At 32.2% G+C, this 204,674-nt stretch carries 180 protein-coding genes, 25 pseudogenes, 1 riboswitch and 1 other annotated feature; of the genes and pseudogenes, 152 read left to right on the forward strand and 53 right to left on the reverse strand.

The window, feature by feature from the left end:
- The first annotated feature begins 136 nt into the window (after positions 1-136).
- The 7 genes from DN389_RS00340 to DN389_RS00370 all read left to right on the forward strand — a co-directional run bounded on the left by DN389_RS00340 (position 137) and on the right by DN389_RS00370 (position 8,597).
- Positions 137-1,210, forward strand: coding sequence for a DUF4046 domain-containing protein (locus tag DN389_RS00340; RefSeq protein ID WP_370512810.1), 1,074 nt, complete (start codon positions 137-139; stop codon positions 1,208-1,210).
- Positions 1,211-1,271: 61 nt separating this feature from the next.
- The gene (locus tag DN389_RS00345; RefSeq protein ID WP_149236714.1) at positions 1,272-2,516 is read left to right on the forward strand and encodes an NAD(P)-dependent malic enzyme; all 1,245 of its coding nucleotides are present in this window, start codon (positions 1,272-1,274) and stop codon (positions 2,514-2,516) included.
- Between the two features lie 514 nt (positions 2,517-3,030).
- Entirely contained in the window at positions 3,031-3,381 is a 351-nt protein-coding gene (locus tag DN389_RS00350) for a DoxX family protein (RefSeq protein WP_098190952.1), read from the forward strand.
- 329 nt (positions 3,382-3,710) lie between these two features.
- The gene (proC, locus tag DN389_RS00355; protein ID WP_098190953.1) at positions 3,711-4,529 is read left to right on the forward strand and encodes a pyrroline-5-carboxylate reductase; all 819 of its coding nucleotides are present in this window, start codon (positions 3,711-3,713) and stop codon (positions 4,527-4,529) included.
- Between the two features lie 177 nt (positions 4,530-4,706).
- A complete protein-coding gene (gene brnQ5, locus DN389_RS00360; protein WP_098190954.1) occupies positions 4,707-6,059 on the forward strand; it encodes a branched-chain amino acid transport system II carrier protein BrnQ5 in 1,353 nt (450 codons plus the stop codon).
- Between the two features lie 313 nt (positions 6,060-6,372).
- Positions 6,373-7,788: an amino acid permease gene (locus tag DN389_RS00365; RefSeq protein ID WP_098190955.1), complete on the forward strand. Its 1,416-nt coding sequence runs from the start codon at positions 6,373-6,375 to the stop codon at positions 7,786-7,788.
- A 167-nt stretch (positions 7,789-7,955) separates the two neighbouring features.
- Positions 7,956-8,597 carry a nucleotide excision repair endonuclease gene (locus DN389_RS00370; RefSeq protein ID WP_098802087.1) on the forward strand — a complete coding sequence of 214 codons (642 nt, stop codon included), beginning with the start codon at positions 7,956-7,958 and terminating at the stop codon, positions 8,595-8,597.
- 152 nt (positions 8,598-8,749) lie between these two features.
- On the opposite strand, the pseudogene DN389_RS00375 reads toward DN389_RS00370, so the two are convergent.
- From DN389_RS00375 to DN389_RS00385, 3 pseudogenes are all read right to left on the reverse strand, one after another.
- A pseudogene (locus DN389_RS00375) lies at positions 8,750-8,860 on the reverse strand (IS3 family transposase); the annotation flags it as partial.
- Positions 8,861-8,964: 104 nt separating this feature from the next.
- Positions 8,965-9,337: pseudogene (locus DN389_RS00380) on the reverse strand (DUF1304 domain-containing protein).
- Between the two features lie 39 nt (positions 9,338-9,376).
- A pseudogene (locus tag DN389_RS00385) lies at positions 9,377-9,616 on the reverse strand (nitroreductase family protein); the annotation flags it as partial.
- 125 nt (positions 9,617-9,741) lie between these two features.
- Here DN389_RS00385 and DN389_RS29295 point away from each other — a divergent pair.
- From DN389_RS29295 to DN389_RS00400, 4 genes and pseudogenes are all read left to right on the forward strand, one after another.
- A pseudogene (locus DN389_RS29295) lies at positions 9,742-9,897 on the forward strand (lipoprotein BA_5634 family protein); the annotation flags it as partial.
- 513 nt (positions 9,898-10,410) lie between these two features.
- A complete protein-coding gene (locus DN389_RS00390) occupies positions 10,411-12,378 on the forward strand; it encodes a penicillin-binding transpeptidase domain-containing protein (protein ID WP_098190957.1) in 1,968 nt (655 codons plus the stop codon).
- Between the two features lie 602 nt (positions 12,379-12,980).
- Positions 12,981-13,514 carry an RNA polymerase sigma factor gene (locus tag DN389_RS00395; protein ID WP_142343521.1) on the forward strand — a complete coding sequence of 178 codons (534 nt, stop codon included), beginning with the start codon at positions 12,981-12,983 and terminating at the stop codon, positions 13,512-13,514.
- Entirely contained in the window at positions 13,504-14,331 is an 828-nt protein-coding gene (locus DN389_RS00400; protein WP_098190958.1) for an anti-sigma factor, read from the forward strand. The genes DN389_RS00395 and DN389_RS00400 overlap by 11 nt, the downstream gene beginning before the upstream one ends.
- A 46-nt stretch (positions 14,332-14,377) precedes the next feature.
- Here the strand turns inward: DN389_RS00400 and DN389_RS00405 are convergent, their stop codons facing one another.
- Positions 14,378-16,099, reverse strand: a complete 1,722-nt coding sequence (locus DN389_RS00405) for a peptidoglycan D,D-transpeptidase FtsI family protein (RefSeq protein ID WP_149236715.1) — start codon at positions 16,097-16,099, stop codon at positions 14,378-14,380.
- Between the two features lie 349 nt (positions 16,100-16,448).
- Here DN389_RS00405 and DN389_RS00410 point away from each other — a divergent pair, with 349 nt between their 5' ends.
- Positions 16,449-18,581 carry a peptidoglycan D,D-transpeptidase FtsI family protein gene (locus tag DN389_RS00410; protein ID WP_098190960.1) on the forward strand — a complete coding sequence of 711 codons (2,133 nt, stop codon included), beginning with the start codon at positions 16,449-16,451 and terminating at the stop codon, positions 18,579-18,581.
- A gap of 229 nt (positions 18,582-18,810) precedes the next feature.
- Complete coding sequence (gene bla, locus DN389_RS00415) at positions 18,811-19,737, forward strand: class A beta-lactamase Bla1 (RefSeq protein ID WP_370512811.1); 927 nt, start codon at positions 18,811-18,813, stop codon at positions 19,735-19,737.
- A gap of 19 nt (positions 19,738-19,756) precedes the next feature.
- On the opposite strand, the pseudogene DN389_RS29100 reads toward bla, so the two are convergent.
- Positions 19,757-19,831, reverse strand: a pseudogene (locus DN389_RS29100) (undecaprenyl-diphosphatase); the annotation flags it as partial.
- A 608-nt stretch (positions 19,832-20,439) separates the two neighbouring features.
- Here DN389_RS29100 and hblC point away from each other — a divergent pair.
- The 5 genes and pseudogenes from hblC (at position 20,440) to DN389_RS00445 (ending at position 32,275) form a co-directional block, all read left to right on the forward strand.
- Positions 20,440-21,760 (forward strand): annotated as a pseudogene (gene hblC / locus DN389_RS00420) (hemolysin BL lytic component L2).
- A gap of 65 nt (positions 21,761-21,825) precedes the next feature.
- On the forward strand, positions 21,826-23,049 hold the full coding sequence (hblD, locus tag DN389_RS00425; protein ID WP_098190962.1) for a hemolysin BL lytic component L1: 1,224 nt from the start codon (positions 21,826-21,828) through the stop codon (positions 23,047-23,049).
- Positions 23,050-23,080: 31 nt separating this feature from the next.
- A complete protein-coding gene (gene hblA / locus DN389_RS00430; RefSeq protein WP_149236716.1) occupies positions 23,081-24,214 on the forward strand; it encodes a hemolysin BL binding component B in 1,134 nt (377 codons plus the stop codon).
- Between the two features lie 508 nt (positions 24,215-24,722).
- Positions 24,723-27,332: a putative mucin/carbohydrate-binding domain-containing protein gene (locus DN389_RS00435; RefSeq protein ID WP_098190963.1), complete on the forward strand. Its 2,610-nt coding sequence runs from the start codon at positions 24,723-24,725 to the stop codon at positions 27,330-27,332.
- 2,960 nt (positions 27,333-30,292) lie between these two features.
- Complete coding sequence (locus DN389_RS00445) at positions 30,293-32,275, forward strand: methyl-accepting chemotaxis protein (RefSeq protein WP_149236717.1); 1,983 nt, start codon at positions 30,293-30,295, stop codon at positions 32,273-32,275.
- Between the two features lie 239 nt (positions 32,276-32,514).
- On the opposite strand, the gene DN389_RS28270 is transcribed toward DN389_RS00445, so the two are convergent.
- From DN389_RS28270 to DN389_RS00470, 6 genes and pseudogenes are all read right to left on the reverse strand, one after another.
- Positions 32,515-32,658, reverse strand: coding sequence for a hypothetical protein (locus DN389_RS28270; RefSeq protein WP_179955877.1), 144 nt, complete (start codon positions 32,656-32,658; stop codon positions 32,515-32,517).
- Positions 32,658-33,137: pseudogene (locus DN389_RS00450) on the reverse strand (tetratricopeptide repeat protein); the annotation flags it as partial. The gene DN389_RS28270 and the pseudogene DN389_RS00450, both read right to left, overlap by 1 nt.
- 542 nt (positions 33,138-33,679) lie before the next feature.
- Complete coding sequence (locus tag DN389_RS00455) at positions 33,680-34,807, reverse strand: Ger(x)C family spore germination protein (RefSeq protein WP_098190965.1); 1,128 nt, start codon at positions 34,805-34,807, stop codon at positions 33,680-33,682.
- A complete protein-coding gene (locus DN389_RS00460) occupies positions 34,804-35,907 on the reverse strand; it encodes a GerAB/ArcD/ProY family transporter (protein ID WP_098190966.1) in 1,104 nt (367 codons plus the stop codon). Before DN389_RS00460 ends, DN389_RS00455 begins: the two co-directional genes overlap by 4 nt.
- Positions 35,894-37,402: a spore germination protein gene (locus DN389_RS00465; protein WP_098802092.1), complete on the reverse strand. Its 1,509-nt coding sequence runs from the start codon at positions 37,400-37,402 to the stop codon at positions 35,894-35,896. The genes DN389_RS00460 and DN389_RS00465 overlap by 14 nt, the downstream gene beginning before the upstream one ends.
- An 817-nt stretch (positions 37,403-38,219) precedes the next feature.
- Positions 38,220-39,263 carry a Fic family protein gene (locus DN389_RS00470; RefSeq protein WP_060488878.1) on the reverse strand — a complete coding sequence of 348 codons (1,044 nt, stop codon included), beginning with the start codon at positions 39,261-39,263 and terminating at the stop codon, positions 38,220-38,222.
- A gap of 1,270 nt (positions 39,264-40,533) precedes the next feature.
- On the opposite strand from DN389_RS00470, the gene DN389_RS00475 reads away from it, so the two are divergent.
- On the forward strand, positions 40,534-41,910 hold the full coding sequence (locus DN389_RS00475) for a lytic polysaccharide monooxygenase (RefSeq protein WP_149236718.1): 1,377 nt from the start codon (positions 40,534-40,536) through the stop codon (positions 41,908-41,910).
- A gap of 174 nt (positions 41,911-42,084) precedes the next feature.
- Here DN389_RS00475 and DN389_RS00480 read toward each other — a convergent pair whose 3' ends face one another.
- The 3 genes from DN389_RS00480 to DN389_RS00490 all read right to left on the reverse strand — a co-directional run bounded on the left by DN389_RS00480 (position 42,085) and on the right by DN389_RS00490 (position 46,055).
- Entirely contained in the window at positions 42,085-43,500 is a 1,416-nt protein-coding gene (locus tag DN389_RS00480; RefSeq protein ID WP_098802094.1) for a phosphatidylinositol-specific phospholipase C, read from the reverse strand.
- A gap of 407 nt (positions 43,501-43,907) precedes the next feature.
- Positions 43,908-44,477, reverse strand: a complete 570-nt coding sequence (locus tag DN389_RS00485; RefSeq protein ID WP_098190970.1) for a methyltransferase — start codon at positions 44,475-44,477, stop codon at positions 43,908-43,910.
- Between the two features lie 588 nt (positions 44,478-45,065).
- Positions 45,066-46,055, reverse strand: coding sequence for a LacI family DNA-binding transcriptional regulator (locus tag DN389_RS00490; protein ID WP_088122148.1), 990 nt, complete (start codon positions 46,053-46,055; stop codon positions 45,066-45,068).
- Positions 46,056-46,153: 98 nt separating this feature from the next.
- Between DN389_RS00490 and DN389_RS00495 the strand changes: the two genes are divergently transcribed.
- The 18 genes and pseudogenes from DN389_RS00495 to DN389_RS00585 all read left to right on the forward strand — a co-directional run bounded on the left by DN389_RS00495 (position 46,154) and on the right by DN389_RS00585 (position 65,665).
- Positions 46,154-47,479, forward strand: coding sequence for a DegT/DnrJ/EryC1/StrS aminotransferase family protein (locus DN389_RS00495; protein WP_098190971.1), 1,326 nt, complete (start codon positions 46,154-46,156; stop codon positions 47,477-47,479).
- Positions 47,466-48,326, forward strand: coding sequence for an HAD-IIB family hydrolase (locus DN389_RS00500; RefSeq protein ID WP_098190972.1), 861 nt, complete (start codon positions 47,466-47,468; stop codon positions 48,324-48,326). The genes DN389_RS00495 and DN389_RS00500 overlap by 14 nt, the downstream gene beginning before the upstream one ends.
- Positions 48,327-48,343: 17 nt before the next feature.
- Positions 48,344-49,393: a Gfo/Idh/MocA family protein gene (locus DN389_RS00505; RefSeq protein WP_098190973.1), complete on the forward strand. Its 1,050-nt coding sequence runs from the start codon at positions 48,344-48,346 to the stop codon at positions 49,391-49,393.
- Between the two features lie 74 nt (positions 49,394-49,467).
- Positions 49,468-50,670, forward strand: coding sequence for an MFS transporter (locus tag DN389_RS00510; protein WP_060488895.1), 1,203 nt, complete (start codon positions 49,468-49,470; stop codon positions 50,668-50,670).
- A 39-nt stretch (positions 50,671-50,709) separates the two neighbouring features.
- Positions 50,710-51,291 carry a TetR/AcrR family transcriptional regulator gene (locus DN389_RS00515; protein ID WP_088122996.1) on the forward strand — a complete coding sequence of 194 codons (582 nt, stop codon included), beginning with the start codon at positions 50,710-50,712 and terminating at the stop codon, positions 51,289-51,291.
- A 17-nt stretch (positions 51,292-51,308) separates the two neighbouring features.
- Positions 51,309-51,944 carry an HXXEE domain-containing protein gene (locus DN389_RS00520; protein WP_098802097.1) on the forward strand — a complete coding sequence of 212 codons (636 nt, stop codon included), beginning with the start codon at positions 51,309-51,311 and terminating at the stop codon, positions 51,942-51,944.
- Between the two features lie 536 nt (positions 51,945-52,480).
- Positions 52,481-53,980, forward strand: coding sequence for a spore germination protein (locus DN389_RS00525; RefSeq protein ID WP_000802287.1), 1,500 nt, complete (start codon positions 52,481-52,483; stop codon positions 53,978-53,980).
- A 20-nt stretch (positions 53,981-54,000) separates the two neighbouring features.
- Entirely contained in the window at positions 54,001-55,083 is a 1,083-nt protein-coding gene (locus tag DN389_RS00530; RefSeq protein ID WP_149236719.1) for a GerAB/ArcD/ProY family transporter, read from the forward strand.
- A gap of 2 nt (positions 55,084-55,085) precedes the next feature.
- The gene (locus DN389_RS00535; RefSeq protein ID WP_000832863.1) at positions 55,086-56,165 is read left to right on the forward strand and encodes a Ger(x)C family spore germination protein; all 1,080 of its coding nucleotides are present in this window, start codon (positions 55,086-55,088) and stop codon (positions 56,163-56,165) included.
- A gap of 612 nt (positions 56,166-56,777) precedes the next feature.
- Positions 56,778-57,055, forward strand: a pseudogene (locus tag DN389_RS00540) (IS4 family transposase); the annotation flags it as partial.
- 171 nt (positions 57,056-57,226) lie between these two features.
- A pseudogene (locus DN389_RS00545) lies at positions 57,227-58,896 on the forward strand (M4 family metallopeptidase).
- A gap of 630 nt (positions 58,897-59,526) precedes the next feature.
- Positions 59,527-60,726, forward strand: coding sequence for an FAD/NAD(P)-binding oxidoreductase (locus DN389_RS00555; RefSeq protein ID WP_060488903.1), 1,200 nt, complete (start codon positions 59,527-59,529; stop codon positions 60,724-60,726).
- Positions 60,727-60,792: 66 nt separating this feature from the next.
- On the forward strand, positions 60,793-62,229 hold the full coding sequence (locus DN389_RS00560) for an MBL fold metallo-hydrolase (RefSeq protein ID WP_060488905.1): 1,437 nt from the start codon (positions 60,793-60,795) through the stop codon (positions 62,227-62,229).
- 115 nt (positions 62,230-62,344) lie between these two features.
- Positions 62,345-62,608: pseudogene (locus DN389_RS00565) on the forward strand (metallophosphoesterase); the annotation flags it as partial.
- 207 nt (positions 62,609-62,815) lie between these two features.
- Positions 62,816-63,067 (forward strand): hypothetical protein, encoded by a 252-nt coding sequence (locus tag DN389_RS00570; RefSeq protein ID WP_000548621.1) that lies wholly within the window; start codon positions 62,816-62,818, stop codon positions 63,065-63,067.
- Between the two features lie 178 nt (positions 63,068-63,245).
- Complete coding sequence (locus tag DN389_RS00575; RefSeq protein ID WP_064056237.1) at positions 63,246-63,971, forward strand: ABC transporter ATP-binding protein; 726 nt, start codon at positions 63,246-63,248, stop codon at positions 63,969-63,971.
- Positions 63,968-64,987: an ABC transporter permease gene (locus DN389_RS00580; protein ID WP_060488909.1), complete on the forward strand. Its 1,020-nt coding sequence runs from the start codon at positions 63,968-63,970 to the stop codon at positions 64,985-64,987. The genes DN389_RS00575 and DN389_RS00580 overlap by 4 nt, the downstream gene beginning before the upstream one ends.
- Before the next feature lie 24 nt (positions 64,988-65,011).
- Entirely contained in the window at positions 65,012-65,665 is a 654-nt protein-coding gene (locus tag DN389_RS00585; protein ID WP_060488911.1) for a TetR/AcrR family transcriptional regulator, read from the forward strand.
- A gap of 199 nt (positions 65,666-65,864) precedes the next feature.
- Here the strand turns inward: DN389_RS00585 and DN389_RS00590 are convergent, their stop codons facing one another.
- The gene (locus tag DN389_RS00590) at positions 65,865-66,188 is read right to left on the reverse strand and encodes a WGxxGxxG family protein (protein ID WP_087986149.1); all 324 of its coding nucleotides are present in this window, start codon (positions 66,186-66,188) and stop codon (positions 65,865-65,867) included.
- Between the two features lie 172 nt (positions 66,189-66,360).
- Positions 66,361-66,876 carry a DUF3231 family protein gene (locus DN389_RS00595; RefSeq protein WP_000538613.1) on the reverse strand — a complete coding sequence of 172 codons (516 nt, stop codon included), beginning with the start codon at positions 66,874-66,876 and terminating at the stop codon, positions 66,361-66,363.
- A gap of 470 nt (positions 66,877-67,346) precedes the next feature.
- Here DN389_RS00595 and DN389_RS00600 point away from each other — a divergent pair, with 470 nt between their 5' ends.
- The 8 genes from DN389_RS00600 to DN389_RS00635 all read left to right on the forward strand — a co-directional run bounded on the left by DN389_RS00600 (position 67,347) and on the right by DN389_RS00635 (position 76,531).
- On the forward strand, positions 67,347-68,315 hold the full coding sequence (locus DN389_RS00600; protein WP_098090164.1) for a YbgA family protein: 969 nt from the start codon (positions 67,347-67,349) through the stop codon (positions 68,313-68,315).
- Positions 68,316-68,531: 216 nt separating this feature from the next.
- Complete coding sequence (locus tag DN389_RS00605) at positions 68,532-69,677, forward strand: acyl-CoA dehydrogenase (RefSeq protein ID WP_000397260.1); 1,146 nt, start codon at positions 68,532-68,534, stop codon at positions 69,675-69,677.
- 15 nt (positions 69,678-69,692) lie between these two features.
- Positions 69,693-71,030: an acetyl-CoA carboxylase biotin carboxylase subunit gene (locus DN389_RS00610; RefSeq protein ID WP_046959454.1), complete on the forward strand. Its 1,338-nt coding sequence runs from the start codon at positions 69,693-69,695 to the stop codon at positions 71,028-71,030.
- Positions 71,031-71,056: 26 nt separating this feature from the next.
- Positions 71,057-71,272, forward strand: coding sequence for an acetyl-CoA carboxylase biotin carboxyl carrier protein subunit (locus tag DN389_RS00615; RefSeq protein WP_001987345.1), 216 nt, complete (start codon positions 71,057-71,059; stop codon positions 71,270-71,272).
- A gap of 21 nt (positions 71,273-71,293) precedes the next feature.
- Positions 71,294-72,205 (forward strand): hydroxymethylglutaryl-CoA lyase, encoded by a 912-nt coding sequence (gene mvaB, locus DN389_RS00620; protein ID WP_060488920.1) that lies wholly within the window; start codon positions 71,294-71,296, stop codon positions 72,203-72,205.
- Between the two features lie 4 nt (positions 72,206-72,209).
- On the forward strand, positions 72,210-72,998 hold the full coding sequence (locus tag DN389_RS00625; protein WP_048546966.1) for an enoyl-CoA hydratase: 789 nt from the start codon (positions 72,210-72,212) through the stop codon (positions 72,996-72,998).
- 2 nt (positions 72,999-73,000) lie between these two features.
- Positions 73,001-74,542: an acyl-CoA carboxylase subunit beta gene (locus tag DN389_RS00630; protein ID WP_149236720.1), complete on the forward strand. Its 1,542-nt coding sequence runs from the start codon at positions 73,001-73,003 to the stop codon at positions 74,540-74,542.
- 48 nt (positions 74,543-74,590) lie between these two features.
- Positions 74,591-76,531 carry an AMP-binding protein gene (locus DN389_RS00635; protein WP_098190978.1) on the forward strand — a complete coding sequence of 647 codons (1,941 nt, stop codon included), beginning with the start codon at positions 74,591-74,593 and terminating at the stop codon, positions 76,529-76,531.
- A 443-nt stretch (positions 76,532-76,974) separates the two neighbouring features.
- Here DN389_RS00635 and DN389_RS00640 read toward each other — a convergent pair whose 3' ends face one another.
- From DN389_RS00640 to DN389_RS00650, 3 genes are all read right to left on the reverse strand, one after another.
- On the reverse strand, positions 76,975-77,172 hold the full coding sequence (locus tag DN389_RS00640) for a hypothetical protein (RefSeq protein WP_088084176.1): 198 nt from the start codon (positions 77,170-77,172) through the stop codon (positions 76,975-76,977).
- A gap of 405 nt (positions 77,173-77,577) precedes the next feature.
- A complete protein-coding gene (locus DN389_RS29105; protein ID WP_149236721.1) occupies positions 77,578-78,069 on the reverse strand; it encodes an exosporium leader peptide-containing protein in 492 nt (163 codons plus the stop codon).
- A 198-nt stretch (positions 78,070-78,267) separates the two neighbouring features.
- Positions 78,268-78,636 (reverse strand): FtsB family cell division protein, encoded by a 369-nt coding sequence (locus tag DN389_RS00650; RefSeq protein WP_098190980.1) that lies wholly within the window; start codon positions 78,634-78,636, stop codon positions 78,268-78,270.
- Between the two features lie 666 nt (positions 78,637-79,302).
- Here DN389_RS00650 and DN389_RS00655 point away from each other — a divergent pair.
- Positions 79,303-79,683 (forward strand): hypothetical protein, encoded by a 381-nt coding sequence (locus tag DN389_RS00655; protein WP_098190981.1) that lies wholly within the window; start codon positions 79,303-79,305, stop codon positions 79,681-79,683.
- 107 nt (positions 79,684-79,790) lie between these two features.
- Here DN389_RS00655 and DN389_RS00660 read toward each other — a convergent pair whose 3' ends face one another.
- Positions 79,791-80,093 carry a hypothetical protein gene (locus DN389_RS00660; RefSeq protein ID WP_172798757.1) on the reverse strand — a complete coding sequence of 101 codons (303 nt, stop codon included), beginning with the start codon at positions 80,091-80,093 and terminating at the stop codon, positions 79,791-79,793.
- A gap of 549 nt (positions 80,094-80,642) precedes the next feature.
- Between DN389_RS00660 and exsK the strand changes: the two genes are divergently transcribed.
- The 5 genes from exsK to DN389_RS00685 all read left to right on the forward strand — a co-directional run bounded on the left by exsK (position 80,643) and on the right by DN389_RS00685 (position 83,427).
- Positions 80,643-80,957, forward strand: coding sequence for an exosporium protein ExsK (gene exsK / locus DN389_RS00665; RefSeq protein ID WP_149236722.1), 315 nt, complete (start codon positions 80,643-80,645; stop codon positions 80,955-80,957).
- A 120-nt stretch (positions 80,958-81,077) separates the two neighbouring features.
- Positions 81,078-81,617: a GNAT family N-acetyltransferase gene (locus tag DN389_RS00670; protein ID WP_149236723.1), complete on the forward strand. Its 540-nt coding sequence runs from the start codon at positions 81,078-81,080 to the stop codon at positions 81,615-81,617.
- 51 nt (positions 81,618-81,668) lie between these two features.
- Positions 81,669-82,229 (forward strand): nucleoside/nucleotide kinase family protein, encoded by a 561-nt coding sequence (locus DN389_RS00675; RefSeq protein WP_149236724.1) that lies wholly within the window; start codon positions 81,669-81,671, stop codon positions 82,227-82,229.
- A complete protein-coding gene (locus tag DN389_RS00680; protein ID WP_149236725.1) occupies positions 82,222-82,962 on the forward strand; it encodes an alpha/beta fold hydrolase in 741 nt (246 codons plus the stop codon). Before DN389_RS00675 ends, DN389_RS00680 begins: the two co-directional genes overlap by 8 nt.
- A gap of 6 nt (positions 82,963-82,968) precedes the next feature.
- Positions 82,969-83,427 carry a DinB family protein gene (locus tag DN389_RS00685; RefSeq protein ID WP_060488931.1) on the forward strand — a complete coding sequence of 153 codons (459 nt, stop codon included), beginning with the start codon at positions 82,969-82,971 and terminating at the stop codon, positions 83,425-83,427.
- Between the two features lie 58 nt (positions 83,428-83,485).
- Here DN389_RS00685 and DN389_RS00690 read toward each other — a convergent pair whose 3' ends face one another.
- From DN389_RS00690 to DN389_RS00700, 3 genes are all read right to left on the reverse strand, one after another.
- On the reverse strand, positions 83,486-84,502 hold the full coding sequence (locus DN389_RS00690; protein WP_149236726.1) for a D-alanyl-D-alanine carboxypeptidase family protein: 1,017 nt from the start codon (positions 84,500-84,502) through the stop codon (positions 83,486-83,488).
- Positions 84,503-84,682: 180 nt separating this feature from the next.
- The gene (locus DN389_RS00695) at positions 84,683-85,840 is read right to left on the reverse strand and encodes a sensor histidine kinase (protein ID WP_060488935.1); all 1,158 of its coding nucleotides are present in this window, start codon (positions 85,838-85,840) and stop codon (positions 84,683-84,685) included.
- Positions 85,830-86,525 carry a response regulator transcription factor gene (locus tag DN389_RS00700; protein ID WP_001038798.1) on the reverse strand — a complete coding sequence of 232 codons (696 nt, stop codon included), beginning with the start codon at positions 86,523-86,525 and terminating at the stop codon, positions 85,830-85,832. The genes DN389_RS00695 and DN389_RS00700 overlap by 11 nt, the downstream gene beginning before the upstream one ends.
- Positions 86,526-86,764: 239 nt before the next feature.
- On the opposite strand from DN389_RS00700, the gene DN389_RS00705 reads away from it, so the two are divergent.
- The 6 genes and pseudogenes from DN389_RS00705 to DN389_RS00730 form a co-directional block, all read left to right on the forward strand.
- Positions 86,765-87,439 carry a DUF3885 domain-containing protein gene (locus tag DN389_RS00705; protein ID WP_060488936.1) on the forward strand — a complete coding sequence of 225 codons (675 nt, stop codon included), beginning with the start codon at positions 86,765-86,767 and terminating at the stop codon, positions 87,437-87,439.
- Complete coding sequence (locus DN389_RS00710) at positions 87,439-88,176, forward strand: phosphorylase family protein (RefSeq protein WP_116300187.1); 738 nt, start codon at positions 87,439-87,441, stop codon at positions 88,174-88,176. The genes DN389_RS00705 and DN389_RS00710 overlap by 1 nt, the downstream gene beginning before the upstream one ends.
- A gap of 15 nt (positions 88,177-88,191) precedes the next feature.
- Positions 88,192-88,827, forward strand: a complete 636-nt coding sequence (locus DN389_RS00715) for an SDR family oxidoreductase (RefSeq protein WP_098802107.1) — start codon at positions 88,192-88,194, stop codon at positions 88,825-88,827.
- Between the two features lie 89 nt (positions 88,828-88,916).
- Positions 88,917-89,765, forward strand: coding sequence for a GNAT family N-acetyltransferase (locus DN389_RS00720; protein ID WP_060488942.1), 849 nt, complete (start codon positions 88,917-88,919; stop codon positions 89,763-89,765).
- A gap of 108 nt (positions 89,766-89,873) precedes the next feature.
- Positions 89,874-90,248, forward strand: coding sequence for a hypothetical protein (locus DN389_RS00725; RefSeq protein ID WP_001059012.1), 375 nt, complete (start codon positions 89,874-89,876; stop codon positions 90,246-90,248).
- A gap of 137 nt (positions 90,249-90,385) precedes the next feature.
- Positions 90,386-92,700 (forward strand): annotated as a pseudogene (locus DN389_RS00730) (M4 family metallopeptidase); the annotation flags it as partial.
- 298 nt (positions 92,701-92,998) lie between these two features.
- Here the strand turns inward: DN389_RS00730 and DN389_RS00735 are convergent.
- Positions 92,999-94,225, reverse strand: a complete 1,227-nt coding sequence (locus tag DN389_RS00735) for an AraC family transcriptional regulator (RefSeq protein WP_098128496.1) — start codon at positions 94,223-94,225, stop codon at positions 92,999-93,001.
- A 573-nt stretch (positions 94,226-94,798) separates the two neighbouring features.
- Between DN389_RS00735 and DN389_RS00740 the strand changes: the two genes are divergently transcribed.
- The 12 genes and pseudogenes from DN389_RS00740 to DN389_RS00800 form a co-directional block, all read left to right on the forward strand.
- Entirely contained in the window at positions 94,799-96,460 is a 1,662-nt protein-coding gene (locus DN389_RS00740; protein WP_149236727.1) for a SpaA isopeptide-forming pilin-related protein, read from the forward strand.
- A gap of 92 nt (positions 96,461-96,552) precedes the next feature.
- Complete coding sequence (locus DN389_RS00745) at positions 96,553-97,356, forward strand: class C sortase (protein WP_088122173.1); 804 nt, start codon at positions 96,553-96,555, stop codon at positions 97,354-97,356.
- A gap of 153 nt (positions 97,357-97,509) precedes the next feature.
- Complete coding sequence (locus tag DN389_RS00750; RefSeq protein ID WP_098628939.1) at positions 97,510-99,744, forward strand: MSCRAMM family protein; 2,235 nt, start codon at positions 97,510-97,512, stop codon at positions 99,742-99,744.
- Positions 99,745-99,929: 185 nt separating this feature from the next.
- Positions 99,930-100,490, forward strand: coding sequence for a class I SAM-dependent methyltransferase (locus DN389_RS00755; protein WP_098128492.1), 561 nt, complete (start codon positions 99,930-99,932; stop codon positions 100,488-100,490).
- A gap of 181 nt (positions 100,491-100,671) precedes the next feature.
- Entirely contained in the window at positions 100,672-101,151 is a 480-nt protein-coding gene (locus tag DN389_RS00760; RefSeq protein WP_098128491.1) for an SRPBCC family protein, read from the forward strand.
- A gap of 79 nt (positions 101,152-101,230) precedes the next feature.
- Positions 101,231-101,478, forward strand: a pseudogene (locus DN389_RS28675) (ATP-binding cassette domain-containing protein); the annotation flags it as partial.
- Positions 101,479-101,596: 118 nt separating this feature from the next.
- Positions 101,597-102,952, forward strand: a complete 1,356-nt coding sequence (locus tag DN389_RS00770; RefSeq protein ID WP_098190615.1) for an RNA-guided endonuclease TnpB family protein — start codon at positions 101,597-101,599, stop codon at positions 102,950-102,952.
- Positions 102,953-103,239: 287 nt separating this feature from the next.
- Positions 103,240-104,142: pseudogene (locus DN389_RS00780) on the forward strand (Lar family restriction alleviation protein); the annotation flags it as partial.
- A 388-nt stretch (positions 104,143-104,530) separates the two neighbouring features.
- Complete coding sequence (locus DN389_RS00785) at positions 104,531-104,872, forward strand: PadR family transcriptional regulator (protein WP_000376290.1); 342 nt, start codon at positions 104,531-104,533, stop codon at positions 104,870-104,872.
- Positions 104,869-105,381: a DUF1700 domain-containing protein gene (locus DN389_RS00790; RefSeq protein ID WP_141543227.1), complete on the forward strand. Its 513-nt coding sequence runs from the start codon at positions 104,869-104,871 to the stop codon at positions 105,379-105,381. The genes DN389_RS00785 and DN389_RS00790 overlap by 4 nt, the downstream gene beginning before the upstream one ends.
- Positions 105,381-106,832 carry a serine hydrolase domain-containing protein gene (locus DN389_RS00795; RefSeq protein ID WP_149236728.1) on the forward strand — a complete coding sequence of 484 codons (1,452 nt, stop codon included), beginning with the start codon at positions 105,381-105,383 and terminating at the stop codon, positions 106,830-106,832. The genes DN389_RS00790 and DN389_RS00795 overlap by 1 nt, the downstream gene beginning before the upstream one ends.
- Positions 106,833-106,840: 8 nt before the next feature.
- Positions 106,841-107,227, forward strand: a pseudogene (locus DN389_RS00800) (GyrI-like domain-containing protein); the annotation flags it as partial.
- A 201-nt stretch (positions 107,228-107,428) separates the two neighbouring features.
- Here DN389_RS00800 and DN389_RS00805 read toward each other — a convergent pair.
- On the reverse strand, positions 107,429-108,655 hold the full coding sequence (locus DN389_RS00805) for an MFS transporter (protein WP_149236729.1): 1,227 nt from the start codon (positions 108,653-108,655) through the stop codon (positions 107,429-107,431).
- A gap of 138 nt (positions 108,656-108,793) precedes the next feature.
- Here DN389_RS00805 and DN389_RS00810 point away from each other — a divergent pair, with 138 nt between their 5' ends.
- The 5 genes from DN389_RS00810 (at position 108,794) to DN389_RS00830 (ending at position 112,082) form a co-directional block, all read left to right on the forward strand.
- On the forward strand, positions 108,794-109,348 hold the full coding sequence (locus tag DN389_RS00810; RefSeq protein ID WP_149236730.1) for a D-glycero-alpha-D-manno-heptose-1,7-bisphosphate 7-phosphatase: 555 nt from the start codon (positions 108,794-108,796) through the stop codon (positions 109,346-109,348).
- 49 nt (positions 109,349-109,397) lie between these two features.
- Complete coding sequence (locus tag DN389_RS00815) at positions 109,398-109,973, forward strand: NUDIX hydrolase (protein ID WP_098128310.1); 576 nt, start codon at positions 109,398-109,400, stop codon at positions 109,971-109,973.
- A 95-nt stretch (positions 109,974-110,068) separates the two neighbouring features.
- Positions 110,069-110,176 carry a hypothetical protein gene (locus DN389_RS29110; RefSeq protein ID WP_370512812.1) on the forward strand — a complete coding sequence of 36 codons (108 nt, stop codon included), beginning with the start codon at positions 110,069-110,071 and terminating at the stop codon, positions 110,174-110,176.
- A gap of 142 nt (positions 110,177-110,318) precedes the next feature.
- Complete coding sequence (locus DN389_RS00825) at positions 110,319-111,071, forward strand: class I SAM-dependent methyltransferase (RefSeq protein WP_149236731.1); 753 nt, start codon at positions 110,319-110,321, stop codon at positions 111,069-111,071.
- 216 nt (positions 111,072-111,287) lie between these two features.
- Complete coding sequence (locus DN389_RS00830; RefSeq protein WP_098128312.1) at positions 111,288-112,082, forward strand: VOC family protein; 795 nt, start codon at positions 111,288-111,290, stop codon at positions 112,080-112,082.
- A 102-nt stretch (positions 112,083-112,184) separates the two neighbouring features.
- Here DN389_RS00830 and DN389_RS00835 read toward each other — a convergent pair whose 3' ends face one another.
- Positions 112,185-113,132 carry a phosphotransferase enzyme family protein gene (locus DN389_RS00835; protein ID WP_149236732.1) on the reverse strand — a complete coding sequence of 316 codons (948 nt, stop codon included), beginning with the start codon at positions 113,130-113,132 and terminating at the stop codon, positions 112,185-112,187.
- 192 nt (positions 113,133-113,324) lie between these two features.
- Between DN389_RS00835 and DN389_RS00840 the strand changes: the two genes are divergently transcribed.
- Positions 113,325-114,419, forward strand: a complete 1,095-nt coding sequence (locus DN389_RS00840) for a helix-turn-helix domain-containing protein (RefSeq protein WP_149236733.1) — start codon at positions 113,325-113,327, stop codon at positions 114,417-114,419.
- 14 nt (positions 114,420-114,433) lie between these two features.
- Here the strand turns inward: DN389_RS00840 and DN389_RS00845 are convergent, their stop codons facing one another.
- Positions 114,434-116,050, reverse strand: coding sequence for a M3 family oligoendopeptidase (locus DN389_RS00845; RefSeq protein ID WP_255450648.1), 1,617 nt, complete (start codon positions 116,048-116,050; stop codon positions 114,434-114,436).
- A 264-nt stretch (positions 116,051-116,314) separates the two neighbouring features.
- Here DN389_RS00845 and DN389_RS00850 point away from each other — a divergent pair, with 264 nt between their 5' ends.
- The 8 genes and pseudogenes from DN389_RS00850 to DN389_RS00885 all read left to right on the forward strand — a co-directional run bounded on the left by DN389_RS00850 (position 116,315) and on the right by DN389_RS00885 (position 125,319).
- Positions 116,315-117,709 (forward strand): aminotransferase-like domain-containing protein, encoded by a 1,395-nt coding sequence (locus DN389_RS00850; protein WP_098190611.1) that lies wholly within the window; start codon positions 116,315-116,317, stop codon positions 117,707-117,709.
- An 85-nt stretch (positions 117,710-117,794) separates the two neighbouring features.
- Positions 117,795-118,109 (forward strand): annotated as a pseudogene (locus DN389_RS00855) (helix-turn-helix domain-containing protein); the annotation flags it as partial.
- Positions 118,110-118,172: 63 nt separating this feature from the next.
- The gene (locus DN389_RS00860; protein WP_149236734.1) at positions 118,173-119,135 is read left to right on the forward strand and encodes a helix-turn-helix transcriptional regulator; all 963 of its coding nucleotides are present in this window, start codon (positions 118,173-118,175) and stop codon (positions 119,133-119,135) included.
- Between the two features lie 74 nt (positions 119,136-119,209).
- Positions 119,210-119,842, forward strand: a complete 633-nt coding sequence (locus DN389_RS00865) for a type 1 glutamine amidotransferase family protein (protein ID WP_149236735.1) — start codon at positions 119,210-119,212, stop codon at positions 119,840-119,842.
- A 456-nt stretch (positions 119,843-120,298) separates the two neighbouring features.
- Positions 120,299-122,503 (forward strand): bacteriocin-associated integral membrane family protein, encoded by a 2,205-nt coding sequence (locus tag DN389_RS00870; protein WP_098190614.1) that lies wholly within the window; start codon positions 120,299-120,301, stop codon positions 122,501-122,503.
- Between the two features lie 9 nt (positions 122,504-122,512).
- On the forward strand, positions 122,513-123,151 hold the full coding sequence (locus tag DN389_RS00875; RefSeq protein ID WP_046959492.1) for an ABC transporter ATP-binding protein: 639 nt from the start codon (positions 122,513-122,515) through the stop codon (positions 123,149-123,151).
- A 400-nt stretch (positions 123,152-123,551) separates the two neighbouring features.
- Entirely contained in the window at positions 123,552-124,310 is a 759-nt protein-coding gene (locus tag DN389_RS00880; protein ID WP_098802113.1) for a DUF975 family protein, read from the forward strand.
- A 409-nt stretch (positions 124,311-124,719) separates the two neighbouring features.
- A complete protein-coding gene (locus DN389_RS00885) occupies positions 124,720-125,319 on the forward strand; it encodes a hypothetical protein (protein WP_149236736.1) in 600 nt (199 codons plus the stop codon).
- An 88-nt stretch (positions 125,320-125,407) separates the two neighbouring features.
- Here DN389_RS00885 and DN389_RS00890 read toward each other — a convergent pair whose 3' ends face one another.
- Both DN389_RS00890 and DN389_RS00895 read right to left on the reverse strand, forming a co-directional pair.
- On the reverse strand, positions 125,408-125,767 hold the full coding sequence (locus DN389_RS00890; RefSeq protein ID WP_098190944.1) for an FtsB family cell division protein: 360 nt from the start codon (positions 125,765-125,767) through the stop codon (positions 125,408-125,410).
- Positions 125,768-126,351: 584 nt separating this feature from the next.
- Positions 126,352-126,507, reverse strand: a complete 156-nt coding sequence (locus DN389_RS00895; RefSeq protein ID WP_080345149.1) for a DUF4021 domain-containing protein — start codon at positions 126,505-126,507, stop codon at positions 126,352-126,354.
- 96 nt (positions 126,508-126,603) lie between these two features.
- On the opposite strand from DN389_RS00895, the gene DN389_RS00900 reads away from it, so the two are divergent.
- Positions 126,604-126,840, forward strand: coding sequence for a DNA-entry nuclease (locus DN389_RS00900; protein WP_098190946.1), 237 nt, complete (start codon positions 126,604-126,606; stop codon positions 126,838-126,840).
- The gene (locus DN389_RS00905) at positions 126,840-127,049 is read left to right on the forward strand and encodes a hypothetical protein (RefSeq protein ID WP_149236737.1); all 210 of its coding nucleotides are present in this window, start codon (positions 126,840-126,842) and stop codon (positions 127,047-127,049) included. The genes DN389_RS00900 and DN389_RS00905 overlap by 1 nt, the downstream gene beginning before the upstream one ends.
- Before the next feature lie 886 nt (positions 127,050-127,935).
- Here the strand turns inward: DN389_RS00905 and DN389_RS28275 are convergent.
- Positions 127,936-128,100 (reverse strand): hypothetical protein, encoded by a 165-nt coding sequence (locus DN389_RS28275; RefSeq protein ID WP_001113468.1) that lies wholly within the window; start codon positions 128,098-128,100, stop codon positions 127,936-127,938.
- Positions 128,101-128,617: 517 nt separating this feature from the next.
- Between DN389_RS28275 and DN389_RS00910 the strand changes: the two genes are divergently transcribed.
- Complete coding sequence (locus DN389_RS00910) at positions 128,618-129,142, forward strand: hypothetical protein (RefSeq protein ID WP_149236738.1); 525 nt, start codon at positions 128,618-128,620, stop codon at positions 129,140-129,142.
- 164 nt (positions 129,143-129,306) lie between these two features.
- Here DN389_RS00910 and DN389_RS00915 read toward each other — a convergent pair whose 3' ends face one another.
- Positions 129,307-129,618, reverse strand: a complete 312-nt coding sequence (locus DN389_RS00915) for a hypothetical protein (protein WP_149236739.1) — start codon at positions 129,616-129,618, stop codon at positions 129,307-129,309.
- Positions 129,619-129,781: 163 nt separating this feature from the next.
- Positions 129,782-130,079: pseudogene (locus DN389_RS28680) on the reverse strand (hypothetical protein).
- 343 nt (positions 130,080-130,422) lie between these two features.
- Here DN389_RS28680 and DN389_RS00925 point away from each other — a divergent pair.
- A complete protein-coding gene (locus DN389_RS00925) occupies positions 130,423-131,277 on the forward strand; it encodes a hypothetical protein (protein WP_149236740.1) in 855 nt (284 codons plus the stop codon).
- A gap of 432 nt (positions 131,278-131,709) precedes the next feature.
- On the opposite strand, the gene DN389_RS00930 is transcribed toward DN389_RS00925, so the two are convergent.
- Entirely contained in the window at positions 131,710-132,030 is a 321-nt protein-coding gene (locus DN389_RS00930) for a hypothetical protein (protein ID WP_149236741.1), read from the reverse strand.
- A gap of 721 nt (positions 132,031-132,751) precedes the next feature.
- On the opposite strand from DN389_RS00930, the gene DN389_RS00935 reads away from it, so the two are divergent.
- A complete protein-coding gene (locus tag DN389_RS00935; RefSeq protein ID WP_149236742.1) occupies positions 132,752-132,955 on the forward strand; it encodes a hypothetical protein in 204 nt (67 codons plus the stop codon).
- Positions 132,956-132,982: 27 nt separating this feature from the next.
- Here the strand turns inward: DN389_RS00935 and DN389_RS28685 are convergent, their stop codons facing one another.
- Positions 132,983-133,225, reverse strand: coding sequence for a hypothetical protein (locus DN389_RS28685; RefSeq protein ID WP_046955964.1), 243 nt, complete (start codon positions 133,223-133,225; stop codon positions 132,983-132,985).
- Between the two features lie 111 nt (positions 133,226-133,336).
- Between DN389_RS28685 and DN389_RS00945 the strand changes: the two genes are divergently transcribed.
- The 5 genes from DN389_RS00945 (at position 133,337) to DN389_RS28285 (ending at position 136,562) form a co-directional block, all read left to right on the forward strand.
- On the forward strand, positions 133,337-134,263 hold the full coding sequence (locus DN389_RS00945) for a zinc-binding dehydrogenase (RefSeq protein ID WP_098191432.1): 927 nt from the start codon (positions 133,337-133,339) through the stop codon (positions 134,261-134,263).
- A gap of 216 nt (positions 134,264-134,479) precedes the next feature.
- Positions 134,480-134,647: a hypothetical protein gene (locus tag DN389_RS28280; RefSeq protein WP_098191431.1), complete on the forward strand. Its 168-nt coding sequence runs from the start codon at positions 134,480-134,482 to the stop codon at positions 134,645-134,647.
- A gap of 192 nt (positions 134,648-134,839) precedes the next feature.
- A complete protein-coding gene (locus DN389_RS00950) occupies positions 134,840-135,337 on the forward strand; it encodes a DUF421 domain-containing protein (RefSeq protein WP_098191430.1) in 498 nt (165 codons plus the stop codon).
- A 235-nt stretch (positions 135,338-135,572) separates the two neighbouring features.
- Positions 135,573-136,202, forward strand: a complete 630-nt coding sequence (locus DN389_RS00955; protein WP_098191429.1) for a class I SAM-dependent methyltransferase — start codon at positions 135,573-135,575, stop codon at positions 136,200-136,202.
- Between the two features lie 189 nt (positions 136,203-136,391).
- Positions 136,392-136,562, forward strand: a complete 171-nt coding sequence (locus DN389_RS28285; RefSeq protein ID WP_165761961.1) for a hypothetical protein — start codon at positions 136,392-136,394, stop codon at positions 136,560-136,562.
- A 121-nt stretch (positions 136,563-136,683) separates the two neighbouring features.
- Here the strand turns inward: DN389_RS28285 and DN389_RS00960 are convergent, their stop codons facing one another.
- Entirely contained in the window at positions 136,684-137,094 is a 411-nt protein-coding gene (locus DN389_RS00960; protein WP_060488477.1) for a hypothetical protein, read from the reverse strand.
- 506 nt (positions 137,095-137,600) lie between these two features.
- On the opposite strand from DN389_RS00960, the gene DN389_RS00965 reads away from it, so the two are divergent.
- The 3 genes from DN389_RS00965 to DN389_RS00975 all read left to right on the forward strand — a co-directional run bounded on the left by DN389_RS00965 (position 137,601) and on the right by DN389_RS00975 (position 140,722).
- Positions 137,601-138,113 (forward strand): hypothetical protein, encoded by a 513-nt coding sequence (locus tag DN389_RS00965; protein ID WP_149236743.1) that lies wholly within the window; start codon positions 137,601-137,603, stop codon positions 138,111-138,113.
- A 440-nt stretch (positions 138,114-138,553) separates the two neighbouring features.
- Entirely contained in the window at positions 138,554-140,035 is a 1,482-nt protein-coding gene (locus tag DN389_RS00970; RefSeq protein WP_149236744.1) for a UDP-N-acetylmuramoyl-L-alanyl-D-glutamate--2,6-diaminopimelate ligase, read from the forward strand.
- Positions 140,036-140,089: 54 nt separating this feature from the next.
- Entirely contained in the window at positions 140,090-140,722 is a 633-nt protein-coding gene (locus DN389_RS00975; protein WP_060488480.1) for a type 1 glutamine amidotransferase family protein, read from the forward strand.
- A gap of 146 nt (positions 140,723-140,868) precedes the next feature.
- Here the strand turns inward: DN389_RS00975 and DN389_RS00980 are convergent, their stop codons facing one another.
- Positions 140,869-141,570: a class I SAM-dependent methyltransferase gene (locus DN389_RS00980; RefSeq protein ID WP_098803097.1), complete on the reverse strand. Its 702-nt coding sequence runs from the start codon at positions 141,568-141,570 to the stop codon at positions 140,869-140,871.
- Entirely contained in the window at positions 141,567-142,469 is a 903-nt protein-coding gene (locus DN389_RS00985; protein ID WP_142343693.1) for an SMP-30/gluconolactonase/LRE family protein, read from the reverse strand. Before DN389_RS00985 ends, DN389_RS00980 begins: the two co-directional genes overlap by 4 nt.
- A 142-nt stretch (positions 142,470-142,611) precedes the next feature.
- On the opposite strand from DN389_RS00985, the gene DN389_RS00990 reads away from it, so the two are divergent.
- Positions 142,612-142,782: a DUF2197 domain-containing protein gene (locus DN389_RS00990; protein ID WP_000551044.1), complete on the forward strand. Its 171-nt coding sequence runs from the start codon at positions 142,612-142,614 to the stop codon at positions 142,780-142,782.
- Positions 142,783-142,848: 66 nt separating this feature from the next.
- Positions 142,849-143,105, forward strand: a binding site (T-box leader).
- 83 nt (positions 143,106-143,188) lie between these two features.
- Positions 143,189-144,742, forward strand: a complete 1,554-nt coding sequence (gene lysS / locus DN389_RS00995; RefSeq protein ID WP_149236745.1) for a lysine--tRNA ligase — start codon at positions 143,189-143,191, stop codon at positions 144,740-144,742.
- A 52-nt stretch (positions 144,743-144,794) separates the two neighbouring features.
- Here the strand turns inward: lysS and DN389_RS01000 are convergent, their stop codons facing one another.
- The gene (locus tag DN389_RS01000) at positions 144,795-145,223 is read right to left on the reverse strand and encodes a cell wall hydrolase (RefSeq protein WP_001128408.1); all 429 of its coding nucleotides are present in this window, start codon (positions 145,221-145,223) and stop codon (positions 144,795-144,797) included.
- 157 nt (positions 145,224-145,380) lie between these two features.
- Here DN389_RS01000 and DN389_RS01005 point away from each other — a divergent pair, with 157 nt between their 5' ends.
- The 3 genes from DN389_RS01005 to DN389_RS01015 all read left to right on the forward strand — a co-directional run bounded on the left by DN389_RS01005 (position 145,381) and on the right by DN389_RS01015 (position 148,109).
- Positions 145,381-146,295 (forward strand): acetamidase/formamidase family protein, encoded by a 915-nt coding sequence (locus DN389_RS01005; protein ID WP_149236746.1) that lies wholly within the window; start codon positions 145,381-145,383, stop codon positions 146,293-146,295.
- Between the two features lie 126 nt (positions 146,296-146,421).
- Positions 146,422-147,129, forward strand: coding sequence for a response regulator transcription factor (locus DN389_RS01010; protein WP_098109847.1), 708 nt, complete (start codon positions 146,422-146,424; stop codon positions 147,127-147,129).
- Positions 147,126-148,109 carry a sensor histidine kinase gene (locus tag DN389_RS01015; RefSeq protein ID WP_088081234.1) on the forward strand — a complete coding sequence of 328 codons (984 nt, stop codon included), beginning with the start codon at positions 147,126-147,128 and terminating at the stop codon, positions 148,107-148,109. Before DN389_RS01010 ends, DN389_RS01015 begins: the two co-directional genes overlap by 4 nt.
- A gap of 237 nt (positions 148,110-148,346) precedes the next feature.
- Here DN389_RS01015 and DN389_RS01020 read toward each other — a convergent pair whose 3' ends face one another.
- Complete coding sequence (locus DN389_RS01020) at positions 148,347-148,973, reverse strand: DUF6518 family protein (RefSeq protein WP_149236747.1); 627 nt, start codon at positions 148,971-148,973, stop codon at positions 148,347-148,349.
- 191 nt (positions 148,974-149,164) lie between these two features.
- Between DN389_RS01020 and DN389_RS01025 the strand changes: the two genes are divergently transcribed.
- The gene (locus DN389_RS01025) at positions 149,165-150,064 is read left to right on the forward strand and encodes a LysR substrate-binding domain-containing protein (protein WP_060488489.1); all 900 of its coding nucleotides are present in this window, start codon (positions 149,165-149,167) and stop codon (positions 150,062-150,064) included.
- A 75-nt stretch (positions 150,065-150,139) separates the two neighbouring features.
- On the opposite strand, the gene DN389_RS01030 is transcribed toward DN389_RS01025, so the two are convergent.
- On the reverse strand, positions 150,140-151,129 hold the full coding sequence (locus DN389_RS01030) for an aldo/keto reductase family protein (RefSeq protein ID WP_060488490.1): 990 nt from the start codon (positions 151,127-151,129) through the stop codon (positions 150,140-150,142).
- 517 nt (positions 151,130-151,646) lie between these two features.
- On the opposite strand from DN389_RS01030, the gene abc-f reads away from it, so the two are divergent.
- From abc-f to DN389_RS01060, 6 genes are all read left to right on the forward strand, one after another.
- The gene (gene abc-f, locus DN389_RS01035; protein WP_149236748.1) at positions 151,647-153,275 is read left to right on the forward strand and encodes a ribosomal protection-like ABC-F family protein; all 1,629 of its coding nucleotides are present in this window, start codon (positions 151,647-151,649) and stop codon (positions 153,273-153,275) included.
- 20 nt (positions 153,276-153,295) lie between these two features.
- Complete coding sequence (locus tag DN389_RS01040) at positions 153,296-153,889, forward strand: GNAT family N-acetyltransferase (protein WP_088092556.1); 594 nt, start codon at positions 153,296-153,298, stop codon at positions 153,887-153,889.
- Between the two features lie 417 nt (positions 153,890-154,306).
- On the forward strand, positions 154,307-154,849 hold the full coding sequence (locus DN389_RS01045; protein WP_098109843.1) for a DUF3267 domain-containing protein: 543 nt from the start codon (positions 154,307-154,309) through the stop codon (positions 154,847-154,849).
- Positions 154,850-155,117: 268 nt separating this feature from the next.
- Positions 155,118-155,888 (forward strand): ABC transporter ATP-binding protein, encoded by a 771-nt coding sequence (locus tag DN389_RS01050; protein WP_088081352.1) that lies wholly within the window; start codon positions 155,118-155,120, stop codon positions 155,886-155,888.
- Positions 155,863-157,797, forward strand: a complete 1,935-nt coding sequence (locus tag DN389_RS01055; protein ID WP_149236749.1) for an ABC transporter permease — start codon at positions 155,863-155,865, stop codon at positions 157,795-157,797. Before DN389_RS01050 ends, DN389_RS01055 begins: the two co-directional genes overlap by 26 nt.
- Positions 157,798-157,865: 68 nt before the next feature.
- Positions 157,866-158,537, forward strand: coding sequence for a lipoprotein BA_5634 family protein (locus tag DN389_RS01060; protein ID WP_116892011.1), 672 nt, complete (start codon positions 157,866-157,868; stop codon positions 158,535-158,537).
- A gap of 74 nt (positions 158,538-158,611) precedes the next feature.
- Here the strand turns inward: DN389_RS01060 and DN389_RS01065 are convergent, their stop codons facing one another.
- Entirely contained in the window at positions 158,612-158,953 is a 342-nt protein-coding gene (locus DN389_RS01065; protein WP_088081241.1) for a DUF3914 domain-containing protein, read from the reverse strand.
- 267 nt (positions 158,954-159,220) lie between these two features.
- Here DN389_RS01065 and DN389_RS01070 point away from each other — a divergent pair, with 267 nt between their 5' ends.
- From DN389_RS01070 to DN389_RS01105, 10 genes are all read left to right on the forward strand, one after another.
- A complete protein-coding gene (locus DN389_RS01070; protein ID WP_098109841.1) occupies positions 159,221-160,450 on the forward strand; it encodes an esterase/lipase family protein in 1,230 nt (409 codons plus the stop codon).
- Positions 160,451-160,537: 87 nt separating this feature from the next.
- Positions 160,538-161,590 carry a homoserine dehydrogenase gene (locus tag DN389_RS01075; protein WP_218943855.1) on the forward strand — a complete coding sequence of 351 codons (1,053 nt, stop codon included), beginning with the start codon at positions 160,538-160,540 and terminating at the stop codon, positions 161,588-161,590.
- A 110-nt stretch (positions 161,591-161,700) separates the two neighbouring features.
- Entirely contained in the window at positions 161,701-163,149 is a 1,449-nt protein-coding gene (pdxR, locus tag DN389_RS01080; RefSeq protein WP_098109839.1) for a MocR-like pyridoxine biosynthesis transcription factor PdxR, read from the forward strand.
- A 4-nt stretch (positions 163,150-163,153) separates the two neighbouring features.
- Positions 163,154-164,068, forward strand: coding sequence for a D-alanine--D-alanine ligase (gene ddlB, locus DN389_RS01085; protein WP_087985860.1), 915 nt, complete (start codon positions 163,154-163,156; stop codon positions 164,066-164,068).
- A gap of 72 nt (positions 164,069-164,140) precedes the next feature.
- A riboswitch (TPP riboswitch) is annotated at positions 164,141-164,246 on the forward strand.
- 122 nt (positions 164,247-164,368) lie between these two features.
- Positions 164,369-165,058 carry a thiaminase II gene (tenA, locus tag DN389_RS01090; protein WP_088122211.1) on the forward strand — a complete coding sequence of 230 codons (690 nt, stop codon included), beginning with the start codon at positions 164,369-164,371 and terminating at the stop codon, positions 165,056-165,058.
- A gap of 294 nt (positions 165,059-165,352) precedes the next feature.
- Complete coding sequence (locus DN389_RS01095) at positions 165,353-165,685, forward strand: heterocycloanthracin/sonorensin family bacteriocin (RefSeq protein WP_088122212.1); 333 nt, start codon at positions 165,353-165,355, stop codon at positions 165,683-165,685.
- A gap of 368 nt (positions 165,686-166,053) precedes the next feature.
- On the forward strand, positions 166,054-166,533 hold the full coding sequence (locus tag DN389_RS01100; protein ID WP_179955878.1) for a homoserine dehydrogenase: 480 nt from the start codon (positions 166,054-166,056) through the stop codon (positions 166,531-166,533).
- 254 nt (positions 166,534-166,787) lie between these two features.
- Positions 166,788-166,913 carry a hypothetical protein gene (locus DN389_RS28690; protein WP_254981009.1) on the forward strand — a complete coding sequence of 42 codons (126 nt, stop codon included), beginning with the start codon at positions 166,788-166,790 and terminating at the stop codon, positions 166,911-166,913.
- Between the two features lie 619 nt (positions 166,914-167,532).
- Positions 167,533-167,709 carry a DUF6877 family protein gene (locus DN389_RS28290; RefSeq protein WP_170958655.1) on the forward strand — a complete coding sequence of 59 codons (177 nt, stop codon included), beginning with the start codon at positions 167,533-167,535 and terminating at the stop codon, positions 167,707-167,709.
- Entirely contained in the window at positions 167,706-167,915 is a 210-nt protein-coding gene (locus tag DN389_RS01105) for a hypothetical protein (protein WP_052760572.1), read from the forward strand. The genes DN389_RS28290 and DN389_RS01105 overlap by 4 nt, the downstream gene beginning before the upstream one ends.
- Positions 167,916-168,413: 498 nt before the next feature.
- Here the strand turns inward: DN389_RS01105 and DN389_RS01110 are convergent, their stop codons facing one another.
- On the reverse strand, positions 168,414-168,698 hold the full coding sequence (locus DN389_RS01110; protein WP_001123250.1) for a DUF4183 domain-containing protein: 285 nt from the start codon (positions 168,696-168,698) through the stop codon (positions 168,414-168,416).
- 210 nt (positions 168,699-168,908) lie between these two features.
- Between DN389_RS01110 and DN389_RS01115 the strand changes: the two genes are divergently transcribed.
- From DN389_RS01115 to DN389_RS01150, 8 genes and pseudogenes are all read left to right on the forward strand, one after another.
- Positions 168,909-169,118: a hypothetical protein gene (locus DN389_RS01115; protein ID WP_142315659.1), complete on the forward strand. Its 210-nt coding sequence runs from the start codon at positions 168,909-168,911 to the stop codon at positions 169,116-169,118.
- A 385-nt stretch (positions 169,119-169,503) separates the two neighbouring features.
- Positions 169,504-170,100 carry an ABC transporter permease gene (locus DN389_RS01120; protein ID WP_098128316.1) on the forward strand — a complete coding sequence of 199 codons (597 nt, stop codon included), beginning with the start codon at positions 169,504-169,506 and terminating at the stop codon, positions 170,098-170,100.
- 405 nt (positions 170,101-170,505) lie between these two features.
- On the forward strand, positions 170,506-170,658 hold the full coding sequence (locus DN389_RS28295) for a hypothetical protein (protein ID WP_170958656.1): 153 nt from the start codon (positions 170,506-170,508) through the stop codon (positions 170,656-170,658).
- A gap of 221 nt (positions 170,659-170,879) precedes the next feature.
- The gene (locus tag DN389_RS01125; protein WP_098085723.1) at positions 170,880-171,083 is read left to right on the forward strand and encodes a hypothetical protein; all 204 of its coding nucleotides are present in this window, start codon (positions 170,880-170,882) and stop codon (positions 171,081-171,083) included.
- 81 nt (positions 171,084-171,164) lie between these two features.
- Positions 171,165-171,254 (forward strand): annotated as a pseudogene (locus tag DN389_RS01130) (IDEAL domain-containing protein); the annotation flags it as partial.
- Positions 171,255-171,269: 15 nt separating this feature from the next.
- Entirely contained in the window at positions 171,270-171,572 is a 303-nt protein-coding gene (locus DN389_RS01135; RefSeq protein ID WP_097917078.1) for an AbrB/MazE/SpoVT family DNA-binding domain-containing protein, read from the forward strand.
- A gap of 916 nt (positions 171,573-172,488) precedes the next feature.
- Positions 172,489-172,617 (forward strand): annotated as a pseudogene (locus DN389_RS01145) (DUF1064 domain-containing protein); the annotation flags it as partial.
- Positions 172,618-173,357: 740 nt separating this feature from the next.
- Positions 173,358-173,657, forward strand: a complete 300-nt coding sequence (locus tag DN389_RS01150) for a hypothetical protein (RefSeq protein WP_097917077.1) — start codon at positions 173,358-173,360, stop codon at positions 173,655-173,657.
- Between the two features lie 109 nt (positions 173,658-173,766).
- On the opposite strand, the gene DN389_RS01155 is transcribed toward DN389_RS01150, so the two are convergent.
- The 4 genes from DN389_RS01155 to DN389_RS01170 all read right to left on the reverse strand — a co-directional run bounded on the left by DN389_RS01155 (position 173,767) and on the right by DN389_RS01170 (position 177,651).
- Positions 173,767-174,222, reverse strand: a complete 456-nt coding sequence (locus tag DN389_RS01155; protein WP_098190380.1) for a MarR family winged helix-turn-helix transcriptional regulator — start codon at positions 174,220-174,222, stop codon at positions 173,767-173,769.
- A gap of 373 nt (positions 174,223-174,595) precedes the next feature.
- A complete protein-coding gene (locus DN389_RS01160) occupies positions 174,596-175,903 on the reverse strand; it encodes a collagen-like protein (RefSeq protein WP_149236751.1) in 1,308 nt (435 codons plus the stop codon).
- 1,146 nt (positions 175,904-177,049) lie between these two features.
- Complete coding sequence (locus tag DN389_RS01165; RefSeq protein WP_097917075.1) at positions 177,050-177,349, reverse strand: hypothetical protein; 300 nt, start codon at positions 177,347-177,349, stop codon at positions 177,050-177,052.
- Positions 177,350-177,429: 80 nt separating this feature from the next.
- Positions 177,430-177,651, reverse strand: coding sequence for a hypothetical protein (locus DN389_RS01170; protein ID WP_000807684.1), 222 nt, complete (start codon positions 177,649-177,651; stop codon positions 177,430-177,432).
- A gap of 138 nt (positions 177,652-177,789) precedes the next feature.
- On the opposite strand from DN389_RS01170, the gene DN389_RS01175 reads away from it, so the two are divergent.
- Complete coding sequence (locus tag DN389_RS01175) at positions 177,790-177,969, forward strand: hypothetical protein (protein WP_097890171.1); 180 nt, start codon at positions 177,790-177,792, stop codon at positions 177,967-177,969.
- Positions 177,970-178,380: 411 nt separating this feature from the next.
- Here the strand turns inward: DN389_RS01175 and DN389_RS01180 are convergent, their stop codons facing one another.
- Positions 178,381-178,911, reverse strand: coding sequence for a GNAT family N-acetyltransferase (locus DN389_RS01180; protein WP_097917074.1), 531 nt, complete (start codon positions 178,909-178,911; stop codon positions 178,381-178,383).
- A 611-nt stretch (positions 178,912-179,522) separates the two neighbouring features.
- Positions 179,523-180,248: a glycosyltransferase family 2 protein gene (locus tag DN389_RS01185; protein WP_255450649.1), complete on the reverse strand. Its 726-nt coding sequence runs from the start codon at positions 180,246-180,248 to the stop codon at positions 179,523-179,525.
- 1,620 nt (positions 180,249-181,868) lie between these two features.
- Here DN389_RS01185 and DN389_RS28695 point away from each other — a divergent pair.
- The 5 genes and pseudogenes from DN389_RS28695 to DN389_RS29045 all read left to right on the forward strand — a co-directional run bounded on the left by DN389_RS28695 (position 181,869) and on the right by DN389_RS29045 (position 184,970).
- Positions 181,869-183,246, forward strand: a pseudogene (locus DN389_RS28695) (exosporium glycoprotein BclB-related protein).
- A gap of 334 nt (positions 183,247-183,580) precedes the next feature.
- Positions 183,581-183,955 (forward strand): ArpU family phage packaging/lysis transcriptional regulator, encoded by a 375-nt coding sequence (locus DN389_RS01195; RefSeq protein WP_098190383.1) that lies wholly within the window; start codon positions 183,581-183,583, stop codon positions 183,953-183,955.
- A 189-nt stretch (positions 183,956-184,144) separates the two neighbouring features.
- Positions 184,145-184,294: a hypothetical protein gene (locus DN389_RS28310; protein ID WP_179874313.1), complete on the forward strand. Its 150-nt coding sequence runs from the start codon at positions 184,145-184,147 to the stop codon at positions 184,292-184,294.
- A 154-nt stretch (positions 184,295-184,448) separates the two neighbouring features.
- A pseudogene (locus tag DN389_RS29040) lies at positions 184,449-184,640 on the forward strand (phage tail tape measure protein); the annotation flags it as partial.
- A gap of 156 nt (positions 184,641-184,796) precedes the next feature.
- Positions 184,797-184,970: a phage tail tape measure protein gene (locus DN389_RS29045; protein WP_303632459.1), complete on the forward strand. Its 174-nt coding sequence runs from the start codon at positions 184,797-184,799 to the stop codon at positions 184,968-184,970.
- On the opposite strand, the pseudogene DN389_RS01210 reads toward DN389_RS29045, so the two are convergent.
- Positions 184,970-185,113 (reverse strand): annotated as a pseudogene (locus DN389_RS01210) (TspO/MBR family protein); the annotation flags it as partial. The gene DN389_RS29045 and the pseudogene DN389_RS01210 overlap by 1 nt on opposite strands.
- 348 nt (positions 185,114-185,461) lie before the next feature.
- Between DN389_RS01210 and DN389_RS28705 the strand changes: the two are divergent.
- Positions 185,462-185,630 (forward strand): annotated as a pseudogene (locus DN389_RS28705) (N-acetylmuramoyl-L-alanine amidase); the annotation flags it as partial.
- Between the two features lie 98 nt (positions 185,631-185,728).
- Here DN389_RS28705 and DN389_RS28710 read toward each other — a convergent pair.
- Positions 185,729-185,952, reverse strand: a pseudogene (locus tag DN389_RS28710) (YolD-like family protein); the annotation flags it as partial.
- Positions 185,953-186,091: 139 nt separating this feature from the next.
- On the opposite strand from DN389_RS28710, the gene DN389_RS01225 reads away from it, so the two are divergent.
- From DN389_RS01225 to DN389_RS01265, 9 genes and pseudogenes are all read left to right on the forward strand, one after another.
- Positions 186,092-186,472, forward strand: coding sequence for a GntR family transcriptional regulator (locus DN389_RS01225; protein WP_097917071.1), 381 nt, complete (start codon positions 186,092-186,094; stop codon positions 186,470-186,472).
- Positions 186,469-187,167 carry an ABC transporter ATP-binding protein gene (locus tag DN389_RS01230; protein WP_097917069.1) on the forward strand — a complete coding sequence of 233 codons (699 nt, stop codon included), beginning with the start codon at positions 186,469-186,471 and terminating at the stop codon, positions 187,165-187,167. The genes DN389_RS01225 and DN389_RS01230 overlap by 4 nt, the downstream gene beginning before the upstream one ends.
- Positions 187,164-187,958 carry an ABC transporter permease gene (locus tag DN389_RS01235; protein ID WP_097917068.1) on the forward strand — a complete coding sequence of 265 codons (795 nt, stop codon included), beginning with the start codon at positions 187,164-187,166 and terminating at the stop codon, positions 187,956-187,958. The genes DN389_RS01230 and DN389_RS01235 overlap by 4 nt, the downstream gene beginning before the upstream one ends.
- A gap of 39 nt (positions 187,959-187,997) precedes the next feature.
- Entirely contained in the window at positions 187,998-188,732 is a 735-nt protein-coding gene (locus DN389_RS01240) for a Bax inhibitor-1/YccA family protein (RefSeq protein WP_106101842.1), read from the forward strand.
- Positions 188,733-188,999: 267 nt separating this feature from the next.
- Positions 189,000-189,269, forward strand: a pseudogene (locus DN389_RS01245) (thiaminase II/PqqC family protein); the annotation flags it as partial.
- 328 nt (positions 189,270-189,597) lie between these two features.
- Complete coding sequence (locus tag DN389_RS01250) at positions 189,598-191,985, forward strand: RNaseH domain-containing protein (protein ID WP_149236752.1); 2,388 nt, start codon at positions 189,598-189,600, stop codon at positions 191,983-191,985.
- A gap of 209 nt (positions 191,986-192,194) precedes the next feature.
- Complete coding sequence (locus DN389_RS01255) at positions 192,195-192,968, forward strand: DUF3959 family protein (RefSeq protein WP_098085728.1); 774 nt, start codon at positions 192,195-192,197, stop codon at positions 192,966-192,968.
- 128 nt (positions 192,969-193,096) lie between these two features.
- On the forward strand, positions 193,097-193,513 hold the full coding sequence (locus DN389_RS01260) for a DUF3995 domain-containing protein (protein WP_098190388.1): 417 nt from the start codon (positions 193,097-193,099) through the stop codon (positions 193,511-193,513).
- Between the two features lie 139 nt (positions 193,514-193,652).
- Positions 193,653-193,856 (forward strand): hypothetical protein, encoded by a 204-nt coding sequence (locus DN389_RS01265; protein ID WP_000878362.1) that lies wholly within the window; start codon positions 193,653-193,655, stop codon positions 193,854-193,856.
- Between the two features lie 247 nt (positions 193,857-194,103).
- Here the strand turns inward: DN389_RS01265 and DN389_RS01270 are convergent, their stop codons facing one another.
- Positions 194,104-194,316 (reverse strand): hypothetical protein, encoded by a 213-nt coding sequence (locus DN389_RS01270; RefSeq protein ID WP_048547123.1) that lies wholly within the window; start codon positions 194,314-194,316, stop codon positions 194,104-194,106.
- A gap of 229 nt (positions 194,317-194,545) precedes the next feature.
- Between DN389_RS01270 and DN389_RS01275 the strand changes: the two genes are divergently transcribed.
- The 6 genes from DN389_RS01275 to DN389_RS01305 all read left to right on the forward strand — a co-directional run bounded on the left by DN389_RS01275 (position 194,546) and on the right by DN389_RS01305 (position 199,897).
- Entirely contained in the window at positions 194,546-195,550 is a 1,005-nt protein-coding gene (locus DN389_RS01275) for a DUF1835 domain-containing protein (RefSeq protein ID WP_098190389.1), read from the forward strand.
- A 149-nt stretch (positions 195,551-195,699) separates the two neighbouring features.
- Positions 195,700-196,104: a hypothetical protein gene (locus tag DN389_RS01280; protein ID WP_048547127.1), complete on the forward strand. Its 405-nt coding sequence runs from the start codon at positions 195,700-195,702 to the stop codon at positions 196,102-196,104.
- A gap of 158 nt (positions 196,105-196,262) precedes the next feature.
- Positions 196,263-197,498, forward strand: a complete 1,236-nt coding sequence (gene cypA / locus DN389_RS01285; protein WP_149236753.1) for a cytochrome P450 — start codon at positions 196,263-196,265, stop codon at positions 197,496-197,498.
- A gap of 267 nt (positions 197,499-197,765) precedes the next feature.
- Positions 197,766-199,049 carry an MFS transporter gene (locus DN389_RS01295; protein ID WP_087984410.1) on the forward strand — a complete coding sequence of 428 codons (1,284 nt, stop codon included), beginning with the start codon at positions 197,766-197,768 and terminating at the stop codon, positions 199,047-199,049.
- The gene (locus DN389_RS01300) at positions 199,039-199,668 is read left to right on the forward strand and encodes a Vat family streptogramin A O-acetyltransferase (protein WP_098190390.1); all 630 of its coding nucleotides are present in this window, start codon (positions 199,039-199,041) and stop codon (positions 199,666-199,668) included. Before DN389_RS01295 ends, DN389_RS01300 begins: the two co-directional genes overlap by 11 nt.
- A 73-nt stretch (positions 199,669-199,741) precedes the next feature.
- On the forward strand, positions 199,742-199,897 hold the full coding sequence (locus DN389_RS01305; RefSeq protein ID WP_000046089.1) for a DUF1540 domain-containing protein: 156 nt from the start codon (positions 199,742-199,744) through the stop codon (positions 199,895-199,897).
- Between the two features lie 102 nt (positions 199,898-199,999).
- Here DN389_RS01305 and DN389_RS01310 read toward each other — a convergent pair whose 3' ends face one another.
- Both DN389_RS01310 and DN389_RS01315 read right to left on the reverse strand, forming a co-directional pair.
- A complete protein-coding gene (locus tag DN389_RS01310; RefSeq protein WP_098190391.1) occupies positions 200,000-200,404 on the reverse strand; it encodes a PadR family transcriptional regulator in 405 nt (134 codons plus the stop codon).
- 218 nt (positions 200,405-200,622) lie between these two features.
- Positions 200,623-201,144 (reverse strand): DinB family protein, encoded by a 522-nt coding sequence (locus tag DN389_RS01315; protein ID WP_000568385.1) that lies wholly within the window; start codon positions 201,142-201,144, stop codon positions 200,623-200,625.
- A gap of 256 nt (positions 201,145-201,400) precedes the next feature.
- On the opposite strand from DN389_RS01315, the gene DN389_RS01320 reads away from it, so the two are divergent.
- The 4 genes and pseudogenes from DN389_RS01320 (at position 201,401) to DN389_RS01335 (ending at position 204,653) form a co-directional block, all read left to right on the forward strand.
- Positions 201,401-201,703, forward strand: a complete 303-nt coding sequence (locus tag DN389_RS01320) for a hypothetical protein (protein ID WP_000717614.1) — start codon at positions 201,401-201,403, stop codon at positions 201,701-201,703.
- 93 nt (positions 201,704-201,796) lie between these two features.
- A pseudogene (locus DN389_RS01325) lies at positions 201,797-202,663 on the forward strand (cytochrome P450); the annotation flags it as partial.
- Between the two features lie 265 nt (positions 202,664-202,928).
- On the forward strand, positions 202,929-203,507 hold the full coding sequence (locus DN389_RS01330; protein ID WP_098191439.1) for a cysteine dioxygenase family protein: 579 nt from the start codon (positions 202,929-202,931) through the stop codon (positions 203,505-203,507).
- Between the two features lie 294 nt (positions 203,508-203,801).
- On the forward strand, positions 203,802-204,653 hold the full coding sequence (locus DN389_RS01335) for a Cof-type HAD-IIB family hydrolase (RefSeq protein WP_098191393.1): 852 nt from the start codon (positions 203,802-203,804) through the stop codon (positions 204,651-204,653).
- The last annotated feature ends 21 nt before the right edge of the window (positions 204,654-204,674 follow it).

The following is a 204,674-nucleotide window of genomic DNA, read 5'->3' on the forward strand; positions in this document are numbered from 1 at the left end:
TTTTTGTAACTTTTTGTTTTTTTATGTCCTTCTTATTATAAATTAAAGAAATGATTTTATTAAAAGTTAATTCTTTCTTTGCCCTAAGTTAATAATGCACTTTATTTAACGTTAGGAAAGAAAGAGAAATCGTTACATGTCCTTTACTAGTTTAAATAGGAGGGAGTTTGAAGTGCAAGCGAAAGCGGTACAAATAGAAGAAATCTATCAAGAAATATTAGATGGTAAAAGAAGTAGGTTTCCACCGAATACATGGAAAGAAGATAGCAATAGAGAGCTATCTAAAAGGGTTACAAAATATTTAATTGAAACAATTTTAAAATGGAATGAAGAGGATATTAAACAAAAATGGAATACCCTTCTAATTACAAAATATCGATTACTCGGCGCGCTCAAACATGGTTATGATAACAGTCCCTATAAGATAATTGAAGACTTATATACTAATAGATTTAAAGAGTGGGAGTTTGGTATGACACCATTAAATTTTTGGACTAAAGAAAAAGCCCTTGAAGCATTAAAATGGACTGTTGAAGAAAAAGAAAAGCTAAGTAAAGTAGAACTACTCAAATTCTATAGTAAAAAATGGTTAGAGAAAAATAAGCTCAGTGCGCCATTAGTTATGTATTGGAATGGTAGCCCTTATGCAATGATAAATTCTTTATATCCTAATAAATTTAAAGAGTGGGAATTTAGTATGACTCCTAACAAGTTTTGGACTAAAGAAAAAGCATTGGTAGCATTAAGGTGGACTATTGAAGAAAAAGAAAAATTAACTTCTTTTCAATTATTACAAGTTTACAGTGTAAAATGGCTTACTATTCATAAATTAATTTCTCCTTGTCAAATATTCTGGAAAAACAGTCCGTACTCCATGATCAATGAGTTATATCCTGGTCAAAATAAAGAATGGGAATATAAATTCACACCTACCGGATTTTGGACTAAAAAAACAGCATTAGAGGCGCTGAAGTGGACTATTGAAGAAAAGGAAAAACTAACAGAGGAGCAATTACTATCTATTTACACACAAAGATGGTTAATTAAACATAAATTATGGACACCATTAAGAAGATATTGGAAGGGAAGTCCATACAACATGTTAAATACTTTATACCCCAATCGTTATTCAAAAGATATGTTAAAGGTTATAAAAATAAATAATGATTATATTAGAAATCTTACTTATATCATACAATATCAAGTTTAAGATAGAGTTAATAAAATATTGATTTAATTAATTCTTAACTTAATTATAGGAGCGAAATTATATGTCACTTTTACGAGATGAAGCATTAAAAATGCATAAAGAAAAACAGGGGAAGATTGGTGTTTATTCTAAAGTTAAAGTACAAAATTCAACAGATTTAAGTCTCGCTTACTCACCAGGTGTTGCTGAGCCATGCATAGAGATTTATAAAGATGAAAGCAAATTATATGATTATACAATGAAAGGGAATCTAGTTGGAGTTATATCCGATGGAACTGCAGTATTAGGTCTTGGGAATATTGGACCCAAAGCAGCTATGCCAGTGATGGAGGGAAAAGCTTTACTTTTCAAATCATTTGCTGAGATCGATGCTTTTCCTATTTGTTTAAACACTAATAATCCGGATAAGATTGTTGAAGTTGTTAAATTATTAGAACCAAATTTTGGTGGGATAAACTTAGAAGATATTGCAGCACCTCAATGCTTTGAAATTGAGGAGCGCCTAAGAAAATCTTGTGATATTCCTGTTTTCCATGATGATCAACACGGTACAGCTATTGTAACGATTGCTGGCTTAATTAATGCACTTAAGTTAACAAATAAAAAAATTGAAGATGTGCAAATCGTTGTAAATGGTGCTGGTGCTGCTGGGATAGCCATTGTTAAGCTGTTACTTCATATGCATGTAAAAAATATTATTTTGTGTGACACAAAAGGGATAATATATGAACAGCGACCTATTGGAATGAATGCGCTTAAAGAAGAAATAGCTCGTATTACAAATATAGAACAGAAGCGGGGAACATTAGCAGAGGCCTTTATTGATGCTGATGTATTTATTGGAGTATCAGCTGCAGATGTAGTTGATGAGGATATGATTCGTTCTATGAATCATAATCCTATTATTTTTGCCTTGGCTAACCCTACACCTGAAATTATGCCTAATAAAGCAAAAATAGCAGGAGCACTAGTAGTTGGTACAGGACGTTCTGATTTTCCTAATCAAGTAAATAATGTACTAGCTTTCCCCGGAGTTTTTCGTGGAGCTTTAGATGTACAAGCAAAAGAAATTAATGAAGAAATGAAGCTAGCAGCTGTTTATGCAATAGCTGAGTTAATTTCAGAAGAAGAGCTTCATGTCAACTATGTCATTCCAAATCCGTTTGATCCTAGGGTGGTGCCACATGTAGCATATGCTGTTGCACGTGCTGCAGTGGAAACCGGTGTTTCAAGAAAAAATATCAGCATGTCTGAAATTAAAAACAATCTATTAAGGTTAACAAAAGAGGCAAATATATTAAAATAAATATTTTTCTTAAGAAAATATTATGTAGTAAAGATTACATGAAATTGAATCAGGCTATCTCGCCTAAAATAGCTTACTATATTCTTAAAGTTTTTTAATTTTTTTATGTGTTTTTGATTGGATTTTGCAGTATTAATTATCAAATTAAAGATACGTTTTCTATTAGAATCAGCTTGAAAGTGGTTGGAATCCTTTACTTACAGGCTATTTATATAAGGTAGTTGTAAGAAAGTGAATAAATCCATGCTCTTAAGAAATTCAACAGAAAATCACTTAATGACTATTAATTATTATTAGAGTGGTTTGTTGCAAACATGTAAAGGATTTGTTTACAACTTTGATTTAAAACAATAAACCCTTCTTTTAATAGATTAATAGCAAAGGTTCTCTACTTAGTTCTTAGCGTATAAAAAGTTAAATTATGTATATCTCCCTTTCTGATATTTGTAAAACGCATATATTTATTCCTTGTGAAGCATGGAAATTAACAAAGTCTTAAAAGGAGCGAGTTTAAATGATGATTGTTCTTCAGGTAGTTTTAGCAATTCTTATTGTAGTAGGGGGATTCATAAAAATTTTTCGTATATCTTTTCAGGTAGAACATTGGCAACGATATCAATATCCATTATGGTTTATGTCTATAATTGGTTTTATTGAAATTATTGGAGCAATAGGAATAATCGGTGGTATCTGGAATCAATACTTAGCGCTAGGGGCAAATATATTATTAGCAGTACTCATGGTCGGAGCTATTCATGCTCATATTTTTCGAGCAAAACAATCTATTTTAATGGTAATCCCTGCATTACTTTGTTTCATACTATCTACGGCGATAATCATTTGGAATTTAAATACATTTTCTTAAGCTTAACTATAAATTTTGGAAATAAGTAATTATTAGAGGAATATGTAAGCTCTATTTAAAATGGTGAATAGTTAAAGAATATTAATTCCGAAAAATTATCACCATTTTACTCTTGTTTTTAATAGTTCTATGAATAGAAAGTCTCTTCATTTCTTAAAATGTACGCTTGTAAAGTACATGCAAAAACATAGCTCATTTTTGAAAGACATGTATAGGGAGGAGAATTTTTAAATTCTATTGATAAACCCAGTAATTGTAATAGCCCTTATTTAGAATAATAATTTCAAAATCAATAAAGTTTAGAATAGAAGGAGAAAGATCAAATTATTATGAATAAACAAATAGGATTTATCGGATGTGGAAACATGGGTATTGCTATGATAGGTGGGATGATTAATAAAAATATAGTGTCTCCAAATCAAATAATTTGTTCAGATTTAAACGTCAGTAATTTAAAAAATGCTAGTGATAAATATGGCATAACTATAACTACTAACAATAATGAAGTTGCTAACAGTGCCGACATTTTAATTTTATCAATTAAACCAGACTTATATACATCGGTAATTAACCAAATAAAAGACCAAATAAAAAATGATGTAATGGTTGTAACTATTGCTGCAGGAAAAAGTATTAAGAGCACTGAGAATGAATTTGATAGAAAGTTAAAGATTGTTAGGGTAATGCCTAATACACCGGTACTTGTTGGGGAAGGAATGTCTGCGTTATCTTTTAATGAAATGGTTACAGAAAAAGATATAAAAGAGGTGCTAAATATATTTAATATTTTCGGCCAGACGGAGGTCGTAAATGAAAAACTAATGGATGTTGTTACATCTATTAGTGGTTCTTCTCCAGCATATGTGTATATGTTTATAGAAGCCATGGCAGATGCTGCTGTACTTGACGGTATGCCGAGAAATCAAGCTTATAAATTCGCAGCTCAAGCTGTATTAGGTTCTGCAAAAATGGTATTGGAAACGGGGATACATCCAGGTGAATTGAAGGATATGGTTTGTTCTCCAGGTGGAACGACAATAGAAGCTGTAGCAACACTAGAAGAAAAAGGTTTAAGAACAGCTATCATTTCAGCTATGAAACGTTGTACGCAAAAATCTATGGAAATGTCTAGTTTAACTAGTAGGTGAGAAGCTTTGTTTAGGCGTAACTTCATAGCCATTAATTTAAGCTGTTATTTCAGTTGCTATTCGGGATCATAAAATGGCTTTCTGCAACGGTGCTCTAAGCTGGGATAAACTAGATTAGTATATAAATTATATGAAAAAATAAAGAGAGTATACAAATGTGTAATCGGAGGATTTGTTATGTCAAATAAAGTTCCTACTTCCTTTATCATTATTATAGGATTGATGCTGTTTGCATTGTTTTTTGGAGCAGGAAATTTAATTTTTCCACCTATGCTTGGTCAAATGGCTGGAAAAAATGTATGGATAGCCAATGCAGGCTTTTTAGTTACTGGAGTTGGTTTACCATTGTTAGCAATAACAGCATTTGTTTTTTCAGGTAAAAATGATTTGCAATCTTTAGCTAGTCGTGTGCATCCGGTGTTTGGTATTGTATTTACGACCGTTCTCTATCTGGCGATTGGTCCCTTTTACGCCATCCCTAGATCTGGCAATGTATCGTTTGAAATTGGAATTAAACCTTTTTTATCAAATGACGCAGGTCCTGTTGCATTAACCGTATTTACAAGCTTATTTTTCACAGTTACATGCTTATTATCCCTTAATCCTACAAAAATTATTGATATAGTTGGAAAAATTTTGACTCCTATCAAATTGGCTGTTATTGGGATGCTCGTAGTTGTGGCTTTTATTCACCCAATTGGAAGAATTCAAGCACCTATTGAAGTGTATGCATCAAATTCATTTTTTAAAGGTTTTCAAGAAGGGTATTTAACATTAGATGCTCTTGGAGCTTTTGTTTTCGGAATCATTATTGTGAATGCAATTAGAGAAAAAGGGGCTACTACTAAAAATCAGCTTATGATTGTTTGTGTAAAAGCAACGGCTATTGCTGCTACACTCTTAGCTCTTATCTATACTGCCCTTTCCTATATGGGTGCTTCTAGTGTTGAAAAACTAGGTCGTTTAGATAATGGGGCTGAAGTTTTAGCGAAAGTTTCGGATTATTACTTTGGTTCGTATGGTGCAATTTTGTTAGGTTTAATGATTATAGTAGCATGTTTAACCACAAGCGTAGGACTTATCACTGCTTGTTCTTCTTTTTTTCATAAATTATTTCCAAAGATCTCTTATGAAAAAATTGCTATTATTTTGTCTGTTTTCAGTACACTAGTTGCGAATATAGGATTAACACAATTAATTATGATTTCAATCCCTGTATTAATAACTATGTATCCAATTGCTATTACCTTAATATTCCTAACATTTTTACACTCTGTATTCAATGGTAGATTTGAAGTATATCAAGGGAGTTTGATATTGACATTTATTTTTAGTTCATTAGATGGATTAAAAGCTGCTGGAGTAGAAAGCGAAATAATTCATAATTTTCTTGAGCATTTTCTTCCTTTATATAGTGTAGGTTTAGGATGGGGATTTCCGGCTATTATAGGCGGTGTATGTGGGTATATTGTTAGTGTATTACGGAAGAAAAATACCTTAAGTTCTGGTGAAACTCAATTAAATAAATAAATAAATTATTTTTGTTTATCATATCATTATCGGGGACACAAAACTAATCATTTCTTTGGAATGAAAAAATCTTTTATTTATATCTTTGGAGGTAAATTGAATTAGCTATAACACATTATAGCTGATGTTTGTTGAACACTGGATTAAAGAGAAAAAATAGAATGTATTAACCTAAAAATACGGATAAATCTATAGAATATTTCAAATTTATTTAATGTAAAAGAAATATTATGAGAATACCTAATAACTAAGTAAATTTATATATAACAATAATGAGAAGAATAAACCTTATTTTAAAGGGGATACAGAGAATATGATTAATTTATTAAAAAAGAAATCCGTTACACAATTGTTAGAGCATAATCAAAGCGAGACCTTAACGAAAACATTAGGAGCATTTGATTTAATTATGTTAGGGGTAGGCTCGATAATTGGAACGGGGGTTCTTGTGTTAACTGGATTAGTAGCAGCAAGAGATGCTGGTCCAGCAGTTATTTTTTCATTTTTACTTGCAGCAATTATATGCGGATTTATAGCATTATGTTACGCAGAAATTGCTTCCACACTCCCGGCATCTGGTAGTGTATATACGTACTCATATGCAACAATTGGTGAGTTTGTTGCGCATCTAGTAGGTTGGTCGTTGCTCTTAATATATATCGTGGCAACAGCGGCTGTCGCTGCTGGATGGACAGGTTATTTCCACAACTTAATAAAAGGATTTGGGTTAGAGATACCTAAAGCTCTAGTAACGATTCCTTCGCATGGTGGTATTGTGAATCTACCAGCAGTAATCATTACATTGATATTAGCATGGATGTTATCCCGTGGTACGAGGGAAAGTAAACGAATTAATAATATAATGGTATTGATTAAAATTGGAATGATTTTGTTGTTTATTACAGTTGGTATATTCTATGTAAAACCAATGAACTGGGTACCAATTGCACCATACGGTTTAAGTGGAGTTTTTACGGGTGGAGCAGCTATTTTATTCGCTTTTACGGGTTTTGATATATTAGCAACTTCAGCAGAAGAAGTAAAAGATCCGAAACGTAATCTTCCCATCGGTATTATTGCATCATTAATCATATGTACAATTATTTATATTATGGTATGCCTTGTTATGACAGGAATGGTTTCCTATAAAGAATTAAATGTGCCTGAGGCAATGGCTTATGTAATGGAAGTTGTAGGACAAGGAAAAGTGGCTGGTGTAATTGCTGCAGGTGCTGTAATTGGCCTTATGGCTGTTATTTTCTCAAATATGTATGCAGCAACACGGGTATTCTTTGCAATGAGTCGTGATGGATTGTTACCGAAATCATTTGCGAAAGTGAATAAGAAAACGGGAGCACCCACTTTTATAACAGGATTGGCAGGAATAGGGAGCTCTGTAATAGCTGGGTTTATTGACTTGAAAGAATTAGTTAATTTAGTTAATATCGGTAGTTTGGTGACGTTTGCGTTAGTTTGTCTATCAGTTATTATCCTCCGAAAATCACACCCGAATTTAAAACGTGGATTTATGGTACCTTTTGTACCTGTATTACCAAGCGTTTCGATTATATGTTGTGTGTTTTTAATGCTAAATTTACCGTTAAGGACATGGGTGTACTTTAGTATTTGGATTACTATTGGGGCAGTAATATATTTCCTTTATTCGATAAAACACAGTAATTTAAATGGGGAAACGATCTCGAAATTACATGATAAAATTGCGAGATAATAACGATAGAAAATTTTATTAATAATCATATTGATAGTTGAGTAACATAGAAACAGTTTCTTGACATTTAGCAAGAGATAAAATAAGAGATGCTAGGGCAGCCAAGTACTTTTTTAGAAACCTTGCCTGTTTTTCACGATTTAAAACTGCTAAGGAGAGGGAGAAGTATGAGTGAATTGCATTTTATGAGTCTAGAAGAACTGGATAATAAATTGGAAAAACCTGACAGCGGTATTTATTTAATTAAAGATTATAACGACAATATTATTTATGTAGGCAAAGCTTTTAGTATAAAAAGTAGAGTATTAGCTCATTTTAATAGTTACTCCAATATTAAGGAATATGTACATTTATTTAATAAAGTAGCGTATCTCATTGAAGATAGTTTGTTAAAACGTTCATTGTTACAAGTTACTTATATGATTAAATATAAACCAGTATTAAACAAAGAAGTCCAAAAAGAATTCCCAGAGTTATATACTCAATACATTAAGCAGACAAATAAAAAATCTATGTTGTTAGAAATTGATGAAGCTAAAGAAAAAAGGGATGAGTTAAAGAATAGATTAGTAAAATTAGTGGGTGGAAAAACTATGTTTTATGACATGATTTCTCTGTTAAATAATGGATATAACTATCATGTCCTCGCAAAAGTATTGAGCATAGAACTTCAAACTTTAATTATAATAAAAGAACACCGAAATAAATTCCCGATACCACATAATTATAAGAGGACAATAAAGCATCAAGATATAATGTATGCTTTATCTGGAAAAAAGAATTTAAGTACTTCAAGGTTAAACACTTAACTTTAAAGTAGCAAATTCGTTGCTTTTTTAGCCTTTATCATTTCAGCCAAGAAGATCCCTTCCTCAATAAACGTAAGGGGCACAGCCTAGTTGAAGTGCCTCAAAAAGTTAGAAAGGTTGGTTTATTAGGTAGCATCTAGGGTATAAAACTGCTACAATACCGGGCTCATACCCTTTAGTTTTTCCTTGATTCTTTCATGATTATAGTACTCTATATACTTTGCTAATTCTTGTTTGAAATCTGTTATACTTTCAAATTCTTTCGATACAGAAATAGACATACAAAAACGCCATCCTTTCCTAGGAATCTACAGAAAGAATAGCTTATTTTTTCAAAAATGAGTTCTTTTATTGAAAATCTTTGGTTCTATATGACGGATAAAAGGGCAAGCAGCGCTAAAATAGCGGGAAGTCCTTGTTTCAAGATAATCGATTTATTGGATGTGAAACCTCCGAAAATAGCTGCTACCACCAAACAAATGACGAAAAATAATTGAACCATATAAACAATGGGATTGTTTACAAGTATAATTCCCCTAAATGAGGCTAGCTGCTAAGAATTCATTATATAAACCTTGGTTTGCAAACATAATGGCTACGTTTCGATCTCCTTCTAAATGTTTCGGTAATTTGAAAGCGCGCTTTGCTATTTTTGAATTAATAAAAAACATTTCGAGGATCATGATAAATAAATGCTCTAATGCTACGATTCCCACTAAAATAACTGCGATTATTTCCATATTATTCTGCCTCCTCTACTCCTTCATTTAAGTTTTATACTATTTCCATTTTGCAATTCTATCAACAGGGAGACGATATGAAGCATATCCTTCGTTGGCTGCTTTATCAATAGGTAGAAGTATAACTGATACATAGTGCTCTTTTTCCAATCCCCAAAATGCATTGCTATTTTCCTTGTTATGCTCTCTGATTGGATTTGGATCATATCTATGCGCACGTACTGTCAGCATTAACTGTATGGAGAGAAGTACTACATGAATCAGCATAGTTCCGCGATTTTTCTTGGTATGGAAGTTTTTTTGGAAGAATATTTTTTATATGTAAAATAAAAAAATGTAATTTATAAATATAAAGTTGATAAAATAAATTCGGATTAATAATATTCCCCAAGCTAATCCTATAAAAACAATTTCTAACTTTTAATAAATATTTTGGGAAAATAAATTTAGTCAACCAAGGGAAAGCACCTGAATTAAGTGAGGAAATAGATATAGTAAATACGCTTTTAGGCGCAGAAGACAAGAGAGCCTTCAATTTTGTAAATGTTACAGAAAAGTAAAAAGTATGTCTATATGGGTATCATCCCGTCACCATCAGGTTAAGAAAAATAAATCTATCATCAACATAGTGTTGTTGCGACAGTTTATGATGAACAAAATGTATATATTAAAGGCTCGAGGTGATGAAGGTGACACTTATATCCTAAGTGATTTTTTGTACGATTTATATTTTTGTTATTTTCTACTGTAGAATCCTTACTATAAGGATTCTATTTTTTGTATCAAAAATCTATAAAGAGAAAGATAATATGGGCGAAAACGAATTAAAAGGTATTTTAAATGAATTTGTTAAAACAACACTAATACTTATAACGTTCTCTAAATATATTCTCTCCTTATGTTTGCAAGAAGCTTACAAACTTTCCTCTTTCAATGCAACTGAACCATAAATTAATTTCTTTTGTAAATGTGGAACAATCTCATTACCTACACTGTCTATTAAGCGTTACAACATTTTTTATTTAATATATCAAGAAAGGAATAAATATTTTTAACAAAGGGAGAAGATTGAATTGAAAAAATTATGGATGTTGGTTTTCTTTTGTTTTGCAGTTATGTTGGTAGGATGTAATAAAAACGAACCGCCAAAGCAAACATTTGAAGAATATATCAATTTATGGAATGATAAAAAATTTGCAAATATGTATGATCATTTATCAGAGCGTGCAAAAAAAACGATTTCTAAAAAGGATTTCACAGAGAAATATCAAAAAATCTATGAGGGTATTGGAGTTAAGAATTTAAAAATTAAAACGAAAGGAGAGAATGCTAAAGATAAAGAGCTTTTTCTTTTTGAAGTTAAGATGGATACGGATGGAGGAACAGTTTCATTTATCCATGAAGCAAAACTCGTGAAAGAAAAGGAATCTTGGAAAATAGATTGGACACCAGATTTTATTTTTCCAGCTATGAAAAAAGATTACAAAGTACGTATGCAAATAGAACAAGGAAAACGCGGAGAAATATATGATCGAAATGGGAAAGCTCTTGCAACGAATGGTAAAGCGACTGAGGTTGGAATTATTCCAGAGAAACTAGGCGAAACAGCAGCGCAAACAAAAGAAATAGTAGCGCAATTACTTGATATGTCTATAGAAGAGGTCGATCAGAAGCTTACAGCGAAATGGATAAAACCAGACTCCTTTGTACCAATTGGTATTTTAAAAGAGGGAACTAGACAGAATGATTATATTGAATTAGAAGGAGTTTCATCTCGCCCAGTAAATATTCGGACGTATCCATTAGGAGAAGCGGCGGCACACTTAACTGGTTATATAGGAAAGGTGAATGCAGAGGAGTTAAAATCGCTTCAAAAAAAAGGGTATCAAGCAGATGATTTAGTAGGTAAGACAGGTTTAGAGAAAGTATTAGAGAATAAATTGCGTGGCGAAAAGGGTGGACGCGTATTTATAGAAGATGAGAATGGAAAAGAGATTAAAAATGTAGCAAAAAAAGAAGCAAAAGAAGGGGAAAACGTTACGTTAACAATTGATGCTGCAATTCAAGAAAAAATCTTTAATGAGTTGAAAAATGAAGCAGGTTCTAGTGCAGCGGTCAATCCTAAAACGGGTGAAACTATTGCACTTGTAAGTAGCCCTGCTTATAATCCAAATACAATAGTTAGAGGAGCATCAAAAGCCCAACGAGAAGCATGGAATAACGACTCGAAACTACCAATGATGAATCGTTTCACACAAGCATTTGTACCAGGTTCCGTATTTAAAACGATTACTGGTGCAATTGGTTTGGAAACAAACACTATAAACCCGAAGGAAGAATTTAAAATTCAAGGATTAAAGTGGGCAAAAGATTCATCTTGGGGAAATTATTATGTAACACGTGTGAAGGAAGCTAGTCCAATTGATTTTGATAAGGCAATGAAGTACTCTGATAACATTTATTTTGCTCAACAAGCTTTGAAAATGGGAAAAGATCAGTATGTAAATGAATTTAAGAAATACGGATTTCATGAAAAATTACCAATCGAATACGAATTTCCTATTTCAATCATTGCAAGAGATGGGATAAAAAATGATATTCAACTAGCAGACACGGGATATGGACAAGGACAAGTATTAATGACACCACTTCATTTAGCATTAACATATGCACCGATTGTGAATGAAGGGAATATTCCGTCGCCTCATCTTTTAAAAGAAGCAGAAGTAGCGGGGAATTGGAAAGAAAATGTGGTTTCTAAAAAGAATCAAGAGATATTAAAGAGTGCATTAATAAAAGTCATTAATGACCCTGATGGCGCGGGGAGAATTGCTAAGGTTGATGGTATAACTCTTGCTGGTAAAACCGGTACAGCAGAACTGAAGGAGTCGAAAGAAGCAGACGGAAAAGAACTTGGATGGTTTGCAGCTTTTGATGCAAATGCGCCCGACATGATCGTTACCATGATGATCGAAGATGTAAAAGGAAGAGGGGGGAGTAACGTTCCAGGCGAAAAAGTAAAACATGTTTTTCAGAAATAATAAGTAACTATAAGGTGAAATCTTTTACTACATTCATTGTTTGCTTCACACGAGGGTATAAATTGAGCAATACAAAGAACAATTAAGTTTCGAAAAAGCATTCTCCTTAATCGAGAATGCTTTTTTGTTGTGGCTGAATAAAGATGATAACTTATCTTTGTTTTCATTTTTGAAAGGTTGGTATTGCTAATAGTAAATAGAAGCGTAAAACAAATTGAAAGGGACAAGTGAGGGGGAATTATAAACTTTAACAAAACGATTATTTAGTAAAGCATAAATAGAGCACACAAATAAGTATGCTCTAAGAAAAAAGGTGATACAAGTGGAGTGTTGCGTGAAATGCACAAATAATAATCAGATTTTTTATGAGTGTATTTTTAACATTGTATGCTTTACTTGTTTTTAGGAGCCTGTCATGTAAAAGAATATATAGATGATTATTTTATGAAAGTAATCGCACACCTTTACATTTTTAGGAGGATTTTTCTATCAAAAAAAGATAAACAATGGAACAAATGAAACTTGTATCTTGTCTATATATTGAAACCATAATAAAAGTGAGGGTAGTTTTATCTTTATTCAAATAAGTTCGAGGTGTGGAAATGGAAGAGACGTTTATTGAAAAGTGTATTCATGATGAGCTTGACTATGTTATAAAAGACTATTGGCAAGATGTATGGAATTATTCATTTATTATTACGAAAGATCCACACTTATCAGATGATATCACGCAAGATGTGTTTATAAAGGTATTTAAAAATTGGAATTCATTTCGAAAGGAGTCATCTATTAAAACGTGGATATTAAAAATTACAAGAAATACAGCAATAAACTATTTGAAATCCTCCTATTTTAAAAGGATATCATTAGTAGGTTTTTTTAGTGATGATAAGCAATCTCTATCGGCAGAAAAAGAATTTTTTAAGCAAGAGGAAATGAATGAAGTGTGGGATGTTGTCTTAAAACTACCTAAAAAACACCGTGAAATAATAATTTTAGACGCGAAATATGAATTATCTTATGAAGAAATGGCTGAAACACTAGGAGTATCCATTGGAACTGTTAAATCTAGATTAAGCCGAGCGAGAAGTAAGGTTTCAAAATTAATAGGGGAGGGTAGTAGTGATGAACAATAAAAAAAATCCTGACTGGTATAGTAAATTAAAAAAAGGTCCAATGGAGAATCGTAAAGATGAAGAAGAATTTATTTTTAAAATAAAGCAGTCTATATATGAAAATAACGAAGTGGATCTTGTAAAACATAAAAGACCGTTTCGTAAAAAAGCTCTGCCTATTATAGTTGTTTTTGTTTGTACAATGTTATTTGTTATCGTTCAACAACCATGGCTTGATGATAATAAATCACCGGTCCAAAGTAGTACACAAATTAAGCCTAAAACTAAAGATGAGTCTGCTCAAGATCCAACATTAAAACAATTTATGAATGAATTATATCAAAGTACAAATTCAAAAAATGAAAATGACTTGTATAGAGCGTTAAATGATGAAGTTCTATTTAAAGGGAAGAATTATAAGAAGGATGAATTGAAATTTGATGAAGATATTTTTCATGAGTTGCAAGTTGCTCTTACCATGGGGGGAGAATTCACAAATGATACAAAGCAAGCATACAAAGTACCAAGTGGATTGACAGAAAGTAACGAACCAAAGCAAGCGCATTATATATATGCAACTGTTACTGGAAATAAAACGAAAATTTTAGCTGAACCAAAGCGAGAATCACAAGTTTTATATGAAGTATCTAATGAAATGGTAAAAGCTTGGATTCCAGAAAAAGTGCAGAATAATGGATATATAAAAGTATCGACAATTAGCGGTAATACTGGATATGTACAAAAAGAGTATGTTTTAACTGATATTAAATATTCTTTCATGTTCGAAAAGGATCGTGAAGGTAAATGGAAAATAACGAATATAGATTCTATATGGTAAAGAGGAAGGTTCACTTTAATGAACCTTCCTCTTTGTTTTTATTCTCTTATTGAAGAGTATTCCAGTGCTCTAAAATTTCTGATGTAACGAGAGCAGCAATGTTTTTTTCTGAATTACTACCAGGAATAACGACAGAAACGGCAATTTGTGGATCTTCGGTAGGAGCATATGCAATGAAAAGAGAATGGTTTATCATTCTTTCTTGTTCATTCGGAGCACCTGTTATGCCTGTTTTACCTGCGACATGGAAGGGTAAGTTTTTAATTTCCTCTATATTTTGGCTCATCCCACCTTGCACGACACTCCAAAATTTCACAGGGTAACGATTTGAACTTTCTAAAATTGGTTTAAACTTTTTTGTTTCCTTACCATTTTGATCAATAATAGCACTTACGATTTGAGGTTTATATTTATCACCTTTACTTGCTAAAGTTGCTGCATATTGAGCAAGTTGAAGAGGAGTGTGTACTTCATTTCCTCCCCAAGAGGCATTTAATAAGGCGGAGATACCATTTTCAAACTTGTTTGTTGGATGAAATTCATATTGTCCGTCTTCTTCAAAGGGTAAATCAATCCCAGTTTTAGAACGAAGGCCGAATTGCTTTAAATACTCTGTCCATATATGTGCAACTTTTTCTATATTCCCATTATTTTGGTTGAATAAGGGTAGAGCTACTTTTGCTGTCATAAATGTGTTAGATGAATTAATGATAGCCTGCCTCGGTGTAATCTCACCTGTTGGCGTTCCAGGTGCATTCGTAATGTTATTTTGATTATCATATTGAAAAGTACCTTTATCTAAATAAGTATCTTCAGGTTGAAAAAGCTTTTCGTTTAATCCAATTAAAATAGTAAGTGGCTTTATAGTTGAGGCCATATTTACATAAGATTCACCATACTTTAATTTTTGAATTGCTTTATTTTGCGAAAGTGATTTGATGTTTTCTTTTTTAGATGATACTTGTTCATATAATGTATTTGGATCAAACACTGCTGAGTTGGCCATAGTTAAAATTGCGCCAGTTTTCACATCGGTTACCACAACATAACCAGCATTAACATCAGTTATTTTCTTGATTTGAGATCTTAATGATTCCTCTGTTTTTTGCTGCAACTTAGAGTCTAAAGCTAGCCGGACATCTTTTCCTTTTTGTACTTTTTGCATGTTCCATAAGAACTTTTTATTATTCACTTTAAAAATAAGAGTTTTTCCGGGTTTTCCTTTTAAATCATTTTCATATTGTAGCTCAATCCCGCTTTTTCCAACGGGTACATTAAGGTCATTTTCTACATACCCAATTACTTGTGAACCAATTCCACGTTTAGGATAATATCGAATCACTTCATTTTTGATTATTACATTATTGGGTTTGTTTTTGTTTATGAATGCAAGTTCATTCTCAGTTATGTCAGAGTATAACGGTATATCATTCATAGTCTGCTTTTTACAAGATTGTTGTAATTGAGATTTTATGTCCTCTGTAGAAATGTCATGTTGAAACTCGCTTGAAAATTGATTGAAAAAAGCCAATGTGTTTGCTGCATCTTGTTTCGATAGCTTCTCATCATTAAAAGTGCAATATAGAGACTTAACTTTCTTATTTGTAGCTAATATTACACCATTTCGATCAAGTATTTGTCCTCTTTCGGTCGAAGAAGTTTCGATAGTAATTGAAAAGAAATAGCTTTTTAACAAAATTATTAATATCAAACCTACAATAGAAAGAATCGCTATAAATCTCCATCTTTTTATTTTTGTATGTAACATAAAACCCTCCCTTTTTAGCTTATTTCATCTTATAGTTAATTATTTTTTTTGTAAATGTGGAACAACTTTATTATTTAGGTTGTCTATTAAGTATTACAGCATGAAGAAAGGAATAATCAGTATGAAAAGTTTTTAGCAAATCTATGTGTAAGTTTTATATGGGCCAGTATATAGTTTAGCATTTCTAATGCTAGCGACAAAAAATAGAGAGAAAACAGGAAAGGAGAGTTATGAATTACGTAGCTAAACGAAAAGGGATGGGTGCTAACAAGGATTTAGCAAAAAAGTCGAAACGATATTTATAATCGGTCATCGGTATGTAACATATAAGGAATTAAATGGAGGATTTATGGAAAAACAAAAAGGAAAGAACAAGACGTATATATCTATACGATTAAATATAATGTTCCTTTGCATATTTTTACTATTCTCAGCTATTATTGTTCAGCTAGGAAAGGTGCAAATCGTAGAGGGAGAGGCTTATAAGAATCAAGTAGAAAGCAGTCAAAATGCAACTACTAGCATTCCAGTTCCACGTGGACAAATACTAGATCGAGAAGGGAAAACAGTTGTTAATAATAAATCTCTTCGTACGATTACGTATACAAGGGTAAAGGGAATTACTAGTGAAGATATTTTAAAAACAGCAAAAGACTTAGCGAAAGTGCTTGAAATGCCTGAACAAGATATAAATAAATTAACAGACATCGATAAAAAAGATTTTTGGATGCAGTTGAATAGGCAACGTGCGGAGAAAATGATTACTAAAAAAGATATAGAAAAGTTAAAAGATAAGGGAATAGAGGGAAAAGAGTTAGATAAAAAAATAGAAGACTTAAGACGAAGTCGTATTACAGAATTAGAATTGGCAGAATTAACAGCACAAGATTTAAAGGTGTTAGCTATTAAAAGTAAAATGAGTTCTGGTTATCAACTAACACCACAAATTATAAAAAAAGATGTAACAGATCAAGAGTATGCGCAAATAAGTGAAAACCTTGCTGAGTTTCCAGGAGTAGATGCAACAGTTAATTGGGAACGTAATTATGTAAATGGTAATTTATTTCGTTCTGTGTTAGGTAATATTACGAGTAGTGAAGAGGGATTACCGAAAGAAAACTTAGATTCTTATTTGGTACGTGGATATAACCGTAATGATCGTGTAGGAAAAAGTTATATTGAACAACGATATGAAGATGTGTTACACGGTACAAAAGAAGAAGTGAAAAACATTACTGATAAATCAGGAAACATTATAAACACAGAGATAATCTCTAAAGGGAAAAGTGGTAATAGTTTAACATTAACGATTGATATGGAATTACAAAAGAAAGTGGAAGAAAGTATAGAGAAAAATTTGAGAGCGTTTAAGAGTTCAGAGCCACTGTTGGACCGAGCTTTTGTCGTCATGACGAATCCAAATAACGGACAGATTTTATCTATGGCAGGCAAAAAGATTGTAGAAAAAGAAGGGAAATTAGAGATTGAGGATTTGGCATTAGGTAACATGACAACTTCGTATGAGCTAGGGTCAGCTGTAAAAGGTGCAACTTTATTAACTGGATATGAGACAGGGGCAATACAGCCAGGAGATCAATTTTATGATGCACCCATGAAATTTAAAGGTACACAAGCTAAGAAATCGTGGAATGTATCCGGATTTGGTAATATTAATGATTTACGAGCGCTACAAGTATCTTCGAATGTATACATGTTCCAGACAGCTTTAAAAATTGCGGGAGTTAATTACGTACCAAATGGTTCGTTGGATATAAAACAAGGAGCATTTGATACGATGCGCTATTATTTTAAACAATTTGGATTAGGAGTTCCAACAGGTATAGATTTACCGAATGAAATAATTGGACAAACTAGAAAAGTAGATAGTCAGCCTGGGTTTTTACTAGATTTTTCTATCGGGCAGTATGATACGTATACACCGTTGCAATTGGTGCAATATATTTCAACGATTGCTAATGGTGGTTATAGAATGCAACCTCAAATTGTACAAGAAATACGAGAGCAATCAATAAAAGAAGAAGAGGTTGGCAAAGTTATACGCTCTATAGAGCCTGTCGTATTAAATCGAATTGATATGAAGACAGAACATATTGATCGGATAAAAGAAGGGTTTAGATGGGTATTCCAAGAAGGTGATGGAACTGGCGTGAAGTATTTCAAAAACGCGCCATATAAACCAGCAGGAAAGACAGGGACAGCTCAAACTGTATATGGTGGAGATGATCCAATTGGTAGAAATGCAAAAGGAGAACGTATGGAATGTTACAACTTAACGTTAGTTGGATATGCTCCATATGATAATCCAGAAGTAGCATTTTCTGTAGTAGTTCCATGGCTTCATAACGATAAAAGTGGAATTAATTCTATAATTGGAAAAGAAGTTTTAGATGTATACTTTGATTTGAAACAGCAACGTATACAGGGTGGAGCTCCTAGTACAGGTATTTCTAAGCAAAATTAGTAAGATTTTAGTACTTTTCTCAGGGAAGAGACCCTGTTTATATAAAGGTATTTATAAGAAAAAAATGAGATGTGAAATAAGAGATAGCGGCGCTCGTAGCTGCTATCTCTTATTTTGTTGATATCTTGGCTACTAGTTAAAAAGTTTTAAATTTATGGAACAAACTTGTTTCTTAGATGGTCTATTATGTGTACGTATAAAAACAGATGTTGAAAATTTGAAAGGAATGATGATTTTGAAAAATAAGAGGATGCTAAAAATAGGTATATGCGTTGGTATATTAGGTTTAAGTCTTACAAGCTTAGAAGCTTTTAAAGGAGGGCCATTGCAAGTTGAGGCGAAAGAAAAGACAGGACAAGTGAAGCATAAACATCAGGCGACGTATAAAGAGTTCTCTCAACTTGAGAAAAAATTCGATGCACGATTAGGTGTATATGCGATTGATACTGGTACAAATCAAACAATCTCTTATCGACCTAACGAAAGGTTTGCCTTTGCATCAACATACAAGGCGTTAGCGGCAGGGGTATTACTACAGCAAAACTCTACTGAGAAATTAAATGAAGTTATTACTTATACGAAAGAAGACTTAGTGGAATATTCACCTGTTACCGAGAAACATGTAGATACTGGAATGACACTAGGAGAAATTGCTGAGGCTGCTGTTCGTAACAGTGATAATACTGCAGGGAACATTTTATTTAACAAAATAGGCGGACCAAAAGGATATGAAAAAGCGCTTAGACAGATGGGTGATCGGGTTACTATGTCTGATCGCTTTGAAACAGAATTAAACGAGGCTATTCCAGGAGACATTCGTGACACTAGTACAGCGAAAGCAATTGCTACGAATCTGAAAGCTTTTACGGTCGGAAATGTGCTTCCAGTTCAAAAACGTAACATTCTTACAGGGTGGATGAAAGGAAATGCTACAGGAGACAAACTTATTCGTGCAGGCGTACCAACTGATTGGATAGTTGGAGATAAATCAGGAGCTGGAAGTTATGGGACACGAAATGATATTGCTATCGTTTGGCCGCAAAATAGAGCACCAATTATTATCGCAATTTTATCTAGTAAAGATGAGAAAGAAGCTACTTATGATAATCAACTCGTTGCAGAGGCAACTGAAGTTATAGTTAAGGCTCTTAAGTGATAATCTCTCAATTCTTTATTTAATGTAATTGAAAATATGAACTTGGAAAGCGATTCTTTTTAATGTGAAAAGAATCGCTTTTTTGAATTCCTATAATGAATAGTAAGTATATAAGCGGAAATTATTATTTCATGGACAATTTATCCCCTAAAGTGCATGAGGGAAATTTTCTCCTGTGGTGTTCGTAGCAATAATATTATTATGTATACGATAATAATATTTTGGAGTAGTTAAGCTAGATACTCCTATATGGATATGTAATTTTACATATCCATATAAAAGACACATATGTGCTAATCACTATTAAATTATATTAAAATCATTTTTAGGTAAGGGGATTCATATAGATTTAAGGGAGTCAAAGAATTTTTATGTTTAATTATCATAGTATAATTATTTCACTTTATGAAATGAAATTTGTATTTAACTTTTTTAAATATAATATTTTTAAATTCGAATAATAAATATCTGAAAAATCAAATTTAATCAATGTGATTTTCAGGTTTACTTATGAAAAACATAGTGTTTAAAATGAGGGGGAAGTAAGGTCCTTATATTCTATCAAAAATAAATAAAAAACGAGATACGATTACTCTATCGAAAAAATTTCTCTCCTCAAGTGTGTGTGATGAAATCCTAACGTTAGGTTGTACAACATTTACGATTAAAACTGTAAAAAACAATAGTGAAGAGGTGTACGGAATGAAGAATAAAATTATGACAGGATTTTTAATAACATCAATCGTTACTGGAGCGACTATTCCTATCAATACTCTCGCAATGCCAATCGTTCAGGCAGAAACGAAACAAGATAATATAGATATTTCCTCAGCATTACGAAAAATAGGTGCACACTCCAAATTAACACAAACCTTTATAGATGGAGCCTTAGCAAGTCCGAATGTGCAACTTGAAGAAGTTCCATCTTTAAATACAACTCAATTTCTAATTAAACAAGATATGAAAGAGTGGTCATCAGAACTATATCCAAAATTAATTCTATTAAATTCAAAAAGCAAAGGATTTGCAACAAAATTTAATAGCTATTATCCGACATTAAAACGATTTGTAGATAATAAGGAAGATAAAGAAGGGTTTTTAGATAGACTGGAAGTTCTTCAAGATATGACTATAACAAACCAAGAAAACGTGCAACGTCAGATTAATGAGTTAACAGATCTTAAACTACAGGTAGATAAGAAACTGAAAAATCTTGATACAGATGTGATAAAAGCACAGAGTGTACTTAGTTCAGAGGGAACGGGAAAAATAGACAAGTTAAAAAATGAAATGCTAAATACAAAAAAATCAATTCAAAATGATTTACAGCAAATAGCATTATTACCAGGAGCTTTAAATGAACAAGGGCTAAAGGTATTCCAAGAAATTTATAGTCTATCAAAAGATATCATTGAACCGGCTGCTCAAACAGCAGTAGTAGCGTATAACAAAGGAAAAGAAATAAACAATGCTATTGTAGAAGCAGAGAAGAAAGCAGAGCAAGAAGCAACAGAAAAGGGAAAATCAGTTATAGAAATTGAAGCTGCCAAAAAAGAAGCACGTGAAGCGATAGAGAAAAGTAAAAAAGGTGAAATTGCTGCAGCTGCAGTCACAAAAACGAAAGAGTATGATCTTATGAAAGTGATTGATCCTGAAAAAATTAAAAAAACATATAGTACCTTTGCCGAAATTAATAAACTAACAGCAGAGCAGCGATCATATTTAGATGACTTAGAGAAACAAAACCAAAAAATATATGATTTAACAACGAAACTATCAATAGCAGATTTGCAAAAATCAATGCTTCTTCTTTCACAAAATGATTTGCATACGTTTGCAAATCAAGTAGATGTAGAACTTGACCTAATGAAAGCGTTATAAAGAGGATTTGAATCTAATAAATAATAGTATTACAAAATTATCGACTGAAGTTGATACGAATAACACTCAGTCTCAAAAAGATACATTAAGACGACTAAAAAATGTAACAAATCTACTCGAAGAACAAGTTTATAAATTTTAATATTAAGAAATAAGGTTTAATGAAAAAATTATAACGCAACTGAAAATAAGGAGGAGAATCAAAAAATGAAATTTCCATTTAAGGTCATAACTTTGGCCGCTTTAGCAACGGTTATAACTGCTACGAATGGTAGTACTATTCACGCACTTGCACAAGAACAGACAGCACAAGAACAGAAAATAGAAAATTATGCGTTAGGACCTGAAGGGTTAAAGAAAGTGTTGGCTGAAACAGGCTCTCATATTCTTGTAATGGATTTGTACGCAAAAACAATGATTAAGCAACCGAATGTAAATTTATCCAACATTGATTTAGGTTCAGGAGGTGGAGAATTAATCAAAAACATTCACCTGAATCAGGAACTGTCACGAATCAATGCAAATTACTGGCTAGATACTGCGAAGCCAAACATTCAAAAGACAGCACGTAATATTGTAAATTATGATGAACAATTTCAAAATTATTACGACACACTAGTAGATACTGTAAAAAAGAAAGATAAGGCAGGCCTCAAAGAAGGAATAGGGGATTTAATCGGTACAATTCATACAAATTCAAATGAAGTTACGGAAGTTATTAAGATGTTAGAAGCTTTCAAAACAAAGTTGTATACAAATACTGTAGATTTTAAAAATAATGTTGGAAGTCCAGATGGACAAGGGGGATTAACGGCTATATTAGCGGGAAAACAAGCACTAGTCCCACAACTTCAGGCCGAAATTGAGAATTTACGTTCTACGCAGAAAGCACATTTTGATAATGTATTAGCCTGGTCAATTGGTGGCGGATTAGGAGCAGCTATTTTAGTTATTGGAACGATTGCAGGAGCGGTAGTAATTGTTGTGACCGGTGGCACAGCGACACCAGCTGTTGGTGGTCTAACAGCTCTAGGGGCAGCTGGTATCGGTTTAGGAACAGCAGCTGGTGTTGCGGCATCTAATCATATGAACTCTTATAATGAAATTTCTAATAAAATCGGAGAATTAAGTATGAAAGCCGATCTTGCTAACCAAGCAGTTATTTCACTTACTAATACAAAAGACACGTTGACATATTTGTATCAAACTGTAGATCAAGCAATCATGTCTCTAACGAATATTCAGCAACAATGGAATACGATGGGAGCGAATTATAAAGATCTATATGATAATATCGAACAAATGCAAGAACATAAACTTTCTTTAATACCTGATGATTTAAAGGCTGCAAAACAAAGTTGGAATGATATTCATAAGGATGCAGAATTCATTTCAAAAGACATTGCTTTTAAACAAGAAAAAACAAATTAAAAATCAATATATATGTATAGGAGGAATTAAAATGAATAAAAACTTTCCTTATAAACTATTTGCTGTATCGACGTTTTTAACTCTGACAACAACTACTGTAGTTTCTCCAGTGGCAGCCTTCGCAAGTGAAAGTAAAATGGAACAAACTAGTACCGAAGATATATCTCTTTCTGTAAACAGCGAAAAGATGAAAAAAGCTTTGCAAGATGCTGGGGTATTTGCAAAATCTATGAATGATTACTCTTATTTGTTAATTAAAAACCCAGATGTTAACTTTGAAGGAATTGACATTAAAGGATATACAAATCTACCTAGTCAAATTCTACAAGATCAAAAGAATGCAAGAGAGCATGCTACGAAATGGGATTCACACATAAAAAAACAACTTTTAGATACACTGACGGGGATTGTAGAGTATGATACTAAATTCGACAATTATTATGACACATTAGTAGAAGCGATTAATGAAGGGGATGCAGACACATTAAAAGAAGGCATTACAGATTTACAAGGTGAGATTAAACAAAATCAAGCATATACACAGAATTTAATACAAGAACTAGCTAAGTTAAGAGATAGTATTGGAGAAGATGTCCGGGCATTTGGAGGTCATAAAGATATTTTGCATTCGATTCTGAAAAACCAAGCATCTGGAATTGATGAAGATGAAAAGCGCCTAAATGAAGTTTTAGAGCAAGTTAGACATTTTAAACAAGTAGAATCAGATGGAATAATAACTGTATCAATTCCCTCAATTCCTACGTGGATTGCTGGTGGTGTAATGATAGGGGTAGCAAGAAATAATTTAGGTACGTTAGAGCCGTTGTTAGCACAATTACGTCAGACTATAGATTATAAAGTAACATTAAATCGTGTAGTTGGTGTTGCTTATAGTAATATTAATGAAATGCACAAGGCACTTGGATCGGCTATTAATGCACTTACCTATATGTCTGCACAATGGCATGATTTAGATTCTCAATATTCGGGAGTGCTTAGTCATATTGATAAAGCATCCCAAAAAGCGGATCAAAATAAATTCAAATTCCTAAAACCTAATTTGAATGCAGCGAAAGATAGTTGGAAAACATTGAGAGCGGATGCGTTTACATTAAAAGAAGGGATAAAAACATTAAAAATGGATCCTGTTTCTTCAAAAAAATAGCGGAATACGGTATTTGTTGCAAGGGCATTTATACAGTTATAAAATGATTTTTTGTTCTTTATAAATTGAAAAGACGGAGGTATAATCAGGCCTCTGTCTTTTGTTTTATTGAAATATTTTTATAATTCTATCCTATATGTAGAAAGTAGTTATACAAGTTTGAATTTTTAAGGTGAATGATTTTTATGAATTTTTCCGTAAAACCTAATCTATGATTAGTGAGCTTTATATTCTTATTTTCCTAATTGAATACTTTTATACAATTAGATGGAAGTTAAGAATACTAAATCAAAACATAATAGGTTGTTATTGATGAGTTTATCGTAAAGTTGTTATTTAATGTGTCATCAAATAGTATTTGTATACAATGATAAATAAAGAAAAGGAGATTATTATGAGAAAAAATAGATTAAAAGATACAACATAGATAGCATGAATAGCTTGGGGTGTAAAAACATAAAAAAAACAAAAATCCTTAAGTGCATTAAGGAAAAATGAGGGAGATAATATGGGGAATAATTCAAAACATAAAACTAGAAAAATACTTGCAGCTACTGCTACAGTAACTATGCTTACGACTGGAATGGTTTCTTCATCAGATGTCTTTGCAGAGGAAACAAAGCAGCAAAAAAAAATATCGACATCACTGCAAGAGGAAAAGTCAGTTAAATCAGAAAACAATATATATACAGTCCCAGGAAAAGGGGATGTTGAGGTACTGAAACAACTGGATAGAAAAAGTATGGCATTTAGTCCATATGAACCCACTGGTTTATATGCAAAGCCAAATGAACAAATAACGATTAATGTAGAAGGAAATCAAAATATTCAAGCATATATTGGAACGTATTCGTATGATGCTTCTTGGAGAGAAGATTCTAAAATAAAATCATTTACATTAAAACCTGGTATAAACACAATCCAATCTCCAAATGGGGGGATGATTTATTTTTACAATAAACAACAAGGTGGTACCATTCGAACAACGGTCACAACTGGTGGAACGACTACTCCTTTTTTTGAACTGGGAAAGCATACGAAACAAGATTTAATAAACATGCTGGACCAATATCCCAATGCACATGCAGTGGAGTTAAAAGGAGAACGTGTATTAATTACGGCCAGCCCTGCACGTGTTAAGAAATATTTGTTAGGTTCTAATACAGATCCTGTACAACTCTTAAAAAAGATGGATGAAGCTACTCGAATTCAAGACAAAGTAGCTGGTTTATCCGAGGAACAAGTAGATAAACATTATATTCATTACGTAGAAGAAAATCATTCTCCCGATTATTATATGTATGCAACTTCTTATCGAACCGCATATGTAGGAGATGCAATCCAATACGTGTTAGATATTAATAAATTTATAAAAGATGGCTGGGGTCCTTGGCATGAGGCAGGGCATTTGAGACAGCAATCACCTTGGAAGTTTTATAATATGACAGAAGTACAAAATAATATTTACAGCCTTTCTGTAGAAAAAGCATTTACATCTAATCAATCTTTTAGATTGCAACAGGAGGGCGCTTATACTAAGGCATTTCAATACTTAGAACAACCTAATAAAAATTATGACGAAGTTAGTGATGTTTTTGTTAAGCTTGTTATGCTTTGGCAACTACAGTTAGCATATGGAGAGGACTTCTATCCTAAATTGCATCAATTGTATAGAGACATGTCTTCAAGTGAACTTCCACAAACTGATGAAAATAAAAAACAATTATTTATGATTTCGGCATCAAAAGTAGCCAAACAAAATTTGATACCTTTCTTTGAGAAGTGGGGATTACGTCCAAATAACGATACCATTCAAAAAGTAGCTGCATTAGGGTATCCAACTTTAACAGCAGAGATTTGGAAGGGGACAGATTCTAATCCAATTAAACCAGATATACCTAATGTAAATAATATTTTAGAAGGAAACAAGTTTGCATGGTCACTAAAAGGAATTAGTGATTTCGAGTTTGCTAAAATCAATTTCAATAAGTCGACAGAAGAAATGCAAGTTGACTTAAAAACAGGCGTACCACATCATTATTTTAATGAAACATATGCGAGTATTAAAGTACAAAATGCATCAGGAAAAGTAGTATACAAGAAAGACATTTATGGAAACAAACAACAAAACGCTGAATTACAAAAAGTTCCAGTTGGAGTAGGAGATTATATTGAGTTAACACATCTAGAAGGTGTGCATAGAGCTACTTTCACAAATGTAGACAACAGCAAACAAGAAAGCTTTGGAAAAAAAGCAATGTATGAAGTCACAAAAGAAGGCTTGAAGAAAGTAGAAAAAATGCCAGAAGCAACAATTTTAGACGGAAATCAATTTGCATGGTCATTAAAAGGAATTAGTGATTTCGAGTTTGCTAAAATCAATTTCAATAAGTCGGCAGAAGAAATGCAAGTGGACTTAAAAGCAGGCGTACCACATCACTATTTTAATGAAACATATGCGAGTATTAAAGTACAAAATGCATCAGGAAAAGTAGTATACAAGAAAGACATTTATGGAAACAAACAACAAAATGCTGAATCGCAAAAAGTTCCAGTTAAAGTAGGAGATTATATTGAGTTAACACATCTAGAAGGTGTGCATAGAGCTACTTTAACAAATGTAGATAACAGTAAACAAGAAAGCTTTGGAAAAAAAGCAATGTACGAAGTTACAAAAGAAGGTCTGAAGAAAGTAGAAAAAATGCCAGAAACAACGGTTTTAGACGGGAATCAATTTGGCTGGTCTTTAAAAGGATATAGTGATAGAGAGATTGCAAAAATAAATTATAATAGGGTAACAGAGAAAATGCAGGTGAATTTAGAGGCAGGCGTACCACATTCTTATTTTAATAATACGTATGCAAGTATTAAAGTACAGAATTTATCCGGTAGTGTTATGTACAATAAGGAAATAGTGGGAAATAGACAGCAAACTGCTGAAAGCCAAACTGTGCCAGTCAAAGTGGGAGATTATATCGAGTTTACCCATATAGAAGGGGAGGCAGTAAATGAAAAGACACGGGCTACACTTATTAACCTTGAGAATAATAAACAAGAATATATAGGTAAAAAAAGAACCTATCAAGTTACTTCTACGGGATTAAACAAAATAGATTAACATGAAGAACATTCAAATTATTAGTAAGATGCTAAATAGTCGTTCATTATGAACGGCTATTTGGCTTTTGGAGCACTTTAAGTTTAAGTGTAAGCAATACAATAAATATAATGCTCATACTGGCACAATTAGTTGGTGTGAATTCTTAGCAAAATAAAGTGGTAAGTACTTAATACGAGTGTATATTAACGTGCAAACAGGGCTGCAAGTAATTGGTAGTCCTGTTTATATGTTAAAGAGGGACTTGCTAAGGAGGTAATGAGAATCATGAAATGCTACTTCAAATCTTTATTAGGGGAAAGATTTAGAAAAAACTTAACATATATCTATTTTTAAATAAATGTAAGCTGTAGTAAATTGATAACATTTATACTTACTATTACTAATGTCTATTTAGATATCAAATAATAATTCCAAGTTGGTTATATAAGAACAATTTGGAATTTTGTGCAATAAAAAATATGTAAATATATCAATTGAAAATTTAAATAATATTTAAACGCTTTAAAATGAAAATTGATGTGTATTAGGCTTTATAAGCAAAATATAAGTAAATCAAATAAATAAAGACCTTGTAAAAATACAGGGCCGGATACAGGGTTAAGGGAACGCATAGTTTGTTAAAATCATAATAGTATACATTTTTTGTATAGTTATATAAGGATTTTGACAAATTTAAGAACAAGATAGAAAATCTTTAAGAGAATAAACATAGTGTAGGAAATTTGATTTGGAATAGAGATATTAGAATGTTGATATAGATGAAGACTTGTGGATAACGTAACCAAATTGTCTTTAAATAAGTAGTCTAGATGAGAGTGGGATATTGGATCTTTCTGAAAAAGAAAAATATTTTTTGGTATACAACTCACATATTGCTGAATTAGATACAAGATCATAATTCGACTATGAAATAAATAACACGAGAAATTCTAACATAATCTGGATAGAAAAGAATATGTAATATTGCATTTGTTAGTTTTTATCAACCTTATTGGATAAGGATAGCAATATAAATAAAAAGGGCATGCAGTCGTATCTGCGGCCTTTTTAGGAGGATTTTATTCTTTATAAAAACTACGAATGACCAGAAAGCATGCTTATCCCACATAATACAAATAACAAATGAGCTTAGGAGGATTTCAAGATACCAATAGGACACGTATTGGTAAACAGGTTCAAAAATAGTATATGTGAAAAGGAAAAATCTTATACAATAAGTAGAAAGAAACTTATCCTTTTATATAAGACTTTTTAAAATTAGTACAGAACGTTATTTCTATGTGGTTTGAAATGAAATCAAACAAAGTATATATGAAAATGGCAGACAACAATTTTTGTTGTCTGCCGGTGCCAGCGGGTTGAATGAGTTAGTCAATTACAATCAATTGCTTTCCCATTACCAGAAGAGTAAAGCCGCTAGTTCAAATGGCTTAGATATAGTTTGCCATATAAATAAAAAATATGAGTGTAAATATTGAAAAAAATGAATAGCCAAAAAGTAAATTGTAGCTATATAAAGCAGAAAGTTAGAATAATATATATTCTTCTAACTTTCATCAATTAGGTTGGCATATATATAAGTATGCGTTTGAGTGGATTTATGGATGGAAAATCCATATTAACATTATAATAAAATATTTAAGGTTCTTCGCATGTAATATTATATGCGAAGATTAGGTAGATGAAATAGTTAACTTATTTCTATTATTAAAAAGTAAAATGTTTTTTTATTTAAAGAATTAAAATTCAACTGAAGGTGTTTAAGGTCTTAATACTTCATAACTACCTGATTAATCGATTCTAGATTCCAGCTACTGAGTAGGAAAGAGCTAATTAATTTGAAAATGATTAGGATAATTAAATTCTCCTTTATACTTAATTACTACAATAAACGTCCCTTTAGTATATACATTTGTAATCGGTGTTTTCTAAATTTCTAACCCTTTCGGAGTAGTAATAAATTCTGATTCAATTGTTATAAAATGTTGTAAAGAGTCGGCAGGGTTAACGTTGAAAATTTTTATTTTGGCACCAAAACGTTGAATTAAGTAGAAAGTATCTCCTTTATGAGATATTTCATATTCCAGTCGGGTTGGTATGTACTATTCTCAGCTCCCTCCAATTCATTAATGGTTTTAAATCCCTAATCGTCATTAAAAGGATCAGAATCTGTGGTTTTAACTTCTTTTATTGGTGAAATTATTTCAATGCTAGTCATACTTCCTACTAATATTAATATGTTTCATAACGTTTCATTCTCCAAAATCCATATTGGTTCCTGTGAAAATGTATTCTAATGTTAGTATTATCCTGATATATGCGGTTGTCAAAAAAAGTTTCATAATAAGTTCTTAGCATTTTATAAAACTAAGAATAATGAAAAAATAATATATTTTTCAATTTTAATATTCAAAACTTATGTATAAGTGTTACAATGAAATCCTCTGGTTTATTTTATTCTTCTATTTAGAATTTATGGTTTAGCAATTTTATAAAACAAAAGTGACTGTAGTAAATGGATAAGTGTATGAAGTGATACGGTTAGAGTGGTTAAAAGGCTATTAGGTATAATTTTCCAAATAATAAATTCACTTAGTTAAGTTTTATTAGGTTTATTGTGGTAAGGATTTCATCCGATTTGAATAGTCCTAAATTTAATTTTTTATCCAATCAAAGCCACAAATCATTTTTTTATGTAGTATTTGTTTCATCCAGTTTATTTGCAATAATTCGTACCCTTAAAATTACTTACTATAGAAAAATAACATAATCGAAAGGAGGTTAGATAAAATTCTGCTCGTGAAATTTAAAACATTTATATACAAATATACAATCGAATGGATGTATTGATAAATTCATTTCGAACGAGACCATAAATGAATGTAGAAAAAATAAAGGAAGGAACAAACAATTAAATAAACTATATCAGTTGTAAGAATGAAAGGAAGAAGTGGATAGTGCTTAATATAAAAGAAAGATTGGGGCAAATAAAGCTTAAGAAGAAGTTGTCTATGGCATTTATAGCAATACTAATTATACCAAGTCTTATCGTGGGAATAACATCTTATGATGAGTCGAAAACAGATCTTAATGAAACAATCCTACAATCAGCAAAAGATAATGTAAGTATTTTAGATAAGATTGTAGATGATGAGTTAGAAAATAAGCATACAGATATAACACATTTTGCAAAATTACTTACAGAAGGTGATTATAATTCTGAACAATTACAAAATGTACAGGGTAAATTTGATCAGTATATACAGTTACATCCTGAAATAGAAACAATTTATACGGCATCCAGTAACAATCAATTTATTCATGCACCTGTTGGAAAAATACCAGAAGGGTTTAATCCGTTAGAAAGTAGTTGGTATAAGGATGCAGTAAAAGCAAATGGGGAAATTATTGTTTCGTCTCCCTATAAATCAAAAGCTACGGGAAATATGGTAATAGCAATTGCAAAGCAAAATGCTGATAAAAGTGGTGTCATTGGTGTAGATTTGAATATTAATGATATCGTAAAAACATCCGAAATGATAAAAATTGGAAAGCAAGGCTTTGTATCTATAGTGAGTCAAGATAAAACTATAGTTGTCCATCCATCACTAAAACCTGGTGAGAAATTAGAGAAATCTTTAGCTGATGAACTGTACAAAAAAGAAGCTGGTGTAATTACTTATAGTCTTAATGGTGAGGATCGAAACATAAGCTTTAAGACAAACAAAAAAACAGGTTGGAAAATAGCTGGCGTAATGCCTACGAAAGAAATTGAAGAAGCTACCAATCCTATTTTTTATAAAACGCTCACTATAATAGGGGCTTCATTATTATTAGGTGGAATTGTAATTTTCTTCATACTTAGATCTATTATTAATCCACTAAGACAATTAGTTTTTTCAGCTCAAAGAATTAGTCAGGGAGATTTAACTGAGAAAATAGATATTCATTCAACGGATGAACTTGGTCAATTAGGTGGTAGTTTCAATACAATGGCAGAGTCGCTACGTAATATTATTTCTCAAATTAACACTTCTGCAGGACATGTGGCTGCTTCTTCTGAGGAACTAACTGCCAGTGTAGAGCAAGCAAGTGTTGCGACAGAACAAATCACAAAAGAGATGGAAGGAATTTCTAATAGTGCGGAAGTTCAAAATAATGAAGTTGCGTCTGGAGCGAAATTAATTGGTAAGGTAACACGAAACATTCAATACGTAGCTGATAATGCTTCTGAAGTATCAACTTCATCCTTATATACAAAACAGAAGGCCAATGAAGGAGAACAATTAGTAGAACAAACTGTAACACAAATGCAGTCTATCCATCATTCGGTTTCTCAATCCGATAATGTAATTAAATTATTAGATAAGAAATCGCAGCAAATCGGAAGCATATTAGATGTGATTCAAAATATTGCGGAACAAACAAATTTATTAGCATTAAATGCAGCAATTGAAGCAGCTAGAGCAGGAGAACAGGGACGAGGATTTGCAATTGTTGCCGATGAAGTTAGGAAGTTAGCAGAGCAATCATCTGAATCTTCAATGGAAATTGGAAATTTGATTAAGGAAATACAATTAGATGTACATGAGACTGTAAAAGCCATGAATGAAGTAGGAGTAGAAGTACAGTCGGGAATTCAGGTTGCGAATGATACAAAACAAAGTTTTTATGAGATTTCAAAATCTGCAAATGATATTGTGTCAAAAGTGCATGGTATGGTGGAACTGTCAAATAAAATGACAACTGATGCAATGAAAGTCGATACATCGATTAATCAAATAGCTATCGCTGTTAAAGAGAATGCTTCAAGCACGCAAACGATAGCAGGTTCGTCTGAGGAACAACATGCTTCCATGGAAGAGATAAATTCTTCAGCGATACACTTAGCACAGATGGCAGAAGAACTTCAAGAGTTAATTTGTGGATTTAAGATATAAGTATAGATTCTAGGATAGAATACTAGAAGTGTGGAAAAGAGCGGGAATTAAAAATCTTATATCGTAGTAAATAATTATAATATATATTTCATAAAAAGGTTAACTACCTTGAATGGTAGTTAATCTTTTTAGTGTATCGCAAAACTTATGTTTAAAAAGAAGAAAGTTACATAAAAAGAACAGTTCATATTTCGGCATTTAACCCCCCTTCATGTGAAGGGGGGTTAAATGCACTTACATTAAATTCGTTGTGGTGCGCCACCATAATCGCTGACACTATATGAAGGAGAAGGATAATGTCCATGAGTAGCAAACTGAGAAATTCCCACCGTTAGACCCCCAATAAAAGCAATCCCCGATAAAAATAGGCTAATTTTTTTCATTATTTTAACACTCCTTTTTCGATTGATTTTGGTCTTGATTGGTAACAAATATGAAAATAGTCACTTACCTTTTGGTGGTTCCCTAATTGTCTGCATTTTGTGGCAAATAATTCAGCGTATTCGACAACATATTCCCATAATTCTTCTTCCTCAAAGTATAAGATTCCTTCTTGAATGATTTTTTCTAATTCTTCCAATGGAATATTTTCGTTTAATCTTTTTAAAATAGAGAAGTGGTGTGTGTTTTCTTCGTTATGAATTCCCCTGCAAATCTGTAATCCCTTATCAATGAGTTTGCTAGCTGCCGATTGTTCTCCTAATTTATAATGTTCCTTAGCTTGTAGGAAGATAGCCTTGAAGTGTGTAGGGAGTTTCTCTGTTACTTCTGAAAAGTGACGAGTAGCTAACGTAGACATACTATGATCAGAATACAGCCATCCCATAGTACTTCTTACGAAGAATAAGGAATCTTCTTCCTTATATAACGAGTATTAACATGTAGAGATTTTGATATTTGAAAATTATGTGAATTTATGAAGAGGATGTACTATTTTAAAGACTTGTTCTTGTGGTTGATTAAAGGAAAATTAAAGACCAGTAGGATAAGGTAGACAAAAGAGAAAGTCAACTTTAATTGTTCTGAAAAGATTATTCTAAAAGCTATTTATGTATAGAATAAGCAGTTCATGAATTTATGACCATTGGAGAAAGTAAACCAGAGACTCGATATATAAGCAAGAGCTTTACTAGAGTAGCTACAAGAAGGGGATAGTTATAAAATTGTTAAAGTTCTGTATAATTAAAAGTTCATCTTGTTCCTTTTCGGATAGGATAAGTAGAAGATAGGAAGTTTTTCTTTGAACTAAGCTTTTTTGACAGGAGTAGATTTTTTCATAACTAAAACAAATAAATTAATAATTGCATATATTGTATTTTCGTTAAAGCAAGGTATTATTCTCTCATAAAAAGGAATCACTAGAAAAATATGTGATTCCTTTGAGAAATGCTATTAAATCTAAGACTAATTTCTAATGGTTCCAGTGTCTTTTATTTTGACGTGTGTCTTTACATTTATTTTAGCCTCTGCTAACGCTTGCAACCAATCTCCTTTTACTTTTTTCCATTCTTTATATTGAAAAGCTCTAGCATATAGGGATAATCCGATTGGATCAATTTTATTCTGCTGTATTTCATTCAACATATTTTGTAAATTATTATTAATTTCTTTTTGAATAGCACTTTTTAAATTATTTATATTTGTTTTATTATCATAGTGCCCCTTCATTAAATTCGCATTGGTTTTTTCTATTAAAGCTACATTAGCATATATATTGAAATTAAATATAAACTTTCCGTTTTGAAAATCAACATCTACTTTCCTTGTCGCGTTCTGTACGAAGATAGAAGTGTTTGTTTTTTTGTTGGACTTTTTAGGAGGAAGCGCAAGGTGTAGTATCATTCGGCCGTTACTTTTTGGCTTATTTATAAGATTGAAAAATTTAACGTCTTTTTTAGGGATATGAGTTAAATATTTCCCTTTTCGATTTAAAAATGCAATTCCTACTGTGTCGATTTCATTCTTTGTTTTTTTGATAATTGGAACAGTTTGCGTCATTCCTTCTTCATTTTGTTCTCTCATTAATTGTTGAATTGTAGAAGAGACGGATTGGTTATTTTGAATTGAGGATTCGATTACACCATTTATATAAGATGAAAGTGATGGTTTACTAGGCTTATGAATTTTAAAAATTTCTTCTGTAGGTCCATCTACAAGTACTACTTTAGTATTAATGGTAGCGTAAGGATCACGGTATGATGAATCAAGCTCCTGCAACCAATTTGCTTCTTGCGCTAATTTTTTCCCAATTAAAATGATTTCGGCTTTGGAAGCTGTCATATAGCCCGTTAATTTCGTATCTATCTTACTGAATCCAGTATATACAGTTGATGCTTGTGTCCAATGTTCTATAGTACTTTTTTGCTGTTTATGATGAAAGAGTGGTATGCTTGTTCCAACTTTTATGTCTCCATTAGGGGTTTTATCCAAGCCAATTAACAGGATTAATGAAACCTTCTCAAGAGGAATTCTCTGACTACAACCAATTATATATACACAACAAATTACAATCCATATCCATTTTCGAATCAAAGTTGTTTCCTCCTAATAATCCAAGTAAAAAGAATACTGTAAGAGAAAAATAAGATTGGTAATAGAATAAAGAAAACGACATTTAAGATATCCATAAGAGAATATATAAACAAATATTGATTCACATCGGGATTTAGGAAAATAAATAGGCCAACTATAAATAACATAAAAGCAAGCAGCGCCCAATTGCGGGCGTTTTTTTGAAGTGAAATGGTCACAGATTCAAAACTGAAAAATAAATACGGATATATCGTAGTGGAAAATACAATTAAATAGTAAGCGATGTATATAATTTCTAATCGTTCCATGAAAGAAAAACGAACTCCTTTTAACAGATGAAATACTGGCCAGATTACATCTTTTATCCCCTCCGGACTAAAGTATATATAAGAAAGAATAGTCACATATAGATAGAAAAACATGGTTCCAGTATTCGCAATTAGTAGTCCTTTTATGGCTTTTTGTTTTTTTTGTAAGAACGGGTATATATAATATGCAATTTCTAAGCCAGCATAAGGAGTAATGGTTTCTTTTGTTGCTTTTACAATAGGGTATAATCCATCTTTAAAAATAGGTAGTAGGTGTAAAGGGTTGTAGTTAGTCTTTAGTGAAAAAAGAAGAAATAGTGGCATCCAAGTAGTGAAGAAGAAAACAAGCATAGAATAACTAGTAAGAGCCCTTAACCCACTCAGGGCTAAAATAATAAAAGGTAATAGTAATAATATGGTGATTTGATAAGCAGGAGTGGAAGGGAATATCCACACTTTTACAATATCAGTTGCCTTTAATAAAGTATTAAAGCCAGCAAAAAATAGATAAAAGGCATATAAAAGAAAAAGAATTGTCCCTATCCATTTACCAAAGTATGTTTTTAAGATTTGTGAGAAATTTTTGTTAGGATTTTTTTGTAACATTAATATAATAAATACGCCGATTATAGAAGTAACTATCCATCCAAGAATGATGGAAATCCAGCCATCTGTGCCAGCTGTAGTAGCAAGTGGGCTTGGCATAATTAACATACCTGATGCTAGTTGCAGTGAATGAATGAAAATAATAAATTCGAATAAAGTTATGTTTTGGAATTTAAGATTCCCCATGCGAACCACCTTCTTTTTTCTTTTTTTGTTTCGGCTGTCCTGTACTCGAGCGGGTGGTAATCATAGAAATAGGAAATCTTACAAAAGAATCTTTTAATTCTTTGAGCCGAAATGGTGCGATTGGCAATCCGTATGGTGAACGATAGGAAGTTAGTGAAACAAAATGAGCAAATAAGAGCATTAATCCACTAACAATACCTACAATCCCATAAAAGTATGCCAATAACATCATTGGAAAACGAATAAGGCGTATAGAACTTGATAAATCATAATTAGAAACAATAAATGATGCAATGGCTGTAATAGATACGATAATAACCATTACATTACTCACAAGACCAGCTTGAACAGCCGCCTGTCCAATTACAATCCCTCCAACAATTCCTATGGTTTGTCCAATGGGTTGTGGTAAGCGAATACCAGCTTCACGTAGCATTTCTAGTGTGATTTCCATTATAAAAGCTTCCAATAAGGGAGAGAAAGGGACTTTGACTCTTGACGTTGCAATAGAAGTGTATAAGTCTATAGGAATGATTTCAAAGTGAAAAGAGACTATAGCAATATAAAATGCCGGTAAAAAAATAGCTATAATAAATCCTGCAAATCGTAATAAGCGAAAAAATGATGCAATGAGCCAATGAATATTATAATCATCTGGAGTTTGAAAAAATCCAATTAAATTCATTGGAACAATCATTGCACCAGGGGATCTATCCATTAACACTGCTACTTTCCCATCAAGAATATGATTTGAAATTGCATCTGGGCGTTCGCTTAAATAAGCTTGTGGAAAAGGAGTCCAATTTTGATCTTTTGTATAATTCGATAGTTCTCCAATGCTCAATACCGCATCCGTTTTAATTCTACAGATTCTAGTTTCTATTTCTTGGACTACATCTGCGTTTGCTACATCACCTAAGTAAATTAAATAGACTACTGAAGTTGCTCGTTCTCCAATTGTCAGTTTTTTGATCTTTAACTCTGTTGAAGGAAGATATCGACGAATTAAGCCTATATTTTTTGTGGCATTCTCAATAAATCCATCATGTGAGCCTTTAATAGTAACTTCTGAGATGGGTTCTTGAATTGCTCTTTCTGCCCAGCCTTTTGTATTTATTAGAAGTGACCGCTTTTCTCCTTCCATAAATAGAACACATTGACCCTCAAGTAATCCTTCTTTAATTTCATTCCATGTATATACTATTTTGGTATGAGTAGCAATAATATTAGAATTAAATATTTGGCTGTCCTCATTTACTTTTTGTAATAATGGTGTAATAACATTGCCTTTTAAAGCGACACCATCTGTAAGGCCTTCAAAATAATATAGTAAAATATTCGTGTTTGTTTTTAATTGCAAAGGATGTTCAATTAAATCTGCACTAATATCAAAGATATTATCTAATGTATTTTTAAGTTCTTTTAAGTTACTTGTTTGGATCTTTTCAATGTTTTTATCTGATTTAATTTCTAAGGTCTCTTCATTTAAGGACAAATTGACACCTCTTTAATATATAACGATTAGTTGTATTTATTATTTTTATATAATGGAATTTTATTCACAAATTTAAACAAATTGGGAATGGAAGTTAATAATTAAGAGCAAAAAAGTAGAGGTAATTTGTGTGAAAATCTAAGTATCAAGATAGAATTGAAATTTGAATGATTATAATAAAAAAGAACCTTCGATAGGTTCTTTTTTATAGTTGGTAAATATATTGTCAACAATAGATGGCGCTAAAGGAAGTAATTTAGATGTCTTTATGCTACTCAGCTGGATTTTGTAGGAAGAATTCATTTTTCATACCTCAACGCTCAATAAAAAAGGACATTTCATTTATTTGGGTGTTCCAGTGTATTTGAATTTTGCGCGCTAACAAATTTTGTTTAGGGACAAAATGTATTTCTCTGGATTGACAGAAAAATAACGCAACAAAATTCCTATTAGATATTTTGGTAGGTAGCAAATATTTCTTTGGCCTTATTTTCTTGATATTATCGTACGTTTATATGATTCTAAGGGAAAGAAATACTATCATTTTTATTATCATCTATTGTTTGATTATGATGGTAACATGAAAATAAAACGTTTACAACCAGAAAATAAAGAAAAAATATTAAAATACGACTTTTTTCGACAATGATTCTGTGTTTATTTATAATATTTTTATAGGAAAAGGTGGAGGGAAGCGTACCTTTTCCTATAAAATGTTTTGTTAGAATTAGAAATAACTAAAGTAGTAATAATAGCTTAAAATTAAAATGAAATTCAGTGATAAAGTTATAATTTTTATTTTTGGATCCCAAGTGTTTTAAATTTTAATCCATTTTGCGTTTCTTCCTTTTGTAACTAGCTTAATATGCCCAAATAATTGCAAGGAATTTAAAGCCTTACTAATTGTACTCTCGGCAATGTCTGGATATCTGTTACGAATACTTTCCTTAGTAAAGGGCTGTTTTTGTTTAAGTATAAAATCCTGAATTCTCTCAACTTTAGTATGTTTACATATAGAATCTAGAACAGTGTTATGCAGATCTTGGTAAGCCTCTAATATAATAGTTAAAAACGTTTTTAACCAAAAGCTACTATTATGTTCCTCGCAGTACCAATTTACCGAAGATTTATAAATCGAATTGTAGTATTCAGATTCATTTTTCTTAATATACTTATCCAAACATACATATTTTACAAATGTATGTCCACTCTTAATTAGCAGCAACTGCATTAACATAAATGCTAGCCTGCCATTACCTTGATTGAAAGGGACTATGCAATAAAAATTTAATATAAAACGAGCTATTAATAAAAGCGAATGTAGCCCCTTACTAGTATTTAATGAGTTGTATTGATCACATAATTGCTCCATAAACCGTGGAATAAGTTCATGCGGAAGAATGCGGTAACTATTCAAGTGCATTCCATGCTCAGGAATACCTGGAATAATAAAAGGTTTTTCACGCCACTTGGCACTGTCAGAGGTAATGTAATGTATTAGTTGAAAATGTAATTCCTGTATAGTTGCTGGATTAATTAATAAAGTACAGGAGTTTTTATGTACAAAAGAAAGTGTTTGATAATAACAAAAAATAGCATCTTCCGAAATATTTTGAGGTACTATATCATCTAAAATAAGTTCTTTTAATCTTTTATTAGGAACTTTTATATCCTCATAAATAGTGGTGAAATTTTTCATGTAATGTAGTGGTATAGTTTTTTCTAAACCATTAAATATGTCAGGGTTTTGTTCCTGATAAGCAGCTAATTTTCCTTTCAATTCGCTAATTTCACTTATTAAATGTATTAACCTCCTTTTTAATTCAATATTCTTATACTTATCATCAAAAAAGTCTCTCATTTTTGTTCCCCCTGTAACCCCTTAACACGTTGTTGCATACATCTTTCCATTCTAAAGGTATTTCACGACATTATTATAAAATAATGACATTTCCGTTTTGATTTTGAATATATTTCAGAATCCATATTTTTATTTAACAATTAAAATATGGAAATTATAAAGAAGAATCGTTAGGATTCAATTTTAATAGGCATAATCCTAACATCAAATGTACAAATGTACAATAAAAAATATAAAACTATCGACTCTTTTGAAAAATTATTTAAAAGAGTTTTAATTAATTGTTGGTATAGATATGCTTTAGTTTAGGAGTAAAGATTGAAGTGGTAATAAAGTTTTCATAGGTAATCAATAAGTAGATAAACTATTAATTTGTGACAATTATGTGCCTAATCTATTATTTGCTATTATGAGAATTCTAAAATTAAATCCTAACGAGCTGAATTTGCTATATTTAGCATATAGATTAGGAGAGACGTGTTGATGAAATGTATCATTTTATATAGAAATATGTAACGTTTAACACTTGTATTGTAAAATATTTTGACATACGTTAATTAAAATATTAGGTACAGGAACATTTAATAAAAACTCAGTACTAAAGTACCCTTTAAACGTTTCACCCTAAAAACGTTTATGTTTTTATTTCAAGCACACTGAAGTTTACCCTTTGTTTCTGTACCTTATTAGATAAAAATAATATGATAAATTATTAGTATTTGATAGCAAATGGCTATTAATGTATTAACAAGAATTATGTTAAGATAAATATTTTAAGTTTTTTTATGGATAATTAAGGTTTAGTTTGAATTAGTAGGGGGATATGTCTAAGATTAAACGGTCTATGTTCATTAACCATATTATTTATGGTGTTTTTTAAGGTTCAGAAACAATGTGTCAACTTAACCTTGGTAATGTCGTATTTGTATGTTGTATAACAGAAGTGTGAAGTCTGGAAAAAACTGATATAATCGGTTCCTTCCAGACTTTTTTTACTTTTTGGTAACATAAATAGTTTATTTTTCTTAAATGAGGTAATTCTCTAGATTAATATTTGAACTTTTTGTGAAATTAAACGAGGTTTTTATTCTTCTTTTAATACATAATGTTACAAAATAGAGTTATTGTATTTACTTTATTTTTATAGGAGATTAAAAATATTAATAAATGTACCAATTTATGAGAGATATTAATATATTAATTAGCGATTTGTTCGTTTATCCCTATATTGCTAATATATTAGCGTAAACAATATATTGGGGGGACAATAATGAATTTGAAATTAATATCTAAATTAGAAAGATTAAGAAAAAGTAAAAAAGGAATAGGTGCTTGTGTTCTGGCTGCAGGGGTGACGGCAATCACAATGATTCCTCAAAGTGCGTATGCACATGGGTTTGTTGAAAAGCCAAGTAGTCGTGCTGCTTTATGTAGTCAGAATTATGGGGCATTAAACTTAAATTGTGGAAATGTAATGTACGAACCTCAAAGTCTAGAAGCGCCTAAAGGATTCCCAGATGGTGGACCGATTGATGGGAAAATTGCTTCGGCAGGAGGATTGTTTGGAGGAACTCTTGACCAACAAACATCAAGTCGCTGGTTCAAAAACACAATTAAGGGTGGGGCAAATACATTTACATGGAAATATACAGCGGCACATTCTACAAGCAAATGGCATTATTACATTACAAAAAAGGGATGGGATCCTAATAAACCATTAACACGTGCTGAATTAGAACTAATTGGAACTGTGAAACATGACAGTTCGGCCGCATCAAATAATTTAACACATACAATTAATGTACCAACGGATCGCAATGGTTATCATGTTATTTTAGCTGTATGGGATGTAGCAGATACGTCAAATGCGTTTTATAATGTAATTGATGTAAATCTAGTAAATAATGAAACTCCCGATACAGTAGCTCCAAGTCAACCAACTGGATTAAATGCGTCTAAAGTTGTTGCCAATAGTGTTACACTAACATGGAAGGCCTCTACGGATAATATAGGTGTAAAAGAGTATCAAGTGTTACGCAATGGAGAATTAATTGATACGGTACCAGGTACAACATTTATTGATAAAAAACTAAAAGCAAATACGGAATATACCTATACAATAAAGGCGTTAGACTCTGCTGGAAACATATCAAAAGAAAGTGAAGAGCTAAAGGTTAAGACAACAAATGAAATCCCAGATATAGAAGCTCCGACTCAACCGAAAGGATTACATAGTATGAGTACAACAGCAACAACTGTTGATTTGATGTGGAGTCCGTCTGAAGATAATGTAGGTGTAGACCATTATATTGTATATAGAGAAAGCGCTGGAGTTATGAATAAAATTGGGACAACGGCTAATACATCCTTTAAGGATAAAGAATTGAAGGCTAATACATCGTATAAATATGTAGTAACGGCGGTTGATTTAGCTGGAAATGAATCTAGTAGAAGTGATGTTTTGAGTGTAACAACAAAGGCAGAGGATTCCACATATGAAAAATGGGATGCGAGAAAAGCATATACTAAAGGTGATAGAGTAGTACATGAGGGAAAAGTGTATGAAGCAGTTCAAGATTATCAAGGCAATGGTGACACAAATTGGATTTTTGCTCTATCGCTTTGGAAGGCAGTTTTGAATAAATGATAATCAGGAAAATGTAGTTAACATTTTTGGGTTTTTCTTTGAAAATAAAGGGTGTTCGAAAAAAAATTCTCTAATGGTTTAAATGATGTGCTAATAAATTTAATCCCCATCTAATGTTTACGAAATGAAATTAATAAAAAATCCCAATGGTATTCCATTGGGATTTTTTATTTTCTAATTTGTAATAGCGTATATTTTCACAGTGAATTTGTTAGTGGCACCAATGGGACTTGCGATATAATATTTAGTATTTGTGTAAGCTTCAGTCCTAGATCCATGTGAAATATTTTTCCAACGAATAGAATCGGTACCTAGGGAAACATCAATCATTACATTGAAAGAGATAGTAGAAGGATGATCTTTTTCTGAAGGTTCAATAACCCATTTTAATTCTTTGGTACCTACAGGTAAACTATCAATTTTAAAGTTTTGACTGGATCGATTTTTTTGTCCGGATAAAGGGCTAGATTCGGATGGAATTTGCGAAATTAATATCTCTTTTTCATTTGAATGTACACCATTTAATTTAATGATACTATCAATTAAACCTGGTCCAGGAAAATCAGCTGCGATAATACCAGAATGTCTAATTCCACCTTGTTGTAAGAGTTCGGTCCCAAGTGTATTCATCCCACCATAATACACTTGCCCATTTCTATCGCGGGGAAAATCACCCCACGCATTAGTGGAATTCGTTTGAATTAACTTAGGGTTACTATCAGTATTCCTATTCTCTTTTCCGCTGGCAACAAACCAAGGATATACATTATTTAAAAATGCGGCTGCACCACCCGTACCACTAAAATGGTTAAGATATATTTTTCCATTATTAAAGTTAGTATTTGCACTTTGTAGATGAATTTTTATCGCATTCCATTTTTCATATATTTCGTTTGGTCCGCTTCCAATTTCAAATTTATCTTGTATATTCAAACTATCATAATCAATACCGTACAATTGAGAGGATGTAAAGTTTTGTAAGACTACAATTTTACCTCGGATATCTCCTAAAGTAGGGTTGTTTTTGTCTATAGTTGGTACGGAATTAGGATCCCAAAAATATGAAGCATTAACGTTTTTATATTTTAAAAATATCTCCTCAAATGATGGAGATCCACTTTCAGGTGTAGTTTCTTCTTTTAAGCGCATTAAAATTGTTTCTGTCGGATAATCTTTTAAAAATTGAATTGCGTCTTTTAATACATCTTCAAACACTGCTTTTTGATTTGCAATACCATGGTACATTGCAAAAGAATCCTTTACACGTTTAACGCGCATATCTACATATCGAATTCCAGAATTTAATTGTTGGGGGAGACTCATAGTTTGATTTCTTGTCAAATTTTCATCAAGAAAACTTGCTCCATGTAAAGCCATTGTACCATGAGTTCCTGGAATAGAAATTTCACTTAATTTTGTTGAATCAGCTACTTCTGACATCCATGATGGATTCTGATATCCTATATTGGGTTCATAAGAATAACCTGGATGACTATCAGCTAAAATAGTAGATGGTGCACTTAAAATTGCTAGTGTAAAATAAGTGAGGATACTAATTTTAAAGAAATTTTTCATTTTTATTTTGTTCATTATATCTCTCCTGACTTTTAAACAATAGCTATAATAAGATGGTTTTTTACTATATTTATTGTTTTTTATTCCTAATGTAATGAATTTTTGTAATTAAAAAGAGGTAGTGAGCTAACTTAAGATATTATTGGTTTATTGTAATAATTTATATCTAATAGCCAAACGGATTTTTAAAAAATTGAAGCATAGATAGGTAAAAATAAGCTTTTTGCTGTATTGTATACAAACAAAACAGAAGCCTTAAAAAGACTTCTATTTTGTGACATATTATGAATGATAAGGTGGTTAACAAATTAAGATAATGTGAGTGAGCGGTAAAAATCTATTTATAGCTGTTTCAGGAATTTCTTATAACAAGGCTATTTAGGAAAAGTGGTCCCTACAATGCTAATAAAAATTAAAACATTTTACTCATTAAAACTTAGACTAACTACAGTTGCGATAGATTGGGCTGCATGTTCCCAGCTTCCATCTATAACTTTACCAATCTGCTGACCAAGTGTATTTAAATCATTTGGATTAACTGGAATTCCATTATACGCAGCAAGAATTGATAAAAGTGGAGCAGCAAATGGTGTCCAACCACCTCTATCAATATTAAATACAGGCTTATCTACTACTTTTCCATCTTGCACAGTAAACTCATAATAAAATTGATCATCTGGACGGAAACTTAAATGATGAGAAATTTGTCCCTTAACATATTTTTTTCCTCCACCTAGATTTACTACTTCTATTTCTTTTACATTAAATTCATGCTCAAATACTTTTATTTTTTTGATTTCTGGACCATTTAAGGCAGCATTAACAGCTGTTTCTAAATTATTTTGTGCTAATGGTTGAATACCCATTTGAGCCTCTTTTTGTTGGATAGGAGCCTCTTTTTCTGCAGCAAACACTGATGTAGTAGGTAATGCACTTGTAGCTAATGTAGCTGCAAGTGCTGTTGTCATCATGATTTTTCTTTTCATCTTCATAGTTTTTCTTCCTCTCTTAAAGTTTTGATATATAATCTTTTAAAGACTGACATTATGCAATATTTTATTTAATAATGCACAAAAAACTGGTTTAAGAATTATGTGGAATTATGTCAGAGAATTAAAATTAATTATATATATATTTAAGATGATATCTATCTACACATGTTTTTTCAATTTTTAGATAAATGTAATGGTAATGACCTCTTAAGAGTCAATTTAGTACCTTGTTTATCTATAGAAATCCTATAAACAAACTAATTTCATAGTGAATGTAATATATTTGATATTAAATGTCTTACATAATACTATAAAATTTCACAATTTTTAATCATTATATATATCTAAAAAAGGTAACGGTATATGAGTGATATGTAAAGCTTGTAATAGGTGTGAATTATGTGATCCACCTATTGTAACAGCTAATATGTAAGTTCTTAACTTTCTTAAAAACATTATCTATCTGACTTCGTGAAAAGCATTTTGATGGATTATTTTAATTTGATATAAAAAGAGGACGCATTATTATTTACGTCCTCTTTTTATTTTTATTTATTAGATAAGTTTAAGCAGAAACTTTTGTTTTAATTATGTCGATTCACGGATAATTAAGTTTGTAGGATATTCAATAATTTTACGTTTAATAGATTCATCTGTATTTATATATAGTAGAATCTCGTTAACGGTACGTTTACTCAGTTCAACAATTGGAATATCAATGGTACTAATTGTTGGAGTTGTAACTGTACAAATTAATTGATTATCATAACCACAAACAGCTAAGTCAGTTGGAATAGAATACCCTTTTATAGTAGCTCCTTTAATGACTCCAGCAGCAACTTGATCATTTCCAGTAAATAATGCAGTAGGTCTATCCTTTAATTTATCTAATTTCTGAAAAATTCTAAATCCATCTTCAATAGTAATTGCATCTCCAAACAGCCAATTTTTATTGAATGGTAATTGCTTTTCTTTTAAGGCATGCAAATATCCTTGTTGGCGTTTTAATTGTGCTTGACTATTAAGAGAATCAAAACAAAAGCCAATTTTTTTATGATCTTTGTTTATTAAATGTTTAACAGCTTTGTATCCAGCCTCAAATTCATCGTAACAAATTATTGGAATAGGTGCATTTTCCTCATACTCATTACAAAGTAATATGGGCCCATATGCTAAATAATGCTCTATATTTTCCCAACTATTTTCTAGGGATGCGAGAATTACACCATCTACAGCTTTATTCTTTAGTAATGAAAGTAATTCTAGCTCTATTTTTTTCTCATAAAAAGTCTGATAAATTAGCAATTTGTAATTGTGTTTTAATAATTCTTTAGAAATTTCTCTAGCTAATTTTCCGAAAAAAGGATGATCTATATTTGGAATTGATAGAGCAATGGTTTGTGTCTTATTTATCCTAAGATTCCTAGCAATAGAACTAGGAGTATAGTTGAATTCTTGCATTACTTTTATTATTTTCTCACGTTTTTCTGAATTTACATATGGATGATTATTTAGAACTCTTGAAACCGTAGCATTTGATACATTACATAATTTAGCTATTTCGTTAATTGTTACCATAGAGAAACCCTCCGTAAAAAAAATGTTGACATGTAATCGATAACATAAAATATAGTCTACTCATGATTTTCAAAATAATTTCTTAGAGGTGATTTAACGTGAAAACTCTTACTACAATTTCTGGACATAGTAAAGACAATTTAGCTTTATTAAAGTGCCTACAGGGGGAAACAAAAGAAAAAGAATTTGAAATTAGTAATATATTGCCGAATCACAAGATGAAAGAGAAATTATTTAGGGAAAATAAATTGAAAATAGATATTGATATAGAAAAAGATATTTTCAATTATAGCAGAAAAAATATACAGAAAATAGAATTTATGCCAGTTAATCGGTTGATTTCTCAAGATGAGGTTGAAAAAATTATAGGAGTTTTAAAAGATGTCTTACCGACAGGTCAATTTACAAGTGGACCATTTTCAACAAAGCTAGAAGAAGTAATCGGAAATTATTTAAATAAAAAGTTTGTAATTGCAACAAGTAGTGGTACAGATGCCCTTATAGTGTCATTGTTATCTATTGGTATTCAGCCGGGAGATGAAGTAATTATGCCAGCTAATAGTTTTGCTGCTACTGAAAATGCCGTGTTAGCAGTCGGAGCAAAACCTATATTTGTAGATATAGATCAGAAGAGTTATTGTATTGATCCATCTAAAATAGAAGAAGCTATAACCAAAAAAACTAAATGCATTTTACCTGTACATTTGTATGGTAAACAATGTGAAATGAAAAAAATTCGTGAAATTGCGGATGGATATCAATTAAGAGTTATTGAAGATGCATGTCAAGCTATTGGTTCTTCAAATCTTGGAGAATATGGAGATATTATTGTTCTTAGTTTTAATCCATATAAGAATTTTGGTGTATGTGGTAAGGCAGGGGCAATAGTTACTGATAATGAAACTCTTGCAATACGTTGCAATCAATATAGTTATCATGGATTTGAAATTGATAAAAAAAATAAAAAGGTATTAGACTTTGGATTTAATTCTAAAATTGATAATTTGCAAGCAGCTATTGGTTTGGAAAGAATTAAGTACTTATCATACAACAATTTAAAAAGAGCGTATTTAGCTCAACGATATATATGTGGTTTAAAGGAATTAGAGGATAGAGAATTAATTAAGTTACCTACGATGACAGAAGATAATGTCTGGCACCTTTTTCCGATTAGAATTGAAAATGGAAGAAGAGACGAGTTGAAAAATAAATTGTACCAATTGTATAACATTGAAACAGATATTTATTATCCAGTATTATCTCATAAACAAAATACCAAGTGGGTAAAGGAAAATGATTTGCAGAATAATATGTTAATTACAGAGCAAATTCATAAAGAAATATTACATTTACCTTTACATCCAAATATGATGTTAGAAGAGCAAAATTTCGTTTTGGAGGGATTGTTCAATGTCAATAAATAATGAAGTTTTAAAGTCTTTAAATTTTGAAAGACTACCACAGGTTAAAAAGCCTAAATATGTAGTGTTCTGTGATTTTGATGAAACTTATTATCCTCATAACATGGATGATTCTAAAAGAAGCAATATGAAATTGTTAGAAAAGTATTTGTATGAACAAGGAAGTAAAGGGGATTTAGTAATTGGTTGGGTAACGGGAAGTAGTTTAGAATCGATTGTTGAAAAAATGAAAAAGGGTGGTATTCAGTATTTTCCTCATTTTGTGGCGAGTGGATTAGGTACAGAAATAACGTACTTTGATAGTAATGGGACTACTATAGATGATCAAATTTGGGAGGAGAGAATTATAGAGGGTGGTTTTGATTCTTCAAAGATTGAAAGAATTCTTAAATTGCTAGAATCAAAATATGAAATTTTTTTAAGACCTCAGACACAATTAGGAAGTTCTAAGTACAAATTTAATTTTTATTATGAAGAGCAAAATGAATTTATTGATGCAAAGAATTTAGAAAAGATAGAAGAAATCGGAGAAATATTCCAAGTGGGAGTTAATATTAACAAATGTAATCCACTAGCTGGTGATCCAGAAAATTGCTATGATGTAGATTTTATTCCACTTGGAACAGGTAAAGATGAGATAGTGAAGTTTATTTTAGACAAGTACGAACTAGATAAAACAAATGCCATTGCTTTTGGAGATAGTGGGAATGATTTAAGAATGCTACAAGCTGTAAGACATGGTTATTTAGTAGAAAATGCAACAGAAGAAGCTAAAAACACACACTCAATGTTAGCTGAAGGTGAATACTCGATTGGAATTTTAAATACTCTAAAGCACATTATTAATTAAAAGGGGATGTTCATATAATGAATATTGGGATTATAGGTGCAGGAAGTATTGCAAGAGCTCATTCTAGAGCATTATCAACTATTGATAGTTGTAAATTATTTGGAGTGTATGATGTTAATAATGAGAATGCCCAAAAGTTGGTAGGGAATTTTGGTGGGAAGGCTTTTAATAGCTATGAAGAGTTACTTGAAGTAGTTGATGGGGTAATAATATCTTCACCGAATTTTTGTCATAGATCTCAAGCTGTTCAAGCGTTATTAAAAAACAAACATGTGTTATGTGAAAAGCCAATGGCAATTTCTTGTGAAGAAGCAAAATACATGATGACAATAGCAAAAAATACTAATTTAGTCGCTTCAATGGGGTTTAACTATCGCCACCTATCTTATGTTAAGGCTTTAAAACAATTAATTCAAAATGAAGAATTAGGGGAAATAGTAGTGGTAAGATTGCATTTTAAAAAGAATAGCGCTTTTAGGAGAACTTCGTTTACTTGGCGAGATGATTTTCAAAGTAATAGAACTAGCGGGGCCTTGGGAGATTTAGGAATTCATCTAATAGATTTATTATGGTTTTTATTTGAGAGTGATTTTAGAGAGGATACTGTTCGAACTAAAATTAAAACAAATGTTAAGGAAAAAGAAAGTAAACCAGTTTTTGTTGATGACTATGCTGAGGTTTATGGCCAATTGAAAAATAAGGTTTTTGTTAATATTACAACATCTAAAAGTTCATTTCTTGACGATTGTGGTTTTAGTATAGAGGTAATAGGTACGAAGAAAGAATATAAGTATTCTTCTAAAGAGCCAAATAAATATATACTCTTTGATGGATTGGAAAAACATGAAATCCCGTTACCATTACCTTTACTAGTCGATCCAGAAAACGAGATTTTTGAATGGTCTGATTCTTTTAGAAGTGAAATTATAGAATGGGCTAAGGCTGCGGAAGGTGGGCCAAATAAGTCTGTAGCAACATTTGAAGATGGATTTCGTTCACAAGTAATATTGGATATGTTTTTTGATAAAAGCAGTAGTAATAAAGAACGATCTGTAGCAACTATTTAGTTTTATGGTAAAAACAGGGGTTTAAAACTTTTACTTAAATCCCTGTTTTTATTTTGGATTGGAGTTGAGAAAAGGTGCGGTTAATATTTTATTATGGTTGCTTGTTTTATTTTATTGTAGGAATAATACATGTTTGCATAGGTAGTTTAATTCCTTCATTAATACAATATTATGGAAGAACCCCTGATCAATTAGGTGTTTTAATATTTTTTCAATTTACGGGTTTTTTATTTGGTGTTCTAAGTTCACCCATACTAGTAAGAAAGTATCATTATTTTAAAACAATAACATTAGGTGTTTTAGTAATGTCCATCGTCCTAGGAGGTTTTATATATATTAAAGAATGGGCATATTTAGCCGTTATTTGCTTTGTATTAGGCTATGGAGCAGGTTTGTTAGAAACTACGGTGGGTTCCTTTATTATTTCAGCAGAAAGGAATAGTGCTGCTAAATTTAGTATTCTCGAAGTATGGTTTGGGGTTGGGGCGCTAGGATTTCCGTTACTAGTTAATTATATTACAAAATTTTATGAATGGTATTTTATTCTTTATGGGATATTACTATTCTTTATTTTTACACTATTTGTTTGGTACATGCTTGGACGTACAAAATTTCTAAATTTTTCTCCTCAAAAAAATGAAAAGGGAGGAGCATCCCTTTCCTCATTCACTCTTAAATTTAAAAGTGAAAAGATGAAAGTTATAGTATTTATTTCACTTTTTGCATTCTTATATGCAGGCATAGAAACCAATCTTGCAAATTTTTTATCTACAATAATGATTCTTACCAATAATGAATTAATCAGTTCAGTAAGTATATCTTGTTTTTGGCTAGCCATAGTTATAGGAAGAATACTTGTAGGTAAGTTTGCTCATAAATTTAATTATTGGACATACATTACATCTAGTTGCTTTACATTAGTGATTCTATTATTTCTATTCCCCTTTGTTCAAGGTACAGGTATGTATTTGTTTATCATCTTCATTATTGGTTTAGTTATAGCGGGTGTTTTTCCAATAACATTAATCTTAGCTTCCCGTATTATGGAAAATAATATTGATGAAGTGACTAGTTTATTTATTGCATCGGCCAGTTTAGGGGGGGCACTAGTATCTTTTCTAATTAGCTGGAGTCTGTCCTTAAATACTATAAAGGTTACTTTTGGGATATTTTCACTTTTCGCATTTAGTTTAGGTTGTATTATTTTAAAAATGAGAAAAATTTCCACTTACAGTAATGAAAGTGCCAAAAAAGTAGAAAATATGAAAAATTTATAGAAAAATTCTTATAATGTGAAAAAGATAATTATATTTGGAATTTCCAAAAAGATTGATAAAGTTAAAAATTCTGTAAATACAACATTGGAGTTCATTAAAGACGAAGGCTTCGAAAGTGTAACAATAAGAAAAATTGCGGCATTGTCGGATACAAATATTGCGCTTGTAAATTACCATTTTGGCTCAAAAGAAAAATTGATTAGTGAAACAATTAAAATCTTATTAATTAGCTTTCAAGACACCTTTTCTATTTTAGATGATATTAAAGTGCCAGCAAAAGAAAGATTAAAAATATTTTTACTTGATTATGTACTGGTAATTCGGCAATACCCTGAGTTAGTTAGGAAAATTCTTGCAATGGGAACTACGGTATTTACATCTCAATACGAATATGGAGATTTTTTGAAGAGGCTCGGTTTTAGTAAAGTGAAGAATATTTTGAGTGAAATAACAAATGAAACGGATCAGGAAATTTTAATGATGATGACGGTGCAAATATTCGGATCCATTTTTCTTCCAGCATTAATGATGCCAATTCTTGAATCAGGGGCAGATATAAGAATACAGCCTGTAGAAAAGCAAATTGATTTTCTATTTGAACGCTATTTTTATAAAAATTGAGAGAGTGGGTGATAGAGATGATTAGTTTCTTTAGAAAGCACTGGTGTGATGTAGGGTTAGTTATGGCTATTGTTGTCTTAGGTTATTTAGTCGCGAATTTTGGGGAAATGAGTGAAATAAAGGTACTGTTAGCGTTAAGCTTTGTAGCCATTTTAGTGCATCAATTTGAAGAGTATCGTTGGCCAGGTTATTTCGCTGGTCTGTTTAATGTAGTTATATTTAAAAGTGATATACCAGATCGCTATCCATTAAATACGCAATCTGCTATGGTAATAAATATTTTGATTGCGTATGTTTTTTATTTACTTCCGGTTTTCTTTCCAAATATTATATGGCTTGGGTTGGGACCTATTTTAATGGGATTTTTTCAATTCATATGGCATGGTATTTTTGCGAATATAAAAGCTAAAACAATATACAACCCAGGATTAGGTGCGGTTGTATTACTACATGTACCAATTGGTTATGCATATATGAGATATGTTCTTTTACACAATTTAGCTACAAATTTGGATTGGATATTAGGGCTAATCTATTTTCTAGTAGCTACCTATTTTTTAATTATAAAAGGAAATATGTTACTGAAAAGTAAGGAGACAATTCATTACTTTTCTAAAAAGCAATTAGGTCCGTACAATGATGCGTTAAAGTGATTCAGAAGGAATTTTGGATGCTGAAGAGAGTACAAGTGAATTAAAAAAGAAAGGTGCATAGGCGCCTTTCTTTTTTTGAAAGAGATTTTTGTATTTTGGGGTAGCGTCACATTGCATCAAGCTAAAATTTTATAGCACCCCAAAACGAAATTTTCTGCTAACTTGTAACAAAAAAGCTCACCTTACCGTTTTGTGTTAATTCTGAATTCTTAAGTTGATAGGCATGTACAGTGAACCCTATTAAGATTCTTTTTTCTGTCTCGGCTATCGTTTTAAAAAATTTCTTCGAGCAATGACATTTGGCTGGCTTGAACTTTCCGAAATGCTGGATATACCATCTAATCCACATCATAATTTCGTTTATAATCATTCCTTATTTTTACTTTAAGTACATTTTTTAACTGTTTTTTGGTTAAGTTATTTCCAAAGGCATTATTTTCAATGAGCATATTTACATATAACTATCCCTAATTTTAAAATTAGAAATTTCCTAAAAACTATATATAGTTTCTTTTTGAAAGGAAGGGTATTATCAATTGAAACCACATGAAAAAGTACCTATTCACTCTATAAAATCTTTGCAGGAATTAATGCAATTGCTAAAAAAATCTAAAGATTTTATAACATTGGAGATCGCTTCAAAGAATTCCGCTATAGTCATTTCATATTTTAGAACATTAATCGATATAAATATATTTCATGAAGAGGTTTTAACTTATATAAAAGAGAGGAGCTTCGATTCGTTACAAGATATTCAGTCTATCTTACCCTTTGAAAATTCAAAAGTAACAAATCAAATGAAAGATATTCAGGATAGTATTTTAAACGGCTATATACTTATTCAGTTCGATACAGATAAATTAAATGGCTTGTTAATAAATGTGTCAAAGAAAGAAAAAAGAGATATTACAAAAGCTGAAATTGAATACAATATCGTGGGTCCACAAATCGCATTTGTTGAAGATTTAGATGTAAACTTAAATTTAGTACGTAGAAAGCTTCCAACACCTTATTTACAAATGAAGGAATTGAAGGTAGGATCTCTCTCTAACACAACCGTTGCAATTGTATTTATTGAGGGAATTGTAAATGATCAAAATCTACAAGAAATTATAAAACGAGTGAGTCAAATAAAAACAGACCATGTTTTAGATAGTACTTATTTGATTCAATTAATTGCTGACAATCCTAATTCCATATTCCCTCAATTTTTGAATACAGAACGTCCAGACCGTGTAGCAGCTGTATTGGCAGAAGGGAAAATTGCACTTTTTGTAGATGGCTCACCTTATGCTATCACCCTGCCAACAACATTAATTGACTTTTTTTCTACGACAGAAGATTACACCATGCCTTGGATTATTGCCTCCTTTTTTCGACTGTTAAGGCTTTTTGCTTTTATGTTTTCTGTTTTAACGACTCCATTATATGTTTCGATATTAACATATCATTACGAGCTTATTCCAAAAGAGCTTCTTGAAACGTTAATCATATCGAGAAGTAAAGTACCTTTTCCTCCATTAATTGAAGCACTTTTTTTAGAAATAACGATTGAATTGCTGAGAGAAGCGGGGGCACGTTTACCAACTAAAGTGGGTTTAACTGTCGGTATAGTAGGTGGTATTGTAATTGGCCAAGCATCGGTAGAGGCAAGTCTTACAAGTAATGTACTAATTATCATTGTTGCACTTTCAGCTCTTAGTTCATTTACAGCACCAATATATAGAATTGGTAATACAATTCGAGTAATTCGTTTTCCTTTTATAATGGCTGCACACCTGTTGGGCTTATTAGGAATTGTTTTAACAAGTTCTTTCCTTTTAGCACGCTTATTACGTACAGAATCATTAAGTCGTCCTTATTTGTTCCCTTTTTATCCTACACGCCCTACAGATTGGAAAGACAGCATTATACGTATGCCAATCTCAGCGATGTTCCGACGTCCGATTTTTTCAAGATCTAAACAGCGTTTTCGTTTTAATCCAGAAGAGGTAGAGAAAAATAAAATCTTATCACGAAATGATTTTGATGATTGAATTTAGCATGGAGGAGCATTATGAAACAGATCCCGATTGAGTATCAAGTATCTCCATATATGGTGTTTTTTTCGATTATTACTATACAGATGGGGGTTGGTATGCTTGGTTTTGAAAGGATTGGTGCAAAGTTAGTTGGAAATGATGCGTGGATTAGTACGCTACTTTTTGGAATATCTGTTAATCTTATGATTTGGATTATATATCAGATTTTAAATCAGGGTAATGGAGACATCATTGCAATCAATCAAAACGTATTTGGAAAATGGGTTGGTGGATTGTTCAACTTCATTTTTTTATCCTATATTGTATTGTTAGGTGCAATAACACTACATACTTATATCGAAGTAGTACATGTTTGGATGTTTCCTTCAATTTCATCTTGGGTTATAGCGGGGGCTTTTTTAGGCTTATGTTATTACATTGTGACTGGAGGGTTTCGTGTAGTTGTCGGAATTGGCTTCTTTGGAATCGTTATCCCAAGCATTCTAATCTTTACATTTTTTTATCCTTTGCAGTATGCAGATTTCCGGAATTTATTTCCAATTGCACAGCATTCATTCCTAGAAATTATGAAAGGAATGAAAGGAAATATGTTTAGTTTTTTTGGATTTGAAATGTTATTGTTGTACTACCCATTTATTAGAAAGGCAAAAAAGTCTCAAAAATATGCGCACTATGCAAATTTAGTAACGACTATTGTCTACACATACCTTATGGTTTTAACTCTTGCGTTTTTTAGTGAAAAACAACTCGCGAACGCGATCTGGGCATATTTAAGCATGATTAAAATTATACAATTTCCCTTTATAGAGCGGTTTGAATACATTATTGTTTCTGTTTGGGCTTTTTTTATATTACCTAATGTTTCCTTTACATTATGGGGAGTAAGTCGTGGTATAAAAGAGGCACTGGGAATAAAGCAAAAATATGTTTTGCCAGTTATCATCGTATTCATCTTTGTTTTATCATTTTTCTTGAATAACCGTAATAAAATTAACTTATTAAATACTTGGACAGGTCAAATTGGCTTTGTATATATATATGTATACCTACCTGTACTATGGCTAATTCAAACCGCCAAAATAAAGTTAAGGAGATAAACATGAAGAGATGGATACTTTTCCTTATATTAAGTGTCTTCTTAATAGGTTGTGCTAAAACAAAAATTGTGGATGACATTGATTTAGTTCAAGTTGCGGCATATGATACTGAAGCAGAAGGTAAGCTAAAAGGAACCTTTGCGATTTCAGCTTATAAAGGAGGCGGAGAAGGTGAAACAAAAATCTATTCAGCATCAGGCCAGACTGGTAGAGAAGTTCTTGCAAGGGCATCCGAAAAATCTTCTGGACCTCTAGAGTTGGGTCAATTGCGTGTTATTATATTTAATGAAAAAATAATTGAAAAGGGAATGCAGGAAATTTTAGAGACTTTGAACCGAAATCCTAGTGTAGGAAATGCAATTTATTTAGCAATTACAAATGTAAAAGGGGAATCACTATTAAAGGGGAACTATTCTAAAGAAAAAGAAATTGCTTCCTATCTATCCTCTTTACTGGAGCAAAATATGAACAATGGGACGCAACCAAAAACAAACTTTTTTATGTTTTTAAATCAACTTGATGATGATGCGAGGGATTCCTATTTGCCGATGATATCTAAAAAAGGGAACGTGTTGGAGTTAAATGGAATAGCACTTTTTAAAAGATGTAAAATGGTTGATAAAGTTAACCCTAAAGATTTATTTGTATTTAAATTGTTGACAGATAAATTTAAACAAGGTACTTACCAATTCAAACTACCTAGTTCTTCAAATACTTACGCCACGATAGAGAATATAAAAGCTAGAACAAAATATAAGATGGAGGGGAATAGTAAGCATCCATTCGTAAATGCTCATATTCAAGTTAAAGCTGAAATTCAAGAATTTACAAAAACCAAAAATCTAGATAATCCTAAAGAAATAAAAAAATTAGAAAAAATTATGGAAACAGAAATAGAAAAAAAAGCAACTACATTGATAAAGAGATTTATTAAAAAAGGCACAGATCCTATAGGACTTAGAAAGCTCGGTAGAACTCACGTAAGAAAATGGAACAGTCAAGAATGGGAAGAATCCTATAAACATTTACGTTTTCGTGTAACAGCTGATGTAAAAGTAACCCAATCCGGTGTTACAGAATAAATAAATCAAATAAGATATGGAAAATTTCAATGAAAAAATATGGTCTCGCAGGAGATTAGGGAGAAGAGAAACTTCTTTGAAAGGTCAGGTTATTTTTTAGTTAATGAGGTATGCATTGGTATCTTGCTATTAGATATGCAATAGGCATATTTTGTTTATTTTAATCTCCTCTATGATAATATATAATCTTTATATTTATATTAAACGAATAATAGGAATGATTAATGAAGAAACAGTCTCAATATATGTATCATTTAATTATTAGCATAATATCACTTTTAGCTATACTATTTTTGTTTTTTGGAAACTATAAAAGTACTATTTTTAAGTACTCACTTATCTTTATATGTTTAATTAATATGATAATAAATCTCCTTTCTTATTATAAAAAAAGAAATAATTAGTTCTCCATAAAATTAAAAAAAACGCTGTTCTTTCTTTAAATCATAGGAAAGGATGGCGTTTTTTGTGTCTGTTTCTGTGTTTGACGAATTACAACTATCTGCTCAAGAAATTCAAGGTTTTTTTCTCCAAATGCCTTACGGAATCTTGCTAGAGATGTTGATTTTGTTCAACGAACCAGTAAATACCAAGCAAAAGATTTAATCGCTTTATGTGTATGGACAACTGACAACCATCTTACTTTTTTCTTCTATCATGTTTCAAATATGGCAATTACTTCTTATTTAAAAAGAAACGAGAACTGAGTGAATATAAGGCCATATATATGATTAAAGATTATTTTCTTCTTCTTTTCCAAGCTATACAGAAAGATACCCAAGAGCTATCAAAGATTCTAATTCGCCTGTTCAGCCTCCTACAGCAAAACGGGCGAAAAATCTCATCGACACGAAAAGAAAATAGCCTCTACTCTAATTGATGTTGTATGAGCATAGCTTGATAGCGATGGGTTAGTACCCTTATAAGTAATTTATATCTTAATAAATTAATAAATTAATAATATACAATTATTCATATTTATACAAAAAAACCAAAAATAATTGTATATTAAATTTTGCAATTATATCTTTTAAATTACTCATATTGAAGGGGGAAAACGAATGAAAAAAACGGTTATTACATTGCTTGCTGCGGGAACAATGTTAGGTGCTCCTTTTTCAACTGCGTTTGCAGAAGAACAAGTCTCTCAACAAGAAGCAATGGATAAAATGGAGGTACTACAAAAAAATTGGAATGAGGAACAGGGAAGTCCATCATTTCTTTCAGGTGATTTATCTGATAAAAAGGTAGAGACTCAAAAAGCGGTAAAAGAGTTTCTTGAAGAAAATAAAGAATTATTTAAAATAAATCCACAAAAGATTTAACACTTAAAGAAGTGAAATCAGATGATTTAGGTATGAAACATTATGTTTATACACGATCTATAAATAAAATACCTGTTGACGGTGCACAATTTATTGTACATACAGATAAAGAGGGGAAAGTAACAACGGTCAATGGAGATGTCCATCCAGCTGCAGAGGAGAGTTTAAAGGGGAATACAAAAGCAAAGATTACAAAGGAAACAGCACTTTCAAATGCTTGGAAACATATTAAACTTACAAAAATTGATACGCTAGTAAAAATGGACGGGAATGCATTAGATCAGATAAAAGAAAACTTAGAGTCTACTAATGAAACAGCAGATTTAGTTGTATATGAAAAAGATGGAACATACTATTTAACGTTTAAAGTGAAACTACAATTTATTAAACCTTATGGTGCTAACTGGCACATCTATGTTAATGCGGAAGATGGAACAATTGTAGATTCATATAATGCAGTTACAGATGCAGATAGTGCTCATAAAGGCTACGGATATGGGGTATTAGGTGATAAAAAAGAATTGAATACAACTTTTAGTAGTGTAAAGGGAAAATACTACTTAAAAGACATAACAAAACCTATGAATGGTGGCTACATTGAAACATTTACAGTTAATCATAGTGATGAAGATTATCCAATAAATTATCGTCTATTTGATGAGGATAATGCTTGGACAAATAAAGATCAAGGGCCAGCAGTTGATGCCCATTATCATGCAGGAAAAGTCTATGATTATTATAAAAACGTTCATAATCGTAATAGTATTGATGGAAAAGGTAAAACAATTCGCTCGGCTGTGAATTATGGAGTTAACGTAAATAACGCATTTTGGAATGGCCAGCAAATGATATATGGGGATGGAGATGGTCGCAGATTTATTCCGCTTTCTGGTTCTCTTGATGTTGTGGCACATGAATTAACTCATGCTGTTACAGAGTATTCTGCTGATCTTCGTTACGTAAATCAATCAGGTGCATTAAATGAATCTTTCTCTGATGTTTTTGGCTATTTTGTTGATCCTACCAATTGGGATGTAGGAGATGCTGTATTTACACCTGGTGTTTCTGGGGACGCACTGCGAAGCTTATCAAATCCTGAGAAATATGGACAGCCTGCTCATATGAGAAACTATCAATATCTTCCAGAAACTGAAGAAGGAGATAATGGTGGAGTGCATATAAATAGCGGTATTCCGAATAAGGCTGCATATCTGACAATTAATTCTATTGGTAAAGAAAAGGCAGAAAAAATCTATTATCGTGCGTTAACAACATATTTGACTCCAACTAGCGACTTTAAACAAGCTCGTACTGCTTTATTACAATCTGCGGCTGATTATGATGGTTATGATAGTGTAACGTATAAAGCTATAGAAAATGCTTGGAATCAGGTCGGTGTAAAATAATTTAATTTAGTTACTATAGGCTAAGAATTATAGCAATTAAAACTAAAAAAAGAAAAGAACACACTTGTATAATGCAAAAAGGTGTGTTCTTTTTCGTTGTTTTTTGTATTGTTTAAGAACTAGAGTCCAAATTTGGTTATTTTTAAAATTAATCAATACAGTAATACTTATGCATTTATTATATTTAAAAGAGCTATTTCATTGAAAATAATAGATAATTCTACTTTACTAATAAGGTTTACTTCTCCTTTTTCAACATCAGCATATATTATCTTCGGTAACCTCAATAATTTCACTCAATTGAATATGAGTCGGAGCTAATTTCCATGTAATTAGTAATTCTTTCACATGAATACCTAGCGCGTTATAAAAACCTCCCGTATTTAACTAACAATTCCTCTATCTGATTAAATAAAAGTAAGATTGAATAAAGGCTAAGATTGAAAAATATAAAAGATGGAAGTAGCATAGGGGATTTACGCATAAAGTAAAATTGATGGTAAAGTTAACAAAATTTTCATTTAAGTCAGATAAAAAGGTGGTGTTTTTAACTTATAATAATGTTAATACAATGAAAATACGGCTGCGAATTAGTGGTTTTAAAAATCAAATTTAGATGGGAAGAGGATAATGAAGACCAGAGATAGTTATAAAATTATTGTAATTGGTGCTGGGACTGCAGGAATATCTTCTACTGCACATTTGTTACGAAATGTACCCCTATTGAAAGAAGATATAGCAATTATTGATCCATCAAAAAAACATTATTTCCAACCACTATGGAGTTTAGTGGGGGGAGGAATTGTTTCAAAGGAAAGTACGATGCGTGATCAAGAAGTGCTTATTCCAAAAGGTGCAACGTGGATTCCTAAAAGTGTCGTTAAGTTGTTTCCGAAAGAGAATAAGCTACTGTTAGATGATGGATTGCTGCTTGAGTATGAAATTCTTATTGTAGCAGCCGGTATACAAATAAATTGGGATGGTATTAAAGGCTTGAAGGAGTCTATTGGGACTAATGGGGTTTGTAGCAATTACTCTTATAAATATGTTGATTCTACTTGGAGAGAAATTGAAAAATTTAAAGGAGGAAATGCAGTTTTTACCCACCCAAACACTCCTATTAAATGCGGTGGTGCTCCACAAAAGATTATGTATTTAGCAGAAGAGTATTTTTCTAATAGCGGTGTAAGAAACAAAAGTGAAGTAATGTTTTATACGGCGAACGCTAATATATTTCAGGTTCCACGTTATGCTAATACATTAGAACAAGTACTAGAAAGAAAGCAAATTATAACGAATTATAATAAAAACTTAGTAGAAATTATTGCCGAAAAAAGAGAAGCAATTTTTGAAGATACGCAAACACTGAAAAGAGAAACTGTACCATACAGTATGATCCATGTTGTTCCACCAATGGGGCCACCTAATTTTATTAAAGAGAGTGAGATAAGTGATTCACAGGGGTGGGTAGATATAAGCCCTTATACTTTGCAGCATGTACAGTATAAGAATATTTTCGGACTTGGAGATTGTACCAATTTACCCACCTCTAAAACTGGAGCGGCAATTCGAAAACAAATACCTGTCTTAAAACAAAATATTATGGACGTACTTAACGGAAGAGACTTGCATGCTAAATATGATGGATATACATCCTGTCCGATTGTTACAGGTTATAAAAGTCTTATACTCGCTGAATTTAACTATGAACATGAGCCTCAAGAAACATTTCCGTTTAATCAAGCGAAAGAACGATATAGTATGTTTTTACTTAAAAGATATATGTTGCCCTATATGTATTGGAATTTTATGTTGAAAGGGATGCTATAGGAGAAGATAGAAAGCAGTTATACAAATTGAAAAGTAATTTGAAATAACTATTTGGAGGGAATAGCTATGCTTTTAAAATATTTTTATGATGAAAAATTAGCACATGCTTCCTATTTGGTCGGTTGTCAGAAGGAAGGCGTAGCAATTGTAATTGATCCAGGTCGCTATATAGAACAATATATAGAATTTGCTAAGAAAGAGGGAATGGAAGTAATTGCTGCGGCTGAAACTCACATTCATGCAGATTTTCTTTCTGGGTCTAGAGAACTTTCTAATCTTTATCATGCAAAGTTATATGTATCTGATGAAGGAAATTGTGATTGGAAATATCAATATCTTAACGAAGGTCGATACAAATTGGTTAGAGAGGGCACAGAGTTTAAAATAGGTCATATAAAATTTAATGTAATTCACACCCCAGGGCATACGCCTGAAAGTATTTCTTTTTTAGTAACTGATACAAGTCAAAATAATTATACGAATGATAAGCCAATGGGAATATTCACAGGTGATTTTATATTTGTAGGAGATATAGGAAGACCGGATTTATTAGAAACTGCTGTAGGTATGAAAAATACTGCAAATATAGGAGCGAAACAATTATTTAATTCTATACAAAAAATAAAAATACTCCCTGATTATTTGCAAATATGGCCATCACATGGTGCAGGAAGCGCATGTGGAAAAGCATTAGGAGCAATTCCAACTTCTACATTAGGTTATGAAAAGATGTTCAATTGGGCATTTCAGTGTAATGAAGAAAGTGATTTTGTATCGACTTTATTGAGGGGACAACCAGAGCCTCCAAAGTATTTTTCATTAATGAAGAATTTAAATAAGTCTGGTCCTCCAATTCGTAAGAAGAGAGAAGTTATTGCTATTGATACAGTAGAAAAACTTCAAGAAGTTATGACAAGCGTTCAGCAAATAGTTGATATAAGGGATGTAGAGAGTTTTGCTTCTGGTCACATCGAGAAATCAATTAACATACCTTATAACAATTCCTTTACAACTTGGTGTGGATGGTTACTAGATTATAAAACAGAAACTTTAATCGTTCTAGATGAGGAAAAGGTTAGAGTGGAGGAAGTTATTAGAGACTTTGAATCTATTGGGCTCGATAATATTATTGCTTTTGTACCTGTAAAGGTAATACAAAGATTTAATAGATTAGAAAGTTACAAAGAAGACACATCAATCGAATTATATCCGCATATAAAAGGTGGAAGTGTTAAGGTAATCGACGTGCGTAGTAAAAAAGAGTGGGAGGAAGGACATCTTCATGATGCAATACATATCCCTTTAGGAAATCTATTTAAGCAGCTAGATTGTATACCAAAAGATTGCCCAATAGTTTTACAATGTCGAACTGGATTGCGTTCCGCTATAGCAGCTAGTATTTTACAAAGAGCAGGTATAAAGGGAGTAGTGAATTTAAAGGGAGGATTTCTTGCATGGAAAAAAGAAGAGCTTCCTTATATAACATGTAATCGCAATGTGTAGGGAAATAATTTTTATTAATTTATCCGATAAGGAAAATTGCGGATTACATAGGAGTATATCTATATATAGGAGCAATACAGTTAGATAGTGTATTAAAATAGGAGAAATAGATGATTTATTCTATAGACCTGAATTTATTCAGAATTATGCTGATGAGCAAATAGATATAGTTTTATCAGGACACGCTCATGGTGGACAATTTAGGTTACCATTTATCAGCAAATTAGTGGCTCCAAATCAAGGTGTTTTACCTAAATATACAACCAGTTTATATGAAAAACAAAATACGTCTATGGTAGTAAGTAGAGGACTAGGTAATAGTATCATTCCGCAAAGGATTTTCAATAGACCAGAACTTGTAGTCGTACAGTTAACTTGAACTGTACGATTTTTTGTATAGAAAAATAAGCCATATGTAATTTATACAAGTTAACATTACAATTTTGTTAAAAATTTTCTACGTTACATAAAGTAACAAAATTTGACCCGTAGAGTTTGTTATAGTGTAAATAATCAAAAAACTTAAAAATTAGTCGAGTGAAAAGTGTGATAAGGAATCTGTATAAAAACATAAAGGGGTGTACACATGCATAAAGAATATGAAATTGAAGAGTATACGGCGATTGAGGAACAAATACATTATTATTGTAAATGTTTATTAGTAAGTCATCCTGATCAAATTATAAAGTATTTAGAAAAAAGGTTAGAAAAATATGCAGAAACATTACAATATGCCCATTTATATCCCGACACAGTTATATTACCGTTACAGCAATTAGTTATCGAATATTCTTTAGATGTTGCTAGAATTAGGAAATATATGAATTTGAAAACGTAAAATAAAATATATAATTTAAATGAAACAGAGTCGACTTTAAGAAATGATATTCTAATGTCGACTCTGTTTCATTGTTTAAGATTGAAAATACATACTAATCAATGAAGTTTGACATATAATTACGCAAGAGTAAAATAAAAGTGAGTACTCACTCATTTTAGATAAGGGGGAAGAATACGTGCAGCAACCTGCCATTATTTTACGGACTGTATCAAAAAGTTTTGGGAAAAAAGAAGTGTTACACAATCTTTCATTGCAAGTTGAAAAAGCAGAAATATTTGGTTTAGTTGGGCCTTCAGGTTCAGGGAAAACGACTCTTATTAAATTGATTGCAGGTATTAATGAGGCAACGAAAGGTGAAGTGCTTGTATACAACACGAACATGCCTAATTTAAATGAAATGAAAAGAATTGGTTATATGGCTCAGGCTGATGCATTATATGAAGAACTATCAGCATATGAAAATGCAGATTTTATTGCAACGATGTATGGATTAAAGGGAAAACATAAAAAAGAAAGAATCGAAGAGGTTTTTGACCTTGTACAATTATCACAACATATAAGACAGCAAGTGCAGCATTTTTCAGGTGGGATGAAGAAGCGTTTATCATTAGCGATAGCACTCCTTCATGAACCTGAAATATTAATTTTAGATGAGCCAACAGTGGGGATAGATCCACTTCTTAGAAAAACAATCTGGGAAAAATTTTATGATTTGAAAAAGAAAGGCACAACTATTATTGTAACGACGCACATTATGGATGAAGCTGAGTTTTGTGAGCGTCTAGGGTTGATTAGAGAAGGAAAACTAGTTGCGACTGGAACACCTGAAGAATTGAAAAAACGGGTATCATCAGGACGGATTGAAGATGTCTTTTTGTTGGAAGAGGTGGCCCTATCATGAGAGTTACTGGTGTGATCATTCGTATTATTCGCCAATTTTTTCGAGATAAACGTTCGTTAGCGATGATGTTTGGGGCACCAATGTTATTACTTTGGTTATTGTCTCTAGTGTTTACACAAAAAGACTATGTACCGCATATTGCTGTAGTTGATGTGCCTGCTCCTATTGTAAAAACAATGAAAACTCAAGAAGCCTCAATTTATGAATACGGCAAAGAGAAAGCAATTTCAGAGTTAGAACTGCAAAAGGTAGATGCAGTAATTTATTTAGAGAATGGGAAAATGAATCTTTTATTAGAAGGAAGTGATTCATCAAAAAATCGTGCTGTACTTCAAGTTTTACAAAAGAGTACAGAAAAGAATGAAGTATCAGTTATGAAGCCTGAAGTAAATTACTTACATGGCTCTAAAGACTTTACAATGTTTGATGGGCTTGGTCCCGTATTGATTGGTTTCTTTACATTTTTCTTTGTATTTATATTGTCTGGAGTTTCCTTTGTTAGAGAACGTTTAAGTGGTACATTAGAGAGGTTATTGTCCACTCCAGTGAGAAGATGGGAAATAGTTGTAGGATATATTATTGGTTTTGGAATCTTTGCATTTATACAATCAATTATAATCGTGAATTTTTCAGTTTATATTTTAGACTTGTATGTAGCTGGCTCCATATGGCTAACGCTACTTATTACATGTATGCTTTCTTTAACAGCACTAACTTTAGGGACATTTTTATCAGCATACGCAAATAATGAATTTCAAATGATTCAATTTATACCGCTTGTCATTGTGCCACAAGTTTTCTTTTCTGGGTTGTTTCCAATTGAATCTATGAATAAGTGGCTACAAATGTTAGGGAAATTATTTCCGCTCACATATGGAGCTGACGCAATGAGACAAGTGATGATTCGAAATCAAGGATTTACAGAGATTGCGTTAGATCTAACTGTATTACTACTTTTTTCTCTATTATTTGCAATAGGGAATGTATTTGCATTAAAGAAACATCGGAAAATATAATGATGATACAAAGGGGCATTATAGATGAAGAAGGATTGGTTGGATGAATTAATTGCCGCAACTAATACGGATAAACGAAATGAACGTCAAATGCGTATTTTAGAGGCAGCTGTTGATATGTTTGGAGAAAAAGGATATGCATCAACTTCTACAAGTGAAATTGCAAAGCGTGCTGGTGTAGCGGAAGGAACAATCTTCCGCTACTATAAAACGAAAAAAGATTTATTGTTAGCAGTCGTCATGCCGACATTAACAAAGTTTGCTGCACCATTTTTCGTACAAGCCTTTGCAAAGGAAATATTTAAATCGAAGTATGAATCATATGAGGGACTTTTACGAGTTGTCATTCATAATAGATTTGAATTTGCTCAAAAGCACTTTCCTATGATTAAAATATTAATTCAAGAAGTACCATTTCAACCAGAGCTAAAAAATGAAATACAACAATTAGTAGAAACGGAACTGTTTTCACATTTCAAAAAGTTGATTGTGAAGTTTCAAGATAAAGGAGAAATTATTGAGATACCACCATCTTCTGTATTACGTCTTACTTTATCAGCTGTATTAGGTTTACTATTAACACGATTTTTATTATTGCCTGAAGAAAAATGGGATGATGAAGTGGAAATTGAAAATACGATTCAATTTATATTGTATGGATTAACGCCACGAATCTAACTATAACAACATTTTAGGGGTTTGATTTTTGGTATTTAAATAAATGTAATTTAATAGGTTTAATCATAAGTGAAAATATGTTGATGTGTGAATTACATATACTATTTTTAAGCAAATAATAAATCGCCTTTAAAAAGGCGATTTATATTCATTATACAATTTTGATAAATAAGTACTTGTTTACGAAAAACATTCTAGATTAACGTACTTCTTTGTCTCTTCTTCTAAGACCTAATAATCCTGCTAGACCTAATAAACCGAGCCAAGCCCAATTATTATTTCTATCATGATTATTATTTAAATCATTTGTCGTATTTACATTTCGAGTTCTCACATCATTATTAACTCTGTTCAAGTTATTATCATTAACTCTGTTCAAGTTATTGTCATTAACTCGAGTTGACATATCAGTGTTATTAACTCTATTCATATGATTTCCATCGTATTCAGCTTGGGCAGATGTGCCTAAAAACATAATAGATAGTGCTAAAACACTTAAAATAGATGATAATTTTTTCTTCATAAATTTCCCCTCCTTTCTTATGTATTAATTTCTCCATTGCTTTTGTACATTATTCGTATCACAGTATCTAAATCATAAAGTTAAAATTATTAGAACTATCTTTAATCTCCATTATTAAAAGGACAGGTAAATACAACGAAGCGGTTAACAAAAGTTAACCGCTTACGCCATGTTATGCTTGATCAGATTGAAGAACATGTAAAGGAGGAGGAATAATCCAGCCTTTTTTCTTATTTAACCGTAGTAAAGTAGCACCTGCTTGTGCCTTTTTCATATGGAATTGTCCAAACATCATTCCTACGTCTTCTCGAAGTGATTGTCCCATCGCTTGGCTACATGCTACTAGTCCAGCAGCAAGATCCATAGAAACTTTAGCTGCAATTTCTGCGTCATTAATACGAGCACCAGGAGGGATTGTTTCAATAGATGCAACTGGACGCTCTGGAGGTGCTGGTGGTAATGCCACACCGTTTGATTTTAACAAGTTTTTTAGTTCTTCAACTTCTGATTGGATATCATTTTCTATAAGATTTTCTAAAAACTTTTTTAAGTCCTCGTCTCCAGTATGATTGACAAGAACTTGGTAACCAGCAATTGCACCTTGTGCCCCTGCAAGATAACTCCAAATTGCAAAGACTTCTCCGTAATGCATTGGTTCATTTTGGGGATTACCACTTAATACTCCCATTTTAATATGCCTCCTTAAAATGAATGGATTTTTTGAAATATTTTTTACCAAAGAAAAAATGCTTCTGAAAATGTTCCGTAATAAAGAAAGTAGGTTTCTAAAATTCATTTGGAACACCCTAACTACAAGTAATACTTTCTCAGTCTATAATGTACAAATTTAAAGAATATATTCTAAATAACTTGGGATTAAAATTCATATTAAGGCTTATTTTAATTTAAATGTAAAGAGGAAAGGAAAGAAAAGAATCTGTAACTATGCTAGTAAAGATGGATTGTGTTTAGACAAAAAAGTGTTAACAAGTTTGTACAAGAACTTGTTAATACATATACGAAATAGATTTGAATTACAGTTGATATAGCATTAAATTTATAGTTATTATAAAAATAATCAATATAAACAGACTTTGCTTAAGATACTAATATCAGTACAATTTAGATTGTATGGATTGATACCATGGAGGTAATGAAATGCGGCAATTTGCAAAACCAACAATTGTTGTAAGTAAATGTTTAGAATTTGATGCCTGTCGTTATAATGCAGAGATGATACCAGATGTAACAATACGAAATTTGCAGCCATTTGTTACATTTATACCTGTTTGTCCAGAAGTCGAGATCGGATTGGGGACTCCTCGTGAAACGATACGAATTGTAGAAGAAAATGGTGTGAATAGGCTTGTACAGCCGTCGACACGAGAAGATGTAACTGAAAAAATGGAGCAATTTTCATATGTCTTTTTACAAACGATATCTGATGTGGATGGTTTTATTTTAAAGAATCGTTCGCCGAGTTGTGGTACGCGTGATGTGAAAATTTATTCTGGTTTTGAAAAAGCACCAGCAAAAGGAAAGGGATCTGGCTTATTTGGCGGAGCAGTAATAAAAAAATTTTCGCATCTTCCAATTGAAGAAGAGGGTAGATTGTCGAATTTTATTATTAGAGAACATTTCTTTACAAGGCTGTTTACAATCGCGCATTACAAAATGATTAAACATACTAAAAACATAAAAGAACTCGTATCATTTCAATCAGACTATAAGTATTTATTTATGGCATATAATCAGGTGAAACAAAAGGAATTGGGGCGTATTATTGCAAATCAAAAAAATGAAACGATTGAAGTGGTATTTGAAAACTATGAGAAGACTTTATATGAATTATTTATGCGCACACCCCGCTATACATCGAATGTAAATGTATGTGAGCATATTTTTGGATATTTTAAAACTAAGCTGAAAAAACAAGAAAAAGATCATTTTTTAGATTTGATACAAAAGTATATAGAAAAGAAAGTCCCGCTTAGTAGCTTACTTGCAATTTTAAAATCATGGGCCATTCGGTTTGACGAAAAGTATTTATTAAGACAAACATATTTTGAACCTTATCCTGAAGCTTTAGTAGAAATTTCTGATTCGGGAAAAGGTAGAGATTATTAAACAATAAATTACATAATTCGACAAGAAAACTCCTATGTTGTTGTAGAACAATGTAGGAATTTTTTTGTGCATTAGTACAGAATCTGTTTTAAAATTAAGTTATGACAGAATTATAGCAATTATCTAACTAATATTCGTGTCTTTTAATTCGTAATGTTTGTAGTAGAAACTCGCACGCTGTCGAAACTCAATATTCGATAAGGGGTGTGTAGCGGAATGGAATTTACTCTAACTCGCGAAAAACAAATGATTAAAGAAATGGTACGTGACTTTGCTGAAAAGGAAATCGCACCGAAAGCTGTATATTATGACAAAACTGCGGAATTTCCATATGAAACATTTCAAAAAATGGGCGAACTAGGATTATTAGGAATCCCATTCCCTGAAGAGTATGGAGGTTCAGGTGGCGATACTGTATCGTACGCGTTAGCAGTTGAAGAAATTGGTCGTGCTTGTGGTGGGACAGGATTAAGTTACGCTGCAACAATTTCATTAGGTGCTTCTCCAATTTATTATTTCGGTACAGAAGAACAAAAACAGAAATATTTAATTCCAATGGCATCAGGTAAAACTTTAGGTGCTTTCGGATTAACTGAGCCGAACGCTGGATCTGATGCAGGTGGTACACAAACGAAAGCTGTATTAGATGGAGACGAGTATGTTATTAGTGGTGAAAAGTGTTGGATTACAAATGCAGAGTATGCAAATACAATTATTGTAACCGCTATCAACGGTGTTGAAGATAATGGTAGAAAGCGTATTTCGGCATTTATCGTACCGACTACAAGTGAAGGATTAACGATTTCAAGTCCTTACGATAAGATGGGTGTTCGTGCTTCTAATACATGTGAAATCGTACTTGATGGTGTACGTGTACCGAAAGAAAATATTCTTGGTGATGTAAATAAAGGATTTAAACAATTCTTATATACACTTGATGGAGGACGTATTTCAATCGCAGCATTAGCAGTAGGTATTGCACAATCTGCATTTGAACGTGCGCTGCAATATGCGAAAGAACGTCAACAATTTGGAAAGTCAATCTCTAATTTCCAAGCGATTCAATTTAAATTAGCTGATATGGCGACTGAAGTAGAACTTGCACGTAATTTAGTACATAAAGCAGCTTGGTTAAAAGATAATGATAAACCTTTCGGTAAAGAAGCGGCTATGGCAAAGTTATTTGCATCTGAGGCTGCTAGTCGTATTGCAAATCAAGCGGTACAAATTCACGGTGGATACGGCTATATGCGTGAATATGAAGTGGAACGACATATTCGTGATGCAAAACTATTAGAAATTGGTGAAGGAACTTCTGAAATTCAACGTCTCGTAATTGCAAGACATTTAGGATGTAGATAAAAAGGAGGAATCACTATGTTTCAAAAAATATTAATTGCTAATCGCGGGGAAATCGCAGTTCGTATTATGAAAACTTGTCAAAAACTTGGCATTCGCACTGTTGCTATTTATTCTGAGGCGGATGAAAATGCCTTACATGTAAAAATGGCAAATGAAGCTTACTTAGTAGGCGGACCGCGTGTCCAAGAAAGCTATTTAAACCTTGAAAAAATTATTGAAATAGCTAAGAAGACAAATGCTGAAGCAATCCATCCGGGATATGGATTATTATCAGAGAATCCGTCTTTTCCGGTTCGCTGTAGGGAAGAAGGGATTGTATTTATCGGTCCATCAGAAGAAATCATTACGAAAATGGGAAGTAAAATCGAGTCTCGTATTGCAATGCAAGCTGCAGATGTCCCAGTAGTTCCAGGTATTACTACAAATATTGAAACTGCTGAAGAAGCAATTGAAATTGCAAAACAAATTGGTTATCCATTAATGCTGAAGGCATCCGCAGGCGGCGGAGGCATTGGAATGCAGTTGATGGAAACTGAGCAAACGCTCACCAAAGCATTTGAAAGTAACAAAACAAGAGCACAAAACTTCTTCGGTAACGGAGAAATGTATTTAGAGCGCTATATTGCAGATGCACATCATATTGAAATTCAGCTTTTAGCAGATACACATGGTAACACAGTGTATTTATGGGAGCGTGAATGTTCCGTGCAGCGCCGAAATCAGAAAGTAATTGAAGAAGCACCTTCACCATTTTTAGATGAAGGTACGCGAAAGGCGATGGGAGAAGTTGCTGTACAAGCTGCCAAAGCTCTAGGCTATACAAATGCAGGTACAGTTGAGTTTCTTGTAGATGATCAGAAGAACTTTTATTTCTTAGAGATGAATACGAGATTACAAGTAGAGCATCCAGTTACAGAAGAAATTACTGGTTTAGATCTTGTAGAACAACAACTTCTAATTGCATACGGTGAGAAACTATCATTTACACAAGATGATGTAAAACGTAGTGGTCATGCCATTGAGGCACGTATTTATGCAGAGGATCCGAAAACTTTCTTCCCATCACCTGGGAAAATTACAAATTTAACGCTTCCATCAAATGTACGTATTGATCACTTTTTGGAGAATCAAGTCACGATTACACCTTTCTACGATCCAATGATTGCGAAAGTTATTGCTCATGGTGGAACTCGTGAAGAAGCAATTTCAAAATTACATGATGCTTTAGAAGAATTAAAAGTAGAAGGTATTAAAACGAACACGCCAATGCTACTTCAAGTATTGGAAGACGATGTGTTCAAAAGTGGTATTTATACAACGGGTTTTGTAACGAAACAACTTGTTAAAAAATAAGATTTAACAATATTAAGGGGGAAAAAATGATGACGAAGGTATATGCATCGATGGCAGGAAATGTATGGAAGATTGTTGTAGGAGTAGGAGATACAGTAGAGGAAGAGCAGGATGTCGTCATTTTGGAATCTATGAAAATGGAAATTCCAATCATTTCAGAAGAAGCTGGCACAGTTATGAAAATTAATGTGCAAGAAGGCGATTTTGTAAATGAAGGAGATGTATTACTAGAAATTGAATAGGGAGATATAGGGGGAAGCGAATTGAAACTACCTAATTTTGCTGTCATTAAAGAAGTCGGGCCACGTGATGGCTTACAAAATGAAAAAAAGATTGTTGGCACAAAAGATAAAGTAAAATGGATTCAACTACTTACAGAGGCGGGAATATCGTATGTTGAAGTTTCCTCATTCGTTCACCCTAAATGGGTCCCTGCATTAGCAGATGCAAATGATGTGTTTTCTGAGCTGAAAAGGGATCCCAATGTTACTTATGCAGCGCTTGTTCCAAATCAAAATGGTTTGGAACGAGCTTTTTTGCAAAATGTAGATGAGGTGAATGTTTTTTTATCAGCAAGTGAATCTCATAATAAAAGTAATATTAATAAATCAATTAAAGAAGCATTAGTTGTAATTGAAGATATAACAAAACAGGCAATATTCGAAGGGAAAAAGGTAAGAGGCTATGTTTCTACTGTATTTGGCTGTCCTTATGAAGGAGATATAAGCGTCGTAGCAGTTGACGAATTATGTAATCAACTATTTTCATACGGCATTTATGAAGTATCACTTGGTGACACGATTGGTGTAGCGAATCCACTACAAGTAGAGCGAGTATTAGAGTATTTATTAAAGAAATATGATGCTTCGCAGTTTGCAATGCACTTCCATAATACGTATGGAATGGCTCTGGCGAATGTAGTTAAGTCATTAGAATATGGTATTACAACATTTGATAGTTCTTGTGGTGGTCTTGGTGGATGTCCATATGCACCAGGAGCATCAGGCAATGTTGCAACCGATGACTTAGTTCATATGCTCCATAAGTTAGGGGTCCAAACGAATATTGATGAAGAGAAGTTATTGAAAGCGAGTCAATTCATTCAAAGTAAATTAAATATCCAATTACCGAGTCATGTGTATAGAGCGCTTCAACATAAAACGATAAGTAGGTGAGAAGATGCTACAACTACAAAACATTTCAGTTAATTATGTAACACCTCACGTTGTAAAGATTTCGTTATATCGTGAAAGACAAGCAAACTCATTATCTTTAGCGTTATTAGAAGAGTTACAAAACATATTAACTCAAATAAGTGAAGAGTCCAATACTCGTGTAGTTATTTTAACAGGTGCTGGTGAAAAAGCGTTTTGTGCTGGTGCTGATTTAAAAGAACGTGCTGGTATGAATGAGGAACAAGTTCGCCATGCTGTTAGTATGATTCGCACTACTATGGAGATGGTTGAACAATTACCACAGCCAGTTATTGCTGCCATAAACGGAATCGCCCTTGGTGGCGGTACGGAATTAAGTTTAGCTTGTGATTTTAGAATTGCGGCTGAATCTGCAAGTCTTGGTCTTACTGAAACTACACTTGCAATTATACCAGGAGCAGGTGGTACGCAGCGTTTACCAAGATTAATTGGTGTTGGTAGAGCGAAAGAATTAATTTATACAGGCAGACGTATTTCAGCGCAAGAAGCAAAAGAATATGGTTTAGTAGAATTTGTTGTACCAGCTCATTTACTTGAAGAGAAAGCGATTGAAATAGCAGAGAAAATTGCTAGTAATGGCCCTATTGCTGTTCGATTAGCAAAAGAAGCAATTTCAAACGGTATTCAAGTTGATTTACATACCGGATTACAAATGGAAAAACAAGCGTATGAAGGTGTAATCCATACGAAAGATAGATTAGAAGGATTACAAGCATTCAAGGAAAAACGCACACCAATGTATAAGGGGGAGTAAATATGTTAGATCAAAAACAACAATCGAAAACATTTGAAGAACGAGTTGAAACGATTAAACAAGGCGGCGCACCAAAGTATCATGAACAAAACAAAGCAAAAGGAAAACTATTCGTTCGAGATCGCTTAGCTCTTTTATTTGATAATGGTGAATATGTAGAAGATGCATTATTTGCAAATTGTGAACAAACAGGATTACCTGCTGATGGTGTTATAACGGCAACGGGTAAAATACATGGTCGTACTGCATGCGTAATGGCAAATGATTCAACGGTAAAGGCTGGATCATGGGGCGCACGTACAGTTGAAAAGATTTTACGTATTCAAGAAACGGCAGAAAAATTACGTGTTCCGTTATTTTATTTAGTTGACTCTGCTGGAGCGCGTATTACAGATCAAGTAGAAATGTTCCCAGGGCGCCGCGGTGCAGGAAGAATCTTCTACAATCAAGTGAAATTATCAGGTAAAGTTCCTCAAGTATGCTTATTATTTGGACCTTCGGCAGCTGGTGGCGCATATATTCCAGCCTTTTGTGACATTGTTATGATGGTAGAAGGAAATGCATCTATGTACTTAGGTTCTCCTCGTATGGCGGAGATGGTTATCGGCGAGAAGGTAACTTTAGAGGAGATGGGCGGAGCTCGTATGCATTGCTCTATATCAGGATGCGGAGATGTTTTATGTAAAACAGAAGAAGATGCGATTACACAAGCAAGACAATACATTTCATATTTTCCAAACAACTACTTAGAGAAGACTCCATTGGTTACACCTCAAGAACCGAAACAATTCGAAAAAACGTTAGAACAAATCATTCCAGAAAATCAAAATGCTCCTTTCAATATGAAAGATCTCATTAATAGAGTTATTGATGAAGGTTCTTTCTATGAAGTGAAAAAATTATTTGCTCAAGAACTAATTACAGGCTTGGCACGTATTGATGGTAAGCCAGTTGGTATTATTGCAAATCAACCGCGTATGAAAGGCGGCGTATTATTCCACGATTCAGCGGATAAAGCAGCGAAATTTATTAATTTATGTGATGCATATCATATTCCGTTGTTATTCCTTGCAGATGTACCTGGATTTATGATTGGCACAAAAGTAGAGCGTGCTGGTATTATTCGTCATGGTGCAAAGATGATTTCTGCCATGAGTGAAGCAACTGTACCGAAAATTTCTATCGTTGTTCGTAAAGCATACGGTGCTGGTTTATATGCAATGGCAGGTCCAGCCTTTGAACCAGATTGCTGCCTAGCATTACCGACAGCTTCTATTGCAGTAATGGGTCCAGAAGCGGCAGTCAATGCTGTATATGCAAATAAGATTGCAGCTTTACCAGAAGAAGAGCGTGATAGCTTCATTGCTGAAAAACGCGAAGAGTATAAGAAAGATATTGATATTTACCATTTGGCATCAGAGATGGTTATTGATGGTATTGTTCATCCAAACAATTTAAGAGAAGAGTTAAAAGGACGATTCGAAATGTATATGAGTAAATATCAAGTATTTACAGATCGTAAACATCCTGTTTATCCAGTTTAAAGCCCTATTTAGGGCTTTCTTGCTCAAAAAGTCAAGGAGGGGAAAACATTGAAACAAGCAGTTTGGTTTCCAACAGAAGAATATAAAGAAAAAACGCGTTTATATGGTTGGATGAAATCATTGGGCTATGAAGATTATGAAACGTTTTATAATAAATCTATTGAAGAAACAGCATGGTTTTGGGGAGAAGCTGAGAAAGCGGTTGGCTATCAATGGATGAAGCCTTATACAGAAGTGCTAGATTTAGAAAATGGTACACCGTTTGCACAGTGGTATAATGGTGGAACATGTAACGTTGTAGAATCGGTTTTATCACGCTGGCTTGCGGATGATGAAACAAGAATGCAACCAGCACTACAGTATGAGGGAGAAAATGGAACTTCAAAATCATTTACATATGAAGATCTTGACAACTGGGTAAGTCGCGTTGCAAACGGTTTGAAACATGCGGGTATTGAAAAAGGTGACCGTGTAACAATTTATATGCCGATGATTCCAGAAACAGTTGTTGCAATGCTAGCTGTTATGAAAATCGGAGCAATTATTTCACCAATATTCTCAGGATTTGCGTCTGATGCAGTCATGACTCGTGTACAAGCGGCAGGGTCAAAAATGATTATTACTGCAGATGGTTTTTCACGCCGAGGTAAAGTTGTTTCATTAAAAGACGAAGTAGATAAAGCTTGCGAACATTGTCCAACTGTTGAAAAAGTTGTTATTGTTCGTCATGCAGGAAATGATTTTACACCACATAATTATGATTTCCCATGGAGTGCGCTAGAAAAAGAAAAACCATTTACGCATGCTGAAGAGATGAATAGTGATGATCCGTTAATGCTCATTTATACATCAGGTACAACTGGGAAACCGAAAGGAACAGTACATACACATGCTGGTTTCCCTTTGAAATCTGCATTTGATGCAGGATTTGGAATGAACATCAAACAAGGTGACCGCGTATTATGGGTAACTGATATGGGCTGGATGATGGGACCGTTTTTATTATTCGGCTCTCTCATTAATGGAGCAACGATGGTTATGTACGAAGGTGTTCCAGATTTCCCAGAAGCAGATCGTTTATGGGAGACCGTTGATAAATATGAAATTACACATCTCGGTATATCACCAACATTAATTCGTGCGTTAATGGCAAAGGGTGATGAGTATGTAAATAAACATTCGCTCAAGAGTTTAGAAGTATTCGCATCAACAGGTGAACCTTGGAATCCAGATCCTTGGATGTGGCTATTTGAAACAGTCGGAAAAAATAATGTACCAATTTGTAACTATTCAGGCGGAACTGAAATTTCTGGTGGGATTTTCGGAAACGTCCTTATTAAACCAATTGCACCGATTAGTTTTAACGCATCTTTACCAGGAATGGCAGCGGTTGTGCTCGATGATCAAGGCAATCCAATTCGTGATGAAGTTGGAGAATTATGTTTAGAGAAACCTTGGGTTGGTATGACGAAAAGTTTCTGGGAAGACGATGAGCGTTATGTGAACACGTATTGGTCACGTTTTGAAAACAAATGGGTTCATGGTGACTGGGTGATTTATGATGGTGAGCAATATATTATTACAGGACGCTCAGATGATACGTTAAACATTGCTGGAAAACGTATTGGACCTGCAGAATATGAATCTATTCTTGTGAAGCATAATGATGTCATAGAAGCTGCCGCGATTGGTGTACCTGATGATGTAAAAGGTGAAGTTTGTCATTGTTTTGTAGTATTAAGGGACAATGTAACATTCACAGGAGAGTTAAAGAAAGAATTAATGAGTTTAGTAAACTCTCATATCGGAAAAGCATTGTGTCCAAAAGATATTCACGTTGTAGAAGATTTACCAAAAACACGTAATTCTAAAGTAATGCGACGCGTCATTAAAGCTGCTTACTTAGGAAATGAGCTAGGGGATTTATCATCACTTGTAAATCCTGAAGTAGTTCCGTTTATTCAGGGGTTACAGTCTAGTAAACTATAAAATTACGAATGAGCTCTATGTAAATAGAGCTCATTTTTAATGTTTACAAAAAGATAAGAGAGAAAAAGTAAATTTGAAGTTAAAAAATCTACTATTAGTGTTAAGTATATCTGTTTGTTTTTAGTTTTTATCAAAATAGGATACTATGGCTGTCTATTCAATGGATTGATTGAATTTTGTTAAGAATGAAAATTTAGTGAAGAAAAAAGTAAGAAATAAAAGGAGAAATCCCTGGGGGACAGGGATTCAATAAGGGAGATATCATTGTCGTTCAATGTCGAAATTTGGCGTATCCGACTAATTAATATTATCACGAATTTTCAGGAGATTGCGATAGTGGATGTGTCAAAAATGTGTACGTGTTTCATATAAAAGTGTTATTTAAATAGGAAAAGGGAAAAGAATTAAGCTCACTGGTTCTTAAGATTTTTTCCCTTTTAAATTTACTGTTTGTTCGTTGTTCTATATACATCTGAAATTGGTAAATCTTCGCCATGTAAAGCTTGAGTACTGTCCTTTTTGTTTGAATCATGTGCCTCCTGAGATGTTTCTTGCATTTGCTCTTGGGCTTTACTAGGAGTATTCAGCGCATCTGATGACACATAATCAAGTTGTTGACTTAATAGATTTTTCTTATCCATGTTATGTAGCTCCTTTTTGAACTTAGATATAAAAACGATGTCTTTTTAAATAGTTACGTGGGTATTATGTATCTTTGAATGGAATTATATACACAAACTATATTGAGAATTTAACTAATAATAAAAAGCACTTGTGATGACAAGCTGAAGAAATATAAAGATCATTAGTCCTTAATAAAAGCGTTATTTTAGTAGGGTGTAGATTAAATAGGACCTGTTGTACGGAACAAGTCCTTTCAAAAAGGACAACAGATAATGACTGGGGGTTACTTGAACATTTCTATTAGTGGTAACTAGATCCCACTACGAAATTTCATTTGAAAGGAACATCCCAATGATAAAAAAGAGCACTGTAAATCAGTGCTCATCTTATTAGATATTGCTTAGTCCTTAAAAATAAAACCATTATGGACAATTCACAATGGTAATAGTGACGCTAGCCATTGTTCCAGGAGAATCAAGAAGTGAAGCAGTAACGGTTACTGTTCCAGGCCCATTAGCGGCTAGAAATACAGCGTTAAAGTTACCTGAAGCATTGGTAATGACCGCAAGAGGAACCATGAAAGCAAGAGAAGGGTTACTGAATGAAAAACTGACCACTACTCCTGGAGTAGGACTACCGTTTACTAATACTTGACCCGAAAAAAATAAAGTATTATTTCCTTGAGTGGATACACATGCTGTGGTTTCGTTAGAAGTCAAGGTAATAGAGGCAGGCCCAGCAGGAAGATTAAATCCAGTTGGTCCAGTTGGTCCAGTTGGTCCAGTTGGTCCGGTAGAACCAGTTGATCCTGTAGAACCGGTGGGACCAGTAGGGAATTGGAAGGGTTGAACAGGTGGAAGTGTAGGTCCAATAGAACCCGGATTAAGTGCAGCAAAATATAAAAACTCGTCCATTATTTATCACCTCTAAAAATCGTATTACTAATAGTAAATGTAATGATAGAGCAATGTGAAATGGAGAAGCGGTTGTATTTTAATAAATTAAACAAAATAGTTATTTGATAGAAAAAGAAATTAGTATGTTTATTTTAGAAATTAAATATAAAAAGGCGATTATCGTCAAATCGCCTTTTTGGGTAATGCAGTGTAATTTTATTCAGTTATTTGAAATATAGTTTCATTCGGTTTGGAAAATCCATACAGTTTCCTTGCGAATTTTAAAATCTCTTCTTCACTACCTGTTAAAGCCTTAACATCATTTTTAAGGGAATGACCATCCTTCTTTAAAGAAGATAATTTTTGTTGCTCCGTATTAAGCGTGATTTGTTTTTCTTTAATCATTTCTTGTTGGTTATTAAGAGAATATTGAAGGACAAAAATTACAGATAATATAAAAGCCAAAGTAGTTATAATACGGCGTCTTGTTTTTTTATTATTACCTTGTTGGATGTTAGGGTTCACTTGCTGTGAGGGTATCTTAGGATTTGATTGTTGTGATGATATTTTTGGGATGTTTCCCATTAAAATGCCTCCATTACTGATTGTAGAATTTAAACTGTTTAAAAGTATTATAAATGTTCAATGGGAATTTTAGAAGATAGTTTAATATAGGTGAGTTTTGTAAAGTTTAAACAAAATCCTTATTTAAATAAAAGGAACCCCGATTGTCTGCAGGGCTCCTAAGGGTAATCGTCAAGTAATGACGTACTCGACTAGTTAACGATATCATGAATTTTTTGGTAAATATACTGGTAAATGCGTCCAAATTAATGAGAGCATTATTTGAAACAAAAACGCTATTTTAATAGGGAGGGGAATAATGATGATTCCATGGGACAAGCGAGTATACATTGTATTAAGGTGATCATTTTATTACAGAGGGGACAATTTTAGAGGTTAGTGAAAAGGCGAATAAATCATTATATTGGCTTTGGTGCATGTTAGTTCCAAGCTATGAAAAAGTGTGCGGTAATAGTACAAAGCGACTTCGGTTGATTCGGATAGATGATGATGAAGAATGATATAAAAATTTCATTTTGTAGAGAAATGAGGTGATTAAGGATGGGCATAGAATATGCCATGTTTGTATTAAAAAAGAGCAGAATTTAGCCTATATATAAAGATGTTGGAATTGTTCTAAAGGGGGGAATATCTGAAATATAAATAATTGAGGGGAGTGAACTAATAATGGAAACTAGTACTTTTTTAGGATTGTTTTGGGGATGGATAACGGTTATCGTATCGGGAATACTTTTCGTACGTCCATCGGTACTACGTGAATTGAAAAAATTAGTGGTTGAAGACAGAGGATTTGGTATTATGTATGGTTTTCTATCGATTTTCCTAGGGTTAGGTAGTTTAATCCTACATAATGTATGGGTATTCAATTGGCAGGGGTTCCTAACGGTTATTGCATGGCTTGCATTATTAAAGGGAATCTACATAATTGCATATCCTGAACCCTCCAAGAAAACAGACTTTGAATTAAGGGTACTATCTACACGTATAGCGCTCGCTATCATTGGCGCCTTGGCTTTATGGATGCTTATAGTAATCTATATAAAATAATCCTTTTCTAATAAGAACTATATTAAAATAAATCTCTACGTGTTCATTGACAAAAAGCTGACTATACTTAGTCAGCTTTTTGTATATTACATTCTAGTATTTATCGGTCACAAAAGACATGTTCTCTCTTTTAAGTCGATATTGAAAATATTACCAATTTTTTCTTTTACAATGACAACAAATAAAGAAACATTTACAACGACACTTATTTCGTTTAGAACTCCAATCATCATCACAATGATTCTTTTCTTTAGATTTCCACCAATCATCATTACAATGCTTTTCCTTAGAACGCCAATCATCATCACAATGATTCTTTTCTTTAGATTTCCACCAGTCATCACAACAATGCTTTTTCTTAGAACTCCAGCAATCATTTTTCCAGGACATTCTTTTATACCTCCCTTCAATAGGATTCATACTATTCTATGTTTTAGTAAAAGAATGGCTTGTTTATTAACCTATTATTTTACCTTTATATGATAGAGTGCTTTCTACTAGATATAGAATTCATACAAACTATGCTAATTTTCAAGAGATAGTTGAGAGAACTACTGGTTATGATATTAATCAACAAACACTTGTTGAAGGAAACGTTAAGATTTTAAATAATATCTTATCTTGGAGTACGCTTTTCTGAATGTATATTTCACAACAGCAAAGGTACTATATTAATGCAAACAAAGCCTATGTATATGGTATATGTGAAGTAATAGGAAAAGCTGGGGATTCTTAAAGGAGCTGACTTATAAGAGGTTGTCTAAACTTTAAATTCAGCAGAATTAAATCCAATTCCCCTCATTAAACAAGCTTCAAATTGTTAGAGGCCTGTTTTTATAGTTAATAAAGAAAAGAATGTCTAATACAATTGTTTGTTTTTTCCTTTCTATGTGTTTGTCTCTTACACTTTTAAGCTTGTGGACATACTTTACTAATAGAAAGGATTAGGGGGTGAGGTTTTGGGTTCTCGATTTAATAATTGTAAAAAGAAGTGTACATGTAAACAGGATGATTGTTGGGATGCTTTCGAAGAATGTAAAAAAGAACAAGAAGAACAAAATAAAAAATGCGATTGTTGCTGTGTACAAGGAATTAGAGATGAGCTGAGAAAGTTAGTAAACAGATCAGTGCGTATTACAACAGGAAGTAATAATTATGCAGGAACTGTTTCTTCAGTCACTTGTGATGTTGTAAAGCTTGCTAATAGTGCTGGGGTAGTTACAGTAATTATTTCAGTTTGTAAAATTGAAGCGATTGAACCATTGTTAACATAAGAAACATGGCATAATTGGGCTATGTTTTTTGTAAAGCCATTCTTATGAATGGCTTTATTTTCATTTCGTATAAAAGGAGAATATATTTTATATATAGAAATAAGTTTGAGGATATATAGAATGGTGTATGAAAGGAGAATGAAGTTGATTAAATTAGAACCTTTTAAACGATTCGATTTCAAACAATTAATAAACTGGATTGATTCCGAAGAATTTTTAATACAGTGGTCAGGAAATGCATTTACATATCCCCTAAATGAAGAACAATTAGAAAAATATATAGAAAGTGAAAATACACTTGCATTCAAAGTAATAGATGAAGAGACTCAAGAAGTAGTTGGTCAAATTTCACTTGGGCAAATAGACAATATAAATAAATCTGCAAGGATTGGTAAAGTACTAGTTGGTGATACGAAAATGAGAGGATATTCTATAGGGAAACATATGATGAAAGCAGTACTTCATGTTGCTTTTGAAGAATTAAAACTACATAGAGTAACTCTAGGTGTTTATGATTTTAATACATCGGCCATCTCATGTTATGAAAAAATAGGATTTGTAAAAGAAGGTTTATTAAGAGAGTCAAAAAAAGTAGGAGAAACGTATTGGAATTTATGGGAAATGAGTATGTTAGAATATGAATGGAGCGATAAAAAATAATAGTTATCTATAACTATGTTATGTTAATTAAAAGGGGTATGGTTGGGAATTATGAATAATAAAACGAAAATCATTACAATTGCAGCTGTTTCAGGAGGAGGTAAAACTACTGTTACAGAAAAATTAACTCAAAAGTTAACAAATTCAAAAGCACTATATTTTGATAGCTATCACTTTAAAAACTGTCCTAGTGATATTTGTAAATGGATTGATGATGGAGCAAATTATGATGAATGGGTACTTACGCCATTAATTCATGATATTCAGCACCTTAAACGAGAGGGTAATGTAGATTATATTATTGTAGATTATCCTTTTGCATACTTAAATAGTGAAATGCGAGAATTTATTGATGCAACTATATTTATCGATACCCCGTTAGATATTGCGATGGCTAGAAGAATTTTGCGAGATTTTAAAGAAGATACAATAGATGAAATACATAATGATTTGAAACATTACATGACATTTGCGAGAAAAGCATATTTAGAGGCAATTCATACTGTTAAGCCGAATTCGGATATTGTATTGGATGGCTCTTTATCTGTAAGTAAAATAATTAATCATGCTGTAGAGGAACTTGGCCTGAGAGAAGTGATTGCCAATGATTAAATGTATAGAGGAATATTTACAAGTTGACGATTTTAAAATGTATACGAAAAAGTTCCAAGGAAAGAAGTTGCAGCCAGTTATTATAATGGAAGCAGGTTATGGCGATTATTCAAAGACATGGGATCATATTGCTGAGGGATTGACGGAATATGGGACGGTGCTCACATATGATCGAGCTGGATTGGGGAAAAGTGGAAATAGTTCCAAGCGACGTATTAGTTCTGAAATGGTAAAAGATTTAAGAAGTTGCTTAGCGCAACTACAATTGAAACCACCTTATATTTTTGTAGGACATTCTTTTGGCGGTATAAATGTACGTTTATTTGCTACTTCTTATCCCAAAGATATGTTGGGAATAGTTTTGGTTGATTCGACACCGGAAAATTATAAAGAAGATTTTCTGCCAATCATGTCTCCAGAATTTCAAGAAGCTTACTATAAACAGTTTGTATATGAAAGTGCTTATGAAGAGTTTACATTTAGTTTAAGTGAAGTAGATAGACATTGTAAATCAATGAATGATATTCCACTTGTCGTGTTAGCTGCGGGTAAAAAAGTTTTTTATTCGCCAGATGCACAAATGAAATGGTTACAATTGCAAGAAGAATTATTACGATTATCATACAATCATAAATTTGTAATTGCAGAAAAAAGCGGTCACTATATTCAAAAAGATGAACCATATTATGTAATAGATGCGGTTAAGTGGATTGTTGAGGTAGGGGAGAGATAAATATATATGTACACGTTATTTCAATACAATTGGCAAGTAAGGGATGATTGGTTTAAGTGGTGTGAACAACTTTCAGAGGAAGAATTACTCCGCAAGCGTGTAGGTGGTGTTGGGAGTGTTTTAGAAACATTATTTCATATTGTCGATGTTGAGTACAGCTGGATTAGTGCGCTTCAAGGAAAAGAAGATAATGAACCGCAGTTTAAAGATTATCAATCCATCCAAAAAGTGAAAGCGTTATCTGATGTATATAAACGAGAATTAGAAGATTTTTTACAAGAATGGTCATCTACCGTAGAATGTAAGATATTAAAAGCTTCATGGACAGATAAAACATATACATACGGTGAAGTTTTAAGACATGTAATTGTGCATGAAATTCACCATATTGGTCAGCTATCTATATGGGCGAGAGAATTAAATCTTCAGCCTGTTTCAGCGAATTTAATTGGAAGAGGATTATAAATTTAGAAACCGGCTTGCACTGTAAATGCAAGCCGGTTTTTATATAAAAGAAGATTTCCTAGTTGAAATCCTCGGATTTTTTCTGACGTATATGTAAAAACATTAAAATTGTAATGATGAAGAAAATCAACAATGTTTGTATGATCAAATTTTTAAATTGAAGCAAAACTGTCCACGATGTAACAGCATCTTTAAAAGCTTGGAGTGCAGAGTACGAGGAAGGATCAAAACCGTACTGTAGTAACTTTTTTGTTTCAATAAAAGTACTGTTTTCTTCATTGGAGTCTAATATTACGGAAATAAGTCTAGTATCTCCTCGTTTTGCTGTACTGAGAAAACTATAATTACCATTAGTTGAAAAACTAGTTTGTAAGCCGTCAACACCTTGGAGTTTAATGTTTTTATTAAGAGAATAAATCATTTTATTTGTGTTGAAAACTTTTGAGTCTTTGAAGGTAAATTGGTAAGAGGTTAGTTTCGTAACATTCAATACATCTGGAAAGTCTTTTACTAATTGTGTCGCTAGTTTAGCTACGTCTATAGCTGTTGTAGTTGATTGTTTATTTGTATCGTTATTTATTCCAGTAGCATTTAGAAACGGGGATGGTTGTGATAACTTTAGTTGTTTTGCTTTCTCATTCATTAAAAGTGTAAAGTTATCTTCGTTTCCAGCAATGTGTTCTGCAATGGCAAGTGCGGAACGATTATTCCCTGTCAAAAACAATGCATGAAGTAAATCACGAACTGTCGTTTTATCTTTCGAAGTTACTTGTATAGGACTCGTTTCTGCTCGGAAAACTTCGTTACTTATTTTTACTAATTCATCTAACTGTATTTTTCCTTCATTCAGTTGTTCCAGTGTGATATACTCTGTCATTAATTTAGATAAAGTAGCTGATTGTATAGGAGTTTCTTCATTTTTTTTATAAACAACTTCACTTGAATTAGCATCTATTAAAATAGCTGATTTAGCTTGAATAATTGGACCATTTACATAGAGGTAAAAATATAAAACGATAAGTGCTGTAATAACAAAAGATAAGAATAAAATTGTGAACTTTTTCAAGAATTGCATAAGCGATCCTCCTACTATGACATCAATAATACTATTGTAAAAAGGAATGCTTAATTAGGAAGAAAGAAAAGGTAAAGAATTTCTAAAGAATTATAAAGGATTATTAAATTTGGATTTTAATGGAAAATAAAAGATCCAATTTCTTATATGGTAAGAAATTGGACCTAAAATTAAGTTGTATTAACATTTATATGGTTGTAGTTTTACAGTGAAAGTTGTTTTTTTATCATCACTATATACTTCAATTGTTCCTTTATGCAATTCCACAATACTTTTTGCAATTGCCAATCCGAGTCCAGATCCACCAGTGTTCGTAGAGCGAGATTTTTCAACGCGATAAAAACGTTCAAAAATATGAGGTAAATCCGTACTAGGAATAGGTTGGCCGTAATTTGTTATATCTATAGTAATCATATTATTGCTTTCATAGGCAGCAAGGTCGATATATCCACCGTCGTTTCCATAAGCGATAGCATTTATAATAAGATTTTCAAACACTCGTACTAATTTGTCTCCATCAGCTAATACCATGAGTTTTTGAGATGGGAAAGAAGGTCGACATTCTATATTAGCTTCTTGAACTTGTATGCGGAATTGAACAGTTAATTGCCCAAGTAGCTCTACAATATCAATGGGAACAGAATATAAACTTAACTCTTTATTTTGAACACGTGTATATTCAAACAAATCATTCATTAATGCGTTAAGACGGGTTACTTTATCGTAAATGACTTGTATATAATGGCGTAATTCCACTTCATCTCTATAATTATCATGGTGGATTAAATTTACGTATCCAACTATAGAGGTAAGAGGAGTACGTAAATCATGCGATACATTTGTAATAAGTTCACTTTTTGCTTGTTCAGCCTGTCTTTCTTCATCAATCGAAACTTTCAATTGTTCAACAATGTGATTAACCCCGCTTGCTAACTCTTCCAGATAATTATGGTTTACGATAGAGACTTTATGATTGAAGTTTCCATTTGCAATATAACGAATTTCTTCTATCATTTTTTTAATACAAGTTTCATAATAAATCTTTCTTTCATGACGATAAAAAATGTATAGGTAGGATGAGAAAATAGAAAATAAAAACAAATAAGATACAATCATCATCCATAGAGATTCCTTTATTCCTTTATATTTTTCATATCCAAAAATTCTAATGAATTCTTTTCCGAGCTCGCTTAACGTAAGTGAACTTTCAATTACACTTGTAACAAGGCGATATATAATTAATTCAGTAATAGGAGTAAGTGTGATGGCTAACATAAACCAAAAAATTAACTTCCATTTTGGGATATCTTTTAATATATCAAATGCTTCATTTCTCAATTTTATAGCCTACTCCCCAAACAGTATGAATAAACTTCTCTCCATTCATTCCTGTTTCAAGTTTATCTCGTAAATTACTAATGTGAACCATTACAGTTTTATTTGAACCATAACCATCTTCGTTCCATACGCGTTCAAAAATTTCTTCGGAACTAAATACTCTTCCGGTATTACTCGCAAGTAAATATAAAATATCAAATTCAATAGATGTAAGTTTAATATATTCTCCATTTACTTTAACAGTATGATTATGTTTGTGTATTTCAGCAGAACGAATACGAATAATACCATCTTCATTTTTGGAGGAAGTGGCATTTTGGAAAGATGATCTTCGTAACAAAGCTTTCACTCTAGCTACTAATTCTAATGGATTGAATGGCTTAATCATATAATCATCTGCACCTGTCATAAGACCTAATATTTTATCCATATCTTCTGCTTTTGCACTCAGCATAAGAATAGGTACAGTATTATTCTCACGAACTTCCTGGCAAACTTCTAATCCATTTCGCTTTGGCATCATAATATCCAAAATCATAAGATCAACTTCATATGTAGAAATCATTTGCAATGCCTCATCGCCATCGTATGCTTTATAAATGTTATAGCCTTCATTTCGCAAATAAACAGCAAGTAACTCAACAATATCTTTATCATCATCAATAATTAATATGTTTTTATTCATTATGTAGTTCCTTTCCTAACAAATCATTAACATTACTATAATATCAAACATTTATGTATTTTGTAGCAATGATTCGCCATAAAATTTCATGTAACGTATAAAAAAGGGATTAAAACATTCATAACGAATACAAATAAAAAGGATATTTAAATACAACGTTATATTGAAAGTTATACACCCGTGGCTAGAAGAAGCATATTGGCAGTTAAATGAAATTGTAGAGTAGAAAGGAATTAAGAATGCAATTAAAAGAATATATGAATGAAACATTCCCTGGGGTTACATTAGTACCACATATATCCTTTCAGTGGGAAAATTATTTGTATTTTGATTTTGGAAAAGGTAAACATCAAAATCTAGAAGACACCGATGATTTAAATATGGAATATTTCTCTCAACTTTATACATATAATAAACACTTATTTGAAGATATATTTTCAAAAGAAGATGAAGTCTTTTTAGTAACAAATGTTTATCGATTTAAAAAGGAAAATGTGAAAAATTCGCAGAAAATAAATGTATATAATAAATTTATTAAAAAGAGGGATTTAAAGTTCCAAATAAAACAAAAAATAGTACCTTTTCTATTTGAAGATGAAGAAGCTGATTTATATTGTACATATCAATTTTCACTAAAATGTTTTGCTTGCGATATAAAGTATATACCGCTTATTCAAGCTGCGAATCATGAAGATTTTCCGGGTCTTTATCCTCGTTTTGGACGCAAAAAAGAAATTTCTTATCCAGATGTATTTCTTATAAATGCAACGAAAGATATTATCATGTTTATATACGATGATAGAGGATGTGAAGTAATTGCGAAGAATAAAGAAACAATACGAAATTTATATGAGAAATATAAAGGGTGGATTCCAGATTATGAACGAGAAAGTATAGATAAAGTATTTACATGATAACAATAGGGGAAGTGAAGCGTGTAATGAAACGTATTGCAATCGTATCCGCATGGGAACCAGAACTTACGTATTTGCATCAATATTATCCAAGTGAACGTATTGAAAAACGAGCAGCTTGGGAATTTCATTTTCACTATATTAATAATATGGAAATTATCTCCGTAATAACTGGAGTTGGGAAAGTAAGTTGTGCTAGTTGTGTGCAATTATTAATTAGTGAGTTTCAGCCAGATGAGTTGTTTATGACAGGAATATGCGGAAGTCTATCAAATAAGGTGAAAAATGGACATATTGTAGTAGCCCTTAATGCAATACAACACGATGTTACTGCTGCTGGTTCAGGGGAAGATATTTTTAATTTATATAATGGTAGGACAGCACCTATTGAAACAACAAAGTCACTTGTAAGAAGAATAAAAAAGATACGATCTTATGATCCGATTCATTATGGTACATTTTTATCTGGAGATCAACGTATCCGTAGTTCAGAAATGAGATATTTACTCCATACTGTATATGGAGCATTAGCGGTTGATCAAGAAGTGGCAGCCTTTGCTTATGTGTGTCAAATCAATAACAAACCTTTTCTCAGTTTAAAAGCTGCATCAGATCAAGCAAATGATAAAACGAAAGAGGAACAAAAAATCTTTAAAATGTTAGCGTGTGAACGAGCGTGCGAGCATTTAATTGCTTTTTTACGTGTACATGAGATTAATGTAGTAAAGAATAGATAGTAAGAGGGGTTAATATTGGAAAGTACAAATAAAATAGCTATTCTGGGTGCAAACGGAAAAGCCGGGAAATTCCTTGTAAACGAAGCGTTAGAAAAGGGATATCAAGTAAAAATATTAACAAGAAATTCTAATAATATCAAAATAACAAATGGAAATTTAGAGATTATTAATGGAGATGCACGTGATTTTGCTTCAATACGGGAATTACTTAAAGGGTGTCGAGCTGTAATTAATGCGGTAGGTCAACCAAAAAATGAATCTTATATTTTTAGCACAGTAACGAAGCATATTTTAGAAGCAATGAAAGAATCTGAAATAAAAAGATATATACTAATTTCTGGAGGTTCTTTAGATGTTACAGGAGATCAAAAGGGAATTGTAAATAAAATAGGAGCTACTTTGTTTAAAGTATTTTTATCAAAGATGATGCAAGATAAATATAAAGAATTGCAAACTATTCAAGGTAGTAATATAGATTGGACAATTGTTAGATTACCATTTGTTATGGAAGGGAAGAGCATTGGAGATATAAAAGAGAGTTTAGTAGATATGCCAGGAATCAAAATTCAAAATAGTGATATTGCACCATTTGTTATAAAACAAATTAACAGTGAGAGATATGTAGGGAAGTGCCCGTTTATTTCAAATTAAATGTTAAAGAATGATGGGTAGAGTGGAGCTAGTACATTTTACGTATTTGAATGCTAAGTTTAACACGAGTAAGTGGGGGAGAATTTTATATGATTCAATACAAAAGATGCAGTGAAGTACATATAGATTTAGTGTATGAAGCTTTTAAAGATGGCTTTTCAGATTACATTATTAAAATGGAAGTTTCAAAAGAAGATTTTATAAAAAGGTTTTTGGGACCAGAAGGGAATTCACTAAAACATTCCTTTCTTGCTTTAGACGGTAACCAATCTGTTGGTGTAATACTTGGCGGGATAAAGGATTATGAAAACATAAAAACAATGCGTTGTGGAACATTAGCGATTCATCCTAATTACCGCGGTATTGGTGTGAGTCAAAAATTATTTGAACTGCATAAAGAAGAGGCGCTTCAAAATGAGTGTAAGCAACTTTTTCTTGAAGTCATTGTAGGCAATGACCGAGCGATTCATTTTTATACGAAATTAGGATATGAAAAAGTGTACGATCTATCTTATTATAATTTAAAAGATATGACTAAAATAATAACTAAAGAATGTAAGGGAATTGAAGTAAAACAATTAGAATTTCCAGCTTTCAAAGTTGCAATTCAGAAATGGTTACACTTCCATATAAATTGGCAAAATGATATGGATTATATCGAAAAAACCAATAATACATTTTACGGCGCATATGTCGATAATGATTTAAAGGGTTCTATATGTTTGAATGAACAAGGTAAAATTAGTTTTATTTTCGTAGACAAAGACTATAGAAATCGTAGTATTGGATCAAAATTATTACAAATAGCAAAAGATGAGTTAAATTTAACAAGTTTATCAATTGGGTTTCCAAACAACAATTTACTGGAAGGTTTTTTAAAGAAAACTGGATTTGAAAAGAATTCATTAGCACAATATGAAATGTATGTTTTGTTATAAAAAGCGAAAGGAGTCATTCTTTCGCTTTTTATTTTTGTGCCATATTGATATTTTACTTTGTATAATATTCTTTTTTTATGTAGAATAGATAGGATGGGAGGGGATGAAATGAATAATGGATTAAAGTTTAAGATTTTTGAATTGCATTGTTTCGTCCAAAAGACTTATTCTGATATTAAAATAGCATGTGATATTGCTATTTATCAAGAAAACACTTCTAAATATTTAATTTCATTAGGGTTTTTAAATAAATCATATATGACTTATATAGAAGCAAAAAGATTTTATCGTGAAAATGAAGAACTTATAAGTGTAGAATTTGATAATTTCTTTGATACATATGATAAATTAGAACAAGAATTAAAAAAAGTTATTTCAACTGAAGATAAGAATCCTTCATTGCTACATAACAGGCTTGATCAGTTTCAGCAAAAAGTTGAAAATATAAATGACCTAATAAAAGTATTGCAAAACGCTCGTTAAAGAATACTTTTTCTTTTTCATATAGAAAGTATGCATTAAAAACAAATTAGGGATATGACATATTGAAGAGGTGACTTTTGTTGATGACAGAAGTCATCTTTTTATAATACGGTTTTGCACAATGTGATGTACTTTTTGAAATTCAAGAGGATTCGTTCCGTACAGGTGAACTTACACAACCATCACAAAAGACGCCAGAGAATGTAGTGAAAGATGCACTTAAGGAAAAGACCGGGCATGCTTTGTCACCAAAACAAGTTAGTGGAGACAAAGGGGTAGATTACACGGTTGTTCAAAAACGTAGTTCTTATGATGGGACTACACTTGTGCGTATGCAACAAATATATGAAGGTAAAGAAGTATATGGACACCAATTGACTGCTCATGTAGATAAAAAGGGTATTATTAAAAGTATTTCAGGAGAAAGTGCACAAAATTTAACACAAGAAGATTTAAAGAATGCTAGTAATTTATCAAAAGAAGAAGCAAAACAATATATTTATACGAAGTACGGGAACGATATTAAATTTATTTCTGAGCCAGAAGTTAAGGAAGTTATTTTTGTTAATTAGAATCATGGGAAGGCTAGCAATGCATATCAAGTTACATTTGCCGCTGCAACACCAAACTATGTATCTGGAACTTATTTAGTGAATGCTCATAATGGTGATATGTTGAAAAATATGGTGCAAGAGTCAATCTTAAAAGTAAGTGAAGAGCAAGTGGAATCTTTAAAGAAAACTAAAAAAAGCAATTCCATATCATTAACCGGAACTGGTAAAGATGATTTAGGGATAACTCGCACATTTGGTATTTCTGAACAAAGTAATGGGAAATATGCGCTTGCAGATTACACAAGAGGGCAAGGAATTGAGACATATGATGTGAATTATAGAGATATTAGTTTTGAAGAAAAATATTATCCTGGTATATTAGCAACTAGCACTTCAACAACATTTAATGATCCAAAGGCGGTAAGTGCTCATTTTTTAGCAACAAAGGTATATGATTTTTATAAAGACAAATATAAGCGAAATAGTTTTGATAATAAGGGGAAAAAAGTAGTATCAGTTGTACATGCATGGGATTCTGGAGAAACCGATGATCCTAAAAGTTGGAATAATGCATGTAGTGCTAATGTTAACAATGTTAGTATGCTTATATATGGTGATTCAATGGTTAGAGCATTTGACATAGCGGGCCATGAATTTACTCATTCGGTTACATCTAGCGAATCTAATCTTGAATTTTTCGGAGAATCTGGGGCAATTAACGAGGCGTTATCTGACATTATGGGAACGGCTATTGAGAAATATATAAATAATGGGGAATTTAACTGGACAATAGGAGAACAATTGGGATCAGTGCTCCGTAATATGAAAAATCCATCTTCAGTCAATTTTTTTGATGGGGTACCGTATCCAGATGATTATAGTAAATACAGTGATTTAAACGGAGAAGATAATGAGGGCGTTCATTTCAACTCAAGTATTATTAATAAAGTCGCGTATTTAATTGCACAAGGTGGCACTCATAACGGTGTAACTGTAAATGGTATTGGTGAAGATAAAATGTTTGATATTTTCTATTATGCAAATACTGATGAATTGAACATGACTTCTAATTTCTCTGAATTAAGATTAGCGTGTCTTAAAGTTGCAACAAATAAATATGGGGCGAACTCAATTGAGGTTGAAGCGGTCCAAAAAGCTTTTGATGCAGCAAAAATTAAAGGGACAGTGAAAGAAAACGAAAAAACTGCAGAAAACCAAGTCCTGAATTAACTGTACCGCTTACAATTACACTACGTGTTGGTGATACGTTTGACCCGATGAGTAATGTAAAAGCTGTTGATAAAGAAGATGGTGATTTAACAAATAAAGTAAAAAATAAAGGCGATGTAGATACTTCTAAACCAGGTACATACATTGTGGACTACTCGGTCGTTGACTCTCAAGGGGGGAATGCAACGGCTACACAGACGGTAATTGTAGAGGGAAATGGAGAAATATTAGATTTAAAGCCTACATTAACAGTGCCAACTGCAACGACAATTCATGTAGGAGATTCATTCGATCCATTGGAAAAAGTATTAGCTATCGATAAAGAAGACGGTGATCTTACTTCTAAAGTAAAACTTAATGGTGAAATAAATACCTCTAAAGCAGGTACTTACGTATTAACGTACACAGTAACAGATTCTGTAGGTAATCAGGTACATGCAATACAAAAAGTATTAGTGAAGGATAAAGACACTAGCAAAGCTAAAGGTATTACTAATAACAGTAATAACGGTAATATCCCGAACAGCATTAATTCTGATAAAAAAGAATCTACATATAAAGAGCTTTCCAACACCGGTGCCAGTACAACTAACAGTGCAACAATGGGCATATGGATGGTTATTGCAGGTACAGTACTCACTTTGGCTCGCAAATTTAGAAAGATATAAAAATAATAGTAGGGATTATTTCTCACACAATAATTATTAGATGAATTTTTTACTTAATAAGATTTTAGTATTTAAGTAGTGTATTTTGCTTCTATAAAAATTCGTGCTTGGACGCTATTTTGCCTACAGACCTACATTACATATAAAGCACGTTACTATTCTCATTCAAATAAAAGAATAGTAACGTGTTTTTTTGCTTTAAAAATAGCCTGAATTCAAAAGGTCATGGGTGTGAAAGTAATTCTAATCTGCCATTGATAAGTTACTAGAAACACTTTGTTTTAATGAAAGTTTAACTCTATATGACAACATGAGATTTTCGATATTTACCAGGTGTTTCGTTAGTGAATTTTTTAAAAATTTTAGTAAAATAGCTTTGATCACTAAAGTTGAGTGAAGCACATATGTCTGATAAGGGATAGGTTGTGAAAGTTAATAATTTTTTTGCTTCTTCAATTCGTTCACGTTGAATGTATTCAATTAATGTAATACCGACTTCTTTTTTGAATAATATAGATAAATAATCCGAATTTACGTTAGCAAATTTAGCAAGTTGTTTAACAGATATTTGATTGTAAATATTTTCAAAAATATAGTTTTTGCAAATAGCGATAGTCTTTGAGTGTTTCTGTACTTTTTGTGCTTTTACACGGTCTGCAAAAGTATAGAAAACATTCCTTAATAAATCCCAAACAGATTCTGCGTCTTTTAAATCCTCTGTCTTTTGGATGTATAGATCATAAATCTTGTAAGCAATCCCGGAAGGAAGTCCTCCTTTTATCGCATATCTAGTAGCAAGTGTGATGGATGAAATACAAATGTTTTTATGACGTCTTAATTGATGGAATGAAGATAAGGATGAAAGAGTCTCTTGTTGGAATTCATAATAATATTTGAGTACGCTTTCTTTATCCCCGTTTTCTATAGCTCCAAGTAGTTGGTTCTCTATATACAAATTATGACAGATAGATTTGTTTTTTTGCATTGAAATATATACATCCTCGTTTAAGATACTGCTATGACTTACATGAAATGAGTCACTGTTATTTGAAAAGGTACTTACATCTGAATTTTTTTTATAGAGAATGTTATAGAACAATATTGCTATATTTACAAAGAAATTTTGATCTTTGACTGACAATGAAAAATAATGGTCTCTTGTTCTTTTATAATTCGAAATAAAATTAAGGTTACTATCCGTTTTACTTGTAGAAAAATTTACATGTGTCAAGGGCCCAATAATAACAGTACCGTTCACCATATAATGGCTCTTTATGTGAATTAAAATGAAGTGCCCTAAATATTGGTGAGTTCTGAAGATAGGCGAATTATATGAATCATTTTTTTGAAAAAGCACATGTAACTGTTCTATTTTTGATTTATAAAACGAATGTGAATCATCTTTTGATGTAAATTCTAAAAGAATATTTTTGTTACAATCTAAAAAACAAACTGGAATTTCAAAATATCGGAAAAACATATTACAAATGTACTCTATCTCAACTAGACTGAGCTTTTTAGTCATATTATTCCTCCTTACAGTTGTGCGTATTAGTTGAATGTTTATATATTCCTTTCTTTCATATGTAGAAACGGAAAAACTTTATCTATAAAAATTATAAACTTCTAAGAATAATACCATAATTTAACATGAATAGCACATATTATTTGAATATACAGGTAATAGTTTTAGGGAGTAACGTAAAATATGAATTGTCACACTTATTCGTTGTTCATTGCTTATATGTATCAAAAATGATTAAGATTGGATTTTAAATAGGGATAGGAAGGGAGAGATTAATGAATTAAATTTAAGTTAAGTAATTAATGAAAATTAGCGATAGAAGTAAACGTGTAACGATTTTTGAAGTAGAGATATAAGTGTAATTCAGAGGAAAACTACATATATCATACGGAGCAACAACGTAATAATAGAAAATAAGTAGAGTGAATAAGTGTTTGTAAACAATGGATTGTTGGACGACTATGTTTTAGGTTACTCGTTTAAATCTGGTACTTGGCACACTATTGCTTTTAAGAGGGTAATAGTAATAAAGGGATTTTTAAAATGATAGAAGTTGTAAAGGGGATAAGAGAAATGAAAAAAATATTTAGTGTGCTTTTAGTATTTTTCTTAACATTTTCTACATGGTCTAGTGTATTAGTAAAGGCAGCTTCACCATCCAAAGGTACTTTAACGATTCATAAATATGAACAAGAAAAAGATGGCGCACTGGGGCTAGAAGGTGATGGCTCTGCAAATCAAGAGGTACCAACAAATGCGAAACCGTTAAAAGGTGTAACGTTTGAAGTGAAAAGGGTTGCGTCGTTTGAAAAAATTTCAAACGATGGGAAAATCGTGAAAGAAGATGTGAAGCCTGTAATAGGAGCAACTCCAACTCAAGTAGTAACAGATGATAACGGACAAGCTGTATTAAAAGAACTGCCGCTAGGACGTTATGAAGTGAAAGAAGTGGCAGGACCTCCGCATGTTAACCTAAATCCAAATACGTATACAGTGGATATTCCTTTAACGAATAAAGAGGGTAAGGTGCTAAACTATGATGTTCATATGTATCCGAAAAATGAGATTAAACGTGGTGCAGTTGATTTAATAAAGACTGGTGCAAATGAAAAAGCATTAGCAGGTGCAGTATTCTCTTTATTTAAAAAAGATGGTACAGAAGTGAAAAAAGAGTTAGCAACAGATGGTAATGGGCATATTCGCGTGCAAGGATTAGAGTATGGGGAATACTATTTCCAAGAGACAAAAGCGCCGAAAGGGTATGTACTAGATCCGACTAAACACGAGTTTTTTATAAAGACCTCCGGAACTATAAACGAAGATGGGACAATTACTTCTGGTACAGTAGTTAAAGTAGAAGTGCAAAACTATGAAGAACCAAATATTGATAAAAAGATTAACGGGAATTTGGAAGCGCTGCCAATTAATCCGTTAACTAATTACAATTATGATATTAAAACATTAATTCCAGAAGACATTAAAGAATACAAAAAATATGTAGTAACAGATACTTTAGACAATCGTTTAATGATTCAAGGAAAACCAGTCGTGAAAATTGATGGAGCGGAAGTAAATGCAAGCATTGTAGAGGTAGCTGTAGAAGGCCAAAAAGTAACAGCTACAGTAAAAGATTTCACAAAGTTAGATGGTAAAAAAGAATTTCATTTACAAATTAAATCACAAGTAAAAGAAGGCGTACTATCTGGTTCGGAAATTTTAAATATAGCAAAAATTGATTTTATAAATAAAAATGATGTAATTGGAGAAAAGGAATCTAAACCTGTAGTTGTTGTTCCGACAACTGGAATAATTGAGTTAACAAAAATTGATGGTGCTAATAAAAAGAAATTAAAAGGTGCAGAGTTTGTACTTAAAGATAAAAATGGGAGAATAGTTGTTGTGGCAGGTAAAGAAGTCACAGGTGTATCAGATGAAAATGGTGTTATTAAATGGACTAACATTCCGTATGGAGACTATCAAATTTTTGAAACGAAAGCACCAACTTATACAAAACAAGATGGTACAACAGCTTCATATCAATTATTAAAGGACCCTATTGATGTAAAGATTAGCGAAAATAATCAAACGGTTAAATTATCGATTGAAAATAATAAAAGTGGATGGATTCTTCCTGTAACGGGTGGTATCGGAACGACTCTATTTACTGTACTAGGCCTTGCGTTAATGGCTACAGCGGCATTTGTTTTCTTTAGAAAAAAGTTTGCTAATAATTAAGGTTTTAGGAACATGTAATCATGTGATGTGAAAAGGGGAGAAGTAAAATGCTTCCCTCTTTTCGATATTTTAGTATATACAGAGGTGGAAATATGAAACGAAATCTTGTTTTAGGAGGTATTTTTTTATTTGGTTTAGGTATTTTTTTATATCCTACTATTAGTAATTGGTTGGCGACTCGTGCACATTATTCTGAGGTTAGCTCTTACGATAAGAAGATCAAAGCACTACAAAAGCAAGAAATCGAGCGAAGAGAAAAAGAAGCAGCCGAATATAATAAACAAGTTCAAACTTCCATGAAAACATTTGCAGATCCATTTTCTGAAGAAAAAAGTAATCATCAAGCGTATGCCGATGCGTTAAATTTAGGTGATGTAATGGGTTATATTGAAATATCGAAAATTAATATAAAACTACCAATCTATCAAGGGACCTCTGAGGAAGTATTGAGTCGTGGGGTAGGTCATTTAGATTATTCTTCGCTCCCGGTAGGTGGAGAAAATACGCACACTATTTTAACAGGGCATCGTGGTTTACCATCAGCAAAATTATTTACAGATTTAGATAAGTTGAGTGAAGGAGACCGTTTTTATATTCACTCTTTAGACAAAGTTCTTGCTTATAAAGTAGATCAAATTAAAGTAGTTTTACCACACGAAACGGACGATTTAAAAATTGTGGAAAATAAAGATTATATAACATTAATTACATGTACGCCTTATGGAGTAAACACAAATAGATTACTGGTTCGAGGTGAGCGTGTGGAGTTTAACGAGAAAGAAAAACAAAAAATGCGTAAAGAGATATTTATGTTTAATAAGTGGACCGTAGTAGTCTTAATCCTATTATTATGTGTGTTACTAGTCGCAATTTATAAGAAAAAATTAACTCGATAGAATGAATTTATTTATCCTGTATTAATGGGCAGTGGGACCGAAAATCCAGAGATAAGCAAAGAAGGTATATAGAGGATGAAGTAAATCCTCACTGAAAAAAGTTTCACTTTATTCGACTGTAGAAAAAATACGGTAAAGGTGGGAACAAAGGAATTGAGGTTACAATTAAAGTTGGTAAGTATTCATTTTATGGTTTTGTTAATGTTATGTGTAAGTTTTGTCGTATATGCACCAAAAGAAGCATATGGATCCACGACTAACTTAGAAGGTCTAGGGGATATATCGCGTTATAATGCTGTTGTCTTTGGTAACCATATAGCAGTAGGTGGAGACATTGAAGGAGCAATTGCAGTTCAAGGTGATATGGATGCATCTGGTTATACAATTGTAGGTGCAGCAGCGGGAACATCTAATATAGTTGGGGAAAAATGGGATGATGAGGGATATCCATCCTTGTTATTGTCTGGAAAATTTAAAAAATCAAGAGAGGAATCTTTTATCATTCAAAACGGAATAGTCGTAATGACAAAAGAGAGTGATCCAGATCGTATCATACAATCTTCTTATGATCGTATCGTTTATAAAGAAAAACTAGAAATTGACGCGAAATTTAATGAATTTCACAACATAGTGAACCAAGTCAGTAAAAATGCAGGTCAATATAAAACGAATACCCCAATTCCAAATATGAGTTATGGAATCGGAAAAGATATAAACAATCCTAATATTTATGTTTCATCAGAACTGGTAGGGAAAATCAATTTAGATATAAGAGATGTCTTTTTACCTAATGCTAAAGGAAAAGATTTTATCGTTATGTATTCGGATGCAATAGAGGTTACATTTAAAAATGGTGCTATCTTATATGACACGAACAATATTGGTAGGGCTACAGATATAATTCCTACATCACAACCCTATTCTCCTAATTCACCGTTCACTGAGTTATACGGGAAGGTGATTTGGGTTTTTCCTAATGCAAAAAAGATCACAACAGAGGGATATGGTGTCGTTGGGAGTGTGTTTGCTCCAAATGCTGTATTAGAAACAAAAGGCGGTTCGATTAATGGACAAGCATTTGTCGGTGCAGTACAACAAACTGGTGGATTTGAATTTCACAATTTCAAATTTAATTGGCAACATTGGAACAAGCCTAGTACAGGAAAAGTAAAGATAAAAAAAGTAGATAGTAATAATGATAATAAAGAATTGATGGGGGCAAAGTTTCATATTGAAGATTCAAATAAAAAAGTAGTTGGTGAGTTAGTAACAGATGAAAAAGGGGAAGCGATATCAAAAGAATTACCAATAGGTAACTATACTCTTGTGGAAACAGAAGCGCCTAAAGGTTACGAATTATTAAAAGATAAAATAGCTGTAAAAATAGAAAAAGATGCAGTAGTAGAAATTAAAATAGGAAATAAGAAATTACCAGATCCGATGGGGAAAATGAAGCTAGTGAAAGTAGATACGGGAGATAAAAATAAAAAGCTAGCAGGAGCAAAGTTTCATATTGAAGATTCAAATAAAAAAGTAGTTGGTGAGTTAGTAACAGATGGACAAGGAGAAGCGATATCAAAGGAATTACCAATAGGTAACTATACCCTAGTGGAAGTAGAAGCACCTAAAGGTTATGACTTATTAAAAGATAAAATAGCTGTAAAAGTAGAAAAAGATGTAGTAGTAGAAAGTAAAATAGGGAATAAGAAATTACCAGATCCAATGGGGAAAATGAAGTTAGTAAAAGTAGATACGAGCGATAAAAATAAAAAGCTAGCAGGGGCAAAGTTTCATATTGAAGATTCAAATAAAAAAGTAGTTGGTGAGTTAGTAACAGATGAAAAAGGAGAAGCGATATCAAAAGAATTGCCAATAGGTAACTATACCCTAGTGGAAGTAGAAGCACCTAAAGGTTATGACTTATTAAAAGATAAAATAGCTGTAAAAATAGAAAAAGATACAGTAGTAGAAAGTAAAATAGGGAATAAGAAATTACCAGATCCGACTGGGCAATTTGAAATTGAGAAAGTTGATGATAAGGATATTAATTTAAAACTAAAAGGTGCTGTATTTCAAGTATTAGATAAAGAAGGTAAAGAAGTTACTAGATTAACAACGGATGAAAAAGGAAAGGTGATTTCCAACCAGTTAGTACTTGGAAAGTATACGATTAAAGAAATAAAAGCGCCAAACGGATATATGTTACTTAGAGATCCAATAGAAATAGAAATTACAGAAGCGGTAAGGACACAAAAACTAACAGTGAAAAATGTGAAAAATAATTGGATAATTCCTAATACTGGTGGCAGCGGAACAACAAGTTTTTACGTGATTGGTTTTGTGCTAATGTTTGGTGTGTTATGCTTATATAAGAAAAATCGTATATAAATAGTATAAAAACAGTTGTGTATTATGAACTGATTCCATAAAGTTAGAAAATCGTTTGGTTAGAAAAATTTCCAGCATGAGTTCGGTATTGTACTGGATTCATGCTATTAAATTTGTTGAAGAAGGAAGGATAATAGTAAACATAGAATATATTAATAAATCAAAATGTTTATGAGGTGAAAGTGATGGCAACAAAACAAGATGAAATTAAAGTAGTAGTCGGCGCTGGCGTGTTTAATAATAATCCAGGTTGGATTCAAACACAAGAAGATGAACTTAACTTATTAGACAAAGCTACGTGGGAAGAAAGATTTGAATACAACTCTATTTCAGCTATTTTAGCTGAGCATGTATGGGAACACCTTACTTTTGAAGAAGGTATAAGAGCAGCTGAAATTTGTTATGAATTTTTAAAGCCAGGAGGGCATATTCGTTGTGGTGTTCCTGATGCATTTTTCCGAGATGAAGCATACCAAAACACAGTTCAAATAGGCGGACCTGGCCCGAAAGATCATCCAGCAGCAGGTCATAAAATTGTTCATAATTATAAAACATTAACGGAAATGTTTAAATTTGCTGGATTTGAGGTAGTTTTACTTGAATATTGTGATGAAAATGGTCAGTTTTATTACAACGAATGGGATGCAAACGACGGTGTTATTTTCCGTTCGAAAAGGTATGATTCTAGAAATAAAGGTGAGAAGCTTGGTTTTCCATCTTTAATTGTTGATGCGATTAAGCGGTAAGTCATTCAATAAAAGCAAGAGTTAATACTCTACAATTTCATGAGTCGCAATTGCGGCTTTTTTTATTGGTATGTAATATGGAAGAGGCTATTTATAATAATTTAAAGATTTATTTTATATATAAAATCGGGTAAAATAAAAGAAGAACATATATTCTGTTTGGAGGTAGGAGGCAATATATATGATAGCTGAAATTCAAAAAGTAACCGATGGGTATATTGTAAAATTTGAACGCCGATTTCCAAATACAATAGAGGAAGTTTGGTCTGTTTTAACAGAAAACAGTAAGCTTAAAAAATGGATGTCTAATTTACAAATTGAAAGTCTTAAAACGGGTGGAATAATAAAGTTCGACATGATGGACGGTTCATTTATAAATATTGATATTTTAGAGTGTCAAGTAAACGCAGTGCTCGAATTTACTTGGGGTAAAGACCGTGTACGATTTGAAATACATAAAGAGGAAAATGGTACTCTTTTACTTCTTAAAGAATACATTCATGATTTAACAGATCATACACCGAAAGATATAGCAGGTTGGCATATTTGTTTAGATCTTTTTTCTTCCGTTCTAAAAGGAGAAGAAAAAGAATTTTCTAAAGATGGATGGCAACAGTGGTTTGAAATATATAAGGTTAAGGTTCTTGAAGTGAGAGAATAATTACGTAAGAGGATATATTTATTGTGTAATTATTACATTTTAAAAATGGTTTTGATGAAAAATAAGAATAGAGGTTAATATGAAAGTAAATCAATTAATTGCTAATAACATAAATAAATTAGATACAGCTATTCCATTTAATAAGTCGTTTGGAATCGCTGGTTTATCAGGATCGGGTAAAACAACTTTTTGTCAAACGATTGGCGAAGAATCAAAAAACGATGGGTTTCTTTATTACCAAAGGCTGAACTCTTTTGTTTCTTTCAAAATAATTTTTTGCTGGGCGAATATTTGTTTCTTTTTGTCTCACGATACAATATGCCCTTAGATAAGGAGGGAATATATCTTAAGATAACGGAATTGGATAATATTCATTACTTTTGGTTACTTGCACCAAAAGTAATGAATAAGTTTAATGAACTCTCTAAGAAAGGTGGTGAAAACAATGGCTAGAAAGAAAGCAGTGAAAGTATTACGTAAACAAAAGAAAAGAGAAACCATGCAACGATTCACGCAGAAACAAAATATCGGACGAGCTTGTCTCACGGCTAAAGAATTTCGCTTACTGCAACGCATGTCACATAGTTCAAAAGCATTGCGAAATGTTGGGTTGTACACCATTAAACAAAGTTATTTAAATCATAATAAAATGGCTACTATAAAAGAAGTGGATACCGCCATGCAAGCCGATATGAACTACTGTGGCATGCAATCAAACTCTGTTCAAGCGATTCGTAGAGCTTTATTTACAGAAGTGAAGAGCTTTTTTAAAGCACTGGAACAATGGAAGAAAAATCCTGAGAAGTTCACAGGACGTCCTAAGTTTCCGAATTATTCTCGTTCAACTGACAAACGAATCATTGAAATCTATCAAGTTCCAAAAGTGGATGATAACGGGTATTGGATAATCCCAATGAATGTTGCATTCAGAAAAAAATTTGGTTCCATTAAAATACGTATGCCAAAAAACTTAAGAAATAAAAAAATCTCCTACATTGAGATTGTACCGAAGCAAAAAGGTCGGTTCTTTGAGGTGCATTATACATATGAAATGCACGTTTCTCAAATGAAGAAACCACCCACGACTACGAGTAACGCTTTGAGTTGCGATTTAGGTGTAGACAGATTAGTAAGTTGCGTGACAAATACAGGTGAGGCATTTTTAATTGATGGGAAAAAATTAAAATCCATAAACCAATACTTCAATAAAATGATACGTAATCTGCAACAGAAAAATGTTGAAAACGGAATTTCAAAACGAGTTGTAACGAATAGAATGGCTGCAATTTGGCATAAACGAGAACGACAAATAAATGGTTACATTTCACAAACGGTAGGCCTGTTGTTCAAAAAAGTGAAAGCATTCGATATAGATACGATTGTCGTAGGATATAACACGGGTTGGAAACAAAAATCAGATATGGGAAAAAAGAATAATCAAAAGTTTGTTCAAATCCCGTTTCATAAACTAATTGCGGCAATTGAGAATAAATGTATAAAAGAAGGCATCCGACTTTTTAAACAAGAAGAAAGCTATACTTCAAAAGCTAGCTTCCTAGACAAAGATCTGGTTCCAGTTTGGTCTAAGGATGATAGAACGCATTATCGCTTTAGCGGCAAACGAATCACTCGTGGTCTGTACAAAAGTAAAGAAGGAACATGTATCCACGCAGATATTAATGGTGCATTGAATACATTGCAAAAATCAAGAGTTGTAGAATTGGATGACAACCTCAAAGTGAAAACGCCGATTCTAATAGAAGTGCAAAAACGTAAGGCTGTTGCTTCGCGCATAGCTTAGTGGGTGCGTCAACCATCCATGTGTACTCGACTTGTCGGGGCTTGTAGTACACGCCAGAGTCAGCTGAGTGGCGGCTTCTTCCATAAGGAAGAACTGCTCTTTTTCGAAAGGGTGGTGCAAGTGGGAAAACAATCGTTCGTTGCCAGTACCAACCAAAAACTTACTTTGGGTGTTACCGGAAGGTAGCATGAATGCTAGAGCGTCAACTGTCTAGCGATAGACGAAAAGACCTAGCGTTCTAACTCAAGTCCCCACTGAAACGATTCATTTCAGTGGGGGTAGTTGACGATAAAAAAGGAAAGACACGCAGAACATGGGTAGGATTTAATACAATTATTGGTGGGTATATTGTTATTTCAAAAGCAACTATTAAAGAAGAAATTAAGTCTTCTAAAGAAATGATGACATGTCCAATTTGTGAGGGAACGGTATTAAATCATCATAAACCCCTTAAATTTGGTAACTTCGATATTCGTGAAATTATCAATCAACCAGTTGATGAAGTGTTGAAGATAGTCGGTGATTTACCTGCATTTCAAAAATTGAAATTTATTGTTGGTGGCGATATGAGATTGACAGAAGATGTTTCTTTACTGCCAAGAAAAGCACAAGTTGCACTGAAAATGTTTGAATTAGAACAGGCAAGCTTTTCAAACTATGAAATGGTCTTACAAAATGTCTTACCATTCTGGGACGAAATAAAAGGAAATATCGAATCCATTAGTGTTAATAATCAAGTAACTATTTGTGATTTCCCTAATGTTTATGAAACGAGAGAAAATATTATAGATAAGTATTTCACAAATGGTAAATATAAAAAACTTACGTATGTATATGAAGCGTTTGGATACAAAAAGTTAGTTACCCAAATTAATAAAATTAAAAAAAGTAATCCATGTCCATTCTGTAAAGGGAAGAAAGTTATTACTGAAGATAATTTGCATGATGGTGTGTTTAAACTAACAATTCCATGTGTAACTTGTAATGCAACTGGTATTAATGACGAAGGACTAAAAGAAGTTGTTGAGGGTGTGGATGTACACGCATGGTTAACTAGAAAAGTTAATGATGTTGTGGATGAAAGCTTATTAACAGAAGCTGTTGTGCAAATACCAATTTTTAATCGCATTCGTGAATTGGATAAACGAGATATGATGGCGGTTTATGAATGTTTGGAGAGTAATCAGTAAAGTTTTATTAGTTTATGTGTTATTAACATAACTTATATAAATCGTATATTCTTTATAATGTTTATAATAACGCAGTATGAGTATTACAAGGTAATGAAAGAAGATCCAATTTCTTAATTTGAAAATTAAGAAATTGGATCTTTTAGTATTTTTATGTCCCGTATACTATAGTTCCAACTAGTATGGAGGAGAGATAAAAAATAATAGGGATGAACAGTTGATATATTATGTAATTATTATATTATAAAAATGATGATTAGGGGTAAAAATAGTTTATTAGTTATATCTTTATTCTTGTTTATTAATCATGTTGTTTTATTGTCTGATTTTTTAAGTTTAACAGAAATATATACTTGAATGAAGTATATATTTCTGTTAAATTTATCCTATGGATAGAACAAGTTTAATTAAAGGTCATTTAGAAATGTGTGTATTATCTATTTTGTCGAAAAAGAAAAGTTATGGTTATGAGATTATGAAAGAACTTGAAGTAAACAATTTAAAATTGAAAGGAGTAGGAAGTATTTACCCCATATTAACTAAGTTGAAAAATCAAGAGTGGGTTAATACTTATCAAGTAGTAACAGACAGTGGTAAAGTTAGGATTTATTATGAAATTAATGAAAACGGGAAAATACGTCTTGAGAAGAAAATTAATGAGTGGTTAGAATTGCAATCTGATATTCAAACATTATTAAAAAGTGGTTTGAAAGGAGACCTTCTGAAATGAGGAATAGATTGATAGGTAAAGAAAAGCAATTTTTAATAGACGTACTTAAGGAATTAAAGCAATACGATATTAGTTTAGAAGAAAGGGAAAATATTAAGCGACAAATATTAGAACATATTCAAGAATGTCGTGAACATGGTGAAGATAGTATAGATGATTTAGGTACACCTCAATTATTTGTTCAAGATTATTTAGAAATAAATGAGATTGATTTACAAGTTAAAATGAAACAACTTAAAAATAAAAAGGGTAAATTAAACACATCTATGTTACGCGGCATATTCATCGCAGTTATTACTTACCTCATCTCGCAAACTACATTTACAATATTTTTAACTAAATCATTTAATCCAACTAATAGTAAAAATACATTTCAGTATAATCTTCTATATCGTATTTCAGAAAATCAATGGTGGAATTCATTATTAATAATGATTAGTTTTATGCTCTCTGTAGTAGTATTTATTAGTTTAGTAAGTTATAAAAAAAGAAAGCTGTCTAAAGTATAATGAAGAATACGATCTATAAAATATCTCTAATTTATATTCTTTGTAATGTATTAATGTTATGTATTACAGATCCAAAAGTTTACGCTCAACAAAATATTAAAATTGCACTAGATAAGTATATTGAAAGATTTATAAAGGAGCAGAACATTCCAGGAGCTTCTGTTGCAATTGTACATAATAAGGATGTATTCTTCACAAAAACGATGGGGATTACTGGAGAATCTGAAAAAAAGGTAACTAGTAAAACCCCATTTGCAATCGGCTCAATAAGTAAATCTTTAACAGCTTTAGCTATAGTGAAATTAATAGAAGATAAAAAAATAAAATTAGAGGATCCAGTTCAACGATACCTCCCCTGGTTTAAACTAAAAGATTCTCAAATATCCTCAACTATAACAATCCAACATCTACTAACTCATACAAGTGGAATAAGCACATATGAGGGCTTATCATTATCGGATAAGCAATCCAAAAGTTCTACAGCATTAAAAGAAAATGTAATGAAACTTTCAAATGTAAAATTAACTGCTCCACCAGGTGAAAAATATCAATATAGTAATGCGAATTATATAATACTTGGTGCACTTATTGAGGCCGTTACAAATGAAACATTTTCATCATATATGGAAAAGCACATTTTTCAGCCATTAAATATGAATGGTGCGGCAGCAAGTAAAGAGACTGCATATGAAAAAGGTTATTTAACAGGTTATCAGTCTTGGTTTGGCATACCGAAAAAAAGTATAGTCGCCTATGATAATGCCGGGGCACCGTATGGCTATATTACTGCAAATTTAGAAGATATGATTCAGTATACTATGTTTTTGAATCGGTCAGAGGATGCTCAATTCTTAAAGCAAGAAAACATGGATCTTTACCTTTCACCACTTTATAAAATAAATTCAGAAAAAAGTTATGGTTTTGGATTAAGAACAGCAAATATAAATGAAAGCAACACGATGATTTGGCATTCAGGATCAACGCCCGATGCTCGTGCAGAAATATTTATTTTAAATAAAAGTGGCTGGAGTGGTGTGATTTTAACAAATAAAAATCATGTTTTAGAAGAATCAGCACTATCGGTATTGAAAAATGGGATTATTAGTATTTTGAATGGAGAAGAACCGGTTAATTCCCCTAAAAACATACCATTTACACAAATTGTTATGTCTATAGTTATATTCGCGCTTTTCATTACACCAATTATGTTAATTAAAAAATATAAACATAAGAAAACTGTTAAAAGACTAACTTGGTTATTTATAGGGGATCTATTCCTACTATTATCTATTATTTTCATCCCACTGCTTACTTATAGTACAAATTCACCATGGCATACGATTAAAATATTTGCGGCAGATGTAGCTTTACTTACAAGTATTATAGTAATTTTATTAGCTGTGAACGGATTAATATCAATCTTTATAGCCTTAAGAAGGAAGAGGGTATAAAGGAATTTTGTGAAGGCGATTTATGGAGCATATTGATGCAAGAAATTCATATTAAAAATTAGTATGGTAAATCCGTGTAATAGTATCGCTGTCTTCCATAATCAAGAATACAAAGAAAAAGATGTAGATATAGAAATACAGCTAAATATCTTGGGAAAGCACGAAAATACAAAAGGTGTTCATTTTCAAAGAATAGAGCCAATCAAAGTAGCTTCTATAATAGTAAGTGGATGTTATGAACAAATGACAGCTGTAAATGAGGCTGCGGCAAAATGGATTGAGACAGAAGGTTACGAATTAGCAGGTCCAATGTTTAATATTTATCATGTGAGCTCAGCGATGGAATCGGATCCTAATATAAGCGGGTTACAGAAGTTTGTTATCCAGTAAAATGATGATAAAGAAAAAAGGCATTTTGTATATGCCTTTTTTCTTTAGCTATTTATCAGTAAATAGCTAGAAAAATTACTTGTTGATTCGATTCATCAACGCCTAGCACAATTTAATTTGCAAATCTACAAAATTAGCGGATTGTAATGCATATTTCAGTTCCTCGATTTCAATTAACCAATCATACATAATGAACTTTCCTTCCATCATAGTTTTCGTATTGGACTATATAGTGCAATAAAAACCTCAAGTAGCTTAGTGAAAGCAGCTAAAGCAAATACAAACACTGGATTATAAGCTGAAATAATACCTCCTACTAATGCCCCGAGTGGCATAGCTAATCGTGTAAGTACACGCGAAAATCCTAAAACCCTTCCTTGCATATTTGATGGAACGGTTTCTTGGCGAACTGTGGCTACAATTGTATTCCATGCAATATTGCAAGTCATTGCAATACCGAAAGCAATGCCGGGAGCAAGCCAATATGTACTCCAAAGCGCAAAAGTTAAGCCAATTACTCCAGCGAATAGGAGTAAAGGAATTAGAAGGCCGCGCTGCAACCTCTTTTCTAAAGGAACTGCAATCAAGCTTCCTAAAAGACCACCTATTCCAATTAATGTATAATTAAAACCACTTTGTTCCGGGGTAAGTTGTAATGTGGATAATAAATAATACATGAATATACCTAATACCGCACTTGCTCCAAAGTTTCCTATCATAGCTTGAAAAGATAAAGCTAAATTTAAGCGATCATTTTTGAGCCATTTAAATCCATTAACTAAATCAGCTAGTACATTTTGAAGTGCATTTTTATCTTCGCATTTCTTGTTTACGGTTTTCATAGACGGTAATAATATCACAGCAACTAATGTTGCAATAAATGAAAGAACATTAATCCAAAGCACTTGAAAGCCGCCAATAAAAGAAATGAAAATCCCAGCTATCATTGGACCAAATAAACTAGCCAATTGATTGACCATTTGATAGAAAGAATTAGCCTTTGTTAATGATGCACCTGCAATATGTGGAATGACTGTAACAGTTGTTACATCAAAAAGCATGGACATAACTGCTAAGATAAAAGTAATTACGTATAAATGCCAGATTTCTAATAGATGTAATGCGTGTAGAATTGGTACAAGACTTACTAAAATAATATTTGTAATATCCGCTATCCAAAGTAACTTTTTTCGATCGTATCGATCAATTATTACATCAACTAAAGGGCCGAGTAAAACAATTGGCAATACATTAATAGCAAATAAAGAACTCATAATTACAGCTGAACCGGTTAATTGATAGGCAATCCAAGGCAATGCAAAAGTATATAGTGAATCCCCAATTCGTGAAATGAGTAAACCAAAAATGAAAATCTTGAATTCTTTAGAGAAAGTTGTCTTAATGGTAAGCCTGCGTTCTAGTATAAATTTCACAACTGTTTGAACCACCTTTATTATAGAGGAATTTGAAAATCATCCGTCCAATACTTGTTATATATAGAATTAATTCTGTAATTTTTAGATGAATCCTACTTTTTAGAGGTATTTTTAAACTTTAAGGAGGAAATAAAAATGAAGGCAGTATTTTTAGATAAAGATGGAACAATTGGAGGGACAGGTGGAGGAGTTCACCCGAATAAATTTACAATATTTGATTTTGCACCTAAAGCAATTCAAAGGTTAAATAACTTAGGATTAAAAGTGTTTTTATATACAAATCAAACTAGAATTGGAAGGGGATATTTTACCGAAAAAGAACTGTTTAAAGGATTTCAAAAGATGCAACAAATTTTAAAAGATGAAGGTGTATATATAGATGGAATGTACTATTGTCCACATAAAATAAATAGTAGTTGCGACTGCCAAAAACCGAATATAGGTTTACTTTTAAAAGCAGCAGAAAAACATGATTTATGCTTAAAAGAATGTTTTCTTATTGGAGATACAGGGAGTACAGATATGTTTGCAGCTGAAAGGGCTAATATGAAAAAGATTTTAGTGAGAACAGGATGGGGAGAAAGTTCATTAACAAAGTATAGAAATTTGTGGGAAGAAGTGGTATATGATTATATAGCGCAAAATCTAGTTGATGCTGTGAATTGGATTGAAGATCATTTAAATACATAATAAAATTATAGTAAACTATCTTATTCAAAGATTCTTAGGAGGTAGAATATTGATACATATAAATAAGAATGTAAGAACATCTGGTGCGTATGTAATGTATAAAAATTTATTTGTTTTTCAGGTTGGACCAACGAGTAAAGGAGATACATTAGGTGTAGTAAGGCTTGGAGGACATAAAGAAGATGAAGAAACAGCAGTAGAAACTGCTAAAAGAGAAGTGAGAGAAGAAGCTACTATTGATATTACTATTTTGAGTTCACCAAGTACATACTACAAACAGAATTGGAATGCACAATCAAAGAAAATAAAAGTAGAAAATGAAATCGATCCAATATTAATTATTGATAGTCCAGATGAAACTTTATCTATTATGTATATGGCATATTCAGAAAATGAACCAACTCCATCTTCTGAAACGAACGGGCTCTTATTACTTTCAGTAAGTGATATTAGACTTATTTGTAGTAAGGCAATCACACTAAACGATTATATTAAGCAAGGTGGAATAGCCATATTGAAAGAAAAAATGGATAAAGAATTAATCTTAAAACCTTTTCCGCAACTTTTGTTTTTAGCAGAACTTTTAAAAAAGGACCCTGTATTACTTCAGCAGTTTCTAAATTAGGATTATAAATCCACATTTATAAGTGGCTTTTTAATCCTAGATATATCTCAAGGAACTTAAGTGGGATTGGAACGAGATCAATTAATAACCGGGAAATTCCTCAAGAAATAGCACCTAAAGTGGAATATAGCTTATCTAAGCATAGAAAATCAGTAAGCGCTGTTTTGAGTAGTTTGTGTGGTAGTGGGAAAGGAGGCATTTAGAATGTACAAATAGTAATAGATTATAAAAACGTTATGTAAACTAAATGTGGTGTTTGGAATGTTTTTCTGAAATTTTATATTTTGTAATATATAATTAACTAATAAGTTTATGATTACATATCACTAAAGGGGAAAACAAAAAATGAACGAATTAGAGTACAAAAACTTTTATGATAAAGTAGGAAGATTAAATGGATGGGATTTTAGTAAAATAAAATGTGAAACTGTAGGAGATTCATGGGACTTTTATAGAGAGGTAAAAGAAAGATGCAAGCCATCACATATTTTACTAGATGTTGGTACAGGTGGAGGAGAAAATGTACTTAACATAGCATCTTCGGCTAAATTGTTAGTTGGAATAGATAATTCTGACGGAATGATTGAAAAAGCACATTCCAATTTGAGAAAATCAGATGTACAAAATGTTGAGTTTCTTCAAATGGATTCTGAAGTTTTAATGTTTCCACATGCGTATTTTGATATTGCTTCTAGTTGTCACGCACCGTTTATAGCATCCGAATTAGCAAAAGTAATGAAAAAAGGTGCTTTGTTTTTAACACAACAAGTTAGTGAACATGATAAATTGAACTTGAAAGAGGCATTTGGAAGAGGACAATGCTTTGGTGAAAGAGATGGAACTTTAAAAGAAAAGTATATGGGTGAATTTAGTAGTGCAGGATTTGAACTCGTGCAAGTACGTGAATATAATATTACTGATTATTACAGTTCGCCTAAAGATCTTATTTTCTTGTTAAAACATACACCTATTATTCCTAGATTTGGAGAAGAGGAAGAGGATTTTACTATTTTACAAAAGTTCATTGACGCAAATAGTTCTGAAAAAGGGATTCGTACGAATTCAAAAAGGTTTATGATTACTGCTGTAAAATCATAATGTGTTTAATTGTAAAAGCTGCTTTTCATTTAAGGAAAGGCAGCTTTTTTGTATGGAAACAATGCAGTGAAAAATTGAAAATAAAAGTAATTGGAGCTAACATATTCATACTAAAGTTGTAGTTTTTAATTAAAAAATCCATCCTTCCGTTTGATTCTATCTGTTTATAAGTGTAATACAATACGAATAGATAATAAGAAACAGGGGGAATGTAACATGATTACACATATATCAGATATAAAACTACAAACAGTTTCCATAGAAGGGGTAAAACAAGTTTATAAAGATATATTATCTTTTCTAATCAAAAAAGAAACGGCATCGTTTATTCAATTTGAAGTAACGCCATACACAACAATTAGCTTTCAAGAAGTGTATGAACCAATTGCACCTGCACATTTTGCTTTTGAGATTCCATATTCAAAATTTCATGAAACAGCAAGGTGGTTAAAGGATTCTGGATTACTCATTGTGAAATGGAAAAATGGAAATGTAATTGGTGAAGAAAATGGTTTATTCAATGTATACTTTAAAGACGGTGATGGAAACCTTCTCGAAATTATCGCACATAGTTATGTTAAAGAAGGTGTATTAGTACCGCATTCGCCTTTAAACATTTTATATGTAAGAGAAATCGGACTTCCCGTTAAAAGTGTACCTGTATTTACAGAATGGTTGAAATCAAATCTAAATATGAAAACGATGGAAGATGGGGATATTTTCAACTTTGTTATAGGGGGCACAGCATATATTGTTGCAACATGGTGGCAGCGACCTTGGATTCCGATTGCGATGAAAGCTTTACCACCGAAAGTGCATGTTTCTTTCGGAACACCAGATCAAGCATTTTTACAATGCATACAAAATAATTTGAAGAAAAACAGTGTTCCATATGAATGTAAATATAATGAAGTATCATTTATTGAGCAAGGATATGCATTTTCAATTGTGCATACACCACATTTTCCTTCCGATATTCCTAGTAGATTAAACTTACCACTTTCTATTTAAAGATAGAAAGTGGTAAGTTTTTTATCTTTTCGTGGAGAAGGGTTTTAGTATAATTACACTGAGTTTATAGAGGAGTATACTTATAGTTAAACAACAGCATTTTTAAACATTGATATAGGAATATTTAGTTTCAATCTTCATCCTATAAAGGTTCATTATCCGTACTTGTTCTTCAGTTAATTCTTCTTTATCCCAATACATATGCATTAAGTTATATTCAAAAATCTCCTTTAATTTTATAAACAATGGAAACCTGTCTATCATCTCTTTGGGTAGTTCATTTTCCTCTTGATACCCGGCAAATAGTGCTTTTGTAATAGAATGTTCATAGTCTGCTATATTCCCATTTCCAGCAAATGAATATTCTATCGCACTATAAATAGGAACGGCTAAATCAAATATGTAAAAATGTTTTTCACAGTCTTGAAAATCAATCATTGTTAAGTTTGAATTGTTTTCAACTAAAATGTTTTCTAACCATAAATCTCCGTGAATTAAGCCGTAATTGGAAGTGGATTTTTGTAGCTCTTTTATAGAAATTAAAACGTCAGATGCAATTTTTCTTATAGTAGTTTCTTCTTTAGGGATATACTTAAGAAAATTATATTCTTCATTTTCATACCAATCGTTTATATGTTTAACCGGCTTAATCTGTTCAAAGCTTTTAGAAATACGATGTAATTTTCCAATTTGTTTACCAAGCCTTTTAAATATTTTAGAATTCCATTCGTACCTTGGTAAATGTATACCAGGCGCAGCTTTATATAATACGGCAAAAATCTCTTTGTCTAATGTTAATTTTTCTACTAAATTTCCATTAAGAGAATGTATGATTGAAGGAACTGCTAAACCATTTTTATATAAAAAGTTCGTATATGTAACTTCTTCTAACTTTTCTTCATATGTTTTATAGTTTGTAATTCTAATGTAGTATGTACCTTGTTCAGTAAGACATTGATACATTTCATTCGTTATAGGTTTAATGTTAATAAAATTTAATGGATATCGTTCATTTATGAATTGAAGTATTTCTTTTTCTAGCTCGTTCATTGTAACGTCCTTTCCAAACTTTAATTTTTTACTAGAGAACGAAAAGATTCTTAATTTACAATATTCGTGTTTTATTTTTGATTTCCTTTAAAACGAAGCATGAAGTAATGAATGGATCATGTTATAAAACACAAAAAATATCAAAAGAAAGTAATGAACATCTTTTATAATGCTTAATAAGGGGGGAAGTAAATGAATGAACATATACAGAAGATGATTGATTGGATTGAGAGCAATTTAAAAGAAGAAATTTCATTAAATGAATTATCGCGTTATATGGGTTATTCTCCGTATTACTGTTCTTTTAGATTTCACCAAGTAACAGGCATTAGTATTAGGCGCTATATTCTTTTAAGGAGACTGTATTTATCTGCGGAGGATCTGAAGAATGATAGAAAGATAATAGATATTGCATTAGATTATGATTATTCTTCGCAAGAGGCTTACAGTAGAGCTTTCAAAAATGTTTTTGGAATAAATCCAAGAGAATTTAAGCTTAACAACATGCCTATTCAATCATTTGTTAAACTCAATATAAATAAAGAAGGGGAGTTTAAGATGAATATTTCTAGAAAAATAGAGGTTGAACAGTTACGTAATAAGAATAGTGAGTTATTTGATAAAGATGTACTTAACATATTGAACGGTCAAATGATGTATGAAGAATTTAAAACCGAAAAGCTAATGGGTGAGTCTGATTATGCCCCATTTAATGAGGCAATGTGTGTAAATAGGGCTACTACACAAGTTTTTGATGAAGAATTTATTAAAACAAGAGCAGAAGGACATAACAACTCAGTAGAAAGTTATACAAAAAAGGTTATAGATCCGTTAAAAAATCTTTTTACGAAAAAGTATAAATGTATTTTTTTATGGTTCGGTGAAGATATGTTTTGCCAAATGAATCTACTTACTTTACTTTCATACCTTGAACAGTCTTGCTATGAAGGGAAAGTATACTTAAATAACTTCAGAGAAGATGAATTTAAAGTAAATCAAATTGAACTTGAATTGGGGAATTATTCTTCTATATACAATGAAGTATTAGTAAACCATAAAAAAACATCCTATAAAGTACCACCTGTAATGTATCAGGCTATAGACTTATATTTAGAAATGCTAAAAGAAGATAATATCGTAATGAAATTCATCTCTAAAAATCAAGGTTTATCAAATCATGAATTATTAATAAAGTTGTTTCAAATTTTTCCAACAATCGGATATGGTGATTCTCAGTACATAGAATTAATAAATAAAATAAAGAAGAAAGCTGAACCTAGAATATAGGAACAGCTTCCTTTTTATAATTGTTTAAGTGACTCTAATTCGCCCTCTACAAATAACATTAGTTCTTTAATTGTTTCGCCAGAAAAATCAAAACGAATGCCAGCCGCTTCATATATTTCCGGTAAAGATTTAGAGCTACCTAATGATAAAGCTTTTTTATAATTTTCTATTGCTTGTTTAGGGTTTTCTTTATATTGTTTATACATTTGTAGTGCACCAAGTTGTGCGATAGCGTATTCGATGTAATAGAATGGTAATTCAAATATGTGTAGTACAGGTAACCAGCTAGTTGCAATCCAATTTTCATACCTTTCAATATTTACAACGTTCGATTGGTATGTTTTATGTAATTCTAAATACTTTTCATTTCTTTCTTTAGCAGTATGATTAGGATTTTCATACATCCAATGTTGAAATTGATCAACGATAAGCATTTGTGGTAAGTACTTAACAATATCTTTAAAGAAATCTAATTTTGCTTTTATAAATTCTTCTGTATTTTCATAAAATGTATCCCAATACTCCATCGAAAATAATTCCATTGTCATGCTAGCGAGTTCAGCTGATTCAGAAGGGATTTCTAAATGTTTTTGTAGCTCTAGCTGATTCATACACTCATTATGAATACTATGACCCATTTCATGAAGGAAAGTAGTAACGTCATAATGTGTATGATTGAGATTCATGAAAATAAAAGATAGTTGCGAAGCAGGTAAGTATTCACAAAATCCTCCAGGTCCTTTTCCTTTACGACTTTCTAAATCTAAGCAATTATTTTTATGCATACGGCTTAATAATGCAGAAAATTCCGGGTCTAGTTTGTGTAAAATGCGAGAACTTTTTTCGACTAAATCACTCGCATCTTCGATAGGTTTTAATACTTTTTGATTTGGTGCGGTTGCTTTTAAATCCCATGGACGAAGGCTACCTACTTGAAGTTCAGATTTTTTCTCATTAAATATTTTATCGATAAGTGGCACTACATGCTTACGAATAGATTCAGCAAGCTCATAGCAATCTTCAGGTGTATAATCAAAACGCTCATGTTTTTTAAACATATAATCACGATAATTATGTAATTGAATGTTTTTTGCCTTTTCATGACGGATTACGATTAATTCATTTAATATATGTTGTAATGTATCTTCAACAAATAAGAACTTTTCAGAAATGAGTGTTTTTGCTTTTTTTCGTATATGACGATCCGGATCTTGTAAGTAAGACTGTAGTTCGGTAATTGTCTTTTCTTCACCGTTCCATAGCGCAGTTAAATCACCTGTAATTTCGAAGTACTCGGTTACTAGTTTGTCTTCGTTAACCTCTAAATCAATGTTCTTTTCACAAAATAAAGTCTGCGCATTCTTTATTTTTTTATCTAGTAAGCTATACGTTTTTGGATCAAGTTCCATTCGAAAAGATGACTCTAAATATTTATTATCAAAAGAATTTTGAAAACGTTTCAAAAGTGGTCGTACATATTGTTGATCATATTCAAAAGTATCTTTTATTTTTTTATTATTTGTATTACATTGAAAGGCGATATAGTGTGATCTTAATTGTTCTTCGATTTCCCAAATGACTGTAGATTGTTTTATTAACCAGTTTTCAAGCTCTAGTTTTGAAGCAATCACTTCATTTTTTTAAGTAGAAAGAGCCTTTTCTAATTCTAGAACGTTACTAATATCAATCGTATTTAAGCGCTGCATAACATATCCCTCACTTTTTATTTATTCATGGAGATATTCTACTTATTAATTGTAATTTCCTTGTTAAGAGAAGGAAATGTGAAATAATGTTAAAGTTTAACGTGGTAGAAGAGATGTAATTCCGTTTGCTTTATAATGAGCTTGTAAGAATGAGGAATCTTTTTATGTGGTTGTATAAGGAGTGAAATAATGTATAAGTATTTACATATTTTTAATGATATAGAAAAAATGATTCAACATGGAGATATAAAAGAAGGAAAGAAACTACCGTCTATTCGGACACTCGTTACGAAATATGAATGCAATAAGGCGACAGTTATACGAGCGCTACATGAATTAGAAAAGCGTCATATTATTTATTCCGTCCCTCAGAGTGGATACTACGTTGTTCGAAAATCAGGGAGTTTTGTAGAAAATGACGAGATAATTGATTTTGCTTCCTCAGCACCAGATCCAGATGTTTTTCCATATTTAGATTTTCAACATTGTATTAATAAAGCCATTGATACATATAAAAATGACTTGTTTGTATATGGGACGCCGAAAGGTTTACCATCTTTAATTCCAGTTATTCAAAAACAACTGGCAAACTATCAAGTCTTCACTAAAGAAGAGAATATTTTTATAACGTCAGGTGTACAGCAGGCGCTAGCAATATTAACTTCTATACCATTTCCAAATGAAAGTGAAACGATATTAATTGAACAACCAACATATCATCTATATATTGAATATCTAGAAATAAACAAAATTCCTGTAATCGGTATTAAACGTACGAATGAAGGTATTGACTTAAATGAATTGGAACGCATTTTTCGAACAGGTAAAATAAAATTCTTTTATACAATACCAAGATATCATCATCCACTTGGAACTTCTTACTCTAAAGATGAGAAAGAAAAAATCGTGCTACTGGCTAAGAAATATAATGTATTTATAGTGGAAGATGATTATTTAGCAGATTTAGAAATGGATTCAAAAGCAGATCCGTTATATAACTTGGATAATTGTAATCATGTAATATATTTAAAAAGTTATTCGAAGATTATTTTTCCAGGTTTACGGGTTGGAGTTGCGGTCATTCCGCCATCCATTGCAAATGATTTCCATAAATATAAAAAGATTTTAGACATTGATAGCCCTATGATATCCCAAGCTGCTTTAGAAATTTATATAAAGAGTGGCATGTTTGAACGTCATAAAAATAAAATTAAATCTTCCTATCACGATAGATCTAAAAAACTAGCAGAAACATTAGAAAGAACTCATAGTGAAAACCCGCTTTTATTCATATATAAAAAGCATAATACAATTGGAATCCATACTTGTTTAGAATTACAAAAAACGAGTATTTCCGAAATGTTTTTCCAAAGATTAAATGAAATGCAAATAAGTATTGATACTATTGATAAAAATTATATGAGAGGTTTTCCGAAAGAAAGACTATTAAAGTTAAACGTATCGAATGTAAAGGAAGATAGGATTGAAGTAGGAATTCGTAAAGTAATTGAGGAAATCAAACAAGTGGAACGTATAACCTTTCAATTTAAAAAAGAAAAAAATGAAAAAGGAGGTTTGTTGTGAGGCGCAAAATAATTCTCTTGTTTGTGTGTGTCGCTATAATAATTAAAGCTATTGTTGTTACTAAATATTATAATAAAGATGATAATTAAAATCCTTCAAAGATACATGGCTAGATTTATCAGAGGATAATCCCTACAGCCAATTCTTAATTACGGTTATGGCGGGTGTAAACCAATTAGAACGTGATCTTATCCGTATGCGGCAGCGTGAAGGGATTGAACTGGCTAAGAAAGAAGGAAAGTTTAAAGGTCGGTTAAAGAAGTACCATAAAAATCATGCAGGAATGAATTATGCAGTAAAGCTTTATAAAGAGGTAGATATGACTGTAAATCAAATTTGTGAAATTACAAATGTGTTTATGGCCTCATTATATAGAAAGCTATCGGAAAGGAACAGTTGATGAGTTATACTAAAAATCAGAAATATATAATAGGGGATAAATTCCATAGAGAGGTGGAATTACATGCCTAAAATTGATAATATGTTAGCGATTCTATGGATGCTTCGCTCAGGTAAAAAAATTACTGCGAAACAAATTTCAGAAAAGTTAGAGATGAATATAAGGACTGTGTATCGTTATATTGATACAATTTCAACAAGTGGTGTACCTATAATTTCAGAACCAGGACATAACGGTGGATACACTTTATTGAACAATTTTATTGAGGCTCCTCTTTTTTTTGATTTTGAAGAGCAAACTTCACTATTTCACGCTGCTGTTTTTGCAGAAGAAGCCGGATATTATGGAGGTAAAGCATTAAATAGGGCCATTTCAAAACTAAGTAAATACTCAAATCAAGAGCAGGAAGCAAAGATAAACCAACATTTAAGTAGTCTAGAAGTAATCAGTCGATTTAGTTCACTCTCTATGGAACATTTTTTGAAGGAATTGGAGCAGGTCGTAGCTGACGGGCACTCAGTAAAAATTCTTTACAATAAAAGTGGCGAAAAGCAATTAAATTATAGATTGGTCGATCCGTACAGAATTATCTATTGGAATAATAAGTGGTATGTGATTGGATTTTGTCATCTTAGGAATGATATCCGTAGTTTTAGAGTAGATCGAATTGAAAGTTTAATGCTAACCGAAAATAAGTTTAACCAGCCAAAAAATTTTTCAGCACGTGACTTTTTTATAAAAAATCTTCTTCCAACTCTAGAAGATAAAGAAGGAATTATTTCTTTGGTTATTAGTGGGGATAAAAGTGTATTGGCTGATATTTGCCAACATTGGTTTTTAGGACATTATTTACAAGAGCGGACTTCAAATCAAGCAGTTTTTCTTCTTGAAAAAGATATGATACATACATATGTACCTTATTTACTTTTACCGTACAATAAATCTATTAAAGTTATTGAGCCAATAAGTCTTAAGAAAAGACTTATTGAAGTACTGTCGGAATTAATAAAATTTCATGAAGTATGATAACTTCCCTGACGTTAACTGTCAGGGAAGTTATATTATAATATCCATATCAGTTGTGATTGGAGTGATATGGGATGCAAACAAAAAAAGTTTTTCTATATGTATTTAATACAATGTCGGACTGGGAATATGGATATTTAATTACCGAACTAAACTCAGGAAGATATTTTAAAAAAGATTTAGTACCTTTAAAAGTAATTACAGTAGGAGCTAATAAAGAAATGATTACTACTATGGGGGGACTGAGCATAAAACCAGATATTTCCCTTGATGAATGTACTTTTGAGAGTAAAGATCTTTTAATTTTACCAGGAGGGACTACTTGGAGTGAAGAAATCCATCAACCTATCTTGGAAAGAATTGGCCAAGCTTTAAAGTTTGGCACTATTGTTGCTGCAATTTGTGGTGCAACTGAGGACCTTGCGAATATGGGATACTTAGATACTAGAAAGCATACAACTAATAATTTAGAATACACTAAAATGGTATGTCCTAACTATAAAGGAGAAAAATTCTATGAGTTGGGATCTGCGGTATCTGATGCGAATTTAGTTACTGCATCAGGAATAGCTCCTCTGGAATTTGCGATGGAAGTACTGAAAAAATTAGATGTATTTGCACCAGATACATTACATGCATGGTATAACCTAAATAAGACTCATAAACCTGAATACTTCTTCCAGTTAATGAATTCATTAAATAGCTGAGCTGAAAAATGAACTTAGCAGATTTATATTTGTTTAAATAATTACCATGCTCTAGACAATGTCAAAGCATGGTTTTTAAATATAGCTTAAAAATGCTTACGGAGTAATGAAAAAGCCCAATTTCTCTATTAATTAACGGTGAAGTTCGGCTTTTTAGTATTGAAAATTCCTAAACGTTGTAAATCCGTATTTTCCTGACGTTACCCCATCGCTATCAAGCTAAGGTTTTGAAGTACTCCCTAAACGAAAATTTTATTTCTCTACAGGTAGTTACTTTGAGGAGTCAGCTTATTTTTTTCGTTTTGGGGAATTTATTTTTCTTAAGTTGATAGGCATGGGGCGGTGCGCCATTTTGAAATGAAAAATAATGATTGAAAATAAAGTCATATAGACAACATTCACCCTGGTGTTTCCATTTTTATCGAAATATACTAAAAAATTACAGGGGAGGGTGTTATGAAAAAAGTAGTTGTGTTTTTTCTTATTGTAGCGTCTATATTGTCAGGTTTTATTGCATTTCAACAAACGGATCATAAAGAATTTGAAAAAATGGAAAAGGTAGAACAGAGGATAGGTAAAGAGTTTGTTATCCCAGATGTACTGGGTTTTGCGAATCCTAGTGAAATTTATCCTATATTACTCGAGGCAGCAAAGGAGTCACATACAAATATTTTTCGTACAAATGTTGCGTATCATGAAGATGAACATGTAGAAATTTTGAAGTATGTGTTACTAACAACTGAAACGATATATTTTAAACAGTTTCAGTTAAGTGGGGGGGATGTGTTAAAGCCAAAAGACACATTTCAAGGTAATGCTTTTTTATCGACAGTACATACGAAAGATACAAAACAAAAGGGAGTAATAAAAGATTTTGGAGATAATCATGTGATTACAATTAAACCGCTTCAAACGTCGTACGTACATTTACCTATGGCAGGAAGGTATGTTGTAGAAGGAGTAGATGATAAATCATACGATGCATTTTTAAAGCTTTTCTCTAAAAAGTTAAATCAGCATTTTAAGCCGAAACAGTATATTGTTGCTGACGATTTTAAACGGAATCTTAGTAATAACGAAGAAGCTCTCGATTCACCAATTAATTCTTTATCCTATATTCAGTATATGGTGTTTATCGTGCTCCTATGTTTTCTCATTTATTATGTATTTAACGAAGCGAAAAGGATTGGCGTTATAAAAATGCACGGCGTATCGAATTTGCGTTTATGGTTTATCGTTATAGGTAGAACTATTGCTAGTATGTTTGTTTTATCGATAGGTATTTCCGTACTTGCAACTGCTTTCGTAAAAAATGTAACTTCAGGGTTTATCTACACCATTATGTTCGATCAATGTAAAACGTATCTCATTATTACAATATTATCTGTCGTTTCATATTTTTATATTTCTAAAATTAAAGTCAATCAAATGATTAAAAATAGAAAAGATACAAAAGGTATATTTGTATTCAATACGCTGTTGAAAGTTACTTGTTCTATTATATTTGTTTTATTAGGGACGTCTATTTTAGAACAATATATTACAGTGAAAGAAAAACAAGTGAATTTAAAAAACTGGGAGAAAAACAAAGATTATGGTGTCTTTTATCCGCTTTCTGTAGGGAATGATGAAGAACAACAAGGGATGCATAAAACGGCGTCAAGTATAAATGGTGATTTGTATCCTATTTTGAATAAAATGGGAGCGGTATTGATTGATTCCAAGGAGTATGAAGAAATAGAATTGTCTAGAAATAAAGATTATAAAGGAATTTGGTCAGTTACCGTAAATAATAATTACCTTCGCGAATTTCCGCTATATGACATACATAATCAGCGCGTAAAAGTTTCAGAAGATACGGAAAACTGGATTTTATTAGTACCTGAAAAATATCAGAACAGGGAAAAAGAAATTCTTCGCTTTTTTGAAGAACGGAGAAAGCCAGCAATAGAATATGAAGAAAAAAGAATGCACAGAGAAGTCCCGAATCATTTACGTAATCGGAAAATAGACATTATTTGGATAAAGAATAATCAGGAAATCTTTAGTTTCAATCCAGATGTATATAAATCTGACAATAACAAAATTAGAGATGAAATTATTGAAGTAATGACAGAGAAGAATAGTTTTGTTGGAGAAAGAGATCTTATATTAGGCGGAGGGGCGAATGATCCTTTAAAAATTAAGTTGATAAAGCGAGATGCAGGATTAACGTATAAGACACTAGAGCCAGAACTTAAAAGATTAGGATTAGATGATAATTTAAGATATCTTGTAACAGTTGACCAATATATTTCAAAAGATATATACAATCTGCAAAAAACAATGAAAATACTATTGACGGTTACTAGTGGACTAATTGTCGGCATATTATTTTTGGTAGCACAGAATATTATTGTGTATTTCAATAAAAATCAGCAGAAAATAGTGGTACATCGCTTATTTGGCGTAGATTTTTTTAGAACATATAAGGGATACATGTTGCAATTTGTATTAATGTGGATTGTACAACTATCAATTTGCTTCATCGTAAAGAAAGAGTTTGATTTGAAATTACTTACAGTGGTGGCAATGCTTATTTTAATTGAATTTACCGCCTCAATTATTGCATTAATCACGATGGAACGAAGAAATAAAAAAACGGTGATAAAGGGAGGTTAATATAAACGCATGCAATATATATGTGAACTAATAGATGTTTGTAAAAGTTATGGAAATCATGCAGTTTTAGATGAGTTCAATTTAAAAATTTATGAAGGGGAAATGGTTGCGATTACTGGAAAAAGCGGATCTGGTAAAACAACGATTCTAAATATTATAGGAATGCTAGAGAACCCAGATAGCGGAGTCGCTAAATTATTTGGTGCAGAGAGTCCTAATATGGGTTCTAGTAAAGCAAATAAGCTTCTGAGGACAAGAATGTCGTATCTCTTTCAAAATTATGCACTCATCGACAATGATACTGTAAATAAAAATTTAGAAATTCCCTTGATTTATGCAAAAAAAACAAAGATGGAAAAGAAAGAATTAAAAGCAGCCGCCTTAGAAAAAGTTGGACTGAGCGTATCATTACAGCAAAAAATACACGAGCTTTCAGGTGGTGAGCAACAAAGGGTTGCCATAGCAAGGATACTTCTAAAGCCTTGCGAGTTAATATTGGCCGATGAACCAACAGGCTCTTTAGATGATAACAATAGAAATGAAATCATACAAATTTTAAAAAATCTAAATAAAGAGGGAAAGACAATTGTTATTGTCACGCATGATCCATATGTAGCACAAGTATGCGATAGAGTCATAGAATTATAATTTTTGCGGGAATGAGATTATAAAGGGGGAGGAAAATATACATATCGAACAATTCAAGCAACACATTGAAGAACTATTTGGAGAACATTTACTATTAAACAAATTCCAGCATAAACTAATGTGAATTTTGTCACGCTAAGAAAACCTAACAACAGAAACAAGTATAAATAAATGTGGAGAGATATTTGACTAAAAATATAGAATTTTTAACGAAAATTCATAATTATGTTATATAATGATGTTAACAAACCATATTTTAGGCATTACCCCCGATTGTGTAGAATAAATAATTTTTCGATGAGCTAAAGTATTTGGCTAAAAGAACTTGTAGCGGGGCCTTGCTACAAGTTCTTTTATTTTTTTAGTAAAGAAAAATAAGAAAAAAGAAGGGGACACGAGTATGATCGGAAATTTAAAGAAAGCAGCATTGAATTCGTTAGATGGGAAATGGGGGGTAGGTATAGGAGTATCAGCTTTATTCTATTTTGTACCAACCTTAAGTGCATCAGCCATCGCCTTTTTTATGTATTTAATATTTGTACTGTTTATCGGGATAATTGGCCCTGATGCATTATTTATTTATTCAATAGATGGGCAACCACAAGTAGATCCAGTAGCACTTGCTGTACTTATTCTAAGTTATATTGGTTTAGGTGGGGTTTGTTTCCTAATTTATAGTGTCATACAAGGTATCTTCAATTATGGGTATTCTGTTTTTACTTTACACTTAGGGAAAAAAGAAGATGCTAATGTAGACGATGTATTTTCGGGATTTAAAAAGAAGAATGTGTTTAAATCAATGAAATTGGGGCTGCTGCAAGCTATTTTTCTTTTTTTATGGAGTTTCTTATTAATTGTTCCAGGTATTATTAAATATTTTTCTTATTCCATGTCGTATTACATATTAGTAGAGAATCCTGATTATACAGCAAGTGAAGCATTGAGAGAAAGTAAAAGAATAATGAAAGGGCAAAAACTAAAGTTATTTGTTCTTTGGTTATCATTTATTGGTTGGTTTTTATTAGCCGCATTTATCGGAATGTTTACATTTAATCTATCATTTATTTTTATTTCTCCTTATTACAACACAACTGTCTCACATTTTTACTTAGATTTAATTAAAAAACAGGATATTGGAGAAGCGAAGATAAGTATATAAATAAGAAGAAAGTGTGGAATAGGTGAAATGTATACTATTCTTAATAGTGGATATGCAATTAAGCATATCCTTTTTTTAATAATATATTAAAAGACTTAAGCTGCTGAATATATCATGTTTATTATGATTTGAGCAAGGGTAATGCAAACATGTTGCAAGTTAGAGTGAATAGGGTAAGGATTATGCAATGATTCGAGTACTGATTATTTAATAATGAACTTTCATTTAATTAATATAACTTTTAATAAAAGGATGAAAATTATGGTGTTTAGAGGGAAAATAATTCTTTTAGTAAAGGATAGTTATGGTTGTATACATTTTTATAAAAAACAGTCTAGAGGACCTGCAGAATTAACTCAATACAAAGAGTATCTTCAAAATCTTGAAAAGAATAAAGACATATTGAAGAATGAATTACAACGAAAAAGCAATTGAGGTAATTAAAACGAGATGGTTTAAGGATCATGTGGCTGAAATAACAGGTGAAGAGGGCTTGCAAGTTATTCAGTGGGGGAAACCTGGAACAAACATGTATCGTACAAAATATGTATTATCCGGTGCAAACGTATTTATCTCTGGTGACATTGGCGAAGCGGTCTATAGTTTAACTTGCCTAGCGACTTTAGAAAACATCAATGACTTTGGTTTACATTACTTCACAAAAAAATTAACGGCATTCTGTAATGATCGATGGGATTTCGATAATAACGCAGCTAGACGGGATTTAAAAGAAAACTGGAATGATTACGAGATGGATAATATGGAGGACAGCAAGGATGTTTACAATCAAATCACATCCGTAATAAGAGAGAGTGCGAATGTTAGAGAATATCAACGTGGAATAATGGATGTTTACGAAAATACATCTTTAGAAACAGATGATATGGAATGGTTATACGATTTAGGACAGGTTATGCCATATAGATTAATTGCTTACTGGGTCGGCTTGCAAATGACAATTGAACAATTAATTAAAAATAAACCAGCAGCAGAAGCAGTGACTTTATAACAAAATAGTTATTTAATAGAATTTTGATAAAAAGCGATGATCATTAAATCGCTCCATGATTAATGATTATCGCTTATGTATTGAAAAGTTATTCAGTTATTTGAAATATAGTTTCATCAGGTCTGGAGAACCCATACAATTTCCTTGCGAACTTTAAAATACCTTCTTCGCTCTCTGTTAAAGTTTTAATATCGTTTTCAAAATAACGTCCTATAAGTTCTAATTCAAACAATTTTTTCTTTTCTTTATTAAGTGTAATTTGTTTTTCTTGAATCATTTGTTCTTGTTTATAAATGGAAATTTGAATGGAAATAACCATAGGTAGCATAAAAGCAAACGCTAATAAAAAACGACGTCTTAGCTTTTTATTCGTTTGTAGGTTCTTGCTAGGATTAATTTGTTTTTTTGAGATTGATTGTTGTGGTGGTAAATTTGGGACACTTCCCATTTTAATGCCTCCATTACTGGTTGTAGAATTCGATTGTTTAACAGTATTATACATGAGAAATGGGAAATTTTTAAACTATATTGGTAAAGCTGGGTTCTCAGATGGTTAAAAACCCCCGTATTATATTGAAAAAACATGCACAAAAATTGTGCATGCATAATAAAAAGCTATGTCTTGTCTATGTAAATATACGCTTAACTAATATAAACCGTGAGTATGTTCGAGCGAAATGGTTATTTATTATAAATGTAAAGAGCGCTTTTTAAGGCGCTCCATGACCAAAATTAATATTGAAAAAGAATTCCACATGATATTTTATGTATGTTCTTAATACATGTACAGATCTTTCTTTTGCGCAACGAAGCAGCTAGTTAATAAAACTAACTGCTCGTTGTACAAAAGAAACGCTGCGCTTACAGAAATAGTTCGTAACTAAGAGTTAGAAAAATAGTATGAACAGGGTTAAAAAATTATTCAGAAATGAATGAAAAACCAATAAAAACGCTATTTGGTTTAATCACCGAAAATTAAGAGCACTTTTGCAATGTGCTCCTAACCAAAAAGGTGTTATGTGTAAATATGTACTAGATTTTAGGAGAATTGCTTTTTTTACGGTGATCTTTTTCTTCAATATCAGTTTCAGGCATTCCGTATAACCCGTTCATAGCCTGTTCATCTAAATCAAGACCAAGCACATTATTATTTGTCACATCATTTTTTTCTTTTTTAGAGTTATTCATATATATCACCTCCTATTTTTAGGATGTCTAAAAGTGATATAAACATTCAAGGTTTGTTTCATGATAAAAACTTCATTTGAAAGGAAAGTGATCAGGATGGAAGTTCAATACGATATGCAGGGCAGAATGAAGTACCATCCCGATTACCATCCGAATCATAAGAAGCCATACACAACGAAAGAATTAGCCTACATATGCAAGTATTATGGATTCGGAAAGGTAAAAGGGATTGCTTTATCTCTAGGTATAACGGAAACAACGATAAGGCAGCTGGTGAATGTTTTAAGGAAGAATGGGACATTTGAAAAATATAAGGCAATGAGGGATGAATGATGTTAGAAAATAGAACGCAACAAATTAAAGAAACAGCATTCCATGCACCTAAAGACGAAGAGGGGCATGAAGTGACAGTTATTTTTAAAGATGACTTCGAATACTTAATTCGCAAGTGTGAGTACTATGACAGGTTGGTGCAGCAGTCATTGGATGAAGCGTTTGAGGAGAATTATAACGAAGCAGTTGAGTGTGGTAAAAGGTTATAAAAATTTCATTTTGTCATAAATAAAAAGGCAGTTGTTTCCGCAACCACCTTTTTAAAATCAGAGCAACTTTTTCAGAAATAAAATATGAATAATCCCTGAAAAGATTATAGGATATAAACCCATTTTTATAATTTAAGTGACGAGCTTAATTCATAAGAAAGGAATGACTATATTATATGAAAACTTGTCTAACGGGGTTACATATAAAAGAGCAGCTAGCAAAAGCTAACTGCTCCATACAAGGAGATACAGAGAAAACTAAATTGATTTTGGCATACAGCCTATCAACATTATGGACATAATATTGATTTTTATTCGAAGGATTTTATGTTTTATAAATTAGATTATGATAGTCGATATTCTCCATATTGACCAGAAAAGAACCAAGAATTCTAGGAAAATTCCAATTGTTCTTTTCCTAGTTTTTTGAAATTCTTTTACTAAATAGCCAACAGCACAAATTGCTAGAAGAATGAAAAGAATAAGTTCTAGTGTAACTGGCATTTGATCTACTCCTAATTCATTGATTAATTTAGTATATAACGATTATAAGAATTTTTTGCGGTTAATGGTGAAAAATTAAACAAAACTATCTCTATATGTAAAAAGGCAAAGAGTAACTCTTTCCTTACTCTTTGTTCATATACTACAAGATTGTTAACGAAAATCCAAGGCTCTTTATATTGAGAAATAAAGAAGAATCATTTTAAAGAATTTTATCACTGTTATAAATAAAGGAGCAGTTAGCCAAAACTAACTGCTCGGTTCTCCAAGGGGGAACAAGGAGAAAGGCTAGGGACTTCATTAAATGGGTTTTGGCTATCGCCTATCTATATTATTGACGGAATATTGAGTTTTATTCAGGGGAGGAATCATAATTTATAAATTAGATTATGATATTCGCTATTACCCATATCGCCCAGAAAAGAACTAAAAATTCAATCGTAATCCAAAGTGCTTTTTTCTCAGGTTTTTTAAACTCTTTTATTAAAGAGAAAACAGCACTAATTGCTATAAGGATGAAAAGAACGAGTCTTATTGTATCTGGCACTTTAACCACTCCTAATTTTTAATTAAGTTCATTATATAACGATTTTAAAATTTTTAGATAATTATTGATGAGAATTAAGCTAAATTTAAACAAAATAATCCTTCTAATAGGGGTCACCATACATTGCCATCAACTTAAGAAATTAAATGTTCCCCAAAACGAAAAAAATGAACTAAATTCTCATGGACACCTATGAAAAGATGAAATTTTCGTTTTGGGGGCACTTCAAAATGTTAGCTTGATGGGCATGTGGCGGTACCCAAAATACCAAATATATTCATGAAATAATTGATCTACTTATAAAAAGGTATGTAGAAAATGAACTATCTTCGGATCAAAAAAGAAAATTCGAATTGCTGACGGAATTATAAAACAACAAAAGTACCACTACATTAGAGGTACTTTTTATTTTGTATCTTTATTGTGAATTTGAAACAAAGTTGTATAAACCCTTTATCTTAAAATTAAGTTATGTTTAAATATAAATATTAAAAATACACCAAATGAGGTAAATTCTATGAAAAAGCTTTGCACTATTTTATTCTCTATCTTTTTACTACTTATTCTCTCTAGTTGCGGACGAGATATTTTAACTAAGGATACTATTGAAGACGGGTTCACACATCGAGTAGACTTTGAAAATAAGTTAAAAGAATACTCAAATGGCATGATTGAGATCGAAGATTCAAATATAGAGTATCGTGATAAAGAAAACGATCGTATCTACAAAGCAGACTGGAAAGGATTTGAAATTTATTCCACAATGGGTAAAAGTGATTGGCTGTCAAACTCCTATACGATTACAACTGAAAAACTGGTATTTGAGGATAAGACAGCTAATGAGCAGTATCGAAAACTAATGGAAATCATCATTCGTATTGCAGACCCAAAACTCACTATTGAAGAAGTAAATAAGCTAATAGATAGTGGAGTAGACTTAAACGAGGTAAAAGATGGGAGGGGTTTCTACTACCAACTAAAGGTAGGTCAAGACCCAGTAAACAACATTGACTTTACGATTGTACCTAAAGGTGGATGGTAATTGAAGAATGAATAGAAAGAGATAAGATTTTTAGTTGCGGTCTTAGTTTTTTGTTCTTTTAACTGATATCATTTTTGAAAAAACATGTTAAGCAAAATACAATGAGCTGTCCATATCGGCAGCTCATTTACATACTTATCGTTAGCGGAAGTCATTTTAAAATTCTATGTGTCGATTTTTTCTTTGCCCTTGCGGATAAACCACCATATCAAAGCTACAAGTAGTAGGAGGAGCGGTATTCCATAAATAAAGAGAAATCCTTCCCAAAAATCAAGTTCAGTACTATATGGAGAGTCTGTTGCCATCACACCTATAAATAAACCCACTGGAATTGTGCATAGATTTACCCCTAAACTGACCATTATGAATGTTAGATTTTTATCCTTAGTTTTCGGTGAATCAGAATTGAAGAATGAGAATACTGCAAGGCCGATTATAAAATACAGTATTACATAAAGCTGATTAAGATATCCCATAATATTCCTCCGTTATCCTATTTGTACCATTAGCAAGGCCTATTTTGTGTACATTTGGATGAATAGGATATGCATATAAAGTTAACATAACGTAACATTATTGATAGCAAGAAAAAAGTGGATCCCTACTCTCACAAGGAATCCACCTATTCATTATATGCTTCTATACTTGTTTTGTTTTCTTTGCTAGTGCCAACTTCAAAAAAGCTGCAAGTAGTATGAGAAGCGGTATTCCCTGAATGAAGAGAAATCCTCCCCAAAAATCAAGTGCAGTACTATCTGGAGGGGCTGTTGCCATCCCGCCTATAAAAAAAAGCCATTGGACTTGTGAGTAGATTTATCCCTAAACAGACCATTATCAACGATAGGTTTTTAGCCTTAATTTTTGGTGAACCAGACTTAAAAAATAAGAATATTGCAGTGTCGAATATAAGAAACAGTGTTACATAAAAATTTAACATAATATCCCTCGCTTTGTTTGTTTTAACAGGTATGAGTGATATTTTAACAATTTACATACTGTTTACTGAGCCTGTCCATTTACAAATGTTATTTAAGTAATAATCTTACTTGAGCTTGAATTACCTTACCGACATGAAGAAATAGAAGTACTATAAATGTACAGAGATAATAAAGTTGTTTTAAAAATACCGGTCATTTTATTCAGTAATTGGGCCAGATTACGGAGTGATTTTATTAATTGTTTCGTTAAGAATGTAAAGAAGTGGACTTTAGCCAACGTGGCAGTTTAGTTGAATGGGAATGTTATAATATTATAAAAATTTTAGAAATGTAGGGTGAAAAATGAAGAGTATTAAAAGATTGATTCAAGTCATCTTAGTAAGTACATCAATCTTAATTCTTAGTGGATGTTTCTCTAATTTCTCTAAAGATGATTTGAATCAACCAATACAAAAATATTTAAAAACAAACTATGGAATACAAGGTGGGTTTTCTGTTGTTGAGACAGATAATTATTGGTTTCAAGGGGTTGACCATCAAACTTATGTAGAAATGAAAAAGCCATATCGTGCTTATCCGTTTCTAATGATCGAAAGAGGTACTTGGAAAATTTCAAATGATGACAGTGACGATATCTATCTTGAACAATTCAAGGGTGCATATATTGAGCAACATCCAGAAGTAGTTCAAGTAATTGAACAAATCATAAAAAAATATGGATTAGTGAAATATCCTAATAAATTTATTTCGGTAGAGAATGGTCCTGTTTATATATTTCCCTACGACAACCTTGAGTTTAATATAATTTATTCTCAAGAACTACTTGATGATTTTAAAAAGACCCAAAAGATAGATACTACTAAACTTTTACCTACATTAATACCAAGTGACCCCCGACGTGAAAATTATAATGTCAGGTATTTAGGTGTAGTAAATTTTCTATTTAAATTTGACATGTCTAAAACTATTCCAAAGGCCCAAGATCTAATTGAGGACTTTCAAAAAAGTGGAGTATTAACAAAAGGGATATACAACATAGATATGTTAGTAGATGATTCAAATGGGGGATCGGAATATAATAATGTAGCTTTGTTTGAAGTTGATGAAAATGGTAAATACACTATAATTGCTTCTCCTAAATACGGTGAGTTAGAGAACACTTACTTTTATGGTGATTATGCAGCAAAAAAAATATAAAATAGAACTTTAGGTTGAATTATCCCACAGTCCAATCGCTTATTTAATTATGTAGACGAAATAATTATTTTCCCTAAAAAATATTGGGGACTTAAGGGGATAGAATGAATCTTCTTCAACAATTGGGCGCTATTTTTGAATAAACCTTAGATTTTCAAACGACTTTATTGTTATATTTTTGAGTAAAGTTAAGTATCTTATATCGAAAATTAAAAAACTATATTTTAACCCCGTCCTAAATTTAGAACGGGGTTATGCTTGTTTTAGGTTTAAAAATTTAATAACTTTGTTGTCTTTTTACAATAAAGGGTACCGCCCACATGCCCGTCAATTTACGAAAAATAAAAGACAAAACGAAAAAAATTAGCTGACTTCTCAAAGTAACTACCTATAGGGGGGCACCATATCATTTAATGTTAAGACTTGTAGCGCTTAACCATAAATACACATAAAAAGAAACCAGGCGGTAGTGAATATCAAAAATATTACGGAAAAGTGTATATTAGGAACCAACAATTTTGCGTGATCTTTATTTTTTTTCAATGCCATAGTTGAAGAAATAATGGCGATAACTAATGGGAGCATTAAGGCATAAATTATATATGTAAGATCACGTCCAGTATCTAAATATGGTGCACCAGGGTGAATATAAATAAGTTCATAATGATAAGTAAAATAAATATACAAAGCTATACAAAATATGAAATTTGCTCCTACGGCAACCCCAAAAGTTGTATTGTTTAATCTTTTCATCTGTCTACTCCTTTAAGTAATCCCTTCCTAATATTACAGCAAATAAGAAAATTTTACATCGTAATATTATGTTAAGTTCAAATGAAAAAGGGTTCAGTCGAGATGCGTGTAATTTAAGGTTATGGGCTATATTTTATTTCCATTATCAGATTTCGATGTAACAAAAAGCTGTTTTACTAATAATGTTATGAATTATTTTTGATACAGTATTTTGTTACAGCTAGTTCAACAATTAGGATATTTCATATTTTCAAACACAAAACGTAACAAAAACGAACGCGTTTATGTTACAAATGTCTCCGAAAAATAACGTCTGGGAAAAAATGTATCGCTATGACCTATTTTTACACGTATCTCGGCTGTACCCCATGCCCATCAACTTAAGAAATTGATAGTTCCCCAAAACGAAAAAATGAGCTGAATTCTCAGAAATAACTGTAAAAAGGTGAAAATTTCGGTATGGGGGTATCTCAAAAGCTTAGGTTGATGGCAATGTGACGTTACCCCTATACAAGGAAATATGATAGTAATCATATACCGGAATTGATAGAACTGAGTTATAAAAAGTAAAAGAAAAGTGTTACCTTAATACTTTTTAGAGCACTCAATTGCTGAGTGCTCTTTTTGTTTAGGACTTAATTGTTATAAATGGAAATAAACTACCAATAGATGGTATCCTTAAAGTGTAGCATTTATTTTGAATAGGAGGGTGATGGAGTCTATGGCAGTACGTTTAGTCGATGATTTACAACAATTATCGTTGTTACTAATGTTTTTATGTACATTTATATTTTACAGATATTTAAAAAAGGTAAGACAAGAGAGAAAATTGACTGGTTTTGAATGGACAATGTATTTTTTCACTCAATTTGCGACAGTAATTTGGACAATTACTTATTTTATTAAATTCTTAGCTGAATCGTAATTTCTATTCAATCAATCTAGTTTACTGTTATCTATTAGGGATATAAATATAGCCTGTATCTAAATCAATGACGACATCGCTCATGAAGTTATCTTGTAGTAACTTTGGAATTTTTTCATAATGATAACGTACACAAAATAAGTTTAGAAGGTCCTCATTAGATATCTGTTTGTTTTTGACATTTAAATACATTAGTGTTAACTCGTCAAGAGAACAAGTAAGGCCAATAACATACTCATTTATTCTATATCCATCAAATTCAATTATCATATTATCACTGTTAGTTGCTAGCCAACTTTATAGCATAAATTTTAGATGAATCTATTATACATTGTTTGAAATTTAGTGAGAATATATTTTTATAAAATGAGAGGGTTATAAATGGAACAAAATAAATTAGTTTTAAAGGGACCAAAACAGCTTAAGTGGGAAACGCGCGAAATTAAGTCTATACAGGATGATGAAATTATCGTTAAAACAATTGCAGGTGCAATAAGTATTGGAGCAGAGTTACCACAGTATAAAGAATCGGATGTTACAGATACAAATCCTATCTATCCAAGAAAAACTGGTTATGAAAGTTATGGGGAAGTTATTCAAGTTGGTAATAAAGTAACAAATTTAAACGTAGGTGATAGAGTAGTTTCTTTTTATGGACATGAAACGATAGGAATAGTTAAGGGGGATAAAGTAATTCGAGTGCCTAGTTATATAACACCTAAAGTTGCTTTATTATCTATTCTTTCGTGTGATGCTGCTAAAGGAGTATTGAAACTAAACTCGCGACAGGATGAAAAAGTACTTATTACTGGAATGGGAGTTATCGGTTTACTCGCTTGTTATTTCTTAAAATACTTTGTAGGTGTGGAACATGTGGATGTTGTTGAGCCTAATAAAAATAGAAGAGAATTTGCAAAGAAGTTTGGTGCGAAAAACCTCTTTGATTCAGAAAAGCAAATAATAGAAACATATAATTACGGTTTGGAATGTTCTGCTACAAATAGAGGGTTTCACACATTGCAAAAGGCTATTAAAAGTAATGGGGCTATATGTATTCTTTCTGATGGTAATATAGAAGACTTAACATTAACCGCCGACTTTTATCGAAAAGAATTGCAGATCATTGGTTCAAGTGACGGATATGATTATCAAAAACATGCAGATTGGTTTTTTAATCAAATAGAACAGACGCCATGGATAGAAGAGATTTTTCAACATGAAATTCACTATACTGCTCTTGAAAAATGTTTTGAGGAATTAAGTGAGGGGATAATTACTCCTTTAAAAGTATTTGTCTCATATGAATAAAATGATCAGGTACATGTCACATAGCTCACGTATGTTTCGTCATGAATATGATAACAAAACGAGGGGTAACAACTATAGGGGTTTTTTACAGGTGCAACGGTTGTTGTAAACAGAGAAGGTTTTTACTCCTTCATTATGTACAAATAGTATATTATCTTTCTCAATGTACATATTAAGTAAAGTGTTTAATGTCATGTACATAAAAGGCGGGGTAATATGGATGAAAATAAGAAAAGTGAAGCATTGAGTAAATTTAAGAAACAATGGTTTAATGAAGATAATCAACCAGTAGCTGGTATAGAGTTAGCTTTACCACCTGATATAGGCAGCATGTTAGACTTGAAATCAGTTGATGATAAAAGTGAAGAAAGTAATAATGAATAAGTTTAATCTATGCATCCATTCGGGTGCTTTTTATTTTTGGGACAATGGAGGATGGATCATACAATCCTTATTGAAAAAAGATTGATCAAAATAGTTTCTTTTCAGAATATGTAAGTATGATTTTCACAAAAAAGTTTAATTAAAATTCATTTAGAATGCTAATAACATTCACTATTAAAGGGTTGGGCCATAATGAATATGATTTTGGAGAGTATTATTTTAATTTTCACTGGAATGATTGCATTAAAAATGACTGGTAGTACATCTGTTAGCCAAATGACAAGAGCTGAAATCATTATAGTAGTATCAATTGGACGTATTATTGTAGAGCCTGTATTAAGTAGGAAAGTAGTCCCATCTATATTTGCGGCTGTAATATTTGCAAGCATACTTCTTATCATTCATTACTTTGAATTGAAATCAAGGAAGGTGGAACAATTCCTTAATGGCAGTAGCATTATAATCGTTGAAAATGGAGAGATTGTAAAAGAGAATTTAATGAAGGCAAAAATGTCGGAGCAACAACTATATATGCAATTAAGAGAAAAAGGAATTCATGATTTGAAGAGTTTACAGCAAGTTACGGCCGAACCGAATGGCCGTATTGGCTACCAATTAATACAACAAGAGCAACCGATAACTTTAGAAATGCTAGAAAAGGTATTAGATCAGTACAATATAAAAAGATAATTTCTTATGTGAAAATGCCAATATACAATAGAAGTATTGGCATTTTTTATTTTTTCTAAATGTAAAAGTTAATATTTAGAATACATATTCAACCAATCTTTAAAATAGATATAGGCTTATTAATATGCTATATTCAATGGACCTATAGTGACTGTGGTGAAAAAAGTAGCGTTAAAATTAATAGGTCTTTCATGCGATGCTAAACATCAGATAAGAATAAGGAGATAGAAATAAAATGGAATTTTGGGAATCAAGTTTTATTGAGAAGCAAACGATGTGGGGATTTGAACCTACTGAATCTGCAATTTTGACAAAAGATTTTTTTCTAGAAAAGAACGTTAAAGACATATTAGTTCCGGGTATTGGATATGGTAGAAACGCAAAGGTATTTATCGAAAATGGTATAAATGTAACTGGTATTGAAATTTCAAAAACTGCAATTGATTTAGCAAGAGAAAACGGACTAGAAGATGTTAGTATGTATCACGGTTCGGTAAACGAAATGCCTTTTGATAAAAAATTTTATGATGGGATATTTAGTCATGCACTTCTTCATTTATTGAATGAGCAGGAAAGAGAGAAATTTATTAAAGCTTGTTATAATCAGTTAAAACCAGGTGGATATATGGTTTTCACAACTGTTTCTAAAAAAGCTCCAATGTATGGAAAAGGAAAACAGTTGGATAAAGATTATTATGAGGTAATGGAAGGCGTAAAAATGTTCTTCTATGATTCTGAATCTGTAAAACAAGATTTTAATAAGTATGGATTAGTACAAGTTTCGGAAATTGACGAACCAAATAAGAATGTAGAAAATAAACCTTCAATTAATTTCTTAATGATAAAATGTAGAAAAGACCTGTGAAAAATTAGTATATATTGATTGTGTATTTTGTATAAATAATAAAGGCAAACATACTAGGAATTATAAATGAACTAGAAGTCTTAATAGAGATAAATCTAGAGAAACAAGATTAGATAGCGCTTAAAATATGGGGAAATACAGTGATAAAATCAGAAATAAAATGTGTTTGATATTTTTTGTGGAGTTTTAATGTCAGAAAAAGAAGAAAAGGAGAAAAAATGGTTTCCTAGAAGGTGGGGGAAAAGAAAAGTTTCAGAGCATTTATCTCAACTAAACAAAAAAAGGATTTGGGTTACAATCTATGCTATAGATTTGTATATCGTAACTATTCCTTGTACAGTAAAAAAATATAAATCTTAATACATATATGTTTATAGAAGCGACTGTTTCTTTTAAAAGATACGATCGCTTCTATAAATTTGTAAATTTTATGCAATTAAGTGATGCATAAGAAGTCGTATCGTTATCTCAAAGTATCGCCTTAAATACTTTTAATGAGTTTTATCCCCTCAACAAAGAAAAATACTAAGTGTATAGTGTTCATTACAAACCATAACATGAGCTTTGAGTTCTTCACAGTTTTCAACTGACTTGATTTTGTATTAGACAATTCTATCTTTAAAGACATTAATATAATAGTATTAGACATAAAGCCTAACAATATAAATCCGAATAAAGGTAAGTTTGTAATAGCGCCTATTACCATAATTGCTATGTATAATATAGTTAGCTTTTTAATATACTGTTTATCTTCTTTTAATTTATCTATATTTTTGGTTTTGAACCAGTTTCTTACTATTCTTACAAAAATAATAGTTTGAAATACTAGTACAATTATACTTACAAAGAGAAGGAACAAAGTTCTTAAATTATTTTCCATTAAACCGTTCATTTCGTATGTACCCCTTTTATTTATGTTTTTAGTATGCAAATGTAATTTTCAAAGAACCTGCATGTGATTAGTAACGGTACTCGTTCTCTATTTTCATGTTACTCTATCCTTGTTAATTATGGAAAAGGACAAATCTAAGCATTTAACTGTTAGAATGGTATACCCTTTATATATTTTAGGTTAATTTTGATTGTTTGCATATAATTTTATATTGGAATAAGTAATACGTCAAAATGTTTTGTGAAAATTACGGCTATTAATTGCTTGTACAAATGAAAAAGATTAGTAGGTAGTCATATCGTAATGAGCGCGGTATACCTTATCTGTTGTCTGTTTGAAATGAAGTTTAACCATGTTGAAAATATGATTTTCATTTAGTATTTCTAGAAACAATAATGTGGTTAATTTTGGTGAAATTTAAAATGGAGGAAAAACGTTAGACCACTAGAGTGAATATATTCAAAGCCATATCATGTGTAGCGTTTAATATAATTAGGGGGAACTACATGACAGGAAAACAGATAATCATTACCTTATTTTCAATTACAGCGTCCATACTAATTTTAGTATCACTTGGTGTTTTTGAGGAAGAACTAAAAGAAACAGATTATAGTGAAGTTGTACAATTTATGGAAGATATGAAAAACAAAGAAGAAGTTGAGATTGATGTAGTTACTTACTATTCAGGTAAGGCCTCTTTAGAGAATCGTGCACCCAAACAACCAAATGGTTGGATTATTTATCATTTAAAAGCTCGTTATGATAAAGTAACAAATCAAAGTTGGATAGATGTGACGCCTGATCTTAGCCGTTTTAAGAATGTGGAGAAAATTTCTGGGGATATCATTACCTCGCACCAACAATGCGGCTATATTAATCATAATACAGACGAGAATAAAGGAAAAGTAGGATACATGTTAACAGAATGCTTCGATAAGTGGGAATACGATGTGAAGCCATCAGGGTTTGAAGGGTATAGGATTAATTACACAATATTACCGAATTTAGGTTTAAAATAAATTTAGTATTTGTTTTATCAATTTTTTAATCAATTAGCTGATAATGTAGCTGAACAAGTAATGTATGATTTTAAATTTATATTTTAAAAATAGTTTTGGCTTATCTTTTTTAGCCTATTTGCAATGAGTTGAATAACCTTTATTCTAAAACAGTAATTAATAAAATTATTTAGTGTTAATATAAATTCTTATATGTTGATTACGCACAAATAAAAAGGACAAGCATATAATATAATTACCTATTAACTTTAAGTAACCTTAACTTTCGTTAATAGGGTATCTCAAAATCCCCAAAAAGAGCACTTGCGGAAACAAGTGCTCTTTTATTTTTTTGTTTATTGAAGATGATTAAATTTCGTCCGAATAATATGGAATTTTAAACCATTATTTTATATAAAGTGGTAAAATAAGTAGGGGGAATTTGTAAGGGGGCGAGGGATTTGAAACTAAAAGAGCTGGCGGATTTGTTATTGATTAAAGAAACCATTGGAGATATGAATGTAGAAATTACGGGATTAGAAATGGATTCTAGAAAAATAACTAGTGGAAATTTATTTATATGTGTATCAGGTATCGATGGTTTTCTTGAAGATCGACATCAATTTGTTGAAAATGCAGTGAAAAATGGTGCTATGGCGTTAATTGTAGAAAGAGATGTAAATATTGAAATACCTAAAATAATTGTTAAAGATGCAAGATACGCTATGGCAGTTATTGCGTCACATTTCTATGGTTACCCATCTAATAAAATGAAGCTAATTGGAATTACAGGAACAAATGGTAAAACAACTACTTCCTATTTACTTGAAAAGATTTTGAGTGATTATGGATTTCAAACAGGGCTTATGGGGAATAACGGAGTGAAAGTTGGTTCGAAATGGTATCCTACTGATATTAATACGCAAGAACCACCAACGCTTCAACGGAATTTGCAAATGATGAAAAATCAAAATGTAGATTATTGTGTTATGGAAGTTACTTCACAAGGGTTACATATGGAGAGAGTTAAAGGTTGCAACTTTAAAATTGCTGTTTTCACAAATTTAACGCAAGATCATTTGGATTATCACGGAACATTTGAGGAATATAAGCAAGTAAAAGGTCTTCTTTTTTCAAGATTAGGAAATGATTTTTCTGCTACAGATAAAAAAATTGCTATTTTGAATGCAGACGATCCATCGGTAGAATACTTTAAAAAAGTTACTTCTGCTGAAGTGATTACATATGGGATAAATAATGGTGCAGATGTTCAAGCGAAGAACATAACTTTAAGTTCAAAAGGAATTCAGTTTTTAGTTTCTTCCTTTAATGGAGAAATAGAAATCATTCTAAATCTAGTAGGCCGCTTTAATGTATATAATGCATTAGCAGCAATTACAGCTGCATTGGTTGAAGGTATTCCGCTTACAAACATTAGTGACAGCTTATCCAATGTAAAGAGCATTGAAGGTAGAATGGAAATTATAGACGAAAATCAAGATTTCCTTGTAATAGTGGACTATGCTCATACGCCCGATGCGTTAGAAAATGTTCTCTCTACAATTAGCGAGTTTTCAAAAGGTAAAATTATTACTGTTTTCGGTTGCGGTGGAGATAGAGACGCAAAAAAACGACCTATAATGGGTGAAATTGCTGGAGGTTATAGCGATTTTGTTTATATAACTTCTGATAATCCACGTTCGGAAGACCCGCAGGCAATAATGAAAGATATTGAAAAAGGATTTTCACAGAATAATAATTTGAATTATAAAGTAGAATTAGATCGTGAACTGGCTATAAAACATGCAATAAACATGGCATCTTCTAATGATATTGTTTTGATTGCAGGGAAAGGGCATGAAACGTATCAAATTTTAAAGGATTCGACTATTCATTTTGATGATAAAGAAAAAGCTCGACAAGCAATTATAAATAATAAATAGATTATCTTTTAGAAAAGACTAGATTAGATTAAGTTGTGAATGGAGTGTTATTGAATGCAAACTAGAAAAGCTTATTTATATGTATTTCATATGATGTCCGATTGGGAATACGGACATTTAATTGCTGAACTTAATACAGGTAGATATTTTAAAAAGGGTTTAGCACCTTTTAAAGTAGTTACAGTTGGAATAAATAAAGAAATGGTTATTTCAATGGGAGGCTTGAACGTAAGGCCAGATATTTCCCTAGATGAATGTGTACTTGAGAGTAATGATTTATTGATTTTACCTGGAGGAAATACTTGGACTGAAAACATACATAAACCCATATTGCAAAAAGTTGAAGAAGCTTTAAAGATTGGTACTATTGTGGCTGCAATTTGTGGTGCAACAATAGGCCTTGCAAATTACGGATACTTAAATTCTAGAAAGCATACAAGTAATAGTTTAGATTATATGAAAATGGTTTGTCCTACATATAAAGGGGAAAATTTATATGAAATGGGATCTGTAGCGTCTGGTGAAAATCTTATTACTGCATCTGGAGTAGCTCCTTTGGAATTTGCAGTGGAGGTACTGAAAAAATTAGATGTATTTGCGCCAGATACACTCCATTCATGGTATGAATTAAATAAGACACATGAACCTGAACATTTCTTCCAGTTAATGAATTCATTAAATAGCTAAGCAATTTAGTATGATCAATAATAAAAACCATGTTTCTAATGATACTGAAGCATGGTTTTTGTGTTTTGATTAATAAATATATAAAGTAACAAATTTTGTACAATAAAAATGAATTTGAGAGAAAGAGTCACTTCTTTATTATACTATTATTTCTGAACGACAAAAGTAATGGCATTTGTTTTTAATTGAATGTGTCTGTCATTTCGGACTATATTATAAGCTAATTCTTTTATTTCAATTTTTATTTCTTGCCATTCCTTATAAATGCTTTTTAATAGATATATCATATGTTCAGTTGGAAGGTTAATTTCAATTAAAGCATCTAATTCTTCTTTCGTATGTAAGTCAATTTCTTGTATGTTCGAGTTAATAATTAAACAATTGATACCACCAGTCTTTGTACCTTTTTTCATAGAATGGAGCACGTTTTTTAAATCTTCTTCTGATTGAACATGCTCTAAACTTGATATTGCAACGATATAATCAAAAATATCAGGTTGGATGTAGTAGTTTTCAATTGCTGCTTGTTCTGTTTTTATAACTTCAAAAACATCATGTTCTTTACTATAAATTTGTAATTTTGTTAAAGCGGAATCCAGTAAGTCCACACAAGTAACAGTGCCGTTATTATTTTTTATTATTTGTGCAATTGGAATGCTATTTCTTCCAACGCCAGAGCCTAGATCAAGTACTTGTAAGTTATTTTGTCCTTCAAAGTACTCCATTAAGTCCATAACTGTTTTAACCGGTTTGTAAAGCCAAGAGCCAGTTTCAAATAGTTTATATTGTTCATAACAAAGATCGTGATATTTCTTTTCTTCCTTTCTTATGTGATCGATACGGTTCATATAGTTTCAGCTCCAATATTATTATTCCGAAATGAATGGGTAGGACAACCGTTTATATTTGTTTGAATTCGAAAAATACCACCAGCATGTGGATATTTTTTCAATTCGTCATCCGTCATTCTTGTTCTGGCTGTTGTAACATATAGGTCTGTTAAATTAGGTCCTCCAAATGTACAAGACGTTACATATAGCGCTGGAATTGGAATACTTAATATTCGTTCTCCAGTTGAAGGGTTCCATCTAGTAATCTTTGAACCTCCCCAATGAGCAATCCATAAACAACCTTCCTCGTCAATTGTCATACCATCAGGTAGACCTTCATTTTCAGGGAAAATGATTACATCACTTGGATTACGAATTACTCCAGAGCATATATCATAATGAAAACGAACTACTTTTTTAGTAGGTGTATCAATATAGTAAAGGTATGTATGGTCAGGTGACCAAGCTATGCCATTTGATGTATTTACATGTGAAACTTTTTTCTCTACCTTTAAATTATTATTTAAACAATACAAGGAGCCAGCAGCATTTATACCGTATGTATCTGTAGTACCTGCCCAAAAACGTCCTGCTGGATCACATTTTCCATCATTAAAACGATTTTCAAATAAATGTGGTTCAGGGTCAAAAATATGTGTTAGTTTTTCTGTTTTTACATTAATAGAATAAAAGCCGTTTTCCATAGCTAGGAGTAGTACGTCATCTAAATATGGAACAACACAGCCAATTCGTTGATTGAGAGCAATTACTCGGTTTGTATTAGCAGTAGGACTAAATATGTACAATTGTTTCTCCACAATATCAACCCAGTATAAAAGTTGCTTTTTTTCATTCCAACATGGTCCTTCAGCTAAACTTGCTTTCGCATCTAAAACTAATTCTATATTACTGATCAAGATTTTCACCTCGCTTTATAAGATATTTATATAATTCGATAAGAATGAAGGTAAACCTTTTAGTCAGAGGATATTAAGATTTGTACTATAGAAAACTGATTTTCTTAAGTGATTAAAAAAATGTATAAACATGGAGAGGAAAATGCATATGATGTTTTATGAAATTGTTTGCTTTTCTTGTAAAAATATATTTCGTGTTTACGAAGGTAGTGAAAAATATAAGCGATTTAAAGAGAAACCGAAAGGGACATATTGTTGCGAGGAATGTAGTCATAAAATTCAATTAGAAGCGATAAAGCATTTATTTAGATAGAATTTTTATTCGGAAAAGTTTGACAATAAAGGCGTTATAAATTATCATATGAAAAAACTAATATTTAAAATGGCATGGAAGAGAAGAGTAGTTAAGAAAGAATACGTACAGAGAGCTCTGGTTGCTGAGAAAGAGCGGTATACATCTTGACGAAAAAAGACTTGGAGCTGCGCAAGGAACTAATTTGCTTAGGGATGGTGCGACGGGATCTCCCGTTATAGAGATAGGGTATAAGCATATTTTGCCGTACCTGAAGAGGTTAATATGGCGACGTATTAACAAACTGAGGTGGTACCGCGAAGCTAACAACTCTCGTCCTCAAGATGAATAATCTTGGGGGTGGGAGTTTTTTTATTGCATAAAACTGAAAGCGTGAAAATAAAAAATCAATTGAGGTGAATAATATATGCATTGGGCGTATGAAGTAGCACATGAATTAATAAGAAAACATCCAAGCAAAGAAACTTTTGTTTGCGCATCTGGAATAAGTCCATCTGGTTCTATTCATATCGGGAACTTTCGCGAAATAATAACGACTTATTTCGTTGTAAGAGCAATTCAAGATTTAGGGAAAAAGACTCGTTTTATATTTTCATGGGATGATTATGATAGGTTTAGAAAAGTTCCTAAAAATATTGATCCATCTTTTGCAAAATATATTGGTATGCCATACTGTGATATGTCAGATCCATATGGCTGTCATAACTCGTATGCAGAGCATTTTGAAAAAGAGTTTGAGAAATCGCTTCAAGTATTTGGGATTGAAGTGGAATTCATATATCAACATGTTGAATATAGAAGCGGAAGGTATAACAAAAACATATTAGAGGCTTTATATAAAAGAAAAGAAATATATGATATATTAATGAGATTTAAAACTGGAGAGTGTAGTGAAGAAGAGCGAGAGAGCTTTTATCCGGTTACGTTATATTGTGAGAAATGCGGGAAAGATGCAACAACGATTACACATTTTGATGAAGTATTAAAAACAGTACGGTATGAATGTGAATGTGGAAATCAAAATGAATTATCGGTATTAAATACAAATATAATGAAACTGAATTGGAAAATCGATTGGCCGATGAGATGGATGATAGAGGATGTTATTTTTGAACCGGGTGGAAGAGATCATTCATCAGAAACGGGTAGTTATAATGTATCAAAGGAAATTGCGATGGAAATATTCAATCGTGAAGCTCCTCATTATGTTTCTTATGATTTCATTGGCATTAAAGGGAATCATGAAAAAATGTCTAGTTCTTCAGGGAATAGTATTACACCTAGCGAGCTGTTAAAAGTGTATTTGCCCGAAGTGATTCTTTTTATGTTTGCTAAATATAGACCAAACGCAGCTTTTCATATCGGTCTTGATGAAGATGTGATTCGCAATTATACAGAGTATGAACGATTAAAAGAAAGTTATGAAAATAAAATGCTCAAAAATGAAGATTTATTTGATGCAATTAAACTCTCTAAAGTTGATAGCGGGTTTAAAGAGTATCCAAAGTTTAATCAGGTTGCTGGAACGTTACCGCTATTAAATTTTGATGCATCTATTTTACAAGGTATGTTAGAAAAAATAGATAGGAATTATGCATTAGAGGATACGATAGCGATAAGCAAACGTGCAGAGTATTGGGTTAGAAACTTTCAAACTAAAAAATTAATTGCTGTAAATCAAGAGAGAAATATAGAGTTTTACAACATATTAGATGAAAAGCAGAAAGAGTGGCTAGTAGAAGCTTGCACCATACTTCGTTCTAATAAAGATTACTCTCACTTAATGGAACAATTGTATTTGATTTGTCATGATGAAAATAAAAAAATAATGAAAGAAAATCAAAAACAATTATTTATTATTATATATGAGCTCATTATGAATCAGTCCAGCGGCCCTCGTATACCGTTATTAATACATGTAGTAGGTATCGAAAAATTTATCACATTATTAGATTTTTAAAAAAATAAAGGGAACGCAAGTACTCAGCTAAGTACTTGCGTTTCAAATTTTGCTACCGTGAATACATTTTCGGACATTCATCACCACGTGGTTCATAAAAACAATGACTTTTAAACTGCCCTACAAACGGCTGATTATACCATTCAGGTGGACAAGCACCAACTGGACGAAAATACCAAAGAGCCCATCGCGCTGGCCAGCGCCATTCACCTTGTAAAACTTTTCTTGCAATTTCTTTTTCTGAATCACGAGCACGCTGATAAAAATATCCGTATTGTACGGCTTCAAATCCGCCAGGGCTTTGATATACTGCATCACGTACAGATCGAAGTTGTTTAAAATCTAAGCAATCACAAAATACACGATTTACTACTACGCAACCGACAAGTTGTTCACCTTGTCGACCTTCTCCTTCAGCTTCAGCACGAATTAAACGAGCTAGTAAATCAACATCACTTTCGTTATATGGAATAAGGGGCATAGTGCTACCACCTTTCTTTACCTGTTATAGTAAAGAGTGTATGTATGAAAATAAGCTAGGTGCTTTTTCACGTGCAAATATAATCAAATATGAAGAGGAGCTTGTATGAAAAAAGCTAATTAGTAATTGTAGACCAATATAAAAGGGGAGAGATAAAATGTATTGCATTCATAAAGAACATATTATATACGCAATGTCACCAGATAATAAGCCATGTATGGAAGTAGAAATTGGGAGTCGTCTTGTATTTGAAACATATGATTGCTTTGAAAATCAAATTGATTCTGAAAATGTTGCGTTTCAAGAATTAGATTGGAACCGAATTAATCCAGCGACTGGACCTGTATATATCATTGGTGCAGAACCTGGTGATATATTAGCCGTAACGATTGAAAAAATTAAAATTGTAGAGCAAGGCGTTTTAACTACAGGTGCAAATCTTGGTGTAATGGGTGAAGAGCTAAATGAAAATACAGTGAAAATTGTTCCGATACATAATGAACATGTTTTATTTTCAAATGAACTGCAAATCCCGATTAATCCAATGATTGGTGTAATTGGTACTGCGCCGAAAGAAGAGAGCATTTCATGTGGCACACCGCATGATCACGGCGGGAATATGGATTGTAAAGAGATAAAAGAAGGGACAACATTATTATTACCTGTAAATGTTTCTGGTGCTCTATTAGCATTAGGCGATTTACACGCAGCGATGGGTGATGGTGAAATTGGTGTTAGTGGAGTAGAGGTTGCTGGTGAGGTAACCGTAACAGTCCAAATTATAAAAGGGAAAAAATGGCCACTACCAATGGCTATTCAAAAAGAAAAAGTAATGACGATTGCTTCAGAAAAATTGTTAGATGATACAGCGAATCGCGCTGTACGTAATATGGTGACATTTTTACATGAAGAATTAGAAATGTCTAAAGCGGATGCAACACTTTTATTATCAGCTGCAGGTAATCTAAAAGTATGCCAAGTTGTGGACCCGCTTAAAACAGCACGAATGGAACTAGATATGGACTATGTGGAGAAGCTAGGTTTTAATTTGAGTAAATTTCATATTAAATAAGAATAATAGAAGAAGGATGCTGTTGTATAAAAGTATCCTTTTTTGATTTACGGATGATATAAAAAAAGGTAGTATTTATTTTATATAATTGAATATAAGATTGTGGATCGAAAAAGGAGTAAAATGATGGTTAAAATTATGATTGTAGAAGACGATATGAAAATTGCAGAACTATTATCAACACATGTTGCGAAATACGGGTATGAAGGAATTATTGTATCGGATTTTCAAAATGTATTAAACATTTTTTTAGAAGAACAACCAGAGTTAGTTTTATTAGATATTAATTTACCAAGTTTTGATGGGTACTATTGGTGTCGTCAAATTCGTGGAGTTTCTACATGTCCGATATTATATATTTCGGCTCGTGAAGGCACAATGGATCAAGTTATGGCGCTTGAAAACGGTGGCGATGATTTTATTTCAAAGCCATTCCATTACGAAGTTGTAATGGCGAAAATTCGTAGTCATTTAAGACGTGCTTACGGAGATTATGCACCAAAAGTAGAAGAACGGATGGTTGAGCAACAAGGTCTTTGTTTATATCCTGAAAGGCTTGTATTGAAATTGCGTAATCAAGAGATTGATATAACGAGAAACGAAGCCATTTTATTAGAAATGTTAATGAAAAATTATCCGCGTGTTGTGGGTAGAGAAGTGTTGTTGAATAAATTATGGGATAGCGAATCCTATGTTGATGATAATACATTAAGTGTAAATACGACACGTGTGCGAAAAAAGTTAAAAACGTTACAGATTGAAGATGCGATTGAAACGATTCGTAGTGTCGGTTATAGATTACATATTACTTGGGATACTGGTATGGAGAAATGATAAGATTATTTATTCGTGATCATATACCACTTATTTGTTTTACAGCAATCCAATTACTAGCCATATTTCTTGTATATTGGTTTGATGGGCATAACCATATTGCAACGGCATTATATGCAATGTTTTTAGGTGTCTTTTTTATGGTAGGCTATTTAGTATTTCGTTATTTTACTCATCGTACTTTCTATGAACGATTAGCAAATCCGTTGTACTCTTTGGATGATTCTGTTCAAAAATCAGATTTTGCAGTTTTATCTACTGCGCTTCAAGACTTACTTGAGGTACAATATCGCCATTATCAAAATCAGCTCCAAATACAAGAGAGAAAAAATAATGATCATTTAACTTTTATGAATCAATGGATACATCAAATGAAAACACCTTTATCTGTAATAGAATTAATTACACAAGATGAAGTCGATCCACGGTTTGAAAGTATAAATGAGGAAACAGATAGGCTGAAAAAGGGGCTAGAGATGGCTCTGTATGTCGCACGTTTAGAGGCATTTACGCAAGATTTTTATGTAGAAAGAGTACAACTACATAAAATAGTGAATTATTCCGTACATGAACATAAACGCTTTTTCATCCGGAATTTTGTATATCCAGAGCTTAAAATTGAGAAGGATATTACTGTAGAAAGTGATGCGAAATGGTTACAATTTTTAATTGGACAAATACTATCGAACGCGATCAAATATTCATCTGGTAGTCGAGAAAAGATTAAAGTGGAAGCTTGTAAGGAAGGTAATAACGTTATACTTGAAATTACCGATAATGGCGTAGGGATACCGAAGCAAGATTTACCAAGAGTATTTAAACCTTTCTTTACAGGAGAAAATGGTAGAGATTTTAAAGAATCAACTGGAATGGGGCTATATCTTGTATATGAAATTACGAAACAATTAGGACATAGTGTAGAAATTCATTCAGAAGTTGGTAAAGGTACCGTTATACGAATTAAATTTTTCAATGTGTAAAAATGATTTAGGCTAAAAAACTTTTGAAATAAGTTTTTTAGCCTTACTTTATATCGATTAAATGAAATGATATAAAAGACTGGTATGATTCTAATAAAAGGTCGTGTAAGTATGTGTAATGACACAATAATAAATAAGGCTGTTAAATGAGAGGGGTTTAATAATTTATTAATATATAAATAGTTTTTTGTAAGAAAAAAGCTCGCCCTTTGAAAGAGTTAGCTTTATGAATTTTAATTAAGTAAACAAACTTAATAATGTATATCCAATTAATCCTAAAATAATGATAGGAACCATCATTAAGAAAGAAGAAATGCGATTAGCATTAGAGCGTTCTAACACAAGGATCAAGATAATGCCGACTATCACTTCGGTATATCCAACAGGTAACATGTGACTATAGTCTTCAAAATTTAAAAGAATGTGAAGTCCATCCGTTACAAAAACGCCACTAATAAGCGCGCTTCCGAATTTATGAAGTGGATTTGTAGTATCTTTCCATAGAAAACCTGCAATTCCAAAGATAGTTCCTCCTATAAATGCACATACAATCCATACAGATATAAAATAAATAGAGTGAGCTACATTTTTAATAACTATTGCATAACCATAATAGCCTAATACCATACCGAGTAGTGCAAGGATACCATAAAGTATAGCTGTACGCTTAGAATAACTAAAGCTAGCCACAAAAAAGGATGGAACTAACCAAACACTTCCTAGATTAGCTAATGAATTCCAATGTCCTGGAAGTATACCTTGCCCCAATTTAGTTAGTATACCAACAATTATCCCTACTATAATCGGGATGAGAAAAATCTTTAAAAACATATTTAACTTTGTGATTTTTAATGTCCTGTCCATAAATTCAATCCTTACATTAATATTTTCTACAAACATATAATAGCTTATTACAGGGGAGTAATCAATAAAAATTTATCGAAAAACAATAAGTGATTATTGGATAACGAATAACATTTTCTTTTTATCCTTTTCGGCAAGAAGGCTCCATCTGATTTGTGTTACGGTTGAAACGAATGATAGGGGGGATTGTAATGGATATTCGTAAAATGAAATATTTCATAACAGTGGCAGAAGAATTAAACTTTAGCCGTGCGGCAGAACGTCTTATGATGGCACAACCGCCTTTAAGTCAAGAAATTCGAAAGTTGGAAGAAGAATTAGGTGTTCAACTTCTTCACAGGACAAAAAGGATTGTTGAACTTACCGATGCGGGGAAAATCTTTTTAGAAGGTGCGCGACAAACGTTACTTCAAGTAGATAGAGCCATTAAAGAAACGCAGCTCGCGGATGAAGGGAAGATCGGGCATTTAATCATTGGTTTTGTCGATTCTACAGAAACAGTTATAGACATATTAAAAACATTTCGAGAACGATTTCCTAAAATACAGCTTATATTACGCGAGATGACAACAGATCAGCAAATAAAAGCACTCTATGAAAAACAAATTCACATTGGATTTATTCGTTCTAAGCAGAATAATGAAATATTGTCTTCCGAAGTTTGTTCTAAAGAACGTTTAAAATTGGTTTTACATGAAAATCACGCATTAGTTTCGTTACCTAATATTTCTATTAAAGAACTAGTAGATGAACCATTTGTTTTATTTCCTCGTCATTTCGGTACTAACTTTTATGATTTAATTATTAGTTACTTTTGGGAGCATGGAGTAAGTTTAAATATTGTTCAAGAAGCAATTCAAATGCAAACGATTGTGAATTTAGTTGCAGCAGGTATGGGGATTTCTGTCGTTCCATCATCTGTGGAAAGTTATAAAAAATCGGGAGTTATATATAAAGAAATTCAAGAGAACACACCAATAATAAATTTATATGCCGGATGGAGGCAAGATGAAAAGTCTGTAGTGTTAGAAAACTTCTTAACGGTAGTTAGAGAGGTTTATTCGACTTCACAATGTGAACTTAAAAGATAAAAGCCCATCTTCATAGGATGGGTAGTGGGGGATTTGGAAAGGGAAGCTTCATTATAGGTAAAGCTCACTCATGTTTCAACCTGTTTTGCTAGGATCATACTCAGCAAAACCTGTTAGTACACTATCAATCTGATCCATAATTTCAGGTGACAATGTAACACTAGAAGCAATCACATTTTCTCTTATTTGCTCTGGATCTGAAGCGCCAATAATTGCAGAGGAAACAGCTGGATTTTGTAATACCCAAGCAACTGCGAGTTGAGATAAGGTAAGGTTAATTTCTTGTGCGATAGGTTTAATTTCCTGGATAGCGGTAAGCACATCATCACTCATCCAACGTTGCACGAGTTTGTTGAAAAAGGGTTTTCCTGCATCTGAATTAGCACGTGATTGGGCGGGGAGTGGTTTACCTGGTTGATATTTTCCAGTGAGAATACCTTGTGCGAGGGGAGACCAAACAATTTGGCCAAGTCCTTCACGTTGACATGTTGGAATCACATCAGTTTCTATAACTCGCCACAACATCGAATATTGAGGTTGGCTAGCAATAAGAGGGATTTTCAATTCTCGTGCAAGTGCTGCACCGCGTGTGATTTGCTCCGATGTCCATTCACTTACGCCTAAATAAAGGACTTTCCCTTGTCTTACAAGATCTGAGAAAGCTAACATTGTTTCTTCCAGAGGTGTTGTTGTATCGAATCGATGTGCATAATAGACATCAATGTAGTCTGTATGTAGCCGTTGTAACGATGCATTACAATTTTCTATAATATGTTTTCGTGATAAACCTCGATCATTTTTTCCAGGTCCGGTCGGATGACATACTTTGGTACAAAGTTCTATACTTTCTCGGCGTATACCTTTCAAAGAGCGGCCAAGCACTTCCTCAGCAATAGTGTCTGAATAAACATCTGCAGTATCGAACGTTGTAATTCCAACATCTAATGCGGCTTTCACACATTCATTTGCAATATCTTCATTTACTTTTCCACCATGATTTATCCAGTTACCATATGCAATCTTACTTACTGTTAATCCACTGTTTCCGAGTTTGCTATATTCCATTGTAGAATCCCTCCTTAAAAATGATAACTTTATTATAAAAACTGAAATGTAGTATGTATAATATAAAATTAATCATACAGTTATATAAAAATTATATAAGAGGGAGTGTTTAAAAGTTTATTACTAGGGAAATCTAAGGCAAGTAGTATAACAAACGTAATTTGTGCTTGTTCTATCATGTAGTTAAGAAATGATAAATAGACCTAGAAGAAAGCAATCATAATAATAGCACATATAATTGCATTTACTCATACAGTACTATCATGGTACAATATGGTTACTAACGACGGAAAGGAATGATGGGTGGACGATGATTAACTAATCTTATTTTTAAATGTTGAAATTCAATAAATTTCAATTTATAAAAAATAGGATTAGTCTGCCCAATTTCCATACAACGGTATTGCTATTTATGTTGCGCAATAGCTTATTTGGGTATAAATAATGTAATGACTAATCCTGCCAAATTTATTTGGGAGGATTTTTTTATTCTCCCTTAACGAAAGGGATCGGTATTATGAAAGAAATTTTAAAATTAAATGATGTTTATGTTGATATAAAGGAAAATACTTTGTTAGAGAAAATGAATTTGACAGTAAAACAAGGGTATGTTATCGGATTAATCGGTAAAAATGGTGCTGGTAAATCAACGTTACTTCAATTAATAAATGGTAAAATTGAGCCATCAAAAGGCATTGTTGAATGGCAGCAAATGAATATGACAACCGCATATGTAGAACAAGAAATAGAATCTTTTGTTAGTAACGATGTGATTGCAAAAGAAGCAGAACTTCTTGCGAAATGGGGCGTGCCAACGAACGATTTTCATATGTTAAGTGGTGGTGAAAAGCTGAAAGTTCGGTTAGCAAAAGGATTTGCCGAAAATCCTAATGTCTTAATATTAGACGAACCGACAAATCATTTAGATGAGATGAGTACGGAATTTCTCATTAAGCAAATTAAAAATATGAAAGGTACAGTTATCGTCGTATCGCATGATCGATACTTTTTAGATGTTGTCGCAACTAGAATATGGTCGATTGAGGATAAGAAATTAATTGACCATAGCGGTAATTATACGAGTTATATGAAAGCACGTGAGCATAAAAGAATGACGCAGCAACGTGAATATGAAAAACAACAAAAAAAGATAGAACAAGTAGAAAATCATATAAAAGAATTAAGTTCATGGTCACAAAAGGCACATGCGCAGTCTACAAAACAAGAAGGAGTTAAAGAATTTTATCGTGTAAAAGCGAAGCGAATGGATGCGCAAGTGAAGTCAAAACGAAAACGTCTTGAAAAAGAGCTGGAGAAAACGAAAGTAGAACGTGTGAAAGAGGAATATTCAGTTGAATTCTCTATTCAAGCGAGTAAAAAAGTAGGAAAACGTTTCTTAGAAGTAAAACAATTGCGGAAAGAATTTAATAGCCGAACATTATTTGAAAACGTTAATTTTACAATTCAGCACGGTGAGAAGATTGCGATTATTGGACCAAACGGTAGCGGGAAAACAACATTACTGAAGATGATTATGGGAACAGAAACTGTTGAAGGAGAAGTATGGATTTCACCTTCAGCAAACATTGGTTATTTAACACAAGAAGTATTTGATTTACCACTTGATAAAACACCAGAAGATTTATTTTATAAAGAGACATTTGAAGAACGAGGAAAAGTCCAAAATTTAATGAAACATTTAGGATTTGAATCTTCCCAATGGAAAGAGCCGATTGAATATATGAGTATGGGGGAACGAGTGAAATGTAAGCTCATGGCTTATATTTTAGATGAAAAAGATGTACTTATTTTAGATGAACCGACGAATCACCTTGATCTACCTTCGCGTGAACAGCTTGAAAATACATTAGCTGAGTATAATGGAACACTCGTTATCGTTTCTCACGATCGATATTTTCTGGAGAAAACAACTAACACAAAACTCGTGTTTTTAAACAATACGATACAAAAACAGCTAGAAGAACCTACGAAAACAAGGGATGAAATTGAAGAGCTACGTTTAACGTTAGAAACAGAAAGACAAGAAGTATTAGGGAAATTAAGCTTTTTAACTTCTAAAGACAAAGAATATAAAGAACTAGATGAACGGTTTATGGAACTTACGAAGCAGATTAAGGCGCTTTAACGTAAGGAAGGGGGATTAAGGTGGGAGAAGAGAGTTTGACTAAGTTATTTAGAATAGATTGTGGTGATATATACCTACAAGAGTTTACGGTCAAAGATGCAGAGAGTATTTATAAAATAGCAAATCAACCGGAAATAGAAAAGTTTTTACCAGACTGGAAATCAACGAAAGAACAAAGGGTTAATTGGGTTGTAAATTATGAAATACCTGAAAATAAAGCGTTTCTTAATGCAGTGAGAACTACGACTAACATAGATGATCACATATTAAGACTAGGAATATTTAAGAAAACCACAAATGAATTTATTGGATGGTGCTGCACAGGCATGAAAGATGAACTCCCTGCACCGAACAGAGAAATTATGTATGCTGTTTCAAGTGAATATTATAATAATGGTTATGCAACGCAAGCGACAAAAGGCTTAATCGGTTATTTATTTGAAAATACAAATGTGGATGTCCTTAACGCAATTGCTTTAATTAAAAATGTGCCATCAAATAAAGTTATTGAAAAATGCGGGTTTACTTATTTGGGTCAACAGATGATAGAAAATCAAATTTATAATCATTATGTATTGAGTAAATCCGGATGGATAAAAAATAGTGCTCTTTAAAGGGAGCGATAATGCAAAAAAAGCTTAGAGCTAAAACTCTAAGCTTTTTTTGCATTCTAAAGTACTAGTTAACCATACTAAAGTGTAGATTCTGGATGTATTTTTCACCAAAAACAAATGCAGTAAGTTGTACATGCGAGAACTATTTCATAACATTATATCTAAAAGGTATTTGGGGGATTTTGTCGAATGTATATGTCTATGAAAACATTAATTTCTTACTCAAATCATCCTAAACATGAACCACTTTAGGCTTAAATAGAAGAATGTACGGCAAACGCGAAGGCAAGCGAAGGTTTGCATTTTATATTAGCGGTTGAGTGTTAGTGGATTTCAAATTTTCGGAATATGGAATAGTTTAAATGAGGGAGGGGAGAGCATATTATCATTTGGTTTCGTCACTTACCACAAATAAGTATGGATTTGTCAGAATGGACTCCTTTTATACAAAATGATTGGCACCGAAAACATTATATGAAGTTTGTATATGTACTTCAAATCATTATTTTTCTAATACCGTATTATTTTGGAGCAAGTTTTACTCATATTAATATTTTTTATCTCATCATCATAGGTATTTTTGTTTTCATTGTTCATGAATGTCTACATATTATTGTTATAAATAAAAAAAGTGATATTAGCTTGACGTGTAGTGGAATATTTTTTTGGCTAAATACAAATGCAATCTTATCCAAAACGAGATTTTGGATCTTTATGAGCTTGCCTATTATTGTACTATCGGTCGTTCCTGCTATTGTATCATTGTATGTATCAGGAAATATTAAATCAATTTTATTATTTGTATGTTGGATAAACACAATCATTTCTGCTTCAGATATATATAATTCATTATTAATTGCGATTAAACCGAAGAACTCAATTTTTTGTAGAGGTTATTATAAAGTGGAAGACAATAAAAAAGGGTATCTCAAAAACATTTCAACTAAAGGCATTAGATAAAAATATAACTTTGGGAAGGAAAAGACCGATAAAGCAATCGGTCTTTTCTTGTTTTTATAATAAAGATTTGATATACAATTGTATTTCCTGCCACTATACAATTATTATAAGATAGTTATGCGTTAATTTTAGTTTGGAAATAGTTTTATTATCAGTTTTTTTAGAAATCTTACAAGCGTGTAAGATAAATGAAAGATGAATCAATATGAGCTATAAGACAATTCATTTACACTCTATTGTGAGAAGTGCAAATGAAGGGAGAATAGAAATGGAAATTTTACATGCGAAAAATATTAGTAAAGTATATAAAGGGAAAATACCTTTTAAAGCATTAGTAGATATTGATTTATCAATTCAAGAAGGTGAATTTATAGGGATTATGGGGCCATCAGGTAGCGGGAAAACTACGCTATTAAATATGGTATCTACTATTGATTCTCCGTCCTCAGGTGAAATTTTAATAAATGGTATAAATCCTTTCCAGTTATCATCAGAAGATTTAGCTTTATTCCGTAGGAAACAATTAGGATTTGTTTTTCAATCATTTAATTTACTTAGCACGCTTACAGTGAAGGAAAATATCGTATTGCCGATGACATTAGATGGCGTTTCTGTGCAAGAAATGAACAAACGCGTACAAGAAATCGCAGAGAAATTAAATATTACAGATATATTGAATAAAAGAACGTTTGAAATATCAGGAGGCCAAGCTCAAAGAACAGCAATTGCTCGTGCAATTGTTCATAAGCCGCAATTATTACTTGCAGATGAACCAACAGGGAATTTAGATTCTAAATCTTCAAATGATGTAATGGAGATGTTAGATACTCTAAATAAGGAAGAAAAAGCTACGATGATGTTAGTGACTCATGATCCGTATGCAGCGAGTTTTTGCAGCAGAGTTATATTTATAAAAGATGGTCAATTATATAACGAAATTTATTGTGGTGAAAGCAGGCAAGCATTTTATCAAAAGATTATGGATGTCCTTTCTTTGTTAGGAGGGAAAAGGCATGACTTTTCGTCAGTTCGCATTTAATAATATTTTTCGTAATAAGCGTATATATGCAGCTCACTTTTTAAGCAGTGCATTTTCAATTATGATTTTCTTTACGTACGCTCTTTTATTATTTCATCCTGATTTACAAGGTGAGTTACAGTCGACGAGTGCAACAATAAGTGCATTTGGTACATTGGGATTTAAAGTTTCACAAGGTTTGATTTTTGTATTTTCATTTTTCTTTATTTTATATTCAGTGAGTTCGTTTTTAAAAACGCGTAAGAAAGAATTTGGCATTTTAATGATGCAAGGTATGTCAATGAGACAGCTTAAAAAGTTATTGTTAATTGAAAATATGTTAATTGGACTTGGTTCGATTTGTATTGGGATTCTTATCGGCCTCGTATTTTCTAAACTAGTTTTATTAATAAGCGCCAGTGTATTAATGATTAGTAACGGTTTACCTTTTTATATACCAGTCCAGGCTGTATTATTAACAGTTATCACGTTTCTTTTCTTATTTTTAATTGTTTCGCTAGTTACTTTTAAAATGATAAAAGTAACAGAACTTGTGGAACTTATTCAAGCAGGGGAAAAGCCAAAGCCTGAACCGAAATCGTCAATTTTATTATCAATTTTTTCTTTATTTAGTATAGGATATGGCTATATTTTAGTATTCCGCTTTATCCCAAGTTATAGTTTTATTACGCTCGGAATGGGTGTGCTCCTAGTAATTATAGGAACGTACTTTTTATATACGCAGTGTAGCGTTTATATATTGCATCTTGTGAAAAGGAGTGAATCTTTCTTTTTAAAGAGAACCAATATATTAACATTTTCAGAATTAATATACCGTATGAAAGATAATGCAACAATGTTTTTTATAGTATCTATTATTTCAGCAGTTGCTTTTACAACAATTGGCACGACAGCAGCTCTTGGAAATAAAGATTTGGTAAGGATGACAAACCCGTATACATTTCTGTATACAGCTCCTGATAAAAATAACATAACGGATAAACATCTCTCGATTATAAAAAAACATCTTGCTGATTCTAATATTCCATATCGAATGGCTTCCACTTCAGATATTTATACAGAAAGTAATGTAAATATAATGAAGTTAAGTGAATATAACGAACTTGCGAGAGCACTCGGGTACCAACAAGAAACGATTGAAAAAGAAGATGAAATGTTATTAATCCCTGGAGTCGTATCACAAAAACAAGAGTTTAAAAATGGTGATTATAAAAAGAATATTGAAGTCATTCAAGGCGATTGGACAAAGACATTTCATGTGAAAAAAACTGTAGATAATTTAGTTTTGCCACACGATACGGAAGGGATTAATATTGCGATTCAAGATCATGTGTATGATGAAATTCCGCTTAATAGTAATCTAGATTTTGAAAATATTATTCAATATCGAACTTATGGATTTGTTGTAGATGATTGGATAAAAACGAAAGAGATTTCAAACCAATTAAGTGAAATATTCGATCAAGATCCTAGAGACATACATTTTGAATTTAGAGCACTAACTATAGAGTTGTTAAGTGCAAAACAAACGAATGGGTTATTACTTATGGCAAGTGTTTTAGTTGGAATCGTCTTCTTTACTTTCGCTGCTAGTTTTATTTATTTCCGGTTATATACTGATTTGGACCGCGATCAGCAGCAATATAAGATGATTTCGAAAATGGGATTAAGTAAACGAGAGTTGAAAAAAGTTGTAACAAGACAATTAGTATTAATGTTCTTCTTACCGATTATCGTTGCAGTGATTCATACTGTGGTCGCCTATATGGCATTACAACAATTAGTCGATTTTTCTATTATGGATAGCTCTATCATAATTTTAATTTCATTTATATGTATACAAGTTTTATATTTCTTTATAACTCGTTGGCGTTACTTACAAAAGCTTTATAAAACTATGGAACAGTAGAGAATATCAGTAAGTAAGATTGCAGAAAAGCATGTAAAAAAACAATTTGAGTTATGAAAGGAACTGTGATGAAAAAAACACTCTCTATTTTCATATTAAGTATATTAATTTTAATAAGTTTAAGTGCATGCTCTAAAAATGAAAACAGATTTCCAGCTAACGGCGTATTAATCATTGGAGATGAGAATTATACTTCAACAGTTATGAATCGTTATAAGGAAAATACGAAAGAACATGAAGTTTTTTCGGTGAAAACAGGTAGATTTGATCAAAAAAGGGTTCTGATATTAAATGAATCTACTGCAAAAGCGATGATTACAGCAAAAATTTTTCGTAAAAGAGATCATACATCTCATTCTAAACCTTTAGATACGTTACCGAATTTTCCAAAAGAGAGTTCACTATTATTTATAAATGAAGAAGAAAAGAATATAAAAAGTATTGAAATAGAAGGTAAAGCGATACCAGTTACATATGAAAGTGATGCTTGGCTTGGTAATAATCGAAACTATGGAACACTATGGTATGTAATTGTGGCGAAAAATAATGTGTATAAAGAAATAAAAGTAAATGAAACAAAAATGCAACTTCTTCATCTGAAAAAATCTTTAGGTGACGAAAAACCTAAAATGTCGACAGATAATACATTGACTAATGAATATGTAAAAGTAAGAAAGTTAATTAAAGATTTTGAGAAAGAAGTATCAGTTCAATTTGTCACGATTGGAGAAAAATCATAAAAAAGAGTTCAAGGTTGATAGGAATTTTATCAGCCTTGAACTCTTTTTAATTTAGACCATTTAGATAACATAGTTTACATTACTTCATTTAATCGCGTCTCGCTCGGTTCTTCAATCGCATTTGAATTTTGAACTGAATTATTTTGAGATTCTTTTTCCTTACGAGACCTTTGTAGCATTTCAAGTATGATCCATAAAGGAACACCTTTATCTTTTAACATCTTCCATAAATCTAATTCGTTAAATTTATGCTCAGGTTGTTTCATTTCTTTTTCGGATGAACGAATATCAAACTTGATGGGATCATTTGATTTTTTATCTTCAAGTTTAGTAGAAGAGATAGTATTATGCTCAAGATTAGATGGAGTTATTTTAGTAGGTTGAGATAACGTATGAATATTTGATCCGATTTGCATGCCTTTTCCTCCTCCTTAAGTAATAAAATTAGTTTTCTTATAATTATTAAAGCTATTTAACATGAGGAAACTAAATCTAATTATAAATTCAAATAATCAGATTTACAAGTTATATTGTGAAAAGTAATTCCTCACTTGAATTAATATTTATCAACATTTGTGTATGTTTTCTCTATATACAATGTATATAAAATACTTTACATTATGTTTAAGTTAAAAACTCATTTTTAATAGGGAAATGTAAACGTTTTATTAGGGGGAGGAAGCATGGGGAAATTATTTTTAAAAATATGTTTATTCACAATAGGGACTGTGTTTTTATTCGCAGCAAAAATAACTTACGCTGAAGAGAAACAACAAAATAATTATCCTATCATACTAGTGAATGGATTTGCTGGGTGGGGTAGAGAGGAAATGTTAGGGGTTAAATATTGGGGTGGTGTTCATGATATACAAGAAGATTTAAAAAGAAGTGGCTATACAGTACATACTGCTGCTGTTGGACCTGTTTCTAGTAACTGGGATCGTGCATGTGAATTATATGCGCAAATTAACGGTGGTACAGTAGACTACGGTGCCGCACATGCTGAGAAACATGGACATAATCGTTTTGGCAGAACTTATAGTGGTTTTGCACCGAATTGGAGTGAAACAAATAAAATTCATTTAGTTGGGCATAGCATGGGCGGACAAACGATTAGAACATTAGTACAGCTATTAAAAGAAGGTAATTTTGAAGAGAAAAATCATCCGAACACGAATATATCACCACTATTTGAGGGCAAGAAATCATATGTTCATAGTGTGACAACATTAGCAACTCCTCACAATGGCACAACACTGGCGGATGGTAGTCTTCTACTGCCGTTCGTTAAAGATTTACTCATTACAGCTGCAAGTTTAGGAGGAAACAATAATTTATCATTATACGATTTTAAATTGGATCAATGGGGGTTAAAAAAGAATGCTGGAGAGTCCCCTTTCCATTATACTGATCGTATTTTAAATAGTTCAATTTGGAAAAATACAAAAGACATTAGTCAATGGGATTTAAGTACTGATGGTGCAAAGGAGCTTAATAATTGGGTAAAGACGCAATCAGATGTGTATTACTTATCATATAGTGGACATGCATCGCAAGCTGCACTTATAACTGGTTTGCATCTACCTCATATAACGATGAATAAAGTATTAATGGGAAATGCATTCTTCTTAGGTTCTTACGCAAGATATGAAGAGAATCGACCAGAAATAAATACTTCTTGGTGGCAAAATGATGGTGTAGTAAATACAAATTCTATGATTGCACCTTCTTCTAATACTGCTGTATATAATAATGAGATTTTACAGATTGGAAAATGGAATCATATCGAAACGAAAGAAAATTGGGACCATCTCGACATGGTAGGATTAAGTGTTTCAGATACGTTAGGTTTTTCTAGCATTCAAGAGTTTTATAGAACAATTGCAGAAAGGTTATCAAGATTACCGAAATAGGTAATAATAAAGCGCTCTCGATGGAATTCGAGGGCGCTTTATATTATATTGAAAGAGGGATATTGTAGAAAAATATGGGGGTATATTATGAAAATTCAAGTTGTATTATCAGGATATGGAACAGTTGGCAGAGAGTTTGTAAAATTATTAAACGAAAAATATTCATATATATATGAAACATATGGGATTCAATTAGTTGTAAGTGGCGTATTAGGTAGAAATGTTGCAATACATAATGAGGACGGATTATCTATTCAGCACTTATTAATGTATGGTAGCGGTAGCGCTGCAATTGAAGAATACATTGAACATCATCCAGAGGAACGAGCAACAACTAGCATAAGTGGAACTGTATTAGTAGAATCAACCGTTACAAATCTTAAAGATGGAAATCCAGGAAAACAATATATAAAACAAGCGATTGAAAAACAAATGGATATAGTAGCAATTTCAAAAGGTGCACTCGTTACAAACTGGAGAGAACTAAATGAAGCAGCAAAAATCGCAAATGTACGAATTCGATATAGTGGTGCAACTGCGGCGGCATTACCGACACTTGATATTGGTCAATTTAGTTTAGCTGGTTGTCATATTGAAAAAATAGAAGGAATATTAAACGGGACTACAAATTATATTCTTTCGAAAATGAATGAGGATGATATTACGTTTGAAGAAGCACTGAAAGAAGCGCAAAGTAAAGGAATTGCTGAAACGAACCCAATATTAGATGTAAGTGGTTCTGATAGTGCGTGTAAATTGTTACTGTTGACAAACAGTTTAATGGGAACGGAAAATACGCTTACCGATATACATATAAAAGGAATCGAGCATGTTACAAAACAACAAATTCGAAATGCTAAAGAACAGAATAAATATATTAAATTAATAGCTTCAGCATATAAGGATAAGGATGGTAAAGTGGCTCTTCATGTGGAACCGTACGAAATAGATAAAGATCATCCGCTAGCAAAAGTAAATGGGACAGAAAAAGGAATTACGTTCTTTACAGATACGATGGGGCAAGTTACTACAATTGGTGGTGCTTCTAATCCACGCGGAGCAGCAGCAGCTTTAAAAGATATTATTAACTTATATCGTAAAGATTTGTACCGTGTTAATGAGGGGGAATATCCCCATTGATTACTAGCCTTCACTTTATATGACCGTACCGCCCTTTATAAAAAATACATATGTAGTGGACCTTTTGAGAATGAAATAAATATGCAAAAATGATTGCAGGGGGTAAGGAATTGTTTAAAGATTTTAAAGTTGTGAAAGATCGTCCCGTTTATATTCAATTGAAAGATTATTTGAAAAAGATGATTATGAAAGGTCATTTGCTCGGGGATCAAAAAATCCCTTCAACTAGGGAACTAAGTGAATTACTAAGTGTGAGCAGAAATACTGTACTCGCTGCTTATGCGGATTTAGAGCAAGAAGGACTCATTTATGCAGTTAAAGGGAAAGGGAATTTTGTAGCGAAGGTTGATATATCGAACACTTCGTCTGTTGAAATAGATTGGAAACATAAACTTAATACAGTTACCTTATTAGCGGATGAATTAGATTTAATGAAACATGGTGTTCGCTGGGAAAAAGGAATGATTGTTTTTAATAGCATTGCTCCGGACGAAAAGCTATTTGATGTGGAAAATTTCAAAAGAGCTTTTCTTACTCGTATGTCCATTGAAGGGGATGTCGTATTAAACTACGGATACGCAAAAGGTTATAGACCTTTAATGAATTATCTACTTCATTATATGGAAATGAAAGGTGTAGATATTTCGAACAAAGATATTTTAATTACAAATGGATTTACAGAAGGATTAGACATCGTACTATCCTCGTTATCGAAGAAATCAGGGCGGGTTATTTGTGAGAATCCAACTCACCATGCTGCATTGAAGCTTTTCCGTTTACATGGACTTGAAGTTCACGGAATTAATATGAATGAAGATGGCATCGATACGAACGAAGTAGAAAAAAGTTTGCGTGAAAAAGAGTTTGATTTCGCATATTTAATTCCTTCCTATCATAATCCAACCGGTATTGTTACGAGTTCGGAGAAAAGAACGGAACTGATGAGATTATTCTCCAAATATAAGGTTCCTATTATAGAAGATGGATTTAATGAAGAGCTACGTTATTCAGGTTCACACTTAGCACCATTATTAACTTTTGCTGGCGCTGGTAATAATGTAATTTATATTAGTAGCTTTTCAAAGGTACTTTTCCCTGGGTTACGTGTAGGCTGGATCATCGCAGATAAAGAACTGATTCATCATTTAGAAAGTGTAAAAAGAGCAAGAACGATTCACACATCTACGTTAGATCAAGCTGTTCTATTTCAATATTTACATGAAGGATATTTTGAAAAATATTTAAAAAAGGCAAGATCAGTTTATAAGAAGAAATATGAGTTAGCTGTTGGGGCGTGTAACGAGTACATTCCGTTTCAAAGAATGACCGGTGATGGTGGACTTCATTTATTTATAGAGTTAGAAGAAAAAATTCATGCCCGCACACTTTTACAAAAGTGTTATGAGCAAGGGGTTACATTTTCTCCTGGAGATGTTTTTTATTCTGATGGAGGAGGAGCGACTACTTTTCGATTAGGATTTTCACGTCTGAAAGAAGAAGAAATAGTTCGTGGAATCAAAATAATCGGTGATACAATACAAACTGAAATTTGGAGTTGAGGAAATGAGAATTGGCGTTATTATGGGGGGAGTATCCTCTGAAAAACAAGTATCAATTATGACTGGAAATGAAATGATTGCAAATTTAGATAAAAATAAATATGAAATCGTACCAATTACGTTAAATGAAAAAATGGATTTAATCGAAAAAGCGAAAGACATTGATTTTGCGCTGCTTGCATTACACGGAAAATATGGAGAAGATGGGACGGTTCAAGGCACGCTTGAAAGTTTAGGTATTCCTTATAGCGGGAGCAATATGTTATCTAGCGGTATATGTATGGACAAAAATATTTCGAAAAAGATTTTACGCTATGAAGGTATAGAAACACCCGATTGGATTGAACTTACAAAAATGGCGGATCTAAATCTTGATGAATTAGATAAGTTAGGATTTCCGTTAGTGGTAAAACCAAACTCTGGTGGATCAAGTGTTGGGGTAAAGATTGTATATGATAAAGATGAATTAATTTCAATGCTGGAAACTGTGTTTGAATGGGATTCTGAAGTAGTAATAGAGAAGTATATAAAAGGTGATGAGATTACATGTTCAATTTTTGATGGAAAACAGTTACCTATTATTTCAATCCGACATGCAGCTGAGTTCTTTGATTACAATGCAAAATATGATGATGTTAGTACAATTGAAGAAGTTATCGAACTTCCAGCTGAATTGAAGGAACGTGTAAACAAAGCGTCACTGGCTTGTTATAAAGCATTGAAATGCAGCGTTTATGCAAGGGTAGATATGATGGTAAAGGACGGAATTCCATATGTAATGGAGGTTAATACATTACCAGGGATGACACAAGCAAGTTTACTACCGAAAAGTGCAGATGCAGCTGGTATTCATTATAGTAAACTATTAGATATGATTATTGAAACTTCATTAAAAGTAAGAAAAGAAGAAGGGTTTTAAGAAGCGCTATCATGAATACTTTTGACAGTAACATGAAGTATGTTATGATGAATACAATACGAAAATTAAATATTTATCCACTAGGGGGGCCTATTATAGGCTGAGATCAAATGAGAATTTGAGACTCTTAGTACCTGATCTGGTTAATACTAGCGTAGGGAAGTGGGAAGACATTACTATTTTATGAATAAATACTGTCAATTTCACTTTCTTTACGTTTGTAAAGAAAGTTTTTTTATTTTACAGATTTAATAACTGTGGGTAAATACTTAAATTTTATAATTTATTGGAGGGATTTAAATGACATTTTCACAATCATTACGTCAAGAAGTAGATTCAATTTGGGAAGCTAGTTTTCATCACCCTTTTGTAAAACAACTTGGTGAAGGAACGTTAGATTTAGCTAGTTTTCGCTATTACGTACTTCAAGATTCATATTATTTGAGTCACTTCGCTAGAGTACAAACTTTAGGAGCTGCAAAGGCTCTAGAATTAGAAACGACAGCTCGTATGGCACATCATGCTCAAAATACATACGAGGCGGAATTATCTTTACATGAGAACTTTGCGAAGAAACTAGGGATAACACAAGAAGAGAAAGACAATTTTATCCCTGCTCCAACTGCATACGCTTATACTTCACATATGTATCGTGCTGCGTATGAAGGACATTTAGGCGATATCATTGCAGCAATTTTACCTTGCTATTGGTTGTATTATGAAATTGGTGAACGTTTAAAAGAGTGTCAGCCAGAAGAGCCAATTTATAACGAATGGATTTCTGCTTATGGATCTGATTGGTTCCGTACATTAGTTGAAGAGCAAATTACACGATTAGACACTATCGCTGAAAAAGTAACAGAGGCAGACCGAAATCGAATGAAACAGCACTTTATTATTAGCAGTCAATATGAATATTCATTTTGGGAAATGGCCTATACTTTAGAAAAGTGGCCAGTCAATACAGAAATAAAAGATGTAATTGGATAATGAGTAGAGGTATTGCTATTCACAGGTATGGATAATACTTATGTATATGATTTCACAAAAGAAGTATCGCAAAAAGACGCATCGATCTAAGTGCGTCTTTTTTCAATTTATAAAAATGAGCCTATGGGAAAAATAACATAAAAATAGGTATATGAACAAGGTGCATTATCTAGTGATAGGTCATATTTTGTAGGGGTACGTATTGAACTTAGTTTATAGCGCTATTTCTACTTAGATTTAACGAACAGAAATATAGGAAAGCATTGAAAAGATTGAAGTTTATAAACGGAGGTCATGAAAATGAATAAGTTTCAACAAGAACTACAAGCGTTAAGCCTTAATGATTACCAATCTGGAAATATTGTGTATTGGGACCAACAAAACCAATATCCATACTATTATATTGAAGATGCTGCTCGTCGCTGTGGCGGTTGTGGTCGTTGTGGAGGTTGTGCAGGTCGCTGTGGTGGATTTCGTTGTGGTGGATTCCGTTGTATTGGTTGCTTCGGTTGTTTTGGTTGTGGCGGCTGTGGCGGCTGTGGTAGTTGTGGTAATTGTTCTAATTGTTTTAGTGGTTTTAATGGTACCACTGATACAACTGGTACTATTGTAACATATGAATATTGATAAGAGAAAAAAGGAATCCAATAGTGAAGTATTATATAATTTTTATTAAAGAATTTAATAAAAACACATGTAGCATTCAAGTGAAAGAATGATATTTAGATTTTTAGTTGTAAATCAAGATAAGATATATAAAGCAATGACTAGACTTAAAACCTAATCATTGCTTTTTTATATTTTTACCATCAAATAAGGAATCTGTTGCTTCTAGTTAGTGGGTAGCGAAAGTAATTATTACAACTATGTAAGATTAATGTAATGTTAATCGATAGTAAATGAAGATACTTGAGTGTATTTTAAATAAGATTTAAAAGTACTGTTTATTTTTAAAATATTGAGGTAAGTAAAATTCTATTAGGAAGTGTATTAAAATGATTGAACTTAAATCTATTATCCATTCGTACAAACTAAAGAGAAAAATAGCAAGGGATTTATACGGAAACAGAGATGAATTGACACTGTTATTAAATGAATTTAATAAAATGAAACACACAGTAACATGTGAAAAAAAGAAAAATAATATATTATCTCGTTTACAATTAATTTATCAACATATGAAATTAGATAAACGGTATCCTCTTCCAATTACTTTTAATAGTAAATTATTGGATCGATTAGAAAAAGAATCTCTTCATTCTATTGAGGAAGGTATAGCATGTCTACAATTAATGTTAGATATGAATTATGAGAAAATAAAACAATATGGATCGAGTACAAGTAGGTCATTTGTTCCATTATCGCAGTCTTCCATTTGTCTTGCTGATTGTATTTGCATAACTGGATTTGTATTAGGATTACTAGGTGCAATTACATTTTGGGGATTAGTTTTATCTGTATGTTCAATTACATAAAGGTTGATATTTGCAAGAAGGGCACCGACTTAAGGTGTTCTTTTTTAGTTTTATTGTAAAATTATTGTAAATGATAAATATTACATCATTCTTATCGCAACAAAGTAGTTCAGCCCCTAACGGTATGCGTCAAGGTGCTGAAATTTGAGAACCCTTCTTTAATAGATAAATATGATTATCAATCTCTTGCATTATAACACTAGGTTAATTAAATGAGAAACTTAATATTTATATGTAGTTATATAAGTGAGAATGTGAACAAATTTGAATGGGTTATTGCGATTCTAGAGATTGTAAAGCCATACATGGATGAAAAAGATTTTGAGCAAGTAATGTTTAAAACTGTAGTTCGTATGCAAGAGGAAATGGATATTAAATAAAATTGTTATTTCATTGTAAGTAAAAAGAGCACACATATAAGCATGCTCTTCGATAAGAAAGGTAGATCCCTATGAGCGGAGAGACTACATACAATATCGTATGTTCGTTTCTTTTAAATGTGAAGAAAAAGTCAACAAAAGGTCAACGTAAAGTCAATGAAAATTCAATAAAAATACTATTTGGTAAGTACATGTAAAAAAGAGCGCCTTGTAAAGGCACACTTTGTAAAGTTTTTTTCTACTGTCGTGTGTTTTTTATAGAGTTGAAAGCTATTATCCCACTTATAAAACTAGGCAGTAGACTCCAAAAGAAGAACCCCTATCGACCAGTTACTAGGGTGACAGTTAAGAAAAGGAGTGGTACTAAAATAATCATTATAAAAGATATTCTTTGATATGGATTTATATAAAAACGCCCCTTTATAGATATATAGTAGTGTATTTATATTTACAATTCAGTAGCTTTGAAAGTTCATTATTTTTAGTAAAGATTTCACTTGGTCACAAATAAAAGAGCAGCTAGCAAAAGCTAACTGCTTTTATAAGAAAATCGGAGAAAGATAACCATGTGTCTAAAGTATTGACGGAATTTTGAGTTTTATTCAGGAGAGAGAAAGAAATGACATATTTAGAGCAAATAAATAAGCTTTCTTCACAATTACCTTTAGTAGTTCTTCAAGATATTCATAATCATGTAAGAGATTGGTTGGCAAGTGGTGGAGAAGAAAATGATTCGTATATTGGTCAGAAATTACGATTTGCAGAAAATTATCTAAAGGCGAGAGGGACAGAATGAAATGCAAACATAAGTGGATTGACATGGAAGATGGAACAAATGACAAGTTCTGTGTGAAATGTAGCCAAAAGGTGAAACAAATGCAAATTGCATTACCTATAAGTATTTCTATTAGCGTTAGTGCAGCTTTACCAATGGCGAGGGAGAAAATGACTATAAACTCATATGGGAGTTTACAAGAATTTTATAAAGATGAAGGAGTTTAATAAAGAAAGAGGATTCGGAATTCAACCCTTGGGAAATGCAACAAAATAGTTATTTTAATAAAAGAAACCCCGATTGTTTGCGGGGCTTCTAAGGGTAATCGTCAAGTAATGAGGTAATCGACTAATTAACCATATCATGAGTTTTTTTGTAAATGTGTCCGAATAGATAAGGTCATCATTTTGAACAAAAACGCTATTTTATAAAAAAAGAGAAGCGCTTAATCAAGACGCTCCTCTTAATGCCAATATACAATAACTATTCCATTATAATGTATAAGCGTAAAATATTTAACAATTAGCTATGTGGTAAAAATTTCATTTTGTATTAGTTTAAAACTAAAAAAGAGCACCATATAAGTGCTCTTTTCAAGAGTGAGTATAAATACCAATCATCCTATAATAGTATATGCACCGCATTATGTAGTTGCTACTAAAATTAACTTCATTTTTTAAAATTAGAGGTTTCTTTTAATGAAACCTCCAAAAAGATAACTAAATTTACGTTATTGTAAATTCGATTGCGATAGGAGTTCCTCCATCTAGGACAGCTCCTCCTACAATAGTAGCAGCTGTAGTAGTCACACCAGTAATAGTATCCCCTGTTTGAATAACACCATTAATATAAAGTGTTAAAAAAGCATAAGAAGCAGGGAATGTTGTTACAGCACCAGTGTCATCAGTGAAGTCTGTGTTAGCAAAAGTTAAATCTGCTCCAGCGACAGTCCCTGTTGCTGCTGTACTTACAAATCGTCTTCCAGCTATAAAGGGCTTAACGATAGGCATTTATGTTCACCTCTTTTTTGAGAATAAACTCAGACAAGTTTTTTGAAAGTCTTGTCCTGTATTTTATTCTATGTTGTGCTTCTTTTAAAAGATACGGCTTGTATACTAGTAAAAAAGTATAATTATTATGTGTTTAATAGATGCTGTATAAATTTAAACAAAATAATTCGTTTATAAGTAAGTAGATCGAACGGAGGGGAACCGTATCGTATGAATCAATTGTCATTTTTTAAAGACATCGTTGAAAAGGAGATGCGTAGACTTGTGGTGAAGGAGCTGAAAAACTACAAAGCATTGTGCGTCCGGATGAAAAATCAAGAAGAACAGGCTCGAGCGGGGGGCATTGTTCTTTTTCCTAAAATGAAAGGTGACGAAAAGAATCATGAGATACGTTTTAAACAAATTGAACGGACGTTGTAACATGCTCTTGATGAAGAGGAACGTAAGATAATTGAAATGAAGTACTTAGGGAATCGAAAGGTTAAAGATTCGTTTGTGTACAACGAATTAATGATAAAGCGTGATCCGTTTTATCAGAAGAAAAAAAGTGATATTCAGTTGATAGCTACAGCTGTGGAGATTATATAAACTTAGTTTTGAGGTATCGGAAATGGGATTCTAGTATTTTGTTATGTTGTATAGATTGGTTAAGATGAGGTTGTTCTGCTTTACATGTTATATTATTTCCCTGTCCTGCCAATTGGTAGGGTTTTTTAATTCAATTAAAAATAATAATAGCTCGTCCAAACCTTTTAAATCTATCTTACATAGTATGTAGTAATAAATTTAAAAGGGGGAAACTAGTATGTCTTATTCCTACTATAATCATTGTAAGGATAACAAAAAGAAATATCATGATTGTCATAAAAGTAGTAAGAGTTATGACAAATGTGATAAAAAACATGATGAAAAGCCTTGGGTTAATGTAAAAGTGAATTGTTGTTCTGATGATTACCAATACAATCTTGTAAGAGCATCTGCTTTTAGAGCTGTGAGCACAGTTAATCAGAATGTGCCAGCAAATACTTTTGTAAAAGTCTTATTCCAAAATGAACAATTTGATTTAGCAAATGAATATAACCCTGCAACATCCATTTTTATACCAAAGACAAGAGGTGTTTATTCTGTTATTGGAACAATTGCGTTCATTCCTAATAATCTAAACACAAACTATAGAGCACGGGTAGAAATTCGAGTTAATGGAAATCCGGCAATTGCAATAGATAATGATTTTTTTGGTCCAATAAACTTTGCTAATGTTGTTGCCGTTTCATCAATAATTCAATTGAATGCTGGGGATGTAGTCGAGGTTTTTGCACAAAGTAGCGTAGCTGGAGTTATCTCTACTGTAGAAAATAGTACGCATTTTGAAGCTGCAAGATTTCCGTCTCCAACAGAATAAGTGATATGAAATCCATCAGTAATTTTATCTAAGTAAAGTCACTAATTTATATTTGACCTGCATAAATGCAGGTCTTTTTTTCGATAAAAAGGGGACGTTTCCGGTGATTTCTCAGAACAGAATCAATATTACTCTATATCTATACAGTTCTTTGAAAGAAGAATAGTGTGGGGATAGCGTAGCTCCTTTATCAAAACGTTACCGGAGAACGGGCAAGGGCGGTAAGAATCCGCAAGAAGGACGAAAAGACCAATTGAATTTATATATTCAGCCACGATGTGTGAGTGTCGTGGCTTTTGTGTTTCTTATTGAGCCCGGTGTATTTGCTGGGGTGATTGGTGACATAAACGTTTGATATACAGGAGCTCTCTTTTTATTGAACAAAATGGGGGAGGGTTGTTATAAATGATAGGGCTTAATCCACTCCATGAATGGTGGAAGATGAGTAGTTACACAAAATGGTGTCACTACTTCTGGTTGATGCCATTAATTGTAGTGTTTCTCGGAATAGCTCGGGTAGTTTTAACAATCGTTGATTCTGTTTTATTTAAGAAATAGGAATGATGCCGAATGATAAGACCAATATCAATTATCATAGACGCTGCCATGATCTGGTTGGCGTCTTGTTTGTTGTTAAGGAAAGATAAGGGGTGAGGTAGACTTGCAAATTGGAATATTATTAGTGTAAAACAAAAAAACATAGGCTAGTAAACAAGCTGTTTTCACCTTTTATTCATAGAATATGATGAATTCTATTTTTAGAGGAGGGAATCATATCTATGGGATGTAACAATAATTTTGGACATTCTCGAGATTGTAATAGATTTTGGGATGATTTAGTATTTTGCGGATGCGGTCGTAGACGCAGAAGAAACGATTTTAACGACTGTCATTGTAGACGTGACTGCGATTGTGATGAGTGTCGTCGCAGACGTAATCATGACCGTGATCGTGATGATTGTGATGATCGTCGAGATTGGTAAAGCCTTTTAAAAGAGTGCATATCTTTATAGCACTCTTTTTTATTACGATTTTTAATACTTAATAATTTGAAAGGCGCAGTTGAAATTGATCAGTTAATTAAATATAACCTCATCGATTACGCGCTAGACACAAGAAACGAAGAACTGTTCCGTAAGTTGATTGCGAATTAAGGGGGAGAAGAAGCCATGAAAAACACTGGTATCGTAAGAAAAATAGATGAACTTGGTCGTGTAGTGATTCCAAAAGAATTACGTAGAACATTAGGGCTGCATGAAGGTACGGAATTAGAAATCCATGTAGACGGTAAAAACGTTGTTCTTGAAAAGCATGAGAAGGTTTGTGTAGTAACCGGTGAAGCATCCGATGCAAACATTGAGCTGTTCGATGGACAAGTCGTTGTCAGTCAGAAAGGGGCTAAGTTACTGATTGATTCCATTTTTCGAACATTGGCCAAACGAAGAATTTGTAGTAGCGGAAATGGAAAGTAAAGCAAGGTTCCTTTACTGGCAGAAGTTTAGAACAAAGTTTCTAACGATGCCGATGGTTGAATTCATGAAGTTTGTAAAGTGCGAGAACGAAGGTGTTTTTGATATCAAGCGCATGTACAGTGCGGAAAAAGCTTTCAAGAAAATGCAGAATTACCGCAATCTTCATTTTGCTTACATGGGTATGCGAGTAACGTAGCTGGCATGTGGGGTATGATCGTTGGGAACTGGAAAACTCATTTCTTCGTTTTGTTCGATGGAGAAATTGAAAAGCACAACTGTCATCCTTTTCGGGAAATTGCTTACTACGATGATGAGGGTAACGTCGTTCGAAATTATCAAAAAGAAGAGTATGTAGTACAAGAAAAAAGGACTAGCAGTCGTACCTGCTGTCCTTTATAGGAGAAAAATTATTCTGGATTAGAACTACGAATAACCAGAAAACGCGCTTTAAAACAGTGTTGTCAAAGATGTAATAATCTATGCAACAAAAAAGCTTAGTCGGAATTCAAAACACCAAATGGCTTGCATTGGTAACAGGCTCAAAAGTAGTATATGTAAAATGAAAAATTCTATACAAAAAGCAGACAACATTTTCGGTTGTCTGCCAGTTAGTCGAATGAGTTAGCTAATTGTGATAAATTGCATTCCCATTACGAGAAGAGTGAAGCTGCTAGTTCAAACAGCTTGTTGGTATTATTTTCGATATTAAAAAAAATATACAGGAAAAGCAGATAAGTTAAGAACCTACCTGCTTCTGCTGTAATAAAAGAAAGAAGTATTAGCCGTGGATACGGCGGCTTGAAAATAGTATGTATTTTTATTGAAAAAATATTCAAGGGGTGAAGATACTTGGAATGTTTGATAAACGGTGTCTATGAAATTACTGAGTTAATCAGTAAAGCAAAAGAGAAAAACAATGAGTAAATATAACAATAAAAAGGTAAGACTAGACGGCCATGTATTTGATAGTAAAGCAGAAGCGGATTATTACTCCGGGTTAAAAATACGTCAAGCTGCAGGTGAAATTACAAGCTTTGAATTGCAATGAAAAATTAAGTAACTTTAAAAAATGAGATATGTATCGGAGTCTTTTCATGTACAAAAGAATAAGAGATTTCTTCTGAACATTTAAAAGGAATCTCTTATTCGTAATCGGTAAATTAGGTTTTAGAAAAACGAAAAGATTTTGTATGAAAAATAAATAAAAGAATCCGTTCGTTACAAACGGATTCTTCCCACAAGGTCTGCAAGAAATTCAAGGTAACTGGACCAGAGCAACCTGTGAAATTCCTTTTGATAATACTGTATGCAAATGAATCAAAATGGTTAATGGAAACTAAACAAAATCTTATTTTAAAGCTAAAGAATGCCTTGTAGAGCGCTCCTTATAGCTAATTATGAATGTTTATGTTCAATCTTAGATTTCTTGCTTGGAGGAATAAAATGCTCTTAAACAAAGTTTAGATAGACAATCGAGCCCATAATTACAATATAAAATACCGCACAAAAGAAGATTAAAATGTATTTTAATGTCTTGTTCATATTAGTACCGTCCTAAAAGAGGGTTATTTGGATTTTAATATCGTATGTAAAAAAAGGTGCATTTATACAAGGGAAGGGTAGCTAGCAAAAGTAAAACAAAATCTTTATTTAAAAACTAAAGTGCGCTTTTTAAAGCGTTCCTTAAGAAAAATAAAAAAGAATACCTCATGATACTGTATGTATTTTTTTTAGGAATGTGAGGATTTAAAACAAAATCGTTATTTGAGAGAAAGGAGAATGGAAATGTCCTTAGTGGGGAATTTGAAAGAACTCCAAGAAAAAGTCATTGATGAAAAGGTATTGGAATTTGCAGAGGAAATGGAATACGTAATAATCGAAAGTGCTGCAATTGAATATTCAGGTTATAGATATCAAATTCATAAAGAAAATCCAGACAAGCATATTCTGCACTCAAAACCATTCACGGAAAAGTTACAAGAATTAATGGATGGTGTGAAAGTTGAATTTAAGGTAGAAGAAAAGAAAAACATTTTAGGTGGATCTTATTACGAACATTACATCCGTTTTAGTTGGAATGACTAATTTCTTAATAAAAACGCTATTTTAAATAAAAGAACAGCTAGTGAAATCTAACTGCTCAGTTCTTTGAAAAATAAGAATTAGAATTTGTGTTTAAAATGGTTTACATCAATTAACGAAATTGTTGTAGAGAGATTAATAAATCTTTATGAATACGCAATAATGTTTGAACATCATCTTCTTGAAGTTGTTGTAGTGCTAATTCCATTGCCGTGTAGGAAGTAGAGTTTTCAATGGATTTTTTCGATGCTTCTTGTCCTTGGTTTGTTACCTTTAATTTTATTTCTCTACGATCTTCATCTGATTGTTTTCGCTCGATGAGCTGTAGATTAACTAATTCATCTACATTCACACTCACTGTACTTTTAGGAACTGAAAGACGTTCTGAAATCTCTTTAAGAGTAACATTAGGGAGTGCATAAATTGTATTTAAGATACCCATTTGTTGTACTGTTAATCCTAAACTGGAGGCGTTTTGATGTGTGAACTTTATAATTTCTTTGTTTATTGTTACAAATGATTGGACAACTTCTCCTGCTTGTTTGAAACTTTGATTTTTTAAACTCATAATAATCGTCCCTTTTCTTTTTTAATTTAGTTTAACATAGAATAGTTCACCAATGAACTATTTATCTCTAAAGTAATTTAGAAAAGAAATCAATACACGTTATTAATAGAAAACTTAATAAAAATTTCATTTTGTCACAAATAAAAGAGCAGTTAGCCCAGTCTAACTGCTCGATACAAAGGTAATAATCTAGATGCATAGATATTATATGCTGAATTATTGATTTTATTCAAGGAGGAATAAAGTAAAGATTTTTTAGGAAATAGGAGTAGGAACAAAATAGAAGAGCAGCTAGCAAAAGCTAACTGCTTGTTGAAAAAAGAATCCATCCCAGGTTATTTACTGGCAGAGTTTCAAGAAATAAATGATTAAATTAATTTAATTTTTCAATTACAATCGAAGCATTTATATTTGTTTGTGTTCCACCCGCCAAAGTCTGCAAAGTAACCGCAGCAGCGGAAGTATGATTATTAAGGGTAATAATATCACCTGCTGCTAAAGTGAGAATTGTTTGCCCATTGTTTTGTTGAGTACCTGCACCTGATCCATAAATGGAGTTGGTAACGGGAGCCCCATTTAAAAAGAGGGCAAATTGATTAGGTTCAACTCCTGATACAGAAAAAGAAATTTTATAATCTCCAGCATTAATAACTGTCATTTGAGAAGTTCCGAGCGTATGAGTAAAACCGGATGTGATTCTACCGTGTGAATTAAAAAGAATAGGTGCTTCTAAGGCAACAACTTGAGCTGCCGTATTGAAAACATAAGCATACTGGGATAAGCCAGATACTGTAAGACCGGCAGGCCCAGTAGGTCCGGTAGCTCCAGCGGTTCCTGGTAATCCAGTAGGCCCAGGGATGCCTTGGATGCCTTGGATACCTTGAAGCCCAGTTGGGCCAGTCGGGCCGATAGGTCCAATAAGTCCTGGATTACCTTGAATACCTTGGATACCCTGAATTCCAGTTGCCCCATTTATTCCAGTGGGTCCAATAGGACCAATAGGCCCTGGATCACCTTGAATCCCCTGAATCCCTTGACTTCCTTGAGGTCCAGTGGGGCCAGGAATGCCTTGGATACCTTGGATACCTTGAAGTCCGGTTGGTCCTGGTGACCCAGTTGGTCCAGTGGGGCCAGTCACTCCGGTTGGTCCTGGTGGTCCCCCGGAAGGTCCAGTCGGGCCCGTTGGTCCTGGCGGTCCCCCGGAAGGGCCGGTAGGTCCAACAGCTCCAGAAGGTCCAGTTGGACCTACAGAACCAGGAATGCCAGGAATCCCTTGAGGTCCGGTCGGGCCAGGAATCCCTTGAATGCCTTGAATGCCAGGAATGCCTTGAATACCAGGAATCCCTTGAATTCCAGTGACCCCCGTTATTCCAGTGGGTCCAATAGGGCCTTGAATGCCAGGAATGCCTTGGATGCCTTGGATACCTTGAATTCCAGAAGGTCCAGTTGGACCAATAGATCCAGAAATCCCAGGAATCCCTTGAGGTCCAGAAATACCTTGAGGTCCAGTAGGTCCCAGGTTACCTTGAATTCCAGTAGGTCCGGTAGGTCCCCGAGGTCCACTTGAAGGTCCGGTAGCTCCAGTAGGTCCCGAAGGTCCAGTAGCACCGGTTAATCCAGTAGGCCCTATTTGAGGTAAAGGAAAGGGTATGTGACAACAATGCTTTTTAAATTTACTCATTTTTACACCTCCCTTATAAATTAACTATCAATTTATATTTATACTTTAACAACTTATGAGTAAACAGACACAGGGGTGTAAGGAAAAAACCTATGAAAATTACATAATAGGTTTTAAGAGCAAGCCTCTATTTTAAATTCCATACCAAAAAGAGCACCATATATAAGTGCTCTTCTGACCAAGACTTATTGTAAACCTATGACTTGTGAGTGTTCTCGAAATTAAGATATAATTCAAAAATTATTTAGTGCAGGGGATATTAAAAAAGAGCGCTTCGGAAAGCGCCCTTCTGTAACGACTATCCATTCTAAAAAGAAATGATGCAATATATCATATGAAATTATGTGAATTTAGTTGTGTGTATTTTGTATAAAAATTTCATTTTGTAGAAATAAGGAAACTAAAAAGAGCACCATGCATCAGTGCTCTTTAAGATAGGAGGTAACACTTTGAGCTGGATGGTTAGGTTAAAAATATATGATGTAGAAAAGGAATAAGACCTAAATTTTATTATTAACTCAATATAAAAGAGCAATTAGCTTTTGCTAATTGCTCGGCCCAAGGTAATAGACATAGAGTAGGTATTAGTAAAATTGGCTATTCACGAGCCTGTTTACAGTGTAACCAAGATTATTAAATGTATTCCCTCTTTAAAAATCTATTCAAACAGTGTTATTTAAAGAGGGAGTGGAGTAATGAAAAAGAATACTTTTCCTTTAAACATGAAATGATTTTTTAATTCTCAGTATTATATGAGTGCTAAGACAAAAATGTGTAATTAAAAGAGCAGCTAGCAAAAGCTAACCGCTCGGCTCTCGACCAAGAAAGCTAGAGTGGGAAGAACTTAAAGCTAACTTTATAAAGTCTTATATAGTATCGGGAAAATTTAGATTTTTATTCGTGTAAAACATAAAAAGAGCCGCTAACAAAAGTTAGCCGCTAAGCCCTCGGGTATGAAGGGAATTTAGAAACTGTATTTTTATTATTAACGGAATGTTGAATTTTATTCGGTTGAGCCTAAAAAAAAGAACTATATATTAGTGTCCTACAGACCTAGTCTCTTATAGTAACAGTTACTGGCGTTATGTGTAAGAACTACACGTTTATCTTGAAAATAATGATTATTATTCACATATAAATTCACAATTAAAGCACAATCGCATCAATACGCTCACAGTTAACTACAGTGATATCTCCGCTTTCATCTATAAATGTAGCAAGGCCGAATCTATTATGGAATCCTACAAATATAGAAGCTTTTAATATTGTGCCGTTAACTAACAGCTGTTTTATTTTTTTTCCTAAGTAAAATGTTTCTAAAAGATAACAAATATTTTTAGAACTCTCTTTTGGGGTTGGGATAAAAGAAATTCGGTTATTTGGAAGAGATGTTAGATTAGGATTGAATACTTTGGGAGTAATAGCATAGTTGATGAAAACTGACATTTTTCCGGCTCCTCTATTTTATAATTTATATTGAAATATGCTGTATGAAATAGGGCTTTTTTCAAAGCCCCATCTTTATTCTACTCAGCTTCAATTCTAAGCGCTTGAATATCACGACAGTCCAAAACAATTATAGAGCCAGGTTCTGTTGTGTTGTCTACAAATGTTACACAAAAATTATCTGGATTAAAGTTAGTAAAAATAAGATCCTCTAGTGTTGTTCCTGTAAGGAAAACATCTACTTCTGTACCTAACTGTAATCTTTCTAATTGTTCACATACACATTTTGTATGCTCAGCCATATAAAAACCTCCTTTCCTCGATTTACTATTAAAATATGTATAAATTAAATAGAATGATTGGAGTAATAGCTTAATAATACTAATTATTTTGCTAGTTAATATGTTTATAAAATAATACTTTGAATAGAAAGCGAGGTTTTGAAAAAGGAAGATAACGTAAAGCTTTTAGGTGATGATGGGATGTTAGGGATGGAGTACAAGGAAAGACAAATTCATGTATTTAACACAGAGGGCAATGTGATGGAATTACTTTCAACAAAAGAACAGGTTCAAGAGGCTATCGATTTTCTTGAAGAATGTAAAAAGGAAATGAAGTAAAAGTTCAATAGAGTAGATCGAACGGAGGGAAACCGTATCGTATAAATCAAGAGGGGATTCCAGATAAGGAAATCAGCATTATGTATGAGTGTAGCTTTACCTATGTTGGAAAACTCAAGAAGAAGTGGGAACGTGAAGGGAAATGGACGGGGTCAACTGATATGAGAAAAATCAAAAAAGTCTAGTGTTTCTCCAAGCACTCAAGCATAAGCCGTATGGAAAGCAAGTATTGCGCAAATCGGGTATTTGCAAGTGCATTATATAACGTTTATCTGGTGGGTAGTTTGGATCGCAGTAATCTTTACGCAGGTTTTACATGATATTGAAGTTTTTGATAAAGACCAAATTTGAATTTTGTATAAAAATTAAAGAAGCCTATACTTAAATATAGTATAGGCTGAGTGATTAAAATTAATCGGTTATTAATTTCGAATAAATATTTAAATCAATAAGCTTTCCAGCTGATTTTTCGCTTTTTCTTAGAGTCCCTTCAAAAGTGAATTGTAATTTTTGTAATACTTTTATAGAGTTCACATTTTTAGGTTCAACTTTTGCTTCGACACGATTTAGTTTCAGATGTGTAAAAGCGTAATCTAATAGAGCAGAAATCGCTTCAGGAGCATAACCTTTGCCCAAAAATGTTTTCGAAATATCATAACCAATCTCTGTTTTTGAGTTTTCGAAATCTAAGAAATTATAGCCACATGAACCGATAATTTGATTAGATTCTTTTTCAATAATAGTAAAACGGAGAGCTTTGTTATTTTGAGCAAGTTCATTGAGAAAATGAATCATATCTTTTGCTTGGTTTTTATCAGTGAAATTGCTTATATTCATGAATTTTGTAACGTCACGATTAGACCATATTTTAAGCATGCTTAATGAATCAGATTCCTTCATTTGTCTTAAATGTAATCTTTGTGCTTGTAATTCTGTAATCAATACTTTTACCTCCATTATGTTGTTGTGATGGGTAGATTAAAAATATTGATATCTGCGCATAATTCAGTCCCTTCTGGATTAGTTAACTTCCATTATATAAGAAATTACTAAATTGAACAAAAGTGTTATTTTATAGTAATGCAAAAAGAGTACATATCGAATATGTACTCTTGAAAAAAGGAAGTGTATATAAGTGATGAAACACTATACTATAACATATGCTTGTCTCATTTAAAAGTGCAAGGAATATAATAAAATAGTTATTTGAAATAGAAAGGGGCATGAAAAGAAATGAAAGAGAAATTTGTTGAAGAAATGACACTTGCAGAAATATGGGAATAAATTGAAAAAGATGGTGGGATTCAGATTCATTCTGAAAGCTAAAAATGAACAAAATTCTTATTTTATGCATAAGAAAAAAGACAACATCCGAAAGGGGTGTTGTCTCAACAAATGTAAAATTCTATGAAAGAAAAGAGGAGATACAATAATATATGCTTGTCCAATTTAAATGTGAAAAGATTTTAACAAAAACACTATTTTAATAAGGAATGGCTCTTACTTAAAAGTAAAGAACGTATGGAAAGTTTCAAAATGTTTTTGATGGATTACTAGTTAGGAAAATATAAATCTGGAAATAAAGCTTGATATTCTGGGAGTAATCGAAGATCAATAGTTGAAGTTGCAAAGAATAGATATTTTTTTTCTAATTCATCAAGCGTTGCTAGGTGATGAGTACCTAAGCCATGCTGGATGCTATGTCTAGAAAGAGTCGGACCAATTTGTAATTTTCGATTTTTCATAGCTTTATTCCATGGGCTGTAAAAAAATTTTAAAACGAAAGCAGGATACATGTAAACGGTAAATGGATGAAACGACCAATGTCGCCCCGCCGAATAGTTACCTTGCGAGTAATTGTGGAGGAATCTGCCACCGTAGTATGGGGCAGGTGGAGTAGGATGGATTATTATCCCATGGTAACGCTGTTTGACAAGGGGAATGCCGTATCTCGGATTGGTATAACCGTGAGAAGGTTCATCCACCATTAGAATAGTCCTAATGGAATACATGTTTTTCCCTAAAGTAGCAAGAGAAGAGAAAAAGGCTTCCTTATCAACACAGCAAAGAAATTCAGTGGTATTTAAAACCATTTTCCATCCCGTAATTTCTTTTTCTATTTCCATTACTTCTTGATCAACTAATAAGGCATCAAACTCTAATACTTTTGAATCTCGGATTTCCCAATGAGGTGCAAATAATTTGCATATTTCAACCGAACGATCAGTAGATCTACGATTAATAAGAATGCCATGATCAAATAGTTTTGTGTGGTGCATTAACCACCATGGGAGTAAATACTCTTCATTGTAAAAATGTGAAATTAAAGTTGTACTAATTAGAAACACCTCCGTTTAACAATGGATAAAATCTTTTTTGTTTTATTATAATATGTTGCTTATCCTAATAATTCTTAGGTATTAATTTAAATGAGTTTAAAACCCAAAAAGATATGTAAAAAAATTGTGTAAACACATTTAAATAAAAATTTCATTTTGTATTAATTTAGAACATAAAAAAGAGCACTTAATAAAGTGCTCTCGTGACGAGGCTCATTTTGTAAAGACTATTTCAATTTATAAAGAAAGGAACACATAATATTTTATGAAGTTATTTTCGATTAAGTGTGTATCTTTTATACAAAATTTTACTTTATAGGAAATGAAAAAGAGCATCATGTGTAGATACTCTTTGATCAAGAATTTCAGGAGAAAACATATAATGTAAGTTTGCTCATTATAATGTATGCATGCAATTTTTTCTTGTGTCTTTCATATAAAAAAGAGCACATATTTATAGTGCTCTAAAGTTAGGAGGTAACTCTGTCTTTGAACAAAATGAGCTACGTTGTAGATATATGTAATAAATAGAATGATAAGAACAAAAAAATAGCTAGCAAAAGCTAGCTACTTAGCCCCAGGGAAGGGAGAGGAGCGATCAATTAGGTCTAAGTTTGGAATAAGGGTTTTAGATTTTAAGACCTAACCTAAATATAGTATGGATTTTATTTGAGCTATTATGCATATAACTGGTTCCTCTTAAAAGAATGATCAACAAAAAAACAGCTTGCAAAAGCTAACTGCTCCAATCTTAAAGAAATATTAACTGAAATGTCTTAGAAGTTTCTGTATTTAAAGTATGTATCAAAATTTAAAGTATATTTAGTGTATTAAAAAAGGGGACTTCAAAGAATTCCCTTTCTCGAAGTAAATAATCAATGATATTATTTAAGGTTTAAAGAAATTTTATTGGAAATTGGTCAAAAAAGTATACAGATTTCATATAAAATTTTTGAAATAAAAAAGAGCACCATTATATGGTACTCTTCTATGAATCAGTACACCATTCAAATATTGTTAATGTTTGTGAGTCATGAACAATTAAATGGTTTGAAAAGTAAGGATTCAAGATAATGTATGTAAGATGAGTATAAGTTGTTACAAAGAAATAAAAATTAGTCGGCAAGAGCAAAATGATTAGCTCTTAATGGAAAATACAATGCATTATTAGAAACTCATGATACAAACAACTAGGTTGTGAGGGTTAAAATTTTTCAAAAAACTTCATTTGATATTACTCTAGAATGGAATTATTGAACTTATAAATTAATATGTCTTTTCATTTATTGATAAAATAAACACGTTGATAGGAGTAATAATGTATTCCTTTAAAAATATGCGTTTTTATTAGGAAATTAATCTAAGCACTAGATAAATAGATGCGTATACTTATATTATGTGAGTTGTGAAAGTAATTAAACTGAATTTTTATAGTTTAATTATTAGTAACTATTTTTATTCTAAGAAAAATGAATATTCAAAAATATTCAACGCTATTACAATTGAGTGTTTCTTAGTATAAGAGTATTCTCTCAAAATTATTAAATAAGGAGGAAATAAATGAAACATAATGATTGTTTTGATCATAATAACTGCAATCCGATTGTTTTTTCAGCAGATTGTTGTAAAAATCCACAGTCAGTTCCTATTACTAGGGAACAATTAAGTCAATTAATTACTTTACTAAACTCATTAGTATCAGCTATTTCAGCATTTTTTGCAAATCCAAGTGATGCAAACAGAGTAGCGTTATTCAATTTGTTTAATCAATTTTTAATTTTCTTAAATTCCTTATTACCTTCCCCAGAAGTTAATTTTTTGAAACAATTAACTCAAAGTATTTTAGTTTTATTACAATCTCCAGCTCCTAATTTAGGACAATTGTCTACATTATTGCAACAATTTTATAGCGCCCTTGCACAATTCTTCTTCGCTTTAGATCTTATCCCTATATCCTGCAACTCAAATGTTGATTCTGCAACTTTACAACTTCTTTTTAATTTATTAATTCAATTAATCAATGCTACGCCAGGGGCGACAGGTCCAACAGGCCCAACAGGTCCAACGGGTCCTGGAGGTGGAGTAACAGGTCCAACAGGCCCAACAGGTCCTGGAGGTGGAGCAACAGGTCCAACGGGAGCAACAGGTCCAACAGGCCTAACAGGTCCAACGGGAGCAACAGGTCTAACAGGAGCAACAGGTCTAACAGGAGCAACAGGTCTAACAGGAGCAACAGGTCTAACAGGAGCAACAGGTCTAACAGGTCCAACAGGGGTCCAACAGAACAGGAGCAACAGGTATAACAGGAGCAACAGGTCCAACAGGTCCAACAGGTCCAACAGGTCCAACAGGTCCAACAGGTCCAACAGGAGCAACAGGTCCAACAGGCCTAACAGGTCCAACAGGTCTAACAGGAGCAACGGGAGCTGGAGCAGTTATTCCGTTTGCATCAGGTGGACCAGTAGCATTAGCAACTGTTTTAGGTGGATTAGCAAACACAGGAGCACTTCTTGGATTTGGAAGTTCATTCTTCCCTGTAATTGTCCCACCTGGTGGTCCAATTACTATAGGTCCTGTACCTCCAGTATTTGATTTTGCATTTGTAGCCCCTCGCGCAGGTACAATTACTTCGTTAGCAGGGTTCTTTAGTGTAACTGTAGCGGTTGCTTTAGCATTAGGAAGCATACAAATTCAAATGCAGTTGTACAGCGCACCAGCAGCAAGTAATACTTTCACTCCAGTAGGTGTACCATTACTATTAACACCAGCATTTAGTGGTCTAATTGCTATCGGTGCTACTTCAAGTGGCATTGTCGGAGAAGCAATTGCGGTCGCTCCACAAGATAAGATATTACTTGTTGTTTCATCAACTACACCTGGTTTTGATATAGCTACTGCTATTACAGGCTTTGCCAGTGCAGGTATAACATTCGTATAATCACTTGTAAGTTTTGTAGTTGAAAATTTTGATATAAAAAAGAGACTGTCAAAAAAGTATCCACAGATTAACTTTTGAAGACAGTCTCTTTTTTTAATTGTTTTTATACTTTATGCCTGGTGAAAACCATTAAATATGCTTAGAGAATCTGGTGAGATTTTGTTAAGTTAAATGATCACTGCTAGTAAATTACATAATAATAGACGTAAAAAATCAAGGTTTACAGCAGATTGTGGATTACAAACTAATTTCATACACATATAAAGGTATATATCTAAAATATTTAAAGTTTTAGCCTTATACATGTAAGGATTGAGACGTGGGAGGATTATATTTGGACCAATTATCATTTTTCAAGCATATAGAGGAGAAAGAAATCCGACCTTTCGTGATAGAAGAGTTGCGAAAATACAGAGTGTTACGTATTAGATTCCAAAATCAGCAAGAAAGAACGGAATTGGGAGCAGAATTGCTGTTTCCTGAGTTAAAGCAAGTGGACAAACATGAGTTGAAGTATAGACAGTTAAAACGAGCTTTTGAGGAAGCTCTCGATGAGGATGAAAAAAGGATTCTTGAAATCAAGTATATGAGCATTAAAGAATTGAATGATGATTATATTTATACTGTTCTTGGTATGAAACGAGGAAGGTTTTATAGAAAAAGAAAATCTGGAATCGTTAATTTGGCTATAGCATTAGGTATGATATAAAAAATAATAGAACTTTTTGGGCACTGTTTTGGGCACTAAATAGGGTACCTTTTTACATTGGGATCAACGGTACGATATTCCTACAGTTACTGGTTCTTTGAAAAGAGCATAACGTGGGGATAACGTATCTATGCGCTCATAATCAATGATTATAGCACACCTTTATCAAAACGTTACCGGAGAACGGGCATGGGCGGTAAGAATCCGCAAAAAGGACGAAAAGACCAGCAAGAATCTTCTCAACGAATTAATCATTTAGAGACTCAAGTAGAACAGTTGACTAGGGAGATGCAACAAGCAACACAGCAGATGAACCAAATGAACTCTGCTTTACACTAGTGCACAATATGCTGGTAACAGTATGGTTGCATTACGCGAAAGATTCGGTGGAGTGAGTGAAACACAAGCAACGATGATACAAGGTCTAGAACGAGCCAGTGGAGCATTGTTTTCAACAGGTGCAGCCGCGACAATTGCTGGTGGAGCAGTCGCTATGGGGCTTGGTTCAAGTGTAAAAGTAGCAGCTGATTTTGAGCAACAGATGGCTATGGCTAAAGTGGGTGCGATTTCTGGTGCGACAGGAAATCAATTAGGCAGTTTAACTGAAACCGCTAAAGAGTTAGGAGCATCCACTACCAAGTCAGCTAGTGAAGTTGCAGTAGGTATACAGAACTTAGCCGCTTCAGGCTTCGAGGTAAAACGATATTATCGGAGCAATGCCTGGTATTATCGCTGCTTCCGAAGCCGCACAGGAAGATATGGCTATGACCTCTGAAACTGTAGCAGCCGCTTTAAATGTTTTTGGTATGGAAGCGAAAGAGTCTTCTCATATAGCGGATGTATACTTTCTCAATCAGCCAATCAATCTGCTGCAGGTATCTTGGATATGCAGTACAGCTTTAAATATGCAGCACCAGTTGCGAAAATGCTTGGTATATCCCTTGAGGGATTATCTGCCGCTACTGGTATCATGACAGACTCAGGTATCAAAGGCGAACAAGCAGGTAAAGCCTAAATAATTCCGATTATCATACCAGAAGATGTCCAAGGTGGTTTTTGCAGGGCAATATACCAAAAACGATTGATAGAGAATAAAATACTGGAAAGATAAAACAAACCATATGTGAGTAAGAATACCATGATACTAGATTTTCTCATAAACATTCTCCTTATTTTATAGAAGATTACAGAACTCTATACAATAGTATGTCCTTTCAATATATAAAATTATTATATTCAATATGTACATAGGTATTTTTACATTTTGATTAAAGTTACTTAGTGTTACGGTATACAGAAAAAAGAAACTGGGGGATATAGCAACAAAGTACGATTTATTTATAAGGTATAGTAATAGAGGCAATAAAAAAAGTGCTAACAAGTTTGCAAACGAACTTGCTAACACCTATACAAAATAGACATAAAATATCGCTGATATGTCTTCTTTAAAAATAGCTTTAATTAATGAAATAACACTTATACGAAAAACTCATAAAATCATTCTCAATATCTAAATTTAACAATGTCTGTTTCTATGATGCTCCATCTTGGCAGGACAAAGATGTGTCTGTCTCTGTAGATGCAGGATTAGGATTTACGATTGATGCGAATGTAACTGTCTATGGAACATCAATCACAATATAAAGTACACAATAGCAAAGGTAAAACATACTAAGTAACGGTAAATGAAGCCTATGTATATGTAAAGTGATTTTCACAAAAGAACAGTTTTGTGTACAAAAATAAGAGCCATCCTATTGGATGGCTTTTATAGTTTATATTAACTAATTCATTGAATTTAAATTCTATATTCAAACCGAAAATGTCTGTACATACAGTTTTCATCATTGGTTCAATATGCGATACATTTATGTACATGTCGTGGATTATTCTGTCACGATAGTATATTGCATCGAATAAAGAAGAACACAGTCAATCTACTCTCGTATATCCTCTGTAACAATGATTTTTGATACTTCATTCAAATCCTCAAGTATTTCGTGGGTTTTTCATACTATCTTACACTAATTCACTATATATCACCCTTTATTTATTATGGTTTTTAAAATAACTATTTACATATAATTTGTATTAGTGTACTATTCGACTAGTACACTAATACAAAGGAGGAAAGAAATGAAAACTGAGTTTTCTCCTAATATCCCCATTTATGTTCAGGTAATGGAATACATCAAAAAAGAAATTGTAACAGGACGTTTGGCACCAGGTGAAAAAATTCCTGCTGTACGTGAATTAGCAAGTGAATTACAAGTGAATCCAAATACAATTCAACGTACGTTTCAAGAGCTAGAACGGGAAGGTATTGCTGAGACACGTAGAGGAACAGGAAGATTTGTAACAATGAATGAAAAAAAAATTACAGAGCTACGCAAAGAAATGGCAAAAGAGTTGCTTGATAATTTTATAAATGGAATGAATAACTTAGGATTTATGGAAGAAGAGATTTTCTCAATACTCCGTTCTTCTTTTGAAAACAAAAAGGAGGAAAATGAATGAAAGAATTATTGGAAATTGAAAATCTATCAAAAAGATATGATTTAAAAACAGTGATTCAAGATGTAAGCTTAACAATATCAGAAGGGAAAATTATCGGTCTTGTTGGTGAAAATGGTAGCGGTAAAACGACATTATTAAAAATGATTTCTGGTTTACGCTTTCCTTCTAAAGGAAGTATTACAATTAAAGATAAAAAGGTGGGATTAGAAACGAAAAAAATCGTTTCATTTATGCCTGATAGTCCTGTTTTTGAAAAATGGATGACTGTAAAAGATGCCTTGTTGTTCTATCGATATATGTATGCTGATTTTAATCTACAACAAGCAATAGAATTAATAGCTAACTTTAAAATCCCGATAGAGGAGAATATAAGCATCTTATCAAAAGGGAAAACAGGGATATTACAGCTAATATTAACCTTTTCAAGGAAAGCAAAGGTATATGTATTAGACGAGCCATTAGGTGGAATTGATCTTGTTTCTAGAAAGCATATATTAGATTTAATTCTTAACTTTTATCGTGAAGATAGTACCATTCTTATTTCGACTCATTTAATAGAGGAAATTGAAAATATATTTGATGAGGTAATCTTTTTAAAAGACGGGAGTATTGTATTGCATGAAAATGTAGAAGAAATTCGTTTTCACCATGGAAAAGCAGTACATGAGTTATTTAAGGAGGTTTTTGAGAAATGAATCCACTTTTTCGTTATTTACTTAATTGTAATAGAAAAAAGATAGCCGTCTTTTATTTTGGATTTATTACTATTTCGTTACTTCTTTTATTTAATATGATGGGACTATCGAAGGTTACAAATCAGCTTACAAAGGATATAACATTAGGTATATTTATTTCAATAATAGGTAGCGCTGCATTTTTACTGCTTTTAATAGCTTTGCCTTCTTTCAATAAAGTGCTAAAAAATACTATGATACGTTATACAGCCGTCTCAGGAAAAAAATATATATATGCAAATTTATTCTTTTTCACGTTAATGTTTATTCTCTTACTAGTAATAGGCATAATTTTTCTATACTATTTCTCCCAAAGTACCTACGGTGGAAAAGTAGTCGGGGGATACCAACAAGAATTTCATGAGTTATATGCATATGGATTTCTTCATCACATACTTTCTGTTTTATTATGGGGAATCGATTTCATGAGTATATTAATCTCCTGCTATTTCATCATGGTAATTACAAAACTGATTCCTATAAAGTCATCAATAAGTAAGATGATTTTATCTGTTATTTTCTTTGCTTTATTTTTAACAATCCAAACGTTCGTGCTGGATGTTTTAAGTAGATTAGAGAAATATGTAATCACCATAAAGAGTACGGGGTTCATAGATAAAAATGGTTTTATTGACACATCACTATATCCTAGTGAAGGATTCACTATTTTAGATGTATGTTTTACTTGCATATTCATAATTGTCTTAACAGCTATGACAGGTCGTATCATTGATAAAAAATTAGAAATATAAAGCTTCACTTTAAAGATAGAATGTATTTAGGAGGAAAAAATGAGAACAACTAATCCAATATTAAAAAAAGAAAAATTTCATAAAGAGGAGACAAATGCTTCTACGATGACTATTGGTGGAACAATAGTAAAAACATTCATTTTGCTTACCTTACTTCTTGCAGCGTCTATCTATTCATACGTACAGATGATACAAGGAACAATGAAAATACCTGTGTTAATTGGAATTATAATAGTTACTCTAATTGTCGCATTTGTAGTTATATTCATTCCTCGCATATCCCCAATTTGCGCACCGATTTACGCAGTATTACAAGGGATTTTATTAGGAAGTATTTCAGCGTATTATACAATGCGATTTGGTGATTCTATCGCTTTAACTGCCGTATTACTAACAATTTCGATTTTATTTGCCATGTTAGTGTTATACGCAACTCGAATAGTAAAAGTAACTAAAAAGTTTCGTGCGGTTGTAACGGTTGCAACACTTGGAATTCTTATTATGTATTTTATTGTTTTCTTACTGGGCATCTTAGGGGTGACTGTTCCATACATTCACCAAGGTGGGACAATAAGTATCATTATAAGTACAATGGTAATAATTGTTGCTGCATTAGATTTATTACTAGATTTCGATTCAATTGAAAATGGTGTTCATAGTAGAGCACCAAAGTATATGGAATGGTACAGTGCAGTAGGGCTTATGATGACATTAGTATGGTTATACTTGGAGATCCTTCGTCTGGTTTCTTACATTATGAAAAACAAAGATTAAAAAACATCCTGCATGTTTCAAACATGCAGGATGTTTTTGTGAAGGTTTGTGTAATAGAAGAAATATAAAAAAGTGCTAACAAATTTGCAAACGAACTTACTAACAGCTATACAGAATAGACATAAATTATCGTGTCTTATTTGAAAATAGCTTTAATCAGTTAAATTAAACTTATACGAAATGCTCATAAAAATAGTCTTAATACCAAGAGTTTAACCATCCAGATATTTTATTGGTATTGAGTCGAAACCGGGACATGATATTGATTTCTACTCAATTGATGAATGTTTAAAAGAGCGTCAGCCAGAAGAGCCAATTTATAAAGAATGGATTTCTGCATCGGACTGGTTCCGTACTTTAGTTGAAGAGCAAATTGCACGGTTAGATACTATCGCTGAACAAGTGACAGAGTCTGACTGCAAGTGAATGAAACAGCATTTTATTATCAATAGTTAATATGAATATTAATTTCGGGAAATGGCTTATACTTTAGAAAAGTGGCGAGTGAATACAGATGTAAAAGAAGTAATTGGATAAAAAAGGTATTACTAAACTTAGGAATAGACAATACCTTTTTATAGTTATTTTTGTAAAGTTATTGTAAATTGCAAATATAATACACTATTTATATTGTATAATTCTAATGTATTGTATTTAATATTAGTAGGTGGTGATGTATATGTTGTGTTTTATAAAATATAGAAGATAAGCAATTATTATTTTTTATTTATAATGTATTATTTGAATAAATTAATAATAATTTAATTTTAAAGAACCGGGTTTTAATTGATTAGATTATGTAACGTAACGGTTTCTTCTAGTTTTTAGATGATCAAGGCAAATGAAGAAAGGAAGTATTCATTACATGGAAAAACTACGGTTATTAACATTTGAGAATATAGTAGAGCCGCTTTTAAATGAAAGTGTATCATTTATATACTTTCCTATCGAATGGCTTGATATTGTAGAAATACATTATAAGACATTTTTATTAACAAGTAAGTTAAAACGATTGAATGAAAGATTATATGATATGTTTTCTGATATATTATTTATTCAGCATAATCCATATGTATTAAATGAAAATATACCATGGATTGTATGTAAAGAACCTATTAGAAAAGAACAACTCGATTATATTTTCCAAAGTTGGTATGAGATTATTCATGATTGGAAACCTAATAAATTAATAGAATCGCCAAAATATGAATGGCATTACGATTTAATTTCTAATTTAACAGTACTACATGATAATGAAATATATTCTAAGTGGGTGCCCGCTTTAATTTCACATATTTTTTGTGAACAATCTGTACGATTAGAGAATATTAACGAAGAAGATATATATTTTTCTCCTCTTAGATCACAAAATATTTGTGAGGCAATGTCAGAGCCTATTAAAGATGAAAAAACACAAGATTATTTCGCCTACGTATATCGGTTCGAATGTATCACGCGCGGTGGCGAGAATATTCCGTTATTAAATGTTTCAATAGGAATTCGGAGGTTTTATCAAGAATATAATCATCCAGATATTCCTTTGCTATTAAGACGTAAACGGGGCATGATATTGGTTTCTACGCCAGAATTTGCATCGAATAATAAGAAATTACGGTTTGTAAAACTAAAAGTACAACAAGCTACAAACGGCATAAAATGGATTAAGATATTTAGAAATTTAAAAGATGATTTTCGTATAGGTGGAGAAGTTGAATTAGAGCATATTCTTCAATATCCGAAAGATTATATGCTAGGAGAAAATCTTAGGGTGTTACTTCCATACAATGAGAGAATATATAAAGTTCAAGGTACTAAAATAAAACCCGGTATAAAAGTAAAGGAAAGAGAGTATCTATTTAAAGGGTTTCAGCAAAAATTCACTTATTTCACATTACTACCAGAATGTAAAAAGATAGCAACAAATAATGAAAATGAATTATTCCCTTTAATTGCACCAAAAGGATTAGAGACGATAACGCTAGAAATATGGTCTGAAAAAATATCGTTGGAAGTTGAACAAGCGTTATTTGAAAGTGAAATTGTGTTAGCTCAAATCGGTGAGTCGTTATATGTATTAAATGCAGATTCTCCAGTATTATTAAAAATAGTAAGATATAATATTGAAAAAGTATTACAAAATCCATATAAAATGCAATATTGCCAGAAATACAAAACAAATTTAGTAGAGGATGTTATGAAAGCGGTTTATGCTACTGCAGGTGAGCGCAATGATGCGGCATTGGCGTTAATCGCAATGGAAAATTGTGATGGGCGTGAAAAAATTGATCCAAAGCAAATCGTTAGAGAAGGGTTTGTACGAACTAACCGTATTTCAGCATTTATTAATTTATTTATTGGCCAAAGTGTATCTCGTAAAACAATTATAAATTGTATCCTTAGTTTATTAGAACAAAAAGGATTTTTGAAACGTAGTTGGAATAAAATAAATTTACCTTGTACATATGTTAATTTATCAATTGAGCGAATCTCGAAATTTGATTTCTTACCTATTTTTTCACAAATAAAAGGAAAAGAAATTTCATATAAACTATACGGGAATACAGAGTGGCAAACGATTGATCGTTTATTATTAAATATAAATAAACATAATGCCTTTTTACCGCAGCCTTCAAAAAGAAATGATATGGGTATTCTATTTAAACAATTTGTTTCTGAAACATTAACAGAAATTTTACAACATGCAAAAGAGGAAAATGAGCAAGTATATTTTATTATTGATGCGAATTTAAGAAAATATTGGATAAAAGAGTTACAAAATAAAAAAATTGATATAGATATTTTACCGGAGATTGTTCCTGATGCGCTAAAGGTCCCTAATTTAAACATTATAAGAATAAATACATCTTTTGATACACCAAAATACGGTGTGATAGAACGTGATGATGTTCCTGAAGATACAAGTTTATATGTAGATCAAAAAGGGATGTATTATAGCACTGGCGAGTATTCACTAAATGGTAGTGAAACATTGCAGCGATACATACTTGAAATATTAACGCTAGGTGTAAAACCTGTAGAAAGGAATTATATTGCTAAAATGATACACTATATGTGCTGTAATTCAAGTATGCTTCAGGAAAAAAATATACATATGCCGTATTCTATGCATATGGCGAAAGTAATAAAGAGCTATATGACTGATATAGATGCAAGAGAGTTTAAAGAGTTTGATGATGAATTGGATGTAGATATAATGAAAATAGAAAAGAAAGATTCAATTATTTTGCTTTAAATAATAGTAGACAAATCCTGCTCGTTATATTGATCAGGATTTGTCATTTTTTCATGTAAATAAGGATATCCTTTGTCATGTATCTTTTCTTTTATGTATTTACTTTATTTACATACAGGATTAAGATATTTTTTAGAAATACAAAATCTACATCATATGGAAAAGCAATATGAATTGATTCAAAAGAAATTTGAAAGGAATGAGGAATTGTGAAGAAATTAGATGTGTTATTAATGATATTAAGCGGCCTCTTTCCAGTTGCAGGAATTATGAAGCAAATCCCACTAGAACAATCTTTATATATCGGAGGCCTTTTATTTTTTACTAGTTTCGGTAGCTATTTTGCGAAAAAAATATATTCACGTATATGTAGTTGGATAGCGTATGCGCCATTTATAACACTGCTGTTAGTCATTTGGCATCAAGATATTTCAACAAGTTCAATAATAGGGAATGCGAAAATCGCCGCTTGTATCGCTTTAATTCCATGTTTATTCCGTTTTCGTACATATGGACTTACTTTCGGTTTATTCTCATTATGGGCCGCTTTACTTTGGGATATTAAAGAAGTACAGTCGTTAGTCATACTTGAACGTATGTCGAGTTTAATGACAAGTCATTACTTATATCTTCTACTGTTAGTTGGAGGACTTATATTAGGTGGATTACTTGCGATGTTATTACATCGTAAAGAGCAGGATGATAATAAAGAAAATATAAATCTATTTCAACAAAAAAAGAAGCGCAAAAAATTATCATTTAAGATTCCACTTCCTAGATTACCGAAATTAAAGATCAAATTATTTAAGTTTGGTGGAAAAGTATCAAAACGAAATACGCCAGAAAAAATACGTGAGCATAATTACGAAGAACCAGCTCAAGCTGCAACATATGAAATGACAGAGCAAATAGATCCATATAAAGAAGGTATCGCTCAAGGACAAACGAGGATGGAACGTCGTAGAAATAGGTATAATGCATAAGATATTTGAGTAACCCTTTAATGATTTATCATTGAAGGGTTTTTTATGTAATTATATATAGATTGCTAATGAGGAATTTATAGCATACCCTAAAGTTAAGGACTTAAATAAAATAATGGGAGGACAAAATGCTTATTATTACATATATTTCTGTCTGTATATTATTTTTAGTTAGCTTTTTACATGTTTACTGGGCTTTCGGAGGTAAGTGGGCGACAAATAGTGTCATTCCAACAAAATCTGGAGAAAAGGCGTTTATACCAGGTGTAGGAATGACATTGTTCATTGCTTTATTATTAAGTATGGCGGCAATAATTTTATTACAACAAACAAATGTTGTTCATTTCGAAGTTCCTAATATTATCGTTCAATTGGGCTCCTGGATTTGTATGATTGTTTTTTTTATAAGAGTAATTGGTGAGTTTCATTATTTTGGAATCTTTAAGCGAAAAAAAGATACGTATTTTGCTAAAATGGATACTGTTTTATATATACCACTTTGTGCATTTTTATCTTTATCGTTCTTACTAGCAATTATAACGTGAACATAAAATAGTAACTGCTTTTTCTAAAATAAATAAACGTGAATTAGCAAGGAGTAAAAGTGAGAAATCTAGTAGTAAATAAAAAGGATGTAAGCGTCTTCTTATCGAAATATAGATTATTATGAAAGGCGGTGACACTATGAAGTATGTTAAAGTCTGTATGAATGGCGGAAGTGAACACAAATTCTCGATGACTTTAGATCGGTTTGAAGAACTTATTACTACAGAGAATGGACTATTAGAAAATAAATTAGTTAGTATTGAAAATGTAATGATTAATCCTACTAATATATCTTCTGTAGTTGAAAAAATTGGTGTACCGGCTAAGTTTATGGAAGCTTAAAAATCGGTACATAAAAAACATCCATAGGGATGTTTTTTATGTGTAAATATAATAATTATACAATTAATAAATGAGCAGAATTTTTAGCAATACGTATACATTTGATGTTTAATAGATGCACAATAAAATAAGTACAAGCATATATTACATTGTAGGACAAGACCTTCGTGTCCTACTTAATACTCAGAAAAAATCTCTATCACATGAGAGCATCCGATTGCAGGGTGCTCTTTTTTTATCCGGCTCTTTAACTTTCAATTTTAAACATATCTTTGATGCTCATAAATATTAAAAATAAAATAATAGCAAAAATTAAGTTAGATAAATAGAAATCTTGATGAAATAGTAATTCAAAGATGACATCGAAAACATATAATAAGGCGATAGTAGGTAATATACAAATAAATATAAATCTCCAATTTTTCAAATAATGTTTATAAGTAGTAATCGCTTTCTCCATACATATAGCTCCTATATTTTTTATTTTCTATATAATTATACATTTAAATAAAAGGATTTACAAAGAAATATTTAATAATTAAGAATTGTAGGAGAGATTTTGTTGAAAATGTGGATAGCTGTAGCAATCTGAATAATAAATGCTTTTACTTAAAAAAAACTTTAAAAGAATGATACTAAAATGATACACTATAATATACGTTATTTATGAAATGAATAGAGGGATTTGTATGATAGATAAAATCAAAAATGTTGTAGAGGATATGTACGAAGATGAAGCAAAACATTTACTTCAAAGTATTCTTATTCAGTTGAATTTATTAGAAGAAAACTATAGTGAAGATGCAATTAAAAATTTGATGGATATTCCTAAGCAACTAACGAGTAATACATCATATATAAGAAATGTAAAAGAAAGCACACACGTACATATTGCGTTTGATGATTCAACAGCTGGATGTTTAAAATATATGCTTAGTCAAGAAGAACAATTGGAAGAGAGGGTTGTCGCTTTTTCTGAATTCTTTTCAATTGGGCCGATAAACAAGCTACATATGAATGAGGGACAACTTGCAAGACAGAAATGGTTAGTAAACAATTTAACTGCTTATGATAATTATTTTGAAGAAGAGTATTTACCAAGGTTTTTAGAAACTATGGAAGAACTACACACTATTCCTATTGAAACACCTATTACAATTTGGAAAGCTAATAACGCACATGAACATGTAGGCCTATGTTTTGTAATGGCGCAATTAAAAGATAAGAAAGACATTCGCGTTATTAATACGTCTGAAGCAAGTAAAGAAATATTAAAAAAAGAGTATGCTATTCGTGGAACTGGAGAGTTAGCACCTGAAAGTTTAGCTCTAATTCAAAAAAGTTTTGTAGAATTGCCATATTTAACTGTAGAGAAACGTATGCAGTTTGAACATGAGTGGGACAGTCTATCGAAAAGTACGGAATTTTTAAGAGTTTGGACAGACAATGAAGTGTGTTCTGTACAAGAAGATTATTTTGATCAATTTATTATTGAATGTGCGAAAAGTATAGGTGCTGATCGAGAATTCCTAAAAGCCCCTAGGGTAATTGGTGAAGCACTTGGTCATGTAGAGCAGTTAGTTGGCGATACGTTTTTAGAATATCGCTTAAAGGAATTAATTAAACAAGAAGTATTTGAATTTGAAGGTTCGTTAGATGAAATGCGTTTTTATAGTGTGAAATTAAGAAAATAATACATCTATTCCGATTATGAAGAAGCTCGTATTTTTAAAATACGAGCTTTATTTTTTTGTTGAATTTAGGCTATACATAAGCTTCCTATAGGAGGCAAATCACATATGAATGTTAAAGGTACTGAATGAAAAGTAGGTGATTTGTTAATATGTATAACCAGCAAAATTATCCATATGATCAAGGGGTGTATTATAATCCACAAAACTACGGGTATGAATCTGTAAATGAAGTGAGAGATATGGAACAAGAAGATTATAGACCAGATGATGCGGAAGATGCTCCAACGTCACCACCACCGTCACAAGCACCGTCGTTACCGTCTACATTTGCTTCTCCAGCTCAAGCAGGGAATATGAAATCATGGATGTGTAACTGTCTAGGAAGATGGGGCTACTTACGTTTGCATCGTCCTGGACCTTTCGGAAGAGACTTATGGTTCTTCCCGACTGAAGTGAGGAGAAATGGGGTTTCAGGTTACACTTGGCAAGGTGGTCGCCGTCGTAAAGTAAGTTATCGCTATCAACAAATTAGTAATTTCATGTGTTTTGCGTAAAGAAGAGTGAGAGAGTAGAAGGATTTTACTCTCTCACTTTTTATTTTTCAATATACGAAGTAAGATTTTAAATGAAAATTTACAATTTTCGCGTTTTTATTAGAGTATAATGCATATGTTGGTTGGTTTTCAAAAACAAATGAGAGTGAGGGAATACAATGTCAATGAAAAATAAAGTTGGGCTAAGAATAGAGGATGGTATTAATTTAGCTTCAGCTCAGTTTAAAGAAGATGCGTATGAAATTTATAAAGAATCTAGAAAAGTGCAACCTATCTTATTTGTGAATAAAACCGAATTAGGTGCAGAGTGGCTGATTACGAGATATGAAGAGGCGCTGCCACTTTTAAAAGATAATCGCTTAAAAAAAGATCCGGCCAATGTATTTTCTCAAGATACATTGAATGTCTTTCTTACTGTTGATAATAGTGATTATTTAACGACGCACATGCTAAATTCAGATCCACCTAACCACAATCGTTTACGATCACTCGTACAAAAAGCTTTTACACCGAAGATGATCACGCAATTGGAAGGAAGAATACAGGATATTGCAGATGATTTGTTAAATGAAGTCGAGCGAAAAAGTTCATTAAATCTTGTTGATGATTACTCTTTTCCTTTACCGATTATTGTAATAAGTGAAATGCTAGGCATTCCGAAAGAGGATCAAGCGAAATTTAGAATTTGGTCTCATGCTGTTATTGCTTATCCAGAAACGCCAGAAGAAATAAAAGAAACCGAAAAGCAACTATCTGAGTTTATTACATATCTCCAATATTTAGTTGATATCAAAAGACAAGAACCAAAAGAGGACTTGGTAAGTGCTTTAATACTTGCAGAGAGTGAAGGGCATAAACTTAGCGCTCGGGAACTATATTCAATGATAATGTTACTAATTGTGGCGGGACACGAAACAACTGTAAATTTAATTACAAATACGGTATTAGCGCTTCTTGAAAATCCGAATCAATTACAGTTATTAAAAGAAAATCCCAAATTAATTGATGCAGCTATTGAGGAAGGGTTACGATATTATTCTCCAGTTGAGGTTACAACTTCAAGATGGGCGGATGAACCTTTTCAAATCCATGACCAAACAATCCAAAAAGGAGATATGGTTGTCATTGCATTAGCTTCTGCAAACCGTGATGAAAATGTATTTGAAAACCCAGAAGTATTCGATATTACTCGGGAAAATAATCGCCATATTGCCTTTGGTCATGGTAGCCATTTCTGCTTAGGAGCTCCACTTGCTAAGTTAGAAGCAAAGATTGCTATTACTACTTTGTTTAATCGAATGCCTGAATTACAAATAAAAGGGAATCGTGAAGATATTAAATGGCAAGGTAATTATTTAATGCGTTCTTTAGAGGAATTGCCTTTAAATTTCTAGAATAGTTAAAAGGAGACATGCATACATCGAAATTGATTTACATAGAGTATGTATGTGTTATTTAAATTCGAAACGGAAGGGTGAAAACATCCCAATGATCAACTAATTCTATTTGTAAGAGATCTTCGTTAAAAAACGAAATATTCTTCTGAATAGGATTAGTCTGCGCATTTATAGAAAAGGGATGTATTTCGCTCTGCGAATATATAGTCTTTTTATATGATTTGTGCTGCCTCCTGTTCAGAACATGAAATAGGGGGATTTTTTATGTCGACAAATGTAGTAACGAAACAAAACAATGGGGTATCACAAGTATTAAAAAATCGGTTTGTGCAAGGAATTCTTGCATCAGCATTATTTTTACAAATTGGAATATGGGTTCGGAACTTTGCGGTATTATTATATGTAATGGAAATGACGAAAGGTGATGCTTTTGCTATTTCAATGATTTCGGTTGCTGAGTTTGCTCCAATTTTCATCTTTTCCTTTATAGGTGGAACCTTTGCTGATAGGTGGAAGCCAAAGAAGACAATGATTTGGTGTGAAACGTTAAGTTCCATTTCAGTATTCGCTGTATTAATTACACTTATGTTTGGAACATGGAAAATCGTGTTTTTTGTCACGCTTATTTCTGCAATCCTTTCGCAGTTTTCTCAACCATCAGGTATGAAATTGTTTAAACAGCATTTATCAACGGAACAAATCCAATTAGCGATGTCTATATATCAAACAATATTTGCGATTTTTATGGTGCTAGGACCGATTCTTGGAACATTTATTTTTCATAGTTTTGGAATTTATATTTCAATTATCATAACAGGTATCGCTTTTTTACTGGCAGCAGCTGTGTTGTTATTTCTTCCGAAAGATCTTGAGAATGATATTGAGAAGAAAGAAATCACGCTATTACAGGAGATGCTGGATGGTATTAAATATGTGAAAAAGAAAAAAGCATTAACTTTGCTAGGGCTTTGTTTTATGGCAGCAGGACTAGGGATTGGTTTAATTCAGCCGTTAGGTATTTTTATTGTAACTGAGCAGTTAGGATTATCAAAAGAGAGTTTACAATGGTTACTAACAGTAAATGGCGTGGGAATGATTGTTGGCGGCGCTTTAGCGATGGTATTTGCGAAGAACGTTGCTCCGCAAAAGATGTTAATTATCGGTATGCTTGGTCAGGCAATCGGTATTGGTATTATAGGTTATTCCACAAATTTATGGGTAACACTGACAGCACAACTTTTTAGTGGGTTAGCTCTTCCTTGTATCCAAATAGGTATTAATACGCTCATTATCCAAAATAGCGATACTGATTTTATCGGTCGTGTAAATGGCATTTTAAGTCCGCTATTTACCGGTTCAATGGTAGTAACGATGAGTATTGCTGGTTCATTAAAAGAAATGTTTTCATTAAGTACGATGTATGAGGGCACAGCTTTACTATTTATAATCGGATTATTTTTTATTTTACCTATATACAATTTAAAACCAGTAATAGCGGTAGAAAGTGAAATAAATGGTAAAGGAAGTGCTGTACAACATGAATCCTAATCCAAATGTTAAATACCCTATTGAAGGAAATGAAAATGTCCATTTTATAAAAAATACAATAACGAAAGCTAATATACTTGTTGGTGATTATTCATATTATGATGCGAAAGATGGAGAAACTTTTGAAGATCGAGTATTACATCATTATGAATTTCTTGGAGATCGCCTTATTATTGGAAAGTTTTGTTGTATTGCAAATGGAGTTACCTTTATTATGAACGGAGCGAATCATCGGATGGATGGATTTTCGGCATATCCATTTAATATATTTGGAAATGGGTGGGAGAAGTATACACCTAATTTGTCTGATTTACCTTACAAAGGTGATACAGTAGTAGGAAATGACGTTTGGATTGGTATGGATGCAACGATTATGCCCGGAATAAAAATAGGAGATGGTGCAATCATTGCAGCAAAATCTGTTGTGACTAGAGACGTCGCACCATATACTATTGTTGGCGGAAACCCTGCAAATAAAATAAAGGAACGATTTACAAGTACAATAGTAGAAGAGTTATTGCAAATTCAATGGTGGCATTTTGATATTGAAAAAATAACAGAAAATATAGATGCTATTGTACAAGGAAATATTGAACCATTAAGAAAGCTAAAAAGGTAATAAAAAATGCATGACAAAGAGTATCATACCTCCGAATTTTGTTAATGATAATAGAACGAGGAGGTGTGATACTATGGCACAAGACGTTTTATGTGAAGTAAACAACTGTAAATTTTGGGCTAACGGCAATAAATGTAGTGCAGATGCAATTTATGTAGTAAGTCATAAAGGGAAACATGCATCAACTACGGAAGAAACAGATTGCAAAACTTTCGATCCAGAAGTATAAATTTTTTGAAGGGTAGCCAAATCGTGGTTGCCCTTTTATTAATTATAGTATTGATAATAAATCTCATTTCCATTCATTATTTTTAACTTTTCTTGTTAATTTTTATATTTTCTTCATAAGTGATGTAATCCAAAGTAATTCGTGTTCTATACGTGATTTACTAAATTCAATAACTTCTGTAATAAAAGATGAGCTAACATGTAAAGATTGAATAGCAGTAAGCTGTTTATGTAGTACGTCTTGGCGTATTGTTAAAATTACTTTTCTAGCTTCGTAATCAAGTTTTTCAAATAGCGTGATACGCACAAGGAATTCAGCGTTATTTGTCGCAATCTTTTCGGGAAACTCTCTTAACATTTCATAAAAAATTTCTTCTCCTGTTTCAGTTATGTCGTACATATTTCGATTCGGCTTTCCGACTTGTTTATGTATTTGTTTAATTATAGCCTCCATATTTTCGAAGCGCCGAAGAGCGGGATACAGTGTATTATGGGGTTCAGCCGAGATACGTGTAAAAACGGGTCATAATATGTGATATATTTCCATTATTGGTTTTTTAGTTAAAAATATCTACCTCATGATTAACAAAAAGCTGATTACCTATGCGCTATAAATGAACTGCCCCCAATTGTTAAACAAAACCTAGCAATTGGGGGCAGTTCATAGTTATCATTTGACTCTTCTAGTGACTTTCTCAAGTAAAGCACCCTTTGGTTGAATAAGATTTATTTATTCATTCCCATCAATCGCTTAATTGTTCTTATTTGTCCACGATGATTAATTTCGTCTTCCATAACGTGAAACCACAAGTAGTAATTATTATAAGGCACACCATTATCCCACTTGTTTTCCTCGAATAACCAGCTATCTTGTTTTGATTTCAGATATGTTAGTGTATTTTCTCTAACTTGTGATAATTCATTCAAATAATAATCTAAAGATTGCTTTTTTATTCCTTCCCTTGCTTTGTCTCCAAGTTCTAAAGAAATTCGCCACTTTAGATATTCACTTTCAGTTAAATCTCTTTTTTCAAACGAGATAACTTGATGAACAAACTCCATCGCTGCAATATGTGATAAGAGAGAACCAATAGTGTTTGAACTACCGTTTGGTAAGAAATCTAAATCACTTTGGTTTAAATTGGAGATTTCGCTCAATGTAACATCTCTTGTATGTTCAAGCATTGTTACAAGCTCTCCAATCTTATTTGAATAGTTTTCTCTTGAAATTATTCTATAATCTATCATATATATCCCTCCAATTCATGCTAAGCATAAGTTTACCAATAAAATAAAAAAACAAAGTCTGAAAATTCATGTAAAATAATGATATAATTTAATTGAATATAAAGAAAAAGGAAACCTGTTTTTATCAGTGTTACCTTATCCAAGACTAAATTTTACCCATACATCATTTTTTTGATGTAGCTCTTGAAGATAAAAACTATTTAATTTTCAAGGAACAGTTATTAACTTAAAACTTATTATACGAGGAGGGTGTATCATGAAAAAAATATGCTTTGTATTAATTGTCGACGCTGGTATAAATTATGGTTCAATATTTTCTCTACCATTTTTAAGGAATCAGGATGATTTGAAGGAATATTTTTCTAAGTATTATGATGTTTCAATTAATTATATTAGGGATAAAAACTCAGTTGACTATTTGGTAGTTCCCAAACCGTGTCCACCTTTTGATAATGAAAATAATCTTCCAATAATTGAAGTACCAGCAATCTTATTTATGGAAAAGGATTTTGAAAAAATAAAGACTTATATAGACAATTATTTTTCTAATAACTCATAAAGAAAATAAAAGTACAGTAAAAAGAAGTCCGATAAAAAACGAGTGGCGTAGAATATTTCTATTAATCATTCGTTTTTTATTATATTTACATATCAGTCTATCGCAAATGAACTTGTACAACATATCGGGAAATATAGTGAGGTTAATATCGTTGAAGAGTTTGCTGCACCTTTACCTGTTACCGTCATATCCGATTTATTAGGAGTGCCAACAACTGATCGTAAAAAAAATAAAGAATGGTCTGATATTTTATTTATGCCATATAGTAAAGAAAAATTTAACGATTTGGATGTAGAAAAAGGAATTGCGTTAAATGAATTTAAAACGTACCTGCTTCCAATTGTTCAAGAGAAAAGATATCATTTAACCGACGATATTATTTCAGATTTAATACGAGCTGAATATGAAGGCGAAAGATTAACTGATGAAGAAATAGTTACTTTTTCTTTAGGCTTATTAGCGGCAGGTAATGAAACAACTACAAATGTAATTATTAACAGCTTTTATTGCTTTTTAGTAGATTCACCTAGAATATATGAAGAGTTAAGAAAAGAACCTACGTTAATTTCAAAAGCGATTGAGGAAGTTTTACGCTATCGCTTTTCCATTACATTAGCTAGGAGGATTACAGAGGACACAAATATATTTGGACCTTTTATGAAAAAGGATCAAATGATTGTTGCATGGGTAAGTGCAGCAAATGTAGATGAGAAAAAGTTCTTACAAGCTTCTAAATTTAATTTACACAGAATAGGAAATGAAAAGCATTTAACCTTTGGTAAAGGTCCTCATTTTTGCTTAGGGGCGCCACTTGCACGTTTAGAAGCTGAGATTGCATTAACTACCTTTATAAATGCCTTTGAAAAAATAGAGTTATCTCCATCGTTCAATTTAGAAAAATGTATATTAGAAAATGAACAAACATTAAAATACTTACCTATTCTTTTGAAAACTAGGTAAAACGTTCAGCAAGGTACAAAATTACTGTACCTTGTTTTTTTATCCCGCGTTAACGGACAGTAAAACTCCCACCTCAAAATTCAGTTGGAGCAAAGAAGTTAGGTGGGAGATCAACTGTCCGTAAACGTCCGATTGGTTCAACTAATAATCAGTGGGAGATGAACAAAACCCCCACTGATTAAAGTTTCACTTTATTTCTCAATTGTAAAATTTTAGTTAGTTATTTAGTATGGAGGTGTGTGAAAAAGAATGGAGGAGGACGCTTATGTTAACGTGTAATGGAAGTAAAACGTTTCAAAAATTTATTAAAGCTGTAACGGATTTAATGGATAGTAATTTATTAGAAGATCAAATTGTTTGTGCGATTGAAAAATTACTAGAAGAACTTTTAGAAAAGAAAACATGGCTTCCGTTAGAAAAACAGAAGGCGAATTCGGCTCAATACGCACGACATTTGTTATATGAAGATCCTTTTAATCGTTTTGAAGTATTAGCTCTTGTATGGAAAGATGGACAATCTACACCTTTACATGATCATGATGGTACATGGGGAGTAGAAGGCGTTTTTACAGGGAGGATAATGGTGCAAAACTTTATACAAACGAAGCAGTTTGAAAATTCACTTGTTTATTTAACACATACAGGAAATCTTTATTTGGGAGAAGGAGAAACAGATAAAGTCATTCCACCAGCTGATTGTCATATTCTTGAAATAGCTAAAAATGAAAGCGTTGTCACCATTCATATTTACGGAAAACGTTTAGAAAAGTTTAAAGTATATGTCCCAACTGAAGAAAAGAATGTGTACATGTGTGAGACGAAATATATTAGTTATAGTTCATAGTATAAAATCAAAAACTTTTCTGAAAAGTTTTTGATTTTATTATTAATTATTTCTTGACCTGAAACGCTTTTCATAAATTATAAATATGAGACGAAATATATTAGTTATAGTTCATAGTATAAAATCAAAAACTTTTCTTTAAAAAGAAAAGTTTTTGATTTTATTATTAATTATTTCTTGACCTGAAACGCTTTTCATAAATTATAAATAAGGAGTACTTCACGAGATCAGTATGAAAACGATACCTTTTGTTTATAATGAACTCGTGTATTTATAGAAAGTGGTGAAGAAATAATGAAATTAATCGCAATTGATTTAGATGGAACTCTTCTTTCAGGGAATAAAATGATTAGTAAAGAGAATGCAGAAGCAATTCAAAAATGTCAGGAAGCGGGTCATGTTGTAGCAATTTGTACAGGACGTTCTATCGTCGACATTGAAAGATTGTTGTTAGAAGTTAATTTAGAGTGTCCAATTATTGCGGAAAATGGTGCGCTTATATATAAAGATAAAAAAATGATGAAGAGATATCCAATTCAAAATATGCAAGCACTTGAGATTGTAGAATATCTTGAAGAGAATGGCTTATATTATCAGCTTTATACTGATAAAGGTGTGTATGTACCGGATTATGGAGTAGAGAGTATACGTAATGAAATTGAGTATGTAAAGAATTCAAAAGAAAATTTCGACTTGAAAGAATTAGAAACGATCGCAGCTTTATACCTTGAGCATACAGCGTTTCATAGTGCAGAAAGTTGTAAACCGATTGTAGAAACTGATATACATGTGCATAAGCTTTTACCATTTTCTTATGACATAGAAAAATTAAAAAAGTTAAAAGCAGCGTTTCTGCATAATACTGATTTAGCAATTACATCTTCATATTGGCATAATTTAGAAATTAATCATCGAGATGCTCAAAAAGGAAATGGATTATATACTTTAGCAGAACATCTAAATATTCCAGTTGAAAATACTGTAGCGATAGGTGATGGGCTAAACGATGTATCCATGATGGAAAAAGCAAACATATCAATTGCAATGGGGAACGGAGTCGAAGAAATAAAAGCAATGTGTAAATACGAAACTTTATCAAATGAAGAACACGGTGTTGCACATGCTTTATATAAATATGTAATGTAATATAAAAAGAAAAAAAGAATC

Origin of the sequence: Bacillus sp. AY3-1, from assembly GCF_008368785.1 — a bacterium.
GTDB classification, from domain to species: domain Bacteria; phylum Bacillota; class Bacilli; order Bacillales; family Bacillaceae_G; genus Bacillus_A; species Bacillus_A wiedmannii.

Coding starts and splice junctions, on each gene's coding strand:
- DN389_RS00340 (WP_370512810.1), top strand. CDS start 137: ATGTCCTTTACTAGTTTAAATAGGAGGGAGTTTGAAGTGCAAGCGAAA.
- DN389_RS00345 (WP_149236714.1), top strand. CDS start 1,272: ATGTCACTTTTACGAGATGAAGCATTAAAAATGCATAAAGAAAAACAG.
- DN389_RS00350 (WP_098190952.1), top strand. CDS start 3,031: ATGATGATTGTTCTTCAGGTAGTTTTAGCAATTCTTATTGTAGTAGGG.
- proC (WP_098190953.1), top strand. CDS start 3,711: ATGAATAAACAAATAGGATTTATCGGATGTGGAAACATGGGTATTGCT.
- brnQ5 (WP_098190954.1), top strand. CDS start 4,707: ATGTCAAATAAAGTTCCTACTTCCTTTATCATTATTATAGGATTGATG.
- DN389_RS00365 (WP_098190955.1), top strand. CDS start 6,373: ATGATTAATTTATTAAAAAAGAAATCCGTTACACAATTGTTAGAGCAT.
- DN389_RS00370 (WP_098802087.1), top strand. CDS start 7,956: ATGAGTGAATTGCATTTTATGAGTCTAGAAGAACTGGATAATAAATTG.
- DN389_RS00395 (WP_142343521.1), top strand. CDS start 12,981: ATGGAAGAGACGTTTATTGAAAAGTGTATTCATGATGAGCTTGACTAT.
- DN389_RS00400 (WP_098190958.1), top strand. CDS start 13,504: ATGAACAATAAAAAAAATCCTGACTGGTATAGTAAATTAAAAAAAGGT.
- DN389_RS00405 (WP_149236715.1), bottom strand. CDS start 16,099: ATGTTACATACAAAAATAAAAAGATGGAGATTTATAGCGATTCTTTCT.
- DN389_RS00410 (WP_098190960.1), top strand. CDS start 16,449: ATGGAAAAACAAAAAGGAAAGAACAAGACGTATATATCTATACGATTA.
- bla (WP_370512811.1), top strand. CDS start 18,811: ATGATTTTGAAAAATAAGAGGATGCTAAAAATAGGTATATGCGTTGGT.
- hblD (WP_098190962.1), top strand. CDS start 21,826: ATGAAATTTCCATTTAAGGTCATAACTTTGGCCGCTTTAGCAACGGTT.
- hblA (WP_149236716.1), top strand. CDS start 23,081: ATGAATAAAAACTTTCCTTATAAACTATTTGCTGTATCGACGTTTTTA.
- DN389_RS00435 (WP_098190963.1), top strand. CDS start 24,723: ATGGGGAATAATTCAAAACATAAAACTAGAAAAATACTTGCAGCTACT.
- DN389_RS28270 (WP_179955877.1), bottom strand. CDS start 32,658: ATGAAAAAAATTAGCCTATTTTTATCGGGGATTGCTTTTATTGGGGGT.
- DN389_RS00460 (WP_098190966.1), bottom strand. CDS start 35,907: ATGGGGAATCTTAAATTCCAAAACATAACTTTATTCGAATTTATTATT.
- DN389_RS00470 (WP_060488878.1), bottom strand. CDS start 39,263: ATGAGAGACTTTTTTGATGATAAGTATAAGAATATTGAATTAAAAAGG.
- DN389_RS00475 (WP_149236718.1), top strand. CDS start 40,534: ATGAATTTGAAATTAATATCTAAATTAGAAAGATTAAGAAAAAGTAAA.
- DN389_RS00480 (WP_098802094.1), bottom strand. CDS start 43,500: ATGAACAAAATAAAAATGAAAAATTTCTTTAAAATTAGTATCCTCACT.
- DN389_RS00485 (WP_098190970.1), bottom strand. CDS start 44,477: ATGAAGATGAAAAGAAAAATCATGATGACAACAGCACTTGCAGCTACA.
- DN389_RS00490 (WP_088122148.1), bottom strand. CDS start 46,055: ATGGTAACAATTAACGAAATAGCTAAATTATGTAATGTATCAAATGCT.
- DN389_RS00500 (WP_098190972.1), top strand. CDS start 47,466: ATGTCAATAAATAATGAAGTTTTAAAGTCTTTAAATTTTGAAAGACTA.
- DN389_RS00505 (WP_098190973.1), top strand. CDS start 48,344: ATGAATATTGGGATTATAGGTGCAGGAAGTATTGCAAGAGCTCATTCT.
- DN389_RS00520 (WP_098802097.1), top strand. CDS start 51,309: ATGATTAGTTTCTTTAGAAAGCACTGGTGTGATGTAGGGTTAGTTATG.
- DN389_RS00530 (WP_149236719.1), top strand. CDS start 54,001: ATGAAACAGATCCCGATTGAGTATCAAGTATCTCCATATATGGTGTTT.
- DN389_RS00535 (WP_000832863.1), top strand. CDS start 55,086: ATGAAGAGATGGATACTTTTCCTTATATTAAGTGTCTTCTTAATAGGT.
- DN389_RS00555 (WP_060488903.1), top strand. CDS start 59,527: ATGAAGACCAGAGATAGTTATAAAATTATTGTAATTGGTGCTGGGACT.
- DN389_RS00560 (WP_060488905.1), top strand. CDS start 60,793: ATGCTTTTAAAATATTTTTATGATGAAAAATTAGCACATGCTTCCTAT.
- DN389_RS00570 (WP_000548621.1), top strand. CDS start 62,816: ATGCATAAAGAATATGAAATTGAAGAGTATACGGCGATTGAGGAACAA.
- DN389_RS00580 (WP_060488909.1), top strand. CDS start 63,968: ATGAGAGTTACTGGTGTGATCATTCGTATTATTCGCCAATTTTTTCGA.
- DN389_RS00585 (WP_060488911.1), top strand. CDS start 65,012: ATGAAGAAGGATTGGTTGGATGAATTAATTGCCGCAACTAATACGGAT.
- DN389_RS00590 (WP_087986149.1), bottom strand. CDS start 66,188: ATGAAGAAAAAATTATCATCTATTTTAAGTGTTTTAGCACTATCTATT.
- DN389_RS00595 (WP_000538613.1), bottom strand. CDS start 66,876: ATGGGAGTATTAAGTGGTAATCCCCAAAATGAACCAATGCATTACGGA.
- DN389_RS00600 (WP_098090164.1), top strand. CDS start 67,347: ATGCGGCAATTTGCAAAACCAACAATTGTTGTAAGTAAATGTTTAGAA.
- DN389_RS00605 (WP_000397260.1), top strand. CDS start 68,532: ATGGAATTTACTCTAACTCGCGAAAAACAAATGATTAAAGAAATGGTA.
- DN389_RS00610 (WP_046959454.1), top strand. CDS start 69,693: ATGTTTCAAAAAATATTAATTGCTAATCGCGGGGAAATCGCAGTTCGT.
- DN389_RS00615 (WP_001987345.1), top strand. CDS start 71,057: ATGATGACGAAGGTATATGCATCGATGGCAGGAAATGTATGGAAGATT.
- DN389_RS00625 (WP_048546966.1), top strand. CDS start 72,210: ATGCTACAACTACAAAACATTTCAGTTAATTATGTAACACCTCACGTT.
- DN389_RS00630 (WP_149236720.1), top strand. CDS start 73,001: ATGTTAGATCAAAAACAACAATCGAAAACATTTGAAGAACGAGTTGAA.
- DN389_RS00640 (WP_088084176.1), bottom strand. CDS start 77,172: ATGGATAAGAAAAATCTATTAAGTCAACAACTTGATTATGTGTCATCA.
- DN389_RS29105 (WP_149236721.1), bottom strand. CDS start 78,069: ATGGACGAGTTTTTATATTTTGCTGCACTTAATCCGGGTTCTATTGGA.
- DN389_RS00650 (WP_098190980.1), bottom strand. CDS start 78,636: ATGGGAAACATCCCAAAAATATCATCACAACAATCAAATCCTAAGATA.
- DN389_RS00655 (WP_098190981.1), top strand. CDS start 79,303: ATGGAAACTAGTACTTTTTTAGGATTGTTTTGGGGATGGATAACGGTT.
- DN389_RS00670 (WP_149236723.1), top strand. CDS start 81,078: ATGGTGTATGAAAGGAGAATGAAGTTGATTAAATTAGAACCTTTTAAA.
- DN389_RS00675 (WP_149236724.1), top strand. CDS start 81,669: ATGAATAATAAAACGAAAATCATTACAATTGCAGCTGTTTCAGGAGGA.
- DN389_RS00680 (WP_149236725.1), top strand. CDS start 82,222: ATGATTAAATGTATAGAGGAATATTTACAAGTTGACGATTTTAAAATG.
- DN389_RS00685 (WP_060488931.1), top strand. CDS start 82,969: ATGTACACGTTATTTCAATACAATTGGCAAGTAAGGGATGATTGGTTT.
- DN389_RS00690 (WP_149236726.1), bottom strand. CDS start 84,502: ATGCAATTCTTGAAAAAGTTCACAATTTTATTCTTATCTTTTGTTATT.
- DN389_RS00700 (WP_001038798.1), bottom strand. CDS start 86,525: ATGAATAAAAACATATTAATTATTGATGATGATAAAGATATTGTTGAG.
- DN389_RS00705 (WP_060488936.1), top strand. CDS start 86,765: ATGCAATTAAAAGAATATATGAATGAAACATTCCCTGGGGTTACATTA.
- DN389_RS00720 (WP_060488942.1), top strand. CDS start 88,917: ATGATTCAATACAAAAGATGCAGTGAAGTACATATAGATTTAGTGTAT.
- DN389_RS00725 (WP_001059012.1), top strand. CDS start 89,874: ATGAATAATGGATTAAAGTTTAAGATTTTTGAATTGCATTGTTTCGTC.
- DN389_RS00735 (WP_098128496.1), bottom strand. CDS start 94,225: ATGACTAAAAAGCTCAGTCTAGTTGAGATAGAGTACATTTGTAATATG.
- DN389_RS00740 (WP_149236727.1), top strand. CDS start 94,799: ATGAAAAAAATATTTAGTGTGCTTTTAGTATTTTTCTTAACATTTTCT.
- DN389_RS00745 (WP_088122173.1), top strand. CDS start 96,553: ATGAAACGAAATCTTGTTTTAGGAGGTATTTTTTTATTTGGTTTAGGT.
- DN389_RS00755 (WP_098128492.1), top strand. CDS start 99,930: ATGGCAACAAAACAAGATGAAATTAAAGTAGTAGTCGGCGCTGGCGTG.
- DN389_RS00760 (WP_098128491.1), top strand. CDS start 100,672: ATGATAGCTGAAATTCAAAAAGTAACCGATGGGTATATTGTAAAATTT.
- DN389_RS00770 (WP_098190615.1), top strand. CDS start 101,597: ATGGCTAGAAAGAAAGCAGTGAAAGTATTACGTAAACAAAAGAAAAGA.
- DN389_RS00785 (WP_000376290.1), top strand. CDS start 104,531: ATGGATAGAACAAGTTTAATTAAAGGTCATTTAGAAATGTGTGTATTA.
- DN389_RS00790 (WP_141543227.1), top strand. CDS start 104,869: ATGAGGAATAGATTGATAGGTAAAGAAAAGCAATTTTTAATAGACGTA.
- DN389_RS00795 (WP_149236728.1), top strand. CDS start 105,381: ATGAAGAATACGATCTATAAAATATCTCTAATTTATATTCTTTGTAAT.
- DN389_RS00810 (WP_149236730.1), top strand. CDS start 108,794: ATGAAGGCAGTATTTTTAGATAAAGATGGAACAATTGGAGGGACAGGT.
- DN389_RS00825 (WP_149236731.1), top strand. CDS start 110,319: ATGAACGAATTAGAGTACAAAAACTTTTATGATAAAGTAGGAAGATTA.
- DN389_RS00830 (WP_098128312.1), top strand. CDS start 111,288: ATGATTACACATATATCAGATATAAAACTACAAACAGTTTCCATAGAA.
- DN389_RS00835 (WP_149236732.1), bottom strand. CDS start 113,132: ATGAACGAGCTAGAAAAAGAAATACTTCAATTCATAAATGAACGATAT.
- DN389_RS00840 (WP_149236733.1), top strand. CDS start 113,325: ATGAATGAACATATACAGAAGATGATTGATTGGATTGAGAGCAATTTA.
- DN389_RS00850 (WP_098190611.1), top strand. CDS start 116,315: ATGTATAAGTATTTACATATTTTTAATGATATAGAAAAAATGATTCAA.
- DN389_RS00860 (WP_149236734.1), top strand. CDS start 118,173: ATGCCTAAAATTGATAATATGTTAGCGATTCTATGGATGCTTCGCTCA.
- DN389_RS00865 (WP_149236735.1), top strand. CDS start 119,210: ATGCAAACAAAAAAAGTTTTTCTATATGTATTTAATACAATGTCGGAC.
- DN389_RS00870 (WP_098190614.1), top strand. CDS start 120,299: ATGAAAAAAGTAGTTGTGTTTTTTCTTATTGTAGCGTCTATATTGTCA.
- DN389_RS00875 (WP_046959492.1), top strand. CDS start 122,513: ATGCAATATATATGTGAACTAATAGATGTTTGTAAAAGTTATGGAAAT.
- DN389_RS00880 (WP_098802113.1), top strand. CDS start 123,552: ATGATCGGAAATTTAAAGAAAGCAGCATTGAATTCGTTAGATGGGAAA.
- DN389_RS00885 (WP_149236736.1), top strand. CDS start 124,720: ATGAATTACAACGAAAAAGCAATTGAGGTAATTAAAACGAGATGGTTT.
- DN389_RS00890 (WP_098190944.1), bottom strand. CDS start 125,767: ATGGGAAGTGTCCCAAATTTACCACCACAACAATCAATCTCAAAAAAA.
- DN389_RS00895 (WP_080345149.1), bottom strand. CDS start 126,507: ATGAATAACTCTAAAAAAGAAAAAAATGATGTGACAAATAATAATGTG.
- DN389_RS00900 (WP_098190946.1), top strand. CDS start 126,604: ATGGAAGTTCAATACGATATGCAGGGCAGAATGAAGTACCATCCCGAT.
- DN389_RS00905 (WP_149236737.1), top strand. CDS start 126,840: ATGTTAGAAAATAGAACGCAACAAATTAAAGAAACAGCATTCCATGCA.
- DN389_RS00910 (WP_149236738.1), top strand. CDS start 128,618: ATGAAAAAGCTTTGCACTATTTTATTCTCTATCTTTTTACTACTTATT.
- DN389_RS00915 (WP_149236739.1), bottom strand. CDS start 129,618: ATGGGATATCTTAATCAGCTTTATGTAATACTGTATTTTATAATCGGC.
- DN389_RS00925 (WP_149236740.1), top strand. CDS start 130,423: ATGAAGAGTATTAAAAGATTGATTCAAGTCATCTTAGTAAGTACATCA.
- DN389_RS00930 (WP_149236741.1), bottom strand. CDS start 132,030: ATGAAAAGATTAAACAATACAACTTTTGGGGTTGCCGTAGGAGCAAAT.
- DN389_RS00935 (WP_149236742.1), top strand. CDS start 132,752: ATGGCAGTACGTTTAGTCGATGATTTACAACAATTATCGTTGTTACTA.
- DN389_RS28685 (WP_046955964.1), bottom strand. CDS start 133,225: ATGATAATTGAATTTGATGGATATAGAATAAATGAGTATGTTATTGGC.
- DN389_RS00945 (WP_098191432.1), top strand. CDS start 133,337: ATGGAACAAAATAAATTAGTTTTAAAGGGACCAAAACAGCTTAAGTGG.
- DN389_RS28280 (WP_098191431.1), top strand. CDS start 134,480: ATGGATGAAAATAAGAAAAGTGAAGCATTGAGTAAATTTAAGAAACAA.
- DN389_RS00950 (WP_098191430.1), top strand. CDS start 134,840: ATGAATATGATTTTGGAGAGTATTATTTTAATTTTCACTGGAATGATT.
- DN389_RS00955 (WP_098191429.1), top strand. CDS start 135,573: ATGGAATTTTGGGAATCAAGTTTTATTGAGAAGCAAACGATGTGGGGA.
- DN389_RS28285 (WP_165761961.1), top strand. CDS start 136,392: ATGTCAGAAAAAGAAGAAAAGGAGAAAAAATGGTTTCCTAGAAGGTGG.
- DN389_RS00960 (WP_060488477.1), bottom strand. CDS start 137,094: ATGAACGGTTTAATGGAAAATAATTTAAGAACTTTGTTCCTTCTCTTT.
- DN389_RS00965 (WP_149236743.1), top strand. CDS start 137,601: ATGACAGGAAAACAGATAATCATTACCTTATTTTCAATTACAGCGTCC.
- DN389_RS00975 (WP_060488480.1), top strand. CDS start 140,090: ATGCAAACTAGAAAAGCTTATTTATATGTATTTCATATGATGTCCGAT.
- DN389_RS00980 (WP_098803097.1), bottom strand. CDS start 141,570: ATGAACCGTATCGATCACATAAGAAAGGAAGAAAAGAAATATCACGAT.
- DN389_RS00990 (WP_000551044.1), top strand. CDS start 142,612: ATGCATATGATGTTTTATGAAATTGTTTGCTTTTCTTGTAAAAATATA.
- lysS (WP_149236745.1), top strand. CDS start 143,189: ATGCATTGGGCGTATGAAGTAGCACATGAATTAATAAGAAAACATCCA.
- DN389_RS01000 (WP_001128408.1), bottom strand. CDS start 145,223: ATGCCCCTTATTCCATATAACGAAAGTGATGTTGATTTACTAGCTCGT.
- DN389_RS01005 (WP_149236746.1), top strand. CDS start 145,381: ATGTATTGCATTCATAAAGAACATATTATATACGCAATGTCACCAGAT.
- DN389_RS01010 (WP_098109847.1), top strand. CDS start 146,422: ATGGTTAAAATTATGATTGTAGAAGACGATATGAAAATTGCAGAACTA.
- DN389_RS01015 (WP_088081234.1), top strand. CDS start 147,126: ATGATAAGATTATTTATTCGTGATCATATACCACTTATTTGTTTTACA.
- DN389_RS01020 (WP_149236747.1), bottom strand. CDS start 148,973: ATGGACAGGACATTAAAAATCACAAAGTTAAATATGTTTTTAAAGATT.
- DN389_RS01025 (WP_060488489.1), top strand. CDS start 149,165: ATGGATATTCGTAAAATGAAATATTTCATAACAGTGGCAGAAGAATTA.
- DN389_RS01030 (WP_060488490.1), bottom strand. CDS start 151,129: ATGGAATATAGCAAACTCGGAAACAGTGGATTAACAGTAAGTAAGATT.
- abc-f (WP_149236748.1), top strand. CDS start 151,647: ATGAAAGAAATTTTAAAATTAAATGATGTTTATGTTGATATAAAGGAA.
- DN389_RS01045 (WP_098109843.1), top strand. CDS start 154,307: ATGGATTTGTCAGAATGGACTCCTTTTATACAAAATGATTGGCACCGA.
- DN389_RS01050 (WP_088081352.1), top strand. CDS start 155,118: ATGGAAATTTTACATGCGAAAAATATTAGTAAAGTATATAAAGGGAAA.
- DN389_RS01055 (WP_149236749.1), top strand. CDS start 155,863: ATGACTTTTCGTCAGTTCGCATTTAATAATATTTTTCGTAATAAGCGT.
- DN389_RS01060 (WP_116892011.1), top strand. CDS start 157,866: ATGAAAAAAACACTCTCTATTTTCATATTAAGTATATTAATTTTAATA.
- DN389_RS01065 (WP_088081241.1), bottom strand. CDS start 158,953: ATGCAAATCGGATCAAATATTCATACGTTATCTCAACCTACTAAAATA.
- DN389_RS01070 (WP_098109841.1), top strand. CDS start 159,221: ATGGGGAAATTATTTTTAAAAATATGTTTATTCACAATAGGGACTGTG.
- DN389_RS01075 (WP_218943855.1), top strand. CDS start 160,538: ATGAAAATTCAAGTTGTATTATCAGGATATGGAACAGTTGGCAGAGAG.
- ddlB (WP_087985860.1), top strand. CDS start 163,154: ATGAGAATTGGCGTTATTATGGGGGGAGTATCCTCTGAAAAACAAGTA.
- tenA (WP_088122211.1), top strand. CDS start 164,369: ATGACATTTTCACAATCATTACGTCAAGAAGTAGATTCAATTTGGGAA.
- DN389_RS01095 (WP_088122212.1), top strand. CDS start 165,353: ATGAAAATGAATAAGTTTCAACAAGAACTACAAGCGTTAAGCCTTAAT.
- DN389_RS01100 (WP_179955878.1), top strand. CDS start 166,054: ATGATTGAACTTAAATCTATTATCCATTCGTACAAACTAAAGAGAAAA.
- DN389_RS28290 (WP_170958655.1), top strand. CDS start 167,533: ATGACATATTTAGAGCAAATAAATAAGCTTTCTTCACAATTACCTTTA.
- DN389_RS01105 (WP_052760572.1), top strand. CDS start 167,706: ATGAAATGCAAACATAAGTGGATTGACATGGAAGATGGAACAAATGAC.
- DN389_RS01110 (WP_001123250.1), bottom strand. CDS start 168,698: ATGCCTATCGTTAAGCCCTTTATAGCTGGAAGACGATTTGTAAGTACA.
- DN389_RS01115 (WP_142315659.1), top strand. CDS start 168,909: ATGAATCAATTGTCATTTTTTAAAGACATCGTTGAAAAGGAGATGCGT.
- DN389_RS01120 (WP_098128316.1), top strand. CDS start 169,504: ATGTCTTATTCCTACTATAATCATTGTAAGGATAACAAAAAGAAATAT.
- DN389_RS28295 (WP_170958656.1), top strand. CDS start 170,506: ATGATAGGGCTTAATCCACTCCATGAATGGTGGAAGATGAGTAGTTAC.
- DN389_RS01125 (WP_098085723.1), top strand. CDS start 170,880: ATGGGATGTAACAATAATTTTGGACATTCTCGAGATTGTAATAGATTT.
- DN389_RS01135 (WP_097917078.1), top strand. CDS start 171,270: ATGAAAAACACTGGTATCGTAAGAAAAATAGATGAACTTGGTCGTGTA.
- DN389_RS01150 (WP_097917077.1), top strand. CDS start 173,358: ATGTCCTTAGTGGGGAATTTGAAAGAACTCCAAGAAAAAGTCATTGAT.
- DN389_RS01155 (WP_098190380.1), bottom strand. CDS start 174,222: ATGAGTTTAAAAAATCAAAGTTTCAAACAAGCAGGAGAAGTTGTCCAA.
- DN389_RS01160 (WP_149236751.1), bottom strand. CDS start 175,903: ATGAGTAAATTTAAAAAGCATTGTTGTCACATACCCTTTCCTTTACCT.
- DN389_RS01165 (WP_097917075.1), bottom strand. CDS start 177,349: ATGTCAGTTTTCATCAACTATGCTATTACTCCCAAAGTATTCAATCCT.
- DN389_RS01170 (WP_000807684.1), bottom strand. CDS start 177,651: ATGGCTGAGCATACAAAATGTGTATGTGAACAATTAGAAAGATTACAG.
- DN389_RS01185 (WP_255450649.1), bottom strand. CDS start 180,248: ATGCACCACACAAAACTATTTGATCATGGCATTCTTATTAATCGTAGA.
- DN389_RS28310 (WP_179874313.1), top strand. CDS start 184,145: ATGGGCGGTAAGAATCCGCAAAAAGGACGAAAAGACCAGCAAGAATCT.
- DN389_RS01225 (WP_097917071.1), top strand. CDS start 186,092: ATGAAAACTGAGTTTTCTCCTAATATCCCCATTTATGTTCAGGTAATG.
- DN389_RS01230 (WP_097917069.1), top strand. CDS start 186,469: ATGAAAGAATTATTGGAAATTGAAAATCTATCAAAAAGATATGATTTA.
- DN389_RS01235 (WP_097917068.1), top strand. CDS start 187,164: ATGAATCCACTTTTTCGTTATTTACTTAATTGTAATAGAAAAAAGATA.
- DN389_RS01240 (WP_106101842.1), top strand. CDS start 187,998: ATGAGAACAACTAATCCAATATTAAAAAAAGAAAAATTTCATAAAGAG.
- DN389_RS01250 (WP_149236752.1), top strand. CDS start 189,598: ATGGAAAAACTACGGTTATTAACATTTGAGAATATAGTAGAGCCGCTT.
- DN389_RS01260 (WP_098190388.1), top strand. CDS start 193,097: ATGCTTATTATTACATATATTTCTGTCTGTATATTATTTTTAGTTAGC.
- DN389_RS01265 (WP_000878362.1), top strand. CDS start 193,653: ATGAAGTATGTTAAAGTCTGTATGAATGGCGGAAGTGAACACAAATTC.
- DN389_RS01270 (WP_048547123.1), bottom strand. CDS start 194,316: ATGGAGAAAGCGATTACTACTTATAAACATTATTTGAAAAATTGGAGA.
- DN389_RS01275 (WP_098190389.1), top strand. CDS start 194,546: ATGATAGATAAAATCAAAAATGTTGTAGAGGATATGTACGAAGATGAA.
- DN389_RS01280 (WP_048547127.1), top strand. CDS start 195,700: ATGTATAACCAGCAAAATTATCCATATGATCAAGGGGTGTATTATAAT.
- cypA (WP_149236753.1), top strand. CDS start 196,263: ATGTCAATGAAAAATAAAGTTGGGCTAAGAATAGAGGATGGTATTAAT.
- DN389_RS01295 (WP_087984410.1), top strand. CDS start 197,766: ATGTCGACAAATGTAGTAACGAAACAAAACAATGGGGTATCACAAGTA.
- DN389_RS01300 (WP_098190390.1), top strand. CDS start 199,039: ATGAATCCTAATCCAAATGTTAAATACCCTATTGAAGGAAATGAAAAT.
- DN389_RS01305 (WP_000046089.1), top strand. CDS start 199,742: ATGGCACAAGACGTTTTATGTGAAGTAAACAACTGTAAATTTTGGGCT.
- DN389_RS01315 (WP_000568385.1), bottom strand. CDS start 201,144: ATGATAGATTATAGAATAATTTCAAGAGAAAACTATTCAAATAAGATT.
- DN389_RS01320 (WP_000717614.1), top strand. CDS start 201,401: ATGAAAAAAATATGCTTTGTATTAATTGTCGACGCTGGTATAAATTAT.
- DN389_RS01330 (WP_098191439.1), top strand. CDS start 202,929: ATGTTAACGTGTAATGGAAGTAAAACGTTTCAAAAATTTATTAAAGCT.
- DN389_RS01335 (WP_098191393.1), top strand. CDS start 203,802: ATGAAATTAATCGCAATTGATTTAGATGGAACTCTTCTTTCAGGGAAT.